The sequence below is a fragment of the Bradyrhizobium sp. USDA 376 genome (genome assembly GCF_054063675.1).
Genome location: NZ_JBSSGN010000001.1, coordinates 2,027,755 through 2,252,976, shown reverse-complemented (window position 1 = coordinate 2,252,976; position 225,222 = coordinate 2,027,755). Strand labels below are relative to the sequence as shown.

Genomic DNA, 225,222 nt, shown 5'->3' with positions numbered 1-225,222 from the left:
CGCCGTCTTGTTGTTGATGAGGGAGAACAGCCGCTCGAACAGGCTGATCGGATCGCTCGGGGCGGGCAGCGTGTTGCCTGGTGTCGTCGGTGCCGGAAGCGTTCCACCGGCCGGTGGCCGCAGCACCTGCGCGAGGTCTTCCAGCCGCTTCAGGACCTGGGACAGGTCGCCGCCCTGCATGACCCCTCCCGGCTGCGTCGCGCGCGTGATGGCGGCGACCGTGGCGCCGTCGAGGAGGCCGGTATCCCTGAGGCCGTTCTGCTGCTGAAACCGCGAGACCGCGGCCCGGGTCTTCGGACCGCTGATGCCGTCCTCGGCGAGCGGCGGGTTGGCGCCGAGCCTGTTGAGCGCCTGCTGCATCAGCACGACCGTCGCGGCCGTATCGTCCTCCGGCTCGATGCGGCCTGCGAATTGCGGGCTGCCGTCGAGCGTGATCGAGGAATCCAGTGCCAGCATCGCATGCAGGATCACGGCCGTGCCGAGCTGGGAATCGACGTGGTTCGCGTCGAACACGTGATCGCGGACGAATTTGCCGGGCCTTGCCTCGGGCGGCCCGTACAGGTTTGAGCCGCCGTAGAGATAGGGCGAATTCACGCCCTTGGCGTGGTAGCCGAAGCCGTTGAAGGCCTCGAGCCGGAACAGCATGCGCGCGATGCTCCAGTCCCGCGCGCCGATGAAATTCTCGATTCTGAACGCGTCCACGGCGCCGTCCACGAAGGTGGCAAACGGGCCGCGCCCTTTCGGCACGATGGTCGTCGTGCGATGCAGCGTTTCGCCGTTGCCGAGATAGGTGTCGAAATCGAAATTGGATTCGCGATAGTGGCAGAGCGCCGTGAAATACCAGGGAACGCCGGTCAGCCGCTCGATCTGCTGATAGGTCGCCTTGCCGTTGATTGCCTTGCGCGCAACCGCATTCGCGTCGGCGTGGCGTCCGGGCCGGATCTCGAGACCGGCCCAATTGCGCTCGTATTCGCTTTTCAAACTCTCGAAGGACACCATTTTCCGCTCCCGCAAATTAATGAATGATCGAATCTCCGTGCAGGTCAAAATGTATCGGGCGCCGTGATCGGCGCGTGAGACCAGCGTGATTGCCGCAAATCTGGCAGGTTGCCGGCCCTGCGCGTGTGAACTGGGTTACAGCCTCCGCGCGAAAATGAGCGTCAGGTGGCGGGGGCGCCCGCGAGGGAACCGGCGGCGTCGCTCGCCCGTTAGCAATGGGACAGGATCCTGCAAGGAGGCCTGCATGGCCAAGCGCGTCCTCGCGATCGGCATCGAACCCGGCGTTGCGGATTACAGCGCATTCCCGCAGCTCACGCCGGATCTCGTGCGCAACTACATCGAGGCGCAGCTGTTGCGCCTGCGCGATTGCGGCTTCGAGGTCACGAGCTGCCTGATCGATCTCGACGCGGCCGCCGAAGCCGCCGTCACCGCGGCGCTGCGCGAGGAGCGCTTCGACTGCATCGTGATCGGCGCCGGCCTGCGCGAACCGAAGCAGCGCCTGCTGCTGTTCGAGAAGGTGCTCAACCTCGTCCATCGCCTCGCGCCGGAGGCCGCGATCTGCTTCAACACCACGCCGGCCGACACCGCCGAAGCCGTGCAGCGCTGGATCGAGCCAACATGACAGGCTCACGGCCGGTTTGAGCCGGGGGGCATCAATCCTTCAATGCAACCACCCGTTGACGTCAGCGGCATTGTGGAACAATCATGTGCCTCGTCATCACCGGTGGGAATCCCCATGTCCAGATTTGTGCTGCTGCTCGTCTGCGCAACGATCCTTGCGGGCTGCGATGCCGTCAGCACGGTGACGGAAGGGTTCAAGCAGTCGAAGGCCGTGGAGACCGACCTCGAGCAATCGACCGGCGTCAAGCCGGCGGTCGGCTTCAATTGGCACAACGGGAGGCTGGTGTTGGTGACGGTTCAATTCCCGCGTCTCTATGAAAACAAGCCGTTGAACGAGCTCGCAGGGCTCGTCCGCGACGCCGTCACCAAGGATTTCAAGCAGACACCCGAAAGGATCGTGCTCGCCTTCGCAGTCGACAAATGAGGCCGGCGCGACCGGCATCCCGCGCGAGCTGGGCTATCGCTTATGAAGAAGCGTGGCGGATAGCTCGCCCCGAGACGCCCGCCGATGGCGGGCCCTCAGGATGAGGGCGGAGTGCGCGGCTGCATTTTCAACGGGGCCTTTGCTGCTTAGCCTCATCCTGAGGAGACCGCTGGAAGCGGTCGTCTCGAAGGACGAGGCGCTTGCTCTGGCCGTCACCAAGCAGCGCTCGCGCTCTAGCTCTTCGCTGCCTCCGGCATGATCTGCAGCAGCGGCTCCGGCTGGATCGAGATCTGGCCGGCGAACGGCCGGTCGTGCGCGGCGATCAGCAGGACGGAGGTGGCGACCCCGGTCGCGAACAGGCCCATCGCGATCGCCGATCCCAGGCGGTTGTCGCAATGGACGAGGCCGATCACCAGCAGCGCGCAGGCGGCCTGCAGGTACAGGCACCACCATTTGACCGGGTTCACCGCGGCGAGGCTGACGATGATCCGTTGCCGCCGCGCGTCCAGCGCCTGCTCCAGCGCGGCGATCAGCTCGCGCTGCACATTGGCCTGACCGGTGCCTTGCGGCGTCATCGTGATGACGAGCTGCAGGGCATCGGCGAGCGGCGGCGGCGTCACCTTCAGCGAGGCCTCCTGATGCGCCATCATCGGCCATTCCACCCCGACGGCCTGTCCGACATAGTCGCGGACGAGGCCGCGCAGCTTCGCGTCCTGCTCCGCCGGCAGGCCTGCGGCCAGCAGCACGGCGCTGCGCAGTGCGCTGGCCTCGCGGCTCACCGCGGCGCTGGCGCGGTCGCTGTCGCCCCAGACCTGTGCCGCGGTGAAGGCGACGAACAGGCCGAAGATGATGCCGAGCACCGGCAGCATGCCCGGCGAGATCGCCTTGAGCGATTTGGCTCGCTCCTCCGTCGCGACCAGCGCGATGGAAACGAACACCGCCGCTGTCAGCAGATAGGTGAAACCGAAGATCACCAGCGCCATCAGGGGCACCGGCAGATTGTGCAGCCAGTCGCTCATGCCGTTCTTGCTACTTGATTCGGGGGCCTAGATCAGCCGCATGTGGCAAGTTGCCCGTGAGGAGGGCAAACCGACGTCTGTCGATCCGCTCGCGCGCCAACTGTCCGGCTGCTGCGCAAAGATCGGGCGTATAGAGCTGGCAAGTTCCTCGCTTCTCGACTGCCTCGTCGATCAGATCCAAAAGTCGTGCAGGCGTGACGTCCGGCGGAGCGGCGATACGACCGGTGACGACGTGCTTTTCCATTTTCTCGTGATCGGCGTGATCGATGTCGGGATTGCGCCAGCAATTTGCGCACATGAGCTTGAAGCTCTCGGAGTGCGTATAAACGATGGCGTCCCCCTCCAGATCTTCGCTGAGGTCGGCCAATTGCCGTGCGGTTTCCTGCGTGCCCGCGAAATCGAAGGCCTGGTAGTTCCGGCGCAGCAGCGTTGCCAGATGAGGGAAGACGGGTACCTGCTGGTCACCGTAGGTGTGATGCGCAATCGGGGCGCCATCCATGAGGATGACATCGCCATAGTCGACGCCGAGATTGCCGTACAGCACGCTGCGGATGATGCCATGGCACGGACTCAGCCGTTCGATCCATACTGTTTCTTGGGCGCCGGGATCATCAAGGTCAGCCCCACGCTCCGCAAGGGGCCGTTCGGCGAGCTTCACCTTGCAGGTCCAATATCTACCTTCCGGCAACCCGAAGCGTCCAAGCTCGATTTTCTGCCCCATGCGCTTCCACACGTCCAGGGCAGTATCGGCGTTCCTGGCGCCCGTGGCGCAGATTCCGAGATTCCACTCGGTGCTGTCGACCACCTCTTGCGCCAGACTTGCAGCCGCCCGGTTTGCCGCCACTCCTTCCGCGAATTTGCCCCGCGTCTTGTAGAAAAGACCCAAATTGTAGTGGTGCGCACTGTTTCGAGGATCAATTTCGGTCAGTTTCCGAAGGCTGCTCTCGGCGATCGCATCCTTCTGGCGCGCCATCATTCGCGCCGACGTAGCGAGCCCGCGGAGTATCTGCTCCTGTTCAGGCCGCCCTTCATAGACCTTGGCCAGGCGGTCCAGCTTCTCGACCATCATCTGGAATATTGCGTGTTCCGGCGGCGGCGCGTTCAGATCGTCAATGTCACGGGCGGCTTCGAGGCATTGGCCAAGCGTCGCGAGGATACCGATGTCGTTATCGTGCGCGTCCGCAATCTCGGAAAGCACGTCTGCCGCGTCCTCCCTCGCGAGGCTTCGCTCGTCGATGATCCATAACAATGCCATCGCGGCCTCACGCTGGTGACGCTGAGCCTTTCGCAAGGGCTGCATCGCCTGCGATGCCGCCTGCTTGCGACCCGCCTGTCCTTCTGCAACGGCGTCACGAAAAATCGCGTCGATCTCGTCGGAAGAGAGAACCGCGCTCGGACCATTCGACATGATCGGCTTCTCCGTGGAGGTATTCGATGGGGGCAGGGATGAGCGGCGTTCTGTGGACGCTCCTCAACCCAGCAGAATTATATCAATCTCATCCCCCGCAAACTCGCATGCCCGCTTCTGCCGACGATAATGTGATCGTGCACGGCGATTCCGAGCGGTTTTGCGATGTCGATGATCGCTTTCGTCATCTGGATGTCGGCCTGCGAGGGCGAGGGATCGCCGGAGGGGTGGTTGTGCATGAGCCTGCGGCGTCTATTATCTATTTGAGTTTGCTGTTATTTTAGATTCTGATCGAGCTGTAGGAGGCGGAGACTGGGGCATGTAGTGGGTGATTGTTCGTGATAGTCACGAGAGTTCACGCTCGGTCCTGGCCGCTTCGATTGGAGTCCTTGTTTCAATGCCCGATCTGTCCGTGACATGCATTTCAGTGCGTATCGACGGCTTACGGACACCGCCGAAAGCATCAGCCTGAATGCTCAGGTTTTCCGTTAACGTGTCCTTTCATCGACGGCTTCCTCCAATACGTGCAACGTATCGCGCCGCTCGAACAGTAAAATTAGCTCTCTGACCCGGGCCGATTTGCGGTCGCCGGGAATTTCGTCAATGTCCACGCCCAGGAGAAAGCAAAGGTTCTTAAACTCTTCCATATCGAACGCCGTACACAGCTCATCGAACAATTTCTTACGTTGAGCTATCGAAATACGCGACTTCGTTGCCGCTACCGAAGCAACGGACTTCGGCCACGCCCCCTCCGAGAGGGAAACTGGGCGCGACTCAATGAAGCTTCGCAAGCACGAAGCCGCGGAATACGCTGCGTACTCTTGCCACATGTCATTCTTTTTGCCGTCGGCGAAGTCGCAGATGGCTCGGATCGTCAAGAATCCCACCTTCTTGACAGCGCTGAATGCCGCAGAAGCGACTCCTGCACTCTCCATCTCAATTGCGATGAGATCGCGTTGCAACGACCGAAGCTCTTGGGCAGCCTCGCTTGAAGCAATCACCTTCTCTCCAGAGGCAATTGGTCCGACATGAATTCTCGGCTCGATGGCGCTCGCGCTTTTCCCATCGGGCCTTGAAGGCAAATGTGCGCGCCACGTTGAGTCGGTCAAGTTCAGTATTCCATCCACGAGGATGGGGTCCGCCTGAAATTGCCGAGCTCGATGCTCCTGATGATTGGGTCGAACCTTCGAGAGCTCATAATAGAAAATGGAGTTCGAGGCCACGATATCGCCGAAGCCCTGATCCTTTCTAGAGATTCCACCAGCAATTCCATTCACAAGTACAAATCGCGGCTTCCATTTGTGGATGAGGTCCGATGTCGCATGTGCGGCATCGAGATTTCCCATCGAATGAAGGAGAGTGGCAACAACTCGATACGAGCCGCCGCGTCTTGTTGGAATCGTTCCGCGAAGGTACGTGCGGGTCGAATCCGATGTCGACGAAATCGGTACCAGCTCAGGAAAATAATGCTTAAGCGCAGCCAATTCCTTCCGCAACGCGACGACAACTGCGAAGTCGACTGATTCGTCCTCCACCTGTCGCGAGAGGTCGGTAGCCTGCTTGTCAGTAAGCTCGACAGCAACCGAGCTGAGAAATGCTGCGACGCGGCTCTCATGGCGCCGTTTCATGAGAAGCAACGAATCCGCTGTGTAAGTGGTCGGATCCTGATCGACCAAACGATGATGCGTTGGACATAGGATGATCAAGTTGTCTGCGTCGTTGCGCGACTCTTCGGATTGCGCGGGATCGAATCTCGGCCCCCCGGGAGAGGCCGCACGAATGTGGCAGAGTTCGCCCAGTAATGCGCGAGATTGAGGCTGAACGAGCTGCGTTGTACATCCCGGGAAAGCGCATAGGCCCCCCGAAGAAGCGAACAGAATCTTTATCGAACGATCACTGGGTTGTCGTCGCATAGCACCTCAAGCACGCTCCGCATGCCGTCGCCCCGTAGTCAAGAGATCATAGCCTTCAACGCCCATCAACCGGATACGTGTCGATAAGCCGACACTTTGTGGCTAACGTTGCTATTGAGCAGGCCGTCTAGAGCTGCGCGACATCGAGTAGCCTTCTAACTCTTCTTTGCGGGGGGCATGTTCTTTCCATTTGCATCGTGGAGGCATTCGCGCTTAAGTTGATCATATTGAAGGTCCGTCTTAATTGACATGGCGTACTTCCGCGCGGAAACGCGACGGGGGATGGATGATCGACTCTCTTCGCGTTGCAAAAACAGCAAATTTTCACATTCTTAAGCGGCAGATGAGCAATGCCGCATTGGATGACCTTTTTCGCCAAGTTCGGGCAAGCCAGCCCTCGGCCTCCCAAAACATATTCTACCATCGGCGCGTCCAAGCTGGGCGCGCGCGTTGGTCTGCGATCTCCTTCCTCTATGACCGCTCGCCTTCATTCTTAACCGAAGACGCAGGAATCCGAGAACGAATCTGCGGATTTATTCTTTTGATCGAATATCGCGATCATCTCGCGATTCTTAAATCCAAGCTCGATCTTCCGGCAGGATTTTTCACCCGCTATCTCGGTCGAGTATCAGCCGAACGCGTGGATCGTGCGGTCGCACGGCAGGGAGCGGTGTTCGAAAAGATTCGGCTTCGAAACATGTCGGTCTCCAAGCACGTGATGAGGAGTAAAACGTTCGAAGCCGATGACCTACAAAATGTTGTCGGGCCTGCTGGCGCAAACCGGTATGTGCCCCAGGCGTACGCGGTCCGGTCGGGAACTGACCACTATTCTACAACTCCTAGCACCGGCAGGATAGGGCAGCGGTCTGATCGGGTCGATCACCTCGCACTTGTGGAGTACGCGAAATCTGTAATTGACGAGCTGGTAGGTGGAAGAGCTGCACCTGCCAGCTTTCTCCGTACCTTAGCCCGCGCTATCGATTTGGCGAGTATTGGCGGCACCGCGCGTCCAACAAGTTTTGCCGTCGACGTTGCGGGATTTGTTGATGCGATCCATGTCGATCGCGAAATCAGACTTGTACATGAAGATAGCGGTAGACTCACTCAACTCTCCAAGCATGAAATCGATGCAGCGTTAAATGAGCTCGATCGTGCGTTTAGGGTCAGCGGCGACGGAAAGAGGATGGATATCTTCGACGGTGCTGATTCGGTTGGAGCAATTGCAATCAACCAAGCTCGCGTAGCATTGCGTGACTTGCAATTGCCGATCACTGCCGGCATCGAGGTCGAAAGTACAGAGTATGCTCTCGGTCACGATCCAAATCGGATCTCGCTCCGACGCTACATCGATCGCGAGGATAAGTTCATATTGCTGTTCGACGCCCTCTCTTTAGCTTACATCGACGGGACCTTGTTCCGCGACGAAGGCTTTGTAGATGGTGGCGCAGCCCTGTTGCGCCATTTGCGCTCTGATCCGCTCCTAGACGGAGTGACTGATGAAAAGGGTAACTTTTCGACGCGAAAGGCCACCTTTGATGCTGACTCCACTTTCGGTGTGATCGAAGCGAGTGTTGCGGACGGGGACGATGTGCTTGTGTGCGACGATCTTGGCGACGAATGGGCGGACTATATTGGGCTAAACAACTCCAGCAGCCCGCCTAGAATTACCTTTTATCACGCAAAGCATGGTCCACTATCGCTCGGTGCTGGGCCGTTCCATATCTCCGTGAGCCAAGCAATTAAGAACTTGCAGCGTATGAGCCTTCCGCCGGAATCGATGGAAGCGAAAATTCGTGGTTGGAACAACAAGTATGTAAGCGGTAGCGGAGTCAAAACCCGGATCAAGAGGATTGTCCGAGGCGATGCCGACGAGCTAATGAACGAATTCGCTCAAGTGCGGCTTGCGCCGGATGCAATTCGTCGGGTCTTCATCGTGACCTCTTCGCTGAGCCGCGGTGCTGTTGAAGAGGCGCTAAAGGAAGTCGCAGCCGGCCAAGCGCCAGACCCATACTTCGTTCAGCTCTATTGGCTGTTGATGTCATTCTTCTCGGCGTGTACCGAAATGAACGCACATGGATACGTGATCTGTCAAACTTAGCAGGCGCTGATCACGGAGTCGGTATTCGAAACTGCGATTTGGCTATTCCGGCTGTTAAGGCCCGACAGCCGGCTGACTGCTAACCTATGCGCAGTTGTAGTAAAGAGCGCGTGCCATGCTTACTTTGCAGCAGATGGAAGAGGTAAGGGTTCGCCTAGCGCAGCAACTGATATTCTACATGCCCGTTAAGCTGTTTCCTATTGCGCAGAAATTAGCGTTTCCGATTCTTTTAGAGTTCACACGACTAGTGGATTTTAGGAATCTGGAAATTCCACCAGAGAAGATCAAAATTACTGACTTGATCTACGAAGACAGGCTTCCGTCAGTGTTCGAGTCGTTTATCGCTCGGCGGTTTTCCGAGGGGAATAAGCAAGCGGAGTTGCGAGTAGCGGGAATCATTACACCAGATCACAAGATCGTCCTGGCAGATCGTAAAACGGCAGAGGGATTTCTAATAAAGGCAAACTCAGCGGTTTGGTATGAAATTGTAGCAAGCCTGCAATCGGATTGGAGCCAAGCGTATTCACTTTCTGCGACGCGTTGGGAAGAGATCGTCGCTGGTGCCTTCGATAAAGCGGGGTTCGACGAGGTGACATTAACGCCACGCTCAGGGGATCACGGACGGGATGTCATAGCTGTTCGAAGGGGGTTGGTTGCATCAAGATCATAGGATCGGTGAAGGCGTATAAGCCGAGGAACGAGGTTTCATATGATGACATTCGTGCATTGCTGGGCGTACTCAGCGGGGAGCAGAATGCCTCTAAGGGAATCCTGACTACAACGTCGGACTTTCCGCCAAGGCTAATATCTGATCCGTTCATAACTCCCTTTCTGCCGACGCGTCTCGAATTGATGAACGGTGACAGCCTTCAAAAGTGGCTTGGTGGCCTCCTGAAAAAATAGGCTTCTCCCGTTCGGATACATGCCTCTACGAGAGAGGGCTTGGGTCCGGACTTAATTGATCCACCAGGTAATCGCAGCGGCGAGGAGGATTGCGGACAGGAAGATGTCCGCGCGCTTGTCGCATCGGGTTTAGGGAATATCGAAGGTCCGTATGAACCCGTGCGATCGATTGTTGTCGTAGAGCCGGAGGGAAAGATCCGATTTGGGCATCCAGACGCGGCCGACCTCGACCGCCAGGGAGGCGGGAAGCGCGGGAAAAACATGCAGCAGCGTTCCCTCGCCATGCCGAGCCTTGATGCGGTCGTAGAGCCGTCGGAGTTCGCGCCGAAATGCGGCCTGATCGTCAGCTCGCCGCAAGACGTCGTTGTGAGGTTGATCCGCGCAGAGCGACCAGATCGCGGCTTCGTCGCCGAGAACCGCCTGGAGTCGCGCGTCGGTCACGGTAGCGCTGACACCGAGCTTTAGCGCGACCGAGCCTGACAGCCCGATATCCGGTTCGGTGACCTGGAATGTGATCGGGGGGCCATCGGACGCCCATCGCCAACTCGCGGGTTCGCGATGCCTTTGATGAACGACGGCCGGAACGATATCGCAGAGCAGCCGGCCAAGCTCGATCAGCAGCGGCTGCGGTGCGAGTGCGAATACGCTTAGATGCCTAATCTCCTGTCGCTCTACGCGGCCTCGCACCTTCGCTTCGAACTGGCGTCTCAGGTTCTCGCGCTGGACCGTCCAATAGGCAGGCTCGTTGTCTCGAAACGCACAGCCTACCATTTCAAGATCCAACCTCTGGCCGCTGGCTGGGTGGCGGTCGGGCGGCATCGCCGAAAAGATCGCCTGCGTCGATACAAGCGCCTCGTTGTCACAAATGCTCGCCCCAAACCTGATGACGTGAGATGCCCGGTCTTCGTCGATGCCGGCAACGATCGCGATCCGGCCCTCGTGCTCGGCTTTCATAGTTAGCAGAACAGATTCCGGATGATCGGCGACGGCGTCAAGATCGATCAGCTTGTGATGTCGGGCGCACATCAACATTAGATTTTCCAGACTACGCGCGAGCTGAGTCGACCGGATCGGATCGCCGCGCGGGCCGCCTTCGACGTCAGCCACGATGTGTGCGATGAAGCCGAAGATCCCGTCTTGCCGCCCGGCCACCAGGTCGCCGACCAAATCAGTATTGCATCCACGATATTGGCAGCGGCCAGCAGCCCGCGCCCACAGCGCCGATTGGACCTTTTGCGGAATGCTGCTCTTAGACACCGACGCCACCTGCTACGACGTGGCGGCCGCTCGCTGTCCATTGACCCGTTGCGCGCCAGCCCTCGTAAGCGGCAAGCCACTCGATCACCCAGGGCACAGTTGTCTGCGAGAGGCTGTCGAACGGCGACCAATCGTCGGAATCGGGATCGAGCATGCATAGCGTCACTTCGCCATCCGAACCGTAGTACACGTGAGGGAGCCTACCCTCCGGGTCGCCCGGACGGTGCCGTAACGGCGGTGACAAGACTTTGACGCGTGGCTGGAGAATGCGCACGTCGAGCCGTTCGATCACCAGCGGCGCTCGATAAGTGATCTCGACCTGAAACGTCTGAAGCAAAGGCCGGAGAGGGCCCTGCCACGCCGCGATTGCGCCGTGGCGGCCGATGAGTTTCAAGTTCGGCCACAAGGAAGCCATGTCAGTGATCTGGGCGTCGACCGTCATCACCACTTATCGGCGCTCTCCCATGTTGGTGTGTGCGCGAGCCGCGACTGGCGCCAGGCTGGTCGCCGCGCCGATGATCGCCGGCGCGGCGGGAACGAACAGGCCGCCGGAGCGCGTATAACCATGCTGCCGTGATTGAACTTGGCGCCCGAGCCGCTGGTTGAAAGCTTTGACAGAACGCGTGACGACCCGGTCCCCGAACTGCCCGCGCAACCACTCCTGCAAGTCCTCCAGCTGCACGTCGCCGGTGCGGGCGGCTTCGAGCCCGTTAGCGAGGGTGTGCAGGTGGCGAGAATAGGTTGTCTGTTGCAGCTGAGATTCTGGCCAACGGTCGGTGAAACGCTCGACCGGAAATTCGGGGTTGGGCACGACCAGGAGCTGGCCGCGCTTCGCGGCGTCGTCGATCGCGCGGGCCGTCCAGCGCGCCTGCCGGATCAGCATTTCCGCAAGCCTCATGCCCGGACGGGCGGCATGGCCGGCATGGCACGACAACATCACCGATGGCGGGATCCGGCCCGTCTCGGTCGCGTAGGCGATGTTGCGGTGCCGCTTGATTAGCTGCAGCGCGACCGTCGTCACGCTCTTGATGATGAGCGGCGTTTGCGGCGGAACGTCCTCGACGTCCGCTGCGGCGAAGGCGATTCCGGCCTGTTCGTACAGCTGACGATTCAGCGCCAGCGCGAACCGCTCCTCGGTAGGCGTTCGGGCGCAATACCACTTCCCGAAGGCATATGAGTTCATCGGCACATAGCGCGCCGGGTCGCTGCGAGTCCCCTTCTTCGCATGCGGGATCTCGCCTTCCTTCTCCTTCGGCGCCCGCCGCCGCGACGGCGTAATGTCAAGATGCATGCCGTCGGCGTAGTAGAGCGTGATGCACCGAGTTTGGCGCACGACCTTGCTTACCGGGTAGCTCTCGAGTGCGGCTTCCAGGTCATCCAGCAGCGCCTCGGGACCGAGGTCGGGGCCTTCGATCTCGGCGACGATATCGAGATCGTACTCGTCGTCCGTGCCGCGGGTCGACGTGGTTGCGTCGATTGCCATGGAGCCCTGGGGATAGAAGCAGGCGACCCTGCCTTCGAGCGGACTACCGGGTCGTTCGATGTAGCGTCGGACCGCCTCATATCGCTCGACCGCCTTGGCATGCAGGCCGGGCGGAAGCTGAATATTGATGGCAAGCTCGGCGAGTACCGCGTCCAGCGGGTCGGCAAAGGGATCATCAGGCCGATCATCGCGGCGCAGGGACGGAAAATTCGACATCGATATTGGTCCTCTTCTTTGAATGACCTCCGCGCGCCGATCCGACCGGATCGCCCTGGTGAGCGATCCGTTGGGTTATCCTTTCGGCGGGAAGGGATCGTTTCCGTAGGAGTTGGCGTCGCGAATGCGGCCATCGGGACGGTGGATGACGACTTCGCCGTGCTCGCGAAGCGCAGTGCTACGCGCCGCCTCCGTCGCCTCGGCTTGGGTGTGATGGGTGGACCCCACCCGCAACGCCCCCTCACGTCGGGTTGCCCAACCTGATTCGTGCGGCACGACATGAATGCGCTTCGACATCTCGGTTCCTTCGCCTCGTCGGTGAGCGTCGCGCTCTCCGGCGGGATATGGATTCCTGAGATTGGCCAATATGTCAAGTAATGATCACACTAGTAAGTTTGTAATAAGCACATAATGTTTGCGGGATTGACATTATGCCCGAAGCAGCGCAAACATCGGCGATGGCGGGCAATCCGGTCTATATAGCGTTCGGCAACGCGGTCTCGACGCGGCGCAAGGCTCTTTCGCTGACCCAGGCCCAGTTGGCGAGCAAAGTTAAGATGTCTCGCGCGTCGATCGCCAACATCGAGAGCGGCCGGCAGAACATATTGCTGCACCATGTCTATGCCCTCGCCACCGCGCTTGATTTCGCGAAGGTCGCCGACCTGCTGCCGCCAATGCCGCATAAGTCCATCGGGGAGGAATTGAAGATGACGCTGGTCAATGAGAAGCTTTCGAAGGAGTCGCTGTCCGAGAACGCGGGCGCCCAGGTCGCTGATTTGATCAGCAGCGCGCTCGCGCCACGCCGCGGCTCTAAGGTCGGATCGTGAGGGACGCTGATCCAGGTCGAGCGCGCGAAGCTGCGCGCTCGATCCTTCGGGAGTTCGGCGTTTCAGCGCCGCCCGTCCCTGTCGAACGCATCATTAAATCGCGCAAGATCGTCCTTCAGTACGCACCGCTGGAGGAGGATCTTTCGGGCATGGCCTATATCAAGGACGGCATCGGCATCATCGGCGTCAATGCGCTACATCATCCCAACCGCCAGCGTTTTTCCGCCGCCCATGAACTCGCCCATCATGTGCTGCACGACGAAGACATCAGACAAGCCGTTCACGTCGACAAGGGGATACGCGTTCTCTTCCGAGATGATATCTCAGCGCTCGGAACCGAACCGATAGAGATCGAAGCCAACGCCTTCGCCTCAGAGCTGTTGATCCCCGGCGACCTCTTAGCCGCCGTCTTGGAAGGCGGTGGTGTGGATCTCGAGGACGAGGCAGCGATTGAGGGTCTCGCGCGCCGGTTTAGGGTAAGCCCGGCGGCGATGCGTTTCCGGTTGACTCGTTGGTAGCACACCCATGAGCTTCGTCTTTTTCGACACCGAGACGACGGGGCTTAAGCGTGGCTTCGATCAGATTCTCCACTTCGCCGCTGTTCGCACCGATGAAAACCTGAACGAGGTGGCTCGGTTCGAGACGCGCTCGCGCCTTCAGCCACATGTGCTTCCCCATCCTTCGGCGCTTCGGACGAACGGATTGCCGATCGAGTCGTTGACTGATTCCAGCCTGCCGTCGCACTACACCATGGTAGGAGATATTCGCCGGACCTTGATTTCCTGGAGCCCTGCGGTTTTCGTCGGCTTCAACTCCATCCGCTTCGACGAGGAGATGCTGCGCCACGCCCTCTTCCAGTGCCTATATCCGGCATATCTGACAAGTAATCATCGAAACTGCCGCGCCGATGCGCTCAGTCTGGTGATGGCCGCCGATGCCGTGTCGCCTGCGCAACTAGTTGTGCCGGTCAGCGAAGAAGGGCGGCGGACATTTCGCTTGCAACAGTTGGCGGCGGCAAATGGCGTCGCACATGCTCGGGCACACGACGCGATGTCCGATGTGCTTGCGACGCTCGAACTGAGCCGATTGGTCTATCGAAGGTCTCCGGAGTTGTGGCAGCGCTTCGTGCGCTTCTCGAACAAAGCGACCGTCGCGGATTTCATTGAGGTCGAAGACGGCTTCGTGTTGACCGAGTTTTTCGGCGGCCAAGCTTATCATACGTCGGTCGTCTGCATCGGCAGGGATCCCGATCAGGCCAATGGCCGGCTTTGCTTGAGTCTCAACGAAGACATGGGCCGGCTTGCCGCGATGAGCGATCTCGAACTGCAAGTTCATCTGACGCAGAAGCCAAGTCCGATTCGTCGCTTCAGGATCAATGCCGCGCCCACGCTGACGGCGTTCTACGACGCTCCCGAGCATATGCTGGATGGCGGTTCGATGGGCGCCACCGGAGACCGGGCCTGTCTCATGAAGGCGGACACTGGTCTGTGCGCGCGGCTTGTGGCTGCTTACATGGCTGCGCGCGAGCCCTACGCATTATCTCCGCACCTCGAAGAGCGCATCTATAGCGGCTTTCCCGGTCCTGCTGATGAGGCACGCATTGCCGCGTTCCACGATGCGCGATGGGAGGACCGCCTCGCGATCGTCCAGGGCATGGAGGACGAGCGACTGCGCTGGTTCGGGCTCCGGTTGATCTATTTCGAAGCGCGCTCGGTTCTCCCCGAACCTACTCGATTGGAGGTCGAGCGCTACTTGACCGATCAGATGACAGGCGACGGTTCGGGCTGCCTCACCATCGATCAGGCGATGGCAGAGACGGAAAGGGTGCTTGGCGAGTTCGCCAGTCCAGATGATCTTCTGATCCAATATCGCACGTATCTGCAGGATCGACTGGCGCGGCTTGAGGCCTATCGGACACGGCTGATTGCCTGAACCGACCGGTTCGGAGCGCTCAACTCAACGTCGCCTTCTCTGCGCTGAGTATTTGGTCACGGACGGAGTGCCGCGAGGACATGGCGTCAGTGTTGAGCCGACTTATGATGAAAGCGGTGGTCTGACGGTGCACCGCTGAACAGGGGAAACGCAGCGCGGTTCGCGATTTTAGCTCCCTATCATTCCGAGCACAGCAACCGAGTCGTTGTCTCGAGCGTGCCAGCGGATTGAGTCATCATATTAGAGCGCGATTTTGTTTTTCTCAAGCTAGCTCACGTTCAGTTCTTTCGACGCACTACAAATCACCAGATTTCCCCGATCCCATGCGTCAAGCTCGTCCACCGGGTATAAGACGGCTTTGCCGATCTTGATGTATGCAGGCCCAGTTCGCATTGCGCGCCAATTCCGCAGCGTACCCACGGAGACCTCGCCACGGTATCGTGCAGACACTTCCTCCGGTGTCAGGAATTTGGACTCCGTCATTCGTCTTCTCCATCACTCCGCCGCACGAAACGTCACGGTCGAGATGACTGAGATGTTGGCACCCAGAATGACGGAAGAAAACGATATTCTCGATGACCCCGCATAGCTCGCGTCAAACGCGAGCGAGTTAACGCGTCAGCCTGCGTTGATAGCCGCAAGATAGCGTAACGGAGCGTAGCAAAAATACTTGCGGCTCTCGGCCGCAGGTACACTGACCAATCGCGAAGATCGGAAGGTCGTCCTTGTAGGAAGTGTCTTTGGTTAGAAATGCCTTGAGCTGATCGTCTCCCAACCCGTATCCGTTGTCTTTGCAGGAAACGATCATGGACTCTCGGTCGTCGAGCATGTCAGCTCGAATAAATTAGACGTCGATTTCAACCAGCATGTCCGTTTCAGAGGCGTCTTCGTGCTTGCGGATAAGGAATGAGTCGGTCGCATTTGAGATCGGTTCCTCAAAAACGACATACAGGTTCGAGCTGATCTTCGTATTCTTGATGCTGCCCCTGATATCGAACGTCATTTTCGTTTCAATCGCTGACGTTGTGGTCTGTGGAGGATCGTTCTGCCGGTGTGTGGGACGTCAAGTCAAGCTGTCGTATGAAAATGGCGAAAGCACCCGCCAGTTGGCTCCGATGTTCAGTTCCCCTTGTTTGCGCGCGCACTAACTTTCCGAGCTGGTCCATCGGGTTACGCAGCCTGTTGCTCCGATGATATGGCGAATTCCGGCGGTGCGCCTTTGAGGGGAAAGCCTTCCCCCTGGTCGGCGCCGCGGTCGCCGACGCACCCCCTTCTGCGGGGAGACCCCGCAACGCCCCCATTAGAGTGAGAGGACGGATCGGCTTCGCCGTGACGGGTTGATGATCGGAGGAGAGGCCTCCGGCGCCCGTCATGGAGATTGTCCCATGACCCAAGCAGAAGTTTTGATCGCTGCCCACGACTGCGCCGGCGGCTACAAGGTGGATGTGAGTCGCGGCGAGCGCATCGGCCGCGTTTCATCCGAATGGTTCTCGCGGCCGGCGGACGAACGCTATCTGTCCTTGTCGGATCTCTACTCCGCCGTGCGCAGCCGGAGCGAGCGCAGCCGGACCCGAACGGTCGAGAGCACCGCGATCCGAGTGGAGGCCAACCGCGACGATGCCGAGCGCCTGACGCTGATGCTACCCGGTTGCGACGCGCCGATCGCGCCGACTCATTGGAGCTTCGGTCAACTTGCCAGCTTGGTCGGAGCGCCGGCGGCTTACCTCCGTCAGCTTCCGGCACCGCTCGCTGGCATCAACCTGCAGTTCGGCCTCAGCTTTCATCGAGCCGAGCAGATAAAAACGCTTGAGGTGCAGGGCAGTCGCCTCGAGCTTCGCGCCGCGACGGGTCCGGAATATGGGCGTATATTTGACCACGAACTCGTGGCAGCTGTTCAGCGCATCGCCGGCAATGGCACGGGTGACACGCGCTGGAAGGTCCCAGGCGTGCTTGATTGGTCGACTGGCGTTTACAACCCGCGCGTCGACATCACCCAGGATACGACGACGCTCTACGCCTCCGATCGCGATGTCTTCCTGTTTCTGGTCGACGACCTCAATCCGATCGAGGCCGGCCGGCTGCCCGACGGCTTGCCGGACCTCTACTTCCGCGGCTTCTACTGCTGGAATTCCGAGGTGGGCGCGAAGACGCTCGGCATAGCGAGCTTCTATCTTCGCGCCGTCTGTCAGAATCGGAATTTGTGGGGTGTTCAGGATTTCGAGGAGATCACCATCCGCCATTCGAAATACGCCGCGACGCGCTTCGCCCATGAGGCGGCGCCGGCGCTGACACGCTTCGCGAACTCTTCGCCGATGCCCTTCGTCAACGGCATCAAATCGGCGCGGGAGCGGATCGTCGCCCGGACCGACGAGGACCGCAGCGAGTTTCTGCGCAAGGGCGGCTTCTCCAAGACCGAGACGGCGAAGATCATCGACACAGTTCTGTCCGAGGAAGGCCGGAAGCCCGAGAGCGTGTTTGATTTCGTCCAGGGCATCACAGCCGTCGCGCGCGACAAGACTCATCAGGACGCACGACTCGACATGGAGGCACGGGCGAAGAAGCTGCTCGACCGCGCGGCCTGATTCCCGGACAACCGGAGATACGGAACGGTGCTTTTCCGGTTCCGAGGCTTTCCGTCTTTCCTGTTCGTTGGCTTTGCGACGCCGCCCTCCAAAGTGAGAGGGCGGCGCTGCGCTTCGTGACGAGTTGATGTCGAGAGAGAGGCTCTCGGCGCCCGTCGCGGAGTATCATCCCATGGCGACTACCGTTCGCAAGATCACCCTTTCGCCCTCGCGCGATATCCCCTTCAACAGGCTCGTGCTGAGTCAGTCGAACGTCCGGCGCGTGAAGGCCGGCGTCTCGATCGAGGAGCTAGCAGAGGACATCGCCCGCCGGGGCCTTCTGCAGGGCCTCAGTGTCCGGCCCGTCGTCGACCAGGTCGGCGCCGAGACCGGCGTGTTCGAGATCCCGGCTGGCGGCCGGCGCTACCGCGCGCTGGAGCTGCTCGTCAAGCAGAAGCGCCTCGCCAAGACCGCCCCGGTGCCCTGCGTCGTCCGCGATAGCGGCATCGCTGAGGAAGACTCGCTCGCCGAGAACGTCCAGCGCGCTCCGCTTCATCCGCTCGACCAGTTCCGGGCATTCCTGGCGCTGCGCGAAAAGGGCCAGTCGGAGGAGGAGATCGCTGCCGCCTTCTTCGTCTCCGTCAACGTCGTCAAGCAACGCCTCAAGCTCGCGTCGGTTTCGCCGACGCTGCTCGACGTCTATGCGGAGGACGGCATGACGCTCGACCAGCTCATGGCCTTCGCTGTATCTGGCGACCACGAGCGTCAGGAAGTTGTGTTCGAGCGGCTGAAGGCGTCCCACGACAAGCAGCCCTACGTCATCCGCCGCATGCTGACAGAAGGCGCGGTCCGCGCTTCCGACAAGCGGGCGCTGTTCATCGGGGTTGACGCCTATACTGCCGCCGGTGGCACGGTGCTGCGAGATCTGTTTCAGGGCGACGATGGCGGCTGGATGCAGGATGTCGCGCTCGTCGACCAGATGGTGGCCGACAAGCTGAAGGCGGAATCCGAGACGATTGCCGCCGAGGGTTGGAAGTGGACCGAGGTCGCCCCCGATTTCGCTTACGGCCACGCTTTCGGTCTGCGACAACTTCGCGGCGAGATCGTCACCCTCACTGCCGAGGAGGAAGCGGCCCGCAACGCCTTGCAAGCAGAGTTCGATCAGCTGTCTGAGAAACACGCGGACGCCGATGAACTGCCCGACGAGGTCGACGAACGGTTGTCCGAGCTGGAAACAGCTTTGGAGGGGCTCGAGAGCCGGCCGGTTGTTTTCGACCCGGCCGAGATCGTGCGCGCAGGCGTCTTCGTCAGCATTGGCGCTGAAGGCGAGCTTCGTGTTGAGCGCGGCTACGTCCGGCCCGAAGACGAACCGTCGGCGGAGCCGGAGCCCGGTCTTGCTGAAGAAGATGGTGAGGCCGAACGGGCCAAGGCCGCGAGCTACGAAGGCGGCGAGCGCAACGTGTCGGTCGAGCCCGGCGCCGAGCAGGAGGAGGACGAGGGCCTTTCGCCCATCTCCGACCGGCTGATGACCGAGCTCACCACCCATCGGACACTCGGCCTGCGTCATGCCCTCGGTGAGCAGCCGCAGGTCGCCTTTCATGCGGCCCTGCATGCTCTGACATTGAAGACCTTCTACCACTACGGCTCGGATAGCTGCCTGGAGCTGGATCTGAAGAGCGTGAGTTTCGGCGCCCAGGCGCTCGGCCTGAACGACAGCGCCTTAGCCGAGGCGATCCGCGCTCGGCACGAGCGCTGGGCGAAGGCTTTGCCGAAGGAATCGGCCGACCTCTGGGACGCACTTCAGGCGTGGGACGGCGACAGCCAGGCGATGCTCTTTGCCCATGTCGTCAGCCTGTCGGTCAACGCCGTGCATGAACCCTGGAATCGGCGGCCGCGTGCGCTCGCTCACGCCGACCGTCTCGCCCGGGCTGTCGATCTCGACATGGCTGCGGCGGGGTGGAAACCGACCGTAGACAACTTCTTCGGTCGGGTGACGAAGACGCGAATCCTCCAGGCCGTGGTGGAGGCAAAAGGGCAGCGCGCCGCCGATCGGATCGAGCATCTGAAGAAGGGTGACATGGCTGCCGAGGCGCAGACCTTGCTCACCGACACGGCCTGGCTGCCCGAACCGCTTCGCACGCTGGGCCGAGCCATTGGCGACGAACCGGCGGTCGAATCTATAGTCGAGGAAACTCCAGAGCAGCCTAGCGAAAACAAACTGGAAGACGAAGAAGAGCGGACCGCCCACAATCAGCGAGCCGGTGAGCAGATTATGGCAGCCGAATAAGCCGTCGAGAGCAACAACAAGGTCCGCTGGCGACGGCGGACCTTTTCTTTTTGGGGATGACGATGGCCGATAACGCACACGATCTCGCACGGCGTCTCGGCCGGCAGGCTGAGTCCGTGTGCCGTCACTACCTCTCTGCCGGACGACGGGAAGGTAGCTATTGGCTCGTCGGCGACGTCCGCAATACGCCTGGCCGCTCAATGTTCGTGCGGCTCAAGCAGTCGGCGAAGGGAGCCGCCGGCAAATGGACCGATGCCGCCACCGGGGAACATGGCGATTTGCTCGATGTCATTCGCGAGAGTTGCCGCCTGGTCGACTTCAAGAACGTCCTCGACGAGGCGCGCTTGTTTCTCAGCTTGCCGCATCCAGAGCCCGAGCCCAATCAGCCGCGGCTCCGCAATTCCAGCGCGGCACGAGGATCGCCGGAGGCCGCTCGTCGGCTCTTTGCCATGTCGCAGCCGATCGAACGCACACTCATAGAAGCGTATCTCCGCAATCGCGGCATTACGTCTTTGCACGAAACCGGAAGCCTGCGCTTTCACCCACGTTGCTACTACCGGCCCGACGACCACAGCCCGACCGAGACCTGGCCGGCGATGATCGCCGCCGTCACCGATCTGTCCGGCGAGCTGGCTGGCGTACACCGCACCTGGCTCGACCCGCATGGTTTCAGCGAGGCGACGCTGGGCAAGGCGCCAATCGACACGCCAAAGCGGGCGATGGGCGACCTGCTTGGTCACGCTGTTCGATTTGGCGTCGCTGGTGAAGTCATGGCGGCCGGTGAGGGCATCGAGACGATGCTGTCGCTCCGCTGCGCCCTGCCGACCATGCCGATGGTCGCAGCTCTCTCGGCAGCGCATCTCTCCGCCGTCCTTCTTCCGGATACGCTCCGCCGGCTCTACATCGCCCGGGACGACGATCCTGCCGGTGACGGCGCCATGGCGACCTTGATGGATCGGGCGCAGGAGGCCGGCATCGAGGCAATCGTGATCTCGCCACAGCTTGGCGACTTCAACGAGGATCTTCGCCTGCTCGGATTTGACGCCCTTCGGGCCGCAAGCCGCGTACAGATCGCGGCGCAGGACGTCGCGCGCTTTATGGAGCTGGCGGCATAGCCGAAACGGGATGAGGGGCGACGCGGCCGCTTCGTTACCGCACGGTCGGTGAACGTGTTTCCCCTCGGCGCCAGAGGACTGCCCCACGGCCTTCTGAGAGGGCGATCGGGCGGCAGGCGGCCCGGACCGGCAACCTCGTGGGCCGACTATTTTCCGTCGGCGGCAGAGCCGCCTTTACATCGCGAGACAAAATAGTCGGCCCCCTTCGGTCCTCCGCCAAGGCTCCGGCCCTCCGCTGCGCTGCGGGTGCAAGTCCGTTCCGCCTGCCGCTTTCGTCGCCATGAAGGCCGCGATGGGCGCGGTCGATCCGACGAGGGAAAACCGCAATGACCGCCGACCACGACAACGATTTCGAGCCGCACCACAGCTCATCCCCGACCGACCAGGTCCTCCAGGAACTCCAGCTCCATGGCTACCGTCCCTTCCACGATGATCCCGATCCCCGGGGGCTTCCTGAAGCGCGAATCCTCGCCGGCAGCGTCGCCGACATCTTCGATGCCCTGGTGGTGGCGCTGTCCGATACCCGTCTTGAGCCCGACCTCGACGACCTGCTCTGGTCGATGGTAAACGTCTTCCATCGTGCGATCGACAGGATCGAGCGCGAGCTCGACGATAACGAGCTGGCCCAGCAGCGCTCGCAGCGGGAGCAGGACGGCAGCGAAATCAAATCCGTCGAGCTGGAGCGTCTGACGGCAGAAGGGCAAACGCTGATCGAGCGACGCAACGCCTTCGAGCTGATGCGCGACCAGGCCGCCGACGAGTTCGAACGCCACGCCCATTCCGCATGGCGGCCGCGCAACGGATCGAAGGTCAACCACCGCAATCTGACGTCAGCGATGATCGACAGCCGCGATTTCCTGGCCGCGAAGAAGCGCGCCGAAAATCAGGTGCTCATGCCACGCGGACCGAAAGTCGCGCTCACCGGTGGACTCGACTTCAACGACTACCGGCTAATTTGGGCTAAGCTCGACCAGGTGCACGCCAAGCACCCGGACATGGTGCTGCTGCACGGCGGATCGCCCAAGGGCGCCGAGCTGATTGCCGCCAAGTGGGCCGACAATCGCAAGGTCCCGCAGATCGCCTTCAAGCCCGACTGGACAAAGCACGCCAAGGCCGCGCCGTTCAAACGCAACGATGCGATGCTGGAGACGCTACCCATCGGCGTGATGCACTTTCCTGGCACCGGCATCCAAGACAATCTCGCTGACAAAGCGAAGAAGCTAGGCATCCCGGTCTGGAGGTACGGCGGCTCGTGAGCGCCGCCGTACCTTGTCGTGCAGAACGACAGACGAAATGAGAGCCCAATCGTGCCATGAAATGCCTAGCTGCCCTCAGGCGTCCTGATCATAGTAATGTGAGTCATCAATGGCGCCCGACGTCTCCAGCTCCGGCCGCATATAGCCGGTTCGACCCGGCCACACGCTCAAATGTTATCATCGTCGTGAAAGCGATCGAATCCCCGTGGAACGGCTTATCCGGATCGTTCTCTCCATTGAGAGAACCTGAGACATTTGCCACGAGCACATCGTCTCCGACGTCTAGGCTTACTTTGTCTATGTAAAGCTCGTCAAAAAAAGCATTCGTCATAGCCATCTCACCCGAGAGAGCGTCCTCGATCATCATGGGATCTTCTTGAATGAAGGATACATCGATATACTCCTCGAGATCTCGGGTGTACCAAACCTCACCTGAAAAGTAGCCGTTTGCGTTAAGAAAGCTCGAGAGCAGCGAAGCCAGCTCGTCAACATTGGGTAGACCTGCAGGGAGACCATTGAGGTGCTGCACGCGCTGATCCATCAAGCGCAGATCAGGCATCAGGATCGCGGCTTTATCCAAAGCCGCAAGCTGATACTTCGGCTCGGCCCTTAGAGCCGCCGCGGTACCATAGCCGAAATACGCAGCCACGATCTCGTGGGCGTGACCTGATCCGAGCTTGCCGCCGGCCAGATCGTTGAAGGTCATACGCAGAAAGTCTGCGCACTTCTTTTGGATGGTAGACATGGCAAATCCATTTCACACCGGCGTCTTAGTGGCAGTCACAAGCGCTTCATGACCACCGCGCGCCGGCAGAATGGTTGCCGTTCGGGTGTTCGATTGGGAAATCGAGATGCCGCCTTTTGGGTCGCTTGCAGCCCGGGCGATCGGCTCCTGACGCTCAATATGGTCATTTTGTCATTCGCCCGCAACCGGATTTGTGACGATTCCGGTCGCTGGCATTTGCTGCTATACTGCGTTTGCGCCGTGGTGGTGGTGGAAGGCGCGACCGTCAGACCCCTATCTCACGGAGCCCACCACCATGATTGCCTTGGGACCACTGCTTATTTTCCTCGCCATAGGCTTCTTCGCCTGGCTACTCTTCACGCTTGCGGTCTTCGCGGTGCCCGTCTTCGCCGGCGTGACGATTGGTCTTCGGGCCTTCCACACAGGGGCTGGCGCTCTGGGCGGAATCGCGGTTGCGTTCGCGGCTGGCGCCGTAACCTTCGGCATCGGCCAACTCGCGCTCGCCCTCGTGACATGGGCTTGGCTGCGGCTCTTAATCATCATCCTCTATGTCGCGCCCGCGACCGTCGCCGGTTACAGCGCGACGCATGGAATCGCCCAGATGGCGATGTCTTCGCCCACCTGGCAAACGGTCTTCGCGATCGCCGGGGCCGTTGCGGTCAGCATCACGGCCTTGGCTCGCTTCACCGGCATGGCCGCAGACGGGCCGGCAAGATAGCGCTTGACGCCGGGCTGATATCAATACCGGGGCGGGCCCGGCAGGAACCTAATCCGGCCGGATATCACGAAGGCTTCGAAGCTTACCGCCGATCGATGTGGACGCAGATACAATCAGCATCATGGGGCGTTCGAGTTCTTCGGCCAATTGCGGCATCTGCTGGATCTGCTCGCGTGTTGGGGCAAACTCCTCGATCCGCCGAATTTGAAGGCCTGCGCCGATCAGCGTATTCAAGGTAGTGCCAAGTGTCCTGTGGTATTTCAGAACGCCCTTGGCAAACCAGTCCGTCCGACGTTCGCCCTCGACGGAATATCGATTGACCGGCCAGGTTTTGCGGCCCTCCTCATCGGAAATCCAGTGCGGATGTGCCGCGGCCATGAAGATCGGATGCTCAATCGTAAAGACGAAATGCCCGTCAGGAACGAGCGTTTTGCGGATCACATGTACGAGACGGCCAAAGTCCTGAACATAGTGAAAGGTCAGTGCGCTGTAGGCGAGGTCGAAAGCCGCCTCAGGGAGGTCCAGTGTGTCGAGATCGGCGATGCGATACTCAATGGCCGTATCCGCTGTGTCCGCCCTGGCACGCTCGATCATGTTCTGCGACAGATCGAGACCCAGAACCGAGGCCGCGCCCTGCTCGCGCATCCAGCGCGAGGCCCAGCCGAAGCCACATCCGAGATCAACGACACGTTTCCGCCGACCAAATCGGGCAGCATGGCCCGGATCGCCGGCCATTCAGGAGCGCCGTCCAGCCCATGCACCTGCCGGGGCAATTGGCTGTAGCCAGCGAAGAAATCGGGATTGTCGTAGATATTCTGCGCCATATCTGCCTGCTATTCGGCTTTTCGCTCTGTGCCGCTCCGGATGATTCTTACGCATCCAAGTCGAATTGTCGCAGTGGGCTGCGCCATTTGACGAGCCTATCCGGTCAAGCTGCTTCTCGCGCCGGAAACGAAAAACCCCGGCATGAAAGCCGGGGCTCCCGTGATGCCACGACGTACATCCGGCCGCGACAAGCAGGCGACAGTTAGCACGGAGTTTTCGAAGAAAATGTGACCTTCGCCTCGTCGTTCTTGAATGCCGGCCGATTTCAGCGTGCTCGTTCATTTCATCGAGTGGGGCACTCTATTTCTTCTGTCCAAGACCTACGAACGGGCGGGACAACGGATCCCATCGAGCCGCTTTCGCGCGGAGACTTGCGATCGGCTCGTTCAATGATTTAGATGGGAAGGTGTTTTTTCTTTTTGGAGCAAATGACGTGGCGTTAGGGACTGTTAAGTGGTTCAACCCGACCAAAGGCTATGGGTTCATTGCGCCGGACGACGGTGGCAACGATGTTTTCGTGCACATCTCGGCGGTAGAGAAGGCCGGCTATACCTCGCTTGTTGAAGGCGCGAAGGTCAGCTACGAGCTGGTGATGAACCGCAGCGGCAAACAAGCCGCAGAAAATCTCCGCCTAGGATAAGGCGCAGCTCGACGTCCTGGCATACTTTGAGCTAGCCTGAATCTCGTGGTTTTGAGACCTTTGGAAGATATCCTAGTTGGCGCTCGAGGGCGGCCAAAGTCGAGTGGGCTGAATCCAAACGTGCGGTCGCCTCAGTTAGGTTGGCCCACGCTTCGTTCTGCCGCGAGACAGCTGCCGAGCCGATCTTAATGCTATTCTTAAGACACCGCGTGTCTTGGCTGCGTAAGGCGCGCCCCAATTCAGGCAGTATCCTGGTCACCGCTCGATGCGCGGAACGTTCTTTTCGCTCCAGGCGGCCGACCACGGCGAAGGCCTCACGATAGTTCCATATCGCTTCGATGGCTCTGTTTTCAAGATCGCTTTTGTCGCTCATCCGGTTCTCTTCTCACTCGAGCTCTTAGCGGTCATCATTTGCGCGAGATCCTCCTCTGGGTCCGCGCGGCGAATTGTCGTAACCCCTGTAGGGGCGGGAAGGCCTGGCGCAAGCCGGCAGCGTCCATTGGAAGGGGCTGACTCGATCAGACATCCAGCGTGCTCGCATTCTAGTCTGTGAGCTTCACACAGAGCGGCCAAGCATCGAGACACGACCGATCATCGCAGAGTGGCAGTTTCGTGGCAGTCGTTGTGCGGCATCGACCAAACGGTGACGGATCACAACTACGGCCAGCCGCTCTCGTGAATGGGGCGTGCTGCCGACGCGCGATCGCGGAAGCGGAGATCCGTCCGTCTCGTGGGATTACAGAGGGCTAAGCAGCATTGGATTCGTTGGGCCAGCTCTCTCGGTGGGCTCCCAAATCGCCACGTTCTCCTTGATGTCAGCTCTGTTTGGATCGAGCGCACCAACGGCCTCTTCGATGGATGGATCTGGCCGAAGGACGGCTGAAGCCTCGACCGCCTTTGGCGCAACAGCGGCGTCACAACTTTCTTCCCCTGCCGGCTGCGCCGCCATTCCTCGCGCGAGACAAGAAAGTTCCTCCTTTGCTGTCCAGCCCCTTCGGGGTGCGCCGTCGATCGCCTCCGGCCTGTCGATCACCATCGAGGCCGCAAGGTGCGGGCTCGAAAACAGAGATCAAGGAGAACTACCATGGCGACCATCGGCACCTTCAAGAAGACCGGCAACAACGAGTTCAACGGCGAGATCGTCACTCTCTCGCTCCAGGCGAGGAACGTCCGCATCGTCCCCGAAACCAGCCGCTCGGGCGACAACGCCCCCAGCCACCGGATCTATGTCGGCCGGGTCGAGATCGGGGCCGCCTGGTCCAAGCGCTCCAACGAAGGCCGCGATTATCTCGGCCTCAAGCTCGACGATCCGAGCTTCACCGCCCCGATCTTCGCCAACCTCTTCGCCGATGAAGAGGGCGAGGGCTTCAGCCTGATCTGGTCTCGCCCCAACCGTCGCAACGGCGACTGAGCCGATCCGCAATGCCCCGCCCGGCTGGCCCGGGCGGGGCACCGCCACGCTGAGGAAGCGCGAAGGCACCTCGTTTGCCGTGACGGCGCAAGCGGCAAGGGCGTAACCGATGCCGATCAGCGGCCGCGTGCCGATTTGATTGGACGTCTTTGGTTGGCCTCGATCACGCTCTCGACGATGTCTTCCCAGTCCGGACAAATGGCGACGAGACGATCCAGCACTGTGGGATCCCGTTCGATCTGGCCAAGCGCCTGAGCGCGCCACTGGTCGTTGAAACTAATGCTCATCAGTCCCAGGCATTCGACAACCGAACTGTCGGGGAGCAAGTGCTCCATCGTTGCCGTCACTATGCCGGTCCACTGTTGGATCAGATGCCACGGCTCCGCCTCGCGCCGCGCCTCCAACTTCTCTCCGAGCAGGCCAATCAGCGCAAAGAACCGCGTTGGCCAAGGTTGCGGCCTGAGTTCCGTGACCAGAGCATCCACTGTCTCGCGAATGTCGGCTGGCAAGTGCTCGTACAGAGTCATGAGGCCTACTCCATCTCCCCAGCATGCTCGTCCGTTTCTGAACTAGGCATGCGCTTTGGAGACAGATCAGATTTACGTAAAGCCGACTATCAACTTATGCGTGAGGCAATGCGGAGTTGATTCACGACGTGCCGGTGTTGCGGTGGGGCACAAAATTGTCGCGTCATCGAGCCCGATGGGAATGAACCGTCGTTCGCTTGACGAGATCGGTTGCTTCGACGCCGAGCGCCTCCGCGATTCGGCCAAGCACGGTCACGCTGGCCGACACATCTGCGCGTTCAATTGCGCCGACGTAACGGACGCTTAGTCCAGCGCCATCGGCCAACTCTTCCTGCGTCATTTTCTTCACATGACGTATCCGACGCAGATTGACCGCCATGACCTCCTTGAGATCCATGGCAACAAGGGAACTCACATCGGAATGATCGTTCCAGGAACGATCGTTCCGATTCGTGCGTCACTGTGCTATTCATATCGTCTGGCTAGGCCCTGGTGTGCCGCTTCCGGGGAGCGCCGCGATGCGATCTGCGCATCACGGCACAATTCGAGTGTGACGATTTCCCAGCTTGCAAAGTTCTGGAGCTTAGATGAATTCTAATCGCTGCATCAATGCTGAGGGGCAATTGCAATGAACGGCGCGCCATTCCAGGACCGGCCGCCAATAACGGATCGCGTCAACGCCTATGACGAGAAACATCTTGCTATCTACGTTCGGTTGTTGATGGCCGAAGAGGAGGGCGCCGACTGGCGCGAGGTGGTCAGCGTGATCTTCGGCCTCGACCCCACGCGCGAACCAGATCGTGCCAAAAATGTCCATGATAGCCATCTCGCCCGCGCGCGATGGATGGTGGAAGCCGGATATCAGGGCCTTTTGGAACCGCGGATGCAGTGATTTGCGCCCCAATCACGCAAATTGCGATCTCGCGTGATGCAACCTCCGGGTCTGGTCTCTTGTAGCGTCTTTAGGGATCGTGGTGCGGGGCACAGAACAAAAAGACGAGAAGACAGACCATGCCGACCCAGTACTGGCGCTCGCCGGAGACCATCGAACGCCTGAATCGTCTTGAGCGCCCGGGTTTTGCCCTCGAATTCCTTCGTCGCAATGCCGACTACCGCCGCGACTTCGCCCGCACTGAGCGACAGATCGCGCGCGGCGAATCCGATCCCAACACCATCCGAACCAGTTTCGCACGTCGATGGAGGTTGCGGTGTCGCCCATGACCCCGCCTCTCCGGTTTGGCCCGAACCAGCCATTTGGCTGCCCGAGGCATCACCGGGAACATTGATCCTGACGCCCGCGCCGCCGGACTTCGAGACCGTTCATTCGATTGATCGCAACGCTTTCGGACTGTCGATCGTCGGGCGGACAGATGCTGACGGTCGCGAGCTGGTTGTCGCCGACGGCTCGGGTGAGCTCCATGTCAGTTTGCGCGACGAGCAGGCCGCGCGCCGTCCCGCCGTGCTTGTGCCGCTCGACGGCATGGGCGAACTGCGGGCCGACGTGGCGCTACACTTCGTGCGTCGCCTCAGCGGCCAGCGCACCGGTCTTCTCCCGGCGGCGCTGCGGCTGACGTCGTTTCAGAAACGGCGACTGATTCAGCTCCTGCACGCCTTCGACGTCCACGACCTGGGTGGCGGCCCGCGAGACGTGGCAGCGAAGGTGCTCGCCTCCGACCACGCTCAGCGCCGCTCGGTCGAGTGGAAGGATTCTCATGCCCGCCGCAAGGCGAACCGGCTCATTCACGATTCAATCGCTTTGGTCGAGCGCGGCTATCTGAAACTTCTACGCGGCCTCTGATCGGCTCCCCGATTCCTTCAAGCCATCGACCTGATGAGTTAGTTGCACCCCGGTAGTACGCCTGGCTTCGCCTGGTTGCGACGATGGGGGGACACAAACGTACGTCAATTTTCGTCCACCCCCAACGCCTGAACTCTCCGCCACTCTGGCCCGGACATGCCGCGACTTGGCCGCGGCACTTCGAGGCAAGACGGAGATCTCCCATGCTCGACAGGCCTGCGCAACTCGCCACCCGTTACGTGCGCACCCCCGAGGCCGCGCGCCTCCTCGGCATCTCGCCGCGCACGCTTGAAAAATATCGCTGCCATGGCAATGGCCCGACTTTTCGCAAGCTCGGCGGCCGCGTTGTCTACGCCATCGGCGATCTCGAAGCCTGGGCCGATCAGGCCGCCTGCAGCTCAACGTCGGATCCGCGCTACCTCGAAGCGCGCGCCGCCGGCAACGCGCATCGCTAAGGCAACGCTCGTCATGTCGTCGCGTCGCCTCATCACACCCAGCGAGCGAAGCAAGCTCGACCCGTTCGTTGTCGCCACCGGTGATGCCAGCCCGCGTGATCAACGCGACCTGATGGAGCGCCCGTTCTTTTCGCTCGCCAAGGCCAAGCGAACAAGACCGATCCTCTACCAGACCGGCGACGTGTGTGTCGAAGTCTATGCAGTTCCTGAGCACGGTATGGCGACCATTTGGGATGCCGACGTGCTGATTTGGGCGGCGAGCCAGATTGTCGAGGCCGAGAACCTCGGTCTGAAGACCTCGCGCTTCCTGCGCTTCACACCCTACCAGCTTCTGACCGCAGTCGGCCGGCAGACCGGCGCCCGCGACTACAAGCTCTTGAAGGGGGCATTGGCCCGCCTGCAGGCGACCGTCATCCGCACCAGCATCCGGCAGGGGGAGCATTGGCGGCGCCACCAGTTCTCATGGATCAACGAATGGGAGGAATGCGCGACGCGCGACGGTCGGGTGCAGGGAATGGAATTCGTCCTTCCCGACTGGCTCTATCGCGGCGTCATCGATCGCTCACTCGTTCTCACGATCGATCCGGCCTATTTCAGCCTGACTGGTGGGATCGAGCGCTGGCTCTACCGCGTCGCGCGCAAGCATGCTGGCCGCCAGCCGAGAGGTTGGCTGTTCGAGGTCGCACACCTCCATGAGAAATCCGGCAGCCTCGCCAAGCCTGCAGACTTCGCCTTTGATCTCCGCCGGATCGCGGCACGTCAACCGCTGCCAGGCTACTGCCTGAGCATCGAACGCAGGGAACGCCGAGAGCTATTGCGCATCCTGCCATCGAAGTCATTCACAGCTCCTGTGGACGGCGCTGTGAATCAGCTCGGGACTTCGGGCGTTCACACTATCGGGACTCCGGGCGTGCCGGTATCGGGATTCCGGGAGTGCAAACCACAGCTAACGCTTTGGCCAGGAAACACGATCGCCTGCCCTAACTTAGAGTCTAACTTAGAATCTAACTGTTGTAGTGGGGCCGCGCGTCTTGCGGATAACACCGACATCCGCGCTCAGCCGCCAACCGAGCACCCAAGCCAACCATCTCTGCCGCTTTCAGGTCGCAAGACGGGAGGCATGCGATGATCGTCGCCGTGCTCAACCAGAAAGGCGGTGTCGGCAAGACCACGCTCGCCCTGCACCTCGCCGGCGTATGGGCGCTGCGCGGAAAGCGCGTGACGCTGATCGACGCTGACCCCCAGGGCTCCGCATTGGACTGGTCGCAGCAGCGTGCGCGGGAGAATGTCGCACGGCTATTCGGCGTCGTTGGCCTCGCGCGCGATACGCTCCACCGCGAGGCGCCGGAAATCGCACGCACCGCCGATCATGTCGTCATTGACGGACCGCCGCGCGTCGCGGGACTGATGCGTTCGGCGCTGCTGGCGGCGGATCTCGTGTTGATCCCCGTGCAGCCGTCGCCATTCGACGGCTGGGCCTCGGCCGAGATGCTCGCTCTGCTGCGAGAGGCTCGCATCTATCGTCCGCAGCTTCCTGCTCGCTTTGTGCTCAACCGCTGCGGCGCGCGCACGATCATCGCCCGCGAGACTGCCGAAACTCTCGCCGACCACGATCCGCCGGTGCTCGCCAGCACCATCGGCCAACGCGTTGTCTTCGCCGACGCCGCTCAGTCCGGACGGCTCGTCTTCGAGTTCGTCGAGCAGAGCGCCGCCGCCCGCGAGATCGCCGCGCTCGCGGCAGAAGTTGCGAGGTTCGCGCCATGAGCGACCGCTCTATCAAACGCGGCTTCGCCTCGCGTCCGGGCGATGCCGAGAGCTGGATCAAAGCCAGTGATACGCCGCCACGCAGCGTGAATGATGCTGCCGCATTCACCGCGCGCCTGACGATTGACGTCACGCCCACGCTGCGCGGCCGCATCAAGGTCGCCGCGTTCCAGCGCGGCGTGACCGTCGCCGACATGCTGCGCGAATTGCTGGCGCGAGAGTTCCCCGCTGACGCCCCGGAGAACCGTCATGAACGACAATGAAGCCTTGCCGCCGCGTGCAGTGCCGCCCTCGCATCGACGGGATGTCGCGCTCACCCATGTCGAGCTGACCTGGATCGAGAAGCGGATCGAGCACTGGCTGCGCTTCGGCCGCCGCGCGGAGGAGAAGATTCTCGACCGTCGCCGCAGCATCTCGAGCTTTGAGCCGGGCAGCATCTTCGGCTTCGTCCGCTGGGCATCGAACGACTATGGCACCGTGGTGTCGCGCATGGACATCGTGCGTGCCGTGGAAGCCGGGCAGCGCTATCAGACGCTGCCCTTCGTCCGCCCCGGTGGCGAAATCCTGCTGCGCGTTGATAGCTGGCCGAAGGTCGAGCGCGTGTTGCAGGCCATCGACGCCATCGAGGCGCTCTCCATCGATCCGGCTGACGCCGCACCCGAATACTGGCGGCATCTCCACAACCGTCTCGCCGCCGACCATGTGCCGCGCGCCTACACGCGCGAGCAGCATATCGCCTGGCTCAAGCGCCGGAGCGTCACGCCATGACCCGCTTCGGCTATCTCATGTTGACCTACCTTGCGGCGCTGGTCGCCGGCGCCCTGGCCCTCGTTCATCCTGCGCCGCGGCTGATTTGGAACGCTACCGCGAGCACGCCAATAGGGCTCTACGCGCTGCATCCGCTCGGAGAGCTGCGCGACTTGGAACTGGTCGCGGTACGGCTGCCGGAACCGATCGCCAGCTTCCTTGCCGATGGCGGCTTTCTTCCAAAAGGTCTGCCGCTGCTGAAGCGTGTGATGGCGCTGCCCGGGCAAACCGTGTGCCGGTCGGGCGATGCCATCACGGTCGATGCTGTCGATGTCGGCGCCGCACACGAGCACGATCATCGCGGCCGTCCGCTGCCGCGTTGGAGCGGTTGCCATACCCTCGAACCGGGCGAGGTCTTTCTCATGAACCCGACCGTCCCAGACAGCCTGGACGGCCGCTATTTCGGCGCGCTCCCCGTCAGCTCGATCGTCGCGCGCGCAGTCCCGCTTTGGACGGACGAAGCCGCCGACGGCCGTTTCGTCTGGCGCGCCGCCACTCATTGACCCGTTTCCAACCCAGCAACCCAGGAGCTTTCCCATGGCACAAATCGGCCAGTTCACGCGCGATAAGTCCGGCTTCACCGGTCGCGTTGAAACGCTGTTCTTCGAGCGGATTCTCACCCTCGTCCCGGCCGAATCCTCGGATGCCGAGAACGCGCCGGACTACCGTATCCGCCTCGGCGATGCCGATGGCCCGGAGATCGGCGCAGGTTGGAAGCGGACCGGCGAGAAGGCCGGCGATTACGTTTCGCTCGTCATCGACGACCCGGCGCTGCCGCGGCCGATCCGCGCAAATCTCTTCCAGTCGGGCAACGACAAAGCGGCCTGGACGCTGAACTGGAATCGTCAGCCCCAACGCGCCGAGCGGGACTGATTGCATGCAGGATCCTGTCGCGCGTGCCGCCAACCAGGCGCATCAACGGTCCACCCCCTTGTTCGGGGAAAAGCCCTCTCATAACTCGGGTCCACGCAACCGTCGGGCGGCCGCCACGCACAGCGGCGGTCAAACCGGTGGTCCGTGCGCACCGCCGGTAGGCAGCAAGACGCCTCGCCATGATGGCGGAGACAGGGCGAGCCTTGCCGTTCTCCTCCTTACCGGCCTGCTGGTGATTGGCGGGCCAACGGCAGCAGTGTCCGGGCAGAGAGCACCGGCACGAAGTCAACCGGCGAGCGATCACTACGCATCTCATGTGGCAGAGGCCGCGCAGCGCTTTGGCATTCCGGCTGCATGGATACGAGCCGTCATGCGGGTCGAGAGCAATGGCGATCGGCGTGCCGTCTCACCCAAAGGCGCACTCGGCCTGATGCAACTCATGCCCAAGACTTGGGCGGACATGCGCGCGCGCTATGGTCTCGGGCGCGATCCCTTCGATCCCCGTGACAACATCCTCGCCGGCGCCGCCTTTCTTCGCGAACTGCACGACCGTTACGGCTCGCCGGGCTTTCTCGCGGCCTATAATGCAGGTCCCGGCCGCTACGAGGAGTTTCGGGATAGACACCGTCCACTGCCCGCGGAGACGACAGCCTATGTCGCGGCCATCGTCCCTTTTGTCGACGCGGAGGGAGCGCCAGGACCTCTTCTCCTCGCGGCTTCTTCTCGTTCATCCTGGACGCGGGCGCCGCTGTTCTTCGACCACGCTGACGGGCCGTCCCCTGGCGCGCGAGCGGCGCTCGATCAACCCGCGCACGGCGGCTCAGTCGGCACTACGGTGCACGATATTTCGGCGATTGCGCCGCAGTCGGAGGGCCTGTTCGTCGCGCTCTCGGCCATGGGGCGATCGCAATGACTGCACGGCATCTTCAACGTCAATGCGCGGATCGCGGTACGTCTGCAGGCACCCTTGTTGCGGCGGCTGCACATCGGGCAGCTCGCGATATCAGCTGTCAGTTTCCAGGTTCGCTGGCGCCCCTTGACGAACATTCGGTTTGCATTCGAAACGCTGCAACACAGTCATACGGGCGATGCCTTCGGCCCGCGCTCTACTCGTCGCTTCGCTCCTCACCGAGCCACCCTACGGGTGTCTCGGCCCTTCGCGTAACGATCGCTATCGCAAACACTCGCAAACAGTGGGGGCTTCCGCGAGTACCGACCGAACGATGGCGAGATAAAAGGCCGCAATGTGCGGCTCGGTCGGTTGGTTGTTTGTGCTGCTATTTTTCCTCGGGTCCGCAATGTGCGGCTTCGGCGCGCAATGTGCGCTCGACTATCAACCCGTTGCAGGGATTCTGCATTCCGCACATTGTCGAGGCTGGCCATGGCTGAAGACAGCGATTTTCAACCACGGCCCGGCCGCATCCGCTCCTCGAGGAGCCAGCGGGCCAAGCCCTTCATCGCCCAGGCGCTTGCCGCCGCTCAACGCGCTGGCGGCGGCATTTCGCGAGCCGGCCAGCTCGTCAGCCACCGTCATTCGCGCTTCGGCCGCGGCCGAGCCGCCAGCGTGCGGGCAAACCGTCTGCTCACCGGCCGCTCGCGTCTGGTGACCATCAAGACCCGGGTCGTCCGGCACAGGGCGAGGTCGGCGCCGCTCGCGACGCATCTCGGCTATCTCCGGCGCGAAGGCGTGACCCGGGACGGGGAGAAGGCCCACCTGTTCGGCCCGGGCACCGAGGATGCCGATCCCAAGGCCTTCGCCGAGCGCTGTCAGAATGACCGCCACCATTTCCGCTTCATCGTCTCCCCCGAGGACGCGCCTGACATGGCCGACCTCAAGGGTTTCGCCCGCGAATTGGTCGGCCAGATGGAAGTGGATCTGGGTACCAAGCTCGACTGGGTGGGGGTCGATCACTGGAACACCCAGCACCCCCACGTCCACATCATCGTGCGCGGCGTCGCAGAGGACGGCCAAGACCTCGTCATCTCCCGCGACTACATCAAGGAAGGGATGCGCGCCCGCGCCCAGGACCTGGTCACCCAGGAACTTGGACTGCGCTCCGATCTCGACATTCGTCGCTCGCTCGAGAGCCAGATCGGAGCCGAGCGCTGGACGCAGCTCGATCGCCAGCTTGTTCGCGATGCAAACCAGCACGGTGTTATCGACCTTGCGCCGCGTCCCGAGCAGCAGCCCGATCAATTCCATGCGTTGAAGGTTGGCCGGCTGCGACACTTGGAAAGTCTTGGCCTCGCTCATCAACTCGGGCCCGGCCAATGGTCCATGGACGAGGCCGCCGAAACGACCTTGCGCGAGCTCGGCGAACGCGGCGACATCATCAAGCGTATCCACCGCAGCTTGACCGAACGCGGCATCGAGCGCGGGAGCGCGAGTTACGTGTTATCAGGCGAAAATCTTGACGTCCCCGTCATCGGGCGTCTCGTTGATCGCGGTCTCGACGACGAGCTCAAGGCGACCGCCTATGCCGTGGTCGACGGGGTCGACGGCCGCACCCACCACATCCGGCTGCCCGACCTCGACGCTGCCGGCGACAGCGCGCCAGGCTCAATCGTCGAGCTTCGCAAATTCGATGACGCAAGAGGGCAGCGTCGCGTGGCGCTTGCCGTCCGCTCCGATCTCTCGATCGAAGCGCAGGTGACCGCGAGCGGCGCGACATGGCTCGATCGGCAGGCCGTCGCGCGCGACCCTGTGGCGCTTGGCCAGGGCGGCTTCGGCGCCGAGGTCCGCGACGCTATGGAACGGCGGCCCGAGCAGCTCATCGGGCAGGGGCTCGCCGAACGCCAGGCGCGTGGACTGGTGTTCGCGAAAAACCTTATCGGCACGCTGCGCCGTCGGGAGTTAGAGGATCTCGGCAAGCAGCTCGCCGCCGAGACCGGTCAGCCGTTCAACCCGTCGGCTAGCGGCGAGTATGTGGCAGGCACCTATCGGCAGCGCTTCGCGCTCGCCTCCGGCCGCTTCGCCATGATCGACGACGGTCTCGGCTTCCAGCTCGTGCCTTGGACGCCCTCACTCGATAAACAGCTCGGCCGGCATGTCTCTGGCGTCGCGCGCGCGGATGGCGGCATCGATTGGGGTTTTGGGCGCAACCGGGGGCTCGGCTTGTGAGTGATCCTTCCAATCACCGACGTCAGGAGAGGGCGGCCGCCATGTCGGCGACCAAGATTCTTTGGGGGCAGGTCATCATGGTCTTCGGCATCGTCCTGCTCACGATCTGGGCCGCGACGGAATGGACGGCTTGGCGCCTCGGCTTTCAGCCGCAGCTCGGGCAGCCCTGGTTCGAGCTGCTCCATTTTCCGTTCTACCTTCCGCCTGCCTTCTTCTGGTGGTGGTATGCCTACGATGCTTACGCGCCCTCAATCTTCACCGAGGGCGCCTTCATCGCGGCATCCGGCGGCATCATCGCTGCGGCGGTCGCGATCGGTATGTCGGTCTGGCGCGCCCGCGAAGCGAAGAATGCCGAGACTTATGGGTCCGCGCGGTGGGCGAAGGCAAAGGAGATCGAGCAGGCTGGATTGCTTGGACCCGACGGCGTGGTGCTCGGCCGGTTCGAGCGCACCTATCTTCGCCATGATGGACCGGAGCATGTCCTGTGCTTCGCACCCACGCGATCGGGCAAGGGCGTCGGCCTCGTCATCCCTTCGCTCTTGACGTGGCCGGGCTCGGCTATCGTCCACGACCTCAAGGGGGAGAACTGGCAGCTCACTGCCGGCTTTCGCGCCCGACACGGCCGTGTCCTTCTGTTCGATCCGACCAACGCGAAGTCGTCGGCCTATAACCCGTTGCTCGAGGTGCGCCGCGGCGAGTGGGAGGTGCGCGACGTCCAGAACATTGCCGACATTCTGGTCGACCCGGAGGGCAGCCTCGAGAAGCGGAACCATTGGGAGAAAACCAGTCACGCCCTGCTGGTCGGCGCGATCCTCCACGTCCTCTATGCCGAGGAAGACAAGACGCTCGCCGGTGTCGCAGCCTTCTTGTCCGATCCCAAGCGGCCCATTGAGACGACGCTTGCCGCAATGATGCGAACCGCGCATCTCGGCGAGGCCGGTGTTCATCCCGTCGTCGCGTCCGCTGCCCGCGAGTTGCTGAACAAGTCCGGCAACGAACGCTCCGGTGTCTTGAGCACCGCCATGTCGTTCCTGGGCCTTTACCGAGATCCCGTGGTGGCGGAGGTGACGCGGTGCTGCGACTGGCGGATTACCGATATCGTTGGCGGAGAGCGAGCGACCACGCTGTACCTTGTCGTGCCGCCCTCCGACATCAATCGCACCAAGCCGCTGATCCGTCTGATCCTCAACCAGATAGGCCGCCGCTTGACCGAGGATCTGCAAGCCAAGGCCGGCCGGCGCCGGCTCCTCCTGATGCTCGACGAATTCCCGGCGCTCGGCCGGCTCGACTTCTTCGAGTCTGCGCTGGCCTTCATGGCCGGATACGGCATCAAGAGTTTCCTGATTGCTCAGTCGCTGAACCAGATCGAGAAGGCCTACGGGCCCAACAACTCGATCCTTGACAACTGCCACGTCCGGGTCAGCTTTGCGACCAACGACGAGCGCACCGCAAAGCGCGTGAGCGACGCGCTCGGCACGGCGACCGAGATGAAGGCGATGAAGAACTATGCCGGCAGCCGGCTGGCGCCTTGGCTGGGCCACCTCATGGTGTCGCGGTCCGAGACCGCCCGCCCGCTGCTCACGCCCGGCGAGATGATGCAGCTCCCGCCCTCCGACGAGATCGTCATGATGTCGGGCCTCCATCCGATTCGGGCGAAGAAGGCGCGCTATTACGAAGATAGACGTTTCCAGGAGCGCATCATGGCGCCGCCGATGCTGACGAAATCCAATGGCGGCCGGTTGGACGATTGGAGCTCAAGGCCATTGCCGCCGCGCCCAAGGGCATTGGAGACGTTGAACGACGACCAGACGGATGACGAAGATCCAAAGGCCGCCGACCGCAGGCAGCAGCCGGAACTCGATCGAGACACGGTGGAGAATAAGGAACCACTCGAGAACGAGTTCGCTTCGGACCTCGTGGATGAGCTCGATGAAGATGTCCCGCGGATCAGGCGCATGAACGACATGATGCAGGGCGTGGCGCGCCAAGCCTCCCTCGATCCCGGCGACGATCTCGGATTGTGAGGTAGCCATGATCGGGACAAAAAAGAAGGCTCAGCTGTCGGTCTATCTCGATCCTGATGTCATGAAGGCGCTATCGGCCTACGCCGCCCGGCGCGAGCAGTCGCTGTCGCTTATCGCGGAAGCCGCGATCGCTTCCTTTCTGTCGCCGGACGCCGATGAACGGCGAGAGGCTGCTACTGCCAAGCGTCTTGACCAGATCGACCGCCGGATCGCGCGCCTTGAGCGGGATGTCGGGATTTCGGTCGAGACTATCGCTCTCTTCATCCGCTTCTGGCTCACGACAACACCATCACTCCCCGAACCCGCCGCCAAGGCCGCGAGAGCACAGGCCGGAGCGCGTTATGATAATTTCCTTGCCGCATTGGGCCGCCGGCTCAATCAAGGGCCGAAACTGCGGCAAGAAATCCCGGAGGATGCCCAGCAGACTGACTCGTCCCCAGGCGAGTGATGCTCAACCCCGACGGTCGGCTCTGGATCGATTGGCTGTCTGGCGGGTTGGAGGATAGCGGACGAACGATGTCCGCCGCCGACGGCGAGCGGATCGTGGACCATCCAAAAAGTGTTAGGCGACCCGCGTGCTCAACTGCGAAATGCATGCCCTCCCCTGGATCAACTCGATCAGAGGCGACCCCCTGGCCCCGTATGCGACCGTCTGATGCGAGCTATATCCCTCGACGGCCTGCCAGGATCGACTGCGACCTAGCGAGTGATGTCAACGGGATGAGGGGGGATCCTGTGTTTGCGACAATTGTACAAGCGTTGCCAAGATTGCCTCAGTCGAAGACACGGATAGTGTTCGCACATTCACGCTCGATTTCCCAGACTGGTTAACCAATGACCTCGCCATTGAAGCGGGCGTATCTTTAGACGGTGTGTGTCTCAAGGCGACGACTGGCATTTCTTCCACCCGAGTTCTTCTCGACTCCAATCGAGCGAGTAAGCCAGGAGCCAATCAGCGCGCCGCGCCCGTGACTTGCTGGCGGAGTTGCGGCTATTATGTGTTTGCGAACAGGATCAACGAGATTTTGTCAGGCCCCATCCGTTGATCTATCTTCGGTCGGGCTTCTAGAGACAAACCGCCGATGATGAAGACGTACACCGGCTCGTGTCACTGCGGCACCGTCCGTTTCGAGATCGACGCCGATATCGACCATGTGCGGGTTTGCGACTGCTCTATCTGCTCGAAGCGTGGCGCGCTGATTTATCGCGTCGCCGAGGGCGACTTCCGGCTCCTGACGCCCCTCCAGGAGTTGTCGGTCTATCGCTGGGGTTTATTCACTGCGGCTGACTATTTTTGCCCGGTTTGCGGTATTTTGCCGTTCCGCAAACCAAGCCAGCCCACCGCAGCAGAACGCGAAGCCGGCATTCGGCCGTTCGACGGATGGGCAGTGAACGTGCGTTGCCTGAAGGACTTCGATCCGTTTTCAGTGCCCGTTCGGCAGATTCACGGCAGCAGGCTGACAATTGATTCGCCATAGCGGCCCTTGCCATGGACTTTCCGTTCGACTGCACGTGTTTATAATTGGTGATGTTCGTTGGACGTCGGCACTCAAAGAACGAAATCGGCCCTTTCCACCACGCTGAGTTTGGGAGTAGTGCCACTTCATAGCCGAGCATCGGGAAAACCTTCAGAAGATGCTCGTTTTCGACAGGCATCCTCGAAATCATGACGCGTCTCTTGATCGGTCGCGTGGATGGCCGGCCAAGGCGGAAGCGATGAACACGCGTCGATGATAGTGGCGTGCCTGTCCGAGTTCCTTGTCGCCGGCTCGCCTGTCACGCGTTCGAGACCCGCTGCGGCGTCGATCAGGCCGCGATCGAATAAACCCAGCCGTCGAACGCACTCGCTCGCGTCAGGTTTTCAAGGGAAAGATCAAACGCACTGTGCAGGCGCGCTTCAATACCTGTCCCGGGCAACGCGGGAACGCCCGACTCCAATTCCTTCCTTACGACCGGGCGTCCAGGCTCATCTATCGTCGCGTAGCCGCGTCGGCCGAGTTCGGTCAGCAGCGTGGACTTCCCACAGCCGGGGCATCCCGAGATCACGGCGAATCGATCAGATATTCTTCAAGCTCAATTGGCGCTCCAATAGACTTGCCTGATGAGGCGTAATCTCCGCGCCTTTGCGCCTCCGGACACATCACACGTGGACTACGAAAGATCGCCCCAGTGGGGATGAACCCGGTTGCCGTGGTCAATCGGCTGCGTACAAATGGTTGAAAAAGTCGAGGCAATTGCGATTATCGAAGTCTCCTCTTCCGATGCGACCGCGCCCGCCAATGCATTTCGCGAACCTGCATCCGGCAACCAGTCGTCACTCACTCCCGTGCTGTGAAACGCACTCCAATTTAATCACAGCCCTGTTCGGCCGGCAAAGAAGGCTTGTCGGGCGAAATTGGTGTTCTAAGTCCCTCAATTGGCTACGTAGAAGCCGTTGAAATTCGCTATTTTTTCTTGCGACGTGGACCCGCTGGCTTGCGGCTTTTAGGCAAGGTCTTCGGAGACCTAGCACCTTTGGGCGGCAGAACAAAGAACTCGGACAACTGCACGTCCAGCGTTTCGGCGATGCGGTCGAGAAGATCAATCGTCGGGTTCTTCGATTGCCGCTCAAGACTACTCATGTAGGAGCGGTCGATCCCGGCCTTCCAAGCCAATTGCTCCTGCGAGATACCCCGATTCACGCGAATCCGACGCACATTCCAGGCTACAATCGCACGAGTTTTCATACGTCAACTCATGCCATGGTGCTAGGCCTCAAAACACTGGCTATAATCCCGCTATTATTTCTTGGTCGGTGTTCCTCGACGTGATCTAGCCTCAAACGCGGCCGGGACCGTGATCGATGCACGTGGGCAGTCGGCGTCCCACGCGCTTCGCACGATGCCCGCGGCTTAGGATGTCGACAGTGTATCGGGGTATTTCGCCTCTAAGCTTTGGCCTATCTCCGAAAAAGCGCTCAAGACCGCATCGATCTGATCCCGTCCTATTCCAGCGTAGATGACCAACCGTACGTATCGATCGCCATAAGGGACGACAAGCACGCCCAATCCCGCTTCACCCAGCGTCCAAGATTTGAGGGCAGGAGCTCCGGAAAGACGTAGAACCACAGGAACATCTGGATCAGCAATGGCACGTTCCGAAAGAGAGCTGTGTAGACGAAGCCTATTCCACGCACCGCTCTCGATCGAGCAGTGCGGGCTGTACCGACTAAGGTTCCGATCGCAAGCGCTAGGAGGAAGCTCACCACCGCCATGACTATTGTGAGACGCAGACCTTCCAGCAGCCATCCAAGCTGCGGCTGCTGGAAGAGAATACTCCAGTTCCAATTGTAGGAGAGCATTCGACCCAGCCGCTATTGAGGGACTGCTTGCGCTTGCAAAACGGTCTCGAGCTTCTCGCTCAGTGGAATTCCAAATTGGTCAAACCACTTGTGGTAGAGAGATGTTATCTCTCCCGAGCGAAAGAGCTCGGCCAGCGTCTTGTTGACAGCCAAGCGAAACGCAGAGTCGTCACGGCGCATCATTAACCCGTACGGCTCGAAGGAGAGCGGGCGGCCGACGACCTCCAGACGGTCGCGAGCCGGCTTTTGTCGCAAAGTGTAGAGGATCGCGTCGTCCGAACAAAACGCGTCGGCGCGATCGCTATCGACAGCCAAGAGTCCTTCTGAAAAATTCGAGATGTTTAGGATTTTCACGTTTGGGACCTTTAGTTTCTGGACCCATCTGCGCCGCCGAGATCGATACTGCGCCGTCCGACGCCGAAGGCCATATGAACTTGCCGCGATCCAGGCGCTTGGCGTAGAGCGACATGCCCAGCCCGTCATGCCAGAGGATCTTGACCAGATCGCCGCGGCGACCCCGGAAGATGTAGAGATCGCCAGCATGAGGATCGCGCTTCAGGCTCTCCTGGACCGCAAGCGCCAGGCTTTGCATCCCGCGGCGCATGTCGGTGTGGCCGGTGGCGATCCAGACCCTGACGCCGCTCGGGATCGGGATCATCGCCGTCTCAGAAGCTCAAGAACCCGCTGCAGCGCCTCCGCGTCCACGTCCCGGTCAACGCGCACGCGACAGCCGCCCCCAAGCTCGATCTCGATAATGCCGGCCCGTGCACGTTGCGCAGGCGGTGAAGACACCGGTTGTGGCGCGCCACTCGAGATCGGAGCCGCCGCAGGCGTCATCTCAACCGGAACAAGCACCGGCGCGGCATCCCCGCTCAACTTGCCTTCCCGCGCCAACCGGCGCCACGTGAACAATTGGCTTGTCGACAGCCCGTTACGTCGTGCCGTGACCGACACCAGACGTGGCCCGCCATAGCTCTCGGTGACGATTCGCTGCTTTTCTTCCAATGTCCAACGACGTCGAGCGCCTGTCGAGACGACTTCAAGTCGGGAAACCTTCGGCATAGGCATATGGTCAGTCATACGCCTATGTCTTCATCCTCCATCAAACCGCACAAGGCGGTCCTCCCCGGAGCGATACGTCGTCTATGCCGAGTCGCTGGACGACCTAGCAGCATCAGCCAGACTGGCCAGCAGATCTGCAGCGCCAGCTCAACATCCAGCCGACGCTGACCATCCGGCCAGGTTTCCCCGTGCGGGTCATCGTTACCCGCGATTTGGTATTGGCACCCTACGGCAAGGGAGGAACGCCATGACGAAGCTCAAACTCGGTCCGCTACGCGACATCCCGGTCTGGCGTATCTTGATCCATCATGCGTTGCCGAACGCGGCCGTGCCATATTGACGGTGCTCGGGTTGCTTGTTGGGGGAGTGGTCACGGGCTCAATCCTTGTTGAGACGGTGTTTTCGTGGCCCGGGATGGGCAATCTGCTTATCACGTCGATCGGCAGCTGTGGTGCGCTACGGTGTGGCCCTGGGCGGCCATACGCCGCACGAGCTCGGGAAATTCCGCCGAGGATCGGCCCACCAGAAAGAACGTGGCTCGCGCGCATTCCTGTGCGAGCGCAGCCAACACCTTATCCGTGTTCGGCGGCCGCGGTCCGTCATCGAAGGTGAGGACGACTTCATAGTCCGCCATCTGCGAGTTCGGTTTGATTCTACGCTTCATCGCGCGATTCAAACACGGTGCACCTTTGTGTGTCGATATAATTAATGACTCAATACGTGTTATACAAAAGAATACAACTTAAACGTTGACATGGCCGAATGGTATTTCCTATCGTCGCATCCAGAAAACCTCGTACGGCAGGCGTAAGCCATCTTGCGCGCCGGCAGTTTGCCGAAGGCGTAACTGACGATCGTAGAGCGCTCCGTAGGGAGCGCTCTACGTATTTGAGCAACGCGGCCGGCAAAAGCCGGCATCTGATGGCCCCGGCACGCTCCGAAAAGGTGGTAATAACCCGTGCGAGACCTGATCATCGAAGCCTTTGACAGCGTCATCCGCTGCGAGATCGCGGAAGCAGACGACGTTCGCAAGGAAATCGCCCAGCGCGGCGCCTACTGGGCCGGCGACGAGATATGGAAGCTGGGCCGCCAAGTCGCCGCGCTGCGCAAGCGTATCGCCGAGCTGGAAGAAACCGACGCATGATCTCAGCAGACCGCGAGTATCTGCTCGATGCCCCTCTAGAACCGTGGCTTCAATCGCTTCGAGCGGCACCGTGCGCCGGTTATCACAGAAACCAGTTTCCTTCATGCGCGTGCAGATCGTTTGCCTCAGCAGTCATCCACTGCTCGCGCGGGTTTTCGCGGCTGATGCGCTTGCCGGTCTCCGGGACCTTTATGAACCTTTGGCGGTTCCAGATGATCCGCCCGGCGTACTGAAGGATGCCGTTCAAGCGCTTGCGGCTACCGTCAATGGTCGAGGCGTTCCAGGCGCCGCCACGTGGCCCGGGTACGCCTTTCTTGTTCAAGGCAGTTGCGATGTCGCGTGGCGAGTTGCCGCCTTCAACGGCTTCTTCATCTGCGGTGTTAGACTCACGAAGGCTTTTCCTTGCCGACGCATTCGATGAGGAAGCGTGACAGCGCTTCGAACGTGTCAAATCGGTTTATGGTGCGGCCCTTATAGACTTCCTTTGAGAACCAGAACATGCGACGACTGAAGGTGAGCCACGCCGAGGGCATCAAGACATAGTCGAAGATCGCTTCGTTCTTCTCGTCCAGCCGAACCGCGACAACCCATCCCTTCGGCCACCTCACGCGGTATTGCAGCGTCCAGCGCAAGGGCCGGTTTTCATAGTTGCGGCATCTCGCGACCCGAAAGACGACATTCACGACATTGTCGATTCGAAGACATTCAGTCGAAGCATTGAGGGTGGCACTGCGACCAAGTCTCTCGAAGGCGTCTCGAAGGCGAGCAGCATTGCTAAGCTGAAGGGCGGCCCACCGTTGGTGCGACGCGTATTTGTCAAACCATTCTTGATTGCCGTTGTACCCAATAAGACGGTAGATGTTCCGCAGCGCGCCGAAGTGCAAAACATACGATGACATGGACGGCAGTCCCGGACTTGAATTGATAATCGTCTTACTAAGCTTGCCTTTCTTCATCAGGACCTTACGGAGCCGAAGCAACATTTCCTCTTCGGGAATGCTGACGCGCCCCTCACCCATAATCTTTTGCGCGCGCCGGAATGCGTCGCGATGGACGATAGGTTCGATGGCATTCTCTTTTCTGATCCAGAGCTCCCTTGGGTTGCGCGTCACCTTGGCGCCAAGTTTTCTGCTTTTGCGATTGTAGGTCAGAACGCCGATATAAGCTTCGTTCCGGAGGAGGTCACCGACAGCCTTTCCAAGCCACGGTCTTCCCTGGCTATTCAAGATCCCTCGCTGGTTGAGCTCTCGGGCAATGGTGGCCTGCGATTTGTGACGGAGATATTCGTGGAGAATCCAATTCACGATCTCGACTTGATCGGGCGCACCGGGGATGAGCTTGACATGGTCGGTAAGCAAAGATTTGCGCTGGCCGATCGTTAAAATGCCCTTCGGTCTGCATTGATCGTCGACGAGACGTCGTTGGAACGCGTAAGCCGTAGGGCCGCCCATTTTGAAGCCGCGATGCGTCAGCCGGACTGACCCTGCGAAAACTTTGGCGGAGAGTTCCCGACTGAACTCAGCCGCCATCACTCTCTTAATATTCTTCATGATGCTGGCGAGAAGGCTTCCGTCATTGTCGAATTGCTCCGCGCAATAAGCAACCTCGACGCCCGCCCTGCGGCAGATGAACTCGTAGTGCGCGCTCTCGTCAACGTCCTGAAAGCGTCCCCATCGGCTCACGTCGAAGACAAGCAGATGAGCGAAGTCAGCGCGTCCCGATTGCACGTCTTCAACCAGTTCGGTAAGGCCCCCCCGGTTTTCGATTCTGAGGCCGCTTTCTCCCTCGTCACGATAGGTGTGGACGATGGTTAGCTTGTGAAGTTCGGCGTAGGTCGCGATGACCACTGCCTGATTCTCAATCGAGTATTGCTGGTAATCCGTCGACATGCGGACATACTGCGCCGCCCGTCGCGCTTTCTGCGACTGAGGCAGACGTTTCGCGTGTACAACAAGGGTGTTCCCCATGTTGCCTCCCCGCGGCTATATCGCGCCGCGCTGTATTGCGCATCGCAAACCATTTAGGCGCATCATCAAGTCCGCGCCATCGGAAAGTGTATTCAGAAAGAGTCAACTGCTATGTCGTTTTTCTTGAAAGCACGTTGCGGCGGGCGAAGCGAGCTGCAGAGAAATGCGGGTTTGCGCTTTTGGGCCCGTAGCCGACATGTCCGGCGCAGCTCTTTCGTCTGCTTCTGACGAGGCAACCAGCAGGATATCGTCGTTGTCCTTGTCGATGATGTTGAACGCCCATCCATCATGGCTGTGGCGATCGCCACGTCGGCCTTCTTCTCCTTATTGCCGCTATTCTTGTTGTAGACGTGGGTCTTGAAGCCGGCCTTGTCGACCATCTTCCAGAATGAGTCGCCGGGGAGGTGAACCCCACATACCGCCCGTCAGCTGGCAAACCGACAGCGCTGGCAGCAATTTAGGATTGGATGAATTCTTCAAGCTCGTCGATCATCGTTTACCGGGTTTGATTCCTCCGAAAGGATATCAATGGCCTCGAGCCTTGCGTCATACTCCTCGTATGTGCCGAGCAGGGCTTGGCCAACTGTCAAGTTGTGCACGGGATCGATAATCGAGGGGGAGTCGTAAGTTAGGGAGGTTGGTCCAGTAAATAGAACTTCTTCGCCACGCTCGTCGCGTCGCAACGTTCGGTCCGTACACCATTTGACGAGTTGCGTGACCTCTCCCTTCCCGGACTCAATGATGGGCGGCAGCTGCCGAACCGAGTAGAAATTCGTCCGCGCAGAATACATCTGCCGCGAATCCGAGCTCATGCGCTCGTCTGGTTGAGCGGTAAGGGTCAGCAGGCGCTTGCCTTTCGGACGCTCGAGCGTACCCTGAATTAGACCGCCTTCTCTGATCAGTCTAATGTGCGCCAGCTTTTTTGGAGCACCAAGAACCTCTCGTCCCGAGGCGAGAGCTGCATCATTTACCGTCACGTAAATGTAAGGGATGTAGTAGCCAGTCTCGCCGTCGGGATCACGAACTTGAATTCCTGAATAGCACTCCAAGTATGGCCCGACAGTGCTTGAGCGATAGCTCGCGACCCCCACAATGGCGATTGCAGGGTTTGCTGCAGGTGCTAGTTCCTTCGGCAATAAACAATTCGCCTCGTGCCCCACGCTGAACATAAGGTTTATGGCTTGGCAGCCGAGAAACGCACCGCCACGATTTTTGCCCCCATGGTAAAGAGGCGCATCAAGCGGAATGCCTTTGACGTCGGGCATCGCATCCTCCTTGATCTCAGAACAATTCGCGCGGTTGGAGATTGAGCTATTCATCTCACCGCGCCTCTCCGGTTGTTGAAGCGCCCCTGAAGCGACTGTACTGCGCTGGCAGCGATGTGGGTTCGGTAGTCCGTGCGGCACATCGATCCGGTGATAGCGATCTTCGCTACGCGAGGCCGCAGTGCCGTTTCTGCGCCTTGCACCTCAATCCGCCGGATTAAACGATCCGAAAACATCCGACACGCTTGACCTTTTCCATTCTAGAAGCCGGCAGCTGTCCTGTGCTGCCGGATGCGCCTGATTGTGCATCCATTCCGGCGGAGCCTGCTCACCGATGATGACGTCAAGGCGAGTGGGTGATTCCTATTTGTCTATCAGTCGTTATGCAACGTCGATGCCAGGCACCTCGTGCGGTTTATACGGCTCACTGGCTGACGTCAAATTGGGTACGAGTGACCCGACAACTTTCGACCCTTGTTCTGTTGCCTTCCTCGCTTGTCCGATTGACGACGCGATGTCGAAAGCCCGACATGATCAAGTATCCGGACAGAAAGTCGATGAGGCTCTCTCACGAGTTTTCGCAACAGCCTCGATTAAACCAGATCAGCGTAACATTGTCGCTGCGCATGGTCGAAAACGCAGGCCCTGACATCGCCGTCTCGGTGGAGAGTCGGAAGACCTCCGGCGCCTGTGCAAGAGTCACGTGAGGCTGACTTCCCATCAGAGTCTCGGCGCGCCGATTGCACGGAATGGATACTCCAATTCGCAAGACTAAGGAGAACCTCATGCGTTCTGCGCCCCACTTTTCGATCCACAAGGAGCTCAGCACCGTTCGGCACCGGTATCGCTCCGCTCGCGGGTACCGATCCTATCTCCGAAACCGGAGGAAATTCGGTCGCAAATTGTCGGCGTCTAGAAGGCGGGGTAGTTCGGCAAAGCCAATGCAATAATCCAAAGGATGGCTAACGCCTGAGCGGCGGAAGCATGTTCGCGACGTGAAATCGTTATCGAAGTGCTTTAGCGCCAATTTACACGGGTACTGCGCACAGGCTTTGGGAATCAAAGATGATACGTAGCAGAGGGCAGATCGCCAAGAGTCCGGGGCGTGGTGCAGACCGCAACTCTTGGCTTGCCCGACTTTCAATGCTCGTTCTCAACCATTTTGATCAACACGCCCGTCATCCTTTTTGATGCTGAAAACCCCTGCACCGCCACTGATCGAGGGAACCAAGAGTTATGGGACGTGTGAGCGAAAAAGTCATTTTGGTAACCGGCGGGGCTCAAGGGATGGGGGCCGCTCATGCGCGCCTGCTGGTAGCCGAGGGCGCGAAAGTCGTGATCACCGATATTCTTGACAATGAAGGAGCGACTTTCGCGGCCGAACTTGGCCCATCCGCGATCTATGTGCGTCAAGACGTCGCTCAGCCAGGGGAATGGTGCCAGGCGATTGCGGCTGCGGAGGGCAAGTTCGGCGCGGTGCACGGCCTCGTCAACAATGCAGGCATAGCGAGTATGGCTCCCATCGAGCGGTTCCCGCTCGAGCAGTGGGAGAAGACCCTGGCTGTCAATCTCACCGGTGTATTCTTGGGAATGCAGACTGCCCTACCTGCGATGCGCCGCGCGGGCGGAGGCTCGATCGTCAACATCTCGTCGGTCGAGGGGATGAGGGGTAGTCCTGGGCTTCACGCCTATGTTGCTTCCAAGTTCGGCGTGCGGGGCATAACGAAGTCCGCTGCCTTGGAGGCCGCCGCGTCCGGCGTTCGCATAAACTCTATCCATCCGGGCTTCATCAACACTCGGATGACAGAGAACATCGATCTTTCCAGTTTTCCAATTCCGCTCGCGCGGCCAGCCGAGCCGCAGGAAGTGTCACAGGCAGTCTTGTTCCTGCTTAGCGACGAGTCCTCTTATCTTACCGGCTCCGAAATCGTCGTCGATGGCGGTCTGACGATCGGCGTCCCGCAGAAGGGTCAGGCGGTCGAAAACATCTTCTGACTATCAGCGGACGGATTGTCACATCAAACGAGATCGAATGTCGCGATGTATTACACCAGTGGAAATTACGAAGCTTTTGCTCGGCCCCGCAAACCCGCCGGCGTGGATAGCAAGACAGCATGGTTCGTTGGTTCGGGGTTGGCTGCGCTCTCCGGCGCGGCCTTCTTGATCCGCGACGGGCAGTTGCGTGGCGACCGTATCACCATCCTCGAACGACAGACGGTTCCGGGGGGCGCGTTGGACGGTTGTCAGGATCCGGAAAGGGGATTCGTGATTCGAGGTGGTAGAGAGATGGAGGATCATTTCGAGTGTCTCTGGGATCTGTTTCGTTCGATCCCATCGCTCGAACTTGAAGGCGCCAGCGTGCTCGATGAGTTTTACTGGCTGAACAAGGATGATCCGAACTACACACTACGGCGGGCGACGGTGAAGCAGGGGCAGGATGCCCATACCGATGGCCTCTTCACACTGAGCGAACAGGCCCAGAAAGAGCTGATTGCCCTTTTTCTTGCCACTCGTAAGCAGATGGAGACCAAGCGCATCGACGAAGTGTTCGGAAGAGATTTCTTCAACAGCAATTTCTGGCTCTATTGGCGGACCATGTTCGCCTTTGAAGAATGGCATTCAGCCCTCGAGATGAAACTTTATCTGCATCGATTCATCCACCATATCGGCGGCCTGCCGGATTTCAGTACGCTGAAGTTTACCAAATACAATCAATATGAATCGCTCGTTCTGCCGTTATCCAAATGGCTGTTGGCGCAAGGCGTCAACTTTCGCTACGGGGTCGGAGTCACCGATATCGATTTCGACATAAAGCGTGGCCGCAAGCAAGCCACAGCCATCCGCTGGCTGGAGAATGGCATTGAGGGCAGTCTCATTATTGGCGCCGACGATCTTGTTTTCATGACGATCGGGTCGCTGACCGAAAACTCGGACATGGGGGACCATCACACGGCCGCCAGGCTCAACGAAGGACCGGCGCCCGCCTGGGATCTGTGGCGGCGTATTGCGGCCAAAGATGCGGCCTTTGGACGCCCAAATGTCTTTTGCGGCAATATTCCTGCAAGCAAATGGGAATCGGCGACGATCACGACCCTGGACAAACGCATTCCAGCATACATCCGCAAGATCGCCAAACGCGATCCGTTCAGCGGCAAGGTTGTCACAGGAGGCATCGTTACGGTGAAAGATTCGAGCTGGTTGCTCAGTTGGACCACAAATCGCCAGCCGCATTTCAAGCGCCAGCCCAGCGATCAAGTCGTCGTCTGGGTCTATTCGCTATTCGTCGATAAAGCCGGCGACTACGTGAGGAAACCGATGCAAGATTGTACGGGCGAGGAAATCACGCAAGAATGGCTTTATCACCTCGGTGTGCCGGTTGCGAGTATACCGGAACTCGCCGCTGGGGCCGCCAAGACGGTCCCGGTGATGATGCCCTACGTCACTTCCTTCTTCATGCCGCGGCAGGCGGGCGACCGGCCAGATGTTGTGCCGAAAGATGCGGTCAATTTCGCCTTCATCGGCCAGTTCGCGGAGTCGGGTGAACGGGATTGTATCTTCACGACGGAATACTCCGTTCGGACCGCGATGGAAGCCGTGTATATCCTCCTCAAGATTGAACGTGGCGTGCCCGAGGTATTCAACTCGACCTATGATATTCGCAAGCTGCTTGCAGCAATGGGTAGACTGCGCGACGGCAATGAAATTGAGATCCCGGGACCTGCGTTCCTGCGCGAGCTCATTCTAAAAAAGATTGAAGCGACTGAGCTTGGCGAACTACTCAATAAATATCACCTGAGGTGATTAAGGCAGCGGACGCTGCGGCTTCGCTCGGATAGAGAAGCGCTGTCCTGCGCCGTGACGGCTCGGACTCGCCAAGGCGCGGATCAAACGTTCGCGCCGATCTTCCAGGCAACCTTTAGGCGTACTCTGGAATTCGGTGTTCTTTCGGCTTGATGTTATTCTCGCCACACGCATCCGATTAACCTCTTGCCACGAGGTGAGGGCGAAACTAGCTAGTGGCTCGTCACAGTGATCTTGATGGTTTGATACCGGCCAGCTTAGGATAGGCAAGTTTTCTGGCGGCACAAGGACTTCGATGCTTCTGGGGATGCAGGATTCGGCGGGTGGCCGTCCGGACATGTGCGAATAGGTATAGATGAACGCCAGATAATGGCCCTGCTTCTCGGTAAAGCGTGCGCCTGGTTTTTGACTCATGGATCGATTCATCCGTGCCTCCTTAGTCGTCCGTGAAGAACAGGTAAGGGGCTGATCTGGAGTCGTTGTTTTTCGGCTGCGGCGATTTTGTGATTGCAGGCTTTGACAGTGCGGTAGCTCGGAACCTGCAATTTGCAGTTTGAGATTCCCTCGAATCGCACGGCATGATTCGGCGCTCGTATCGGGAGGAGCCGATGCGACCGAAGAAGCCGAAGGCGACGGACGAAGGTGATCTGTTCCGGGCCAGGCTCAAGCAGGTCATCAACATGGAGCACGAACTGGTTCAGCACGCCGGCAAGATCAATTGGGACTGGATCGACTATCGACATGAAGGCGCCGCGCGGGCTCGACAAGCCGCTGTTCCAAAAGCTCGTCGCCGGCGAGTGGATCGACCGGCATCAGAACCTGCTCATCATCGGCCCGACCGGCGTCTGCAAGAGCTGGATTGCTTGCGCCTTGGGCCACAAGGCCTGCCGCGACAACCGCTCCGTGCTCTGTCAGCGGCTGCCGCGGCTGTTCGAGGCGCTTGCCCTCGCGCGGGGCGACGGCCGATGGTTGGGTTGCCGATGAGCTCCGCGCTTTGACTTCCTTGTAGACGTTGCTGATCGACATCGCGGATGTTGCGACACCGCGCCATCGACGAACCGCGTTCGGATGCGAGATCGGCGTGATAGCCATCGATCTTGGCGAGCATCTCCTGCACGAGCGCCGGATCAAAGTCGATAGCGACTGCTGCTGACTTTGCCGTCGTTTGTCCCTGTTGCGTTGCTTGGCCTCGGCGAGCTCTCATGCGCTTGACCTTGCCGATGATGGCGTTGCGAGATACGCATCGCCACCCCTCGCAGACACCGAGTGGCCCGCGCTCCACATGCATTGCAGAAGCGACACCTCCTCAGAATCCCATGCCGATGTGGCTTGATTGACCATCGTTCGTCATCGTCACGAGCACGAGTCGATGGTCGTTTTGATTGTCGCCAAAAGCAGTGCGTGTCGATGTTTACGCTTGTTCGCCGCTATTCGATGTTCGGAAAGGTTTTTGGCTGCGACGATCGGCCTGCCTTATAAAATAGGCAGACGAACGTGTATTTATGCCTGCGGTTGCATCGTGTCCGGAAAGTTGATCCGCTTACGTTAACGGCTGTTGACAACATGCGTTAACGGCGTTGCAATCACCAGCACGACAAACGGCGGTGAGTTTACCAACTAACAACAGCAGCTAGTCACATGAATCTAAAGTTCGCCACATAGAGTCTGCTGGGCTTTGTGGCAAAAGCGTTTGACGGAAGCCAAGATCTGGTCTGCGGACTTGGTCCATTTGAAGGGCTTCGGGTTGTTGTTGTGCAATTCGATGAAGGTACGGATGTCGGCTTCGAGCTGCCTGACGGAGGTGTGAACACCTCGCCGGATCTGCTTTCTGGTGAGTTCAGCGAACCAGCGCTCGATCTGATTGATCCACGACGCGGAAGTCGGCGTGAAGTGGACATGATAGTGCGGCCGGCGAGCGAGCCACGCTTTAATCTTGGGGGTCTTGTGGGTAGCGTAGTTGTCCATGACGATATGGACAGCGAGCCCCTCAGGGATTTGAGCGTCGATCTCTTTGAGAAACTTCAAGAACTCGAGCGCCCGATGGCGCTTGTAGCATTTGCCAATGACGAAGCCGGAAGCGACATCGAGCGCGGCAAACAGCGTGGTCGTACCATGCCGCACATAGCTATGCGTGCGACGTTCCGGCACCCCAGGCATCATCGGCAAGACCGGCTGCTCGCGATCGAGTGCCTGGATCTGGCTTTTCTCATCGACACTGAGGACAACGGCTCGGTTAGGCGGCGACAGATAAAGCCCGACAATATCGCGCACCTTATCGACGAATAGCGGATCGCTCGATAGTTTAAATGTCTGGCTGCGGTGCGGCTGCAAGCCGAACGCCGTCCACATTCGGCGGATCGTGGTGTGAGAAAAGCCAGTATCCGCAGCCATCGAGCGGATCGACCAGTGCGTTGCGTCGGGCGGCGTCGTACGCAATGTCCGCTCGATTACCTCGGCAACCTGATCATCGTCGATGGTTCGAGGGCGGCCCGGGCGGGCTTCGTCAAGCAGGCCATCACAACGATCCTTCAAGAATCGGCGGCGCCACTTGCCGACGGTGTGTTCATGGATGCCAAGTTCGGCAGCCACAGACTTGCTTGGCAGACCAACTGCACACCGCAGGATCGCGCGGCATCGCTCAGATAGCGATCGGGCTACACGATGACGACGAACTTGCCTCTCCAAGTACGCCCGCTCCTGCGAACTCAGCACCAACGGCGCGATCGGCCGGCCTTTCACACCTGCATTCGCCACGAGCGCTCTCCTCTCTAGAGATCCGAGCGATCAACTAATGTCACGAACTTCCGTTCCAGATGACTAGACCACGACGGCGTTACTGCTCGCACACGGCTACTAGCGTGGGTACCCGAGCGTTTGCGCGGAAGGATGGGCCATGCAGTCGATCCCTTGCTAGGTGTCGTCGGTGCCGGGGATCGTGCCGTTCTCGGAATACTGCCAGAGCTTCCGGTGCCGCGACGCCGACGTCTCCGGAGGTGACGATGCTGACGTCGACTCGACTTCAACCATTTCAACAGCGACGATGCAAACTTGGTCGCTTGGATCAGCCCTGCGGGCAGCAGGCCGCCGGAGCCGCCGCCGCCGCCGCCGCGGATGGTCGAGCAGCGCCTGGACGGCCTCGTGCAGATCGTCGAGCGGCTCAAACCCACCTTCGAGAAGGTCGTTCAATTCGAGCCGCAGCATCTCGTCATCCCAATCGGTGCGTCGAAGGCCTCGAAGAGACGCGACCAAGCGCGAAGCTCGAGACAATACCCGAGAGTGTACCAACAGCAACGGGACAGCTCGCAGAGATGGAAGCAAAAGTAAAAAGATCAAACAGCGTCATAGCAAGTCCGCCGATCTGGAAGCTAAGCGCGCGCTGAACCGCCTGAAGGAGGTTGACCCGGAGGGATATGAGGCCTTCCTTCGTAAGCGCGAGAACCGCGGGGACACTGGCGGTTTCGGCCCGGCTGGACGGGCGAGGCCATAGTCACCACCACATTCCTCGCCGTCGCATTCGCACAACTCTGGCGCGTCGTCGCCATGCGCAGCAGCCGCTCCGGTACCGTTTTCAACGAGTTCACGCGCAATCCATGGGTCTGGCTGCGCTCGGCCTGTACGGCCCTCTGCTCGCAGTCCCTCTCTACTGGCCGCCGATGACAGAGGTCTTCCACGTCTGCCACCGACGCTCACGATGTGGAGCATTGTCGCGGGCTACAGCCTGACGCCGATGCTGCTAATTCAGGTCAGCCGCGCCGTCATCGTGCTTGCCAAACGAAGCCGTTAAATGGTAGCCGCGTTGCTTGGCTCGAATTCGCCGTCTGCATCATCGTGATCGGCGTGGCCGGATGTATGCTCATGGTCATTGCGCCCTACGGAGTCCTGATCTCCGAGTGCGAGCCTATTGCCCTCAGGCGCCCGGCCAATTCCGTTCGCTCGCGTTCCCGCGGATTACAGCCCCCCGATCTCCCACAGCGGACCCAACGTCACTGCAAATTCGATCGCGAGGATGGGATGGCGGCTCGAACAAGAGCTCGTCCGAACGCTCTAGATGTTCTTGTTATGCGGTCAAGTTCGCCCATTCCACAGACCACCGATTGTGACGTCAGAAAGAATAGTGATCGCGTCTCAAGGACGTCAACAGCAGGGGTAAGCCTACAAGATCATGTAGTTGTAGTATTACTGTTTGCACGGCTCTCTGCTGGAGGCCGTTCGCTGACACGGGGGAGCCATGTCGACAGTTACCAGCGCAATTCGGCGCCTTTGGTGGCGACGCTTTCTTGTTCTTCTGGCGATCATCGTGGTCATTGCTTTGATCGCAGTCATGACCAGCTCCCAGCTTGGCGCGACAATCGAAGCTCTGACGCCGCCTGGTCTCTCCTGAACCGGTTTCCGCGAGCGAGCAGGTTTCGCTCGATCAGGGCTGGAACGCCGAAGACGCCGATCGATTCCATCATAAAGCCCAGGGCACGCAGACCTTACCGATCCCGCTGTCATGGTTTCTCGCCCTGGAAGCGCCGCTGAACTCGCCTTTCGCTATCCCCTTTTTCAAACGAGAACGGTTTTCTGACAACCGCTATTTACTGCGGTTTGGATTCATAGAGTCTGCCGAAAGCGAGAACAATGAGTACGGTTTGCCGATCGGCTTTGCATATTCGCCGTTTCAGTCGATCCGCGGACTTTCGCGTAAGGAGACTGCCGTTGGATTGACCTGTGCCGCGTGCCATACCGGCCAACTGATCTTCAAAGAGAAGCGCTATGTCATTGAAGGCGGCCCCGCCGTGACCGATCTCGGTCAATTGACAAATGCGCTCCGCGCTGCGCTCGCACAGACCGCTTTGTCGGCAAAGCTACCCTTCTTCGACGGTCGCTTCGGGCGGTTCGCGAAGCGCGTTTTAGGAACCGAGTACAGCGATCTTACACGCGTCCAACTGTCCAAGGAGCTCGATGGAATACTTGGTGCTCTGATCGATCAGCCCGCTGGGATCGACGTCACGGAAGGGTTTACCCGCCTCGATGCGCTCAATCGCATCGGCAACCAGGTGTTCGCACTCGACCCCAAGCGCTACGGCAACTACGTCAACCTCAACGCCCCTGTCAGCTACCCGCACATCTGGACATCGTCATGGTTCGATTGGGTGCAGTACGACGGCTCGATTATGCAGCCATTGGTGCGCAATGCCGGCGAGGCGATGGGGGTTTCGGCGGAGCTCAACCTCACCGCCCCGCCCAAGGGGGGACGTTTTGCCAGCAGCATCCCCTTCGATAATCTGCACTGGATCGAACAACAGCTCGCTGGAAAGGACCTGCCGCTGGTGGCGAAAGCCTTCACCGGACTGAATGCGCCAGCCTGGCCCGACAGCTTTCCTGCGATCGACAAAGCCAAGGCCGCCGTGGGAGCCCAACTCTACGACAAACATTGCAGCGGCTGCCATCTTCCAGCGCTGACGCCGGACATCGTGCACGGCAAGGCCCCGGACGCGGAGTTCTGGAAGAACTTCGGCCCTATCCGCTGGCGCGGTCGCGATGGGCAGGAGAAGCAGACGAGGGAATCCGTACTCAACGTCAAGATCATCAAGCAAAGCCATATCGGCACCGATCCGGCCCAGGGCGACGTGCTGCGCAATCGCACCGTGGACACCGCCGGCAGCGAACTGGCCAGGGCGGGCCAGAGCAGCCCAGGGCTCGGCCTCGACATCGATGTCTGCCAACGGAAGGCTGACAACACGCTGGATACGATCCACCTCTCGGACCATGCGATGCAACTCTACGCGCTTGCGCTCGGCGCCGTGGTCCAATCCGGCATCGACGAATGGCTTCGGTCGACCGGGACGGTCCAAGCGGAGATCGAAGGCGATCGGCCGAACTGTCTAGCGGCAGGTTTCGGCTATAAGGCGCGTCCGCTGAACGGCGTATGGGCGACTGCGCCGTTCCTGCACAACGGCTCGGTGCCGACGATCTACGATCTGCTCAGCCCGGTTGCGGAGCGCCCACAAGTCTTCCTGCTCGGTGAGCCCAGCTTCGATCCTGTCCGCGTCGGTATCGTGACACGGACGGTCGCTCCTGAAGGCAGGACCTACGACAGCAAGGGCTACTTCATCATCGATACGTCGAGGCCCGCCAATCGCAATACCGGCCACGAATTCTCGAACGAGAAGCATGAGGGCGTCATTGGCCCTGCGCTGTCTCCGGAGGAGCGCAACGCAATCATCGAGTTCCTCAAGTCGATCTGAAATTGATTGGGTCAGCTCCAACTGGAGCAATAGCGAAGACCATCTCGCTCCCGCAGGGGGAAAGGTGGACGGAAGCCCGGATCGACCGACCAGGCGAAGCTTTTCGGAGTTAGGGTGCGGCAGCAATGGCGGAACAGAAACAGGGGCCGGCGGCGAAGTTCCTGAAATGGATGATCGCCAAACATCCGGATGCATTGTTCGCATTCATCCGGCGCGTCAGGCCCAACCTGGCGTTGGGCGCCGCGGGGCCGGTGTTCATCACCCGCTTCCCCGACGTGCAGGAAGCGCTGAGCCGCCCCGACATCTTCAACGTCACCTATGCGCCAATGATGGACCCTTCGGTCGGCCCCTTCATGCTCGGCCGCGACTGCACCGAAATAAACCAGCGCGACAAGGGTATCATGCGCGCCTTCATGCGCATGGAGGATCTGCCGGCAATTCGCCAGAAGGTGCGCAGCCTCGCCAATGCGTCTGTCGAAAAGCAGATCTATACCCAGAACCAGATCGAGGTGGTCAGCACGTTGTCGCGCCTGGTGCCCATTCAGCTGACCCGAGAATATTTCGGCTTTCCCGGCCCCGATCTGGCCTCGATGTTCCGCTGGTCGCGCGCGACGCAATATGACATGTTTCACAACCTGGACAAAGATCCGAAGGTGCACCAGGACAACATTGACGCTGGGCAGGAGATGCGCGCCTATCTGACACAACTGCTCCCGCAGCGGCGCGAGCAGCTGAAAAATGGGGCGCCGCTCGAGGACGTGTTCAGCCGCCTGCTGAATAGCCATTTTGACGATTCGATCGGCTTCGCCGACGAACGCATTATTACCAATATGATGGGCACACTGGTCGGCGGGATTGAGACCACATCGGCGGCCATCGTGCAGCTGCTCGACGAGTTGTTCAAGCGCCCGAGGATCCTGAAGGAGGCCATCGACGTCGCCAGCAGCAACAACGACCATCTGATGTATCGCTATTGCTGGGAAGCGCTGCGCTTCAACCCGATCAATCCGTTCGTGGTGCGCCACTGCCGGACCGATTACCGGATAGCCAAGGGCTCGCTGCGCGCGACGACAATCAAGGCCGGCAGCACGGTGCTGATCTCGACCCGGTCGGCGATGCGCGATGGCTTGCAACTGCCGGCGCCGTCCAGCTTCGCGATCGACCGGCCGGAGTCGGTCTACATGCATCTGGGCTACGGGATGCACACCTGCCTCGGCGACCAGATCAGCCGCATCCAAGTTCCGGAAATCGTTCGCCGCATCCTGCAAATCCGGGGCGTCCGTCCCGCCGCGGAGATTGACTACGCAGGAGGGCCGTTTCCAGAGCGTTATCCCATCACCTACGACACGCCGGTCTGAAGGCCGGACTTCCCAGCAACGAGCCGCGAGTACCGATCCGGCCGCTGGCGTGGCGGCCTCTGGCGTCAGCACTAGGTCGGTCGTCGCGAAGTCTCCGTCACGCGATGCGCGTGAGATGCGTGAGGCAATAATCAATCGTGTCGGTGGTGTGTTCCGCTTGCGAAACACATCAATAGATGAGAGGCAGAGCTTCGCATGCGCGGCTACTACATTGGCTTACCGAGGAAATGGTTTAAGCGAACGGAAGCCGTACGCTGAAGCGGGCCTCGGCAACCGGCAGTTATGCACGAACATCGCGCAATCAGCGCAACAGCAATGATACGCTCAAACGGCACCTGCAGGATCACCATTACGCACGACGCCGACGACTACAAACAGCGCATAGCATCGAGCGCTGCTTCTGCTCGCTGATACACTCTTTCGACGCTTGGCACCCGTTATGACAGGCGAATAGGACAGGCGAACCGTAATTTTACCGGCTTCTTCATCGATCTCGCGGCCGCATTGGTCTGCGGTTGCACGCGTTTCCCCGTAGCTGTCCGGATTGGCAAGTGTTGGAACACGGTGTTCTACTTGAAAGAACACCGGCTGAGGGATTTTATACTTAAACTGTCTTTTCACTAAATTCCGGTGGCGAGGCCGCGGGACTGCATCGTCTCGCGGCCCCATTGATTTTTCGTCGTTGAGGTCCGGGCGAGCTCCTCCACCGAATTCCGACTCTTTACTCCCAGAAGGGGTAATCGCTTCGATCGCCCGTTGGCATTCAGACGCGTCAAATTCGGGCCGTCGGCAAGTCCTCGCTGGACAGCATTCCGGAGTATGTTGTCGTGGAGTGCACATGGCTGCTGCCAACCTGATCGACAGTAGCGACAGCGATCGTACGAAAACGCGCTCCGCATCGAACATGGCGCGTGCTGTTTGACGTCCCAAGATGGCTGGAGTTCTCCCATCGAGACAGCTTCGGCCGAGCTTGTTTGGCTTTCTGGCTCTGCCAAAGGGCAGAGCCAGACTGATACAACAAAGTCGGCTCGCTGTCGCGCGCGCCATCGAAAACTGCCCCCTCGACGTCACGAGGAATTGCCCCCTCCTTGGATAGCCGAGGAGAGAGCGAATGAACGAGGAACAGAGCTGGCCCCGGTTGTTTGGACAGCGCCCCGCTGGATTTAAGTGGATTCCTGCCGGGTTATGCTGAACGCGGGGCTTTACGATTTTGTCGTTGCGTCGGGAGGGCGTAGCCCGACCAGAGCGACGACAAAATCGTCGGCGACGGTCATGCGGCCATCACCATAGCTTGCGTGCCGAAGTAAGCCTCGTCGGGCGTGCGCCCGTCAAGGCTCGAGTGAGGGCGTCCCTGATTGTAGAAGGCCAGATACTTGGCAATTGACGCTCGCGCCTCGGACACGCTGTCGTAGGCGCGGAGATAAACTTCTTCGTATTTGACCGTGCGCCAGAGCCGCTCGACAAACACGTTGTCGCGCCAGGCGCCCTTGCCATCCATGCTGATGGCGATCTTCGCGTCCAGCAGCACATCGGTGAACTCGAGGCTGGTGAACTGGCTGCCCTGGTCCGTGTTGAAAATCGCGGGCCTGCCGTGCTTCGCCAACGCCTCCTGGACCGCTTCGACGCAGAAGGCCGCCTCCATTGTGATCGAGACGCGATGGGCCAGGACCCGTCGGCTGAACACATCGACGACCGCCGCGAGATAGACGAAGCCACGCCGCATCGGAATGTAGGTGATGTCCATTGCCCACGCATGGTCGGGCCGCTCGATCTTCAATCCGCGCAACAGGTACGGGTAGATCTTGTGACCCGGAGCCGGCTTGCTCGTGTTCGGGCGACGATAGACCGCCTCGATCCCCATGCGCTTCATCAGCGTCGCGATGTGGCGGCGACCGGCGTATACCCCCTCCCGCCGCAGCAACGATCGCAGCATACGCGCTCCCGCGAAGGGATAATCGAGATGCAGCTCATCGAGCCGACGCATCAAGGCAAGGTCCTCGGCCGAAACTGGCCGAGGTTCATAGTAGACCGTGCTGCGAGCCAGCTTCAGGACCTTCGCCTGGCGCACGATAGAAAGATCATGACCGCGGTCGATCATCGCTTTGCGCTCAGCAGGCCCGCCTTGGTGAGCGCGCCGGACAAAAAATCGTTTTCCAACGCCAGCTCGCCGATCTTGGCATGCAACGCCTTCAAATCGACCGGCGTCTCGGCCGATGTCTTGTCATGCCCAAACACGCCGGCGGCGCCTTCCAGGAGCTGGTTTTTCCAGATCGTGATCTGGTTCGGATGAACATCAAACAGTTGCGCCAGCTCCGCCAGTGTCTTGTCTCCTTTGACCGCAGCCAAAGCAACCTTCGCCTTGAATGCCGGAGAATGCGTCCGGCGGCTCTTCTTCGTCATCTTCGCTCCTGATTCGCAGCAAGAATCCTCGCCGCTGTCAGGCAGAAAATCCACTCAAGCTACTGTCCGAATTTGCGGGGCCAGCTCTAACGAATCAAAGGCTTGTCGTGGAGTAATTCACAGGGGCAGGTGATGAATACGCCGGATGACGTGACGGAGATGTTGCACCTGAGGGTGTGTGGGTGAGGTCTGAAGCGGATTGCGCGCCAGCTGGGCTGCAGACGGTGAAGGACTACGTGGCGCGGGTGGGTGAAGCCTTCAAGTCGCCTGAGCGGGCGAAGCGGGTCATGGCCTTGAAGGCTGGCTGCGCGAGAGGTTCATTCGACATCGCGGCAATGCGGATGCGGTCCGTCACGACCTGTTGGCCGAAAACGGCTTGGCGGTCAGCCGGCGAACGCTGCGACGCGCCGTGCAGCCCTACCGCCAGGCACTGAAGGCCGAAGCTCTGGCGACGACCCGGTTCGAGACGCCCCCGGGGCGGCAGCTACAGATCGACTTCGGCGAGCGTCTGGTCGATATCGGCGGGGCGAAGGTCAAAGCATTTGTGTTCGTGGCGACCCGCGCCGAAAAGCAAGAGCACTGGTTCGCTGGGCTCGAGAGCGCATTCACGACCTTGCCGGAGGAAGTGCTGAAGGACAATCCACGCGCGCTCGTGGTGCGCCACGACAGGTGAGCCGGTCGGTTCAGTTTGACGACAAGCTCATCACGTTCGCGAAGCATTGGGGCTTCCGTCCTCGCGCCTGCGCACCGTATCGGGCGCGCACAAAGGGCAAGACGGAGAATGGCGTCCGCTACGTGAAGAAGAGCGTGATCGCGGGGCATTCCTTCGCGAGCTGGGAGGCATTCGAGACGCATCTCGCCGAGTGGGAGGGCGGGGTGGCGAACGTACGTATCCACGGCACGACGGGCGTGGCGCCGATCACTCGCTTTGCGTGTGACGAGGTACACCGGTCGAAGCCGCTCGGCGTCGCTCGGATCGCCGCGCGAACTGGCCCGCGTCGTCGGCAACGATTGTGCTGTCGAGATCGATACGAACAACTACGGTACCCTGGCGGCTGATCAGCGAGCGCGTGGCGGTGACGGTCGCGGCTGGCGAGGTGCGCATCCACCATGGCATGCGCGAGGTTGCGGTCACAGGCAATCGGAGGATCGCCGGCTGCGGATCGTCGAGTTCGCCCACCTCGACGGGGTTGCCTGTCGCGATGGCGCGGTCTGCCAACCAGCAACCGCGACACCGACAGTGCCGGCGCCTTCACCACTGCCCTCGTTGTTACGTCCTCTTGCCGAATACGAAGCTACGATCGGAGGGAGCTTCTGATGGTGCGTACAAAGAAGGTCACCGAAGCACCAATCGATTGGCTGGGGGCCATGCTGGCGCGCTCGCAGCTCTCCGGCATCCGCGACCAGCTCGACAACCTGCCCGACGAGACGGCGCGCGTGAACCTGTCGGCGCGTGAGACGCTGATCCTACTGTGCGAGCGCGAGGTCGTGCGCAAGGATCATAGACGCAGCCGTCGATCGACCGAAGCAGATCCGCGACCTGGCCGCCGTCACGTTGGATCGCCAACGGCGAGAACGTGCTGCTGCTCGCGCGCTCGAGTCAGGTTCATGCTGCCCACCTCGCTACCCCCTTGGAGTTGAGTTTCTTTTTGACCCGGATCGCCAGACGATGGCCGCCGGAACCGCCGCGCCCTTGACTTGGGGATGTTCCAGATCAACCGCTTTGACCATCCACGGTGCGCCTTTGCACAGCTGCTGCGCAGGCAAGCTCTGTTCTTCGATCAGACGGCGAGCCGTCGAAGGACTGACTTTCAACGCAGCTGGGCGCGCTCGTCCTCTCGGTAGGCCGCGATGGCGTGTTGGTTGCGCAGACTGCGAACGCGGACGCGGACGCGGGCCCAACTGTTGCCACGCCCTGTCGACCTACTGGCGCGGTTGAGAACCGCGGCGATGATGCTGTCGGGCATCTGACGCGCGAGGACACGAACGAGATCGACCACATCCGCCGCGGTGCTCGCCGGTGCGGTTCCTCCTCACCTGCAATGCCGTGTGATCGCCGCCATGCCAGTGGACAATCAAGTCCAGCACCTCGTCGCGCATGCGCACAACGATCTCATTGATGAAGCTTCGGATGATCCTGTTGCGCGTCGCAGCTGTTGCACCCGGACTTTCCCAAGCTCTCTTGAGTTCGGAATCAAGCGCAAGTAACCGATCGCGATCGATGTCGCTCAACGTCATCTCCGGCGTAGCCAACAACGTGTCGCGCTTGCCCTCAAGCTCGCGGACAGCGACCAGGCGTTCGTTCCAGCGCCGCTCCAGCTCGCCGGCAACAAGGCGATTGTCCGAATCGACAGCCTCGTATCGCCGAGGAGCGCGAGTTGCCTCGTAGCGTGCCTGCTCCAGAGTCAACTCGAGCTGACGCAGCTTGTCGGCGTGTTCACAGCCGCGCGCTTCCATGGCCGCCAGCGCTGCCTGTATACCCAGCGGCTGCAGCCGCGCGATGACCTCCGCGCTGATCGCGCGATCCGCGCGCAGACCGCCTAATGAGATGCACGGGTCTCCACCATGGTTGATCTGGCTACCGCGGCAATGATACCGCCCGACAGTACTGTGCGTACCGCTGTAGGTAACGTGAAGTTTGCGGCCGCAGTGGCCGCAACGAAGAACCCGCGAGCCGGCCTTCGCCGCTGCGAACCGAGCCTCGACTCATGAAGCGTTTTCCGTTGGCGTTGTCGGTGATCAGGCCCTGATTCTTCTCGAACTCCGCCCACGTAATGTAGCCCTCATGGTGGTCCTTGATCAAAACCTCCCAGTCGTTGCGCTCGCGCCGGAAGCCCCGCACGATCCTCTTGCGGCCGGCCTCGATCGTCACCCGACTGCCCGAGCGCCCGAAGACATAGGCGCCAGCATAGGCGGGATTGGTCAGGATGTGGTAGATCGTATTGTACACTGGTAACTTCCATTCGACGTGGCGGCCCTCGGGGCCATGGCCGCCCCCCGGGCAAAGTGATTCGCTCCTGCCGTAAGCAGAGGTGGACCTGGCGCGGTGTCTGCATCTCGGCAAACTTGGTGAACACGAGTGCGAGCGCCTCCTGAATGCGCCGATCAGGGTCCTTGTCGATCCGATCGTTGGAGACCTTGAGATAGCCGATGGCGACGTTGAGGAAGAGCTCACCCCTGCGTGCCTTCTGCTCCAAGGCTTCAAGCGAGCGTTGCCGAACGATAGACAGCTCCATCTCGCTCATCGTGCCTTTCATGCCAGCAGAAGGCGATCGTTGGGATGGCGAGGATCGTCGACGCCATCCTCATCGACGATCAGTGTTCCAACGAGCCCGTAGAACTCCAGGAGCGTATGCCAATCCTGCCGTTGCGCGCCAGCCGAGAGGCCTCACTCGAGACCACAGCGCCAACTTGCCCTTCGCAAATGGCGGCGAGCAGCTTCTCGAAACCGGGACGCGCGGTGCCGCCACCAGAGCGACCGAGTTCGTCGTCGATTGCGGCCACCTCGCTCCAGCCCAGCTGCCGGGCAAGGTCGGCCAAGCCGTACTAGCGGCGCTCGCTCTCGCGGTTGTTGATGACCTGGTCTGCCGTCGACTGGCGAACGTAGACGACGGCCTCAAAGCAGATCCGCCGCTTCCGGTGGATCGTCTACTGGAGGCGCGTCTTCTTGCCGCGATCCTCGACCGGCTCCTGCACCACCGCCACGTGCTGACGATCCGCGGCGACAGCTACCGACTCCGCGCCAAGAGTGGCTTCATCAAACCGCCGACCGCCGGTGACGGCCGTCCGGTCGGCTCCGCCTCCCTCCGTCCCGTCACCGGCGGAAGCGACCATCAAACGTCCGATGGTGGGGGCAGTTCTTCATGACGAAAAGGGGGCAGTTCCGGATGGCGTTTGACAGACTATGCTCAAGGTTGAACCCGGGCCAACTCAGCATCAAGGGCGGATAGATCCCTACCTATTCTGGGGAGGTCTTCGCTACATTGCCTTCTGATATGCTGCCCCGACGACTACAGTTTTCCAAGACAGAACGAAACAACATGACTCACCACGTGGATCTCGGACCTGGTGTGGCAAGCATACCAGCGCCAAGAAATCTTCCAAACCGTTCCGATCAGGGAGTGAGTTGGAACAAGTCCTACGAAGCCATCAACGCTTGTGGCCAAAAACCTCTTTTACGAGAGTTACTCACGCAACTACGTCAGCCTGCTGTCTTTCCCACTATGGCAAGGATCGCGGCGGATACAACTGACCTGGGCGTCAAGTACGACGAGGGCACGACAGCAACGTTTTCGCTCGATAGAGCTAACGCCGTTGTGCGAGCGATCGACACGCCTGACGATCAATCAATGCACGAAAGCTCTCGCGCGATCCCAAGTTGCGTTGTTCAGTAGGTCGACGGCGGCAGCGTCGTGGTATCCAGTCCCGTTGCCTTGATCCGACAATCGCGAATCGCGGCGATGATGCGCCGAGACAAGAACATCAAGGAGCGCGGACAACATGCGATAATTGGAAAGCCGCTGTACTACGCATATGAGTCTCGCAGACGAAAGCTCTCTCTGCCGGTGACCGCGGACACGACGTTGGCAATGGAGGTTTCGCACTTAGCATGTGTTTTGACCAAGAAACTTACGAGAACCGCTCAATACGAGACGAGGTGATGATTCCTTGCCTAGTCTGGACCTCGACGCGCGACACTTGGCTGGCTGTTTGCTCGTGCCGGAGCCCGGTTCAGGCAGCCATCGCCCGATGTTCGCCATGCCCTGACTTCTTCGCACTTGCAATATCAAAGGCGTCCTCATGTCATTCCCTTCGCGGACGGTTGCAGGCTGCCGAACCGTGTCGACCTTGAGAACGTCGGAGCTTCCTTGGGAAGGGCGGGGCGGGTTCCAGATAGGGCGTGGAAGCGCAGAAGCCCGCCAGGAATATGTAGATCCAAGCATTGCCTACCAAGGAGCCTTCGTCCGAAGTGGCCGTCAAAGTCAGCCGTCTGAGACAGGCGGAGATCTCGGAAGGGAAACCAAATGCACCCGGCGAGTCCCCGTCGGTGCATCCATTCCGCTCACCGTCAGATGTGTCGATGCCATGCTCCTCCTTGGAAGGCCAATGCCAAAACAGAGCCCCGAAACGACTTCATGACAGAAGAATCAGATATCAGATCTGCGAACGCAAACATTCGTGCAAGCACTGTCTGGACAATTGTGCTCGGCTTTGCCGCGGATCCGTTGATGCGTTGGAGCTGGCCTGACCCAAGGCAATACCTTAGAAGCATGCCTCAGTTCATTGACGCCTGTGGGGGCCGAGCATTTGCACATGGCACAGCCTACGTCGCGGGAGAGATTCGTGGCGCGGCCCTGTGGCTGCCTCCCAACGTGCAGCAAGATGAGGAGGCATTGGATGCAATCATGGCGCTATCCCTGCGCCCGGAGATTACCGAGGATATGGCACACTTGCGGCGGAGAATGGCCGAACATCGTCCCCACGAGCCACATTGGTATCTGCCACTCATTGCCGTCGATCCGAACTGGGTCGGAAAAGGGCTTGGCACGTTGCTGATGAACTACGCCCTTCAACGATGCGATGAGGACGGCATTGTTGCCTACCTCGAAAGTTCGAACCCTGAAAACATTCCCTTTTACCAACGTCACGGCTTCAAGGTCGTTGGTGAGATACAACACGGTTCTTCGCCGCCGCTCACGCCAATGTTGCGAACGGCTTCATTCCGACCCAGCAAGGCCGCGCCGCCGGATCGGCTCGTCACCCAGACTCAAGCATAGCTCCGCCTCATCCCGTTAGGATTGATTGCCAATAACCTGACATGACCGCGTTCGGTCAGGACGGCTTATGTTCGCGGCCAGACAACTGAGCACGTGAGGCGGCTCGCCGGGCCTGCGAAAAGCATACCAATCGTCTCTTCGGCAAAGTTGGCACGTCTGATGTGAGAGCTGGCGGGGTCAAATCCACTAAGCTGGGATATTGCCACGGGCGGCTGCATCGATTTGCGGTCGGGCTCCAGACAATTTTTGATCTAAGGCCACAGAAAGCGATGAATGGCGAGACGCGTATGGCTACCGAAACCCGATCCGGCCCAACTCAATTCGCGGACCGCGAACCGATCGATGCCAACATTCAGGATGTCCAGGGTTGCTGTTCCCCTGTTGGAGAATTTGCGACGCCACTTCCAAAGGTTTGAGCACATCTTGGCCGATCGCAGGCGCTGGGTCGTCGAGCGCACCTTTGCGTGGCTCGGCAGATGTGGGCATCTCTGCAAAGACTTCGAAGGTTCCGCCGCTACCGAGCTCGCCTGGCCGCTCGTCGCCCATCTGAGGCTCCTAACTCGCCGATTGGCCAGGCCTTGAGACATCTATGTTTTTTGAGTGAGGCTCTCAGGACAGGCGCTCGGCGAATTTCGAACCTCGACCTCGGGGCTGCTCCAACTGGTTAACTTGACTGTGCCGTCTTGACGAGTCTGGGCAAAGGCTTCTATATGTGGTGTCGTAGTGGTTTTAAATTCGCATATATGGTGGCACGGTGTTAGGGGGGAACCCATTGTGTCGGCAGCGGCTATTCCGAGGCATTAGCGCGACAGCGCTGGGAAGGCCGACAGCCGCAGCGACCCGCGAGCCAGGAAACCTACCGCGACAGAACCCATGTCCTCGGGCGGGGTGCCCGGTGGGTCGCTTGCAGCCGGGGACATTTGCCCGGTCCCCTCGCAAGTCGTCCGCACGGTCCCAGCCCCCAAATATCACGGGGTTGCCGATGTCGGCGTCTTACGATTTCGATCAGTATGGTCATCTCATTGAGCTGCCGAGTGTGCGGCAGCCCTCAGCGCAGGCAAAGCCTACCACACCTGAACTGTGTCTTGTGCAGCCCCCAGCATTGCCGGCTCCCCTGCCGAGGCCCCCCGCGCGATCGCCAACTCCGTCTGACCTTTCGCTCGATCGGTCGCGCGACGACCTGCTGACCTCGTTTGGTAGGCTGACGCTGACCGACCGCTATCTGCTCGCCGGCGAAGGCCTCCAGGACATGTTCGCCCGAGTGTCTTGCGCCTTCGCGGACAATGTTGCGCATGCCCAACGTCTATATGATGCGATGTCTCGGCTGTGGTTCATGCCGGCCACACCGGTGCTCTCCAACGGCGGCACGACGCGCGGCCTTCCGATCTCGTGCTTCCTTAACTCAGTGTCGGACTCGCTCGAAGGCATCGTCGGCACCTGGAACGAGAACGTCTGGCTTGCTTCCAATGGCGGCGGCATCGGCACCTACTGGGGTAATGTTCGCTCAATCGGCGAGAAGGCGAGGGGCGGCGTCACCTCGGGCATCATCCCGTTCATCCACGTCACGGACGGCCTCACGCTGGCGATCAGCCAGGGCTCGTTGCGGCGCGGCTCGGCGGCGGTCTATCTCGATATCCACCATCCCGAGATCGAGGAGTTCCTCGAGATCCGCAAGGCGTCTGGTGACTTCAACCGCAAGAGCCTCAACCTACATCACGGCATCAACGTCACCGACGAGTTCATGTGTGCCGTGGGCGCCGGCACCGCATTCGCTCTGCGCAGCCCGAAGACTAACGAGGTCGTCCGCGAGATCGACGCCCGCCAGCTGTGGCAACGCATCCTTGAGAACCGGCTGCAGACCGGCGAGCCTTATCTCTTGTTCATCGACACCGTGAACCGTGCGCTCCCCAAGCACCAGCGCGAGCTCGGCCTCGAGGTCTCGACCTCCAACCTGTGCAGCGAGATTACCCTGTCGACCGGCATCGATCATCGCGGCGAGGAGCGCACCGCGGTTTGCTGCCTGTCGTCGCTCAACCTCGAGACCTGGGACCAGTGGAATGAGGAGCCCGGCTTCATAGAGGACGTCATGCGCTTCCTAGACAACGTGCTCACGCACTTCATCACGGTGGCGCCGGACGGAATGAAGCGTGCCCGCTACGCCGCCCTGCGCGAGCGCTCCGTTGGCCTCGGCGTCATGGGCTTCCACTCGTTTCTCCAGGCCAAGGGCATTCCAATGGAGGGTACCTTGGCCAAGTCATTCAATCTGAACATGTTCCGAAAACTCCGTCGCGAAGCCGACGCCGCATCCGTGGCGCTCGCTCGCGAGCGTGGCCCGTGCCCGGATGCCCTGGAACGCGGCGTGATGGCGCGCTTCAGCCACAAGATCGCAATCGCGCCGACCGCCTCGATCAGCATCATCTGCGGGGGCACCAGCGCCTGCACTGAGCCGATCCCGGCCAACATCTACACCCACAAGACGCTATCCGGCGCCATCTCGGTGCGCAATCCGCACCTCGCTAAGGTGCTGGCCGCGAAAGGCGCCGACACCTCGGCGACCTGGGAGTCGATCATCGCGCACGACGGATCGGTCGCCCATCTCGACGTCCTGTCGGAGCACGAGAAAGCGATCTTTCGCACCGCCTTCGAGATCGACCAGCGCTGGATCGTCGAGCTTGCCGCCGACCGCGCCGCGTTGATTTGCCAGAGCCAGTCGATCAACCTCTATCTGCCGGCCGACGTCGATAAGTGGGACCTCCACATGCTGCACTGGACGGCGTGGAAGCGTGGGGTGAAGAGCCTCTACTACTGTCGATCAAAGTCGATCTCGCGCGCGGCGTTCGCCGGCAAGATTGCCGGGGATGCAACGCCGACGCAGCAGCCGGCGCGGCAGCGCACCGACTATGAGGAGTGCCTCGCATGTCAGTGATCGATCTATCGCGCGCCGATCCGCGCACGTTGATCGGCAAGGGACGCGTCGGCCTCCTTGACTCGACCGGCAGCTACGACGTCGATCGCTATGCCTGGGCTTACGAGTTCTGGAAGCGCCAGCAGCAGACCCACTGGATGGGCGAGGAGGTGCCGCTCGGCGCCGACCTCAACGACTGGGCTTCGGGCCGCGTCACCGACAGCGAGCGCGCGCTGCTCACCCAGATCTTCCGTTTCTTCACTCAGTCGGACATCGAGGTCGGCGACAACTATTTCAAGCGGTACATTCCGATCTTCCAGCCACTCACCGTCCAGATGATGATGGCCGCTTTCACTAACATGGAGACGGTTCATATCGACGCCTATGCCCTGCTACTCAAGACGCTCGGTATGCCTAAGACCGAGTTCGAGGCATTCCGCGGCTATGCGCAGATGCGCGCCAAGGCGGACTACATGCACGAGTTCGGCGTCGACAGCGTGGCGGATGTCGCCCGTACCCTGGCGATGTTCGGCGCCTTCACCGAAGGCATGGCCTTGTTCGCCAGCTTCGCCATGCTGCTCAACTTCCCACGCCACAACAAAATGAACGGCATGGGACAGATCGTAAGCTGGTCAGTGCGCGACGAGAGTCTCCACTGCGAGGGCATCATCAAGCTATTTCACGAATGGCACCGCGAAACCGGCGCGGTGACGCGCCCCGTCCGCGACGACATTGTCGACGTAGCCAAGACCATGGTGAAGCTGGAGGAGAACTTCGTCGAGCTCGCCTTCGGCCTTGGCAAGATCGAGGGGATGCTGCCTGAGCATATCCACGCCTACGTCCGCTACGTCGCCGACTGGCGACTGGCCCAACTCCGGATTGCCCCGGTCTTCGGCTTCTTCGAGGCGAAGGAGGGCGGGTTCACCCAGCTCAAGGCGCATCCGCTGCCGTGGCTCGTCGAGATTCTCAATGGCGTCGAGCACGCCAATTTCTTCGAGCAGCGCGCCACGGAGTACTCCAAGGCGGCGAGCCGCGGCAGCTGGGACGGCGAAGACGGGGTGTGGGCGACTTTCGGCCGTATCTAGCCCATTTTATTCATGCTAGCGGCATTGACAGCGGCAGGCGCCGATAGTCGTCGCCGTCACCCGCCAGCATGACAAAGGCATAGAACCGGACCTCCTCATCGTGGCGTCTTGATTGCAGCGCGACAAAGCCGGACACACAGATGGTTTGTTGGGTTAAGCCGGTACATGCGCTCCATTGCTGATGGCGGCTAGGGTTTACAGTATTTCCGCAGGTCGGTGAGGTGGGTCTCGTCAACCACCTTCATGAAGTCAATCAGCGCAACACGGCTACGCCCTTGAGCAGACGAATGTTCTCGATGATCGCCACGGCCGCCCCCCTCTTAGGGCTAGAGGGGATTACTATCACGCAATCGGAAGTTGTAAAGAGGGGCAACCCTGTCAAAGGGGGTCATCTTCATTGCAGCCCGGTCGGATCAGGCAAACCGATTTGTTCTTCATCCCCCTTCGCGTTTGATTTCGTCGCCGACCCACTGGCGGTCTTCCTCGGCCGTGGCTTCGCGGAGGTGATCTACTACGAGCAGACGCTGGCAATGCGGCTCGGATGACAGCCGCGTTTCTGTCCTAACACAAGAGTTCCGCTTCAGCGCTGCCGATCCACCTCTCGAGATTTTGCATCCGCTCTCCGAGGCGCTCCCAATTGATCCGCGCCAGCGGGGGTTCGGCAGGCTGATCGGGCGCAGAGATCGGCAGCGACGATGACGCAAGCCATCACGTCGTCGACGTTATGTCCCACCCTCGCACGAGCGCCGCTTCGACCGCTCGTCGGCCTTTCGTCCGAGGTGGCCAGTGCGGCCTCGACCTGGTCGACCAAGTCGTAGCACGAAGGTGCGCCCGGCTCGCACCTCGGCTCGCATTTCAGTGCGCTGCCTGTGCGATGAGCGTGCTGCGGCCGACCGGAACGATTGTAATCGATGACCTGTGTCTCCCTAAGCGAGGGCCGGGTTAACTACGACGGTCGACAAAACTATTTTTTGCCTCATCATTCTCCGACGGCCGGAAAGCCGACGGTGATGCAGGTGGAGGCACGGGGCCGGGAAATCGGCGCAGCCAGCCACTAAGCGGCTGGCGTTCGACCACGGCAGCACGCTTGAGTTCGCCGCGATCTCGCCGTGGCGCTGCGTCATAACCAGATCAGCCAGATTCCTTTGAACCACGCCTAACCAGCTCGAGCCGATGTACCGACAAGAAGCCGATAGCGCTATTGATGCGAGTCCCTGTTGCCAAGGTTTCTATGCCGCGATGCGGCTCAGGATATTGGTGCGAACCCGCGCCATTTTGGCGAAGATCGATCAATAGGTCGTGGCGATCACGCCACCCCACCGGTAGTTCACACGGACCAAGCCGATATCGACGTCCTGACCGATACGGGCAGTCCCTGCAAAAGTGCCCACCGGAACACCCACGAGTCCGGGTGAAAAAAAGAAATCCACATCCCGACGACCCATGAACAGGTGGTCGTATTCAACGCCGATGGACCAGTTCGGAGCAAAGCCAAATTCAAGGCCCGCCCCTACCGTGCCGCCCCAACGAGTTTCGCTGCCGTTGTCGATAGTGAGCCCGGTCGCAAAATCGGAGACCCGGTATTTGTCACGGACGACTGCAGCCCCACCTCTTACATAGAGCAGCACGTTATTCCAAGCATAGCCGACTTGGCCCGTGAACAGGCCGAATGCATCAAGCGTGGAGTCATCCCGGACGCCTGCGAAAGCAAGGTTCGCGTTGGAGCCCTTGAAATCGGCCCAATTGCCCTGCGTCTCCAGACCGAACACCGAGTTCGCTATTTGCCAGCGGTAGCCGATGTGACCGCCCACCGTGCCTCCCGTCGCATGATGGCGCCCCATGCCAACGGGCGGAGCGACGACCACGCCGCCGGCGTTGACCACGTCCCAGCACTGCCGACGTAGAAGCCGCTCCAATCATAGATCGGAATGACCGCCGGAGGCGCTTTGAAGTAAGGCCGCGCGGCCGGATCAACGGCAGAGGCAGGAGCAGCCAGCGTGTTGAGGGCTACCGTGCCCGCTAGCAATTTTTTTATTCTTCTGAATCCCAGTTTCGAATTCGACGCCCCCGACGGGATATTGACGACGATTGCCACGTTTCCGCCACCTCCATCAACTGCAAGGGTTGGTAGTTGACGGGGTCGCAAGCGCCGCCTGAGCGGCCGGTCGATGGGCAAAGTGCATGTCGGGTCGGTCGCGGATGCTGTCCGCCGACTGTTGATTAAGTGGCTTGACCCGAAAATGTCTAATCGCGGTTACCCGTCCTGCGCGGCTTCGAGCACATCAGCATGACAAGAGTCAGCGCATCGACAGCGAGTCAGTTTCCTGATTGCAGCTGCTCCGCGTGTCCTCGTTCCGCCCGTATCGACCGTTCGTCGGCCATTGGATGCAAGTGTTCCCGCTTACGGCGAAGCTTCGACGGACGAGCCGCATTCAATCCATTTCGTTCCGGGCGGACGATGCATCCGCAGTAAGACGGAGGCGTGTGTAGGGGCCGGCGATAAGGCTCGGCGCCGCATCGAGTTAAGAGTCCAGAATTTCTTGCTGCGGCTGGCCTTCTCGATCACGGCCAGTACCCTCTTCGATACATGAAATTTGAGCCGCGAAACAGGCCGAGCGACATCCCGAGAACTGGCTATTCCAGGAGCTCTCACAGAACTCCCAGCCGAGTTCGGTATTGAACGACTGCGCTCGGAGCGGCCGACTACGGCACCCATCTCCAACAGCCACGTGAGCCGGTTGCTGGAAGACCGGGCGCCGTGTCGTCTTCGCCTTCATCGTCACCGAGTTCGATGCAGAAGCTGCAACGGCGCAGTTCGGCAAGGTCGCCGATCCGCTCCGTCCCAAACTCGAAGCGGCGATGATCCCTGAGTGCGCTCTCGCGCATCCGAAGCTGAGCAAAGGCGTCAAACGAACGGCGCCTTCGAGAGCTATCGCACGCTCGATCCCGTGGCTCTGCTGGCGGAGATGAGGGACGCCAAGATCGAGCTCGGCACGCGTATCGGCGCCCGGCCGCCCCTTGCTTGCTGCCAACGGAGGGAGAGGCTACTGCGATAAGAAATATCATGTCTTGTCGATACGGGCTTAGTCGTGTCGCGTGATCATTTTCATTCACGACGCATCCTCGATTGTCGAATTAGCGAACCAGGTTCAAGGCATTCGCTTTTGCGGAAAATGCTACCCCCTGCGCCGAAATGTTACTGTCCGCTGCAATCGATTTGGTTCGGCTTGATACCCCGGAACTGTCCACGCAAGGCTGTGACTGTGATTTGTTTTGACGGGGTCTTCGTTGGCCCACCACGCATCATATTCATACGCTGATTTCGGGAGGGAGCGACCGATAAGCATCTCGATGTCGGCAAAGGTCATCTTGAGCGAGGCAGAGCTGTTTGCGACCAGCTTGTCTCTCAAAGGGTTATAGATCGACATCGGGCTCCCCCATCCAACGATCTCATATTATATAGCCAATCCGGACTTTTCGTCACCAATTGCGGATTTTGTCCGATATTTGTCGGTTTTCGTTCGCAGCGGCACTGACGCCGCCGCGACATCATGTCGAGCAGCAGCCACGTCTGCGCCGAAGGCAGGCGGACGTACCACCTTTTACGGCCCTGAACATCGGCCTGAGCGGCTCTCGAGCAATGAAGCTACCGAAACGATATAGCCTATCCGGAGACTTTCGTTCATCTCGATGTGTTAGGCCCGCTGGCATTGGCATATGTTCGAAGAAAAGCGCGAAGCCGTGCCTGCCATTGAGATGCCGGTTTCGGCTCTTGTGCTACAGCATCGCAAGTGGGCCGCCGGTCGGGTGGAGATATCCTCCGGTGGCCCTGACGGTCAGTTTCAATGCGCTGTCATGCTTTTAAGCGGCTAGCGTGGCCGCCATGGATCCGACAGGTGCATGCAGACGCTCGCCCCGCAGCACAGGGGAATTGCGGCTTTACCAGAATTAAGCAGCGCCTCGATGAGGCGACCCAAGCCCAGCAACAGGAACGCTGGTGCTTGAAATCGCCCTCAGGCCTCGGAGCTTCTCGGCGGCGCTCCAACTACTGAGAGCCTCGTGTGTTAGATACGTCGCGGCCAATTCATTCCAGGATCTCACGACCTGATTCCAGCTCTCTTTTCGGGCGGGCAAGAGCTCAAGCATCCTTTGCGCCTTGCGGGCAGCGGCAAACCTCCCGTCTCGCGTAGCGTCTTTCAGAATTCTCCGCACCAACACTTCGGTTCGCTTCCATCCGGCGCCCGTCGATCTATCCTCGGCCAAGGAAGCGAAGTACACTCGAAAGGTCAGGGCACGTTCGGCGGCGATGCCCGATGCCAAGCTTGGCTCGTTCAACCATCGGTAAAGAGACTCGAGCTGCTCCGAGTCGCCGAGCGTGAAAGTGTCATCATCCCCGAAAACCAAGAATGTCGCGAAACCGGCGATCTCAAGTTGCATGCCCAAATCTTGTGAGTCCAGCCAACGGGTGATTGCTTCTAGTGGAGACATAGCTTTGCTCTCCTGTGGGGTTGATCGCGATTCAGCCCGGAGGACACCGCGCGGGTCAACTACAAGAATTTGTAGCTGACGGAAATAAAGAGCTGTCAGGCGTGCCGCCGCTATGGTGTTTCTGCATTGAACGGAGGGATTTCCGAAGGACGGCTGAGCAGCGCCACCCCGCGCCGACGACTTGCAAATTCCGAGCCTCGTTACTCCAAGAGGCGCTTGTTCGATTGGAGAAGATTCGGCGGCTTGCGATATCCGTTGGAACATCAAGGACGAGCCCAACCCCGACCAGCTCGAAGGAATTGACGCTCTGAAGCACGGTCGCTAGGGCAAGGTTGTAATCTTTGAGGCGATCAGCGAACATGACGGATGTGCGGATTGACACTTCGACGTGGGAGCGCGAGTACGGGAAGAAGCCAAGCGGGCGCCGCTATCGGCGCTTCCGGATCATATCGCCCAGTATTGCAGTCAAAGACTATTAATTAAGAACGGAGATCCCAATGACGTTCCCCAGGGCGTGCAGGGGGGCAATAGAAAGGGCGCGGCAACGCGGTTCGGCTCAAATCGTGCTGCTACCGTGAGGGACCCTGACGAGTTTGACGATCGAACGCATGTTTTCCCGAGGGCTGAGACGGAACAAGAGCTTGGGATCACGGTCATAATGGAAAAGTGGATCGTCTCCCAATCCGTCATCAATCCAGCCTTTGACTCTAACGAGAGAGAAAAGACTGGCTAGCAGCTAGGCGACATCTCGCTCTCGACACTCGATCTCGCCGATTGCAGCCGCGATCGCTCGTGAATAAGGGAAGCGACCAAGGCCCGGCAGTTGGTCTCCCCGGTCACAGCAACAGTCCAGCCCTATCACTACAAGGCGCTGCTCCTTCCGAGCCCACCAAATTCGGTAGTTGAGGCGACCGCGGCAGATTTGCAGAGTAAGGCCATCTGTCGATCACAGGGGCGAGGCCGGAGCAAGCTTTATGGCTGGCGTTCAATACTTCGTGTCGCGCCATAAAGGCCGGTGGAAGGTTGCGCTCAATTTTGAGTACTCCGGCCCCTACGCCACTGAGGAAGAGGCGACCGCGTCGCCGTCGACGCCGCGGCAGGGCACGTCGCTCAGGTTCTCGTTCAAAGGGAAACCACCAATTTAGAATCGAGTGGACATATGGCCACGACCCATACCCCCACCAGCCAGCTAATCGCTGACCACATGAGATCGGCGCCGACCTTTCCCGCCACGCCCGCCCCGCAACACCAAAGCGCGTGGCATCAGCAGGGCGGAATCTCACACCGAACACTTATCCACTTTCCGACCGCGCTTCTGAGGCCGGCCCTGTCGAGCGCTGCCGTGCCAGGTTCTGCAGCGGGCGTGCCCTTGGTCTGCGTGGGGAACAAGGCGTTCGTCGCAGGTCAACAAGATCGGCGGCGTCAGCGACGCCAGCATCTACAAATGGAAGGCCAAGTTCTTTCAGCGTCGAGCCTTGCAACGGAAGCGCGCGGTTTCGTCGCGCCTAGAGTAGAATATTAACATTGCAACCGTCTAGGTTGTGTGCGACCATAGGCTTGGGTCTCAGAAACCGAAGACAGCATCAGTGGCCATCAATGGGCCAGCGTGCTAACAGCCCCGTTCGGCGGGGACGGTGCGCCCGTGTCCAAGGGCACCCCAAAAGCACATTGGCCGGTCACGATTACGGTTTCTGAACCCCGGCAGCCAGTCCGCTACCGGCATCAGAGCTAAAAGCAAAATCCATGAACCATCAGCGAATCTCGCGCCGCGTCGTGGCGATCGCTCGCGTCTGTAGTCTCGAAGTTCTGCACGACAACGAAACATCTCAGCAGAGGGCCGACCGGTTGATGGCACCGCACAAGCGGGGCAACCGTTGTCCGTTGTCAAATGATTTGAGGCTGATTAGGCGGCTGGCGAAAGGAGCGTCGGGCTCCTCAGGGGCTAGAGTTTAAGCGGCCTGCACTCGATGCTGCAAGCGAAGGTTGCGTCTCATCGGCGCTATCCTGCTCGAGCGGCGCCCAAGTTGAGCACCCGCAAGCAAGAGTCGCACGGGCGCATGTCCGTCGTCACGACGATACCCAAGGAAAAGGCGAAGGGGTTTGTTCGCAGGCTCGCTGAAGCTCTTTCCGGCAATCATAGTCAACGGCCCCGGGTTTGCCGGAGGCCATTTGGTTTAAGTTATGCCGCCTTGGCTGGTTGTTCCAGCATGGCGTAGTAGCGTTGCTCGGCTTCGGCCGGCGGGATGTTTCCGATGGGCTCCAGGAGCCGCCGGTTGTTGAACCAGTCGACCCATTCGAGAGTGGCGAACTCGACGGCCTCGAAGCTGCGCCATGGCCCGCGCCGATGGATCACCTCGGCCTTGTAGAGACCGTTGATGGTTTCGGCAAGAGCGTTGTCATAGGAATCTCCGACGCTGCTGACAGACGGCTCGACGCCAGCCTCAGCCAGGCGCTCGGTGTACTTGATGGATACGTACGTTAAAGTGCTGGTCAAGAAAGCTGACGTTTCATCGAAATGACTTTGGCTACCCTACAGGACATGAATTGCCGGAGAGCTGCCTAGTCGAACTCCTTCGCCGCTGATGTTCACGAGTTTAAGTAGGCCTTGTTGACCAGACCGTCGCCGAAGACCGGGGCTGACCGCCTTTGTCCCCGAGAGAGTCGTGCGGCACTCAACCCTCCCACTCTAGAAGCGCGCGTATGCGTGCAGCGATCCGCCGCGCGTCGTTCGGCCTAAGATTGGGCTTCACGCTGTCGAGGATGCCTAACACTGCCCGAGCCTCCTCGGCATCAAATGTCGCGACTTGGCGATCTGCCAGGCTCAAAGACTGATCGGCCGCCCGGGCCTGATTGGCTGTAAGCACCTCAAGCGCTTGCGACCGTAGGGCCGTGATGTGCCGCTCGAATATATGCATCCTTTGGCCCCATGGTTGGGAGTTAGCGGCCACGTGGCTCGGCGCTCAATCTGAGAGAAGAAGAAGCGCTGTCCCTACCACGCGCGCCGCTAACTCCACCGCCAGCTTCGGGAGGGAAGAAGGCTGTCGGTAGGATACATCCACCGCAAAAAGCCGTGGCACAACTACCAGAACTGGTTGCCGCATCACAGTCACGGTCGCCTGGCAATGGGGGCGCGACTCGGCGCCGAGAAGGATGCAAGGCAACCTACTGGGATTGGTCGGCACACTAACCCACGGCCGAGGTCCACACTGAGGCTCTTTTTTCTTGCAGATGGGAGAGACCCGAGTGACCAGCCGCATACGAATTCAATGCATCAACAAGACTGACAGGCAGAACCCTCACGAGCGAATCAAAAACGTTGGCGGAGTAAACCCGGACGGGTCTAGGTGGAAGCAATCCGTCGATCACACGATCAAAGAAATCGAAAACGGTGTATGGGAGTTCTATGTCGAGGAAAAGCGCACGGCCGATGTGATTGTGGCCGTCCACAACGGGCACAAGTACATCAAGACGAAGGCCGACGGCATTCAACCGGACAATTTGCTTTCACTCCCTGAGTGCCCCTAATTGTCGCAAGGATAAAGTTCATTGGCGATCCGGCTGATCAGTAGTATAATTTTGATAGAGCGCCTCCCGAGAGTCACTTGAAAAGGTTGGACGTGTACGCTCCTATCTGCCAGCCTTCCGTTCTGAGGTCAGCCAGGCTGGGAGCGGATCGCTCGATGCGGTCTCCCCGGTAGGCAGACCGGACGCCCGGTCCAGATACCAATCAATCGCCTTGCGATCCCAACGCTGAGTGCCGGGGATAGCCTCCGGTACCAAGCCCTTCTTAATCCACGTGTTGAACGCGTCCTTGGAGCACCCGCAATAGGCGGCTGCGTTGGCCTTAGTGAGGCCCCGAGGTGCGATCTGATCGGCGCGTAGTATCCGCTCCGAACGTCTCAGCTCTGCGGGCGAAGGTCTGTCACGCTGATGATCACCGTCCATTTGGACCTATGGTAGAAGTTAGCGGCAACGTGACTCCGCGCCCGAGCTGGAATTAGAGGCGCTGTCCCTACCACGCCCCGCCAACTTCAACATGGCCAGCGTCAAGCGACTGAAGCTGACGGCGGAAAGTATCGTCCGGGAAAGCCCGTGGCGCAACTACCAGGACTGGTTGCCGCCAGACGCTTGGGCGATCAGTCTCAGCGACCGGAAGCAACGCGGGCACGGCTCGGCGCCAGGTCAGGATAAGAATCGGGCGTTGTCCCTACCGCGCCCGCGCTGCAATTGAGATTAGCGGTGACGTGACTCGGCGCTCTAGCCCCCTCGCGTACACCGGGGCACGCACTGTCCCTGCCACGCGCCGCTAAGCTCAATGGCTGAGTATTCGGGCTAGCTTTCCAAAAGCTGACAAAGATCCGCGCGGAAAATTTACAAACGAAAAGCGGCCCGCTTGGGCCGTTCAAAGCTCAATCTGTTGTGGGCAATCATGCAGCCACGCAAAGACGCTCGCTAGACTGTAAGGCCGTGCGACTTCATGGCCGTCAAGCTTAATGGGGTGATCTTCGATAAGATAGAATTGCCCGTCGGCTGTTCTGACCATCCGATCTCTTAGCTCAAACCACACGCCCGTCGGCCACCTTTTATAGGATACTCGCGTCGCGAAATGGACCGCTTCAGCAATGTCCCGCGCGCGCAAATGCCTTAAAGGCTTAGCCTTTGGTGCCATGATTTCCTCGTCGGCTCAAGAGCCGCGCGGATGCGACTCGGCGCCTTTATCGGCTGGGGGGCTTAGATAGAGGCGCTATCCCTGCGGCATCCGCACTGCCCCGTGAAGTTAGCCCCTCGGATCATAAAGGCTAACCCACACCCTGCTTTCCCATGAACCTTAATCCGCTGGGAGCTGAAGTGCGGTTTAGCGAGAAAGCCGCCGTGCGTGGCCTACCTAAATTGATAGGCCAGACTGAGCGACTTAACGCCGCTCAGCCTGCCAGTATTTCAGCCTCGGTCTTTTGCAGATCGATCAGGCCGCATTAAAAAGGCGTTCGGCCCGCTTACGATCAGTGGCAGCCGCATCACGACGGCGGGTCGGATTGGCGCTCAGCCAATCTATTGCCCGCTTACGGCCGATTGGCGTCACGATTTCAGACACTCCCGGCTCCCACGTCTCTTCGACCAAATAGACTCGCCCGCCCGCCCGCCCGACCAACGGATTCGTTCGGCCTAGAAGGTTCTTAGTGTTGTTTGAGAGTGTAGGGGCGACGGCGCGTGCGGGAGGCCCATCTATATTGGTCCCAAAGCCGTTGAGCTATGCTCTGGTGCGTGAAGACGCGTTCCCCGCTCTCGATCGAGCCGTTCTCATGTGCGATGCCCGCATTGTTGCGCGTTGGCGCCATGCCATAGTGGCCCATCAGCCCGGCGTAGCGCTGCGTCAGATCCTCCCGTGCGTCGGCGGCCAGATTGCGGAACGCTGCCGACAGGCTGTCGCTGCGATGCTCCCGCGGCACGCCGCCAAGCGCCCACAGCGCGTTCTGCAAGCCCGCCGTTGAGCGCCCGCCAGGCGTTGATGCGCCGCTCCAGCGTGCGGCGGATGTTCGGGTTCAGGTCATGATGCCGTCGGCGCAACTCGTCCAGCACGCCGATCACGCGGATGCCGGGCGCAGCCTTCAGGATCGGAACGATCTCGGCCTCCCAATACTGCGCGAGCGGATCGGACCGGCGCCGGCCCCTCGGCGTCTTCTTCTGCGCGCCTGGGTCTGTCCGACTTCACCGATGGCGGGCGACAATCGCCCTCGATTCCGCATTGCCTCGCCTTAATTGTTACCGGATCCTAAGCCGTTGCCTCACGTAAATTGCTCCCCTGGACCGGGAACGAGCGAGGGGCGGAGATGGGGTGGCTAAGCATGGCAACGCGGAAGGAACTGACGGCGGCGGCAGGCGTGCGCTATCGGCGGTCGGATCGCGCGAAGAAGGCGCGGATATTGGACGAGTTCGTCGACATCACCGGATTCCATCGGAAGCATGCGATGCGTCTACTTCGAAACCAGGAAGGCGTACATCCGGGCCGACGGGCGCGACGTCGGATATATAATGAAGCAGAACACACCGCACTCGTGCTGCTTTGGGAGGCGTCAGACCGCATCTGCGGGAAGCGACTGAAAGCATTAATGCCCGCGCTGATTGAGGCGATGGAACGGTACGGGCACCTCGACCTTGCCCCTGAGATTCGCACCAAACTTTTGGCGATGAGCGCTGCGACGATCGACCGCGCCTTGGTGCGGGTTCGAGAAAAATTGGGTCGCAAGCGCCGGCGGCACGCGGGGCATTCCCTGCGTCGCAGTATTCCAATACGGACTTCGGCAGATTGGAATGATCCGGCGCCGGGATTCGTCGAGGCCGACCTTGTAGCGCATAGCGGTCCATCTGCGCGCGGCAGCTTCATCCAGACCCTCGTGCTCACCGACATTGCTACCGGCTGGACAGAGTGCGCACCTCTGATCGTGCGCGAACAGACGCTGGTGAGCACGGTGCTGACGGAATTGCGCAAGCAATTGCCTTTTGCGCTGCTCGGCTTCGACACGGACAATGACACCGTGTTCATGAATGAGACGTTGAAGGCCTACTGCGAGGCGGCCAACATTGTCTTCACGCGTTGCCGTCCCTACCGGAAGAATGACCAGGCGTTCGTCGAGCAAAAGAACGGCGCCGTCGTGCGCAGGATGGTCGGCTATCGTAGGTTCGAAGGCCTGGAGGCGGCCAAGCTACTGGCGGAACTCTATCGGTCAGCGCGGCTGTTCGTAAACTTCTTCCAACCTTCGTTCAAACTGTTAGCCAAGCAGCGCGACGGTGCTCGTGTACGTAAGACATACAGCGCGCCGGCAACACCCCACCAGCGCCTGTCAGCGGACGCCCGCACGCCTGATGCGGTCCGCCACCATCTCCAGGAAATCTATACCGCTCTCGATCCGGTCACGTTGTTGCGCGACATCCGCGACGTGCAGGAGCGCCTCGCGGCGCTCGCGGATATCCAACCATCCGCCCATCCTGCTGCGGCATCACAATCGATTGATCGCTTCCTGGCAAGCCTGCGAACGGCCTGGAAGGACGGCGCCACGCGCCCGACGGATCGGCCAATCGTGAAGGCTAAAAGGGGCCGGCGTCGTCCCGATCCGCTTATCCGGGCAACGTCAGATTTGAGAAAATGGTTTGAAGCCGAGCCTTGGCGGACCGGCAGCGAACTGCTCTCGCGCCTGCAGGTGGAATATCCTGGAGACTATCCGAACAAGCTTCTTCGAACCCTTCAACGTCGGTTGAAATCCTGGCGCAGCGAGCAAGCGAATGCGCTGCTGTTTGCTTCAGAAAAAATGCCGCCAGGGCATGAGGTCACAACACCCCAATGACGTGCGAGGTGCCAGCGGAGGAGGCCGGGCGCTCCGAAACCCCGGCCATCTCCGCACCCGGCCTCCTCCTCAACTCAGGCCAGGAGCAAAATAAATGAGGCAACTGATCGCGCCCGGGAGCATCGATATGTGAGGCAATACGTCTTCCCACCCAGATCGTCGCGCTATACCGAGAGCCCGGCCCAACGAACTCAATGGTGATTGGCTCTCTGACCCGGCGATTGCGAATCTCCGCTTCCGCGATCAAGCCTCGGCAACACGCCGCGCTCACGAGAGTCGTTGGCCGTGTCTGTGATCCGCCGCCGCTTGGTCGATGCCCCTCACAATGACCGCCACGAACCTGCCTGTCTGCGATGATCGGTCGAGCCTCGACGCTTAGGTCGCTCTCAGTCCAGCTTCAAAGACGAGGACCGCGAGCACTCGGGGTGCCTGATCCAGTCCAGCCCCTTCGGTGTGACGCTAGCAGCTCCGCGGCAAGATCTGCCCTGTTGGCTAGGGCGCGGTCAGCCCGTGAAGTGGATGAACGCCGTGGTGCTGACGGCAATCGTGCAGACGGCCGCAGATATTGTGTACGAAGTCGGTGAAGGCATCGCCATCTGGACGATTCCATACGTGACGCCGTGCCGGCGTCGGTGGCGGGCTCGACGTAACCTCACGAATACCCTTCGTGACACGGATATCTTATACCGGACAGGGTGAACGCGCGGATGGAACAGTGTGTGATCGCGATTGATTGGCGCGACATTCAAGAGCGACGGCCGCAAAAGGTCACATTTTCTTTAAGAACCAAATGCAATCTGTCGCCTGATCGTCACGGCCGGATGTACGCCGTGGCATCACGGGGCCCCGGCTTTCATGCCGGGGTTTTTCGTTGTGTGCCGAGTATGAGCGACAGCTTGGAGGTGGAAGTCCTCTATCCAGCCTGATGGCGGCGAAGGATTAGCGAAGCGCAAGGGCGTCATCGTGAGGTGGGGTCTGAAGAAAGCGTGGAGCAAAGCCGCGGCCCGATGGACAAACACCGGATAACGAGGCCTACCCGGCCGGACGAGCGAGCAATTGATCGCGAAGTCCAAGGTCATCAAAGGTCGGGGTGGTAAATTCGGCGGGCGTGCGGTGAAGGCGGTCGGTCTTACCTCGGGAGGTCTGCGCTGTGTCTCGGCAACGAGACTGAGACCGTCGCAAGACGGCCTGACCGCAGCGCAGAAGTCAGCCGAGGGCGTAGTAGGCGGCAGCGCGCCGCTGAAGGCCTGAACGGTGGAAGTGGTCAGTAGAGCGGCGATCTCGTGCGAGCCATGCGGCAGAAGAATCAGGTCGAGCTGAACTTGAGCCCCGGAGCGGAGGGTGAAGCCCGAAGCGCCGGCGCCCGAGAGCCTGAAGCGCGTGCGGCGGAAGTCTGTCTCGAACGCCCGGCGGTCGCAGGACCGTCGATGGAAGACGTTGTCGAGAGTGAGAATCTGAAGGCAGCGTTGGCGCAAGTAAAGCGCAACAAGGGCGCGGCGGGCGTCGACGGGATGACCGTCGGCGAGCTGTCAGCCCACCTGAAGGAGCACTGGCCTGCGATCCGAGCCCAGTTGCTTGACGGCACCTACAAGCCACAGCCGGTGCGGCGGGTGGAGATACCGAAGGCGTCGGGCGGCCTGCGGCCGCTCGGCATTCCGACGGTGCTCGACCGCTTGATCCAGCAGGCGGTGATGCAGGTGCTGCAGGCGGATTGGGATAGGACGTTCGCCGAGACGAGCTTCGGCTTTCGGCCGGGGCGCTCGGCACATCGGGCGGTGGAACGGGCGCAGGCGTACATTGCGGCCGGCCACAGCATCGTGGTGGACATCGACCTGGAGAAGTTCTTTGACCGGGTCAACCACGACATCCTGATGGGACTGGTTGCCAAGCGGGTTGCTGACAAGCGCATCCTGAAGCTCATCCGCGCCTTCCTGAATGCGGGTGTGTTGGAAGGAGGGCTGGTCAGTCCGACGGAAGAGGGCACGCCGCAGGGCGGTCCGCTCTCGCCGCTGTTGTCGAACCTGATGCTGGATGTGCTGGACAAGGAACTGGAGAAGCGCGGCCACCGCTTCGTGCGTTACGCCGACGACTGCAACATCTACGTGCGCAGTCAGCGGGCGGGCGAACGGGTGCTGGCTGGCGTCGAGAGGTTCCTCGAAAAGCGCCTCAAGCTCAAGATCAACAAAGCGAAGAGCGCGGTTGCCAAACCGAGTGTTCGCAAGTTCCTGGGCTTCAGCTTCACCGGCGGGCAAGAACCGCGGCGGCGCATCGCGCCGCAGGCACTCGCCCGCTTCAAGGCGAAGGTTCGGGAGCTCACGCGACGCACGCGTGGTCGATGCCTCGTGCAGATCGCCAAAGAACTGTCGACCTACCTGATTGGGTGGCACGGCTACTTCGGCTTCTGTCAAACCCCGTCGGTGTTGCGCGTGCTTGACCAGTGGATCAGGCGACGGTTGCGCGCCGTTGCCTGGAAGCAATGGAAGTATGGACCCGCTCGCTTTGCCGAGTTGCGACGCCGCGGCGTCGGCCGGGATCTGGCGGCGCAAACCGCCGGCAGCCCACGTGGCCCTTGGCGGCTCGCGAACAGCCCCGCGCTCACCATTGCTCTGCCAAACGGCTTCTTTGCCTCACTCGGCTTGGCTTCCGTCGCGGCACGGCGACCCGCATAATCCGCTGAACCGCCGGATACGGACCCGTATGTCCGGTGGTGTGGGAGGGGCGGAGCCGCGAGGCTTCCCCCTATCCCGATTTCAGGGAGTTCGAAAGTCTGCCACTGCAAGACATTTTGGATTGGCCGTTGAAATCGAACTCGCCGATGCCAAACGCGCGCTACAAAAGAGCCGCGCTAATTAGTCGTCCGTGAAGAAGGACTAAGCCACTGATCGGGAATCTCGATTTGGGCTAAGGGGCATTTCCAGATTGCAAGGTTTTGATGCTTTGGGCGTCAGAACCTTGCGATTTGGTTTTCGTGGATTCCCTCGAAGCGGGAAGCATGATTCCTTGTCTGCATCGGAGGGAACGATGCGGCCGAAGAAGCACAAGACGACGGGATCGAACGATCTGTTCCGGGCTCGGCTCGACCAGATCATCAATATGAAGCACGAGCTGGTTCTGCTCGCCGGCAAGGTCGATTGGGACTGGATCGACGGCGAGATCGCGCCGCTCTACAGCGAGAACGGCAGGCCCGGGATCGAGACGCGCTTCATGATCGGTCTGCTGTTGCTCAAGCACATTTACGGGCTGTCCGATGAGGAGGTGTGCGAGCGCTGGGTCCATGACCCATACTTCCAGTTCTTCACCGGGGAAGAGTTCTTTCAGCACACGTTCCCGCACGAGCGCTCGGACCTGAGCCATTGGCGCAAGCGGCTTGGCGACAAGCTGGAGTTGCTGCTGGCCGAGAGCTTGCGGGTAGCGCACGAGGCCGGTGCATTACGCAGCCAGGACCTCAAGCGGGTTACGGTCGACACCACGGTGCAGCCGAAGGCCATCACCTTTCCGACCGATGCCAAGCTGCTGCATGCGGCCATCAAGGGGCTCAACCGCCTGGCGATCAGGCACGGCGTCAGGCTGCGGCAATCCTATGCTCGCATCGCCAAGGCCGCCGCGATGATGGCCGGCCGCTACGCCCATGCCAAACAGTTCAGGCGGCATCAGCGGCAGTTGCGTATCCTGCGTAGCCGGCTGGGCCGGATCATCCGCGACATCCGCCGCAAGATCGAAGGCCAGCCAGCACTGGAGCAGGCGTTCGCCCTCCCGCTCGGCCGGGCCACGCAGATCCGCTCGCAGCAGCAGCGCCAGCGCGGCTGGAAGCTCTATTCCTTCCATGCCCCGGAAGTGGAGTGCATCGGCAAGGGCAAGGCCAGCGCGCCTTACGAGTTCGGCGTGAAGGCCTCCATCGTCACCAACAACCGCCGGGCTCCCGGTGGCCTGTTCGTGCTGCACGCCAGCGCACTGCCCGACAACCCCTACGACGGTCACACCTTGCGGGACGTCATTGACCGCACCGAGACACTCACCGGCTGTCCGATCGAGCGGGCCTATGTCGACAAGGGATACCGCGGCCACGACGCACAAAATCCCCGTCGCGTCTTCATCTCCGGCCAGAAGCGCGGCGTTTTCGGTGTCATCAAGCGCGAGCTGCGCCGCCGCTCCGCCATCGAGCCCATCATCGGACACCTGAAGGCGGAAGGCCACCTCGGGCGCTGCTACCTCAAAGGCCGCGCCGGCGATGCCGCCAACGTCGTCCTCTCAGCCGTCGGACACAACTTCCGCCGCATCCTCGCCTGGCTGAGATATCTCTTGTGCCTGTTCCTGGCCCAGCTATGGCGCACGCTCGCCCGGCCAGCCTCGATCAATCCGGCTTCTTAACGGACGACTAATTATGACGAGTTCGCTCCGGCCATCACCCAGAAGAATGCAGCCAATCGCCGGCTTGCGCGCCAGACCCGTTCGCGAAAGCTGCTCACGTAAGCCGAATCCATGGGATAATTCGCGCAAGCGGCCAGGCCGCGTCTTGACGTGGCTGCGATGCGCGCTCCTCTATGCTTAGAGCGCCGAGGCTGCGCGCAGCCAATTGCAACCGACATCCCCGAGGAACGTCACACCATGACCACCGCCACTGAAATCGCCGACGAGATCGCCAAGGCGTACAATCTGCCAAAGGCGCAAGCCAAGGCCATCGTGGACGGTGTCTTCAAGTCTATCGCCGATGCAGCAGCGAGCGACGCTGAAACCAATGTGCCGGGCTTTGGCAAGTTCAAGGTGAAGCACACCCCGGAACGCGAAGGCCGCAATCCCTCGACTGGCGCGACGATCAAGATCGCGGCGGCGAAGAAGCTGACGTTCGCCCCGGCCAAGGCCCTCAAGGATGTGCTGAACGGCTAAAGGCAGGAGCGCAGGCCGGCCCCCTTGTCCGAGGGTTCTCGATGCGAGACGGGCCGTGCCTTGACGTTGAAGGCGAGCGTGCGGATCGGACCGGTCAACTCGTTGTTGCCGGTCTTCCGGAAGATGCTGATGGTCGCCACGGTGTCCTCCATGATCTCTGTTTCCGAGCTCGCACCATCGGCGCTAAAGCCGCGGTTAGCGCAGGCTCGATGATGAAGGCTTGGTGCCAGTCTGGATGCCTGGAGCGGCCCCACCGTCCTACCGATATCAGCCGCGCGTCAAGCGGTGTTTGGCTGGTCCGCCTGCGGCCATTCCGGTGAGTCGGACGAAGGCCGTGATGCTGACGGCAATGGCCCCGACGACCGAGAAAATCGTCTGCGAGGCGGGTGAAGGTATCGCTATCTGGGCGATTCCACGAGGCCCACCGCGATGCCGCCGTGCAGCGCTTAGTGGCGTCCGGGTCAGGGGATGATTGGAGCGATCTCGTCATCCTGTATAGCTATCAGCTCATCGGGCCCAAGCCGAGCCTTTGCAACTGTTCCTCTTCGATCGGGCAGTTTAGGGTTGCAGCCTTGGCGCCGCAGTCTTTCATGGTCAACTTCCCGGCTGCCAACGGATCGGTGGCCGCAACCGCGCAAGTTACGTGCCTGAATTCCTCTTCGTCGTCGTCGCTGCCTTCCTTGAAGATGGCGACCGTCGGATTGAGAGAGACTAGTCGCCGTCAGTCACGATAGGCGCTGCACAGGTGTGTCTGGTTCAAGCTCTTTTGTTCGAGACTGGACACCGAAGCGCAAGCCTCACCTCCTCGCGGTCCGGAGCGCGTGTTTGCGCCTGTTTTCAAGCAAGCGTTGCCCATCTTTGATGGCACGTCGCTTGCTGGAACACGGTGACCGATCCGCCCGACCGTGGCGGTCTCTCCGTCGTCGGCCCAGGGATTTAGATGAGACTTGCTCGACTGATCAGAATAAGTGCAATTGCCGCGACAACGTGGAGTTGGGGGCGGCCCGAACTTTGCCGGGCGCAACGCCGGAGTCGTTGCCGTCATCCAAATTGGCTGACGCTCAAGACGATCGGATCGACCTACCATTCGGCTCAATTAGTCCCGAGCAGGCCCGAACCAGTGTGGCTGGCTGGAGCTGTCATGCGGCATGCGGAGGATCCTGCAGGGGCAATCTCGGCATCGCCCAAGAGGCAAACGAGGTTTGGCGCCCTGCGAAAGTGGCGGCTGCGGAGAAAGGAGCGAAGGGAGGTCGCGCGAAAGCTTCGTGGCTCGGAGCGAATTCGCCGAGACCACCTCCGCTTCCAACACGTCTGTGGGGAGCGCATCATTCTCTCGACGAATGCTCGCGCCCGTCGGCGCCGCCGCGCGCACAATGTTCGCACCGACAGCGACATCCTTACGTCGTCGCCGAACGAACAGAACTGCCATCGCACCTTTGCCTTAACGCAAAATCCTAAGGAGCACGAAAGATGAGTACGCCGACCTATTCCGAGGCCCTGGAATTCGCGATCGACCGCTCGTACGACATCAACATTGACATGTTAAGGTCGCGCAATTTGCACCTCGACACGTTTAACGATTACCTGGTCGGCACATATCCCCCCCTTAAGGCCATGGGGGAGATCAATCCAGACATATTGTTGGATCGCATTGCGCCGTCGATTGACCTCTATTTCCACATCCCCTTCTGTCATCAGAACTGCACCTTTTGCCACTTCGGCAAGGAGATCAATCCTCCTCCCCGACGAGTCGAACGCTACTTGGCGGCCCTGGATAAGGAGATGAGTTGGTCAGACGCGGCGCTGGCCGGCAGCGCAATTGAGACAGCCTTCATTGGAGGCGGCACTCCCTCATTCTTGACGAACAATCAGCTCAAAGCATTGTTCGGTATGATTGGGAAGCGCTTTGACTTGTCCAATTCGGAGGTGAGTTTCGAGTTACATCCGTCTCTTGCCAAGCAGGCAGACGCTGCCGATCGCATATCTACTCTCCTTAAAGGCGGCGTAAACCGCTTCGTGCTGGGTGTTCAGACTCTAGATCGAGATATTTTGCGGATACTCAACCGCGGGCATGGTGTGGACGAGGTGATGCAAACCGTAAAGTTGCTGAAGGGGATGGGTGTCGAGAACCTGTCGCTCGACCTGATGTACGGATTGCCGCAGCAGACGCTCCGGAGCTGGTACGGCTCTCTGATCGGCCTCCTCGATATGGAAGTTGAAAAGTTCAATATATTTCCATTGATGTTCAAATCGACCGACCCCATAGCTCGTCACTTGGCGCGCGGACGATATCAATTCGCCGGGGCGAAGGAGCGCGTCATGATGCATTTTATGGCCGAGCATATGCTCACGAGTCTCGGCTACCGCCATGGACCGATTTTCTATTGGACTAAGATGTCGCAACCGCACTCCTTTCAACAAGCCCGAAAATACGATTCCTGGAACGATAATAATCTGGTCCCGTTTGGGGTCAGCGGATTTGGTTTCATGAGCGAGTGTCAGTTCTACAACGAAGTGGATTTGGATCGCTACTTGTCCAGGGTCGAAGCGGGCGAGAAACCGGTGTGGAAAGGCGTCGTCCTATCGCAGGATGATCTCATGCGCAGGACGTTAATGTTCGCCCTGCGAAGCAGCGGCGTGTTGCTCTCCCGCTTCGAACGGGAATTTGGCGTATCCCTTGAAGTATACTTTGCTCGCGAGCTAAGGGCCTTGAAGGAGGCAGGACTCATCTGCATTTCGAAGGATGGCGTCCTTTCGTTAACTGATGCCGGCACTATCAATTCGGGTGCAGTGTCACTGCTGTTCTTCTCGAATAATGTGCTTGAGCAGGTCGCATACAATGACGGTCGGATAGCAGACAAACGAACGGATCTTATCGAAAAACATGATTACTCGCCGGCGGCGAGATACGGCTCAAGTGTTCAGATGAAAGAGGTCTTTCAATGACATCGGTGGTGCGCCCGACTGCGGTCGATAGTGGTTCGCCAGTCGCCCCTGAACGGTCGCCCAACCGTTCGGAGGACATTTTTTCTCATCTAACTGATAGCATTGATCGAAGTGAACGAAAGCGTCCGCTTGGACCAGTGAGCAACTTTACCGTCGAACAACTGCCGCATTGTGTTGCGGAGATCCAACGTAGTGAACGACCAAATGGAGCGATAAAGGCGTTCGGGCGTAGCGTCAACGCAATGATTGGTGAGGCAGACTACAGCGGGCTGCTGTTGAGGCTGCCGCAGTGCGATTTCGAAATAGCCAAAACAGACATCCAGTATCTCGTCAATTGCACTTATCAGATGTCGGCCTTTGCCGGCCTCGATCCTTCTGACGCCGAATTGACCGTGGGAGCGGAATTAAGCCGCCTGGCGAGCTTGACGTGCCAGCGTCAGCCTAGCGTTGGTGTCCTCTCCTACGAAGACATGATCCTTACGAATCCGGTACAGAGCGACCCCCGCCTGTATTGCCTTGGCGCAGTTGGCGTCGAGGAGCGTGATTTTTGCGCCGGCCATCAACTGATCGAGAGCGAATTGCAGTCAGCAATGGATGCGCTGCTCGACTTGCGAGACTTAGGTGGCGCGGATGCTTCTCGATGTCTTACGCAATGCGTGGCGCGGCTTGAGTCCGCACAAGATGTTTTGACGCGTTTCGAGGACCATATGTCGCCAGAACTGTTCAGCCAGTTTCGCGCGTTCTACGGAAAAAATCCTTATAGGAATACGCTTGGTCCAAGCGGCCGTTTCTCGGCTCGCGTTGTCGCGGTCTCGGTTTTGCTGGTCGGCGAAGAGCTATTTCGTCAAAAACCTCAATTTTATTGGGATCTATATCGGCTGTCCGAATACTATCCGCAGACGAGCATTGGCAAGGTGTTCTGTTGGCTGTCGCCAGACAACAGGGATGCATGGCTCAAGCCAGCCTGGCTCGAAGGGAAAGCGGACTTTCCAAGGTCTGCAACCATTTCGCCCGTGGTCGAGCGCGGCGGCCGTGAAATCGAGAGACTACACGAGGCCTGTGTTTGCGCGCTGGACCGATTTACCCGGATGCATCGTCGTGCGGCCCTGAAGCACACGGTTGAGCCAGGTCGACCACTTGTCGGAGTTGAGGCGTCGGAGAGTATTGAGGTCGTGCTTTGCCAGCGGCTATTGACACTGCCTCCGTAGGCCGAGGATTAGTATCTGCTCGGAAGAACCCGGGATCGTGTCGGAGCACCGGCGTCCGATGCCAAAGGATAAAGTATCATAGATGTCTAAGGACGAAGTGATCTTTCGTCGGTTCGCGCCAGCGGACACCGATAATGTCTGGCATCTGCATACAACCGCGTCGCAGGATGTTGGTGTATGTAGTCCGGAAGGGACATGGGGCGATGATCTACGGAATATCGGGGAGGTCTACATCAAGTCAGGCGGCGACTTCATGGTTGCGCATATCGGTTCCGATTTCGCTGCCATGGGTGGCTTGAAACCGCTTGACAATGACGTCGTAGAATTGAAGCGCATGCGGGTCCATCCCTCCTTTCAACGACGGGGGCTTGGAAGACGGATTCTTCGTGAGTTGGAATCGCGAGCCGTTGCGCTGGAATTCAAGCAGATCGTGCTCGACACGACAACGATCCAGGTAGGGGCTCAAAGACTCTATGAGAGCACTGGCTATGTTCGCCGCAGAGAAGGGATACTGGACGGATATGCGGTGATCTTTTACGAGAAGCGGCTCACCGGTCGGGACGAGTTCTCTATGCCAGGTAAGTAAGGCTGGCAGGCGCGCCGGCCCCCAGTGCTATCGACGGCTTCCTAGCGCAATACTATCATTCGGCCCTTTAATTTGCAGTTCAATGTCAAGCAATCCTTCTGGATTCGCCTGCGGCACGACGGTAGCGCTCGCGCCGTTGGCCGGGGTTGTGGAGATGGTGCGAGCGCAGCTGATACATGATCGTCGGCCAAGCATTGCACGCGCCCTGGACCTGCGGATGCCATCGCTGAGATCATGGTCCTTTCCGAGGTCGCGCAGCACCTCATGATGAGGTCCGGGGCGGACGCCTCAACGTCTGCAGCGGAGTACGGTCGAGCCGCCACCAGCCGAATGAATGAACGAGGTCGTCACAAGCACCGTCCCAGCGGGACATCGCTAGTTCGGCGGACCGTACCAGGAGCTGACAAACCGGGTCAGGCTTCCTTCGCCTGACCCCAGTCGAACGATGTGCCATTGACCCAGATGCAGTGAAGAACTATGGCGATCTTCCGCGCAATGGCGACCTTTGCCTTCCTCATGCCGATCCGCTTTGCGAGCTTCATGCCCCAGGCGTTGAGGGAGGACCATTTCTTCGTTCGATAAAGCAGGACGGCCGCGGCTTCAAACAAGTAGGTTCGGGGAAGCCGGCCACCCCATCGAGAGATCTTGCCAATGGTTGCGCCGGGCTGACTGCGCCGCGGTGTAAGGTCCAGATAAGCGCCGACGGCTGATGCCGATCGAAGGTGGGATGGGTCATCAATCGTATGTCGGATCTTTAAGGCCGTCACCACGCCGACACCAGGAACCGTCATCAGGCGGCGTGCGGTCTCGTCCAGTTTTGCCAGTCCGCGGACTTCGTCGTCGATCTTGTGGATCAACAGCAGCGGGGATATCACGCCGAGCAGTGGATGATCGCCACTCAAGATCTCGCGACCTGATACGCCAGCATCATCTGTAACCTGGAAAGGCACCGGATCGTCACCCTGCTGCCGGATCCAAGCCCGGCTCGCCCTCATCCCACGATCGCGATCGCGGCGGGGGATATGGCGAAGCTGCGGCAAAGGCCCTGCCGCACGCGGTTCAGGTCGCAGATCGTTGATGGAGAACGCCAGTCGAGCCTTCCTCGATGCCGTCCACAAATCGATGCGCCAGATCCGCAGCGCAATCGGGGTCACCGTCTCCGAACACCATAGGCAATTACCGCGGCAAAAAGAGAGCCTCGGATTTGTGAGGCTTGCCCTGATATTATTCAGGAATTGCGATTCTTACGGTAGCTGACTTCCCGCCTACGACTGCAGCCTCGAGGTCGTCACGATTGTGCGAGCCTCAACAAAAACACGCATGCTGCCGGGAGGAGTTGGCTGGAACGACATCCTCCACGAGGCGATCGCACGCGTTCTCGACGGCTCGCGCCCCTGGCCGCCAGACGTACCCATTCTTGCGTTTCTGTCGGGTGTCATGCGCAGTATCTGCAACGACCATTGGCGGCGTGCGCGGCTCGAGCAAAGGCTGCTTGTGAGCCGAGATGATCCGGACCAGAGAAGCTGGCCCGGTGACGAGGCCGATGAGGAGCCCGATCCGGAGCGGATCCTGGCCGCCGCCCAGAAGTTGGCCAACGTCTATCGGCTGTTCGAAGCCGATCCCCGGGCGCTGAAGATCATTGCGGGCATGGCCGATGGCCTGACGGCCAGAGAAATCTGCAAGGTCCATGATATGTCCGAGCTCGACTACGACACGACGCGACGGCGGATGCGGCGCACCCTGCTGCGCCATCAACAAAACTGGAGTAAGTGACACGCTAGCACCCCAGTCTCGATCTGGCCCGCCTGCTCGGAGCGCTGAGCGAGGAAATCCTCGCCGCGAGCGATGAGGAGGTACGGCAGACCTCCGCTCTGCAAGGATGGACAATTACCAACACCGCCCTCGACGTCGGAGAGGTGATCAAGGCCGCGCGCGGGGACGAGAGTGGGGGCCTTGCTCGAAATTGTGATCTGAACGAAGATCCGAGCAAACCCGGTGCAAGGCTGCGGCCGACGCGTCGGGGCCGCAGCTCAAATCGCACAATCAGCCGCATTGAGCGAGCCGCAGGCTTCTAGCCGTTAGTGTTTGCGGCAGCGCTTACGCGCCGCCAAACCTCCAGACCGGGATGCCGAGCTTCTTCGCCTTGTCGGCCAGATTGTCCTGGATACCGGTACCGGGGAAGTGAATCACGCCGATGGGTAGCGTCTCCAGCATCGCATCGTTGCGCTTGAACGGCGCGGCCTTGGCATGCTTCGTCCAGTCGGGCTTGAAGGCGATCTGCGGAACCTTGCGATTGCCGGCCCACTTGGCGGCGATCAACTCGGCGCCCTTGGGGGATCCGCCGTGCAGCAACACCATGTCCGCATGCTTGGCGTGCACCTGGTCCAGCTTGGCCCAGATCAACCGGTGATCGTTGAAGTCGAGACCACCGGTCAGCGCGACTTTCGGTCCGGGCGGCATGAGCACCTGATTGTCGGCGCGCTTCTTCGCGACCAGGAAGTCGCGGCTGTCGATCATCGCGGAGGTCAGATTGCGGTGGTTGACCCTCGACCCGTTGCGCGGCCGCCAGACGGAATGGGTGTGGCGTTCGAACTCGTCGGCGGCCTGGTCGCGCATCAGCTCGAAGGCGTTGCGTCGCTCGATCAGTGTTTGACCTTCCGCCGTCAGGCGCTCCAATTCGACGGATTTCACCTCGCTGCCGTCCTGTTCGCGCTGGGAGCGCTGCTGGGCCAGTTCATTGCCGTCGAGCTCTCGTTCGATCCTGTCGCTGGCGCGGTGGAAGACGTTCACCGTCGACCAGAGCAGGTCCTCGAGGTCGGGCTCAAGACGGGTATCGGACAGCTCCACCACGAGGGCATCGAAGATGTCGACGATGCTGCCGGCGAGGACTCGCGCTTCAGGGAGCCGCCGGGGATCGGGCTCATCGTGGAAGGGACGGTAGCCAAAGAGCTGGAGTTCCTGGAGCACTTGGTCGGTTGGGGATGAGCTTTGGTGCGGCTCGAGATCGTCGTCGTGGTCGGTGGTCATTGCGGCTTTCCCTGGTCGGATCGACCGCGCCCATCGCGGCCTCACATGAGAGTTGTTTGGTCAAGGCAAGAATGAGCGGTGGTGAACTCGAGATTATTGTGGAGTACAAATCGGACGCTTGGTGCCGGTGTAGGAGCCATCTTCGCCGTGATTGAACGTACCGATCTGAGCCATTTTCGTTTCTCCTGACTGTTCCTCGAAGCCACCCGATGCGGTCTCGATGGCGGTCGAGAGGCGATGGACGGCCGGCTTGCACCCGGAGGGCCGCAGCACAGCGGAGGACGGCGATAGCCGAGCTTCTTGTCTCGCGAGGAAGGCGTGGCACACGCCGGGGAAGAAGGTCGGCGAAGCCGTTGCTGGCATAGGCCGGACAGCGCCAGACCAGCCAAGAGAGAGGCCGCACGGTGGCTTCGTCGGCAAGTCTGCCGAGAACGACGCTGGCATTGGGCGCACCTCGATATCGTCGGCGCTGCCCCTTACCGGCCTGCTTCCCGCTCTCGAACCCAAGGTCTGAGCCGATCTGCTGATCCGCGCCAATGCACGTATCAACCTCACATCCGGTCGCCGCGCATGCGGCCGCACCAAAATCCCGCCTACGGCGGCAAAGGCTCAAGAGGACGAGACCATTCTTCGTGACGGCGTGCGAGCCAAGCCGCGATCCGGTCGTCCACCCTGGTTCCGGGCGAGCTGATTAGGCCCGGACCGAACTGGGAAGCGATGTTGTCATGGCCGAACGATGGCGCCTTCGATCACAACTCCGGCGCTAACGTATTTCCACAGAGCCACGATGAGCTTGCGCGCCAATGCCGTGATCATGACTTTCTTGAAGCGGCCGCCATTCTGGGCGACACGCTCGTTGAACCATCGGCTGAGCGCCGAGCCGGGCTGATGACGCAACCAAAGCCAAGCCATCTCCAGCAGTGTGGAGCGCAGGCGCGTGTTTCCGGACTTTCCGATTCCTTGATCCCGGTCGAACTGGCGCTTCATATGCTGCGGGAGATCTCGTCCATCACCGGTTCGCACAGCCTCGAACCGCTCGCGCCGACCACGCCGGAGTGGATCGTAATCGGTGACGCCCTGCGAGAAGAGAAGGCCCTTGATTCGGTTGCTATGCTGGATTCGCTCCTGCATCAGCACCATGCGTTCGCGTGTTATGCGGCGACGGTCCTCGTCGTCGGGCGAGGGCACACGCAGCATCGAGCAAACACGCGGCTCGCCTCGCTCAAAGGCCAGCAAGGCTCGGATGAGGGTCTCTCCATCCAGCCGGTCTGTCTTGATCCGGCGACGACGCCGCGAAACTGCGATCGAGGCGGCGTCAACAATATGGCTCTCGTGCCCTTGGGCCTGCAGAACCCGATGGACCCAAAAGCCGTCGAGTCCAGCTTCTTGAATGACGATGATGGGATAGGATTGGTCGGTTCTGTCCAATGCCTTCTGCTTCAGTCGGGCGAGACGTTCCAAAAGCCCCGCAATGTCACCACCCATCACTGTGTGACGTGACAGCTTCTCCCCCGTTCCCGGCACCAGCGATGTGACGAGCCAAGTCTTCCGGCTCAATTCGACAGAGACGAAGATTGCGTTCAGTACTTTGTTCGTCGTCTTGTTAGCATCTCCATTTAATTTCATCTGATCGCTCCCTTTTCGACGATTGGCAATGCCGATCGTATCGAAACGGACCGCCGTCGCCACTCATAGGATCTTCATGGCGACGAAAGCGGCGGGCGGAACGGACTTGCACCCGCAGCGCAGCGGAGGGCCGGAGCGTTAGCGGAGGAACGAAGGGGGCCGACTATTTTGCCTCGCGATGTAAAGGCGGCTCTGCCGCCGACGGAAAATAGTCGGTCCACGAGGTTGCCGGTCCGGGCCGCTTGCCGCCCGATCGCCCTCTCGGAAGGCCGTGGGGCGGTCCTCTCCGGCGCCGAGGGGAAGCAGGACCACCGGCCTCGCGATAACGAAGCGGCTGCGTCGCACCTCATCCCCGTTCCGGCTATGCCGCCAGCTCGATAAAGCGCGCGACGTCCTGCGCCGCGATCTGCACGCGGCTCGCGGCCCGAAGGGCGTCAAATCCGAGCAGACGAAGATCCTCGTTGAAGTCGCCAAGCCGTGGCGAGATCACGATCGCCTCGATCCCGGCCTCCTGCGCCCGATCGATCAAGGTCGCCATGGCGCCGTCACCGGCAGGATCGTCATCGCGGGCGATGTAGAGCCGGCGGAGCGTGTCCGGGAGAAGGATGGCTGAGAGATGCGCCGCCGATAGGGCCGCGACCATCGGCATGGTCGGCAGCACGCTGCGGAGCGACAGCATCGTCTCGATGCCCTCGCCGGCCGCCATGACCTCACCCGCTAGGCCAAATCGAACGGCGTGACCAAGCAGGTCGCCCATCGCCCGTTTCGGCGTGTCGATCAGCGCCTTGCCGAGCGTCGTCTCGCTGAAGCCTCCGGGGTCAAGCCAGGTGCGATGCGCGCCGGTCAGGTGGCCGCGGAGATCGGTGACGGCGGCGATCATCGCCGGCCAGGTCTCGGTCGCGCTGTGGTCGTCGGGCCTGTAGTAGCAACGTGGGTGAAAGCGCAGACTTCCGGTTTCGTGCAAAGCCGTAATGCCGCGATTGCGGAGATACGCTTCTACGAGTGTGCCTGCGATCGACTGAGACACGCCGAAGAGCCGCCGCGCCGCCTCTGGCGATCCGAGGGGCGCGGGCGACGTTCTCGACCGGAGGCGATTTGGCGCAGGCTCCGGTTCTGGACGCGGCAGGCTCAGAAAGCGTCGTGCCTCATTGGCGACGTCGCGAAAGTTCGTGAAACAGCAGCTCTCGCGGATCACGTCGAGGAGATCGCCATGCTCGGCCGAGGCAGCATCTCGCCAATGCCCAGCGGCGCCGGGTCCGGATTCCGGTCCGCTGAGCCGGACGAACATCGACCGGCCGGGCGTATTGCGGACGTCGCCCACCGTCCAATATCGGCCCTGGCGCCGCCCGTTGGACAGGTAATGGCGGCACACGGCCTCGGCGTCACGCGCAAGACGGCGGGCCAGTTCGGAGGCGTTGTCGCGGGCCATCAGGCGGCCTCCCGCTCGCCGATGCGCACGATCGGATAGTGGTCGAGCACCTTTGCCAACACGGCGGCGCCGGTCGCATCTGATGGCACGAACATGCGCAGCTTCCACGAGATGATTTCGCTGAAGAGGCCGTATGCGCGCAACCGGTCACGCATCACATCTGTAAAGCCGGACAGTTCGAAGCGATGGGCGCCCATCACGCGGACACGACGGAGCTGCAGATCCTCGGCGAGCTCAAGGACGGTGCGCCCCTCCATCAGCGCCGAGAAGGCTTCGTTCGGGGTCAAGCTGCAGGTCGCGGTCATGCAAGCGCTCGCGGCCCAAGCTGGCGAGACCCTGCGACCGATGATGCGCTCGCCAGCATCGGTCTGGAGCCGATAGACGCGCGTCGACTCGTTCGGCAACCGCTTCCAGATCGGCAGCAGCAGACCTGCGACGATGTGGAGCGTGCTCTCAGCGAACTCGGGAACGTCGACGACTTCGCCGTTCCATGCCGCGGCGAATGTCTCGCGATCCGTAGGCTGCCAGTGGCTCTCGTCCATCATCTTCATCGAAGCATGATGGTGCTCCATCGGACGAATCAGCCGCACCCGACTTTCGATCTCGCCGTCATCGAGCATGAAGCTCGGCGCCGGAATCTGCACCGCGGCGCGACCCGAGCGCTCGTTGACCAGCAGCACCGCCCGAGCATCGGCGAGATAATCGAGCGCTTGATCCAGCGTCATGGGACGGTTGCGCCGGCGTTCGGTGATCGTGAGCAGCCGGGTTTCCGCGCCGGTCGCAGGGTGCGTGTAGATCGGATGCCGACCGGTGACGACGAAGCTGTCGGCCTGTAGCGTCTCCAGGCCAATGTCGTAGACGCCGCTAGCAATGGCGCCTTCGACCTTGGCGTTCAGCAATTGCTCGAAGGCCGTGAACAGCAAAGCTTGCAGGCCTATCGTGAGCGCGAGCAGCCGGTTCAGGAACGTCGTGATCGGCGGTAGCTCGTCCTTGATGCCGTTTTCGTCGACGAGCTTCAGGCCCGTGGCGTCCTCGAACATCTCGAGCGAGCAGCCTTCGACCTTGCCGCGCACGAGCAGCAGGTAGAGCTGGCGCAGCGCATCGCGGGCGTAGTGGCTCTCGAGATTGTCCTCAGGCCGAAACAGGCCTTGGCCGCCGGTCTGGCGCTGGCCGCGCGTGATGGCACCCAGCGTGTCGAGCCGGCGCGCGATGGTCGAGAGGAAGCGCTTTTCCGCCTTCACGTCGGTCGCAATGGGGCGGAATAGAGGCGGCTGCGCCTGGTTGGTGCGGTTCGTTCGGCCGAGACCCTGGATCGCGGCATCGGCCTTCCAGCCCGGCTCGAGCAAATAATGGACCCGAAGCCGGCGATTCCGCGCCGAGAGTTCGGCATGGTAGCTGCGGCCTGTGCCGCCAGCCTCCGAGAAGACACGCACGCGCTTCAGGTCATCCATGAAGGCGGCGGTCTCTGCGAGATTGGCGGAAGCTGCACGGTTCTCGACGGTAAGGCGGTCACATCTGCGCACCACGCGCCGCGAACGGCCGGTCACTTCCGCCACGAGGTCCGTGCCGAAGCGCTGCACGATCTGGTCGAGCGCGCCGGGAACAGGCGGAAGCGACGCGAGCCGCTCGATCAGCTCATTGCGGCGGGCGACGGCCTCGCGGCTCTCGACCGGCTGGCCGTCGCGGAAGACGGGCCGCGACGAGAGATTGCCCTCGGTGTCGGTGAAGGGCTCATAGGCCTGCACCGGGAAGGAATGGGCGAGGTAATCCAGCACGTATTCGCGGGGCGTGATGTCCACGCGCACGTCGTTCCATTCCTCAGGTGGAATCTCGGCGAGCCGACGCTCCATCAGCGCCTCGCCGGTCGATACGATCTGGATCACCGCGGCATGGCCCTCGGCCAAGTCCCGCTCGATGGAGCGGACCAGGGTCGGCGTCTTCATGCTGGTGAGCAGATGACCGAAGAATCGCTGCTTGGCCGATTCGAAGGCCGAGCGCGCGGCCGACTTCGCCTGGCGGTTGAGCGTGCCGTTCTCACCGGTAATGTTGGCGGCCTCCATTGCCGCGTCGAGGTGATTGTGGATGACGCTGAAGGCAGCGGCGTAGGCATCATAGATCCGGCGCTGCTCGTCGGAGAGCTGGTGCTCGACCAGTTCATACTCGACGCCGTCGTAGGAAAGCGAGCGGGCGGTGTAGAGACCGAGCGAACGAAGATCGCGAGAGAGCACCTCCATCGCAGCGACCCCGCCCTCCTCGATCGCCTCGACGAACTCGGCGCGGGTGGCGAACGGAAAATCCTCGCCGCCCCACAGCCCGAGGCGCTGGGCGTAGGCGAGATTGTGGACGGTGGTGGCGCCGGTCGCCGAGACATAGACGACGCGGGCATTGGGCAGCGCATGCTGAAGACGCAAGCCTGCACGCCCCTGCTGCGAGGGCGCGACATCGCCCCGCTCGCCCTTGCCGCCACCGGCATTCTGCATGGCATGGCTCTCGTCGAAAATGATGACGCCGTCGAAGTCGGAGCCCAACCATTGAACAATCTGCCGGACGCGCGAAAGCTTCTCGCCGCGGTCGTCGGACCGCAGCGTAGGTTAAAAATAGGACGCCCTCGGCCAACCGGATGTCGTACCCTTGAGGGAAGCGCGAGAGCGGCGTGACCAACAGACGCTCCATGCCGAGCGCCGACCAGTCGCGCTGCGCGTCCTCGAGCAGCTTGTCGGACTTAGAGATCCAGACCGCCTTGCACCGGCCCTGGAGCCAGTTGTCGAGAATGATGCCGGCGGACTGGCGACCCTTGCCGGCGCCGGTCCCGTCACCGAGCATGAAGCCGCGACGGAAGCGGACGGCGTTCGGTGCGTCGTCGCGGGCGGCCGCGACGAGGTCGAAGGTCTCGTCTACCGTCCAGGCGCCAGCGAGATAGTTACCATGCGCCTCGCCAGCATAGATGACCGTCTCAAGCTGGGCGTCGGACAGAATGCCATCGCTGACGAGGTTTGCCGGCAGCCGTGGCCGATAGCTCGGCTTCGGCGGCGCGACCGAGGCCATCGCGGCCGACTGCACCAGCTTGGTCGGATGCGCCTGCGCACCGTGGATCCGGATCGATTGGAGCCGGTATTCTTCGTAGATGGCGTCGCTGAGGCGCGCGCCCTCGGGCGGCGCCCAATCTGTCGCCTCATAAGCGAGGTCGACGGCTTCGGGATCGGCGACCGACGCCTTAACCGGCTGTGCAGCGGCGCTCGCGAGATAGCCGCGCACGGTGCGACGCGCCGGCGAGGCTGACACGGGAAGCACACCGGTCGATGCGACGCTCAGACGAGGTGGAACGTGTTCGCCGATCCAGCGGAGCAGTGTCGCAACGTCGGGCGCCATTCCCGGCGACGCCGGGAACGCGCTCGGATCCGCGGCAGGCACTTTGTCGATGACGGTGAGACGCGTCTCGATCGTGGTGCCGTGCTTGGCATAGACCGCGCCGGCGATCGCCGCAGTGAACACCACGCGGCCGCGTTCCTGCAGTCGGGCGAAGGCGTCATGCCAGGCTGAGGCTTCGGGTGAGACGTTTGCGCCTGATATCGTGACCAGCCGGCCGCCATCGGCGAGACGCGCCAGGGCCGAGGCGATGTGACGGTACGCGGTGTCGGCCATCCGGCCCGAAACGTTTGCCATCGCCGAGAACGGCGGGTTCATCAGCACGAAACTCGGGACCACCGTGGGATCGAGGTGGTCGTCGATTTGGGCCGCGTCGAAGCGCGTGACGGAAACGGCCGGAAAGAGAGAAGAAAGTAACACGGCCCGGGTCTTGGCCAGTTCGTTCAGCACAAGCCCGCTGCCGGCAATCTCGGCGAGGATGGCGAGCAGCCCGGTGCCGGCGGACGGCTCCAGCACGCGATCCGCCGCAGTAATGGCGGCCGCAGTCAGCGCAGCCAGGCCGAGCGGAATCGGGGTCGAGAATTGCTGGAAGATTTCGCTCTCGGCAGAGCGGCGCGTGTGGGTCGGCAGAAGCCTTGCGATCTTTTCCAAAGCGGAAAGTCGTGAAGCCGCAGAATCAGCTTTGCGGAAGAGCGCCTTTCCGTATTTGCGTAAGAACAGGACGGTGGCGACCTCACAAGTGTCATAGGCCATCTTCCAGTCCCAGGCGCCCGTCGCATCGGATGCGCCGGAGGCCACTTCCATTGCGGCGCGGAGAAGCGCGGCGTCGATGCGTCGGCCACGCTCGAGATGCGGAAGGAGATGACTCGCGGCAGCGATGATGATACTGGCGCCCTCGGGAGCGCGAACAGGCGAGATCGGAGCGGCCGGGTCGGCCGCGATCGGGGAATGGTCATTCATGGAGGAAGCCTTCAGGAGAGCGGGAATGGGCGAGCCGATCGGCGCTCTCTCTGACCGCGCCGGCTCAAACCCGTCCCGGCCGTCCTCTCCCTCTCAGCATCAAGGCGGTGCCCGACATGAGAAACGGCGCCCCACCGGGTTGGCGGCGCGCCGTGTACAAAGCGTTCGTCAGTATCCGAACTGCCAGGACGGCTACGCCTGGCCTTCGTCAGCGGCGCCCGCTTCCGCGAGGTAGCTCGCATCGCCTTCGACGACGGTGACGGCGTATTTCGTCACGACGCAGCTCCTTCGATCGGATCATTTTCGCCCGCGAGAATGGCCTCGGCCTTCGCGATGGCGGCGTCTGCCCGCCGGCGCCAAAGCTCGACATCCATTGAGCCTTCCTCCGGAACGTGGATGAGTATTTTGAGCAGACCGAGCAGCAACTCGAAATGGCCGGCCTTGCGCTGGACCTGCTCGCCGAAACGTGAGGGAAACGCCAGGCGTGGGCCGCTATAGGCAGCGTCGCGGCCTTCCCAGGCACCGGTAACATAGGTATCGCCAGACGTTTCAACGTCCGACCTGTTGTCGTCCCAGCCCTCGTCGGCGATCGCAAGATCGCAGGCTTGGTCGAGCGTTTCGGCTTCGTAGGTTCGCTGCCGATAGATCGGCAAATGATAGGTCGTCTCGATGGTGAAGAAGGGCACGATAGCCTCCAGAATGCAAAAGCCCGGCTCGCGCCAGGCTTTGGTGTGAATGGCAGTGAAAAGACGCGGGACGGCCGAAGCCGCCCCGCGTGCTCGAGCTATTCGGCCGCGATCATGCGCGACTCGTCTGCTTCATCGGCCGGAGTTTCCTCGTCGTCGCCGGCGAGGAATTCCGGCAGCGCCTCGCCATCGCCCTCGGGCTCCGCAGCATCGACAGCCGCCGCCAATTGGGCGTCGGGCATCCGCAGGGGCTCGGGCAGCCAGCCGGCCTCGGCGAGGAGGCGCTCGGCCTCCTTGGCCATGTCGCCCTTCTTCAGATGATCGATGAGCTGCGCGGCCCGCTCGCCGGCCCCCTCCCGCACCGCTTCCAGGATGCGGAGCTTCGGGACGCGGCCGAGATAGTTCTCGACGGTCGGGCGCCAACCGGACTCCACCATGTCGAGGTCGACGGCCCGGGCGATGCGATCGGCCTCAGTGATCCGGTGCTCGACGGTGTGCGGCGTGATGCCGCCGCCGTAGCGGTCGCCCTTCTCGTAGAGCGCGTTGATGCCGAATGAGGCGCAGTGCGCGAAGAGCGCCGCCTGCTCGTCGCCGGTGAGGCCGGTCAGCCAATCCCAGAGTTCGGTCTTCTCCTTGGGCAGGCGCTCCTCCCACGTCTTGTGGCGCGCGTCGATCGCCTTGGCCGCTGGCGTGTCCTTCAGCCCTTGCGCTTGCACCGGGAAGCTGACGCTGCGCACCGAGACCTCCATCGCCGTCCCGTAGGAGGAATAGCGGGAGAAGACGTCGAGGCAGAATTTGTGCAGCACCGCCTGGAAGGCGACCGAAGGCGTGATCGCCAGCCTGTCGCGCAGCGCCAAAGTCCGCTCCGCCGTGAGCTCGGTCAGCAGGCGATCGGGGAGCGGCTTCACCGCATCATCATCCTCATCCTCTGCCTCCGCGAGCTGCCCGCCGATGGTGATGACGGCGCGCTGGATTCCCGGCGCTGATGGTTCGGCGCCGTCGAAGGTCGCGGCAGCGGGTTCGCCATCGCTGCCCTGCTCTGGCTCGGCCACGGGTAGCTCGTCCTCAGGGCGGACGTAACCGCGATCAACCAAGAGCGTGCCTTCGGCGTCGATGCCGACGAACACACCCGCGCGGGCGATGTCGGCAAGCTGATAGTTGATGGGTCGATCGTCAAAGACGGCGAGAGCCGTCTCGATTTCGCCAAGTCGCTGGTCAACCTCGTCGGGCAGCTCATCCGCGCCGTCATGCTCGGCTTCCAGCCTGGCAAATTCGGCCTTGAGCGCCTCGATGGTCGCCTGCTCTTCGGCGGTGAGACCGGCGGATACGCTGTCCAGCTCGCGCAAGCCACGCGTGTGGCCGTAGGGGAAGTCGATCGCGACCTCGATCCACTTCCAACCTTCGGCAGCGATCGTTTCTGCCTCCGCCTTCAACTTCTCGGCGACCAGGCGGTCGAGCAGAGCGACGTCCTCGAGCCAACCGCCGTCGTCGGACTGGAACAGGTCGCGCAGCACCACACCGCCAGCCGCCTCGTAGGCGTCGAGGCCGACAAACACGGCCCTCCGGTCGGAGGCGCGCGCCGTCTTCTCCGTCAGCATGCGGCGGATCTGATAGGGCTCCTTCTGCCAGGAGCCGGAGATGGCCTGCCAGACCTGTTCCTGGCGTCCATGATCCGCGGTGACGGTGAAGGCCATCAACTGCTCAAGCGACATGCCGTCCTCGGCATAGATGTCGAGCAACGCGGGCGAGACCGAGGCCAGGCGCAAGCGCTGCTTCACCACATTGACCGAGGTGAAGAAGACCGCAATCGCGATTGCATTGACCTGGAGTTCCACGCGTCAGGCACGCGCGCTCCTGGATGCGGCGATCGAAGCCGGACAGGAGAATGCTCGGTTCGTCGGCAACGTCATGAACGCGATGGACACGTTGCGCCATTTCGGCAGTCACTCCTGGATCAACGAGTGCTTTATGATAAGGGCGCGGGAGGTGCGTGATAACTGGCGAGCCTACGTGTTGCAACGACTGGCCTACATCGCCGTGCTCGGCCTTGCCGTCGCGCTGCAATTTGCGGTCACGCTTCTCCTTCTTATACCTGAATATCACGCCGGCGCGATCACCATTGGCGATATGGTGCTATTCAATACGCTTCTGCTTCAGCTCAATATGCCCTTTGAGACGGTCGCGAGGGCGATCTCTGACGTGGCGCGGTCGCGAGCCGACCTCATCCCTCTAGGTAGACTGTGGGCCGCACCAGAAGAGCGGCAAGCATCTCATGCTCACGATTTCAAGCCCTCCGCTGACCAGCTCTCTTTCGAGAGCATTGGTTATGCCTACGACAACGGTCGCGGCGTTACCGACGTCTCGTTTAAGGCCGGGCGCGGCGGGATTACTTTTCTTGTCGGTGAAACCGGATCGGGGAAGTCCACGATCTTTAAGCTCGCCCTGAAATCGATTGAGCCCGACTACGGCCGAATTCTCGTCGATGGAACGGATATAGCGAGCGTCGATCGCGCGGATTGGTATGCCGCAGTTGCTCTCGTGCCGCAGGAGGTGATGTTGCTCAATGAGCCGCTAGCTGACAACATTTTGTTAGGACGGCCCCGCGACGAGGTACGCCTTCGCGATGCGTCGAAAGAAGCCGCTATTCTCCCGTTGATTGAGGCGCTACCGGAAGGATTTGAAACAACCGTTGGAGAACGCGGCTTGAAGCTTTCCGGCGGGGAGCGACAGCGCGTTGCTATTGCCCGCGCGCTCTATGGACAGCCGGCGATCCTTCTTCTCGACGAGGCTAGCTCCGCGCTCGACGAACGAACCGAACGGGACGTTATGGACCATATACGCACGCTAGCTGAGGATGTGACTGTGCTAGCGATCACTCATCGGAGAGGTGTCATCTCCACGAGCGACGTCGTGGTCGATCTGACCGACTGCGCCTTGTCAGTGACTTAGACGAAGAGTGCCGCAGCCGTTTCGTAAGACGCCCAGTTTCAGGCACCCGGCATGCCCACGAGCACGACCGGCCGCTCGCCGTGCGCTGTCGGATGCGATCATTGTTGTCGTAGTGAATCTGTCTGTAGATTTCAGCGACAAACTCGCCGAGGGAAGAGAAGCGGACCGGAATCGCGAGGTCGATCTTGAATTTGTCGTAGAAACTCTCCCGGTACCCATTCTCCCAGTGACGGTCTTTCTTCGAGCGGGAGATGGCGATATTGAGCGACACAAGGAAGGCGCGGGCGGCTTTCGCGTTGTACTCGGCACCGTTGTCGGGGCGGAAGATCGCGGGACGGCCGTGCGCAAGGAGCGCATTGCCGAGAGCGGGTCGCGCAAGAATTCCTCGATCTGCCGCCGGAGCGCATGAGCGCATGGTCGCGCTCCGGCATCTTGCGTTTGTAGTACAGCGCAGGGGCTGAAACGGCGAGCGATTGCGCGCGCCTCGCGTGCGGCCACGCCGGCGTCTCTCATCTCTTTTTGGGCCTCGTTAAGCTTCAGGGTGACGAGGCGGACCATCCTCAGGAGCTCGTCGTTCTCCCCTCGGAGCTTGGCAATCTCCATGACGGAACGGCCACTTGATACCCGTGCCCGCGATTAAAGAACGGGCCACTCATCGAGCTAGGCTCGAAAGGTGAAGCAGTAAAGAACGCGCAAAGGGCGTTGATTGAGCGTAAGCACGATTTTCCTCGCACGTTGACGCGCGGGCTTTTGACGGATGGCGTTCGTATCTGGCGATACTGGGCTGTTCAGGCCGTGGCGGCTTTGGGGCTCAGCCGGCAACCTGATATTGCCGCACCGGATGGCGGACCATCGCATCGATATCGATGCCGTCAAGGATCGAGTGCAATTGCTCGGTCGTCAGCGTGACGACCGCCTCTTGGCGGCGCGGCCATCGGAACTTGTCCTCGGTTAGCCGCTTCAGGACCAGCACAAAGCCGGACCGATCGAAGAACAGCAGCTTCATCCGGTCGCAACGGCGATTGCAGAACGCAAAAACCGCAAGAGCGAACGGATCGAGCGCCATCGTCTCCTGGACCAGAACCGCAAGGCTGTTGATGCCAGCCCGGAAGTCGATCGGCTCACGGTGCAGATAGACCTGAAGCTCACCGCCCAGTCTGAACATGGCCCAGTGCTCCGATGATCGCCGTCATGCATCCACATCGCCGCATTCCAGCGCAAGCTTCACGCCGTTCGGCAGGGACGCGCTCACTTGGGCTAGATTTGGTCTCTCAGGAGGTTGTCCATCTGGTCTGAACCGAGGAAGCTGAGGTTGCGAAGCTTCAGTGTTCCAAGGCAGATGAACGTCCACAAGAATGCGCCTTTGACGCTCAAAGGTCGAGAGGCGATGGTGCGAGGCGTGGTCGAGGGCGGGCTGAGCCAGGCTGATGCGGCAAATCAGTTCAACACGACACCGAAAACCGTGGCCAAATGGGTCAAGCGGTTCCGCGCAGAAGGCGTGGATGGTTTGCGCGACCGCTCGTCGCGACCTCGTTCATCGCCGAGCCAAACCCCGCCGGCCACGTGCGCCGCCGTCGAGACGTTGCGCCGGCAGCGCCACACCGGCAAGCAGATTGCTGCCGAGGTCGAGGTGTCACCGGCCACCGTCAGCCGTATCCTTCGCCGCTTGGGATTAAGCCGGATACGCGATCTGGAGCCCGCCGAGCCGGTGCGCCGGTACGAGCGCGAGCACCCCGGCGAGCTCATCCATATCGACATCAAGAAGCTCGGCAGGTTCGTAAGACCAGGCCACCGCATCACACACGATCGCCAGAAAGGCGAAGCCGCGGCGCCGGCCACGAGTTCGTCCACGTGGCCATCGACGATGCATCGCGCTTGGCCTTCTCCCAGATCCGGCGGGATCAGAAAAAGGAGAGCGCCATCGCCTTCCTCAAGGAGGCCGTCACTTACTACCGCAGCCTCGGCATGAAGGTCACCGGCATCATGACCGACAACGGCTCCTGCTACCGCGCCAAGGCCTTCGCCAGAGCGTGCAGGAAGCTCGGCCTCAAGCACATCTTCACCAGACCCTACAGACCGCAAACAAACGGCAAGGCCGAACGCTTCATCCAGACAGTGCTGCGCGAATGGGCCTACGCTCGCGCCTATGACACCTCAGACCAGCGCGCCAAAAACCTGCCAATCTGGCTTCATCACTACAACTGGCATCGCCCGCACGGCAGCCTGCAGGCCAAACCACCCATCAGCCGCCTCGGCCTCCCGAAGGACGACCTGTTGAGATTCCACAGCTAGAGAACAAAAAGCTGTAGTCCCCTTGGGTTCCGACCCGCGCACTTCATCGCAAGTCGCCGGCAAATCAACCGTCGCCACGCTGTCTTGTCGCGACAGGGCTCGATCGGCGGTCTCCTCAAGCTGAACCCGGATGAACGCCGATGGTGAAGATGGCGGCAGAGACCTGGTCGCGGTGTGCTTCTTGATCCACTTCCGAAGCAGGTTCGCGTTGACCCCGTGTTCGAGCGCAAGTCTCGATACCGAAACCCCAGGCTCAAGACAGGTCGCGACAAGACGCTCCTTCGATGCCGCCTCGTAGCGCCGGCGACCGTTCCGGCCAACAAGCCTCACTCGCAATTTCTGATCATCGTCTGCCATCACAAGGTGCCCACCTATTTTGGTGGACACCTCATGCATCAGAGTACTCAAAAGCAAAAGGTGGAGGGAAATTCGCGCTTACTGTCGATCAGCATGCTTCGACGCAGCAAGTATTTTTTCGCCGCTCTACGCCCGCTTCCTACGACGCCTGAATACTTGTTGAACTAACCCGTTTCCTGCCTTTTCTATCCATCCCCGTTGCTGATCGCTTGCCGCGATTGGTACTCGACGGGGGACGATCGTGGCGGGCACTTCACTCCATTCGGAAGCCTTCTCGCGTGGCGCGCGCATGCTGCGCACCGCGCTTGGTCCCGCGATCGCCACCTTCCTGGAAGACCCCTCGATCGTCGAGGTGATGCTCAACCCCGATGGTCGGCTCTGGGTCGACCGGCTGTCCGGCGGGCTGGAGGATAGCGGACGAACGATGTCCGCCGCCGACGGCGAGCGGATCGTGCGCCTGGTCGCGCACCATGTCGGCGCTGAGGTGCATGCCGAAAAGCCCCGCGTCTCGGCCGAGCTTCCCGAGACGGGGGAGAGGTTCGAGGGGCTTCTCCCGCCTGTCGTTGCGGCGCCGGCCTTTGCGATCCGCAAGCCTGCGGTGGCTGTTTTCACCCTGGATGACTACGCGGCGGCCGGCATCATGACGGCCGGGCAGGCGGGCATGCTCCGCGAAGCCGTCGCGGCCCGCAAGAACATCCTGGTCGCCGGCGGCACGTCGACCGGCAAGACCACCCTGACAAACGCGCTGCTGGCGGAGATCGCCGGCACCACCGATCGCGTGGTCCTGATCGAGGACACGCGTGAACTGCAGTGCCGCGCGCCGAATCTGGTCGCGCTGCGCACCAAGGACGGCGTGGCGTCCCTGTCGGATCTGGTTCGGTCTTCCCTCCGCCTACGCCCCGACCGGATTCCGATCGGCGAGGTACGGGGCAGCGAAGCCCTGGAGCTCCTCAAAGCCTGGGGCACGGGCCACCCCGGTGGGATCGGAACGATTCACGCCGGCACGGCTCTGGGCGCGCTTCGCCGCCTCGAGCAGCTCATCCAGGAAGCCGTCCTCACTGTTCCCAAGGCGCTGATCGCCGAGACCATCGATCTCGTCGCGGTTCTGCGCGGCCGCGGCAGCGAACGCCGCCTCGCTGAACTTGCTCTCGTCGCCGGCCTCGATCCCGCCACCGGCGACTACCGCGTCAACTCTGCCGCGGCGGGCGGCCCATCCTCACTTCCCGGAGACCCCTCATGATCCAGTTTCCTCCCGCGATCCGTCGCGTGCGACTCCGCTTCACGGGCCTCGCCGCAATTGCCGTCATCTCCATTGCAATCGCGCCCGCGGCCTACGCCTCCGGCTCGTCGATGCCGTGGGAGACGCCGCTCAATCAGATCCTGGAGTCGGTGCAAGGGCCGGTCGCGAAGATCATGTCGGTCATCATCATCACCGTGACCGGCCTGACGCTTGCGTTCGGCGATAGTTCCGGTGGCTTCCGCCGGCTGATCCAGATTGTCTTCGGTCTGTCGATCGCCTTCGCCGCGTCGAGCTTCTTCCTGACCTTCTTCAGCTTCTCCGGCGGAGCGCTGGTGTGATGGCCGGCATCATCGATCTAGACGTGCCGGGCTTCTTCGCGCCGGTTCATCGCGCGCTCACCGAGGCAATCCTGATGGGCGGCGCGCCCCGCACGGTTGCGATCGCCAACGGCACGTTGGCCGCGGCAATAGCGCTCGGCCTCCACCTCTGGATCCCCGGCGCGCTGATTTGGGCCGTGGGCCATGCCGCGGCGGTCTGGGCGGCCAAGCGCGACCCGCAGTTCGTGGACGTCGTTCGACGCCACCTCCGCTATCCTTCTTACCTCGGCGTGTGAGACTTCCATGCTGAACCTCGCCGAATACCGCAACCGGCCCCACAGTCTTGCCGACTTCCTGCCCTGGGCCGCTTTGGTCGAGAAGGGCGTCGTCCTCAACAAGGACGGCGCGTTCCAGCGCACGGCGCGCTTCCGCGGGCCGGATCTCGACAGCGCGACGCCTGCCGAACTGGTCGGCGTAACGGCCCGACTCAACAACGCGCTCCGCCGTCTCGGCTCAGGTTGGGCGATCTTCGTCGAGGCCCAGCGCATCGCCGCCCAGACTTATCCGCACAATACTTTTCCTGACGCCGCATCAGCGCTGGTCGATTTGGAGCGGCGGGACGCTTTCGAGGAGGCGGGCGCGCATTTCGAGAGCCGCTATTTCCTGACCTTCGTCTGGCTCCCGCCGGCTGAGGACGCCTCGCGGATCGAAGGCTGGCTCTATGAGGGCCGCGCGCAGAGCGGCGTCGATCCCCACGAGCTGCTGCGTGGTTTTGTTGATCGGACCAACCGCGTCCTGCAACTTGTCGAAGGGTTCATGCCTGAGGTGGCGTGGCTCGATGATGGCGAGACGCTGACCTACCTGCATTCGACGATCTCGACCCGGCAACAGCGCGTGCGCGTCCCCGAGACGCCGATGCATCTCGACGCGCTGCTCGCGGACGAACCGCTTGCCGGTGGCCTCGAGCCGCGGCTCGGCAACCATCATCTTCGTACACTCACGGTGGTCGGCTTTCCGACCGCGACCTATCCCGGAATCCTCGACGAGCTGAACCGGCTTGCCTTTCCTTACCGCTGGTCGACCCGCGCGATCCTCCTCGACAAGACCGAGGCGGTGAAACTCTTGACCAAGATCCGCCGGCAGTGGTTCGCCAAGCGCAAGTCGATTGCAGCCATCGTCAAGGAGGTGATGACCAACGAGGCCTCGACACTGGTCGATAGCGATGCGGCGAATAAGGCCACTGACGCCGATCTCGCCTTGCAGGAACTGGGCACCGACGACGTCGGTCAAGCCTACATCACCGCGACCGTCACCGTCTGGGACGAGGACCCCGGTCTCGCCACTGAGAAGCTTCGCCTCGTCGAGAAGGTGATCCAGGGGCGCGACTTCACCTGCATGCCGGAAGGGGTGAACGCGCTCGAAGCCTGGCTCGGCTCTCTGCCGGGTCACGCCTACGCCAACGTTCGCCAACCGCCGCTCTCGACACTGAACCTCGCTCACCTGATTCCGCTTTCAGCGGTCTGGGCCGGGTCAGATCGGGATGAGCATTTCCGCAGCTCCCCGCTCTTCTTCGGTAAGACCGAAGGCTCGACGCCGTTCCGGTTTTCGCTGCATGTCGGCGACGTCGGCCACACCCTGATCGTCGGCCCGACCGGCGCCGGCAAATCCGTGCTGCTGGCGCTGATGGCGATCCAGTTCCGGCGCTACCGGAAAAGCCAGATCTTCGCCTTCGATTTTGGTGGCTCGATCCGCACGGCGGCCCTTGCCATGGGCGGCGACTGGCACGACCTCGGCGGAAGTCTGTCCAACAGCGCCGAAGATTCAGTCTCCCTTCAACCCCTCGCACGTATCGGCGATGCGGCCGAGCGCGCCTGGGCGGCCGAATGGGTGACGGCAATCCTCGCCAAGGAGGGCGTCACCATCGATCCGACCGTGAAGGAGCACGTCTGGTCGGCATTGACGTCACTGGCGTCCTCACCGGCCGAGGAACGCACGATCACCGGTTTGACGGTTCTGTTGCAATCGACCGCACTCAAGCAGGCGCTGCAACCTTATTGCGTCGGCGGCTCCTCCGGCCGTTTGCTCGACGCGGAGGCCGAGCAGCTCGGCTTTGCGTCGGTGCAGGCGTTCGAGACCGAGGGCTTGATCGGCGCAGGCGCGGCGCCTGCCGTCCTCACCTACCTCTTCCATCGCATCGAGGGCCGGCTCGACGGCCGGCCGACCCTCCTCATCATCGACGAGGGGTGGCTCGTCCTCGACGATCCAGCCTTCGCGCAACAGCTCAGGGAATGGTTGAAGACCCTGCGGAAGAAGAACGCTTCCGTCGTCTTCGCCACTCAATCGCTTTCCGACATCGATGGCAGCAACATCGCGCCAGCGATCGTCGAGAGCTGCCCGACGCGGATATTCCTGCCGAACGAGCGCGCGATCGAACCGCAGATCACCGCCATCTACCAGCGGTTCGGCTTGAACGACCGCCAGATCGAGATCATCGCGCGGGCGACGCCGAAGCGCGACTACTATTGCCAGTCTCGTCGCGGCAATCGGCTGTTCGAGCTCGGCCTTGGGCCAGTTGCGCTCGCCTTCTGCGCCGCCTCCTCCAAGACCGACCATGCCGCAATCGAACGGCTGCTTGCCGAGCACGGCCGTGACGACTTCACGGCCGCCTGGCTCGCCGATCACGAACTGCTGTGGGCCGCCGATCTCATCCCTGACCTGACAAACCTGGAGGTGCAATCATGACCGCTCTCGAAGTGCGGCGCGCTGGCTTGGCCGCTGCGACGGCTCTCTCGCTCGCCTTTTCGATCTCGCCGCTTTCGACGACCTCGGTCCTTGCGCAGTGGATCGTCTACGACCCCACCAACTTCAGCCAGAACGTGCTGACCGCGGCGCGCGAGCTGCAGCAGATCAACAATCAGATCCAGATGCTGACCAATCAGGCCCAAAGCCTGGTGAATCAGGGAAAGAACCTCGCCAACCTGCCGTTGTCGACGCTGACCCAGCTTCAGTCATCGATTGCCAAGACCCAGTCACTGCTGAGCCAGGCCCAGAACATCGCCTTCAACGTCGAGCGCGTCCAGACGATGTATTCCAGCACCTACGGCACGGCGGCGGCGACGGGCTCCAATGCAACAATGTTTGCCGCGGCTCAAAGTCGTTGGCAGAACTCGGTGGGCGCTTTCGAAGACTCGCTGAAGGTGCAGGCCGGCGTCGTCGGCAATATCTCGACCAACTCCAGCGCAATGAGTACGCTGGTTACCGCCAGTCAGTCGGCAAGTGGCGCTTTGCAAGCCGCTCAAGCCGGCAACCAACTCCTCGCGCTGCAATCCCAGCAGCTATCCGATCTCGTCGCGGTGCTCGCCGCGAAGGGACGGGCGGATGCGCTGGAGCAGGCGCGCGTAACGGCGACCGAGTCGCAGGGCCAGCAGCAATACAAAATCTTCTCGACACGCAGCGGCTATCAGCCGGGCAACGTCACCATGTTCAGCGGCAACTGAGGCACCGATCATGGAGCGCTCGGATATCTTTCGCGCAGGCGCGATGATCGTCGTGTTCGTGATTTTCCTCGCCGCGCTGCACGTCATCCATCGGCGTCCAGCCGAGCGGCCGGTATCCGACGCCCCCTCTGTCTCCGCTCCCGATGACCTCTCGGCCGAGCTGCTCCGCTGCGCCGAGCTTGGACCCCAGGATGCCGAAGATCCGCACTGCCAGGCGGTTTGGAAGGAGAACCGCGCGCGCTTCTTCGGCAGGCCGGCGCGGCCACGTCTGCCGCAAGCCGCGCCGGCCACTCAGCCGATGACGGCTGTTCCAAAGGGAGAGAAGCCGTGAACAACGTCGGCGTCATCGACACCTTTCTCAATACTTTCACGACCTACATTGATTCGGGTTTCGGCCTGATCAAGGGCGAGGTCACGTATTTGTCGTCGACGTTGATCGTCATCGACATCACGCTCGCGGGCCTGTTCTGGGCTTGGGGCGCAGACGAAGACATTCTCCAGCGACTGGTGAAGAAGACCCTCTACATCGGCTTCTTTGCCTTCATCATCACTAACTTCACCAAGCTCTCAGGCATCATCTTCAACAGCTTCGCAGGCCTCGGCCTGAAGGCCGGCGGCTCGTCGATCTCGACGGCGGACTTCCTGCGGCCCGGCCGGCTTGCGCAGGTCGGCCTCGACGCCGGGCAGCCGTTGCTCGACTCCGCAAGCCAAATGATGGGCTTCACCAGCTTCTTTTCCAACTTTGTACAAATTGCCGTGCTGATGGTGTCCTGGCTGCTGGTGCTGATCGCCTTCTTCATTCTGGCGGTGCAGCTCTTCGTCACGCTGATCGAGTTCAAGCTGACGACGCTCGCCGGCTTCATCCTCATTCCGTTCGCGCTCTTCAACAAGACCGCCTTTCTCGCGGAGAAGGTGCTGGGCAATGTCGTTGCCTCCGGCGTGAAGGTCATGGTGCTCGCCGTCATCGTCGGCATCGGCACCGGGCTCTTTTCGCAGTTCACCACCGCCTATGCCGGCGGCCAGCCGACGATCGAGCAGGCGCTCTCTGTCGTGCTCGCGGCGCTCGCTATGCTGGGCCTCGGCATCTTCGGGCCCGGCATCGCGACCGGGCTTGTTTCCGGCGCGCCGCAGCTTGGTGCGGGCGCTACCGTCGGCACGGGTCTGGCTGTTGCCGGTACAGCGATGGTCGGCGGCGCGGCGCTCGGTTTGGCCGGAAGGGGAGCGATGGCAGCCAGCTCTGGTGCTGCGGCTGCCGCGCGCGGCGGTGCGGCGATGGCGGGCGGCATGTCCTCCGCCTACAGCCTCGCATCAGCCGGTCGGTCCGGCGCCGGCGGCGTCGCGTCCGGTCTCGGCGGTGCAGGCCGTGCGGCGGCTAGTCACGCGGCAGCTCCCGTCAGACGCGCCGCTGCGCAAGCGGCAGGGACAATGACGGAGAGCTTCACTTCTGGCGCCCGTGCCGGCGTCGCCAACACGGGTGGCTCCTCGACGATGGGGACCATTCGGAGCGGCGCGGCCGCAAACGATGGAGCCGCATCTCAAGTGCCGAGCGAGAGCGGTCCGCCCGCCTGGGCCCAACGCGTCAAGCGCAATCAGACCGTCATTCACGGCGCTCAGACCACCGCGCAAGCCCTCAAATCCGGCGACAGCCATGGCGGCGGCCACTCCGTCGACCTCTCGGGAGGAGAATAACGAATGTCAGTCTTCCGGCGATCGTCGGTTCGTTACGGCCGCACGCCCGAACCAGAAACCCCCTACCAGCGCGCAGCGCAAGTTTGGGATGAGCGCATTGGATCCGCCCGGGTGCAGGCCAGGAACTGGCGGCTGATGGCCTTCGGTTCGCTGATGCTGTCCTGCGGCCTTGCCGGTGGACTCGTCTGGCAATCCACGCACGGCACTGTCGTTCCCTGGGTGGTGCAGGTCGACAAGCTCGGCGAAGCGCAAGTCATGGCGCCCGCTACCGCCGACTACAGGCCGAACGACCCACAGATCGCCTGGTATCTCGCCCACTTCATTCAGATCGTTCGCTCGCTTCCGGCCGACCCGATCATCGTGCGGCACAACTGGCTGCAGGCCTATGATTTCACAACCACGGCGGGCGCGGCGGCGCTGAACGACTACGCCCGCGCCAACGACCCCTTCGCCAATCTCGGCAAGCAGCAGGTCGCGATCGACGTCTCCAGCGTCATCCGCGCCTCGCCCGACAGTTTTCGCGTGGCCTGGGTTGAGCACCGCTTTCAGGACGGGGCGCTCGCCGGCACCACGCGTTGGACCGCGATCCTCACCATCGCGATTCAGCCGCCCACCGACGCCGATCGGCTGCGCAAGAATCCACTCGGCATCTACGTCAACGCCATCAACTGGTCAAAGGAGCTGGGACAATGACCCCGCCGATTTTCGCAAAAGCCGGCGGTCCGGCTTCGCGTTTTTCCATCGTTCATCAAAACCGGAAGGACGGCGATACGTCTTTCCGTAAATCCGCTTTGACGGCTTTGCTGATATCCGTCTCAGCCCTTGGCGGCTGCGCGCACAATTTCATCCCACCCGACATCAGCTACGACACTGCGGAGCCTGCGACGCTCACCGTCGACCCGGCGCCGCCCGTCAAAATCGTGGAGTTGCCCCAGCCGCTGCCACTGCCCGGGCAGTTGAAGCCGCTCGCCGCCGGCAAACGCGTCCCGGAAGCCGCCGATCCAAAGGTTCGCGTCAAACAGGCCAACGCCGCGGCACGGGTGCAGCCGGTCCGCAATGGTTTCATCAACGCAGTACAGGTCTATCCGTTCTCCGGCGGAGCCCTCTACCAGGTCTACACGGCGCCCGGCCAGATCACAGATGTCGCCCTCCAGGAGGGTGAGCAACTCGTCGGCTCCGGTCCGGTTGCCGCCGGTGACACTGTGCGCTGGATCATCGGCGATACCGAGAGCGGCGCGGGCGCGACCAAGAAGATTCATATCCTCGTCAAGCCGACGCGGCCGGATTTGGTCACCAATCTCGTGATCAACACCGATCGGCGGACCTATCTCCTCGAGCTGTGCTCGACGGAAAAGACCTATATGGCCTCGGTCTCCTGGCAGTATCCCGAGGACCAGCTGATTGCGCTTCGGCGGCAGAATGCGGCCGCTGAAACTGCGGCGCCAATTGCGGCTGGCGTCGATCTCGCCTCGATCAACTTCCGCTACTCTATTGAGGGCGACGACCCGGCCTGGCGTCCGCTGCGCGCCTTTGATGACGGCAACAAGGTCTACATCGAGTTCCCAAGCGGTATCGCCCAGGGTGAAATGCCGCCGCTGTTCGTGATAGGTCCAGCCGGCGGCTCCGAACTGGTGAACTACCGAGCAAACCGTAACTACTACATCGTCGACCGCTTGTTCGCCGCCGCCGAATTGCGTCTTGGCGACAAGGATAGTGAGCGGCGCGTGCGCATCGTCCGCACCGACGGAAGGCCGCGCGCATGGCGATAGACAGCGAAGACGAACGTCAGGGCGACATTCCGCCCGTCGCGCCGCCGGACCTGCGGCTCCGAGGCGAGCGGCCCCGTGTCACACGGCTCTCGCGCAAGGTCCTTGTCGGCCTCGGCGCGCTGTCTGCCCTCGCGGTCGCGGGCGCGCTCGGCTACGCGCTCCAGACCGGCAACAAGGCGCAGAGCGGCCAAGAACTGCTCAGCACCCAGAACCGGCCTTCGGCCGAGGGTCTGGCCGGGTTGCCGAAAGACTATACCGGCCTGCCGCGTCAAGCACCGCCGCTCGGGCCGCCGCTGCCCGGCGATCTCGGCAAGCCGATCCTCAACACCGGCGCTGCACCGAACACGATGGCGGCGACGTCAGATCCCGAGACGCAGCGCAGGGGCCAGGAAATCGAGGCGGCGCGGGTCAGCCGCCTCTTTGCCCAAACTGCTCAGCAACCGCAGAGCGTCGGCCAACTCATCCCGAATGCCTCCGCTGGCGCCACGGCCACTCCGGCCGCGACACCGCCCGTCGATGCCGGATCTGCCCAGAACATGCAGGACCGCAAGACGGCCTTCCTCACTGCTCCGACAGACAAGCGCACGGTCAGTCCGGAACGGCTCGAAGCCAAGGCCTCACCTTACGTCGTGCAGGCGGGCACCGTGATTCCGGCTGCGCTCATCACGGGCATTCGTTCCGATCTGCCCGGCCAAGTCACCGCACAGGTGACCGAGGCGGTCTGGGACAGTCCGTCTGGCAAATATCTTCTGATCCCGCAGGGTGCCAAACTGATAGGTCAGTACGATAGCTCCGTCGCGTTCGGCCAGTCCCGCATCCTCCTGGTCTGGACCCGCATCATCATGCCGGATGGCAACTCGATCGTGCTAGAGCGCCAGCCCGGCGCCGACACCGGTGGTTATGCCGGTCTCGAGGATGAGGTCGACAACCACTGGGGCATGCTGTTCAAGGCTGCCGTCCTCTCGACCATGCTCAGCGTCGGAGGCGAGGCGGGCACGAGCCAGAATGAGAACAACCTCGTTCAAGCGATCCGTAGCGGCGCGTCCAACAGCATCAGCCAGACCGGCCAGCAGATCGTGCAGCGCCAGCTCAACATCCAGCCGACGCTGACCATCCGGCCAGGTTTCCCGGTGCGGGTCATCGTTACGCGGGATTTGGTGTTGGCTCCCTACCGCCAGGAGGCAAGCCGATGAGCAAGCTGAAGCTCGGAACCATCCTCGACGATAAGCCGGTGAAGATCGCCGTCGAGTTGCCGGCTGCCGTCCATCGCAATCTCCTCGCCTATGCCGAGGCGATCGCGCGCGAGAGCGGACAGCCGGCACCCGATCCCGCCAAGCTCATCGCTCCGATGATCCAAAGATTCATGGCAACAGACAAGGGGTTTTCAAAGGTGAAACGCGCGGCAACAAATTGATAAGGGGACGATCGTTCAGCGTTGCCTTGCAGAAACGGCCGGGACGAAAGCCCATCAAGTCAAATCCGGTCATAGACCAGCATTTTGCTCACGTAGACGCGTTCAGGTGAACAGGAAGTCAGATGCCATATATCGATGCCACGGGTGTGAAGCTTTATTTTGAGGAAGCCGGGGAAGGTCATCCGATCATTTTCCTGCACGAGTTCGGCTCAGATAGCCGCGGATGGAAAACCCAGGTTCGCTACTTTTCTCGTGCCTATCGCTGCATCACTTTCAACGCTCGCGGATATGCCCCCAGCGACGTTCCTGACGATCCGACGCTATATGGCTGGGAGCTCGCTGTGAACGACATCGCCGCCGTCATGCGTGGCCTCGCTGTCGAACACGCACACCTGGTCGGATTGAGCATGTGCGGATATGCCGCCTTGCAGTTCGGATTACGCTATCCGAAGAGAGCCAGCGCGATTGTCGCGGCCGGTGTGGGATCCGGATCGGCTCCTTCCCAGCAGGACGCCTGGTCGAGAGAAACCTCCATTCTCGCGCGGGCTTTCATCGAGCGCGGGATGGACGCGATGGCCCGGAGAATGGCGCATGGTCAGACTCGTATTCAACTCAAATACAAGGACACACGGAGCTGGGAAGAGTTCCAGGAACGCCTGCGTCACCACTCACCGCTAGGTATGTCGAATACGATGGCGCGCTGTCAGGGGGTGCGACCGCCATTGCATGATCTGGCCGATCAGTTCTCAACGATGCGAACACCGGTATTGCTGGCCCTGGGCGATGAAGACGCGCCCTGCCTTGAGACTAACCTGATGCTGAAAGCAGTGCTTCCCAACGCCGGTCTTTGGATCTGTCCCAACACCGGCCACACCATCAATCTGGAAGAGCCGACAGCATTCAATGCTCAGCTCGACAGCTTTCTAGCCGCCGTCGAGCGTGGGAGCTGGCGCCGCGGGCATCCGGAAATTGAGGCTGAATCCGATCTGAAACTTGAGATGACGTGCGATACACGCACGAAGGCAGTGGCCCGTTACTGCAACACTCCAGGCGCTTCACAGTGAGTCCTCTCATGAAATCCCGGACCGGCGTTCATCTCAGCGAATCCATGTCAACGCGGTTGACCGCCGCGGCTACACGCACGGGAGTCACAAAGTCAGAACTTATTGAAGCCGCGCTCGATAGCTTTCTCGAATCCGATAACGCTGCTGAACATTTCGCGATCGTGGCAGGCCGCCTCACTGAGTTGAACGATCAGATCGGGCGTCTCGGTGCCGATCTCAAGATGGTGAATGAGGCCGTCGCCCTTCACGCGCGCTTTCACTTGGCTGTTACGCCCTCGTTATCGGCGGCAGAGCAGCATATGGCGACTGTGGTGGGCTCAGAACGCTTCGATGAGTTCGCTGCGCAAGTAGGACGTCGTGTTGAGCGGGGGACATCCCTCCTCCGGGAGACGATGAACCGGCGCCTCGTGACGAATAAGAACCGCTGGGCGAGCCACCTTGCGGCAAGCGCGGATCGCCGCACGAATTGCAGGTCTTCAGAACCAGACCGTCGTCTGTCCGACACGGTTGATGGCGGGTCAGAGCCGAATGCTGCCGTGCGGGAGGGCGGCAGCATTCGAACCTTTCCAGACCGGACCAACATCCCGCTACAGCGAGAGATCTAACGGCGCTGAAACCACGCCTTATTCGCGGCCGCCTAGCCCAAGCCGCACCTACGTGCCGCGACGATCAGTTGCAGACGTGATGGGTGTCTCCGCACTTGTCATGCGGGTGTTTCTACCTTTTGCTGTCGGTTATTACCTCTCGTACCTCTTCAGGACAATCAACGCTTTGATCGCCGCTCCCCTGACATCGGAATTGGGGCTCGACGCTGGTGATCTTGGCTTGCTGACTTCGGTCTATTTTCTCACCTTCGCGGTAGCGCAGATACCCGTCGGCATCCTTCTGGATCGATATGGTCCGCGGCTGATCCAGAGCGTGCTGCTGGTTGCTGCTGCGGTCGGCGCCGCATTGTTTGCTACGTCAGACAATTTGCTCATGCTGCTTCTAGGCCGGGCGCTACTCGGTCTCGGCGTCGCCGCGAGCCTGACCGCCGGATTGAAAGCCCTCGTTCTCTGGTTTCCGAAGGACCGTCTTCCGTTTCTCAACGGCCTGATGGTCATGCTCGGTGCATTGGGAGCAGTCACCACGACCTCGCCGGCGCAGTGGTTGCTGGCTTGGGTTGGGTGGAGGACGCTCTTCGCATTGTTAGCTGTCTTCACGGCCGGCTGTTCGGCGATGATCTATCTCGATGATCTATCTCTTGGTGCCGGAGAGTGCATCGGCAACGCCGGTCCTGCGTGGAACAGCCGTGGCCAGCTTGAAGAAGATTTATACCGATCCGCATTTCTGGCGTCTGGCGCCGCTATCAGCGACTTCCGTCGGCACCGCCTGGGCGCTGCAGGGACTTTGGGCAGCGCAGTGGTTCACTGACGTCGAGGGACTTGATCGCGCTGCTTTGGTGCAACATTTGCTTGTCATGACCGTCGCGCTCAGCCTGGGTGCGCTCCTGCTAGGCGTTCTGGCTGATCGGCTGCGTCGCTATGGCATTGGAACAGAGGCGCTCCTCGCGGTCGTCGGCCTTATGTTCATTGCCGTGCAATTCGCGATTATCCTGCGATGGCCGTTGTCATCATACGTCCTGTGGGCCGCTGTGGCCGCCGTCGGCGCAGCTACGGTGCTTAGCTATGCGATCCTGGCTAGTTATTTCCCGAAAGAGCTTGCCGGACGGGCCAATGCTGCGCTGAACGTGTTCCATATCGGTGGAGCGTTTGTCCTGCAATATGCCACTGGCGTCGTCCTTGAACATTGGACGCCTCAGGCGGGGCATTATCCGGAGATCGCGTACCAGATAGCCTTTTTCCTCAATCTTGTCCTTCAGATCATCGCATGGGTCTGGTTCGCTTTCCCGTGGGTGCTTCGGCCGTCGACGAGCGCTAGGTTCAGCGATTAGGGGCGCGAGTCGGCGGCAGCCAAGGTTCAGCCTGCCGGGACTGTGAGCGATCACAGCAAGCACCGGCGAATGTTCGACACCGCGACGCACCTCGTCCAGGAAATGCCGCCCCCCAGGGGTGATCGTGACACCCCGATGCCGATGCTCGAACAGATGCTGCAGTCTTCAGGGATCTCAAAGCTATGCCGATTCTGACGCGTAGCGGCGGCGCGACGACGCCGACCAAGGCTGCCAAGTTGATCGCCAATGGTTGGGCGCTTTATCGCAACCGACCGCGCCTTTGCGAAGGCCCGACGAAATGCTGTTCAGCTCGCATCTGGGGCAGCGGAAATATCAGGATAGCGCTCCCGAAGCAGGTCGAGCAACGGACGCAGCGATGGATTAGCGTTGTCCTGCCGCCAATAAGCGCGCAAGCTCAGCCGCGTCGGCCCCTCGGCATCATGCACCTCGCGGAAGGTGACACCCGGATAGACTGCGCCCGTCGCACTTTCCAATACCAGTAGAATGCCCCAGTCCACGCCGACCAAGGAGAGAAGACGGTCGAGCACCACATCATGGCGAACCAGCGGGCAAGGATCGGAAGACCCCAATTTGCTGTCAAGGAGCTTCAGGAATTCCGGTCCCGGGCCTCGCTGCGACATCAAAAGCGATTCGTGCCTCAGTTCGCCCCAGTGAATTACGTCACGACCTGTCAGCGGATGGTTCGCGGGGAGGGCGGCAACGACACGCTCGCTCCAGAGCAACAATGACCTGTCGCTCCACCTTGGACTGAGGCCGGCCACAAAGGCGACGTCAATCGCGGAGCTGGCGAGATCCGAAATCAGATGGTCGCTCGCTCCGTCAACCAGTTGTCTGTCGACATCGGGGAAGCGGTGCCGGTGCTCGATGAGAGTGGCCCGGAGATTGCCGGCTGACAGGGAAGTGTGGATGCCGATGGTCAATCGGCCGCTCTCACCACGCGAGCGGTTCTTGCCACGAACCGTGATTGCTTCCGTCTCATCAACGAAACGCCGGGCAGCTTCGAGGAATTCCTGCCCTTCAACGGTAGGTCGTGTGCCGCCATTGGTACGCTTAAACAGAGTGACGCCCAACCTGTATTCGAGATTGCGCAGGCCGCGACTAAGAGTGGGTTGCTTGATTCTGAGCGCCTCTGCCGCTTGGCGGAGGCTTCGGTGCTTGGACGCGACGATCGCCCAGCGCAGGTCTCGAAATTCCACAGGCACGGTCGAAACCCTAGGGTAAGTTGCCGGTGACCAATTGACCAATTTTTGTCTTGAATGGCGCACGCCATTTGCTTGCGCTGCTTCTGGATCTTCCAATTTGGCAAGCGCAAAAATGGGCGAGGCTGGAGCCAAAAAAGTTTGGCAAGTTTGCCTTTCATTTGCTTGCGCTGCTTCAACCCGCCAATTCGGCCTCGAAAGGGCCATCAAAAGACATCCGCCCTCCGGGCCGGTTAAGACCCTGCCGCCATTTGCTCGGTACCTAGGCTCGCTGGAGGCACGAGAAGCGCAAGCTCTTCTAACTTCATGTTTCGGGTAAACTGCTATGATTCCAAATGACAGTGAACCAATCGCCAACCCAACCCGATCATGAAAAAGCCTCCCGAACGACCCGAGAAGCAGTCTTTTCGATTGAAATGGGTAGAACGGGGAAAATCCGTTTTTGTGACCGAGCGTGTGATCCTACACGAGGTAATTTTGCGACAGGGCAACAGAAACCGACTGAGCTTCAGGTCAGCTTGGTTGTCCGCCTAAATGCTGTCCGCCAACGGCGCGCAACTGAGGATCGAAGTCGACAGGTTTTTGACGACAGTTCAGGCGGCCTGAGCGAACTAGAAGTATAACTGAATCATCGGGATGAAAGCCTCCCACCTATCCAAGTTAAGGCCTAGCTGCCCGCCTTGCCTTTCTTCTAATCCGCAATTCCTTTTCTGCTACCGATTTTCGGGGTAACTCAATCTTACCCAACTTCAGCGTGAAAGGGCGCTTGAGACCAAAAAATGGCGATTAGCCTTTCAGTACTACGGCCCCTGGAAGAGGAGGGGCGCGCGGATTACGGGTCGAAGAGCCCAGGAGGGATTAATGCCAAGGACGCACGCCGTTTTTCGCGGCTATTCGATGAATCTTGCCCGAAACGCTCTCATCTGCTCCACCCTTCTGGCGCGAACGGTTGGATACAGCGACTGGGGCGGTGTCATCCCCGCTAGGGATTGTCCCGGAAGCATGACGCTGGCAGCAATTACAAGCGCGCCAGAACCATAGACGAGATAGTTGTTGGAGGAGTTTGAACTGAGCGTGGTCGTGCCTGAAGAAACAAGATTGGTTGTCACGGCTTGCTCCAAATAGATTACGGAAACTTGGACGAGCTTAATTAGTCAAATTCGGTATCGGTCCTCGCCTGCCGGATCGGCCCAGCAAGGCCACCTTGGATCCTCTGATTGTATTCCCCAACCGCGGCATGCGTGCGCAGCACGCTGTTCACCATCTCGAACATGTCGTGCATGCGCTGCTCGGAGACCGGGCTCTCGACCACGACGACGAGCTCGGGCTTGTTCGAGGACGCGCGCACCAGGCCCCAGCTGCCGTCCTCGACCGTGACGCGTCCGCCGTTGACGGTGACGAGATCGCGGATCGCCTGGCCGCCGATCCTGGCGCCCTTGGCCTGCAAGCCTTCAAAATGCTTCACCACCTGGTCGATGACGCCGTACTTGGTCTCGTCGGCGCAATGCGGCGACATGGTCGGCGACGACCAGGTTTTCGGCAGCGCGTTCTTCAAATCGGCCATCGACTTGCCCGGCGCGCGGTCGAGCATGTCGCAGATCGCGAGCGCCGACACCAGGCCGTCGTCATAGCCGCGCCCATACGGCTTGTTGAAGAAGAAGTGGCCGGACTTCTCGAAGCCCGCGAGCGCACCCGTCTCGTGGGTGCGGCGCTTCATGTAGGAATGGCCGGTCTTCCAATAAGCGACCTTGGCGCCCTGCTTCTGCAGCACGGGATCGGTGACGAACAGGCCGGTCGACTTCACGTCGACGATGAACTGCGCGTCCTTGTGGATCGCCGACATGTCGCGGGCGAGCATCACGCCGACCTTGTCGGCGAAGATTTCCTCGCCGGTGTTGTCGACGACGCCGCAGCGATCGCCGTCACCGTCGAAGCCGAGACCGACATCGGCCTTGTGATGCAGCACCGCATCGCGGATCGCGTGCAGCATCTCCATGTCTTCCGGATTCGGATTGTATTTCGGGAAGGTGTGGTCGAGCTCGGTGTCGAGCGGGATCACCTCGCAGCCGATCGCCTCCAGCACCTGCGGCGCGAACGCGCCGGCCGTGCCATTGCCGCGGGCCGCGACGACCTTGAGCTTGCGGGTCAGCTTCGGACGGCTGGTGAGGTCGGCGATGTAGCGCGCCGGATAGTTCTCGTGGAACTGGTAGGAGCCGCCGGCCTTGTTCTTGAATTCGGCGTTGAGCACGATTTCCTTCAGCCGCGTCATCTCGTCGGGGACGAAGGTCAGCGGGCGGTTGGCGCCCATCTTCACGCCGGTCCAGCCATTGTCGTTGTGCGAGGCCGTGACCATGGCGCAGCAGGGCACGTCGAGGTCGAACTGCGCGAAATAGGCCATCGGCGTCACCGCGAGCCCGATGTCGTGCACCTTGCAGCCCGCAGCCATCAGGCCGGAAATCAGCGCATATTTGATCGAGGCCGAATAGCCGCGGAAATCATGGCCGGTGACGATCTCCTGCTTGACGCCGAGCTCCGCAATCAGCGCGCCCAGCCCCATGCCGAGCGCCTGGATCCCCATCAGGTTGATTTCCTTCTGGAACAACCAGCGCGCGTCGTATTCGCGAAAACCCGTGGCCTTCACCATCGGCTCGGATTCGAAGGCATAGGTGTTGGGCAACAAGACGGATTTCGGCTTGGGGAACATTGAGACAATCTCAGAAATGCGAGGAATTGACCGCCGCCATAGCGAATGCCCAGGCCGAGGTATCGCGGGCATCACACAATGGACAAGGTAGGCTTGTTGGCTAAGTCTTGGTCAGCTTTCCGTCATCGAAAACCAGGAAACGTTGACCTGCACAGCGAGAAGAATGCAGCCGGCCGGCCAGTTTGGATGGGCGGGGTTATAGAAGCCGGGACAATAGCGAGACTAGCTCAGCTTGCCGCCTGGTCCCGGTTCGCAAAAAGACAGCTTTCAGATGGTTTCGCGCTGTCCCCGACGAAATGTTCATATAAAATGCAATTTCTTCCAGCGACTTTCCCTCCACCAGCAGCGATGCGAGACGAGCCTGCGCGGGAGTCAATCCAAAGATCTCCATGACAGAGCTCTGCGAGACGCGAGGTATTTCATTCAGATCAGTCAGGATCAGAAGGGCGCCCATGTCCGGGAGGAGGGGATCGCCTGCACTTTCCCAGTCCTGAACGATGGCATCAATGACAATCGGCCGGCGCTGACTCCGGGTGACAACTGTTTGCAAGGTGCTACGGCCCGGTTTGCCAGACAAAAAGCGGACCTGAGTGATCAGTCGGTCCAGCCTCAGTCGTGACTGAGCATCCGCTGCAAACAGACGCCGTCCCTTCACCGATAGATCGTCATCGAAAAGCTTCGACGCGTTGTCGTTGACAGCCGCCACGAAGCCATTCTGATCGATCAAAATCGCAGGCCGGCCCAATAGATCAAGCGTACCAATCATACTGGGCCGTTCCCCACGAGCGATGCGCAATTCACTCGGGCAAAACAAAGCTCCTTTCGGACCTGCCCCCGTTCTCTCGTCACCCTCAAGCATAGCAACAGTTCAAAAAATGGTTCGCATAACTAATGCTGAAAACGCCATCGTCCCATGTCTCAACTTATAGCTGCGTGCGTCAAAGTGGACAGTCCCATTTGAGATATGTTTCGCACTAATTTCTAGAGTTTCAGACTGAGTCCGTAGGCTACGGACCTTTCGGGCGCGCGATGAATAAGCGCTCGCTGCGTTTGCCCGTTCGAATTCAGCGCTTCTTCGCCGGCATTCGAGCTGCGCGATCGATGCAAAAGTGAAAATCTAACTAGTCATAGGAAGAAGCCGCTGATCTTCGCAGTCCTGCCTGCACAAATCCGGCGAACTTTCCCATTTTTGTGCTGAATTTGATCACGGCAGGCTCTCTTGAACGCGCCTCCTGATTTTGCCTCGCGCCGCGAACCCTCTAACGCAGAGCGGGCTTCACCCTGAGTGGCTCCGGGCTCTGGTACGCCACTGCTTTCGATCTCCCTAGGAGGCGTAGATGCCTTTGGGAACTTGAAAACCAAGGGAAAAATAGCCGAGACTAGCGCGTCGAGAGCACATCGCTCCTCGGACAGACGTCTTTCGACATACTGGCGGTCAAGCCCCGCGACCTCTGTTTCAAGCAAACGGCGATAGCGGTGGATGCGGTTACGGTGGGTTCGCATGGCGGCGAGCGTTTCGCTGATCATCGGCAGAATCTCATTCGAAATCAAATCCTCTCCTCCTTAACCGCGTGCCTGCGGTGGAGCATAGCTGACTCCGCGGAGCGCTGTGATTTGATGTCCTTTCTCTAGGGACAGCCCTGAAGGGTCAATTGGGTTCGTAACGCGCCGCTTCTGTACGTAACGTACAATGAATCCAGCGGGCGCCGTCCGGACAGTGAATATGGCAAGCCAGATGTTGCGCCCTGTTCTGCCGAAAGCAAGACATTCTGAGGGGCGCGCAAAGCCCGATCGCTAGCTGAGAGCTGTTCGTTTGCCCGAGGCACTCACGGGCCCTGCTCGTCATCGTCGCCGCTAGCCGATGAGGCTGAAGCCGACCTTGCTGACCTGTACGACGAGCGCGGCGACCTCAAGCCCATAGACGCTTGGCCGGAAATTTGGCGGCAAGGCCTCGTTGCCGGTGTCGAGATCGACGCGCTATACGAAGGGGCGGGCGAGGAGCGTAGGCAAGTCGGTCACGTCAAGAAGATCAGGTTGAGTGATCGACTGCGCCGCCTGGAGCTGATCGGCAAGCATGTTCGCGTCAATGCGTTCCAGGAGCGGGTTGAGTTTAGCCTGTTGGAAGGACTGGGAGAGCGCATCGATCGCGCCAAGGCTCGCGCAGCATCTCTTCCAGCGCTTCCGGCTCCGCCGATCGTGAAGGTCGCGTCTGCTCCTCTCCCTTCGCGTGTAGAGCAGCCAGCGCCAGCCGCACCACCTGCGCCGCCGTCACCACCACCGCCGCTGCCGAAGCCGGCTTACAAGCCGATCATGCCCGCGCCTGAACCCGCAGCACCGTGGCCGTCGTTCGGCGGCTTCGCTGCGACCGACTACGATCCCACCTAGCAAAAAACGAAATGCTCCATCATGGCAACAATCGCTGCCAACATCGCCACCATCCAAGCCCAAGCCGCCGTTCTCGACACGCTAATTGGGCAATTTGCCGCCGCCAAAGCGTTGATCGACGCGGCCGAACTCGACATTCGCAGTCAGCAAGCCTAAGCGTGGACTTGCACAGGTTTCGCTGCGCTGTCTGCAATCACGCACTTACGACATTCGCAGCGCATGAAGATTCCATGCATTCCAATGGCCGGTGGCTTCAAGGCGATTTGCGCCCACCGAAGTAAGCCGCGCTGCAAGTCGTGACCGAAGGCGAGACGCCGCGGCTGCCGGAAGGTTTCAGGGTCGAGCTCGACAAGGACGGTTGGCGGCACTGATTCGCGCGAAGCGCCGATGGCCTCAATGCATCTGCCGCTCTGACTGATCTTCACTAATCCGCCAGCCGCGTAGGGCATGACCATGTCCGATGACTGGACCAAACGAGCGACGAACATCCTTCGAGAACTTCATGCTGCCGAGACGGAGCTAATCGGCAGGGGGGCTATCCTGACCGACGGTAAGGCGGGGACGGTTGATCACGTCTTCCTTGACGAGGTGCACGGGCTCCGGATCTCGATCGGTGGCCACGACGGCAAGTGGCCGATTTCGACTCTGAAGCTTCTAGACTCCGGTTTCGCCAGATAGCGCAGGCGGTGTCAGCCCGTGGCAATGACCGATCAAGGCTGGGGCGCCCGTTCGAGGATGATCCGATCGAGGTAGACGGGCGCAAGCTGGGGGGTGGCATCATGTGGGCCTTGCACCTCGGAGGGCCGACACCAGATGGCGGGCCACTGCGCAAGAAGGGCAAACCGTGCAGGGTGATCCGATGAGCCAAATAAACCAGACCGGCCGTAGGATTATCTACGTCATGATGGTGGTCGTGGTGCTGGTGGTCATCTGGCAGATTCTCACGCCGCTTTGAGAAGGCCCGCCAGATAGCTTGTCCGCCCGGTCACCGTCCGCGGTGATCACTCGGTGACCGGGCGCCCAGCGCGGTGCGCGGCAGCGAGGCGGAGCCTGGCCGAGTAAGCCAGTCACAGTTTACCTGGAGTGGCAGCCATGATGCAGAACGTTGTAGCCGGATGCGTCGCAGTGGCTTTGATTATCCTGGCCTTGATTGGCTTCGCCCAAACGCACCGTGAATGTTGGCACGGGCACGTGCTCCTAACCCATGAGCCCTGCGGATCCGTCAGCCCTTCAATATAGGAACAACCATTTTCCGCTGATCTGGGCGCGGGACCGAAGCCCCGCGCTCTCGTCGTTCACCGCCTCGGCCGGCGGGCGCAAAACCGCTGTCGATCGCAGTGAGCGCTTTTCCACACCCACGACGCGCAGTAGCTCGCGCGCGGTCCGAGCCACCAGTAATCGATAATTTGACTGTCGCCCGCGCAGCGGTTGGATCTCGGCATGCCTCACCCTGCCCGCCGCCACACGCCCACGCACGCCGAGGGTCGGCCAATCAAGATCACCTTTGGCGAGATGCGCGAGATGGGCTTGCGCGGCGTCCTCATGTATTGCCCCTGCGGCCGTCACGTTGCGCTCGGCACCGATCGCTGGCCCGACGATGTTCGGCTGTCAGATGTCGAGCCGCGCTTCGTCTGCACCGCCTGCGCCGGGCGCGGCGCAGACGTACGACCGGATTTCAACTGGAACGCAAAAGGGCCGATCGGCGACATGGGCTATCGGTAGCCACCTTAAAAACGGCCCCGGCCATGGGGGCTTTTGAAGTGTGGAGGCCGGGGCCGTTGGAGGTGACCTTGGCGGTAATGGGGTCGCCAGGTGGTGACGAGCATAGGAAAAACCGGCAATCAGTTCTGTCCACTTGTGCCCAAAGCGGTATAGTTCCTCATCGGGAACGGAACCGGTCGCAATGAAGGACATGCAGGCTCAGTTAGAAAAGCTCCGCACGGATGCTGCCGAGTGCGCCTTGATCCGCGATCTTGCTACTGAACCCAAGAAGCGAGATGTTCACAAGGCTGGCCGAGCATCTGACAGTTCTGGCCGACGAGGTTGAACGCGCCATTGCTGCCGCGAGACCTGAGCTGAAGCGGAAGGAATGACGGAACGAGGCTGGGGTCGGCGTTTCGAGGATCCGATCACGATCGGCGATCGCATACTGGTGACGCAGCTCGACGCCGGCGAGTACATCGCCGCGTCGCCGAAGAAAGAGCACGCCGCATCGGAATGGCAAGCCGCGATGAAGGTGGAGGCCCGAGTATGTTTGCCAGCATCGGGGTCATGCGGGCATTGAACCGCCACCACGTCCCGGAGTTTAACCCGAAGGGCAAAGAGCCTCACTGGGGCCGGCGCAAGCTGAAGAGGGACCAATAAGGCGCCGCCAACTGAGGCGGCCTTACTCTCTCACAGGATGCAAGTCGGACGGCTGTACGGCGAGCCGATAAGCAATCTCCCGGGAGCCGTCGAAGACCTCTAGGACGCGCTCACAGATCAGGCACTTGTAGTGCCCGGCGTTGCCCTTGCGGGATTCAAGTTCGATCCGGCGAGATCCCGCCGAACAATCAGGGCACGTCACGTCGCCTTTCTTCATGTGACAGTTATGATGCAGGCTACCGCAGGGGTCAAAGGTTAGTGTTTGCCCGACGGAACGCAGCTGGGACCAGTACGCCCCGAATGGGAAAAGCCGCAGCGTGGTTCCAGCCCCACTGCGGCATTCCCGGAATAACAAAAAAATTAGTGCTCAAATCGCGCCGGTGTTCCTTCAGTAGAACACCCCGTTCCGAAAATGGAGTCCGGACAACTACCGGACTTCGGTTTTCTACGTATTGTCACTTGGAGGGCCGACATGGCTGGGCATGGCAATTCCAGCCCCAATGCTCCCGGTTGCCGATCCAATTGCGGATTTGAGCGCCGGGAGTGCTAGGCCCACCAGCGTGAACCGGCGCCCACCGTAAATTTCCCAAGGTCAAAAAAAAGAACCGCCGACCTTGGTAACTAAGGCCATCAGCTGAGGCTGCTTACCTCTGCTCGTTCCTCGCACGGGAAGCCAGTCTATCCAGCTGGCCAGCCAAACCCACGAAACTTCGGGCGATGTTTTTCAGGGCGGCGGCGCGATCCTTGGAAATGCCGCTCACGCCAGAAAGTCTCTTGTAGTGGTTAGCCTGCTCGCGGCACTCAGCAATGTTGATCAATGGCTCAGCCTTCCTGTTGCCCGCGCGGGACGTGGGATCGCCTTTCCCCGCTGGCTTGCCTTCTACCATGTTAGGCCCTTAAATCAGGTTCGGACACTGGGTTAGATACGGACAGCGCCGGCTCGAGTTTTGAAAAGGAACACAACGGTGGGCGTCTATGTGAACACCGCCAAGCAGGTCGGCGACGTCGATCACATCAAGTCTTCGCGACGGTGGACGCCGCGGAACGATGGTTCGAGGAGAACGACCCGGAGGGCGTCGCCTTCGAATACGATGTGATCGAGTGATGTGGAGCGGATAATCAGCGCCACATCGTTGGTGGGTTCAAGGCCTTGCGACCCGCCGCTTTCAACGCGTCGGTTGAGAGCTGTCCATGTGCCGCAGCATCGAGCAGCTTCGAAGCAACGTACGCTCTGGCGCCCGTTTCGCTTACAGGAATATTTTCGCAAACTTCGTCGAGCACCGCCCTGAGCAGCGCAGTCATTTCAGCATCAAACACGCCGAACTCCCGAAATTGAGAGGATCCTGAACGCTGCACAAGCGGAATATATTCGCTTGGCAGCGTTCGCCGCGTATTCCGGTCTGGGCTCCGAAATCCCAGCGCCTACAAAATTGGCACCTGTACGTCAAAGTAATGTGACAGCTTCCTCGGCCACATCAACGGGCGTTTGCAGGGCCTCCCCAAAGGCCCTTACCAAGGAGGATAGAGCGCGACGAACAGCCCGAGGCCGGCAAGAAGTATTGCCCACGCGACGGCCTGACGATTGCGAAGCGAGCCACGGTTCATTTGCGAGCCTTCTTACGAGACTTTCGCGTAACCGAGGCCGCAGGATTTGACCCGTCGAACACAATGACGTCGAAGAGCGTCTTCGCGTCATCGGATAGGATCCCCAACCAACATCGCTTCTAATTCGGCGGCTGTCGTTGGGACAATCCCACCATTCGGCCGAACAGGCATAGTCGACACTTCATCTCAGAAAAAACCAAATAGCCTCCCATAGGCCCGGGCGACGGGCTCGGTGCCAGGCGTCGTGCGTCGCTCGCTGTCGGGGCGTCATCGCGGCCAGGCGCTCGGCGCGCTGTTTGGCATATCTCTGTTGCTGCCGAACCTTGCGGTTGAACCGCGTCGCGCCGGCAGGTGTTGAGGCGTCCCCGTACTGTGGCAGATGCCAAGCCTTTCCGATCCGAAACGACAGATACGCATGCCCCTTGACGACGTTGCGCTCGACGTTTGGTGGCAGTTTGCGAGGCATGGCCTACCTCTCCCAACCAACATCGGCGTCAACGCCGGTCGCGTGCTCTTCCCCGTGGTGAGGCAGAGCGTCGATCGCGCTCGAGTTCGCGAACGTCCCAAGCCAGTCGTCTCGTACCCGGAATGACCCGCGGCTTGGGCATGCTTCCCGCCGTCACGAGAAGGTCAAACGTGTTCGGGCTAACCGAGGCATATGCTGCGGAGGCCTCACGATCGATTAGGCGCGGCGGCAGAGTTGGCGGCAATGCAGCTTGACGTGCCACTACCGCTTCTCCCCATCCTCCATTTCGAGAGCGACTGCCCCAACTCGGAGATCGGCTGCTTTTAATGGCGGCATTCCGCCGCTTCGCGGCGCTGACGACAGAAAGAGCATTGCGGTCATCATGCCAATGATGTGCAAACAGGTGTGTAATATGAATGGCCCTCTGGGGCTATCTAGCTGATTTTATTGTATTATTTTCTTTAAATGGCGCTCCCTAGCGGAATGTAACCACAGGTAATGATGAGATTTCCTATTATATTTCAATATGTTAAAATCTTGCCGTTTCGACGTGTATCTACGCGGTGTATCTACTTTTTGGGTCGGTAGCCGACTCGGCTACCGAAACTAACGAGTCGATGAGGGGCGGTAGAGCGCAAACCCATAACTATACAACTTGTAACAAAACTTGATTTGACTTTTCGTATTGCGGTTGAGGTCCCGTTCTGCTATGTACCACTCATGGCGACGTTGCGCGATTCGAGGGCGCGCCCGTGACTGCCTGACGGACACCTTGTCCGTCATCGGCTCATAGCCGAGGTAATGCAGCCGCTCAGCGGCAACGCTAACCGAAAATTCCCACACCCATGACCACTTTAAATGCGTCTGCGGTTACCGCTGATCGCCTTGACGCGGCCCTCGACCTCAGAGCTGGCCCCGGTTGTTTGGACAGCGCCGCGCTGGATTTAAGTGGATTCCTGCCGGGTTATGCTGAACGCGGGGCTTTACGATTTTGTCGTTGCGTCGGGAGGGCGTAGCCCGACCAGAGCGACGACAAAATCGTCGGCGACGGTCATGCGGCCATCACCATAGCTTGCGTGCCGAAGTAAGCCTCGTCGGGCGTGCGCCCGTCAAGGCTCGAGTGAGGGCGTCCCTGATTGTAGAAGGCCAGATACTTGGCAATTGACGCTCGCGCCTCGGACACGCTGTCGTAGGCGCGGAGATAAACTTCTTCGTATTTGACCGTGCGCCAGAGCCGCTCGACAAACACGTTGTCGCGCCAGGCGCCCTTGCCGTCCATGCTGATGGCGATCTTCGCGTCCAGCAGCACATCGGTGAACTCGAGGCTGGTGAACTGGCTGCCCTGATCCGTGTTGAAAATCTCGGGTCTGCCGTGCTTCGCCAACGCCTCCTGGACCGCTTGGACGCAGAAGGCCGCCTCCATTGTGATCGAGACGCGATGGGCCAGGACCCGTCGGCTGAACACATCGACGACCGCCGCGAGATAGACGAAGCCACGCCGCATCGGAATGTAGGTGATGTCCATTGCCCACGCATGGTCGGGCCGCTCGATCTTCAATCCGCGCAACAGGTACGGGTAGATCTTGTGACCCGGAGCCGGCTTGCTCGTGTTCGGGCGACGATAGACCGCCTCGATCCCCATGCGCTTCATCAGCGTCGCGATGTGGCGGCGACCGGCGTATACGCCCTCCCGCCGCAGCAACGATCGCAGCATACGCGCTCCCGCGAAGGGATAATCGAGATGCAGCTCATCGAGCCGACGCATCAAGGCAAGGTCCTCGGCCGAAACTGGCCGAGGTTCATAGTAGACCGTGCTGCGAGCCAGCTTCAGGACCTTCGCCTGGCGCACGATAGAAAGATCATGACCGCGGTCGATCATCGCTTTGCGCTCAGCAGGCCCGCCTTGGTGAGCGCGCCGGACAAAAAATCGTTTTCCAACGCCAGCTCGCCGATCTTGGCATGTAACGCCTTCAAATCGACCGGCGTCTCGGCCGATGTCTTGTCATGCCCAAACACGCCGGCGGCGCCTTCCAGGAGCTGGTTTTTCCAGATCGTGATCTGGTTCGGATGAACATCAAACAGTTGCGCCAGCTCCGCCAGTGTCTTGTCTCCTTTGACCGCAGCCAAAGCAACCTTCGCCTTGAATGCCGGAGAATGCGTCCGGCGGCTCTTCTTCGTCATCTTCGCTCCTGATTCGCAGCAAGAATCCTCGCCGCTGTCAGGCAGAAAATCCACTCAAGCTACTGTCCGAATTTGCGAGGCCAGCTCTCTCATCGCCGAGGTGATGGTGCTGCACGACCGGCCGGGCTTCGCGCCCTACGTCGAACGCCTGGAGCGGGAGCTTGCCGCTATGCAGTCGAAGGATGACGTGATGACACGCGCGCGGCGGCGGCTTGCTGCCCGCGGCGCAAACGATAACGGCAAGTCCAAGGTAGCTGCGTGAACAACAGCCCCGCGTCGCCCGCCAAATATCTGCAGCGCGACCTTTAGTGTCACGCCCGAAAAATCTCACTACTCATCACACACTACGAACGGAGGAATTGTGTGCAGCCACAACTCAATTTCCACCACAACTTCAGAGAGCCGGTCAAGATCCCCGGCTCGTTCAACCTGTATTACGATCCGGTTCAGGTCGACCGGCAACTGACTAAGCTTCTGATCGAGGGAGACCCGGAATATGAAAATCCTCGCCACTCATTCGCCGCTCGGTGCTGACGTTGCCCTTGCGGACGTCGAAGTCTGCGAAGGGGTGAAGTTGTTCGGCGTGCGCATTGTGCGTGCGGCCGATGGATCGCATCGAGCTTACGCGCGCGGGGCTGCGCTTTCGCCCGCGATGGTCGAATCAATTTCATCTCTCGTTTTAGAGGGCGATTGCCAACATGCGGGCCACGCTTAAGCGCATTATCCACCTTCGTCGCAGCCTTATTGCTTACGGATACCGTCCCGTCGCGTGTAGTGGCAAAGCCGCTGTCATGGGTAACTGGCAGCGCTCGCGGTGGTCCGCTGCGCAAATGGAAGGCATCGCTCGCAACTATCCGGACGCCACAAATACGGGTCTGCTCTGCGGCGAACTTGTGGGGCTTGATGTCGACACGCCGGACGCTGAGACTGCCGACGCTATCCGCGCGATGGTGATGGAGTTGCCGGGGTCGGACAGAGCGCCGTATCGGATGGGCAAGGCACCGAAGACCCTGTTCGCATTCCGCGCCACCGAGCCTCGCGAGAAGCGCGCAACAGGCGCCTACCTGATCAACGGCGCCAAGTGTCAGGTCGAGGCGTTTGGTGAACGCACGCAATTCGTGGCGTTCGGAACGCATCCCGATACGGGCCGACCTTACGAATGGTTCAACGGTTCGCCGGCCGAAACACCGTTGGCCGAGCTTCCGGAAATCACACCAGAGGCGATCGACGAATTGTTGGCTCGGGCGGAGGCGTACTTCGCCGAGCGCGGGACGCTGATTAAGCCAGCCAGCAAAGCCAGTGACCGCGGCCCGGTGGTAGTCGATAGTGACCACCCGTGGGCTGACACATCAACGCCGCGCGTTGGCTAGCCTCGATGCATGGGTGCCGGAGCTTGGACTCGAAGATCTGCGCAAGTACCAGGGCGGCTTCCACGCTGTTGCATCCTTCCGCCCCTCGATCAACTCGAAGGTGAAGAAGCGAGGCCGCGCGCTGAATATCCAGCCCAGTGGTATTGTCGATTATTCGGCTGGAAACGCCGGCTACTCGCCGATCAACATGGTTTCAGTCAGCCTCAGCATGTCCGCGTCAGAGGCCGCCGAGTGGCTGCGTAAACGAGTTGGCGGCGGCGATGACACCAAGCCAGTCAGCGTTGCTCGTCTTCTTACTCAACCCGCCAGGCGTGCCGCAGCGCGTCGATCAACATCAACTTTGTCCTGAAGGGCGATTGCTGAATGCAAAATGCAATTAAAACCGACGCGTCCAATTCAACCGTTGAAGCCCGCGATGAGGAGCCTGTCGCAGCCAACGACAACAAACCCGCATCTAATCCCGGCACTTCGGTAACCGAGGATAGTGTTGCGTATATATTCGCGAGCACCTATCGAGACACGCTGCGCTTCTGCCACTCCACTGGCGCGTGGTTTGAATGGGATGGTTCGTACTGGCGCAGGAACGAAGTCGGCCTTGCGGCTCACCATGTTAGGGTGATGGCCCGCGATATGTCACAGGGCCTGTCTCCGAAGGCGCTCGCGACTATACGAAAGCGTTCATTCGCTTCAGGAGTCGAGGGGTTCGCTCGCAATGACCCAACCTTCGCCGTCACGATCGAGGCTTGGGACCGCGACCCGTTTCTGCTCGGAACGCCAGACGGCACCGTTGATCTGCGTACAGGGAAAATGCGCGCTGCCGACCCTGCAGATGGCATTACCAAACTAACGTCCACCGCGCCGTCTGCCCAGGCAGACTGTCCACTTTGGTTGCGATTTCTTCAAGACGCGACTGGCGGCGACGGTGAAATGATCCGCTTTCTGCAGCAGTGGTGCGGCTACTGCCTTACGGGCGACACGCGCGAACATGCACTTGTCTTTGTGCATGGCGACGGCGGTAATGGGAAATCGGTTTTTCTCAACACCACTAGCTATATTCTGCACGATTATGCGACTACGGCGTCAATGGACACGTTCGTTGCCAGCCGCAGTGACAGACACCCGACAGACTTGGCGATGTTGCGCGGTGCGCGTCTAGTCAGCGCCAGCGAGACAGAGGAGGGCAGGGCTTGGGCCGAGTCGCGAATAAAACAGATGACGGGCGGCGATGCGATTTCAGCGCGCTTTATGAGGCAGGACTTCTTTACGTTCCAGCCGCAATTCAAACTGTTTGTGGTTGGAAACCACCAGCCAGCACTGCATAGCGTCGACGCCGCAGCCCGGCGGCGATTCAACATCGTGCCGTTCACGCGAAAGCCGACGAAGCCGGATCGTGAACTTGAAGCAAAGCTTCGCGGTGAGGCGCCCGCCATTCTGCGGTGGATGGTTGATGGGTGCCGGGACTGGCAGCGCAATGGTTTGGTGCGACCTGCATCTATTGTTGAGGCGACCGAAACGTATTTTGCCGAGCAAGACACGTTCGGCCAGTGGCTGAAGGATGCTTGCCGAGTTGAGCCGGACAATCGTAGCATCTCAGACTTCGTCGCGGATCTGTTCAAATCGTGGACCGATTATGCTGAAGCATCTGGCGAGCGCCCCGGAAGCCAGAAGGGATTTGTCCAGTCGCTGACCAAGAGTGGCTTCAAGAAGGGGCAAAGGGTACGCGGCGGACAACTCTATATCGGACTGCAACTGCTTAGGCAGGCCGAGAAAGAACCTAGCGTGCGCGATTGAGCACGGATCGCGCACGGGAAAACGAAATGATTTCAATGGTCGGTGCTACGTGTGCGACATGTGCGCGATTTTTCCATTATAGGCGCTTCGCGCGCGCGTGTAGAGAGTCATACGTGAAAATCACGCACATCGCGCACACCGCGCACGGCGGCGGGGTCTAGCTGATCTCTCCCGCCGTTCACATAGGGACCCGCGCCCCCAGGAAAACATCTCCGAGTGCAAAATGAAAACCAAAACATGGGGCGGGGATATAGCAAATCCCTTGGATCCCGCGAGCCGCCCGAACCAGTGGCCGAGTTACGTATAACTTTTTTTGATTGTTTGATTATTCGATCGGCACGCAGATGCCGACGCACAAGACCGCAGAAGCGGTCAGGTACGCTCGTCACGAGAGACAACCAATGCAACACGCAAACGACAACGACCAACCCATAGCAGCCGACCATGTTACCGAGGTCCGCCCGCGCCCTGGCGAGCTGAACCGCATTCTACACCGCCGCTTCCCCGGTATGGGGCCGGCCCATGGCTGGCAATTGGATGCGGCGGCGAGGGCGACGTTTAATGCGGATATGTCCAAGTGGTTTGGTTTGGACGGGCGATGGCATTCAACTGCCGAGCAATATCGCCAGAGCAAAGGCAAGCGCCGCACCAAACAGGCGGCCACCCCCAACAAGCCCGGCAAGCCCGCCAGGCCAGAGCTACTGGATTGGCAGCAGGACGTGGGCGCACCGTACTCCAGGTGGTCGCATGCAGTTGCGGAGGGCGCTGAATTTCTTGCGGGCCGCACCGCCCCGGCGACAAGCGGCATTCGGCTCATGCAATTCGGTGCCGTTGAGGACGCCATGATCCGGGCAATCGACGCCAAGCGATTCCTGACGCAGGTGGCCAATGATAATGAGCCCGACATTCGCAGGAACAGGCCGCGCCGGAGGAAAATCGCGCTGGCGGCTTAAAATCCAGTTTTCGCCATAGTTGGGAACGTATCACCTTGAAGACCACGATTTGTGGTCTGACGTGACGTGCACTCGGCGCGCTGGCCACCACCCGGCGTCGCCACTTTTTCCCGGCCCTGAGCCGCGAAGCCGCTGCATGCGGCGTTTTATTTAACCCTCCAATCGCAATTTCCAATCCTGAAAGGAGAGCGGCCCCAATGGCCACTTGGAATCACGTGCTCGACGCGATCGAGCGTCATCTTGATTTCCCGCGCTCGCGAAGCACCGGAATCGCCAGGCGTTTGCAGGAAGCCGGAATCTTGCCTTCCGGCGCACCGGGCGTTGCGCCTGAGCTAGACGAGGACAATGTTCTCGACCTCGTTGTTGCGCTCGCCTCTGACACCGAGTTGCACACCGCTGTTGACGCGGTCCGCGCCTACCACGCGATGACACCCGGTAGTGTCAACCTGGATGGGGCCCCGCAGTCGATTCCCAACGCGCCGATCGCTGTTGCGATTTTGGTCGAGGACGCACGCACTGGCGTCGCGGAGGCGCGAAAATCTCAGGTTGCCGTATCCTGCAATTGTAGAGCCGTCGCGATTCACAAACCTGATGGGTCGGTCAGTCGCTTCAGTCAGCCGGGCGCTCATTGCGCTCACTGGCAATCCAATGGCCATCACAAGTCAGTCACCATCAACGTCGCCGCTGTGACCGGTATCATTGATGCATTGTTTGGAAAGGTTGTTGCCTAATGGCTCCGTTGAAGACGAAGACCACCGACGAATTCCGCGTCCCCAGCCTCGCGGAGGCCGACAGCTCGTACGCCGACCTGATCGCGAAACGCGTGGAATTGGAGCAGAGAGACTCTAAGCTCAACAGCGAGCGCTCGAAACTGCGCGGTAAGATCGAGGCGGGCAGGGCGGCTTTTGGGAAACATATCTCGCCCGGCGTGGCCGCGCTGCTTGGTGACGATCCTACTGACAGCATTGCCGATCTGTCGCGGCAGCTCCGCGAAGTCACCACGGAGATAGCAAACATCGAGTCAGCGCGGGAGGTCCTGCATAGGCGCACAGACGAAGCGCGGAACGTAGCCTCCAAGCTCGTGTGCTTCACCGTGATGCCAGAGTACCAGCGCCGTTTGGGTGCGGTATGTGAGGCCGCTCGCGCGTTGGAAGCAGCCAAGCCCGAGAAAAGCACGACGCGCTGCTGGACGATCTGGAGCGCGAGGATGTGCGCCTCGGTTATCTGCGGCCAGTGCGCGCGCACTTCTTGGGCGATCGGCGCGAAGGCCGCGCTTTTTACTTTTTGAAGGAAGTGAAGGAGGCGGGCCACAATGTCTAAGGGATCCGAACGCACTTCCGATGTGGCCGACCGAAAGCCAGTTCGGCGCCGTGTAAAGATGCCTGGCGAAAGCCGACACTCCGAGTGCTCGGACTCACCAGCCGTGATTGCGCGCAAGTTGATGCAAGCGAAACGCGAGAAACGATTGCGGGTGACGCAACGCAATGGCTGAAACCATCTCAGGATTCGCGATTTCCTGGAATCGGCCGGCCATCATCGCGGGGCTCTTCGAGGAACGCTTCGCGCGCGGCGCATTCGACAAGCACATCGCGCAAAATCCAGACGTCGCCGCGCTTTGCAGTCATGATGTCAGCAGGCCTCTGGGGCGCATCAGCAACGGCACCCTCAAACTACGTTCGGATAACGTCGGACTCTACTACTCGTTAGAGCCGCATCCTGATGCGCCTTTAGGGCAGGAGGCCTTGGCACTGTCAACGAGGTGAGCGTGTCGTTTACTCCAGTTGTCGAGGAGTGGGACGACGGTGGCGACATTCCGAAGCGCCTCATCACCGAGGCCAAACTTTTCGAGATCAGCTTGGTCCTGTGGGGAGCCTACGGCAAGGACACCTCAGCTCAGATCAGTCGAGCATCCAGCAACAACCAGGCAGCACGACGGCGCGTTGAAGCGAAGATGCGGGCCCGCGGCATCCTTTAAGCGCAGGGGGAGGGGTGGGTCAGATCCCTCCCACTGCCGCCACTAGCTACCGGCGGCCCCCCATTTCACGCGCATCTGCAATTCGGACCCCCAGGGGCAAAATGCCACGACCAAGAAAGCCGGCCGCCAAGGCGCTGGTTGAAGGCCGGCACATCATCAATGCTGGCCGCTATAAACGCAACGATCCAACCGGTGCCGAAATCGGCGCTCCACCCACTTGGCTAAACGAGCAACAGGCCAATGCATGGCGTGAATTCGCCAGCGAGTTGCCATGGCTCAATGCATCTCACCGTTGTCTTGTCTCCATCGCATCAGTCTTGCGCGCTCGCCTGCAAAGCGGCGCGGAGATGGGTACAAAATCGCTCAGCCTACTGAGGCTGTGCCTAAGCAGTATGGGCGCGACACCGGCCGATGCGAGCAAGATCAGTTGGGCGCCGGCAGAGGAGGCGGACGATTTACTTGACTAAAACTCACGGACACTCCGGCAGAGCTAGTAGGTTATCGTTGTAGTAGCCGTCAGCGTGAGTTCGAACATATTTTCCGTTCGGGCCGCTAACGACGCCAACGTCCGCGCGCTTACCGCCGACCAACGTAAAGAATGTATTGGTCCCGTTCTCGATCGATCGAATGACCTCCGATCTCGGCCACACCAACCACACGCCTCCGAATGCGACATACTGGCAATTGCTGGCGTCGAAGGGGGATGCTGGCGCCACGGGCTCAACCGGTGCTGCGGGGGCCAACGCCCCCACGTATGGCGGCACTTCGACCACGTCGCTCGCTATCGGCACCGGATCCAAAGCGTTCACCACGCAGGCCGGCCTCGCCTATCAGAATGGCGCTCGCGTGCGGGCTAGCTCGGCGGCGAACACGGCGAATTGGATGGAAGGCCTCGTCACCTACAGCGGCACGACGCTGACCATGACGTCCGACAAGACCGGCGGCAGCGGCACGCTCGCGGACTGGAACTTCAACGTGGTGGGCCAGCCTGGGGCTGGTGATCTGTCGAGCGCCAACAATCTGTCGGACGTGGCGAGTGCTCAAACGTCACGTGGCAATCTCGGGGTTCTGTCTCCGCCGCAAGGTCGCCTGACCCTGGTGAGCGCAACGCCCGTGATGACGACGACGCAGAGCGCCAAAACGACGCTGTACTATGCGCTCTACAACGGCAATCAGGTGCCAATCTATGACGGCACCAAACTCACGATGACGACATTTGCCGAGTTGTCGATCGCGACGACCGACATCACCAAGAACCCCGCGGCGATCGGCGCCAGCAAGGTCAATGACTGGTTTGTCTGGAACGACAGCGGTACGCTGCGGCTGCCTCACGGTCCCGACTGGACAAGCGACACGGTGCGCTCGGCTGGAACGGCGTTGGGCCAGGTCAATGGTATCTGGCTCAACAATCAAGCCATCACCAATGGGCCGGCAGCGTGGCGCGGAGGCACCACGCGCAGCAATGCATCGTCGCAACTTGATTGGATTCTTGGCGGTTCGGGGTCTGGCGGTGTGGCTGGGTACCTCGGCGTGTGGAATGCCTATAACCGCGTGACGGCATCCGCAGCGGCGATCGATAGCGGCCTCGCATACACCTATTCCAGCGCGACCGTGAGGCAGGCGAGAGCGTCCGCAGGCAATCAGGTGTCGGCTGTATTCGGGCTGGCCGAAGATGCGACGCAGATTTCGTATGCATCACGCATTGGTCTGGTCACGAACTCAGCAGCCGCGGTTTCCGGTATTGGCGTGGATGCGACCAACGTTTTCATTGGTCAGGGGGTTCTTGCAGGCGGACGAATACTACTCAGGTCGGTGGAGCAGCCGCGTACGCGGCTCCGCCACTATTGGGTTTGCACGTGTTCTCAGCCAACGAACAGGGCGATGGCACCAACGCCAACAACATCAACGTGGCAGGTCAGAACGCGCTTAGCGTCCTGGCGAGGATGTAAGATCGGTGCCACCCGTATGGCCTGCGGACGCGCGTCGCGACAAGCCATTCTTTTGTCGGAGTCGCGCACTACTTTTCATTTTTGAAAAATGGAGAAGTAAGGTGGCAATTGGGACAGTGAAGTGGTTCAACCCAACAAAGGGGTATGGGTTCATTCAACCGGATTCCGGCGGCAATGACGTCTTTGTCCACATCTCCGCGGTTGAGAAGGCTGGTTTTACTTCGCTCGCAGAGGGCGCAAAAGTCAGCTTCGACATCGTGAAAAATCGCGGAAAGGAGTCGGCGGAAAATCTACGAATCGAGTGATGCACCACCCATTGTGTTGCTCAACAGAAAGGCCGCAGTGGTACGCCGCTGCGGGCGGCCGAGGAGATCGATCGGAATCGGCCGATGGATAAGGCGCTATTGTTCGCGTGGGCGTGCGCTCTAATCCTCTTGGTACTGTTCGTCGCGCTGTACCTTCCTTGGTAGTAAGTTGCCGATGGCGACTCGCCACGGCGCTGCCTGCGATCCGAGACTGATTGCCAAGTCACCGCCCACAATCCTGGTAGTTGCTCTAGGGCATTCGTCCGGAGGATACGTTGCCCGGTCAGCTTCTCCCTCCCTTGAGGCTGACCGGGCGAAGTTAGTGGCGCGCGCGATAGGGACAGCGCTTTATCGGTCCACCCCAAAGCACCGAGTCACGTGGCCGCTAACGTTCCCGCTGTTTAGGTCGCGCGGCTGCCACCGTGAGCCCGGTGTGATCCTTGAGGCTATCGATTACCTTGAGCGCGGCTTCGAGTTCATCTCGAAGACGCTTCGTAATCCGCAGAATGCCGCTCGCGAGCTCCTCGCGGCTGATTTCTGCACCGTGAGCAACTTTTTCTTCGAGGTCGCGTATAGCTTCGTCGATCTTGTGCAGCGAGAATGTGCTAGGCATCATCCGGCTCCGTCCTGATTAAGGGGCCGGCATCCGCCGACCCGCAGCGTAAAAATGCGTCCGCTACACGGTTTAGTAAAGCGGGTGGTGTTGCGGGAAAATCTGTCCCCATCTCGCGTCTGAGCGCCTCGAATTCGGATAAGGTCGAAAGAGGGCAATCCGCCACCGCGTCCATTTTTGAGCAGATAACTTCAACCCGGGATCGCCAATCGGCCAGCTGTTCTTCAGTTCGCTGTGGCGCGTACGTGTCTTCTGCCGGTGTATGGCTTGGCCTACGGACGTAGTCCGTGAATGCTTGGATTGCCGCTACCACTTCGGTCCTAGGCACGGCGGTTACTCCTATGAGCGGAGCCAGCTCGAACATTTGCAGGCCGAGCACTTTGATATGGCATGCACGCGGGGGCGCGACAACCCACTGGTACTGGTAGGTGCTTCCAGTCCTTCTCAGCGATACTCCTTGGTGGCACCAGGGGGGAATTTTGGGCCCCTCGGGAGCAAAGGTGGCCAGCCCTGCCAATCCAAGGGGCGAAGGCTGGCCACCATCGCTTGCGACGTCACCACACAGGGTAGCTACAGGCCAATGGATGCACATATTCGAGCAGCAAATCACGTCCCTGCGGTCCCAAGCGCTTGCGGTGTTTGCAGCCAATCAGGCCAGCGCGGCCGATCAGTCTTTGAGCCAAGCAGATCGCCAAATCGCGACGTCTAATGCCGAGGAGGCTCGACAGCTTGAAACCCAACCTCGGGCCGAAGGAGGCGCGGAAGATCGCTGCACGCATACGCGCTCTTCTAGGAGAGCCGCGTGTGTGCCAACCGGTTCGGGTGGCATGCCTGTGAGACTTTCGCCAGCGCGCCCGCGCTGCTTGCGGTGTGCGGGTTAGTCATAAAAGGCACTGGGTGCGCTCGCGATAGCTGACGAAAGGGTGACGGACTGTCTTGCTTCAATCACGACCGACAGGCTGCCAGGACTCCAAGTCAGTCTCCGAAAGAGAGACCCCAGCACGGGCAGCATGCTGGGGCGAGACGTTGGGCTGACGCGAGCCAGAAATCGAGCCACGACTCGATCATTATGACCGTGTAAATGTAGAGCAGCATCACGCACCGGTCAAAATCGCACTGCATGACAGTAATCGGCGGTAGGATCTTCGTTCGCGCTTTGAGGTGCAATCCGAGCAAACGCGAGAAAACGGCAGTTGCTAATCGCGCATAAGCAAATCTCACGTCCTGAAAAACGACCAAGTTGCTATCGCAACCAAAGGCTGTCCACCGGAAAGAGACGGCTTCGCTCTCCGCAAATGTCCGGTGGTTGGCTAGGTGCGAGAGGTTTTACATCAAGCGACGTAAGGAGATTTGGGAGCAGGTGCAGGCAGAAATGGCCGTTGGAGAAAGTGCGAGAATTTCTCGCACTTTATCGAAGCCGAAACGGGCCGAGGGAATAAACAATTCGCATCTGCAGCAGGCCATCTCCACTGGTGCCGGTGCGGCGAGTCTCCGCGCCGTAGCCGATTGGAACGAGCGCAAATCGTTTGACGAGCGCCGCCGCGCTGGCGGCCCTGAAGCTCCGTGTCGGGATGCGCAGGGCGGCCGGAAGGAAAAAGCGTTAGCTCGCGGAAGGGGGGTCTTAGCCGTGGAGGCCGTCGCTAGTGGGGATCACGGGCACTCAGCCAGTGAAAGAAGATTGTCTGGCTGAACGCCGTCCGCCGTTGTCTTGATGTATTTGTGCCCGTTGTGTTCGGCCACGACCACGCCAGCCATGAGTCCGTCTTCTTCGACATAGAACTCCCATTCGCCGCTTTCAATGTCTCTGATCGTCTGAACGACAGACTGCTTCCATTGACTTCCGTTTGAATATTCACCTCCGACACTTTCAATCCTCTCGTGGGGATTCATCCTGTCGGTCTTATTGATGCAGCGAACGCGTGCGAGTTTAACCACAGGGCTCTCTCCTTCGTGCTGCAAAGGCTGGGTGACCAGTTTAGCGTTCAGTGGCGGCCCAGGCAGCCCAACCAATCCTGGTAGGGGCCCGGGAGGCTTTTCGCCGATACAACGCGAGGGCCCCCCGCGGGTTGATGCCCCCCCTCGGGGGCGGGGCGGTCAGTTTTGCAGCTCAAGGCGGTAAGGCTGACCACGGAAGTTAGTGGCGCGCGCGATAGGGACAGCGCTTCTTCGGTATGGAGGCGCCGAGTCACGTGGCCGCTAACTTCACCGCGGCGCGGGTGTGGCAGGGACAGCGTCGTTTCGCATGTTTCGCGACGCCGAGTCGCCCCCGCGCCCCCCCCAGGACTGTTGGGCTCAAAAGGCCGATGAGCGCCGCGAGGAACGATTCTACTGGATATGCGCGCGCATTACGCTAATTGATTTGGCCACATTTCCCCACTTAGGATTTGTGGCCGTCATCTGCATTTTTCTGATTCAGATAGTCGCACTTGCCGCCCTGGCCAGAAAATATGCTGATGAGAACATCGCGATAGCGATCGACAAAATCATCGCATCGATTTGCGACAGGTTCGGGTGGAAGTAGGGCGGCGAGATCCTATCCGTAAAAGCCAATCAAAAAACGGATAGCAAAAAACGCCCCTGCGACTACGGCTGCCGTGATGGCTATCGCGAAACCAACCCTAAAGCTTTCGCTCATCAGTTCCCCCTAGGCCGCAGGCACATCCCCCTCCGAAATTGCGTCTGCGGCCTCCGCTGCGACGGTCCGCAATCATGCCGGTCACTGCGGTAGGTGTGCGACTACAAATTCTTGTAGTTGACCAGTTCGTGTTCTCTGGGCTCGAATTGCTGTCGAGCGGACCCTACGCCAGTCGCGAGCCCAATCGCCGGATGGATTGTAGCCATGACGAATGAACCGGATGATCTCATCGGACGTATTGCTGAGATCGAACTAGGGTCCAGACTCAATTGAGCCAATATGCGACGAGAGCGGCGAGATGAACAGCGGCCAAAAAATTACGGGCGAGCTTGTCATATCGCGTGGCGATGCGCCGGAAGTCCTTGAGCCTGCAAAAGCAGCGTTCGATGACATTTCGTCCTTTGTAGGCGCGTTTGTTGAAGCGATGGATGACGACACGGTTAGATTTATTGGGGATTACGGGCTTGGCGCCGCGACGAATGATTGCGCCGCGAAGCTTGTCGCCATCATACCCTTTGTCGGCGAGGAGCACGCTCATGGGTGGCGCGAGCGCCAGGACATCGGGAGCCGCAGCGATATCGGCATCCTGGCCTGGAGTCAGATGCAGGACGACCGGCCGGCAGAGCGGATCGCTCAGCGCATGGATTTTTGTCGTGCGGCCTCCGCGCGAGCGGCCGATTGCTTGATTGTGCTCCCCCCTTTTCCGCCGGAGGCACACCGGTGAGCTTTAATCGAGGTCGAGTCGAGCGACAGTACGACGCCGTCTTCGCCAGGCTTGGCCAGCGCTTCGAAGATTGCGCACCATCGTCCTCGCTTGGCCCAGCGATTGAAGCGATTGTAGATCGTCGTGTAAGGGCCGTATTCACGTGGACAATCACGCCATCGTGCACCCGATTGCAGCATGTGAATGATGCCGCTGACGATGCGTCGGTCGTCGTCCCGATCCGGCCCCGTCAGTCCCCTCGGCAGATGCGGTTCGATACGCGCCCATTGCCTGTCGTTCAGCCAAAACAAACCAGCGCGCATTCTCTCGCCCCCGAATCAACACGTAGGCAAGAGAATCACGTGGCGCTATTTAGGTACAGACCCTAATTGCTGAGATCGAACTAAATGAATCGGCGGCGATCTGTGTTGAGCAGATGGACGACGAAATCACGCTCGTCATTGCAAGCATTGTCGGCGTTCACTTCCAAGTGACAGTGGAGCAGGCGCTTGAGTTGTCGCGGGCCTTAGCTGTAGCTGCGGAGAATGCGGAAAAATTCCGTAAGTCAGCCAAGACGTAGCGGCTACTTCTTAATCGAGTGCTCTTGCATAAACCGCGCGGCCCTAACGCGCGCTCGCTCCATCATGTCTTCCTTCGCTTTCGCAGTGGCAAGCTCTGATTCAAGCCGCTCGAAGATCGGGAGATAGACTTCACCGCCTTGTGGCGACTGATCCATTAGGATCGCAAGACAATCCAAGCAACGCTCCAGTGTATCGACCGTGATTGGTTCGTCACTGCGGATCGCGAACCGTTTGGTCATCATTCGCCTACGCTGTCCGCGTCAATAGGGAGCTTGCTCCGCTCCCACTCCAATAACTCGGATAGAAGCCAGAACCTGGTGCGGCCACCGAGGCGCGTCGACGGTTGCGGAAAGGCCGCATCGCGCATGCGCCGGAATAGCCAAGTGTTCGATACGCTGCCGTAGCGCTCGCGAACTTGCTTGGCGTTGAGATACTGATCTGTCGCGAGGGCGTTGAGATCAACGGTCGACACGGGCGCCACCGAATCGTTGCTGCCGCCGCACGCTGGAATGGGAGTGTGGCTTTACAATAGGGCAGCACCCACATCCCTATGGACGCGCCGAAGCGCCCCGATAGGTGTGGGCAGCTAGGCCTTCGGTTTCGCCAGCCTCACACCAGGGCCGCCATCGATCGATTGACCATCTGCCAGGAAGATGGCGCCGGCAGATTCGAGGGCGGCGCGGATGGCGGCTATCGAATGACCCGGTGCCGTCGCGTCGGTCTCAACCCTCGTCACGGTGTTTCTGTGCACACCCCGATTTCTCCGCAAGGTCTCGAACGGTCCAGTTCAACAAACCGCGCGCCGCCCTAATTTGTGCACTTGTCACCATGGTTAATTCCTGTATAGTGCATTTGTCACCATAGAGGTGATAGATGCACAATAAAGGAACCCGCCCAATGCTGCAAGCCGCCTCATTTCCGTCCGCTGAACGACCCACCACCCTTTCGCAGTTTCTCTACACCCATCGCCGATTGACCGACCTGGCCCGTGGGCCGCTTCCCAGCGAGATCGTTGAGGAGATGACCCACACCGCATGCGGAATTGCGGAGAGGATCCTTGAGGCGCCCGCCGCAGACTGGCGGGATCTGAGCAAGAAAGCCCTGCTGCTGCTCGACGAATTGCCCTACGAGCAGGAGTGGCTCGATCGTATGTGAATGCGGATCGAAATTTGACCCCTCAATCAGTCTATCTCGTGGGCTAACGTCTTGATTTTTCAAGTGCCGGAAAAGTGACCCCGGCGCCGATCGGCGTCGGACCCCCGCGCCGATTCACAGAAGCATGCGAAAACCATCGAGGCTCGCGGCGAAGACGTTGTCCAGCCGCATCAAGAAGCCGGATATACGTCAGTAGTTGTGGCCGTCGATCCTGATCAAGTCGGTCGTTGCAATCGGGCGGGGTCCATATGGGGTCCGGACGCCGATCGGCGTCCCAAGTGCTTGATGGGTCAATGTTCAGCGTCGATTCACAAAGATGTTGGCTGGAGATAGTCCTCGCCGCGAAAGCTGGCCGTACGCCTCACCGATGAGGAGCAGTATTTTGTCTCTGAATCTTCGGTCTATCGGCTGTTGACGGCGAAGCGCGCAGGCACATGCGCCATGCTGTCTTGGCGCGGCAATTGTCGTCATCAGGTTCTCGACAGCTTCCCCATTTAAGTTTAACAAACATACAGGGCTGATCCCCTTGGAAGAACATCCGCTGCCGATGCTCACGGTGCGTGCCTGCCGGCGCTGTAAAGGGCGGTTTGTTGCTGATTGCCCGGCATGTCAGATCGATAGCCCAGGTTCATATTTGAAGAGGACGGATGGATTTCCCCTTGACCAAGTCGGTGCATGAACAATCGGGCAGCACGGGTCCGCAAGAGAGCTCACCCGCGGCTCCGTCTGCAGCCGCGGCGACCTTTGAGCGGCAATTGAGAGAGATCAGCAGTTCAGGTGTGGGTGGTGGAGCAATGCCGGCCGCCGCTGCGCTGCAGCCGGCTCAATCAACGGAGGTTTTGATAGGGAGGCAGTGCAATCAGATCCTTTACTCCGAGGATGCTCGCCTTATCTCGGGGCTTGAGAAGGCCCTTACGAAGGGCGGGGCCGCCAAAGGCACCACCAATAACTATTTACGTGTTCTTCGCGGCTTTGGCCATTGGCTCTCCGCAAATAACAAAAAGGGCATCTCTGCTCGGCTCGACGACAAAAAATCGCTGTCTCAAGATGCGCGCGAGTTCAGCGGAGAGGGTGAGCCCTGGAAACTTCTTACAGCAATAGGTCATCTCCGAAATTCGCAGTCGACCGGCGAAGTCGTGCCGATCACACGCCACGTTGAGGTAAATCCTTATCAGCAGGACGCGGAACTCATCAAAGAGTACCAAAACGAAGTAGCGTCAGAGATGGGCAAGAGGGATGCAACCGCTCTTCGCAATTTCAGCGACTACCTGCGTGACAACAACAAGAAGGGTATTGTTGGTCGGCTTCGCGGCGAGTTGTTAAATGAAGATGTTAAGAGCTATAAGAAAGTCTCCGCTTTTCGTTCGAAAATCGGTGTCGCGCTGGATCGTCTCCGAAAATCGTCGGCCGGCGCTAAGGCGATGGATCTCGAGCGCAATATTGATCCCGAAGACGCGGCCCTGAAGGAGTCGAGGCAGGTCGGCGACGCCGCTGCGCAGCACAGTTCGTCGCAGAAAGCTGGCAGTTGGCCAGAGGAATTGCTTCCTGCGGAAGGCCATGATCAGAATTTGCTTTTGGGGCCGATGGACGAACCCGGCGCGTCGTCCTCGGCGCCGCAGCCGACTCAGTCAACTGGGATTTTGAGAGGGAGGAGGAGACGGCCTCTTTATCCCGAGGATGCTGCCCTTATTTCGGGGCTTGAGAAGGCCCTCATCAAGGGCGGGGCCGCCGAAGGCACCGCCAAGGACCATGTACGTACTCTTCTCAGCTTTGGCCAGAGGCTCTACGCAAATAACAAAGATCCCATTGCTGCTCGGCTCGACGACGAAAAGTCACTGACCGCTGATGCGCGCGAGTTGTTCGAAAAGCGTCCCGCGACACTCCATAGGGCAATAGACCATCTCAGGACCTCGCGGTCGACGGGCGGAATCGTGCCGATCGCAGGCCGCACTGAGTTGCATCCTTATCCCCAGGACGCGGCACTCATCAAAGAGTACAAAAACGAAGTAGCGACAGATGCCGGCAAGAGGGATGCAACTGCTCTTCGCAATTTCAGCGACTACCTGCGTGACAACAACAGGCCGGGCATTGCTGCTGGGCTCGGCACGTCGTTTGATGGAGATGTCGAGAGCTATAGGAAGGTCGCCGGTGCTGATTCCAGGATTGGTGCCGCACTGGCTCGTCTCCGAAAATCGCAGGCCGGCGCTGAGGCGATGGAGCACGAGCGCCATATTGATCCCGAAGAGGCGGCCCTGAGGGAGTCGAGGCGGGTCGGCGACGCCGCTGCGCAGCACATTGCGTCGCAGAAGGGTGGCAGTTGGCCAGAGGAATTGCTTCCTGCGGAAGGCCATGATCAGGATTTGCTTTTGGGGCTGATGGATGAACCCGGCCCGTCGTCCTCGGCGCCGCAGTCGGCTCAGTCAACTTGGATTGTGATAGGGAAGAGGAAGCAGCCTCTTTATTCCGTGGATGCTCCCCTTATTTCGGGGCTTGAGAGGGCCCTCATCAAGGGCGGGTTCAGCAAATCCGCTGCCGAGCAGCACGGAGGTTCCCTTCGTAGCTTTAGCCGTTGGCTTTTCGCAAAAGAAAAACCGAGCATTCGTGATCGGCTCGACAATAAGTCGCTGACCGATGGCGGTGAGGTGCTCGAGTTCACCGGAGAGGGTAATCCAAAGAGACTCGTTCAGGCAATCGACTATCTCCGGACCTTGCGGTCGACGGGCGAAGTGCCGATCTCACGACGCGCTAAGCTGAATCCTCACCCCCAGAACGTGGCCTTTATCAATCCCGAAGACACGGTACTGATGGAGCCGAGGCGCGTCGACGCCGCCGCTGCGCAGCACAGCGCGTCGCAGGAAACTGGCCGTCGGCCAGAGGAGCTTCCCGCGGAAGGCCGCGATCAGGATTTGCTTTTGGGGCTGATGGACGAACCCCGCTCGTCGTCATCTCTCGAGCCAGCCGCGCGCCATGACCAGGCACCGGATCCCGGAGAGCCCGACCGCCAGCAGTCCCCGGACGAGCCGATGGCTGCGCTTGCCAGGAGCAACCGCCTGCCAAGCGAGGAGGTCCTCATCAACGATGAGCATGACACAGCTGAGTTGAGGCCAGCGAAGAGGCAGAGGACCCTAAACAATCCGCAAGGCGTTGCCGGCGAGCGGCAGCTGAGCGAGATCGCCAATTCAGGCGGCCAGCCGACACCGGCGCCTACCCATCAACAGGGTACGTCGTCATGGGAGACGCAGCCGATGCTGCTGCGGAGCGGCTACGAAGATGTCACGGCGCCGCATGCGGTCGCGATGTACGTCGGGGGCGCCGCTGCGCAGCACAGCGCGCGGCAGCGAGCTGTCAGTCGGCCATTGGTCCTCCCGGAAGGTTACGATCAGGATCTGCGCTTAATGGTGGAAGACGGCCCATCGTGGCCCGAGGTTCCTCCTGAGCAGGCGCAGGACATAGTCCAAGCTGGGCAGGAACCTGCCCGGCCGACCGTGGAAGCAGCGCCAACGCACTCTGCCAGGGCTCGCTCAAATACCTACGGCGGTATTGAGGTGTCGTTTAATCCGAATTCGCCCGCATCATTTGAGTTGCGTGACAATGCTTGGAGCCCGGCGCCTGGCTTTCCGCCGCCGTTTGCCGGGCCGGTACCGGGGCATCACCAGGGCGCTCAACAGCTCGGCTCGCCGCAGGGGCTTTCTCCGGTGTCCGCCCACTCGGACGATGACGCTTTGGCGTGGTTGAGCGAGGAGCTTGCGCGGCAGATGCAAGAACCGGCATCACCATCAACTGCCAGGGCTCAGGATCTCTATCGTGGATTTGAGGCACTCCTTGATCCGGATGTGGCCGAGTTGGATGACAGTGCTCACTTTGCGCCAGCGCCTTCTGCCAGGGCTTGCTCAGACACCTACGGCGGTCTTGAGGTATCGTTTAATCCGAATTCGCCCACATCATTTGAGTTGCGCGACAATGCTTGGAGCCGGGCGCCTGGCTTTCCGCCGCCGTTTGCCGGGCCGGTACCGGGGCATCACCAGGGCGCTCGACAGCTCGGCTCGCCGCAGGGGCTTTCTCCGGTGTCCGCCCACTCGGACGATGACGCTTTGGCGTGGTTGAGCGAGGAGCTTGCGCGGCAGATGCAAGAACCGGCATCACCATCAACTGCCAGGGCTCAGGATCTCTATCGTGGGTTTGGGGCACTGCTTGATCCGGATGCGGCCGAGTTGGATGACAGTGCTCACTTTGCGCCAGCGCCTTCTGCCAGGGCTCGTTCAGACACCTACGACGGTCTTCCATTGGTTGATCTGACCGCGCCCGCACCGTCCCCATTGCGCGACGATATCGTGCGGCGGTTTCCGATCACCTCCTCCGATGCTCAGATCGGGGCGTTGAATCCGATAGCCTTGTCCCATAACCGCGGGCTGGTGCTCGAGGACACGGAATGGCTGGGCGACGAGCATATCCTCAGGGATTACCAGCTTCAGGAGCTGGATTTGCAGAGGAGCGATTCGGATCTCGCCGCCCGGACGCGGTTCGTAGATCCCCTCGAAGCGCTGCGGCTGCGCCTGGGCGCGGAGAGCGACGTGCTACGCGTATTCCATCGCATCGTCCATGATCGGCGTGATAACGATACAGCCGACTTCCTGTTGCTGCCAGTGAACGATGCCAGTGCTACGGACCGCGGCAGGCATTGGTCGCTGCTGTTCGTTGATCGCAGCAACCGGCAACGGCCTGTCGCCTATCACTACGATTCCTACGGGAGATACAACGAGACGCATGCAAGACAACTCGCAGAAAGGCTGAACCTCGCCCTGCAGCCCGCCGGCATGGCCCAGCAGCAGAACACTTGTGATTGCGGCGTCTTTGTCGTGGACGGCACGCGGGAGCTGGTTAGGCAATTGGCGCAAGGACGGGAGCCAGACCAGCTGAACCTCAGCAACGTCGTTGCCAATCGGCAGGCACTGCAAGCGCGACTCAGGGGTTGATGTCGCCGTGGGCGGACCCTCGCGGCGCTTCTCTTTGAGCTTGAATGACGGCTGGAAGAAGTTCACCAGCAGGCGCGCCGCGGCGTAGAGACGTGCCATCACGCGGGCCGTCTCGCCCCCGTCGAAGCGCCCGTATCCGACGAGCCGCCGGACCACCGACAGCGCGATGCGGTTGTCGGCAAGGGCGAGCGCGCGACGCTGCGCTTCGGAAAGACCGGTCAGCTGACCGGCGCCTCGAGGAGACCGAGCTTTCGCGCGGCCAGGTATCGGCCTTCGCCCGCGATGATCGTGCCATCGCTGTCGACGAGCAGCGGGTACCGTCAAGTTAACGAATTGGAGCGGCCGAGGGGTAGACGACCGGCATGCCGACCGCCCGGGACCCTCTTTATCGCCGCCATCGCTTCCCATCGGAAGTGATCAGCTATGCCGTTTGGTTGTATTTCCGGTTTCCCAGCGGCTCATGAAGAAGCTCTTGAAATCCGCCGGCACGCCGCCGCGCGTGATGATCACGGACAAGCGTTCGCACGGCGCTGCGAGGGCGAAGATGGGCTTTTTCGTCGAACATCGCCAGCACAGAGCTCTCAACAATCGGGCTGAGAATTCTCATCAGCCGACGCGGCAACGCGGCGGATCATGAAGCGTTTCAAATCGTCCCGTCAGGCTCAACGGTTTCTGTCACTTCACGTTCCAGGCATCGTAAGTGGATCCGTAATCCCCGGGAAATTGACGAAACCTCAGACTCTCTCCTCAGCAGAGGTGTATCCGCGCCTGCGCTTGGCGCGCTCCAGCCGTCCGAATGCTTCGCCCGCTTCAGCGCTGGCATCGAAAGTCTGCACCATCGTCTGGCCGGTCGTGCCGATCCGGCCCCAGTCGCGGATCAGCGAGACCCCGCCGAACAAGGTCGGTTGGATCGAAAGCAAGTAAAACCGCCGCATGTTGCGGGTGGTGTCGATGCGGCGAAGGTGAAGCGGCCCTAGCTTAAGGTTCGGCATGCATGGATTCTCGCTTCCTGTGGAAGCGAGGTCCAATGCTTTCTATGAATCGATCAGGGCCAAACGATTCATTCTCTCGCTACATCAATTGCACCAGGCGGGTGTCTTCGGACTGTGGCGATGATGTGGAGGCTCCACGGCCCGATTTGAACCCCACCGTCTCGCGGCAAAACCGAGACCGCAGTCTGAACTGATCGAGAAGCTCACTGAATCGCGCCGGAGCTAGGTCCAAGCATTGTCGATCCAGCAGCCTCAGCAAGGTTTGAAAGCTGACTAGGTGACATCGGTGCAGCCGTTGAGCGATCGACGGAGCAATTGCGGACGAACGGGAAATCGAAGTCCGGACACGGGTGAATTATGGAATGACACCCGGGCACTTCTTTGCCGGTGCTGCTGCAGAGAATCAAGCGCGCGATGTGGTCGGACATCGCCGACCTGCGTCTGGCAGCCCGACCAACCTTATGGGGTGTTGAAGAAGCGCGCGGCCTCTTAAAGGCCGCATTCTCTGTGGTAGGGCAGTATCTGAAAGCGCGTATGGCCGCGCAACCTGAGGCGAGAGGAGGATTCCGATGTTCGAGGCTAAAGACTATCGCGTGTGCTGCCATCACTTTGTCACCCCGACCGACCGCGCCGTCTACCCGGCGCAAGAGCCCTTACTAACCTACTCTGAGGCCCTCCGGCAGGTGCAGACCGAGCAGGCCAAGGGCTACATGGTGGCCTGGGTCATCGATCGCACCGGAGCAGGCGCCACCAATGAGATTGGTGGTTCGAACGCATCGGTTCGACGTTGATCGTAAGCGCAGCTCTGGCCCTTGGATTGGCGCTTGACGTCTGTTTTGATTACGGTGTGAGCCGGCACGGCTTCCACTTTTCCGACAACGTTGACGCTGGCCTCAAGCGCCTGCCTGTCGTCGAACCACTTTTTAGAGCTTGATCACATGATCGCAGCCGCGCCGAAGATCGAAGAGGCTGCAATGCCGTTTCCACGCCGAGTCACAAGCAGAAGAAACTCAACCAGGACTCGCGCTGGTCAGCGTCATCAGAAACTGTGCACGCTCGACAGGACGATCGAGCCAGTGCGTCGAGGTCTATTCCTGCATAGGAGGACGCGGCGAGGCGGCGGGAAAGTTGGAAGGTTGGGATCCAGCAAGGTCCCGATTCGCGCGCTGTACCTCGGCGGTCCCAAACACGAGGACGCAGAGAGGTCTGTTTTGGGCGCGGGATTTTGGCTGGGACACGAGCCCGTCAGAGCGTTGCCGCCGCCGCTCTGAAATGGTCGGGAAACCTTCCGATCGTGCGAGACTCTTATCTAACCTCACTTGTGATCCGCTCCCCTCGAGACTTTTGGAAGATATCCCAACTGCCGTTCCAGAGCAGCTAAGGTTCGACGGGCCGAATCCAATCTCGCAGTCGCCTCGACCAGGTCGGCCCATGTTTTATCCGACCGTGCAACCGCCGTGGAGCCGGTCTCAAACAGGTTGTTGTTGAGATGCGGGGCCGCTTCGCCTCGCAGGGCACGCTCCAAATCGAGCAGGGTGCTCGTCAGCGCTCGATGCGCGCACGCGTCCTCTCGTTCCAGGTTTTCCGCCACGTCGAGCGCCGCACGATAGTGTCGTATCGCTGCAACGACTCTGCTCTCGAGGTCGGGCTCATCGCTCATCTGCTTTTCTCTCCACGAATCTTTGAGCAATTTGTGTCGGTCTGAACGAGCAAAAATTGTAAGCGGAGCTTTTCTCCCATTTGATTGACTGGTTTCGCTTCGGCTTTCGCTCTGCGATCCTTGGCTTGTCAGAGAGCCGAGAGGAGACTGAAGGCGATGGAACAATCGGGGGAGGAAGCCGAAGCTGATGGCTTTGTGGGGAAGCTTACGCGCCGGACGCGTTCTGGATGCCGGTTATGGTCTGCGGAGATCAAGGGGCGCGCTGTTTTCGAGAGCATGAAGCCCGACGCCCGGGTATGTGATGTCGCACGGCGTTATGGTGTGAAGGCCCAGCAGTTGACGACGTGGCGCAGATTGGCGCGTGCTGGCCGGCTCGCATTGGTCACGGACGACGCGGCGGATTTCGTGTCGATCGAGCTGAGCGATCCAGTGGCGCCAGGCAAGAGCGAGGGCCCGTCGAGATTACGATTGGCAAGGTTTCGGTCCGCCTGGATGCGGACGTGTCGGCGGTGCGGATCGCGGAGATCGTGACTGCGATCGAGCGCGGCGCATGATCATTCCGGCGCAGGAACTGCGGATTGTGCTTGCTGTGCGTCCTGTTGACTTCCGGTGCGGGCACGACGCGCTGGCCGGTCTTGTGCAAAACACACTTGGGCTCGATCCGCATTCGGGCCTGATCGTGGTTTTTCGTTCGAAGCGCGCCGACCGGCTGAAGATTTTGCTATGGGACGGCACGGGCCTCGTTTTGGTCTACAAGCGCCTTGGCCGCGATGGTCGTTTCGAGTGGCCGCAGATCAGCGACGGCGTCATGCATCTGACGCGCGTGCAGTTCGAAGCGCTGTTTGAAGGGCTGAACTGGAAGCGATTTGAAGGGCTGAACTGGAAGCGAGTGGGCGAACGGATTGTCGCGACGCCAGCTGCGGCGAACTGACTCAGACCCGACAACCTGTTTCGCGCGGGGCTTTGGGATGATAGCTTGCGGATGTGCCGCCGTCCCCCATTGATCCCGCCCGTCTTGCAGCGCTGCCCGCCGATTTGCGCGCGCTCTTCCGCGCGCAGGAAGCGATGATTGAAGCCGAGCGTCGTCGCGCAGACGATGAATGCTCGGCGCGCCTTCATGTCGAGAGTGAACTGGCTGCGTCCAAAGAGAGCGTCGAACGCCTCGAACTGCTCGTGAAGGAGTACGAGAGAGCTGGCCCCGGTTGTTTGGACAGCGCCCCGCTGGATTTAAGTGGATTCCTGCCGGGTTATGCTGAACGCGGGGCTTTACGATTTTGTCGTTGCGTCGGGAGGGCGTAGCCCGACCAGAGCGACGACAAAATCGTCGGCGACGGTCATGCGGCCATCACCATAGCTTGCGTGCCGAAGTAAGCCTCGTCGGGCGTGCGCCCGTCAAGGCTCGAGTGAGGGCGTCCCTGATTGTAGAAGGCCAGATACTTGGCAATTGACGCTCGCGCCTCGGACACGCTGTCGTAGGCGCGGAGATAAACTTCTTCGTATTTGACCGTGCGCCAGAGCCGCTCGACAAACACGTTGTCGCGCCAGGCGCCCTTGCCGTCCATGCTGATGGCGATCTTCGCGTCCAGCAGCACATCGGTGAACTCGAGGCTGGTGAACTGGCTGCCCTGATCCGTGTTGAAAATCTCGGGCCTGCCGTGCTTCGCCAACGCCTCCTGGACCGCTTGGACGCAGAAGGCCGCCTCCATTGTGATCGAGACGCGATGGGCCAGGACCCGTCGGCTGAACACATCGACGACCGCCGCGAGATAGACGAAGCCACGCCGCATCGGAATGTAGGTGATGTCCATTGCCCACGCATGGTCGGGCCGCTCGATCTTCAATCCGCGCAACAGGTACGGGTAGATCTTGTGACCCGGAGCCGGCTTGCTCGTGTTCGGGCGACGATAGACCGCCTCGATCCCCATGCGCTTCATCAGCGTCGCGATGTGGCGGCGACCGGCGTATACCCCCTCCCGCCGCAGCAACGATCGCAGCATACGCGCTCCCGCGAAGGGATAATCGAGATGCAGCTCATCGAGCCGACGCATCAAGGCAAGGTCCTCGGCCGAAACTGGCCGAGGTTCATAGTAGACCGTGCTGCGAGCCAGCTTCAGGACCTTCGCCTGGCGCACGATAGAAAGATCATGACCGCGGTCGATCATCGCTTTGCGCTCAGCAGGCCCGCCTTGGTGAGCGCGCCGGACAAAAAATCGTTTTCCAACGCCAGCTCGCCGATCTTGGCATGTAACGCCTTCAAATCGACCGGCGTCTCGGCCGATGTCTTGTCATGCCCAAACACGCCGGCGGCGCCTTCCAGGAGCTGGTTTTTCCAGATCGTGATCTGGTTCGGATGAACATCAAACAGTTGCGCCAGCTCCGCCAGTGTCTTGTCTCCTTTGACCGCAGCCAAAGCAACCTTCGCCTTGAATGCCGGAGAATGCGTCCGGCGGCTCTTCTTCGTCATCTTCGCTCCTGATTCGCAGCAAGAATCCTCGCCGCTGTCAGGCAGAAAATCCACTCAAGCTACTGTCCGAATTTGCGGGGCCAGCTCTCTCGACGATGGTTGCGTTGAGTTGGACACCAATCCCGTCGAAAATCAAATCAGGCCGCTGACTCTGACGCGTAAAAATAGTTTATTTGCTGGTCACGACGAAGGTGGTCGTTCATGGGCGCGCATAGCTTCGCTCATCGCCACCTGCAAAATCAACAGCGTGGAGCCCTACGTCTGGATGAAAGCGACGCTCAAAGCGATCGCAACCGGTCACCCGCAGTCCCGGATCGACGAGCTGGTCGTTCGGCCGCACCTCGTAATTCTCCGTCGTTGCCGCCTCCATACCCCCCGCCAACGATTTGCAAACACGTTGATCAACAGACTGCAATCCCCACGCCAAACCTTTGCGAATGGGACGCGAACGTCGCTTACGGTTCTTCAGCGTCTGATGCCAGCGCTCGATCTTTCCCTGGGTCTGAGGATGGTACGGAGCGCCGCGCACGTGCTGCATGCCCTTCTGGTCGAGCCACTCGGCCAGATCATCCGCCACGTAACTCGAACCATTGTCGCTGAGAAGCCTTGGCCGGTGCGCGACGGCGCCGTCGTCTTGTCCTTGATCTCGTTCGCGGCCTTGATCACCACATAGACCGGGCTGGTGATGAGGTCATGCGCCTTCAGCAGCCGATAGACCGACGCCTCGGATACAAAGTACTTTCGTTCGTCGGTGAACCGCACGGCCAGCTCGCGTGGCGACAGCTCAGGTAACTCCAGCGCCAGGTCGATGATCTAGCCCCGCACATCGTCCGGGATGCGGTTCCAGACCCGGTCTGGTCGAGACCGATGATCGGCCAGAGCGGCGATGCCGCCCTCGCGGTAACGATCATGCTAGCGATAGAATGTGGCGCGCGGGATCCCGAGCTTGTCCAGCGTGCGCTTGGCCGGAGGTGCGATTGCTCGACCAAATGGATGAATCTCGGCCTTCTCTGAGGCGGGATACCTCATGCCTCGTCCTCCCCATCTCCGTTCATACTTTTTTTGAGCAGACGGTTCTCCAGCGTCAGATCGGCGACGGCCTCCTTCAAGGCGCCGGCCTCCCGGCGGAGGTCCTTCACCTCGCCGGAGGTCGCAGCTCGTGCCGTGTCGCCGGCCAGGCGGCGCTTGCCGGCCTCGAGAAACTCCTTGGACCAGCCGTAATAGATCGAGGCGGCAATGCCTTCTCGGCGACAAAGCTCGGAGATGTTCTCCTCGCCGCGCAATCCTTCTAGTACCCGGAATCAGAGCTGAGTGATACGGCGGCCTTTGAAACGGCGTTGACGGACCTTTTTCTTGGTCCAGACGAAGGGCTCGGCTCTGTCGTTGTATGCGTTGACGTAGGCATCGATGTGTTCCTGAAGCTGCTTGAGGCTCGTGAAGGAGGTGCCGCTGAGCGACTGCCCCTGCAAGGGAAAACCATACTTCGACCTGATTGAGCCATGACGCACTTGTCGGCGTGAAATGAAATTGCACGTTGGGGTGGGCCTTGAGCCAGTCCTCGTTCTTTTTATGGGTGTTGAGGTTGTCGAGGATGACGTGAAGCTTGCGGTTCGGAAAAGCCGCGGTGACGCTGTTCATGAAATCGAGAAACTCGACGCGGCGCCGGCGTTTTGAATGGGTCGCGATGATCTTTCCGGTGGCGACTTCGAGCGCCGCAAACAATGTTGTGGTGCCATGCCGCTTGTAATCGTGGCTTTGGCCGGTCAAGGCGCGGCCATTGGGCAACTTCAGATAACCCTGCGCTCGCTCCAAAGCCTGGATCGAGGGCTTCTCGTCCACGCACAGCACAATGGCCTTCGCCGGCGGCGCGACATAGAGGCCGACAACATCGGCGGCTTTGGCCGTAAAGTTCGGGTCGTTGCTCTCGCACCAGGACTTGCGAGCCACCAGGTCAATCTTGTGGCTGCGCAGGAACCGCCAGACATATTGGACATCGACATCGCCCAGCGCCTCGGCCAGCAGGGGGCCGGTCCAGCGCGCAAACCCTTGCGGTGGCGGCTTATCCAGCAGCTTCAGAATCCGCTTGTCGGTCGTCTTCGTATAGATCGGCTGCTTGCCAGGCCGCGGCTTGTCTTGCAGCCCTTCAAGGCCATGGTCGGCATAGCGATGCCGCCAAAGGCTGACAATCCGCGGCTGGACCCCAACTTCCTTGGCGATCGACCGGGTGCTGCGCCCATCCGCCGCCAACAGAACTATCCGCGCCCGCTTCAAATCGCGCTGCAACGTCACCGGTGAGCGACAGCACGCCTCAAGCACCTTGCGATCTTTCCTCGAAAGGTGGACTTCTCTTGCTTCGGGTATCATCCCGACCTTGAATCACGACTCACGTTCCAAGAAAAGTGGGTACTAGTATTCACTCGCGTCCGGCTGGTGACACAATGTCGGCAACCCGACTCTGCGTCTCGTGCTGCGCAGAAGAGACGCATCATCCTATTGTCATTGAAGCTTAACTACACAGAGTCTCTGGTGGCACATCAATTGCTAGTCCAGACTTTGCCCGGGGATCAGTTCCGGTCCACGCGCTGGGGAGAATCAGCTATGACGAACAAGATGCTAGGCCGATCTGCGCAAGCTCGCGTCGCCACCGGAAGACGTCCGGTGGTCGAGATACCGTCCTCATCACAAGATCAACAAGGAGTTGTTCATGCTGACAACCCCGGAGGCGCGGGTTTGCGCACCTCATCACGGCCTATCGCGCACGGCCTGCGGCCGCACACCGCGGTCATGAATTTCATCGAGGGCGCGCGCGCCATTACCGAGAGTGAGCTGCAAGCCAACAACATCACGCAGTATCACGCCACAAATTTTTATCGCGATCAGATCACCAACAGTGGCTACTACGACCAGCTTAAATACATTGTAGAGCCCACAATTGCTGAGTTCAAGAGTCCCGGAAGTCTTGACACCAGCGGCGAGCATGACAATACCGTCGTGCCCGGGCTTCAGCACAAATACGCGCAGACCGGTCTGCTGCTGGTAACGGACCGTTGCGCGTCCTATTGCCGTTACTGCTTTCGCAAACGCATCGTCGGCAAGGACTCCGATGAGATCGCGCCCGATTTCGCCCGGGTCGCGCAGTATATCGCCGGCCATCCTGAGATGACGAACGTGCTGCTATCTGGAGGCGACCCGTTCGTGCTCAGCACCGCTAAGCTCGGCAAGATTCTTGATCATCTGCTACCGATCCCGCACTTGGAGTCAATTCGATTCGGCACAAAAATAGTCGCCTTCGCACCCAGGCGGTTTGAGGATCCCGCACTCCCGGCGTTGTTCCGGCGGATCAGTGAAGCGGGAAAGACCGCAGTGATCGTCGCGCATTTCGACCACATCGGCGAGATCTCGGTCGATGCGGAGCGCAACATTCGCGCGCTACGCGCACAGGGCGTGCAGTTTCTGAATCAGTCCGTGCTTCTGGCGAAAGTCAACGACGATCCCGAAATCTTGGCGGCGACCTTTGCAAAGTGTCACCAAATGGGCGTCCGCCCTTATTATCTTTTTCAAGGCAGGCCGGTGAAAGGCGCATCGCACTTTCAGGTCTCGCTGCGGCGCGGTATAGAGATCGCGCGCGGCATCAACCGACGTCTCAGCGGTATCCAGAAGACGTTCAAATACATCATGTCCCATTACACGGGGAAGATCGAGGTTCTCGACCTTGGTGCCGATGGCCGCGTGTATATGCGATATCATCAAAACAAGATTCCCGAAGAACTCGGAAAGGTCTTTTCCCGGCGGCACGTCGAGGGCGCCTGCTGGTTGGACGATTTGCCCGAAGGCTGAGATCGAAATGCGCGCGATGCTGATGCCCAACTTGGAGCGCGTGGAGCTCGACGGCCCTGCCGCTTCCGTAGGGCAGCGCCACGAGGCTGTGGTGACGGCTTTCCCGAACGCTACCGAAGCCGGGGTGGAAATCCTGCGCGCCGGCGGAAACGCGATCGACGCCGCTGTGGCCGCCGCCTGGGCGCTTTGCGTGTGCGAACCCAGTGCATCGGGTCTGGGCGGGCAGACCGTGTTGCTCGTCCGTTTTGCGGATGATCGAATTCGGATCATCGACGGACATTCCCGTGCGCCCGCAGCCGCTTCGCTCGACACGATCAAAGCGGGCCAGCAGCGGCGCGGGTATCGCTCCTGCACGATTCCATCGACTCCCGCGACGCTGGACTGGGCGCACAGGAAATACGGCGTGCTCAGCCGCGAAACTGTGATGGCGCCAGCGATCCGCATTGCGGAAGAAGGCTATCCGATCACGCCATTGCAGCACCGACAAGCCCGATGGGTGGCCGATGATCTGCGAGCATCGCCGGCCGGTGAGCTGTTTCTCCAAGACGGTCTGCCACCGGAAATCGGCCACATGTTTCGACAACCGGAGCTCGCGGGCACGCTTCGCCGGTTGGCCGATTTCGGCACCGAGGACTTCTATCACGGCGGAATTGCCCGGCAGATCGCAGCCGATATGCGAGCGGCCGGCGGTCTCATCACCGAAGAAGATCTAGCAAGCTGCGGTCCGCCCGCACAGGTGGAGCCGGTTTCGACGTCCTATCGCGGCCATCGGATTCTCAGCATCCCGCCGCCTAGCGGCGGACTGCAACTCTTGTTTGCACTTAACATCATCGCGCAGATATCAGCGACAAACTCGGAGTCATCCGACGATAGCTGGCACGAAGCGATCGCGCTCGCGTCATCCGCCGTCTTTCGCGAGCGGGAGCTCCGCCCGTTGCTGCCCGATGATCTCATTCCGCAATCGCGTCAAGGGCGGTTGAGCGAAGATTACGCGCGGCAAGTCGCAGATAGCATCCTGGCGCCGCAAAGTACCAAAGAGCTCGCGACCGACAGTGCCGAAGAACCGGGCGATACGACCCATCTTTCGGTCTGCGATCGAGATGGCATCATTGTAGTGCTGACACAGTCTATCCAATCGGTGTTCGGCGCCAAGGTGGCACACCGGGATCTGGGTTTCCTCTACAACAATTATCTGTGCACGTGTCCCCGCCTTTCTCACCCCTATGAGCTCGGACCAGGTTGTCGACCGCGCTCGAACATGGCCCCAACGCTGGTGTTACAGGGCGCCACCGGCCGCCCGCTCCTGGCACTGGGCGCCGCCGGCAGTCGACGGATCATTTCGGCAATTCTCCATGTCCTAAGTGGAGTCATCGACTTGGGCTTGGATATCACGGACGCTGTGGCGGCGCCTCGCGTACATGGACTGGTCGGTCGCAAAGTCTGGATCGAGCGGCCGGCAGCCAGCAATGCCCTGTTGGCAAGATTGCGCGCCCGTAACCGCATCCCAATCGTCAAATCACGACTCAATTTTGCGATGGGTTCGGTCAACGCGCTCCAACTCATGACTGACGGAAGCGCGAAAGGCGCTGCCGATCCCCGGCGTGATGGCCTGGTGGAGGTGCTCTCTTGAGTGAAACGTGCAGAAATAAGAATGCCTCGGCGGACGCCGCGCCAAAGACCGATTGGTTGCTCGTGGGCCTCTTTGTCCTGCCGCTCGGCGTAGCGCTCGCCAAACTGCCGATGCTATCGACTTCGTCCATCAGTGCGAGTTTTGTTTCGCTCACAGAGTTACCGGCCCAGTTCCACAAGTCAGCCGAGAGCGTGGTGTTCGTCTCCTTGGGAGCTGTCTTCGTCGTACTCTTTCGCCTCACTCTTGGCGTCAGGGTGCTGGGGCTTCTTCGGCCGATCTTGTTGGCGATGGCTTTCGATACCGTCAGCATCCCGATCAGCCTTGCCTTCCTGCTGTTCGTACTCCTCGTCGTTGTCGCCTTGCGGCCGCTGCTCAAGACAGACCACAGTTACGCGCGAGTGGCTGTGCTGTTGAGCTTGGCGGCAGCGCTGCTGTTTGCGCCTTTGACCGCGGGGGAATGGTGGCATATCGCCTGGCTTCGTGAGATTGCGTTCTTTCCGGTTATCGCCTTGTGTTTGACCTGCGAAAGCTTCGCAAAAGTGCTCGACCAAAATGGAGTCCGTGAAGCGATCTGGCGCGCCTTCACGACGGTGTTGGCCGCCCTCATCATCGTGGCTCTATCGAGTTTGCCAGGCACGTTGGAACTCTTCCTGCGATTCCCGGAACTGCTGTTGGTGCAGGCCGGGTGCATTTTGCTAATCAACAAGTATCTCGATTTCCGCTTGTTGGAAGGAGTGAACCCGCTCGTCGCCTGGCCTTGGGGCGCGGGCACTCCAGGCGAGCCGTCCCTCTCGATCTGCCAAATCCAGGCGAATGAACGTGAAAGCCGGCAACATACAGGGAGCAGCTCATGCGGGTAGCCGTCGTGTGGAACGATGATCATAGGGGCGTGATCAACCACTTCGGTCAACCTTGCCCGGAGAAATACGGCCGCAAGACGGTCGAAAGCGTGGTGGCGGCACTGCAAGAGGGTAACCACGACACGCTGCTGTGCGAAGGTGATAAAGGACTGCTCGCGACGCTTGAGCGGTTCATGCCACCCGATTCGCAAGCCCGCCCTTCAGGGATCGTTTTCAACATGGCGTACGGAATTCAGGGCGAGTGCCGCTACACGCACGTTCCGGCCATGCTCGAGATGGCTGGCGTTCCGTACACCGGCTCCAGCCCGCTCGGGCACGCACTGGCGCTCGACAAGGCCATTACCAAACAGCTCATCCGCGATTGCGGCGTGCCGACGCCGAACTTTCGTGTGATGCGTAGGGGCACCGAGAGTACCGGCGATCTGTGCTTCCCGTTGGTAGTAAAGCCGCGTCATGAATCCACGAGCTTCGGATTGCAGCTCGTATATGAGCCCGCCCAGTTGAGACAGGCCGTAGAAGTGATCGTCACGCAATATGCGCAGGATGCACTCGTAGAAGAATACATCGAAGGGCGGGAGATCTGCGTTGCCCTGCTGGGAAACGGAGAGCTTGAGGCGTTGCCTCTGGTGGAGCAGGACTTCGGCGAGCGCGAGACGCGTCTTATCACTTGGGAAGACAAGATGCACATGGCGGTCGTGGAGCCCCAGAAGATTTGCCCGGCGCAGGTCGGGAGCAATCTCGCGACAATACTGCGGGATATTTCGGTTGCGACCTTCCGCGCCTGCCGCTGCCGGGATTACGCCCGCGTCGACATCCGGATCGACCGCTCCGGGCACCCCTTTGTCCTGGAGATCAACTCGATGGCCGCACTCGGTATCGGCGCGTCTTATGTCCTGGCCGCGAAAGCCGCCGGGTACACCTTCTCGAGTTTGGTCAACGGTATCCTCGACGTCGCCCACGCGCGGTATTTCGGAACTGGCATTTCCCAGGCCGAACAACCGTCAAATCGCGAGCGGATTTATTATGCCGCTGGGTAGTGTGTTGAGAGCTGTCACTTTTTGTCGATCGTATGGTTCGGCGGAGCAACAATAGCGATGTTTGCACAGGCAAATGGAGGGCGGTTTTCCTGCCGGACTCGAAACTGATGATGCAGACGATCGCTGAAGCTGTGCGCTCGGGTTGTTGGTGCCGGCACTTCCGGAGGGATGGGCGGAAACGGCTTGCGTGCGCGAAAGGACCTGGCGGGAAATGCGGCGACATATGCAGACCGCGATAACGACCGGTACCGACTGCCTCGTTATCTTAGCTTTACAGTTGGTGCGCCGGGAGACTGGCAAGGTGCATGGCTCGGATGTTTCAGGAGTCGTCATCTTTCGCAAGACGCTGCGACGAGATCAGCTCCTCAAATTCTTCGCTAGCCGCCCGTGAAGAATTCGGAAGCGATTGATACGTCGCGATGATTTAACCTGAGCAAGTATTCGATTTTGCAAGAAAGCCGGGGGGAGGGTCGGTTTCTTGCGTTTTGGGATACCGGATTTTGGTGGATCGTGATTCCTTTGACGGCAAGATTCGCTGTTGGAGAACGGGCCGTGAGTCAGCCGCGCGACGATCGCCAGGACGACCTATTTCGGGCTTCTCTGGATGCGATCATCAACCTTCGTCATCCGCTGGTGCGGCTTGCGGCGGAGATTGATTGGGATTTTCTGGCGAAGCGCTTCAGCTCGGTGTGTCGCACCGGGCCGGGCCAGCCGCCGCTGCCAACGAGGCTCGTGGCCGGGCTGTTCATCCTCAAACATATGCACAATCTGTCTGACGAAGCGCTGTGCGGGCGGTGCTTGGAATGGATGCCGTCGGCCCAGATGTAGATGTAGCGCTTCGCCGACAGATCGCGCTTCTGCCACGCGGCGTGCTCGTCAATCCGACGTCCTGCAGCCGGCCGATCGCGGATGCCGACAACCCGCCAGCATCGTTGCCGAGCAGCGCCGGCAGCGCCTCGGAGAAGTCGCCGGTCGAGATCCCTTTCAGGTAAAGGATCGGCAGCAGTGTCTCGATCGACTTGGAGTGGCGCATGTTGGCCGCAGCATCGACGGAGAGAACCGGCGCCCAGGTAGCGGCCGCCTCGCGAGCGCGTACACGCGGCCGGCGGACGGCGACCGGACCGATGCCGGCCATCACCTCGCGCTCCGGCAGGTGACCGTGGCGCGCGATGCGCTGGTGGCCGTCCGCGGTCTTCAAATCGGCATGCTGGCCGAGAAAGTCTGCGACTTTGGCCTCGACCGCCTTGGCGAGAAGGCACGTGCCCCGTTGCGCAAGACTTCTGTGAGTTGATCGTCAACGATTCCTGGCTGAATCGGCTGGATGACGTTATCGTTGGACACGGCATATCGCTCCTTCGGTGGAGAAGTGGAGGCGTCAAGCCCCCCCACGGGGTGCCGCCTTTGCGATTCCGCCGTCACCAACTTTCAGCGATAGCTCTCTTGCGCTTCCCGCGCACCGGCCGGTTCAATTCCAGAGGTGGCGCTACCTCACACCGATCTCATCCACCGCGTCCGCCAGCGTCCTCAGAAACGATTGGTGCCAATCATTTTCATCAGACAGCAGCCAAGCCGGTAGGCTGGCTACGTAGCGGCTCAGGGCGATTACGCCCGCAAGCGTAGTAGGCTTGGAGTGGATGAGCACGTCTGCATACTCCTCGAGAGCCAACCCTCTTTCCTCGCTGATCGCGTCGGCGGCATCAAACTCGGGACCTGCGACAAGTTTCGAGGATACCGATGCCGCGGCGGCGTGCTGCGCGGAAAGCTCGCGGTGACGCTCAATCACATCAAAAATCGTATCTAATTCAGTCGCCATGGCGCATTTGCCCCAGGCCACATCAGATCGGCACCAACCAATCTTGGTAGGTGCTTCCAGTCGTTCTCAGCGATACTGTCTGGTAGCGCCCTTGGAATTGAGCCTCTCGGGGAGGTGGTCGGTCTCGCTAATCCAAGGGCGAAGGCTGGCCACCGAAGTTTGCAGCGCGTGGTGGGGACAGCGCTTCCGGAGCCGTGAGCGCCGAGTCACCGCCGCCAACTTCACTGGCAGCGTGGGCGCGGCAGGAACAGCGGCGGGTTTTCACTCTCCACGGCGTCGAGTCATGTCCGCGTGCCTCCAAGTCCGCGTGTGCGCCGCAGAGTGGAGCAACCATGATGCCCACATTTATTGCCTCGTACGATCTAAAAGAGGCTAGGCCAGACCCGCACGAACACTTTCTTACAAATGCGATCGAGTACGGCTGGTTTCCCTGGATTCTGGACCATGACGACACTCTATTTACTCTTCCGAACACCACCTTGGAGGGTTCGTTTGTCGACCAAACGCAAGCGGTCGCAGCACTCAACGCAGCAAGGATAGAGACGGAAAAAGAGCTTGGGATCACGGTCATGATGGAAAAATGGATCGTTTCCCTCGGATGCGTTTTCGTTCTGCGAGGATCGCCTCGGCCCTGCCGAAGTAGGCATCGGCTGCTGTGAGGTTGTCGATGCTCTCATGATAACGGACGTGATTGTAGTGTTCGACGAAGGCCCGTACCTGACGTTCGAGATCACCGGGCAGGTAGTAGTTGTCGAGCAGGATGCGGTTCTTCAGCGTCTGATGCCAGCGCTCGATCTTTCCGCTCGATCTTTCCCTGGGTCATGGTACGGAGCGCCGCGCACATGCTGCATGCCCTTCTGGTCGAGCCACTTGGCCAGATCGTCCGCCACGTAACTCGAACCATTGTCGCTGAGAAGCCTTGGCCGGTGCGCGACGGCGATGTGGTCAAGGCCGGATACAGCGAGTGCCTGGTCGAGGGTGGCTGTGACGTCGGAAGCGCACATGGTGGGACCAAGCCTCCAGGCCACGATGTAGCGCGAGAAGTCGTCAAGCACGGTCGAGAGATAGTACCACCCCCATCCGGTGATCTTGAGGTAGGTGAAGTCGGTCTGCCAGAGCTGACTGACGGCCGTCGTCTTGTCCTTGAACTCGTTCGCGGCCTTGATCACCACATAGGCCGGGCTGGTGATGAGGTCATGCGCCAGAGCTGGCCCCGGTTGTTTGGACAGCGCCCCGCTGGATTTAAGTGGATTCCTGCCGGGTTATGCTGAACGCGAGGCTTTACGGTTTTGTCGTTGCGTCGGGAGGGCGTAGCCCGACCAGAGCGACGACAAAACCGTCGGCGACGGTCATGCGGCCATCACCATAGCTTGCGTGCCGAAGTAAGCCTCGTCGGGCGTGCGCCCGTCAAGGCTCGAGTGAGGGCGTCCCTGATTGTAGAAGGCCAGATACTTGGCAATTGACGCTAGCGCCTCGGACACGCTGTCGTAGGCGCGGAGATAAACTTCTTCGTATTTGACCGTGCGCCAGAGCCGCTCGACAAACACGTTGTCGCGCCAGGCGCCCTTGCCGTCCATGCTGATGGCGATCTTCGCGTCCAGCTGCGGATTTCACGGATCGTGAGCATCGATTTCGCGCGATCGTGAGCACTGAATTCAGACGATCGTGAGCAGCCCGCTACGGCCGATGGGAGATAGAGTCAGTGTTCTGGTTGGCCGTCAAGGGTGATGGTTTTGGCGCTGCGTTTTCGCATGCTTTCTCCGGTGAGCTGGAGGCGGTGGGCGTTGTGGACGAGGCGATCGAGAATGGCGTCGGCGACCGTGGGGTCCCCAATGGCTCCATGCCAGGTGTCCACGGGGAGCTGACTTGTGACGATGGTGGATGCGCGGCCATGTCGGTCCTCGAGGATTTCGAGCAGATCGCGGCGTTCCGCGGCGGTGAGCACCGATAGTCCCCAATCATCCAAAATCAGAAGCTGAGCGCGGCCGAGGCTTTTGAGGAGCCGGGCGTAACGTCCGTCTCCGCGCGCGAGCGCGAGCGCCTCGAACAGCCTTGGAACGCGATGATAGAGGACTGATCGGTTGTCGCGGCAGGCCTTGTGGCCGAGCGCGCAGGCTAACCAACTTTTGCCCAGGCCGGTTGCCCCGGTGACGAGCAAATTCTCGTGGCGATCGATCCAGCGACCTTCGACGAGTTTGGCGAAAACGGCGCGGTCGATGCCCCGCGGGGTGCGCAGATCGACGTCCTCGACGCAAGCAGTCTGGCGCAGTGCGGCGATCTTGAGGCGCGTGGTGAGCCGCCTGGTGTCGCGTTCGGCGGCTTCGCGGTCGACCAACAGGCCGATGCGATCTTCGAACGGCAGGGCTTCGAGATCGGGCGATCGGCGCTGCTCCTCGAAGGCCTTGGCCATTCCGGTCAGGCCAAGCTCGATCAGCCGTTCGTGGGTTGGGTGGTTAAGCATGCCGGGTCTCTCCTTGCTTCAGTGGAAGTAGTCGCGTCCGCGGATGTTGCCGTGGCGCAGGGGCTGGTGCTCGAAAGATTCGTCGAAGAACGTGCGATCGAGGCCGTTCTGGAGGATCGATCTAATCGAGGCGACGGAGCGCGCCTTGATGAGGATGCCCCTCCGGCAGGCTGCGTCGAGGCGTTCGGCGCCGTAGCTTTTGACGAGCGCCAGAATGCCAAGGCAGGTTCGAAAGCCTTGTTCTGGATGGGGCCGGGCGTCGATCACGGCCTGGAAAAACGCTGCTGTCGAAGGACCGATCCGCTCGCCGGCGGCGATCACCGCGGCGGGGGTCCATTCGCCGTAGCGGCGATGGGCGCTGGGCATGTGGTCGGCGATGGTGGTGTGTCCGCGTCGGTTGGGCGCGCGGGCATGGCTGGCGATCCGCTGGCCCTTGTGGAAGATCTCGACCGTCCGATCGTCGATACGGGCATCGACCAGCTCGCCAATCAGACGATACGGCGCGGAGTACCAATGGCCGTCGACCTCGACATGATAATCGGGAGCGAGGCGGCAGCGCTTCCAGCGTGCGAAGGCATAAGGCTGATCTGGCAGCGGGGTTAGCTTGGGTTTGTCGAGTTCGGCAAACAGTTCGGCGCGGCTTGAGCCGAAGCCACGCATTTGACGAGCATTGAGTTCGTCGACGAGTGTCTTGATGGCGGCGTTGAGCTCGGCCCGGGAAAAGAAGCGCTGATTGCGCAGCCGGGCCAGAATCCAGCGCTGGGCGATTTGCACCGCGACCTCGACCTTCGCCTTGTCTTTTGGGCGCCGCGGCCGTGCGGCGAGAATGGCCGTGCCGTAATGGCTCGCCATCTCGGCATAAGTGCGATTGAGGCCGGGATCGTAGCGGTCGGGGTTGCTGACGGCGGCTTTGAGGTTGTCGCAGACCACGAACGTCGGCGCACCGCTCAAAAACGTGAACAAGTTGACGTGGGCCCGGATCCAGTCGGCCAAGCTCTCGCTGGGGCAGGCCTCGGCGTAGGTGTAGTTCGAAGCGCCCATCGCCGCGACGAACAGCTTCATCGGCTGCACTTCCCCGGTCAGGGGATCGACGATGTCGATGGTGTCGCCGGCGAAATCCACGAACACCTTCTCGCCGCCCAGATGAATCTGCCGCATCGAAGGTCGGACCCGCCCCTTCCAGGCCTCGTAGGTAGTGCAGAACCACGTGTACCCGAAACCGTCGGGATTAACGGCGCGATACTCCTCCCAGAGCAGGCGACGGGTTACGTTGCGCCGGCGGAGCTCCTTATCGATGTAGCTCCAGTCGGGCACCGGCCGCTGCGGGCTCTGAGACGCTGGTCGTGGGGCTGGGAAAAGCAAAAGCTCCAGGTCTTCATCGGTCATTCCCTCCGGAAGCGGCCAGCTCAACCCAGCAGAGCGGGCGCGGCTCAGGTAGCTGTGCACAACGCCGTTGCTGACGCCCACGCTCCGCGCGATGGCCCGCTCTGGCAGGCCTTGAAAATGTTCTAACCGAAGGACTTCCTTGATCCGGCGCATCGACAATCTCTGGGTAGGCATTGGGCTTCCTCGTTAACCACGAGGTCATCCCTAAGCCGGTTGAGTTGTCGGCCGAAGCGCTGCAAGGCTCCGAAAGCCTTGCTCACGATCCCGCGAAATCGTTGCTCACGATCGTCTGAAATCTCTGCTCACGATCCCCTGAAATCCGCGCTCACGATCCCGCGAAACGCGCACGTCCAGCAGCACATCGGTGAACTCGAGGCTGGTGAACTGGCTGCCCTGATCCGTGTTGAAAATCTCGGGCCTGCCGTGCTTCGCCAGCGCCTCCTGGACCGCTTCGACGCAGAAGGCCGCCTCCATTGTGATCGAGACGCGATGGGCCAGGACCCGTCGGCTGAACACATCGACGACCGCCGCGAGATAGACGAAGCCACCCGCATCGGAATGTAGGTGATGTCCATTGCCCACGCATGGTCGGGCCGCTCGATCTTCAATCCGCGCAACAGGTACGGGTAGATCTTGTGACCCGGAGCCGGCTTGCTCGTGTTCGGGCGACGATAGACCGCCTCGATCCGCATGCGCTTCATCAGCGTCGCGATGTGGCGGCGACCGGCGTATACGCCCTCCCGCCGCAGCAACGATCGCAGCATACGCGCTCCCGCGAAGGGATAATCGAGATGCAGCTCATCGAGCCGACGCATCAAGGCAAGGTCCTCGGCCGAAACTGGCCGAGGTTCATAGTAGACCGTGCTGCGAGCCAGCTTCAGGACCTTCGCCTGGCGCACGATAGAAAGATCATGACCGCGGTCGATCATCGCTTTGCGCTCAGCAGGCCCGCCTTGGTGAGCGCGCCGGACAAAAAATCGTTTTCCAACGCCAGCTCGCCGATCTTGGCATGTAACGCCTTCAAATCGACCGGCGTCTCGGCCGATGTCTTGTCATGCCCAAACACGCCGGCGGCGCCTTCCAGGAGCTGGTTTTTCCAGATCGTGATCTGGTTCGGATGAACATCAAACAGTTGCGCCAGCTCCGCCAGTGTCTTGTCGCCTTTGACCGCAGCCAAAGCAACCTTCGCCTTGAATGCCGGAGAATGCGTCCGGCGGCTCTTCTTCGTCATCTTCGCTCCTGATTCGCAGCAAGAATCCTCGCCGCTGTCAGGCAGAAAATCCACTCAAGCTACTGTCCGAATTTGCGGGGCCAGCTCTGCCTTCAGCAGCCGGTAGACCGAGGCCTCGGATACAAAGTACTTTCGTTCGTCGGTGAACCGCACGGCCAGCTCGCGTGGCGACAGCTCAGGCAACTCCAACGCCAGGTCGATGATCTGACCCCGCACATCGTCGGGGATGCGATTCCAGACCCGGTCTGGTCGAGACCGGTGATCGGCCAGCGCTTCAACGCCTCCCTCGCGGTAGCGATCATACCAGCGATAGAATGTGGCGCGCGGGATACCGAGCTTGTCCAGCGTGCGCTTGGCGGGAAGATGCGATTGCTCGACCTGCTGGATGATCTCGGCCTTCTCAGAGGCGGGATACCTCATGCCTCGTCCTCCCCCTCTCTCACCCGACAGGTGAATGCGGAGCATTCACCTATAGAGCCCGTTCATGCTATTTTTGAGCAGACGGTTCTCCAGGGTCAGATCGGCTACGGCCTCCTTCAGGGCAACAGTCTCCCGGCGGAGATCCTTCACCTCGCCGGAGGTCGCAGCTCGTGCCGTGTCGCCCGCCAGGCGGCGCTTGCCGGCCTCGAGGAACTCCTTGGACCAGCCGTAATACATCGAGGCGGCAATGCCCTCGCGGCGACAGAGCTCGGAGATATTTTCCTCGCCGCGCAATCCTTCCAGCACAATGCGGATCTTCTCCTCCGACGAATAATGCCGGCGGGTTTGTCGCAGAATGTCTTTTAGAACTTGTTCTGCGGCACTTTGCCCGGTACGGATTTCTGCTTCATCTTCGCTCCTGGTGGCTACGATGAACCAGAAATCCTCCCTCCGCAAAATCCTTCAATTTGTCTCACAGGTCCTGACGGCGAACACCCTTCGACGATGAGGCGCGCGCCGTGAAGTTGGCCAACGACACCGAATTTGGGCCGATTTCCTACGTCTACACCGAGGACCTGAAGCGTGGTTTGCGCCTTTCCGGGCAAATGCAGAGCGGCATGGTCGCGCTGAACAGAGGACTTGCGTCCGATCGGGCGGCGCCCTTCGGTGGCAGCAAGGCAAGCGGCCTCGGTCGTGAAGGCTCGAACCGAAGGCATCAAGGAATACCTTGAAACCAAAGTACATTGCGGTCTCGCTCTAGCGCGCGATGGGTAGTCGTGTGCCGATCTTTGGACGAGCGGATCGAGCCCGACGACGTCATTGAAATGGATGTAAGCGGGATCGGTGTTGCGCTTGGTGGTGCTCGGCGAGAGCAGGATTGGTAGGTTACAGAATACAATGCTTTTCATAGAACGCGGCGGCCCCCGGGGGGTGATCGCCAAGAAATAAAAAAGATACCAACAAGTGGAGGAGGAGAAATGGGCGCGGTGAAGAAGGTTTTCATCGTAGGTGGCGGGATTGGCGGCTTGACGGTCGCCCATGCGCTTCAGCGGATAGGCGTATCTACCAGAGTCATTGAGATGGGAGATAAGCGTGACCGGATCGGCACCGGTATCACGCTGCTGGGGAATGCCTTGCGGGCACTTGCCGAATTGGGATTGGTGGATGCCTGCCTCGAAGGCGGCCTTGGTTGGGATACCGTGTCGGTACGCGATGGCGCGGGAACGATTCTGAGCGAACAGTCCTCACCAAGAATTTGGGACGCTGATCGTCCAGCCGCACTGGGACTCATGCGGCCACGTCTGGGACAGATTCTGGAAGACTTTGCGACGAAGAGCGGCGCGAAAATCGATTTCAACACAACGATCACCCGTATTGATCAGGACGATCGAGGGGTGACGGTTCAGCTATCGAACGGCGAGACAGATCGCGCCGATCTGCTGATCGCTGCGGATGGAGTCTATTCCAAGATCCGCCAGAGCATCTTCGGCGACGAGTTCAAGCCGCACTACGCCGGCCAAGGGGTATGGCGTTATACGGTTTCTCGCACCGAGGCGATGAATGGCTTCGTCCTGTACCGCCTTCCGACGGGCCGCGTAGTTGGCGCGCTGCCGCTATCGAAGGAATTGTGCTATCTATTCTTCCTGGAAAGCACGGACGAAAAGCTTCGTATTCCGCAAGATCGGGTGTGCGACTATCTCCGTAACCTGCTCGCCCCCTTTACGGCGCCCGAACTGGTCGCGGCTGCCGAGGTGATCGGCGAAGACAAGCACATAAGCTACCGCCCATTTGATGTCTTGATGATGCCAGCCCCCTGGCACCGTGGCCGTGTCGTGCTGCTCGGCGATGCTGCCCATTCGTTGATGCCGCAAATGACATCCGGCGGCGGAATGGCGATCGAGGATGCGCTGGTTCTGGCCCAGGAACTGAATCGCAACGACGATCTGGAGACTGCGCTCAAGACCTATTGCCGACGCCGCGAAGAAAGAGTCGGGCGCGTATACGACATTGCATACGCCATTTGCCGGGAAGAGCGCAAACCGGAGCATGGCCGCGACTATTCGATGGGCCTTCTTCGTGAAGGCTACGCGTTTCTGGCTGCGCCCGTCTGATTAGAAGCAGGCGAAGTCACATGGGAATTTGACGGACGTCGCTACCGCGGTGGATCGGCCACATCCGTGGACTGAAGGTAAACTCTGTAGCATTTTGGCCGACAACAAGCATGTCACGACAGGGGAAATGCATGACAAGACAAGCAGGTTCGTTGCAGGGATGGATTTTGACCTCCGCCCATGGATGACGGTGTTCGGAGTGGTCCTGCTATCGCCAGTCCTGCCACTTGCGCATTCGGGTTTTGTGCGAAATCCTTCATCATGAACGGTGGTTGTATTTCCGGTTTCCCTTAAGCTTGCGCTTGGTCAAGGAAATGCTGGCGGCGCGTGGCATTGGCATGACCTATGAAACCGTGCGCCAGGGGGGACGGAAATTCGGCAAGCTGTTCTCCGATCGGATCCGTCGAGCGCGCTCCCACCCGCGGTGACAAATGGCATCTGGACGAGGTCGTTATCTCGATCGCGGGCGAACAACATTGGCTCTGGCGCGCTGTCGACCAGAATGGCTTCGTTCTCGACGTCTTGATCCAGCGCCGAAGAGAGACTCGCGCGCTGCCCAGCGGCTCATGAAGAAGCTCTTGAAATCCGCCGGCACGCCGCCGCGCGTGATGATCACGGATAAGCTGCGTTCGTACGGCGCTGCGAGGGCGAAGATGGGCTTTCACGTCGAACATCGCCAGCACAAAGCTCTCAACAATCGGGCCGAGAATTCTCATCAGCCGACGCGGCGACGCGAGCGGATCATGAAGCGTTTAAAATCGTCCCCATCAGGCTCAACGGTTTCTGTCAGTTCACGATCAGGTCGCGAACCTTTTCCACATCCCCTATCCCGGAGCCGTCACGGCCGACTTCCGTCGAGCTTCGCGCGAACGAGCCTTTGCGACTTGGCGCGAGATCTCCAGGACAAGCGCTATCGCCGACTCTCGACCTCTGAGACTCGCCTCCTTCAGCTCGGCGATCGATTAGTTGACGATGCCTGCGATGGACCTCGGCTTCATCGGGCTTGGCCACATGGGTGCGCCAATGGCGCGGAACCTGCTAAAGGCTAGCCATCATCTCATCGTCTACAATCGCACGCGCAGCGATATTGAAGCCCTATCACTACTTTGGGTGCGCCGGGAGACCGGCAAGGAATAGATGGTGGAAGTCCATTGCGATGAAGGTGTAGCGAACCACATCGGCCCCGAGCCGTGCGCAGGCGTCCGCGAGGGTGTCGGCGAAGCGTCGGTAGGGGAGCATGCAGGCCAGCCATTGAGCCGCGAAACAGTGTTATCTCGGGAGCCGACGCTGTCCAAAGAGCGGAAGGCAATATGGGCGAGTGCGCAAACGCGAGCACCCGTCCAACCCGGCGTGGTCGTAGACCCTGGCATGTATGGAAGCTCCTTGTACGGGAACCGGGATATCTCCGGGTCGGCCATCTTCCTTCTCGGAGGAGATGGTCCGCAGCGGGAAGGCGAGGAGCTGTAGCCGCTGATGCACGACACGGAGAAGTCTGACTCTGGCATAGTAGCTGAGAAGCCAACGAACAAAGCCGGATTACTGGCGGCGGAGTGGGCGGAGCCAAGGCCGGGGACCAAGGGAAACGCGGAACAGCAGCGCATGCACCGGACACAGGGCCGGGCTCGCATGACCCAGTCGCTGGACCGCGTACGGACAGCCGCAAGGCTGAGGAAGAAGGACCGGTTCACCGCGCTCTTTCACCACATCAATGTCGATACACTGCGGGCGGCGTTCTTTGCGCTCAGGCGTAAGGCTGCTCCCGGAGTGGATGGCATGACGTGGGAGGACTACGAGGAAGATCTCGAGCCCCGGCTCGCCGATCTGCACAAACGGGTCCAACGAGGAGCGTATCGCCCGCAACCGTCTCGCCGGACGTACATACCAAAGGCAGACGGCAAGCAGCGCCCGTTAGCGATCGCGGCTCTCGAAGACAAAATCGTCCAGGGCGCCAACCGTCATCGTGCTCAACGCCATCTACGAAGGAGACTTCTGTGGCTTTTCCTACGGGTTTCGGCCCGGCAGAGGACCACATGATGCGTTGGACGCGCTCTGCACAGCGATCGAGACGCGGAACGTGAACTGGATCATTGACGCCGACATCCAAAACTTCTTTGGCGCAGTCAGTCAACCTTGGCTGGTTCGCTTCTTGGAACATAGGATCGGCGACAAGCGCATCATCCGCCTCATTCAGAAATGGCTGAAGGCGGGGGTGTTCTCGAAGACAGCGTCGTAGCCGCTGATGACAGGGGAACGGGTCAAGGTTCGGTGATTTCACCGCTTCTCGGCAACATCTACCTGCACTACGCTCTCGACCTGTGGGCCAAACGCCGGCGACAGCGCGAGGTCTCCGGCGGCATGATCATCGTGCGTTACGCGGACGATGTAGTAGTCGGCTTTGAGCGCGAGGATGACGCACGTCGTTTCCTTGACGCGATGCGCGCGAGACTGGAGGAGTTCGAGCTGACGCTCCATCCGGCCAAGACCCGCCTGATTGAGTTTGGTCGCCATGCGGCGGCTCAACGCAAGCAGCGCGGACTCGGAAAGCCGGAAACCTTTGCGTTCATGGGGTTCACGTTTATCTGCGGCAAATCACGCCAAGGGCGCTTCCAGCTTCAACGGAAGACCCGTAGCGACCGCTTGCGAACCAAACTCCGCGAAATCAAGGAGGAGCTAAGGCGCCGAATGCACTGGCCGATCCCTGCACAAGGGAAATGGCTGAGGCAGGTCTTGACCGGCCACTTTGCGTACTTTGCTGTCCCGACGAATGGCCGAGCGCTCAATGCGTTTCGGTTCTATCTGACCGATCTCTGGAGGCGGACGCTTCGGCGGCGCAGTCAGCGGACCTGTCTGACCTGGGATCGCATAACGCAGATCACCGATGACTGGCTCCCCAAGGCTCGCATCCTTCATCCATGGCCGAAGCTGCGCTTCGCCGTCAAACACCCGAGGTAGGAGCCCGGTGCCTTAATTGGGCTCGCCGGGATCTGCGCGGGGGGCGCCCAGTGATGGGTGTCCCTACCGCGAACAGAATGCGTTTGCGCCACTGCTTTTCAAGGATTTGCTTTCGGCAATATGGGCATTGCTGAGGCGGCGGCCGAAGGATGAGATCGACGATGGCATGGCGTGCGGCGGGCATGGTTGGTTGAGGCGGAGGCCCGTTGATTCTTTTTTTTCCGCCCCGCGTATGCGAGGCGACGATGTTGCAGGAAGGCGTAGGCAATCATTGTCATAAGGGCGTGGCGATGAAGACCTTGCCATGATCGCCCTTCGAAGTGATCAAGTCCAAGCTCCTCCTTCATATCGACAAGGCTGTGCACGACCCGCGTCGGATCGCGCCGATCCGGGAACACCCGGGCCAGATTGTCGGCCAAGCCGAGACGCCGCTCGGCCATCGCCAGAAGCATCACGCCCCCGTTCGAGGTTAGGCGCCCACCATCGAAGGCAGCTGTGACTTTCTTGGCGTGAATGGCTGGAAACGAGAAGGGCGGAATCGTATCGTCGGTCATGGCGGGCGTGGCGTTCGCGGTTGGAGGTGATGGGGTTGGCTTCACAACCGAATCCTACGCCGTATGAGCGCTTTACACCACGCTCGCCAGCCTCTCGGGCGCCTCTTACGAATAAGACAGGTTAGTCGGTCCGACCCGTCATGTTTTTGGGGTTTCGGACAAGGTTCTGACGATGACGCTTTCATCCGTTTTGATGGCGGATCGCGAGGCCCGTCCTGATTGGTATGCAGTTGGCATTGCCATGATCGTCGTGGATCGGCTGGTTCACAACTTTCTGGTCCGAACCGGGATTTTGGAGCAACTTGGCATGGTTCATCCGTACGGTCCCCGTTGCTATGCAGACGGCGGCTGCGCCGAGGTCTTGCGGCGCGTCTCGGCACAGATCGACGCGCGCCAGTTTGATCGTAATTTTCCGGCGGATTTTCCGCGCTTTGTTCAGCACGCTCTTTGGCGTTACTGCGCTGCTGACGGTTTGAACGTCTGCAACGGCAACAATATTGATGATCGCAAGTCATGCGATCTTTCGTCGTGTATTGTTTACAGTAATTGTGCCAAAAAAGCGCGGAAATTACAGTAATTATCTTCTATTTAAGCGCAATTTTTCTGCAGCTAAATTATTGCAATCATTGCGCTTTTGGATGATATGCTTTATTATACTTACGACGAGATTGTTTGAACGCTCTTCTCGTCTTCAGCAAAGGAGTCGTCCAATGACAAGACCGCCATTGCCGGGAGCATCCCGCAGGACCAGCGACAACGCCGTTTCAGAAAGGGGCCCAAATCGGGCCCCTTCGGCTTTTCAGGAGGGCAAAATGGCCAAGCCCAATCTCACGAACCAAAAGACACTCTCCGCCTCGGCAATCATCGTTTACGGGATCGACGCGACCGGCAAGCCGAAGGCCGGCCGGTTTCCGGAGCGCCAGGCGGCGGCGGCCAAAAAGGCCGCGCGCTCACTCAAGCTCGCTGTTTGCAACGTCGATCGACCAGCTCTTGTCGAAATCGTTGCGAAAATTCCGGTCGGACGCGTTCACGACCAAGGCAGTCGCTTCTGCCCTACATCAAACGCAGCTTGTACGTGAGCGTCACGACAGGATCACCGGTTCCCGGGCTTGACTTGCGCGGAATGCTCTGGATAGCGCGGTCGGGATGATTGACGCCGCCGGGGCGCGGTGATGGGGTGATCCCGGTTCGGAGCGGGCAACGGGATCAGAATGAACAGCGAGTCGCAGCTGCGCGAGAAGCTTCGGAAGATCGAGGCGTTGTTCGTGGGGGCCGGAACTGCTGGTGAGCGCCATGCGGCGGAAGCCGCGCTGCAGCGGGTGCGGGCCCGGGTCGAGGAACTCGCTCGCCACGATCCACCAATCGAACAGCAATTCTCACTTCCCGACCAGTGGTCTCGGCACCTTTTTCTGGCGCTTTGCCGCCGATATGGGCTGCGGCCGTTTCGTTAGCTTTGAGCGTCTTCAGCAGCCAGCGTTCGACATCATGACCGGACAGCAAGTACGGCAAGACGGCTTCGCTCGATTCCAAGCAGTCCCTGAGGCCGGCAAAGAATATCTTGGCAGCGGCATCCAACGGCGACAGCGCGCTGTTGTGTCGTCTACAAAGGCAGTTCGCGGTGAGATTCTTTGGAGCCAGCGCCTTTGTTTCGCCTGCTTCGAGCCAAGGCAGTCCAGAGGCCGTGAAATTACCGTCCCCGCGAAGTATTTCGATCACAGCCTCGCTGATCAGATGCTCGCCGGAGATTGGCGCTTCGCAATTTCCCAGCTCCTGCATGTAACAGCGTTCAAGTGTCGTACTGGGCGAGCCGGATCGAAGGTCAAGCCCTGAAGCCGGCTTGTGCCATCGAACACCATCAAAACAGCAGGAAGCCGATTGTCGCCCCGATCGACAACGACAAGGTGCCACCTTCATTTCCTCAAGTCTGCGCTTGGCTTCACCCATCGGAGTGACCCCCAGCGGCAGTCTAGCCCGTCTTATTCGTAAAGGACCGGCTCATGCGTCGGCTTTGTCAGCTTTCTGTCAGCTCGTCCAAATAGTAGCTCGTTGTGATGAGAACCAATTACAACAACTGGCCCTCCGACGGGCAAAGTGTGGACCAGCAGCGCGATGCGCTGGCCGGCACTTCTGGCGCAGATGGTGCTGCTTTTACGGCCGCTTTAGCTGCTGGACCAGCGTCTTCCGCTTTTGACAAGAGGACAGGTGTGTCAGTCCGCCTACACAGAGTAAGTAGCAATATTGGCAACGCCCAAAGTGTTTCTTTGTTTACTGATGCCAATGAACGCAATAAGGTGGGAGCGATGACCGTGGCGCCGGGGCGCAACAGTTTGCGAATTCTCAGCATAGAAAATCTCGGCCGGTCGAGGTACAAAGGGGTCGGGACGGCTATGATTGAAGTCGCCGATCATACTAGGCAGTCCGCGGGCCTTTCCAAGCTATCCCTTCTCTCTCAAGATGAAGGAGCTTCAGCATTTTTCTACAAGAAGGGATTCCGGTTTGCGGACGAGGGCAAGAATGCGGAAATGCGGACTGTCATTTCCAATCCACGATACGTCTCAGATGAAATTCTTATGGGCGAGATGGAGCGCTAGCCCGTCTTATTCGTAAGAGTGCGCCTGAGGGCTGGCGAGCGTGGTGTAAAGCGCTGATGCGGCGTAGGATTCGGTTGCGAAGCCACCCCATCACCTTAAACCACGCCCGCCATGACCGATGATACGATTCTGCCATCCTCGTTTCCAGCCGTTCACGCCAAGAAAGTCACAGCTGCCTTCGATGGTGTCATTCGGCTTGCAATATTGACCCCCTAAGCCGGGGGATCGGCGTCCAAAATTGCCCCCCTACAGGTTGGTCTGTTGCGCTGCCTGCTTCGTAACAAAGCAGGTGGTGGAGGATGCTGGTCGTGGAGACGATTGCGCGGATTCGGCGCGAGCACTTCATCAAGGGCAAGACGATCAAGGAGATCGCCCGTGACCTGAAGGTGTCACGGAACACGGTTCGGAAGGTGCTGAGGTCGGGAGAGACCTCCTTCGAGTATGAGCGGCAAGTGCAGCCGCGGCCAAAGCTCGGACGATGGGCAGTCGAACTTGACGGGCTGCTTGCGGCGAACGCGGCTAAATCGGCTCGTGAGCAGCTGACATTGATCCGGATCTTCGAAGAGCTGCGCGGTCGCGGCTATGACGGCGGCTACGATGCGGTGCGACGTTACGCCAGGCGGTGGAGCAAGGAACGCGGGCAATCGACCGCGGCGGCCTATGTCCCGCTGAGTTTTGCGCCAGGCGAAGCCTACCAGTTCGACTGGAGCCATGAGGTGGTGCTGTTGAGCGGAACCACCGTGGTCGTGAAGGTTGCTCACGTCCGGCTCTGCCACAGCCGTATGCTATTTGCCCGGGCGTATCCGCGAGAGACGCAGGAGATGGTGTTCGACGCCCACGACCGAGCGTTCGCGCTGTTCAAGGGCACCTGCACCCGCGGCATCTACGACAACATGAAGACCGCCGTGGAGACGATCTTCGTCGGTAAAGGGCGTCTTTACAATCGCCGGTTTTTGCAGATGTGCAGCCACTATCTGGTCGATCCAGTCGCCTGCACGCCGGCGTCTGGCTGGGAGAAGGGGCAGGTTGAGAACCAGGTCGGGCTGGTCAGGGAACGCTTCTTCACGCCGCGTCTGCGGTTCAAAAACCTCGACGAGTTAAACGCCTGGCTGCTCGACAAATGCATCACCTACGCCAAGGCTCATCGCCATCCGGAACTGGTCGATCAGACGATCTGGGACGTGTTCGAAGTCGAACGCCCTAGGCTCGTTCCCTATGCAGGGCGATTTGACGGCTTCCATGCGGTGACGGCGTCGGTCTCGAAGACCTGCCTGGTGCGCTTCGACAACAACAAGTACTCGGTCGCAGCCAGTGCAGTCGGACGACCGGTCGAGGTTCAAGCCTATGCCGATCGCATCGTGATCCGCCAGGATGGACGTATCGTTGCCGAGCATCAGCGATCCTTTGGCCGCGGCGATACCGTCTACGACCCTTGGCATTATGTGCCGGTGCTCGCCCGCAACCCCGGCGCCTTACGCAACGGCGCTCCCTTCAAGGACTGGGTGCTGCCGGCCGCGATCGAGCGGATCCGGCGCAAGCTTGCCAGCATCGACGATGGCAATCGGCAGATGGTCGACATCCTCAACGCGGTGCTGACTGACGGTCTGCCTGCGGTGGAAGCGGCCTGTGCCGAAGCGCTCAGTCACAGCGTTCATTCCGCCGATGTGGTGCTCAACATCCTGGCCCGTCAACGTGAGCCAGCCCCGCCGGCCAACATCATGACGCCAGCCGCCCTGACGCTCCGTCATGCACCAATCGCCGATTGTGCCCGCTACGACAACCTTCGGAGGACCAACTGATGGAACGAACTCAAATCTTCGACCTCATGGGCGAGCTCAAGCTCTATGGCATGAAGGCTGCCTTCGACGAGATCATGGCAACTGCCGTCAAACGTCAGCATGAACCCCAGCGCATCGTTGGCGATCTACTCTCCGCCGAGATCAACGAGAAGCAAGCCAGATCTATCAAATACCAGCTCACCATTGCCAAGCTGCCGCTTGCCAAGGACATTGCCGACTTCCAGTTCGACGGCACGCCGATCAATCAGACGCTCGTCAATGATCTTGCTGGCGGCGGCTTCGTCGCCCAACAGCGCAACGTCGTGCTGGTCGGCGGCACCGGCACAGGCAAAACCCACCTGGCCATTGCCATCGCAAGAAGCTGCATCCGATCTGGTGCCCGCGGCCGCTTCTTCAACGTGGTCGACCTCGTCAACCGCCTCGAGACCGAGACCCGCAATGGACGGCAGGGACGGCTTGCCGAGCATCTGACCCGGATGGACTTCATCGTGCTGGACGAACTCGGCTATTTGCCCTTCGCCCAGTCCGGTGGCCAGCTTCTCTTCCACCTCGTCAGCCGGCTCTATGAGCGCGCCTCCGTCATCGTGACCACCAATCTCGCATTCGGCGAATGGCCCAGCGTGTTCGGCGACGCCAAAATGACCACAGCGTTGCTCGACCGATTGACCCATCACTGCGACATCGTCGAGACCGGCAACGATAGCTGGCGGTTCAAAAGCCGAGACGACGATCACGCCACCCGCGCTCGTCTCGCCTCCGCTATCCCGGCCAGCTCCGACGAGACGAGCGCTACCAGCAAACCCCGCCGCGGAAAGGGGTCAAAATTGGACGCCGATGAAGGGTCAAATTTGCAAGCCGATTGACACTTTACACTTCTGGATCTGAAATGCGGGTCAGCATCCTCACGTGCGGTCCCGCCCGTTTGAAGACCGGCTCCCAAAACGCATAGGCGTTCTCGACGAAACTCGCGGTTACGGAGAACTTCGTGAGCGCCGCCCGATATGCGGCCTGGCGCCCGCAGCCCTGTCCCTCGACAAGGTGCCAGATGAACTGAGCGACCTGGCGCGTGTACGTGCTCGGACGACCTCGGTGGTTGGGTACGATCTCAAGTCGCTTGGTCCCGGTGTCACGCGTCTCCGGTTCGGTGATATTGGCAAGCCAAATGAAGATTGATGGATCAATGCTCGCGGGATAGCCGTCGCGCTTGAGCTGCTGATTGATGATAGAGAACGCGCTGGCGGCTTCCCTGAAGCACTCGCTCAGGATGAAGTTCGCCTGGTTCTCCAGCTTGCCGCTCCGAAGATCGTCGAGCAATCTGACCGCCTCGTCGGTGAGCCGCCGCATATATCGCGGTTGCGACTGTCCCGCGCTGTCGGCTGGTTCCTTCTGCATGATTAATTCGGCCGCATCCGCGCGAAACCCCGTTGCGGCTTCTTTGAGAACGGTCAAAAAATTGCTTTCAAGTCCGGAAGCGACGACGGTTTTCGACGCCGCTTCGCCTCCCACCCGCGTCTCTACGAGGCCGTTTGCATGGTCCAAGGCAGCATTCAGGCTGGCTTTGATGTTTTCAGAAGCTCTGTCTTGAGAGTCTTCGGCAACCTTCACCATCATCTCGGTGGTAGTGTCGGAATCTAGGAGTTCGTCCTTGCGCGGCGCCGCCGCATTCCGAGATTCAAGCACCGCAACGGGACTCGGAGCCGTCGCTTGCCTTGCAAGAATTGTTTGATCAGACGTATTCGGGCCTGAGTGCTCCGATCGCAGATTGGAAGCAGCAATCCCGCGGGGCAGCACAAACAGGCCATCGTCAACGGCTCGGCTCGCCGCCGCGGTAAGCTCCACGAGCGAGCGTCGCGCGCAGCGCGTCTGCCTAGTACGCGGCTTTTTCGTTTCTTGCGTGTGGTTCATGATCTGACGACCCCTCGACAAGCTTCTTCAAGATCCAGCGCCACAGCTCACGAACTTCCTCCGAGGCTCTTCCCTCTTGTGCAAACTCCGTCACGCCTAATCCTGCCCCAAGCGCGTCCTGATGGTCATTGCGCTGTCCGACATAGGGAAGCGCGAGCACCCCGAGCGAATTGAGCGACGTCGCGGCTTCACTCACGCGGCAGCCCCGCGGTGGCGTCTGAGCGAGGACGAAAGCAAATCGGCGGTTGAGCCTACGAATAGCAATCAGCGTCGGTATCGCAGCTTCGATGTCGGCGGGACTCGGACGCACCGGGATCAGGCAAAGATCGGCCCTCGCGATGGCGCGCATGGCCAGTGCATTGTTCGTGGCGGCGGTATCGATAACCGTAAGCCAGATCCCCTCGGCTTCAAGGCTGACGAGCGCCCGTTCTATTTCGGCCGAATCAGCGACCCGAACGACCCGGGGATCGGGATGGCGGCGCCGCTCTTTCCATTTTGAAATCGTGCCTTGTGGATCCGCCTCGACAATTGCGACGCGCTCCCCGTTCCCCAACGCTGCGACTGCAATTCCGACCGCCAGCGTGCTCTTGCCGCTTCCGCCTTTTTGGGTGACCAGAGCAAGGACATACATCTTCTACGCGTCCCGGACGACAACGACATGAAACGCACGAGTCGTCGACATCGAGCCTACCCTTCCCGATGGTGGGTCGCATCAAGAGCGAACGTGGAAATCGCAGCCAAATCGAGGCCCAGCCATTAACGATATACCGCGCAATACGTCGGCCAAGGGCCGCGAGAATCACCACGACGTGGCTTTGTAAAATAGCCCATTATTCGGCCGTGTCACGGATCTTCGCGAAAGGATTGCTGAGCACCGTCGTACAAGCATGAAAGCAGAGCCTGCTCGCCTCTCTGGAATGGACACGGCAAGAAGCGGCTGTCGCAGTTGCAGCAAGATGCTGCCTCCTACCAGATTGGAGAGGTGATCTGCCTGCCAGCTCGAACTATCGAGCTAACCACAACTTGGGGACAAGCTACGCAATATTTTTCCGTGCTCAGCAGGAGGACTCTCGGATGAAGTGCAACAAGCAATTGTCGCTCGCGAGCATCATTGCGTTCGGGACGATCGCTTTTGGGAGCGGAAGTTTAGCTGCTGATTTGCCTGCGGCACCTGTCGTCAAAGCGCCGGCTCCCGTTTATCCTCTCTTCAGCTGGACTGGAGGTTACATCGGCGGCAGTGTAGGCTCGGGTTGGGGTACCAGCCAGACCGACCTCGCTGTGGGCAATACATTCATTGGCGCCCCCGTCAACCAGACCGTAAACCAGCTCATCGGCGGCACTGCCGATTTGAATGTGCCATTGCCGCAGGTGCAGCTGAACGGCTTCCTCGGCGGCGTACAAGCCGGTTACAATTTCCAGTCCGGTGTGATGGTCTACGGCGTGGAAAGCGATTTTTTATGGAGTGGTATCAAGGGGCGCACTGGCTGCTTTGTGGTCTTGAACTGCACGAACGACACCAAATGGATTGCCGATATCACCGGACGGGTCGGCGTCACGGTGGGCGACCGCGGCCTAGTCTACATCAAGGGCGGCGCAGCTTGGGCCGATTCCAGCATCGGCATCAACCAGTCCTTTGCCGTTACATCGAACTTGGGGGCTGGCTTTGCTGCTAACGGTGCTGCCGATGGCCGAGCGACCAAGAACATATTTGGCGGCACATTGGGTGCGGGCATCGAGTATGCCTTCCTGCCCGGCTGGTCAGCCAAAGTTGAGTATGACTACTTCGATTTCGGCAGGCAAGACGTAAAGCTGCCGGTTTCGGTAGTCGAGAACACGGCGATTGGTGATGAACCTAGAACCTATCTCAAAATTGTCGAAACAGGATCAGCAGGCAAGCGAGCTGGACGAAGCCGAGGAAGTTTTGCGGATAGAACTCCCAGCGGACCAGCAGGCGCCGCCGCCACTGTATCCAGGCGAAGAAGCGTTCGACCAGCCAACGCCGAGTATAACGACGGAGCCTGCGGCCGTCCTGGGTGAGCGACCTCACTCGGTTTGAACGATGTGGCGCGATCATCTCGATGCCTTGTGAGCGCAGTTCATCGTCGAGCGAATCGCTGTCATAGGCGCGGTCGCCGATCAGGTTCTCTGGCTTGGCCTCGATCATGTAGAAGTCGAAGCAGAGCTGTACCAAGCGCACTTCGTGATGGTTCGCGGCATGCGTGCTCACTGAAAGCGGCAAACCGTGGCGATCCACAATCGCCATGATTTTTAAGCCTTTTCCGCGCCTCGTTGGGCCGATCTCTGCACCGCCGCCTTTGGCCATCGCAAAGGTCGCGTCGATGAAACACTCCTCTTCGTCGAGCAAGCCTTTCTCACGAAGTTCGTTGGCTATATCGGTCAGAACGCGCCGCAACACTTCATTGCGACACCAGTTCTGAAAGCGACGGTGTACGGTCTTATAGTTCGGATAGCACTGCGGCAGCATGTGCCACTGCGCGCCCGTGTTCAAAATCCAAAGAGCGGCTTCGAGAACCTGACGTGTCGCAATCGGCTTCCGGCCCGGCCGGCCGTCGGCAATGTGCTCTTCCGGAAAGTGTTTCCGGATGCGCTCCCATTGCTCGTCCGTCAGCCGAATCATCTTTCCTTTATAGCCGATCGACGCTGATCTTCAATTTTGAGATAGGTTCTAGTAACACCGAGAATATCCGTTCAGAAACTTCAGACCTCGCTGCAGGCGAAAGCTAAGGCTGAACCAGATTATCGATTCTACTCTCTTTGGGACAAAATCTGCAGACTGGATGTGCTGGAGGAAGCCTACAGGCGCTGCCGAGCAAACCGGGGGTCGCCGGGGGCGGATGGCATCACATTTGCTCAGATCGAAACCGAGGGACGCGAACGATGGCTGGAAAATGTCAGACAGGAGCTGACGGCGGGTGACTACCGACCGCAGCCCCTTCTGAGGGTATGGATACCGAAGAGCAATGGCGGACGCCGACCGCTCAGCATTCCAACCGTAAAAGACCGAACGGTCATGACGGCGGCGATGCTGGTGATCGGCGCCATCTTCGAAGCGGACCTGCTGGAGAACCAGTATGGCTTCCGCCCGAAGGTGGACGCCAAGATGGCAGTGCGCCGCGTGTTCTGGCACATCAGAGATCATCGGCGATCAGAGATCGTCGATGCGGACCTGAGGGATTACTTCACCTCGATTCCGCATGCACCACTGATGAAATGCCTCACACGCAGGATCGCCGATGGTCGGCTTCTTTCGATGATCAAAGGCTGGCTGACAGTCGCGGTTATCGAGAAGGACGGCCGGCGGATCACAAGGACGGCGGAGGCTCGGACGAAGAAAAGAGGAACTCCACAAGGCTCACCTTTGAGCCCGTTGTTGGCGAATCTCTACTTTCGTCGGTTTCTGCTGGCTTGGCGCAAACACGGACACCAAGATCAACTCGATGCGCATATCGTGAATTACGCGGATGACTTCGTGATCTGCTGTCGCCCCGGTTCGTCCGAGACGGCAATGGCGCGGATGCAGACGCTAATGAACAGGCTCGGGTTGGAGGTGAACGATACCAAGACGCGACTCGCTCGGGTCCCAGAGGATAGCGTAACATTCCTCGGGTATACGATCGGACGCTTCTATGGAAAGGGAGGTCAAGCCTTTCTTGGCACAAGACCTTCCAAGAAAGCCGTTCGACGATTGCTCAGACAGGTCCACGACCGCACGACACGTCAGTGGTATCCGGACTCACCGGAGAACACAGTCGCTGTCATCAACCGCTTCCTACGCGGCTGGTGCGGCTACTTCGACCAAGGTCCAGTGGTGGAAACTTACAACCTCATTCGGCAATACGTCGACCGTCGTCTGCGTCATTGGTTGGTCCAGCGCACCGGGGCACGTGGCCGGGGCTTCAACCGTTACTCGCAGGAATACCTGCATGAAACGCTTGGCCTCTACCGCCTCCCAAGAGCGCGTGCCGACGTGCCGAGAGCGAAGGCTTGATGGGTTGAGAGAAAGCCGGATGCGGGAAATCCGCACGTCCGGTTTGACGAGCGGCGACTGGAAACGGAGCCATGGTCCGAAATGAGCCACCGGCACTCAGCGAAAGCTGCCGGCCAACGGCAACTCCTCGGAACCTGTAGCCACCGCGTCAGTCGTCGACTCTACCGAGCTCGATGCGACCATCGGTCAGAAATCGTTCGAAGATGGCACGGCGCGAGACGGCATAGCGGATCGCCTCAGCCAGTTTTGATTTGCCGAAGATCCGACGCAAGGTCTGCTGCCAGAGATCGAAGAGATCTGCGACGATCGCCGCGGAGGCTTGCTGGCGCGCGGCAACGCGAGTGTCGGGGCTTTGACCGCGCATCGTTTTCTCGACCTGCCAGAACTTCGCCATCCGCTCGACCGTCGCCGTTGCCACTTCTGAGCTCCCTGCAACATGCAGCTCGTAGAACTTGCGTCTGCAGTGTGACCAGCAGCCAGCCTGTGATGCAATCATTGCCGCGATCGGATCGCGCGAGCTTGTTATAGGCGGCGTAGCCATCCACCTGCAGGATTCCGCGATAACCATTGAGATGGCGGACCGCGCATTCACCGGAGCGGCTGTCTTCGAAGCGATAAGCCACCATCGGGGGACCGTTGCGGCCAAACGTTCGATCATCCCTGGCATAGGCCCATAAATAGGCCGTCTTTGTCGATCCGGAGCCCGGAGCGAGCGTCTGCAAAGTGGTTTCGTCGGCAAAGACCCGTTCGGCCTTCTTGACCTCGCTGAAGATGTAGTCGGCCATGATCTCGAGCTCGAAGCCGAGCTTGCCCATCCATTGCGCCATCAACTGGCGGTCGAGCTCGACCTTGTCGCGGGCGTAGATAGCCTCCTGCCGGTAGAGCGGCAGGCCATCGGCATATTTGGCGACGGCGATCTGGGCCAGAAGCGCTTCCGTCGCCTGAGACGCCCGCCTTCTCAAGTCCCCGGCGCATCATCTCGACATCCGCAGCGGCGTATCGGTGGGTCGTGGCGACCTGAGCATGGCCAAGCCAAGCCTGAATCGTCAGGAGGTCCACGCCTGACCGGAGAAGCTTCATGGCGAGGGAATGCCGGAAGATGTGCGGCGATATCGGCTTGCCCTCCAAGCTTGGCCTCGTGGACCCGGCCTGGGAGGCGGCACGCCGCACGATGTGTGTCGCGCCGAAACGCGTCAGGCGCTCGTTGTGGACCCCGACGAAGATTGGCCGCGGTTCATGATGGGCGAGGCCGCGTTCGCTCAATAGGTTGGTCAGCGATCGCACCAAATCCTGAGGAATGGGAACGACGCGATCTCGGCGTCCCTTGCCATGAAGCAGCACCTGCGGGCGTCCTCGCTCCAACTGAAGGTCGTTCGCGTTGACGCCGGTCGCTTCGGACACGCGAGCGCCGGTTCTCGCCAAGAAGAGCAGAAAGGCCCGGTCGCGCCGACCGCGGGACGTCGTCTGATCAGGGGCTGCGATGATAGCCTCCACCTCGGCGTTGGTGAGATGATGCGTCACCTCGATGTGGGCCCGTTTGGTGGGGATCCGACGAGCCGGTGAGGTAGTAGGCTGTGTCGCTATAGTTGGCGTGGCCGAGGTAGGTGGCGAGTAAGGGCAGCAGCGCTTGGACGTCCGCGCGCTCGTGGTGCCACAGCCTCAGCCTGGTCACCGCGAACCGGTGCCGGAGATCGTGCGGTCGCAGAGGCTTGCCATTGTCAAGGCCCGCGAGCTTGCGGGCCTTAGCGAAGTTGCTTTGCAAGCCGGTTGCCGACAGACGGCAGCCTCGCGAGCTGAGGAAGAACGCCTCGCCTTTGGGCCTGGGAAACACGGTGTCGCGCTCACGGGCGTATCGACGAAGTTTGGCTGCCTGGGTCGTTGGGTGAACAGGAATCAGGCGGTCTTTACGGAACTTGGTTTTACGGACGAGGATGCCCCCGTTGGTCAGATCGACGTCGCCGCGATCAAGCCTGACCACTTCGCCCGATCGTAACCCCGTGCTGGCCAACAATCCGATTAGCGTCGCCATCGTGCGGCCCCTGAGAGGGGTCCCTGGCGAAATGAAGCTGCATGCGTCGATAAGCGACGTCAGCTCAGCCTCACTTAGGGATGCGCGGCGGCGGAATCGCCCTGGACCACGGGAAAGCTCTGCGCTCCAAGACCTCGGTCTGGGGGTCGTAGACGACCAGGTACTCGTAGAATCGGCGGAGCACGCCGTGACGGACCGCGCGGCTGTCGGCGGCGCCACCGAACGACAGGACGAAGTCCAGCGCCATCGTCCGGGTGGCGGGCGCACCCAGCTGAGATCGCTCGACGTAGCGAACGAAAGCCCGCAGCGTGCCGGCTTCTGGAAGCGGCGACAACAGGTGAGAGGAGGCCTGACTACCTCAAGCAGATTGGTCGCGACGCTCTTTCCAGAGCTCCGATAGTGTGGCGTTAGGTTTACTGAGGCCTTCCGCCGCGGCCCTGTCTTCCTAGAATCCATAGGACCGTTCGGCCCAGCGGAGAAGCACACGCGCATCCCGATCGGGTAAGACCACGCGCTGACTACGCAGGCCCTTGGCGATCGCTTGGCCAACCTCTGGCGCAACTCGATTACCATGGGTCATCAAGAAGAACCAACCAAATGGGACGCCGACCTCACGGTCGATGGCTTCGACGCGATCCATCAGGATATGAACCGAGGCGTCGCCAGCGATCAGCCTCTCTTCCGGCAGATGCCGCGGGCGCGGCACGAATCCGATCTCGCGTGTGCCTTTATCGTCGTAGTCGTAAATGTCGAGCGCCCAGTGCACATAGACCCGCTCGGCCGAAGCGCTTGATTCTTCCCAATCCTGGAAGAAGCGCGTCTCCCGCGGCACGAACTCGAACCAGTCCGGCACCAGTTCAAGAAACGGCGTCTCGGTCGTGCCCTCGCGTGTCGTTTCACGTACCACACGGCGTTCCATCTCTGGCCGCTGCGCCTCGCGCTTCTCGCGCTCGAGGCGGGCACACCGCGTCAGGAAGCTCCGGACATGGACGACGCTGCTGCCTGGGCGCCCAAGCATCCGATAGAGCGGACCAGCGATTACCTTGTCGTCGGACATATCTTCGTGCGTGATCCATGACGGATCGAGTAATTCGCCCTTGCCCCAAGGGCGATATGTCGGATTGACGATCGGCCCGGCACGCCATTCAACTTCCAGACCGAGACGGATTTGCACATAGTCCGCCGCGCCCGGTCCAGTTGGCGCGAAGGCATACACACTGTTGCCGTGCCATTCCGAGATCTGAAGGTCGCTCTCGCGCAGTCGCGTCCAGAGCGCGCCAATGTCGCCATTGTCCTTGGCAAGCTCCGCTTCCATCCACGGCCGGTATTCTGCGATCCGTGTCCCGTCGGCGGCGACCACCGAGCGCGTGTCGCGCCAATACTGCTCGTCAATGCCCGATGTCGAAAACGGAAATCCCGGAAACGCCTCTGTGAGCGCGGCCGCCAGCGCCGCTTCGTCAGATCCGGTCGGAAGACGTGCGAGAACCGCCTCGATCGAGGCGGGATCGGGCAATCGCATTGGGATGTTCTCTGGAGCGTCAGCCATGCCATGATCCTATCATCGGCGGTTGTCGAATTCTGCTCGTTTGCTAGCGCGTCCTATTCACCGCGCGTTCGATCTTTTCCATCGACGCGAGGATTTGCTCGAACCGAGGAGCCTCGCCGAAGATCATTGGCGTCATGTTCGTATAGTCACGCGCGAGCGCGTCGATCATTGCCGCAGTCGGCGCAAGCGCAAACGATCCGGTCACGGCCGAGACGAGATCGTAATCAGGCCGGTTGAAGAACATGAGAGCATGACGGACGCAGTCGGCCCCCAATTCGGCATCTTTGACCGCCGACCGGCCGATGTCGGAGGCGAAGAGGCAATACAGGTCGTAGAAGTGCCGCGAAATGCGCTGGCCTTCCTGGCGCAGCTCACCGCGGCGCTCGAACCAGCGGCGCAGCCCGTGAGCGATCACGATTTTGTCCCAGAACGTGCGCTCGGCGTCGATCGTCGTGACGTTCGGCACCGTCAATTCGAGGCCTGCCACGTCGTCGGCAATGTAAGGACGGATATTCGCCAGGTGGTTCGGGTCAAGCGCCGACTTCGCTCCGGACTCGATCCGGACTGCCGGCCGCACATAGGCCTCGTCGCGCGGTTCAACCTCGGGATACCAGACGAGAAGCGTCTGCCCGTCGGCATCCGACGCGTCGATCTCGAGGCGTCCGCGTCCACTCGTCGCTTCGGCGAGATGTTCGGTCAGGAAGGCGTATAGCGGACCGCTAATATAGCTGCGGCAAGCGTCCCGGATTGCGGATTTCACGGATCGTGAGCATCGATTTCGCGCGATCGTGAGCACTGAATTCAGACGATCGTGAGCAGCCCGCTACGGCCGATGGGAGATAGAGTCAGTGTTCTGGTTGGCCGTCAAGGGTGATGGTTTTGGCGCTGCGTTTTCGCATGCTTTCTCCGGTGAGCTGGAGGCGGTGGGCGTTGTGGACGAGGCGATCGAGAATGGCGTCGGCGACCGTGGGGTCCCCAATGGCTCCATGCCAGGTGTCCACGGGGAGCTGACTTGTGACGATGGTGGATGCGCGGCCATGGCGGTCCTCGAGGATTTCGAGCAGATCGCGGCGTTCCGCGGCGGTGAGCACCGATAGTCCCCAATCATCCAAAATCAGAAGCTGAGCGCGGCCGAGGCTTTTGAGGAGCCGAGCGTAACGTCCGTCTCCGCGCGCGAGCGCGAGCGCCTCGAACAGCCTTGGAACGCGATGATAGAGGACTGATCGGTTGTCGCGGCAGGCCTTGTGGCCGAGCGCGCAGGCTAACCAACTTTTGCCCAGGCCGGTTGCCCCGGTGACGAGCAAATTCTCGTGGCGATCGATCCAGCGACCTTCGACGAGTTTGGCGAAAACGGCGCGGTCGATGCCCCGCGGGGTGCGCAGATCGACGTCCTCGACGCAAGCAGTCTGGCGCAGTGCGGCGATCTTGAGGCGCGTGGTGAGCCGCCTGGTGTCGCGTTCGGCGGCTTCGCGGTCGACCAACAGGCCGATGCGATCTTCGAACGGCAGGGCTTCGAGATCGGGCGATCGGCGCTGCTCCTCGAAGGCCTTGGCCATTCCGGTCAGGCCAAGCTCGATCAGCCGTTCGTGGGTTGGGTGGTTAAGCATGCCGGGTCTCTCCTTGCTTCAGTGGAAGTAGTCGCGTCCGCGGATGTTGCCGTGGCGCAGGGGCTGGTGCTCGAAAGATTCGTCGAAGAACGTGCGATCGAGGCCGTTCTGGAGGATCGATCTAATCGAGGCGACGGAGCGCGCCTTGATGAGGATGCCCCTCCGGCAGGCTGCGTCGAGGCGTTCGGCGCCGTAGCTTTTGACGAGCGCCAGAATGCCAAGGCAGGTTCGAAAGCCTTGTTCTGGATGGGGCCGGGCGTCGATCACGGCCTGGAAAAACGCTGCTGTCGAAGGACCGATCCGCTCGCCGGCGGCGATCACCGCGGCGGGGGTCCATTTGCCGTAGCGGCGATGGGCGCTGGGCATGTGGTCGGCGATGGTGGTGTGTCCGCGTCGGTTGGGCGCGCGGGCATGGCTGGCGATCCGCTGGCCCTTGTGGAAGATCTCGACCGTCCGATCGTCGATACGGGCATCGACCAGCTCGCCAATCAGACGATACGGCGCGGAGTACCAATGGCCGTCGACCTCGACATGATAATCGGGAGCGAGGCGGCAGCGCTTCCAGCGTGCGAAGGCATAAGGCTGATCTGGCAGCGGGGTTAGCTTGGGTTTGTCGAGTTCGGCAAACAGTTCGGCGCGGCTTGAGCCGAAGCCACGCATTTGACGAGCATTGAGTTCGTCGACGAGTGTCTTGATGGCGGCGTTGAGCTCGGCCCGGGAAAAGAAGCGCTGATTGCGCAGCCGGGCCAGAATCCAGCGCTGGGCGATTTGCACCGCGACCTCGACCTTCGCCTTGTCTTTTGGGCGCCGCGGCCGTGCGGCGAGAATGGCCGTGCCGTAATGGCTCGCCATCTCGGCATAAGTGCGATTGAGGCCGGGATCGTAGCGGTCGGGGTTGCTGACGGCGGCTTTGAGGTTGTCGCAGACCACGAACGTCGGCGTTCCGCTCAAAAACGTGAACAAGTTGACGTGGGCCCGGATCCAGTCGGCCAAGCTCTCGCTGGGGCAGGCCTCGGCGTAGGTGTAGTTCGAAGCGCCCATCGCCGCGACGAACAGCTTCATCGGCTGCACTTCCCCGGTCAGGGGATCGACGATGTCGATGGTGTCGCCGGCGAAATCCACGAACACCTTCTCGCCGCCCAGATGAATCTGCCGCATCGAAGGTCGGACCCGCCCCTTCCAGGCCTCGTAGGTAGTGCAGAACCACGTGTACCCGAAACCGTCGGGATTAACGGCGCGATACTCCTCCCAGAGCAGGCGACGGGTTACGTTGCGCCGGCGGAGCTCTTTATCGATGTAGCTCCAGTCGGGCACCGGCCGCTGCGGGCTCTGAGACGCTGGTCGTGGGGCCGGGAAAAGCAAAAGCTCCAGGTCTTCATCGGTCATTCCCTCCGGAAGCGGCCAGCTCAACCCAGCAGAGCGGGCGCGGCTCAGGTAGCTGTGCACAACGCCGTTGCTGACGCCCACGCTCCGCGCGATGGCCCGCTCTGGCAGGCCTTGAAAATGTTTTAACCGAAGGACTTCCTTGATCCGGCGCATCGACAATCTCTGGGTAGGCATTGGACTTCCTCGTTAACCACGAGGTCATCCCTAAGCCGGTTGAGTTGTCGGCCGAAGCGCTGCAAGGCTCCGAAAGCCTTGCTCACGATCCCGCGAAATCGTTGCTCACGATCGTCTGAAATCTCTGCTCACGATCCCCTGAAATCCGCGCTCACGATCCCGCGAAACGCGCATCCCGGATCGCATCCAATCGAGCGCGGCGTTTCTTATTCGACAAGATCGATCTCGAGTTCTTCGACTGAAGCAGACTCGTCGAGATCGTTGCGAAACACCGTTATATCGATGTCTTCGGAAAATCTTTCGATCAGCCCGTATGCCTTCGACAGCGACGTCCCGCCCTTGAAGAGAAGGCGCGGACCTCCTGCGGGCCGTTCGTGATAGAGAGCATTGAGGGTCCAGCAGACCCAAAAATCCTTCTCGACGTTTCCGATCGGCGCACCGAGCCGGTTCGCCGTCGTCAGGAAAAGATCAAGCTTCTCGCCGGGTGCGGCGGAGATGACCTCCTTGTAGGCTGCGCTACTCACGCGTGATCCTCCGCCGCGTCGTCAGGTTCGAGCAAGGGCCTGAGAAAGTCCTGCATCCAGATCGGCATAGCTGAAAGACCTGCACGGAGATCGTCGCGAATCTCCTTTCCATGCTGCGGGTTTGCGAACAGCTTGCTGAGGACGTTCTCTACCGCTTGTCGATCGTCCTTCCCCGCCATCATATCCTGCATCCAATAGAGCGCCTGAACGACGCGCATGCCCGGACGTCCGGCCCAATAAAGACGGCTAGGTGCCGCCGACTTGAAATTGATGACCTGCTTTCCAAGTTTGATCGGCTTCAGGCGAGCGTCGACCAGGACCTCGATGCGCGCCGGCACGGCCGTGGTGAGGCCGAGATCATTCGCGGCAGTCATCCCGTCGACCACGACGCGGGCCTGGTCGCGGCGCGCCACAGCCCTGATGACCGCGCGATAGTCGGGGACCATCGGCTTGCCTGTGAGGTTGCTCTTTCGCGGCCGGTCGTAGAGCCCGCGGTCGATGCGGCGCAACTCGCCAGCCGCAACGAGACGCTGCAACGTCTTGTCGACGGCCGCGCGACTGCCGAGATCAGCGAAATCACCGGGTGTCCATACCTCTGTCGGCGTTGCGTCGATGCGGGCAATGAGCCGCGGGCGGAGGTCTGTGGTCGGTTGATCAAGCATGTCCGAAATATGATGCAAATTTCGGTCGTCGGCAAGATTTGTCCGTCCGAACTATGCAGCATTTTTCGGACGTTCCGTTCCCCAAAGAAGCTCATCCAAGGCGACGAAGAATCAGGCAGTATAGCTATAAGTGGTTGATATAAAAAGTTAATTTGCGGTATTTCTGGCTTAATCTGAACCGGTGCCGGGTGGCTGCCTGCGGCGGCCCCGGCAAGGCGGGTAGCTACCAGAGCGGGTGCGGACGCGGAAGGGCTCGCAGGGGATATTTCAGACATACTGCTGCGACCGGCGGATGCCGGTGACAATTCTTGTTAAATTCAGCTCGCCGAATCAGGCTATCCCGCTGCTCGGGACGTTGCCGACGCAAATTTCGATACCATCGTTAGTTGGCTGCGAATACTGAAAATCATTGCATGTGCAAACGCCCGCCGCGCCAAAGCAGATGCTCCATTTGAGCTCATAGTTGATGCCGAGCACATTGAAAAAACTGCGGCCGTTGACGGATCAGTTCGACCTTGGGGACCAATACCTCTCGGCCCCCGGTGGTGAGCCGCTCAAATCGGCGATCATTTCGGCCCACGACAAGCGCGACGACCAGCCAGTCGTGCTCAAATACTGGCAAAAGACCGGCTCAGCGGTCGACGATGATCTTCGTGAAATTTGGCAGCATGAAATGCGCCAGGCACAGCGTGTGCTCGCCTATCCAGGCGCCGACAAGGTCATCGTCGAACTGCTGCGGTACGGCGAGGCGTCGGATGCCTTCTTTCTGGCCATGCCGCGAGATCTCGCGCCACTCGATACCATGGTCAAGCATGCGCGCCCCGATCACTGGCTGAACAATCTTGATGTCCCGCGCTCGCGCATCGTTCTCTGGCGCAACGCCGAGCGTCTGGCGAAGGCGCTTGAAGCCGTCCACAACCAGGGACTGGTCTATGGCCGTCTCGACAGTTCTTCGGTCTTCACGGCGTCTGCCACAGCGCCCGACTTCCGGCTTGGCAGCTTTGAGTGGTGCGTCCGATTGTCGGAGGCGGACAAAGCGCCGCTCGTCGTCTTTGCGAAATCCGCAGGTGCACCGATTATCATGTCGTTCCTCGACGATTGGCGTGCGCTCGGCCTGTTGCTCGCCGGTCTCCTGAAGCTCGATGCCTCGAGCCTCAGCCGTGGGCTCTCAGCCGTGGAGAACGAATCTGATGCGGCAGGTGAGCGGCTGGCCGTCCTCGAGGCCGGTGAGCGAGACACGCTCAGATGGTTGATCGAGCCTGCGCGCCATCGGGCGGTCGACGCCGAGATTGTTTGCAGACGTATCGGGCGCGCACGAAGGGCGAGACGGAGAATGGCGTCGGCTACGTGAAGAAGAACGCGATCGCCGGTCATTCCTTCCCAAGTTGGGAAGCATTCGAGGCGCATCTCGACAGATGGGAGCGTGATGTTGCGAACGTTCGCATCCAGGGCGCGACCGGCGAGGCGCCCCGATCATCCGCTTTGCGCGTGATGAGATACATCGGTTGAAACCGCTCGGCGGACAGCCGTCGTTCGGACCCTTGCGTGAACTGACCCACGTCGTCGGCAATGATTGCGCCGTCGAGATCGACGCGAACAGCTACTCCGTGCCATGGCGCCTTATTGGCGAGCGCATGGCGGTGACGATCGTGGCCGGGGAAGTGCGGATCCGCCATGGATTGCACCAGGTTGCCGTCCACACTGCAATCGGATGGGCGCCGGCTGCGGGTCGTCGACTCCGCTCATCTCGATGGAGTTGTTAGTCGCAATGGCGCGGTCCGCCCGGCTGAGATCGCGGCGGAGCTGGCGGCGTCCCCACCGCCGTCGTTGTTACGCATGCGCGGCGGCGATCAGGGTGAGACTCTCATCCTGATTGTCGCGCTATATACGCACTCTTGCCGAATACGAAGCCGTGGTCGGAGGAAGCTTAGGCGAGTGTGCGCTGCAGGCGGCTTTCGCGAAGAAATTAATAGCGGGACTATAGCCAGTGGTTTGAAGCCCCGGCTTCATGACATGTTTTACGCATGAAAACTCGTGCGATTGTGGCCTGGAATGTGCGTCGAATCCGCGTAGAGCGAGGTATTTCGCAAGAGAAATTGGCTTACGAAGCGGGGGTTGACCGCTCGTATATGGGGGCTCTTGAGCGGCAATCGAAGAACCCGACAATTGATCTTCTCGAACGCATCGCCGAGACGCTGGACGTTCATTTGTCCGAGTTGTTTATTCGGCCGTCTAAAAGTGCGACGACTCCCAAGACCCTGCCTGGAGGTCGCAAGCCGGCGCGTCCACGTCGCAGGAAGAAGAAATAGTGTAAGCGGCAAGCTGAGGCTGTCGGGCGGCGTCGTTCCATGCGAAGTGACCTCAAGGGACATTCGGCCTTCGACAAAGTCATGCTAGCAATGGACCAAGCGTTTATAGAAGTTCGTGGCTTGTAAGTAGCGTACTGGCTAATCTTCGTTACGGATATATTCCTAATCTCGGCTTAGTCGCGCGACCGAAACCTTCGACGACGAGGACGCTAAAAAGAATGATTTGGCTGACGGATGAGCAACGGGAACGCATCCGCAATCACTTTCTGGAGGAGCGCGCTATCGATAGACGACCGGTCGCAAGCCTACTGCGACGCGCCGGATTCTGGAAGCGGTTCTGCGGAGATCGGCGACCAGGCCCAGGACAGCGATGTGCTTAGCGGCCGTCACGACGACGGGGTACGATAACGTGAATGCTTTGCAAAATGGCGGTTCAGCCCTTCCGCAGGATAATCGCTGAAAGCAACCGCATCATCGGCGTGAACATGAAGTAGGCAGTCGTCCGTTAAGAGCGACCAAGCGACTGATGTGGAATCGTAATCTGACAGACCGGCTTTTTTGCGATTGCAGGGTTTTGATGCTTCAGGGATCGGAACCTTCCAATTTCATTTTCAAGATTCCGTCGAATCGCCAGTCATGATTCCGTGGTCGCATCGGAGGGGGTGATGCGGCCGAAGAAGCAGAAGGCGACGGGATCGGGCGATCTGTTCCGGGCCAGGCTGGACCAGATCATCAATATGAAGCACGAGCTGGTTCAGCTCGCCGGCAGGGTCGACTGGGACTGGATCGATGGGGAGATCGCCCCGCTCTACAGCGAGAACGGCCGGCCAGGCATCGCGACCCGCTTCGTGATTGGGCTGCTGCTGCTCAAGCAGATTTACGGCCTGTCCGACGAAGGGGTGTGCGAGCGCTGGGTCCACGACCCGTATTTCCAGTACTTCACCGGCGAAGAGTTCTTCCAGCATTCATTTCCGCACGAGCGCTCGGACCTGAGCCACTGGCGCAAGCGGCTCGGCGACAAGCTGGAGCTGCTGTTGGCCGAGAGCCTGCGGGTGGCGCACGAAGCCGGCGCGTTACGCAGCCAGGACCTCAAGCGTGTCACGGTCGATACCACCGTGCAGCCGAAGGCGATCACCTTTCCGACCGATGCTAAGCTGCTGCACGCGGCCATCAAGGGGCTCAACCGCATGGCGAGGAAGCACGGGGTCAAGCTGCGGCAGTCCTATCTTCGCGTCGCCAAGACCGCGGCAATGATGGCGGGACGCTACGCCCATGCCAAGCAATTCAGGCGGCATCAGCGGCAGTTGCGCATCCTGCACAGCCGGCTGGGCCGGATCATCCGTACGCATACGACGAGATCCCCGTCGGAGGCGTACGATCATCCGCGATATCGGCCGCAAGATCGAAGGTCGAGCTGTGCTCGAGAACGCCTTCGTCCTCCCGCTCAGCCGCGCTTCGCAGATCCGCTCGCAACAGCAGCGTCAGCGTGGCTGGAAGCATTATTCTTTCCACGCCCCGGAGGTGGAGTGCATCGGCAAGGGCAAGGCAGCCGCGCCTTACAACTCCAGTGAAGAACAGCGCCATTGGCGCACAGTCGCGGCCATTGTCATGAAATCTCAAGGCCGCGTTCTCGATGTGGAAGCTCAGATCCGACGAAGAGCTGAGGGCGCTAAAGTCCGACTTGGCGGACGGCAAGGGAATGACGTTGTTCACTAGGCTCTCGCTTTCGAACGACATCGAGAAGGGAGTGCCGAACAGCCCGGCGAAGAGAACGAGTAGATTCTCAGACAAGTACGACGCCTTTGGGATATGCTTTAGCTTCGCGCCATTGGACGGAGGGCGGTCGATGTTCGCATCGACCGGCAGATTCGTAATCTCGATAGCCGCGGGGCGAGCTGACGGAGGAACCTGCTCCGAGAGAAACGGCAGGATATCGGTCAACGCAACGGCGATCTTCGACCGCACTGCGGAGATCTGCGCAAGATAAGATCCGTAGGCGGTGGCAGGATATTTGATGGGAGCTAGTTCCTTCTGCAAAAATGCTTTTGCTGCATCGGGAAGCACGAAGGAATGTATCTGGGTTTTGTTCATGTCCGGATTCTTCCTATGTATTTGCGATGTCGCTTTCTGGCCACCGCACTACGAGATCCGCTTCGACTGTCCGCCGATCGCCCTCTCGTGCCCAAAGACAACCATGGGCGCCGCAAGAACGTAAAACGATCATTTGTAAACTAGGGTGCGTACTCATAAACTCTGCCGCTGAGAGTAGGCGCACCTATGTCCGCTTGTCCCCCAACAACGGCGCGAAAGCGGACATTGTCGGACTTCCGAGATGGGTCGACGCTTGGCCGCGACCGGCGTCAATGTCAGGAATTTCGTCCACTGGTAAGGCGTATGATCCTGCCAGTCGGAATTGACGAGTTAACGGGATGCATCGCGACATCCGCCCGTCAGAGCGGGGCTCCGATCATTCGGGTAACGTTGGCGTCAGTAAATCGGGGGACATCGTCCATAATTGCGTCGGTGTCGGCGGATGCAAGCGCAGCGTGAAGCGAAGCCTCATCGCGAAACCGATAAAACCCGACGGAAACATCTACCGAATTGACGTCTCGAGGGAAGAAGGCGGCGGCGCTTTCGAGGCCATGCTTCTGCCAGCATGCGAGCGCCAACGGTAGATGCACGTCGACATAATAGTCGCGATCGAAGTATGTGCCGCCGCTGCAGGTCACGACCATTGTTGCATTTGCCATCAGACGACTTTCTACAGAACCTTCGCATTCAGCGCGCGTCCGCTGTTTATGATTGCGATCGATATGTATGTCGGCCGCCGGACGGCCCTTGCCCGGTTTACGCGAACCGTGTGAATCGTCCGGCATCGCGCTGCCCCGCCGATTCGGGCACATATCGAGGATGAGACGGCGGCTTGGACTCTGTTTCGAAAAGACGCGCGGAGGACCGAGCGCCCAGCCGGTGCCGTGCAACCTGCATGTCGACGGCGCGAGCCGGCGCCGTCCCGCTCATCTCAATCCTCGTCTTGCCACCTCCGCAAGGCCGTCTGGTCGTGGTAAGGCATGCGATCTGGCGTGGTGATGAATTCCATCGTGGTGCCCCATGGCATTCGGCAGTAACAGACCTTGTTTCCAAGACCTTTCTCGGTTGCGTAAGGAATCGCGCGCGGCGCGGTGAGGCGTGTGCCTCCGGCCTTTTCGAAGCGCGTGACCGAGGCGTCGATGTCGTCGGTGTAGACACCGAAATGCGTGATGCCGAAGTCGCTCGCTCGGATCGGCTGGGCTTGTTGGGGGCCGTGCATTTCGAACAGCTCGATGTCGGGTCCGGTGCCGATCTTGACCATCGCCTGTCCACGCACGACCGTTCCCGGGAACGCTCCGACGGCCCGCTCGAATTCGGGGCCTTGCCGCGGCGGATCCTGCGGCCCGAAGGACTGATAGATCACCTGGCCGCCGAAAGCTTGCACCAGGAACGATTTCGCGGCTTCTATGTCGGGCACCGTGATGCCGATATGGTTGACGCCGCGGATGATAGGTGTGGTCATGACGGGTTGTCCTTTCTGATTGAATTGATCGATCGTGATGAGTGCGGGGCTCTGTTGCCGCAGTGTCGCGATTTCTCCGGCCCACAACGACACGGGCGCCGAGTTTCAATGGGCTCCGATGAACTCGATCAGAGCGGCTGCGACTGCATCCGGCCGCTCGTCCGCGACATAGTGGCTACAGCGGGCGATCGAGCCGCCCGTTACGTTGCTGGCGAATTCCTCGACCATCGGCACCATATGCGGACCAAAGCGATGATCCCCGCCGAGAGCCAGCACCGGGATCTCGAGCGGTTGCTTCTTGTACTCAAGCGCCGCTGCGTGGTCGGCGGCGAGGGTGCGATACCATTCCATGCCGCCGCGGGTGCGGCCGGGGAGCGCCATTGCTTTGGCGTAGATCTCGACATCCGCCGGATCGAAGCTGCTGTGATCGTAGAACCGCTCGGCCATGAAGCTCGAAACATAGTCGTATTCACGGCCATGGATCAGGCGCTCGGGGAGATCCCGGCTCATGTGGAAACCAAAGTGCCAGAGCGTTGCGATCGTCGCCTCCCATCCGCTCCAGCCGGGAAGCGGAACGTCCAGAACGGCCAGGTGGGTTACGGCCTCTCGATAGACAGCAGCCAGCGGCAAGGCCACCATTCCGCCGATATCATGGCCGCACACTGCGTAGCGTTGATGGCCAAGGGCAGCCATCACTTCGTGCGCGTCGCGCGCCATTGTCGCCTTGTCGTAGCCGCCGAGCGGACAGTCGGAAAAGCCGGCGCCGCGCAGATCGATCGCGACCACGCTGAAATGCGCGGCCAGTTGCGGCATCACATGGTGCCATTCCCACCATGTTTCCGGCCAGCCATGCAGCAGAAGAATCGACGGGCCTGAGCCGCCCGTGACGGCGTTGATCTTGATGCCGTTCACCGGCACCAGCTGTTGGGCAAAACCCTTCAGAGTCGCGATCATGGTCGCTGTCCCGTCGATGTTGACGTTCGATCGGAGCTCGCGACCCGCGTTCCGGGCGGGTCGAAATCGGTAGCGATCGTGATGTCGTGCCAGGCGTCGATATCGCTGCGGAAGGCAGCCAGCTTTCGCTCGGCGGCAGCATGCGCGACCGGGCCGAGCGGCAGGTGAAGCGGGGCGTCGTCGTCGTCGACGGCGCGCAGGATCACTGCGATCGCCTTGTCGGGGTCGCCCGCCTGATTGCCGTTATTGGTTTCGCGATAGTGCCTGCGCGAGGTCCCGGCATATTCCGGCATCTCGTTGGCGGCGACTGTGATCGAACGGCCGAGGAAATCGGTGCGAAACGGCCCAGGCTCCACGATCAGCACTCGGATGCCGAACGGCTTCAACTCGCTGGCGAGCGCTTCGGAAATCCCTTCCACGGCGAACTTGGCGGCGTTGTAGTAACCGCCGCCTCCGCCGCCCGAGATGCCGGCGACGGACGACATATTGACGATCGCTCCGCCCGAGCGCCGCATGACGGGCAGGGCGGCTCTGGTGGCTTCGATCAAACCGAAGAGGTTTACCTCGAACATCGGCCGGTATTCGTCAGACGTCCCCTCCTCAATCGCGCCATGCAGTCCGTATCCGGCATTGTTGACGAGCACGTCGAACCCGCCGAAGGTCTCGACCGCTTTTGCGACCGCGGCCTTGGCTGCCGCCGCATCGGTCACGTCCAGTGGCACGGTGATCATGCGGCCGTCGAAAGGCTCGGCCATATCCTCGATCGTCTTGACACTGCGGGCCGTCGCGACGACCTGATCGCCGCGCTCCGCCGCCGCGAGCGCGAGCCGCTGGCCGAAGCCGCTTGAGCAGCCTGTGATGAGCCAAGTCTTCATGCTTTCTTCTCCGAGTTGTTATCAGACGATGCAAATCGTTCGCCGCTATTGCGACCCGTGATATCGGCCAAGGCCGACCGACTCTCTGCGATCAGAGGCCATGCTCAAGAACTCACCGCTCGGCCGCCCTGGATGACGACGACGCGGCTGCCGATCTTGACCCGGCTATAGAGATCGATGATGTCTTGGTTGATGAGTCGAATGCATCCGCTCGAAACGGCGCGACCGATCGTCTCCGGCTCGGTCGTCCCATGAATGCGGAACATCGTGTCCCGTTCGCCCTGAAAGAGGTACAGCGCGCGTGGTCCAAGGGGATTGCCAAGCCCGCCGGCCATTCCGCTGGCGAGATGGCCATAGCGCGCAGGCTCCCGATTCATCATGTTCTTGGTCGGAGTCCAATGCGGCCATTCCGCCTTTCGCCTAATGGTCGCGGTGCCTGCGAAAGCGAGACCATCCTTGCCAACGCCAATGCCGTAGCGCATGGCCTTTCCGTCGCCCTCGACAAGATAGAGCTGATGAGCAGCCGTATCGATGACAATCGTCCCGACAGGCTCATTCGTCGTATAGTCCACGCGCTGGCGCAACATCGCCGGATCGACGCCGGATATGTCGACGGCTGGTAAGGTGTAAACTCCGTCGACGAGTTGCGCGTACTCACTCGGCGTGCTGATGATATCGGCCTCGACGAGGCCGCTGCGACTGGCACAACCCGAGAGAACGATCGCCATTGCACCGAATACCGAGAACCGCATAGAGCGCCTGGCATCTGAGTTCCTCATATCGAACCGTAACCTTCGCCGCAGTCCAATCGGTGACTCTGTTGCTGATATCCGAACATTGAAGCTCCCAGGAAAGCCAAGCGTGCCATCGGCACAACTGCAATAGGAACCAATTGGTTCCTAATTTTGCTTTTAAAAAAGCATCTCCATCAGGAGATCGGCATCTTTCAGCATCTCGTCGCGGCGTGATCCAACTTTACCAAGCACCCGCATGCCTTGTGCATGTGAGACGATAAAGTGCGCGATGACTTCAGGATCGGACCTATTGGCGATTTCGCCGGCGGCCTGTCCTTTCGCGATCGTTGCAGCGAACAGGGCTTGAAGCCTGGAGAAAAGACGCTTGATCACCTCTGCGATGTCGGGATCTCCCGGCAACATCTCGGCAGCCGTCAACACACCGAAACAACCGCGCACCCCTTTTTTCCCAGACGACAAATCCGCATACCGCACCAACGCGTTGCGGATTGCCGCCTTCGGCGAGGGGGCTGATCGCAGAACCTCCTGGACGTTTCGTACGCCATCGTCGGTGTAGAACTCGAGGGCGCGCAGGAAGACAGATTTCTTGTCACCGAAAGCCTTGTAGAAGCTGCCCTTCGAAAGCTGCATTCCGGCAAGCAGATCAGGCAACGATGCGTCGTGAAACCCACGATCCCAAAAGATTTGCATCGCTCGCCTCACCGCCTCGTCGAGATCGAATTCACGGGGGCGTCCCACAGGAAGTTTGGTATTGATGGTCATCATACGGGCAATATAAACCAAACGGTTCCTAATTGCAATAGTCGATTTATATGCAGGCCTGCGTTGCTCAGGCTGTGAGGACCGTCCAAAATTTTCGTTCGGCCTCAGTAACGGCTCCCGGCATCGCCTCGTAGTTGGTTACATCCTGTCCGACGCCGCCTCGCAAAGGAGGCGAAACGACAATCATGATGCTTCCCCTCTGCTACGCCGTGGCGTGAAAACATAATGACCAGGCGGACGGGTAACTGCCATCCAGGAAGAGACCACATGACGCTCAGCACTACACGTCCTTCTCCGAAAGCCAATGCCTGGCTCAAGCGCTACTATTTCATTCGCTCTGCCGTCGCGGCTCTATGGGCGGTTGCGGCCTTGACGATCGCCAGAGACCGTTCCCATCTCGCGGCCATCCTGCTGGTTGCCTATCCCTTGTGGGATGCCCTCGCCAACTATCTCGACGCGCAACGCAGCAGTGGGCTTGCTTCGAGCAAGAGCCAGATGGTCAATGTCATCATTAGCATTATTACTGCAATAGCGGTCACCATCGCGCTGACGCGGAGCATGAATGCCGTGCTTTTGATCTTCGGGGCATGGGCGGTCGTCGCGGGGCTTCTTCAGCTTGCGACCGGCGTGGGCCGCTGGGGATCGGCCGGCGCACAATGGGCGATGATCCTCAGCGGCGCACAGTCGGCGCTGGCGGGGTGCTTCTTCGTCTACCGGGCGGGGGTTGTTACCAATGTCGGGATTAGTGACGTTGCCGGCTACGCCGCGTTCGGTGCCTTCTACTTTATGGTTTCGGCCGTTTGGCTATGGAGCACCGGCTTGCGTCGCTCTTCTGTGCAAACCACTGCGTAGCACACGTTTGACGGACCTTCATCATGAAGGACCGGCAGCTGTCTTCGATACCGCCGGTTAGCCGATTGATGGTCCCCGCATCAGCCGTCAGGACGGCCCAGCCATCGCGCTGGCGCCGTCCTATCGAGAAAGATCACCACGTTGGCTACTTCGCGGGGCTCGGCGCAACGCCTCAGATCTGCTAATGGGATGGTCCGGCCGTGCTCCTGCCCCGCCAGCGATAAGCTGGCCAGGGGCGCCAAGACAAGGAGCACGCCATGTCCCAGACACCCAGTACTGCGATCGCCGTGATCGGCATCGATATCGGCAAAAACTCGTTCCACGTCGTGGGCCACGATACGCGCGGCGCCATCGTGCTGCGGCAAAAGTGGTCGCGTGGCCAGGTGGAGGCGCGGCTCGCCAATATGCAGCCTTGCCTGATCGGCATGGAAGCCTGCGTCGGCGCACATCATTTGAGCCGCAAACTCGCATCGCTAGGTCACGATGCCAGGTTGATGCCGGCCAAATATGTCCGCCCTTATAGCAAAGGACCGAAGAACGACTTCAATGATGCCGAAGCGATTGCCGAAGCCGTGCAACGCCCGACGATGAAGTTCGTGGCGACCAAGACCGCGGAGCAACTGGATCTGCAGGCGCTGCATCGGGTGCGCGAGCGGCTGGTGTCGCAACGCACCGGCATCATCAACCAGATTCGCGCCTTCATGCTGGAACGCGGGATCGCGGTGCGCCAGGGTATCGGCTTCCTGCGCACAGAACTGCCCACCATCCTTGCCACGCGCACCGATGCCCTGTCGCCACGCATGTTGCGTGTCATCGAGGAGTTGGCAGGCGACTGGCGCCGGCTGGATCAGCGCATCGATAGCCTCTCCGGCGAGATCGAAGCACTGGCCCGTCAAGATCAGGCATGTTCGCGCCTGATGACGGTGCCTGGCATCGGGCCGATCATTTCGAGCGCCATGGTAGCCGCGATCGGCACTGGAGACGTCTTCTCCAAAGGCCGTGACTTCGGCGCCTGGCTCGGACTGGTGCCCAAGCAGATCTCGACGGGAGACCGCACGATCCTCGGCAAAATCTCAAGGCGCGGCAATCGCTACCTGCGCGTTCTGTTCGTGCAGGCGGCATGGGTGGTGCTGGTCAGGATCAAGAACTGGGAACGTTACGGACTCAGATCCTGGATCGAAGCCGCCAAGAAGCGATTGCACCACAACGTGCTAGCGATCGCACTCGCCAACAAGCTTGCCCGCATCGCCTGGGCGGTGCTGGCTAAAGGACGCGCCTTCGAGCTGACAAGGACCAACGATGCAGACGTCCAATCCGCTTGATCGTCGCGCCGTGCTCGGGGCGGTCAAGGCGCGGCCTGGCAACGCCGGAGCCAGCCGCAAGCAAAGCGCAACGGCCGGCCTTGACCGCCCGTGCGCGCGACGCGACGCACGTCCTGCGGGCCGGGACGAAGGAACGGCCCCCGGCTCGAACACAGGAACTGCGAGGTAGGAGGAGCAAGCGATGACGTAACCCCATCAACAGGTTCCAGCCAAGGTCTGCGAGAGGATGAGACGAGATGGAGGTTCGGTCTTCCCGGCGCATGCGAACACTGGTGACCCAAATGGCCCAATCGAGGCCTGTCCGCTAATGAGAACGCACGCGCGCTGATATCCATGATGGCCCGGAGAGAATGCTCCAATCAAAGGCCGGATACATTGATGCAAGACCACTCACCACCTGATCGACGAACCTCTTGCTACGCACGGCCGGACCATACATTGGGTCAGGAACGACAAAACTCAAGGTGAGCATAATCGGTCGGCTTTCGAGTGCATAGCGACCAGTTGAGCCCGACAGCCGAGCCATGATTCAAGCCACACAACGGAAGGGGCCGAATCATGCGCTACGAACTCACGGACTATGAGTGGTCCGTCATTAAGCCGATGTTGCCGAATAAGTCGCGCGGCGTGCCGCGGGTGAATGACCGTCGTGTCCTCAACGGCATCTTCTGGGTCTTGCGATCCGGAGCGCCATGGCGCGACCTGCCAGAAAACTTCGGTCCGTACACCACTTGCTACAATCGATTCGTTCGCTGGCGACGGGCCGGCGTGTGGGCCAAGCTCATGAGCGCACTGGCCGGCGCCCATGATGCTGCCGTGCAGATGATCGACACTTCCATTGTTCGCGTACATCAACATGGGGCCTGCATCACAAGAAACTGGCGTCAATCGATGGGAAGGTCACGCGGCGGTCTGACGAGCAAAATCCACGCGGTGGTCGACAGCAATGGTCTACCGGTACAACTTGCGTTGAGTCCTGGCGAGGCGCACGACGTTCGACTTGCCGGTAAACTGCTCTCTCGTTTGAGATCCGGATCAATGCTGCTCGCCGACCGCGGCTACGACGCTGACTGGATCAGGGAGCTTGCCATGAAAAAGGGCGCATGGGCCAATATCCCGCCGAAAAGCAATCGGACCGATCCGATCTGCTTCAGCCCGTATCTCTACCGCGCCCGCAACCGCGTCGAGCGGTTCTTCAACAGGATCAAACAATGCCGTCGGGTGGCGACGCGCTACGACAGGCTTGCTGGAAACTACCTTGCCTTCATCCAACTTGCATCTATCCGGCTATGGCTCGCCGCTCGTTATGAGTCCGCGCCCTAGTCACATGAATCTAAAGTTCGCCACATAAAGTCTGCTGGGCTTTGTGGCAAAAGCGTTTGACGGAAGCCAAGATCTGGTCTGCGGACTTGGTCCATTTGAAGGGCTTCGGGTTGTTGTTGTGCAATTCGATGAAGGTACGGATGTCGGCTTCGAGCTGCCTGACGGAGGTGTGAACACCTCGCCGGATCTGCTTTCTGGTGAGTTCAGCGAACCAGCGCTCGATCTGATTGATCCACGACGCGGAAGTCGGCGTGAAGTGGACATGATAGTGCGGCCGGCGAGCGAGCCACGCTTTAATCTTGGGGGTCTTGTGGGTAGCGTAGTTGTCCATGACGATATGGACAGCGAGCCCCTCAGGGATTTGAGCGTCGATCTCTTTGAGAAACTTCAAGAACTCGAGCGCCCGATGGCGCTTGTAGCATTTGCCAATGACGAAGCCGGAAGCGACATCGAGCGCGGCAAACAGCGTGGTCGTACCATGCCGCACATAGCTATGCGTGCGACGTTCCGGCACCCCAGGCATCATCGGCAAGACCGGCTGCTCGCGATCGAGTGCCTGGATCTGGCTTTTCTCATCGACACTGAGGACAACGGCTCGGTTAGGCGGCGACAGATAAAGCCCGACAATATCGCGCACCTTATCGACGAATAGCGGATCGCTCGATAGTTTAAATGTCTGGCTGCGGTGCGGCTGCAAGCCGAACGCCGTCCACATTCGGCGGATCGTGGTGTGAGAAAAGCCAGTATCCGCAGCCATCGAGCGGATCGACCAGTGCGTTGCGTCGGGCGGCGTCGTACGCAATGTCCGCTCGATTACCTCGGCAACCTGATCATCGTCGATGGTTCGAGGGCGGCCCGGGCGGGCTTCGTCAAGCAGGCCATCACAACGATCCTTCAAGAATCGGCGGCGCCACTTGCCGACGGTGTGTTCATGGATGCCAAGTTCGGCAGCCACAGACTTGCTTGGCAGACCATCTGCACACCGCAGGATCGCGCGGCATCGCTCAGATAGCGATCGGGCTACACGATGACGACGAACTTGCCTCTCCAAGTACGCCCGCTCCTGCGAACTCAGCACCAACGGCGCGATCGGCCGGCCTTTCACACCTGCATTCGCCACGAGCGCTCTCCTCTCTAGAGATCCGAGCGATCAACTAATGTCACGAACTTCCGTTCCAGATGACTAGTTCGTGAAATATCTCGTCGGTGGCCATCTCAACGAGAGGCTTCACGTTCCCAAGAGCGACAAACATCCTCAGGAGAAGAAAAACTCTTTGACGGTCGTGATCGTTGGGTAGTGCCTTTATAAGGAGGTCGCGAATGGCCTCGCGTGCATTTTGCAGATGCTCACCCCCGGCGTCACTCAGGTAGGTGCGGCCGAGCGGTCTCATCGCATCGTGAATCTTGAAACGATCGACACCGAAAATCTGGATTGTACCGCTTGTTCGCAATCGCCTGAATGCCGTGGCCGCGATCTCCGGCTCGAGGTCGAAGGCGCGCTTCAATACGACACTGGCTTCGGATTGAGTCAGTGGGACGTCGCTGAGACTGAGCGCCGCGACAGCGCGGCGCTCAGGGTCGTTAAATCTGTCGAAGACATCTGACAGAATAAGTTCTTGCGCAGTCTCGACAATATGGGTGCGGTCCTCAAGCGCCGCGCAGACTCGGGTGACCACCCCCTCGTAGCTTTCAGCCGCAATTTTCAGCGCATTCTGGACGTAGAGCGGCAGCCCACCAGTGATTTTCAACAAGCGCTCATAGTCTGAGAAATCCCCACGGCATCCGAGCGACGCTCCCTCGGCCGCGGCCGTCTCATTGGACCAGCCGAGAAGCAACTCCGCCTTCACGCCAAGCGTTGCCTCGATTCGGGCGATCGTTGCGCTGGGCTGGGCGAGAAGCACAAACTGCAGCTGATCGGAGGCCCCGACCAGCGAAACCAAATCCGCGGCTGCAATGCGATGCGCGTTATCCAACACCACAGTCGCGGTGAGTTTGTCCTCGGCTAGGTGGCGACCGATCGCAAACAGGATTTCGGTGCCGCTTGCGCCCGGTAACAAGATCTCGCCTAGCTTGCCGCCACGCGATCCGAAGATGCGAGCTGCAAGTTCGCGTGCGACGGCATTGGCCAGCGCAGGGCCGGATATCTCGGCAATATCGTAATATGCCAGACGGTCAGAAGTATGCAGAGCTGTCTGAGAAACCCAGGACGTCTTTCCTGCACCGGAGAGGCCGACGACGAGCCGCACGCGTTGGCCATTTGCCAGATTTGGTTCATGTTCCTGCGGACGATATCGAAGCGGCGGAGCAGGAAAATCTTGGAGTTGGACAACAAGCTGCTCGAAGAGTGCCGGTAATTCCTCAACCGTGAACGTGTGATTGGAGCTTGGCTCAATCCCACCCGCTGCTGCCATCATCCGGCCAGCGATTTTCCAGACGAGGGTTTCTGGAGCCAATACGGAAAAAGGAAGCGTTTCGGCAGCCGCTCGGCACGCCTCGAAACCATCCGCGATGGTCCTCCACGGCAAGGGAAGGGCTTCGTCTACCGCCGGTGATTGCGGCCAATGGAGCCTGGTGTCGGACGGCCATTCTTTACCTGTGATAAGCTTGGCAAATTCCGGCCCAGGCGCACTATTCGATACTATGACGAACTGGCATGAACCGCTCCGTCGACCTTCCTCGTGCTCCTGTCTAATAGCCGCGAACCTTGAGAGTGCGCCATCAATGTCGCTTAGAATAAGGTTAGATGCCCGAGTTTTGACTTGTAGGTAGATTCGTCTGTCAGGCTGGACGAGTTCGACGTCTTCATCATTCTCGACGATGACATGGGTCACACCGGCCCGGGCAGCATCAAACAGACACGCGGCGGCATAGAGGTGCTGATAGAGGAACCCGCGATGAACGGCTTCGATCCGGGCAAGTTGACGGGGATCAAGGTTGAACGTTTCCATATCTGGCGGTCTCGTTATGGCTCAATAAAAGCGTGCGATGGCCGCTCGCGTTCGGCGATGGGTATCCGCTCTGTCGCACCTGTCGTTGAACTGCATCATGCCTTCAATTTCTCCTGGATTAGGCGCGTCGCAGCATTCGCGGGATGTGGACACGGTGAAAACCGTGGGTCTGCACTTGTCGGCGAAGTTTGGGGGTGTCATTGACGCCGAACGCAACCGCCGCCTTCAAGGGGCTGGCAAAGGTTGCGTAGAAGGTCCAGCGAGCGTCTTTCGGCAGAGGCGCGTTCTGCCGACGGTCGGTGATGACGACGTCGCGCGGGTCTTTGGTATTGCGGAAGGCATGGAAGGTGATCCAATCGGGCCGCCTGTAACGTGCCGCCTTGCTGAAGGGCACCGACTGAACCTTCACGTCGCTTTGGTCGAGAACCCAATCGCGCTGTTCCAATATCTGCCTGACCATGTGGCCGACCATCTGCTTGACGCGGTCAACCAGAACATCTTCGCGAAACTCCTCCAGAAGCTGCTCCTCGATGCCCTCGACGGCAGGCTTTCCGAGCTCCGAGGCCGTCTCCAAGCGAGCGATAGTGGCGGGCTTCGTAAGAAACGACCAAATCCGCTGACCGATGTCGGACTCCGAGAGCGAGGCGAATTTCTCCGGATTGTAACGAAGCATGATAAAGGTCTCCTTGACCGGTCATAAATGGCCGGTCATAAATGCCTAGTCAAGGGTACTGCACGTTGAATTGCCCAGTTTGCTGGTTTGCCGCCAGTGTGCCGCTCCGATTCCGGTCGGCTGCCTCACGCTGCCAGGCTCCCTCATGTAAATTTTGAGTCATCGAATACACGGGATGAGGTTGAGATGAGGAAGGTCGTGCCGAACGGGAAGGCGGTGAAAGCCCTGAGGGAGCAGCTTGAAAGGCTGTCGACCCAAAAGGAAATGGCGAGTGAAATCGGTGTCAGCATTCGCATGCTTCGTATGATCGAGAATGAGAATGCGCCAATTGCAGTGACAACGGCTGAACGGTTGGCAAAAGCGCTGCAAGTTCATCGTGAACGCATTATCCTTGGCTCCGAGCTTTCGGAAATGACGCCGACCGTAAGTGCGCCGGAAGTCCTTTCCGCGCTGATGGAAGATGAGGACCGGCTCATCCCCCGCAACGACTATGACATCGCCAGTGCGACAGCGGACGAGGGCGCGCTCTATACGGAGGCGGCCCGCTCGCACGACGTGGCCTGCATTATCGAGACAACGCTCGATGAGGAAACTGGAGCCTATGCGCAGGAGCTTTTCGATATCCTCGTTGGCTTGTCCTGGTCGCAGCGAGATATTCTCGTCGACATTCCCCCCGCGACGGAGATCGCGGTTCGCCGGCGCCTGCGACAGCTCATCGTCCTTCTCAAGGGCAACGACATCTGGATTTATCGAACCTCGGTTCTGAGGCGATTGCCGGAGCGCTACACGGTCGCACCGCCGGACGAGCCGTTCTCCTATCAAAGCCGTCAGGTCGTAGCACTAGGGCCGCCGGGTGAATATGGCGAGACCACCATGCGCGTGCCGATCGATCATGGGCAGCCGTTCATCCTTCCGGCATGGCGGAAGCTTCGCAAGAGCGACAACGAAACAGAGACAGCCTGATGATGAGACGCAATCGCTTGATCGTCGCAGAATTGCACGCGCGCACTGAAATCAAATAGAAGTGCATTGGGCGGAAGTCGGGGGAGCGTATGAAGTTTAAGCTGGAAAATACTTTCGAGGACAATCTCGCTTTGTTTAGGGCCGAGGCTGTACAGATCGATCCCGAATGCGCGAAGATCCTCTTCGACAATTTGCATCTGCTGGATTCGGGAGGTGACACCGCGCCAAGCCGGGCAACAATCGGCGAGTTTCATAAGGCGGTACTGGATGCGCTTGATGGCATGTCCATCCCTCTGGGCGAGGACAAGGCATGACGCGGTATTTCCTGGGCAGCCTGTCCATCGAGGGTTTTCGTGGGATCAATAATGACGGTGACCCGCTCGTCCTCAAGTTCAAATCTGACGCCGTCAACTCGGTGCATGCGCCGAACGGCGTCGGTAAAAGCTCCATATTCGAAGCCGTTTGCTTCGCGATCCACGGCATTGTCCCGCGCCTGAAGGCGCTCCAGGAAGCCGAGCAGGGCGACAGCTATATCGTGAATCGCTTCCATCCCGGGCAGCAAGCGACGGTTGATCTGATATTCGCCAGCGATGACGCCTCGCCAGATGTGGCGATCAAGGTGGTGCGGGCTGCCAACGGTGCGCGCCTAGTGACTTCGCCGAGCGGTCATGCCGATCGGGCGGATCAGCTCGATGATTTCCTCGGCCTCGATCTCGCGAGCGAGGCGGTTGCGTCCGAGCGTGTCGGCGATCTTGTTAAGGCCTTTTTCCGTTTCCTTCCAGGACGGCTTGCTCGCATCCTTGAGCGCGGCGACATAGCCTTCGAACAGATCAGCGACGGTGCCGGGGCGCGTGTCGGTAGCGATCTTGATGCTGCGACCCTTCTGGATGACGTCGGCGAAGTCGCGTTTGAATATTTCGCGTGCCTGGGCGAGCGATATGGAGGGATAAGCCCCGAGCTTCTTCTTGGTCCGCTTCCCATCGCGCCATTGCTGCGCCATCCAGTCGGCGGTGACGCGCTTCGGCATGGGCTTGAGGACAAGCACGAGGCGGCCGGTGCCGCGCCCTTCACCGTCGGCGAGATTTTCCTGTTTCTGACTTAGCTCCACCCGCTTCAACGCATGTCGGATCGCGGTGTCGGTCAGGCTTGGCATGGCGTTTCCTCCTGTGCCGCAACTGGGATCGGTCGAGGAGAAACGGGGATCGTTTGCTGGGATCGGAAAGCCGCTTTCAACCCCTCTTACCGCTCCCAATTTGCCATAGCCGCCCCCTGTGTGCAATGAAGAAAAAATCGGATATATCGTTGATGATTCATCGGTATTGAACGTGATCCAACGTGATCATAGGGTGGGTAGTGGGGTGGTTGTGCACGAGGATCAGCGCGGTCGCCGACAGCTCCAGCGCGCGCTTGATCACTTCGCGCGGATAGACCGGGGTGTGGTCGACGGTGCCGGTCTGCTGCACCTCGTCGGCGATCAGCTGGTTGCGCTTGTCGAGGAAGAGCAGGCGGAATTGCTCCTTGTCTGAAAACGCCATGCTGGTGCGGCAATAGTCGATCACCTCGTTCCAGGACGACAGCGCGTTGCGGCTGTTGACCTCGCCCTTGGCGACGCGGTGCGCGGCGGCGGCGATCAGCTTGAGCTGGTTGATGGCGGATTCGCCGACGCCGTCGATTTCGCGCAGGCGCGCCACGGGCGCATGCACGACCTCGGCGAACGAGCCGAAGGTCTTGATCAGCGTCTTCGCGAGCGGCTTGGTGTCGCGCCGCGGCAGCGCCGGAAACAGCGCCATCTCCAGCAGCTCGTAGTCGCTGAGCGCCTCCGCGCCCGCACTGTAGAAGCGCTCGCGCAGCCGCTCGCGATGGCCGAGATAGTGCGGCGTGTCCTCCGGCTTGGTCTTGTCGTGGTCGGTCTTGGCGGGCATCGGGCGCCAGCATCGCCGCGGACCTGCGTTTTTGCAACCGTCAATTGCGGGGCGACGCGCTGGTCTTCCGCGTCAGACATGGCGATCATCAGCCCGCCGGCTTTCTGGCGTCTTGCGCCGGCGGGGGCATCGTCACGGCAACGACGCCGGCGAGAATGAGTACCATTCCGGCGAGGCTGGACCAGGTAAAGCGCTCGCCGAGCCATGCGGTGCCGAGCGCCACCGCGAAGCCCGCGCGCAGATAGCTTCCGCTGGTCGTGCCGAGCGGGCCGAGCGTGTGGATCAGCCGGAAATAGATCACCATCGCCAAGGCCGTGCAGACCACTGCGAGCGCGATCACCGCCGCGATGGCGTGCGCCGGCGGAGCCGCCAGCGTCCATGGCCGTTCGAGGGCGGCGGCGGCCGGGAGCATCAGCACTGCTGCGCAGCTCATCGCTCCGGCCGCGGTGACGATCGCGGGCAGGCCCGAGAATCGCTGGCCCCATATCGGCGCGAGCGCGTAGCAAAGGCTCGCGCCGAGCACTGCCATCTGGGCCATCGGCGCCGCCGTGCCGATCCCGGACAGCGTATCGATGCCCATCGTCACGGCAACGCCTGCAAGGCCGAGAGCGACGCAGATGATCTTCCGGCCGCTGATCGTCTGCCGCCCGCGCCCGGTCATGACAGCGATCGCGAGCACGAACATCGGCGGGGTCGCATTGAGAATGCCGGCGAGACCGCTTGCGATATGCATCTCGCCCCAACTGATCAGGGTGAACGGTAGCGCGCTTTGCAGCAGCCCTTGCACGAGGAAAGCCGCCCAGATCGATCCCCGGCGGGGGAGGGCGTGTCCCTGCATGGCCGCGATCAGGACGAGGAGAACGGCCGCGATCGTCACCCGCGCGGCGACCATCGTGAAGGGCGGTATCGTCGGGATCGCGACCTTGATCAGGGTGAACGAGCTGCCCCAGATCAGCGAGAGCAGCAGCAGGAGCCCGATCTCGAACGCGAGAGTGGTTTGCCCTGATGTCGTTTGTTGCGCCTGTGTGCTCATGCAATTTGCTCCGGGATGTGTCGGCACCATGATCCGGAGCGGTGGCGCAGGCTGGCCGAATTCGGACCTCATCACCCGATCGAGTCCGATTTCAGCTACTCGGAGGGCCGCGTTGAAACTATGATTTCGTCATGGCGAAGGCTTTGGCGCACCTGCAAACGCTGCCACCGCATCTCGACTGGGAGACCTGCGATCGAGCGCGGCTGGCGCGGGCCCGCGCCTTCGACGGCCTGTTCTTCTCCGGCGTTCGTTCGACGCACATCTATTGCCGGCCGGTCTGTCCGGTTCGCCCCGCGCGCTCGGAGAACGTCACCTTCTATGCGACCGCTGCCGCCGCCGAGCGCGCCGGCTTTCGCCCGTGCCTGCGTTGCCGGCCGGAAGCCGCGCCGGGGTCGCCTGCCTGGATGGGAACGGCCACTACCGTTGCGCGTGGCATGCGCCTGATCAACGACGGCTTTCTGGATCGCGCGTCAGGGGTGGATCTCGCGGAAGCCCTGGGAGTCGGGCCGCGTCATCTGCTGCGCCTGTTCATGCGCCATGCCGGCGCGAGCCCAATCGAGATCGCGGCGACGCGGCGCGTGCAGGAAGCCAAGCGCCTGATCGACCAGACCGAGATGACATTGGCGGAGATCGCCTTCGCTGCGGGCTTCGGCAGTGTTCGCAGGTTCAACGATGCATTTGCCGCGACCTACAAGCGGCCGCCGTCGTCATTCCGGCGCCGCCGCTAGGGCGCGCCTGGAGGCTCACCCGATCTGCTTCTCGCCGTGCCGCTCGGACAGCGTGAAGATTTCGACACCGCTGGCGGTGACGCCGACGGAGTGCTCGAACTGCGCCGACAGCGAGCGGTCGCGGGTCACTGCGGTCCAGCCGTCGGAGAGGATTTTCACATGCGGCTTGCCGAGATTGATCATCGGCTCGATGGTGAAGAACATGCCGGGCTTGAGCTGCACGCCCTCGCCGGGCCGGCCGATATGGATGATGTTCGGCTCGTCGTGGAACATGCGCCCGAGGCCATGGCCGCAGAAATCGCGCACCACGCTCATGCCCTGCGGCTCGACAAAACTCTGGATGGCGTGGCCGATGTCGCCGGTGGTGGCGCCGGGCTTCACCGCGGCGATGCCGCGCATCATCGCTTCATAGGTCACCTCGATCAGCCGCTCGGCCTTGCGCGCGATCGGGCCGACCGCATACATCCGGCTGGAATCGCCGTACCAGCCGTCGACGATGAAGGTGACGTCGATGTTGACGATGTCGCCTTCCTTCAGCGGACGGTCGCCGGGCATGCCGTGGCAGACCACGTGGTTGAGCGAGGTGCAGGTCGAGTAGCGGTAGCCGCGATACATCAGCGTCGCCGGATAGGCGCCATGGCTGAAGGCGAAGTCGCGGACGAATTCGTCGATGTTCGAGGTCGGCACGCCCGGTCCGACGATGTCGGTGAGCGCGTCGAGGCACTTGGCCACCAGCGCGCCGGCCTTGCGCATGCCGGCAAAGGCGGCGGGCCCATGCAGCTTGATCTGTCCGGTCTTGCGCAGGGAGGTCTCGGTGGCTTCGACGTAGCTCATGCTTGTCAGGTCTTTGCGGGCTCGATTGTCGGTGGAAAGGCTTGATTTCAGGCCCTAATCTAATGATCGTGGGCCTTCATGCAAGCCGAGCGTGTCGTTTGCGCCCGAAAGCGGGCCTAATTCGGGACTTCTACGGTGGTTTCCACCGGCAGGGCGCCGCCGCGGATGCGGATTTCGCGGACGGGGTAGGGAACCCGGATGCCCTCGCGCTTGAAGGCGTCCCACAGCGCCAGCATCACGTCGCTCTTGACGTTGTCCATGCCGTCGGGGTCCGCGATCCAGAAGGTCAGCGAGAACTTCATGCCGGCTTCCGCGAACTCGGTCAAAATGCTGTTCGGCGCCTTGCCCTTGGTGGCGCGCGGATGGGCGGCGGCGGTCTCGGCGGCGAGCTTGGTGACCAGGCGCGGGTCGGCGTCGTAATTGGTGCCGAAGGCGATCTTCACCAGCGTGTTCTTGTCGGTGTAGGTCCAGTTGACGACCTTCTGCGTCACCAGATCCTCGTTCGGCACCAGGAATTCGCGCCCGTCGCCGGCGGCGACGGAAATATAGCGCGTCTTCATCGCACTGATCCGCCCGGTATTGTCGCCGATGGTGACGAGATCGCCGGGCTTCACCGATTTGTCGGCAAGCAGGATGATCCCCGAGATGAAGTTGGCCACGATCTTCTGCAAGCCGATACCGATGCCGACGCCGACCGCGCCGGAGAACACCGCGAGCGCGGAGAGATCGATGCCGACCGCGCCGAGCGCAATGACAATTGCGACGGCCAGAAGCCCGATGCGGATGATCTTGACCAGCAACACCTGCACCGACGGCGTCAGGTCGGTGGTCGAGTTGATCCGGCTCTCGGCGAAATTGCTGGCGATGTTGGTGGCCCACAGCGCGATCAGCAGCAGCGCGCCGGCCTTGATCACCAGGAGTGGCGTCAGCCTGAGGCCGCCGAGCACGATCGCGAAGGAGTCGAGCAGATCGACGGTGGTGTCGAGCTGGCCGATGATGGACAGCGCCGCGACGAACCAGGCCGTGATCGACACCAGCTTGACGATGAAGGCGTTGCGCAGCACCGAGGTCACCAGCCGGATCACGAGCCAGGCCAGCCCCATCTTGGCGGCGACCATCAGGAGATAGGAGCGGCTCGGCCAGGTCGCGTGGTACATCACCACGCGCGAGATGATCACGAGCAGGGTGAACACCGCCGTCGAGGCGCTCGACATCATCACCCGCGAGAAGTGCCGGAGCGGCAGCGGCCAGCCCATCGCCAGCGATGTCATGTCGACGCGATTGCGAATGCCGGCTTCCGCGGCATAGGCGATGCCGGCCGCCGCGAGAATGAGACCAAATTGCAGATAGAACCAGGGTGAGGAAATCTCCGCCCCGACGCTGCGTGCGGTCGTCTGCACGAACTCCATGAAGTCTTTGAGGTCCATGTCCATCGGTCTCGTCGGAAAGCGGAGGGAGGAATTGATTCGAGGGCGCCGCAGAATCCCACAAAGGATGCGGCCCGGCCATCGATACACCGTGAAGTGAAGCGCGTTAAGGCCGCAAAATACGGGCAGATTGCCGCGAGGAGCGAAAATGGGTTGGCGCGCGAGTCCGCCGACGATAAGGATGCCATTCCAGCTGTTTTTACCCGGAAGGTGGATGGCCTCCCTCGACTCCTTCAGCCTCACCATATTGCTCGGCGCCGTCCTGGTCATGGCCGGTATCCTGTCGAGCCTGCTTGCGCTGCGCTTCGGCGCGCCTTTGCTGCTCGTGTTCCTTGCCATCGGCATGCTCGCGGGAGATTCCGGTCCCGGGCAGATCCAGTTCAACGACGTCGGCACCACCTATCTGGTCGGCTCGGTGGCGCTGGCCCTGATCCTGTTCGATGGCGGCTTGCGGACGCGCTTTGCCAGCATCAGCACCGTGCTTGCGCCGTCCGTGGTGCTGGCCACCGTCGGCGTGCTCCTGACCGCGCTGGTCACGGCGCCGTTCGCCAGATACGCGCTCGACCTCAACTGGACGGAGTCGCTGCTGGTCGGCGCCGTGGTGGCCTCGACCGACGCGGCGGCGGTGTTCCTGCTGGTCCACACCCAGGGCCTGCGCCTGCGCCCGCGCGTCGGCGCGACGCTGGAGGCGGAATCCGGCACCAACGATCCCTTCGCGATCTTCCTCACACTGATGCTGGTCGAATACATCTCGCTGGGAACGGGCACGGCGGGTCACGTGCTGATGGAGTTCTTGCAGGAGGCGGTGCTGGGCGCAGTCGTCGGCTTCTTCGGCGGGCGCCTCGTCGTCATCGCGCTCAACAAGGTCGCGTTGCCGCAGGGCCTGCACGCGCCGTTCGTCACCACCGCAGCGCTGGTGATCTTCGGCGGCTCGCAGATCATGCACGCCTCGGGCTTCCTCGCGGTCTATCTCGCCGGCATCATCATCGGCAACCGGCCGACGCGGGCGCACAATTCGGTGGTGACGTTCCTGGATGCGGCGACCTGGCTGGCGCAGATCGTGATGTTCGTGCTGCTCGGCCTGCTGGTTTCGCCGAGCCGGCTCGGCGCCAGCGTGCTGCCGGCGGTCGCCATCGCGCTTGTGCTCATGCTTGTGGCGCGGCCCCTCGCGGTGTTCGTGTGCCTGGCGCCATTCCGCTTCAACTGGCGCGAAAAGATCTTCATCGCCTGGACCGGCCTGCGCGGTGCGGTCGCGATCTTCCTGGCGTCGATCCCGATGCTGGTCGGCCTGTCCAAGGCCTATCTCTATTTCGACGTCGCCTTCGTCGTCGTGATCATCTCGCTGCTGCTGCAAGGCTGGACGCTGGCGCCCGCCGCGCGCAAGCTGCACGTCGCGCTGCCACGCGCCGAGCGCGGCCCGCGCCGCGTCGAGCTCGATCTGCCCGGCCAGCTCGAGCAGCAGCTCGTCGGCTATCCGGTGCGCCCCAAGAGCCTGTATTTCCGCCGCGGCCTGATCCCGTCCTGGTCGAAGCCGACGCTGGTGATCCGCAACCAGAACATCCTGACGCCCACGGAAGCCGATCCGATCGCGCCCGGCGACTACATCTACCTACTGGCGCCGCCGGAAAAGGCCGAGTCGCTCGATCGCTTCTTCGTCGACATGCAGCCGAGCACGGCGCCCGATCCGCATTTGCTCGGCGACTTCATGGTCTCCGGCGAGCACACGCTGGCGGAGCTTGCCGGAATCTACGGCGTCAAGGTGAGTGAGGACGAGGGCAAGCTCACGCTCGCCGACTATTTCGACGTCCATCTCGACCGCGCACCGAAAGAGGGCGCCGAGCTCGCGCTGGACGAGATCGTCCTCGTCGCACGCAGCATCTCCGGCGGCCGCGTCAATGTCGTCGGCCTCCGCCTGCCGGAAGAGGACGAGACCCCGCCGCCGTTGACGCGCCGGCAGGCGCTGCGGAAGAAGCTTGCGGATTTGTGGACGTCGGTGGCGGGGGTCTGAACGCTGCCGTAGGGTAGGCAAAGGCGCCCTTGCGCCGTGCCCACCAACAGAAGACGTGGGCACGGCGCGCGAAGAGCGCGCCTTTGCCCACCCTACGAAGGTCGTCGCGGACGGCGACATTGCCAGACAACCGCCACCAAATCGCCGCAACCGCCGAAGATTTGCGCGGCTTCCTGACCTCCGCATCCGGAACGCTCCGCGGCGCTGCTCGTTCTTCGCGTGACAGTCAACGTCCTGACAGGAGCAGTTCCATGCGAAGCATCATCTTGCCTGCCATCGTCGCGATCGGTCTCGGATCGGCTGCGCCGGCGATGGCCTATGACACCGGCGACCAGATCTCGATGCAGGTCGCGCTCGATGTCGCGGCCGACATCGGCGTCATGACGGTCTCTCACACCCAGTTCCTCGGCGACGAATGGCAGATCGAAGGCCGCGATCGCACCGGGCGCTGGATGGAAGTCGACGTCGACGCCCGGACCGGCGAGGTCCGCAACGTCGACCGCGGCTGGTAAAGACGAAGCGACGGAAGCGCTGAAACGAGATCCCTCCCCAACGTCGTCCCGGCCTAGCGCGCAATTGCGCGCGGGGGGCCGGGACCCAACCACAGGGAGGAGTTTGGCGACGACTCGCCGTTACTGTCCGTTCGCCGGGACGACGGCGGAGAGTGTTGCGGCAGCGTGCCTCACGTCAGCACCTTGACCCCGCCGAACGACGTCACGCGGCCCTGCTTCAGCATCACGATTTGTGTCGCGAGCTGGCGCAGTTCGGCGGCGTCGTGGCTGACATAGACCATCGGCACATTGGCCTCGTCGCGCAGCCGGACCAGATAGGGCAGGATCTCGAGCTTGCGGCTCTCGTCGAGCGCGCCGAGCGGCTCGTCGAGCAGCAAGAGGCGCGGCTTCGACAGCAGCGCGCGGCCGAGCGCGACGCGCTGGCGCTCGCCGCCGGAGAGCTTTCCGGGACGGCGGTCTAGCAAGGCGCCGATGTCGAGCAGGTCGATGATGCGCTTGTGCTGCGCCGGATCGGGCGCAAGTCCGTTCATCCGCCGTCCGTAGTCGAGGTTCTGCGCGACGTTGAGATGCGGAAACAGCCGCGCATCCTGGAACACATAGCCGATGCGGCGGCGGTAAGTGGGCACGTGAATGCCGGCCGCGGTGTCGTCGACGGTCTCGCCGTCGATCACGATGATGCCGCGGTCGGGCCGCAACAGCCCCGCGATCATGTTGACCAGCGAGCTCTTGCCGGCGCCCGAGGCGCCGAACAGGCCGATGACGCGGCCCTCGCTGGTGAAGTTTGCCTGGAGCGAGAACTCGCCGAGCTGCTTTTCGATGTCGACGCGCAGCATGGTCAGTTTCCGTGCAGGCGCTGCGTGGCGCGGCGGGCGAACCATTCGGCGGCGATCAGCGCGCCGATCGAGAGCACGATCGAGACGATCACGAGCCGGCCCGCAGCCGCATCGCCGTCGGGTGTCTGGATCAGCGAATAGATCGCAGAGGAGATCGTCTGGGTCTCGCCGGGAATGTTGGAGACGAAGGTGATGGTGGCGCCGAATTCGCCGATCGCCTTGGCAAAGCCCAGCACCATGCCCGCGAGCACGCCGGGCAGCGCCAAGGGCAGCGTCACCGTGAAGAACACTTTCCATGGCGCGGCGCCGAGTGTCTCCGCGGCCTGCTCGAGCCGGCGGTCGATCGCCTCGATCGACAGCCGCATCGGCCGCACCAGCAGCGGAAACGCCATCACGCCGCAGGCGAGCGCCGCACCGGTCCACCGGAACGCGAAGACGATGCCGAGATTGTCGGCGAGAAAGCCTCCGACGAGGCCGCGGCGGCCGAAGGTGAGCAGCAGCAGATAGCCGGTGACGACAGGAGGCAGCACCAGCGGCAGATGCACGACGGCATCGAGCACCGACTTGCCCCAGAAGTCATGTCGCGCGAGCAGCCATGCCAGCGCAATGCCGAATGGCGTTGCGACCAGCGTGGCGATGACGGCGACCCTGAGCGAAAGCAGGATCGCCGTCCATTCGGCGGGAGAGATCTCGAACATCAAGTCGTAATATCAGATCGCAGAAATCAGGTGGTCGGACTGATCAGGAACTTGAAGCCGTATTTTTCCAGAATGGTCTTGGCCGCGGTCGAGCGCAGGAAGGCGAGATAGTCATTGGTCTCGCCCTTCGCGGTCGTGGTCGCCGCGACCGGATAGATGATCGCGGGGTGCGAATCCGCCGGGAAGGTGCCGACGATCTTGACGCCGGGCTCGACCTTGGCGTCGGTGGAATAGACGATGCCGAGATTGGCCTCGCCGCGGGCGACCAGCGTCAGCGCGGCGCGCACGCTCTCGGCCATCGCGAATTTCGGCTCGGCCGCCTGCCATGCGCCGAGCTTCTCCAGCGCGGCCTTGGCGTATTTGCCGACCGGTACGGACTTCACGTCGCCGGTCGCGATCTTGCCGTCGCCGGCGAGTTTTGCGAGGTCAAAGCCCTGCGCGATCGCGATGTTGTCGGTCTTGGAATCCTTCGGCGCGATCAGCACGATGCTGTTGCCGAGCAGGTTGACTCTGGAAGGCTCGTTGATGGTCTTCTTGCTAGTAGCGTAGTCCATCCAGTCGGTGTCGGCGGAGACGAACACGTCGGCCGGCGCGCCCTGCTCGATCTGCTTGGCCAGCACCGAGCTTGCGGCATAGCTGACGCTGAACTTGACGCCGGTCTTGGCGGTGTAGGCGGCGTCGATCTCGTCCAGCGCGTTCTTCATCGAGGCCGCGGCGAACACGGTGATGGTCTTGTCCTCCGCCGCGGCGGGCGAGAGGCTCGCGCCCGCGAGGATGACGAAGGCGGTGAAAAGTCCGGCGATACGAATCATGGATGCGCTCCGTGCGAGCCTGCATGCGCAATTGCGCACGCAAATCTGGCGTTGGGTTGTCTGGTCGCGACGGGCGGACGCGCTGTTCCACGGGTCCTTGCGACGGCTTACGGCCGGCAGGGATATCGCA

Annotated in this window: 208 protein-coding genes, 40 pseudogenes and 1 riboswitch (1 of these 249 only partly in view); of the genes and pseudogenes, 139 read left to right on the top strand and 109 right to left on the bottom strand. The window is 60.7% G+C overall.

The window, feature by feature from the left end; genetic code table 11:
* On the bottom strand, nt 1-999 hold the 5' portion of the coding sequence (locus tag ACVJ19_RS10600) for a peptidoglycan-binding protein (protein ID WP_453949199.1). The gene continues 393 nt to the left of window position 1, outside the view; the window shows 999 of its 1,392 coding nt (coding positions 1-999); it begins with the start codon at nt 997-999; its stop codon lies beyond the left edge, outside the window.
* A gap of 244 nt (nt 1,000-1,243) precedes the next feature.
* Here ACVJ19_RS10600 and ACVJ19_RS10595 point away from each other — a divergent pair, with 244 nt between their 5' ends.
* Complete coding sequence (locus ACVJ19_RS10595) at nt 1,244-1,621, top strand: hypothetical protein (protein ID WP_453949200.1); 378 nt, start codon at nt 1,244-1,246, stop codon at nt 1,619-1,621.
* A 114-nt stretch (nt 1,622-1,735) separates the two neighbouring features.
* Nucleotides 1,736-2,044 (top strand): hypothetical protein, encoded by a 309-nt coding sequence (locus ACVJ19_RS10590; RefSeq protein ID WP_453949201.1) that lies wholly within the window; start codon nt 1,736-1,738, stop codon nt 2,042-2,044.
* 233 nt (nt 2,045-2,277) lie between these two features.
* Here ACVJ19_RS10590 and ACVJ19_RS10585 read toward each other — a convergent pair whose 3' ends face one another.
* The 5 genes and pseudogenes from ACVJ19_RS10585 to ACVJ19_RS10565 all read right to left on the bottom strand — a co-directional run.
* The gene (locus tag ACVJ19_RS10585; RefSeq protein ID WP_453949202.1) at nt 2,278-3,063 is read right to left on the bottom strand and encodes a bestrophin-like domain; all 786 of its coding nucleotides are present in this window, start codon (nt 3,061-3,063) and stop codon (nt 2,278-2,280) included.
* 10 nt (nt 3,064-3,073) lie between these two features.
* Nucleotides 3,074-4,471, bottom strand: coding sequence for a tetratricopeptide repeat protein (locus tag ACVJ19_RS10580; RefSeq protein WP_453949203.1), 1,398 nt, complete (start codon nt 4,469-4,471; stop codon nt 3,074-3,076).
* A gap of 77 nt (nt 4,472-4,548) precedes the next feature.
* Nucleotides 4,549-4,713 (bottom strand): annotated as a pseudogene (locus ACVJ19_RS10575) (JAB domain-containing protein); the annotation flags it as partial.
* A 246-nt stretch (nt 4,714-4,959) separates the two neighbouring features.
* Nucleotides 4,960-6,099 (bottom strand): phosphorylase family protein, encoded by a 1,140-nt coding sequence (locus tag ACVJ19_RS10570; protein WP_223153803.1) that lies wholly within the window; start codon nt 6,097-6,099, stop codon nt 4,960-4,962.
* A gap of 48 nt (nt 6,100-6,147) precedes the next feature.
* Nucleotides 6,148-6,384, bottom strand: a pseudogene (locus ACVJ19_RS10565) (HNH endonuclease signature motif containing protein); the annotation flags it as partial.
* Nucleotides 6,385-6,670: 286 nt separating this feature from the next.
* Here ACVJ19_RS10565 and ACVJ19_RS10560 point away from each other — a divergent pair.
* The 3 genes from ACVJ19_RS10560 to ACVJ19_RS10550 all read left to right on the top strand — a co-directional run bounded on the left by ACVJ19_RS10560 (nt 6,671) and on the right by ACVJ19_RS10550 (nt 9,385).
* Nucleotides 6,671-8,482 (top strand): hypothetical protein, encoded by a 1,812-nt coding sequence (locus ACVJ19_RS10560; RefSeq protein WP_011082908.1) that lies wholly within the window; start codon nt 6,671-6,673, stop codon nt 8,480-8,482.
* A gap of 115 nt (nt 8,483-8,597) precedes the next feature.
* Nucleotides 8,598-9,152: a restriction endonuclease gene (locus tag ACVJ19_RS10555; RefSeq protein WP_011082907.1), complete on the top strand. Its 555-nt coding sequence runs from the start codon at nt 8,598-8,600 to the stop codon at nt 9,150-9,152.
* A 5-nt stretch (nt 9,153-9,157) separates the two neighbouring features.
* A complete protein-coding gene (locus tag ACVJ19_RS10550) occupies nt 9,158-9,385 on the top strand; it encodes a restriction endonuclease (RefSeq protein ID WP_071908403.1) in 228 nt (75 codons plus the stop codon).
* 129 nt (nt 9,386-9,514) lie between these two features.
* Here the strand turns inward: ACVJ19_RS10550 and ACVJ19_RS10545 are convergent, their stop codons facing one another.
* From ACVJ19_RS10545 to ACVJ19_RS10530, 4 genes are all read right to left on the bottom strand, one after another.
* Complete coding sequence (locus ACVJ19_RS10545; RefSeq protein WP_011082906.1) at nt 9,515-10,651, bottom strand: SAVED domain-containing protein; 1,137 nt, start codon at nt 10,649-10,651, stop codon at nt 9,515-9,517.
* A complete protein-coding gene (locus tag ACVJ19_RS10540; protein ID WP_202557271.1) occupies nt 10,635-11,084 on the bottom strand; it encodes a hypothetical protein in 450 nt (149 codons plus the stop codon). Before ACVJ19_RS10540 ends, ACVJ19_RS10545 begins: the two co-directional genes overlap by 17 nt.
* A 6-nt stretch (nt 11,085-11,090) precedes the next feature.
* Nucleotides 11,091-12,341, bottom strand: a complete 1,251-nt coding sequence (locus tag ACVJ19_RS10535) for a nucleotidyltransferase domain-containing protein (protein WP_011082904.1) — start codon at nt 12,339-12,341, stop codon at nt 11,091-11,093.
* Between the two features lie 75 nt (nt 12,342-12,416).
* Nucleotides 12,417-12,638, bottom strand: a complete 222-nt coding sequence (locus tag ACVJ19_RS10530) for a DUF2188 domain-containing protein (protein WP_011082903.1) — start codon at nt 12,636-12,638, stop codon at nt 12,417-12,419.
* 134 nt (nt 12,639-12,772) lie between these two features.
* Between ACVJ19_RS10530 and ACVJ19_RS10525 the strand changes: the two genes are divergently transcribed.
* Genes ACVJ19_RS10525 through ACVJ19_RS10515 form a run of 3 tightly spaced genes read left to right on the top strand, consistent with a single transcriptional unit; the run spans nt 12,773 to nt 15,100 of the window.
* On the top strand, nt 12,773-13,168 hold the full coding sequence (locus tag ACVJ19_RS10525; protein ID WP_011082902.1) for a helix-turn-helix transcriptional regulator: 396 nt from the start codon (nt 12,773-12,775) through the stop codon (nt 13,166-13,168).
* A complete protein-coding gene (locus tag ACVJ19_RS10520; protein WP_011082901.1) occupies nt 13,165-13,686 on the top strand; it encodes an ImmA/IrrE family metallo-endopeptidase in 522 nt (173 codons plus the stop codon). Before ACVJ19_RS10525 ends, ACVJ19_RS10520 begins: the two co-directional genes overlap by 4 nt.
* A 7-nt stretch (nt 13,687-13,693) precedes the next feature.
* Nucleotides 13,694-15,100 carry an exodeoxyribonuclease I gene (locus tag ACVJ19_RS10515; RefSeq protein WP_011082900.1) on the top strand — a complete coding sequence of 469 codons (1,407 nt, stop codon included), beginning with the start codon at nt 13,694-13,696 and terminating at the stop codon, nt 15,098-15,100.
* Nucleotides 15,101-15,367: 267 nt separating this feature from the next.
* Here the strand turns inward: ACVJ19_RS10515 and ACVJ19_RS10510 are convergent, their stop codons facing one another.
* Both ACVJ19_RS10510 and ACVJ19_RS10505 read right to left on the bottom strand, forming a co-directional pair.
* Nucleotides 15,368-15,583 carry a helix-turn-helix transcriptional regulator gene (locus tag ACVJ19_RS10510; protein ID WP_011082899.1) on the bottom strand — a complete coding sequence of 72 codons (216 nt, stop codon included), beginning with the start codon at nt 15,581-15,583 and terminating at the stop codon, nt 15,368-15,370.
* A gap of 361 nt (nt 15,584-15,944) precedes the next feature.
* On the bottom strand, nt 15,945-16,103 hold the full coding sequence (locus tag ACVJ19_RS10505) for a hypothetical protein (protein ID WP_016839828.1): 159 nt from the start codon (nt 16,101-16,103) through the stop codon (nt 15,945-15,947).
* A gap of 382 nt (nt 16,104-16,485) precedes the next feature.
* Here ACVJ19_RS10505 and ACVJ19_RS10500 point away from each other — a divergent pair, with 382 nt between their 5' ends.
* From ACVJ19_RS10500 to ACVJ19_RS10485, 4 genes are all read left to right on the top strand, one after another.
* On the top strand, nt 16,486-17,682 hold the full coding sequence (locus ACVJ19_RS10500; RefSeq protein WP_026192137.1) for a hypothetical protein: 1,197 nt from the start codon (nt 16,486-16,488) through the stop codon (nt 17,680-17,682).
* Nucleotides 17,683-17,854: 172 nt separating this feature from the next.
* Nucleotides 17,855-19,948: a ParB/RepB/Spo0J family partition protein gene (locus ACVJ19_RS10495; RefSeq protein ID WP_014490278.1), complete on the top strand. Its 2,094-nt coding sequence runs from the start codon at nt 17,855-17,857 to the stop codon at nt 19,946-19,948.
* A gap of 56 nt (nt 19,949-20,004) precedes the next feature.
* Nucleotides 20,005-21,063, top strand: coding sequence for a DUF7146 domain-containing protein (locus tag ACVJ19_RS10490; RefSeq protein ID WP_011082896.1), 1,059 nt, complete (start codon nt 20,005-20,007; stop codon nt 21,061-21,063).
* A 326-nt stretch (nt 21,064-21,389) separates the two neighbouring features.
* Nucleotides 21,390-22,319, top strand: coding sequence for a DUF2493 domain-containing protein (locus ACVJ19_RS10485; protein ID WP_011082895.1), 930 nt, complete (start codon nt 21,390-21,392; stop codon nt 22,317-22,319).
* 106 nt (nt 22,320-22,425) lie between these two features.
* Here the strand turns inward: ACVJ19_RS10485 and ACVJ19_RS10480 are convergent, their stop codons facing one another.
* A complete protein-coding gene (locus ACVJ19_RS10480; protein WP_456739378.1) occupies nt 22,426-23,064 on the bottom strand; it encodes a hypothetical protein in 639 nt (212 codons plus the stop codon).
* A 295-nt stretch (nt 23,065-23,359) separates the two neighbouring features.
* Here ACVJ19_RS10480 and ACVJ19_RS10475 point away from each other — a divergent pair, with 295 nt between their 5' ends.
* Nucleotides 23,360-23,782 (top strand): hypothetical protein, encoded by a 423-nt coding sequence (locus ACVJ19_RS10475; protein ID WP_014490276.1) that lies wholly within the window; start codon nt 23,360-23,362, stop codon nt 23,780-23,782.
* Nucleotides 23,783-23,830: 48 nt separating this feature from the next.
* Here ACVJ19_RS10475 and ACVJ19_RS10470 read toward each other — a convergent pair.
* Nucleotides 23,831-24,606, bottom strand: a pseudogene (locus ACVJ19_RS10470) (class I SAM-dependent methyltransferase).
* Nucleotides 24,607-25,040: 434 nt separating this feature from the next.
* On the opposite strand from ACVJ19_RS10470, the gene ACVJ19_RS10465 reads away from it, so the two are divergent.
* Nucleotides 25,041-25,247 (top strand): cold-shock protein, encoded by a 207-nt coding sequence (locus tag ACVJ19_RS10465; protein ID WP_014490275.1) that lies wholly within the window; start codon nt 25,041-25,043, stop codon nt 25,245-25,247.
* A 31-nt stretch (nt 25,248-25,278) separates the two neighbouring features.
* Here ACVJ19_RS10465 and ACVJ19_RS10460 read toward each other — a convergent pair whose 3' ends face one another.
* A complete protein-coding gene (locus tag ACVJ19_RS10460) occupies nt 25,279-25,620 on the bottom strand; it encodes a hypothetical protein (protein ID WP_011082890.1) in 342 nt (113 codons plus the stop codon).
* A gap of 711 nt (nt 25,621-26,331) precedes the next feature.
* Here ACVJ19_RS10460 and ACVJ19_RS10455 point away from each other — a divergent pair.
* Nucleotides 26,332-26,658 carry a DUF736 domain-containing protein gene (locus ACVJ19_RS10455; RefSeq protein WP_011084751.1) on the top strand — a complete coding sequence of 109 codons (327 nt, stop codon included), beginning with the start codon at nt 26,332-26,334 and terminating at the stop codon, nt 26,656-26,658.
* A 116-nt stretch (nt 26,659-26,774) separates the two neighbouring features.
* Here the strand turns inward: ACVJ19_RS10455 and ACVJ19_RS10450 are convergent, their stop codons facing one another.
* Together ACVJ19_RS10450 and ACVJ19_RS10445 are read right to left on the bottom strand one after the other, a co-directional pair.
* Nucleotides 26,775-27,185, bottom strand: coding sequence for a hypothetical protein (locus ACVJ19_RS10450; RefSeq protein ID WP_011082888.1), 411 nt, complete (start codon nt 27,183-27,185; stop codon nt 26,775-26,777).
* A gap of 163 nt (nt 27,186-27,348) precedes the next feature.
* On the bottom strand, nt 27,349-27,582 hold the full coding sequence (locus ACVJ19_RS10445) for a helix-turn-helix domain-containing protein (RefSeq protein WP_016841283.1): 234 nt from the start codon (nt 27,580-27,582) through the stop codon (nt 27,349-27,351).
* A 231-nt stretch (nt 27,583-27,813) separates the two neighbouring features.
* On the opposite strand from ACVJ19_RS10445, the gene ACVJ19_RS10440 reads away from it, so the two are divergent.
* The 16 genes and pseudogenes from ACVJ19_RS10440 to ACVJ19_RS10365 all read left to right on the top strand — a co-directional run bounded on the left by ACVJ19_RS10440 (nt 27,814) and on the right by ACVJ19_RS10365 (nt 39,505).
* Entirely contained in the window at nt 27,814-28,077 is a 264-nt protein-coding gene (locus tag ACVJ19_RS10440; RefSeq protein WP_011082886.1) for a hypothetical protein, read from the top strand.
* A gap of 119 nt (nt 28,078-28,196) precedes the next feature.
* On the top strand, nt 28,197-28,406 hold the full coding sequence (locus ACVJ19_RS10435) for a transcriptional regulator domain-containing protein (RefSeq protein ID WP_014490272.1): 210 nt from the start codon (nt 28,197-28,199) through the stop codon (nt 28,404-28,406).
* 61 nt (nt 28,407-28,467) lie between these two features.
* Entirely contained in the window at nt 28,468-28,983 is a 516-nt protein-coding gene (locus ACVJ19_RS10430; protein ID WP_014490271.1) for a DUF2285 domain-containing protein, read from the top strand.
* A 203-nt stretch (nt 28,984-29,186) separates the two neighbouring features.
* Entirely contained in the window at nt 29,187-29,438 is a 252-nt protein-coding gene (locus tag ACVJ19_RS10425; protein WP_014490270.1) for a helix-turn-helix transcriptional regulator, read from the top strand.
* Nucleotides 29,439-29,451: 13 nt separating this feature from the next.
* Nucleotides 29,452-30,567 carry a replication initiator protein A gene (locus ACVJ19_RS10420; RefSeq protein ID WP_014490269.1) on the top strand — a complete coding sequence of 372 codons (1,116 nt, stop codon included), beginning with the start codon at nt 29,452-29,454 and terminating at the stop codon, nt 30,565-30,567.
* A complete protein-coding gene (gene parA / locus ACVJ19_RS10415; protein ID WP_011082882.1) occupies nt 30,564-31,202 on the top strand; it encodes a ParA family partition ATPase in 639 nt (212 codons plus the stop codon). Before ACVJ19_RS10420 ends, parA begins: the two co-directional genes overlap by 4 nt.
* On the top strand, nt 31,199-31,465 hold the full coding sequence (locus ACVJ19_RS10410; protein WP_011082881.1) for a ribbon-helix-helix protein: 267 nt from the start codon (nt 31,199-31,201) through the stop codon (nt 31,463-31,465). Before parA ends, ACVJ19_RS10410 begins: the two co-directional genes overlap by 4 nt.
* Nucleotides 31,452-31,970: a DUF2840 domain-containing protein gene (locus tag ACVJ19_RS10405; RefSeq protein ID WP_011082880.1), complete on the top strand. Its 519-nt coding sequence runs from the start codon at nt 31,452-31,454 to the stop codon at nt 31,968-31,970. The genes ACVJ19_RS10410 and ACVJ19_RS10405 overlap by 14 nt, the downstream gene beginning before the upstream one ends.
* Nucleotides 31,967-32,512, top strand: a complete 546-nt coding sequence (locus ACVJ19_RS10400) for a S26 family signal peptidase (RefSeq protein WP_011082879.1) — start codon at nt 31,967-31,969, stop codon at nt 32,510-32,512. Before ACVJ19_RS10405 ends, ACVJ19_RS10400 begins: the two co-directional genes overlap by 4 nt.
* Nucleotides 32,513-32,546: 34 nt before the next feature.
* Nucleotides 32,547-32,882 (top strand): DUF736 domain-containing protein, encoded by a 336-nt coding sequence (locus ACVJ19_RS10395; RefSeq protein WP_011082878.1) that lies wholly within the window; start codon nt 32,547-32,549, stop codon nt 32,880-32,882.
* Between the two features lie 4 nt (nt 32,883-32,886).
* The gene (locus ACVJ19_RS10390) at nt 32,887-33,795 is read left to right on the top strand and encodes a lytic transglycosylase domain-containing protein (RefSeq protein WP_011082877.1); all 909 of its coding nucleotides are present in this window, start codon (nt 32,887-32,889) and stop codon (nt 33,793-33,795) included.
* A 468-nt stretch (nt 33,796-34,263) separates the two neighbouring features.
* Nucleotides 34,264-36,003: a relaxase/mobilization nuclease domain-containing protein gene (locus tag ACVJ19_RS10385; RefSeq protein ID WP_018269524.1), complete on the top strand. Its 1,740-nt coding sequence runs from the start codon at nt 34,264-34,266 to the stop codon at nt 36,001-36,003.
* A 41-nt stretch (nt 36,004-36,044) separates the two neighbouring features.
* Entirely contained in the window at nt 36,045-38,027 is a 1,983-nt protein-coding gene (locus ACVJ19_RS10380; RefSeq protein WP_018269525.1) for a conjugal transfer protein TraG, read from the top strand.
* Nucleotides 38,028-38,034: 7 nt separating this feature from the next.
* Nucleotides 38,035-38,475: a ribbon-helix-helix protein, CopG family gene (locus tag ACVJ19_RS10375; protein WP_011082874.1), complete on the top strand. Its 441-nt coding sequence runs from the start codon at nt 38,035-38,037 to the stop codon at nt 38,473-38,475.
* Nucleotides 38,472-38,573 (top strand): annotated as a pseudogene (locus ACVJ19_RS10370) (P-type conjugative transfer ATPase TrbB); the annotation flags it as partial. The gene ACVJ19_RS10375 and the pseudogene ACVJ19_RS10370, both read left to right, overlap by 4 nt.
* 536 nt (nt 38,574-39,109) lie before the next feature.
* Entirely contained in the window at nt 39,110-39,505 is a 396-nt protein-coding gene (locus ACVJ19_RS10365) for a GFA family protein (RefSeq protein ID WP_014490264.1), read from the top strand.
* Nucleotides 39,506-39,833: 328 nt separating this feature from the next.
* On the opposite strand, the gene ACVJ19_RS10360 is transcribed toward ACVJ19_RS10365, so the two are convergent.
* The gene (locus ACVJ19_RS10360) at nt 39,834-40,073 is read right to left on the bottom strand and encodes an AAA family ATPase (protein ID WP_011082871.1); all 240 of its coding nucleotides are present in this window, start codon (nt 40,071-40,073) and stop codon (nt 39,834-39,836) included.
* A 166-nt stretch (nt 40,074-40,239) separates the two neighbouring features.
* On the opposite strand from ACVJ19_RS10360, the gene ACVJ19_RS10355 reads away from it, so the two are divergent.
* A complete protein-coding gene (locus ACVJ19_RS10355; protein WP_256379488.1) occupies nt 40,240-40,362 on the top strand; it encodes a hypothetical protein in 123 nt (40 codons plus the stop codon).
* A 109-nt stretch (nt 40,363-40,471) separates the two neighbouring features.
* On the opposite strand, the gene ACVJ19_RS10350 is transcribed toward ACVJ19_RS10355, so the two are convergent.
* The 5 genes from ACVJ19_RS10350 to tnpA (ACVJ19_RS10330) all read right to left on the bottom strand — a co-directional run bounded on the left by ACVJ19_RS10350 (nt 40,472) and on the right by tnpA (ACVJ19_RS10330) (nt 42,447).
* Nucleotides 40,472-40,753, bottom strand: a complete 282-nt coding sequence (locus ACVJ19_RS10350; protein WP_011082870.1) for a helix-turn-helix domain-containing protein — start codon at nt 40,751-40,753, stop codon at nt 40,472-40,474.
* Between the two features lie 257 nt (nt 40,754-41,010).
* The gene (locus tag ACVJ19_RS10345; protein WP_011082869.1) at nt 41,011-41,367 is read right to left on the bottom strand and encodes an ABC transporter permease subunit; all 357 of its coding nucleotides are present in this window, start codon (nt 41,365-41,367) and stop codon (nt 41,011-41,013) included.
* 12 nt (nt 41,368-41,379) lie between these two features.
* A complete protein-coding gene (locus tag ACVJ19_RS10340; protein ID WP_014490263.1) occupies nt 41,380-41,682 on the bottom strand; it encodes a transporter substrate-binding domain-containing protein in 303 nt (100 codons plus the stop codon).
* Nucleotides 41,669-42,025, bottom strand: coding sequence for an IS66 family insertion sequence element accessory protein TnpB (gene tnpB / locus ACVJ19_RS10335; RefSeq protein WP_011082867.1), 357 nt, complete (start codon nt 42,023-42,025; stop codon nt 41,669-41,671). Before tnpB (ACVJ19_RS10335) ends, ACVJ19_RS10340 begins: the two co-directional genes overlap by 14 nt.
* The gene (tnpA, locus tag ACVJ19_RS10330; protein ID WP_011082866.1) at nt 42,022-42,447 is read right to left on the bottom strand and encodes an IS66-like element accessory protein TnpA; all 426 of its coding nucleotides are present in this window, start codon (nt 42,445-42,447) and stop codon (nt 42,022-42,024) included. The genes tnpB (ACVJ19_RS10335) and tnpA (ACVJ19_RS10330) overlap by 4 nt, the downstream gene beginning before the upstream one ends.
* Nucleotides 42,448-42,525: 78 nt before the next feature.
* On the opposite strand from tnpA (ACVJ19_RS10330), the pseudogene ACVJ19_RS10325 reads away from it, so the two are divergent.
* Nucleotides 42,526-42,680 (top strand): annotated as a pseudogene (locus tag ACVJ19_RS10325) (TrbI/VirB10 family protein); the annotation flags it as partial.
* A 179-nt stretch (nt 42,681-42,859) separates the two neighbouring features.
* Here ACVJ19_RS10325 and ACVJ19_RS10320 read toward each other — a convergent pair.
* Nucleotides 42,860-43,063, bottom strand: coding sequence for a polysaccharide deacetylase family protein (locus ACVJ19_RS10320; RefSeq protein ID WP_223154120.1), 204 nt, complete (start codon nt 43,061-43,063; stop codon nt 42,860-42,862).
* Between the two features lie 324 nt (nt 43,064-43,387).
* Between ACVJ19_RS10320 and ACVJ19_RS10315 the strand changes: the two genes are divergently transcribed.
* Nucleotides 43,388-43,573, top strand: a complete 186-nt coding sequence (locus ACVJ19_RS10315; RefSeq protein ID WP_011082864.1) for a hypothetical protein — start codon at nt 43,388-43,390, stop codon at nt 43,571-43,573.
* A gap of 82 nt (nt 43,574-43,655) precedes the next feature.
* On the opposite strand, the gene ACVJ19_RS10310 is transcribed toward ACVJ19_RS10315, so the two are convergent.
* The 4 genes from ACVJ19_RS10310 to ACVJ19_RS10295 form a co-directional block, all read right to left on the bottom strand.
* Complete coding sequence (locus ACVJ19_RS10310) at nt 43,656-43,895, bottom strand: recombinase family protein (RefSeq protein ID WP_014490262.1); 240 nt, start codon at nt 43,893-43,895, stop codon at nt 43,656-43,658.
* 64 nt (nt 43,896-43,959) lie between these two features.
* Nucleotides 43,960-45,540, bottom strand: coding sequence for a recombinase family protein (locus tag ACVJ19_RS10305; RefSeq protein WP_011082862.1), 1,581 nt, complete (start codon nt 45,538-45,540; stop codon nt 43,960-43,962).
* A 92-nt stretch (nt 45,541-45,632) separates the two neighbouring features.
* A complete protein-coding gene (locus tag ACVJ19_RS10300) occupies nt 45,633-45,920 on the bottom strand; it encodes a hypothetical protein (RefSeq protein ID WP_011082861.1) in 288 nt (95 codons plus the stop codon).
* A 96-nt stretch (nt 45,921-46,016) separates the two neighbouring features.
* On the bottom strand, nt 46,017-46,859 hold the full coding sequence (locus ACVJ19_RS10295) for an acetoacetate decarboxylase family protein (protein ID WP_011082860.1): 843 nt from the start codon (nt 46,857-46,859) through the stop codon (nt 46,017-46,019).
* A gap of 1,182 nt (nt 46,860-48,041) precedes the next feature.
* On the opposite strand from ACVJ19_RS10295, the gene ACVJ19_RS10290 reads away from it, so the two are divergent.
* A complete protein-coding gene (locus tag ACVJ19_RS10290) occupies nt 48,042-48,800 on the top strand; it encodes a glucose 1-dehydrogenase (protein WP_011082858.1) in 759 nt (252 codons plus the stop codon).
* A 45-nt stretch (nt 48,801-48,845) separates the two neighbouring features.
* Entirely contained in the window at nt 48,846-50,606 is a 1,761-nt protein-coding gene (locus ACVJ19_RS10285; protein ID WP_011082857.1) for an oleate hydratase, read from the top strand.
* Here ACVJ19_RS10285 and ACVJ19_RS10280 read toward each other — a convergent pair whose 3' ends face one another.
* Nucleotides 50,607-51,032, bottom strand: a complete 426-nt coding sequence (locus tag ACVJ19_RS10280) for a hypothetical protein (RefSeq protein WP_223153801.1) — start codon at nt 51,030-51,032, stop codon at nt 50,607-50,609.
* A gap of 318 nt (nt 51,033-51,350) precedes the next feature.
* Between ACVJ19_RS10280 and ACVJ19_RS10275 the strand changes: the two are divergent.
* Both ACVJ19_RS10275 and ACVJ19_RS10270 read left to right on the top strand, forming a co-directional pair.
* Nucleotides 51,351-51,575: pseudogene (locus tag ACVJ19_RS10275) on the top strand (ATP-binding protein); the annotation flags it as partial.
* A gap of 43 nt (nt 51,576-51,618) precedes the next feature.
* Entirely contained in the window at nt 51,619-51,759 is a 141-nt protein-coding gene (locus ACVJ19_RS10270) for a hypothetical protein (protein WP_016841328.1), read from the top strand.
* A gap of 491 nt (nt 51,760-52,250) precedes the next feature.
* Here ACVJ19_RS10270 and ACVJ19_RS10265 read toward each other — a convergent pair whose 3' ends face one another.
* Both ACVJ19_RS10265 and ACVJ19_RS10260 read right to left on the bottom strand, forming a co-directional pair.
* Entirely contained in the window at nt 52,251-53,360 is a 1,110-nt protein-coding gene (locus ACVJ19_RS10265) for an IS630-like element ISBj5 family transposase (protein ID WP_011082855.1), read from the bottom strand.
* Between the two features lie 156 nt (nt 53,361-53,516).
* Nucleotides 53,517-53,807, bottom strand: a complete 291-nt coding sequence (locus ACVJ19_RS10260; protein ID WP_011082854.1) for a hypothetical protein — start codon at nt 53,805-53,807, stop codon at nt 53,517-53,519.
* A 1,166-nt stretch (nt 53,808-54,973) separates the two neighbouring features.
* Between ACVJ19_RS10260 and ACVJ19_RS10255 the strand changes: the two genes are divergently transcribed.
* The gene (locus ACVJ19_RS10255) at nt 54,974-56,836 is read left to right on the top strand and encodes a di-heme-cytochrome C peroxidase (RefSeq protein WP_456739521.1); all 1,863 of its coding nucleotides are present in this window, start codon (nt 54,974-54,976) and stop codon (nt 56,834-56,836) included.
* Between the two features lie 125 nt (nt 56,837-56,961).
* The gene (locus tag ACVJ19_RS10250) at nt 56,962-58,194 is read left to right on the top strand and encodes a cytochrome P450 (RefSeq protein WP_011082852.1); all 1,233 of its coding nucleotides are present in this window, start codon (nt 56,962-56,964) and stop codon (nt 58,192-58,194) included.
* 1,270 nt (nt 58,195-59,464) lie between these two features.
* Here ACVJ19_RS10250 and ACVJ19_RS10245 read toward each other — a convergent pair.
* A protein-coding gene (locus ACVJ19_RS10245; protein ID WP_109866565.1) for an IS3-like element ISRj2 family transposase occupies nt 59,465-60,594 on the bottom strand; the annotation gives its coding sequence in 2 pieces (ribosomal slippage) (nt 59,465-60,342 and nt 60,342-60,594; 1,131 coding nt in all).
* Nucleotides 60,595-60,955: 361 nt separating this feature from the next.
* Here ACVJ19_RS10245 and ACVJ19_RS10240 point away from each other — a divergent pair.
* On the top strand, nt 60,956-61,267 hold the full coding sequence (locus ACVJ19_RS10240) for a hypothetical protein (protein ID WP_014490253.1): 312 nt from the start codon (nt 60,956-60,958) through the stop codon (nt 61,265-61,267).
* 246 nt (nt 61,268-61,513) lie between these two features.
* Here the strand turns inward: ACVJ19_RS10240 and ACVJ19_RS10235 are convergent, their stop codons facing one another.
* Complete coding sequence (locus ACVJ19_RS10235) at nt 61,514-61,813, bottom strand: hypothetical protein (protein ID WP_028144341.1); 300 nt, start codon at nt 61,811-61,813, stop codon at nt 61,514-61,516.
* A 98-nt stretch (nt 61,814-61,911) separates the two neighbouring features.
* On the opposite strand from ACVJ19_RS10235, the gene ACVJ19_RS10230 reads away from it, so the two are divergent.
* On the top strand, nt 61,912-62,235 hold the full coding sequence (locus ACVJ19_RS10230) for a hypothetical protein (protein WP_014490252.1): 324 nt from the start codon (nt 61,912-61,914) through the stop codon (nt 62,233-62,235).
* 282 nt (nt 62,236-62,517) lie between these two features.
* Here the strand turns inward: ACVJ19_RS10230 and ACVJ19_RS10225 are convergent, their stop codons facing one another.
* The 3 genes and pseudogenes from ACVJ19_RS10225 to ACVJ19_RS10215 form a co-directional block, all read right to left on the bottom strand.
* Entirely contained in the window at nt 62,518-63,051 is a 534-nt protein-coding gene (locus ACVJ19_RS10225; protein ID WP_011082845.1) for a transposase, read from the bottom strand.
* Nucleotides 63,052-63,385: 334 nt separating this feature from the next.
* Nucleotides 63,386-63,544, bottom strand: a pseudogene (locus ACVJ19_RS10220) (recombinase family protein); the annotation flags it as partial.
* A gap of 365 nt (nt 63,545-63,909) precedes the next feature.
* On the bottom strand, nt 63,910-64,089 hold the full coding sequence (locus ACVJ19_RS10215) for a recombinase family protein (RefSeq protein WP_277996271.1): 180 nt from the start codon (nt 64,087-64,089) through the stop codon (nt 63,910-63,912).
* On the opposite strand from ACVJ19_RS10215, the gene ACVJ19_RS10210 reads away from it, so the two are divergent.
* The 6 genes and pseudogenes from ACVJ19_RS10210 (at nt 64,006) to ACVJ19_RS10185 (ending at nt 70,906) form a co-directional block, all read left to right on the top strand.
* Entirely contained in the window at nt 64,006-64,461 is a 456-nt protein-coding gene (locus ACVJ19_RS10210; protein WP_018647508.1) for an ATP-binding protein, read from the top strand. The two genes, ACVJ19_RS10215 and ACVJ19_RS10210, sit on opposite strands and share 84 nt — an antisense overlap.
* A 1,268-nt stretch (nt 64,462-65,729) precedes the next feature.
* Entirely contained in the window at nt 65,730-66,371 is a 642-nt protein-coding gene (locus ACVJ19_RS10205; protein ID WP_043900134.1) for a GNAT family N-acetyltransferase, read from the top strand.
* 435 nt (nt 66,372-66,806) lie between these two features.
* A pseudogene (locus tag ACVJ19_RS10200) lies at nt 66,807-66,953 on the top strand (transposase); the annotation flags it as partial.
* A 125-nt stretch (nt 66,954-67,078) separates the two neighbouring features.
* Nucleotides 67,079-67,249: riboswitch (cobalamin riboswitch) on the top strand.
* A 104-nt stretch (nt 67,250-67,353) separates the two neighbouring features.
* Nucleotides 67,354-69,297: a ribonucleoside-diphosphate reductase subunit alpha gene (locus tag ACVJ19_RS10195; protein WP_014490246.1), complete on the top strand. Its 1,944-nt coding sequence runs from the start codon at nt 67,354-67,356 to the stop codon at nt 69,295-69,297.
* Nucleotides 69,288-70,361, top strand: a complete 1,074-nt coding sequence (locus ACVJ19_RS10190) for a ribonucleotide-diphosphate reductase subunit beta (protein ID WP_014490245.1) — start codon at nt 69,288-69,290, stop codon at nt 70,359-70,361. The genes ACVJ19_RS10195 and ACVJ19_RS10190 overlap by 10 nt, the downstream gene beginning before the upstream one ends.
* A gap of 287 nt (nt 70,362-70,648) precedes the next feature.
* Nucleotides 70,649-70,906: a hypothetical protein gene (locus tag ACVJ19_RS10185; RefSeq protein WP_014490244.1), complete on the top strand. Its 258-nt coding sequence runs from the start codon at nt 70,649-70,651 to the stop codon at nt 70,904-70,906.
* 744 nt (nt 70,907-71,650) lie between these two features.
* Here the strand turns inward: ACVJ19_RS10185 and ACVJ19_RS10180 are convergent.
* The 3 genes and pseudogenes from ACVJ19_RS10180 to ACVJ19_RS10170 form a co-directional block, all read right to left on the bottom strand.
* Complete coding sequence (locus ACVJ19_RS10180) at nt 71,651-72,244, bottom strand: outer membrane protein (protein ID WP_011082835.1); 594 nt, start codon at nt 72,242-72,244, stop codon at nt 71,651-71,653.
* A gap of 1,293 nt (nt 72,245-73,537) precedes the next feature.
* Nucleotides 73,538-73,789 (bottom strand): DUF7662 domain-containing protein, encoded by a 252-nt coding sequence (locus ACVJ19_RS10175; protein ID WP_014490241.1) that lies wholly within the window; start codon nt 73,787-73,789, stop codon nt 73,538-73,540.
* Between the two features lie 3,239 nt (nt 73,790-77,028).
* Nucleotides 77,029-77,325, bottom strand: a pseudogene (locus ACVJ19_RS10170) (integrase core domain-containing protein); the annotation flags it as partial.
* Nucleotides 77,326-78,092: 767 nt separating this feature from the next.
* Here ACVJ19_RS10170 and ACVJ19_RS10165 point away from each other — a divergent pair.
* The gene (locus tag ACVJ19_RS10165) at nt 78,093-78,374 is read left to right on the top strand and encodes a DUF3892 domain-containing protein (protein ID WP_370057846.1); all 282 of its coding nucleotides are present in this window, start codon (nt 78,093-78,095) and stop codon (nt 78,372-78,374) included.
* Nucleotides 78,375-80,128: 1,754 nt separating this feature from the next.
* On the opposite strand, the pseudogene ACVJ19_RS10160 reads toward ACVJ19_RS10165, so the two are convergent.
* A pseudogene (locus ACVJ19_RS10160) lies at nt 80,129-80,537 on the bottom strand (IS21 family transposase); the annotation flags it as partial.
* A 140-nt stretch (nt 80,538-80,677) separates the two neighbouring features.
* Here ACVJ19_RS10160 and ACVJ19_RS10155 point away from each other — a divergent pair.
* The 4 genes from ACVJ19_RS10155 (at nt 80,678) to ACVJ19_RS10140 (ending at nt 87,073) form a co-directional block, all read left to right on the top strand.
* The gene (locus tag ACVJ19_RS10155; RefSeq protein WP_011084703.1) at nt 80,678-82,189 is read left to right on the top strand and encodes an ISNCY-like element ISBj12 family transposase; all 1,512 of its coding nucleotides are present in this window, start codon (nt 80,678-80,680) and stop codon (nt 82,187-82,189) included.
* A 1,292-nt stretch (nt 82,190-83,481) separates the two neighbouring features.
* Nucleotides 83,482-84,858 (top strand): group II intron reverse transcriptase/maturase, encoded by a 1,377-nt coding sequence (gene ltrA / locus ACVJ19_RS10150; RefSeq protein WP_028144467.1) that lies wholly within the window; start codon nt 83,482-83,484, stop codon nt 84,856-84,858.
* A 352-nt stretch (nt 84,859-85,210) separates the two neighbouring features.
* Nucleotides 85,211-86,557 (top strand): IS5-like element ISBj5_B family transposase, encoded by a 1,347-nt coding sequence (locus tag ACVJ19_RS10145; protein WP_011084757.1) that lies wholly within the window; start codon nt 85,211-85,213, stop codon nt 86,555-86,557.
* 237 nt (nt 86,558-86,794) lie between these two features.
* The gene (locus ACVJ19_RS10140; RefSeq protein WP_011091019.1) at nt 86,795-87,073 is read left to right on the top strand and encodes an HU family DNA-binding protein; all 279 of its coding nucleotides are present in this window, start codon (nt 86,795-86,797) and stop codon (nt 87,071-87,073) included.
* On the opposite strand, the gene ACVJ19_RS10135 is transcribed toward ACVJ19_RS10140, so the two are convergent.
* The gene (locus tag ACVJ19_RS10135; RefSeq protein WP_018646329.1) at nt 87,070-87,225 is read right to left on the bottom strand and encodes a hypothetical protein; all 156 of its coding nucleotides are present in this window, start codon (nt 87,223-87,225) and stop codon (nt 87,070-87,072) included. The two genes, ACVJ19_RS10140 and ACVJ19_RS10135, sit on opposite strands and share 4 nt — an antisense overlap.
* A gap of 1,318 nt (nt 87,226-88,543) precedes the next feature.
* Between ACVJ19_RS10135 and ACVJ19_RS10130 the strand changes: the two genes are divergently transcribed.
* The 3 genes from ACVJ19_RS10130 to ACVJ19_RS10120 all read left to right on the top strand — a co-directional run bounded on the left by ACVJ19_RS10130 (nt 88,544) and on the right by ACVJ19_RS10120 (nt 91,813).
* Entirely contained in the window at nt 88,544-90,019 is a 1,476-nt protein-coding gene (locus tag ACVJ19_RS10130) for a coproporphyrinogen-III oxidase family protein (RefSeq protein WP_016842696.1), read from the top strand.
* The gene (locus ACVJ19_RS10125; protein WP_011091015.1) at nt 90,016-91,227 is read left to right on the top strand and encodes a hypothetical protein; all 1,212 of its coding nucleotides are present in this window, start codon (nt 90,016-90,018) and stop codon (nt 91,225-91,227) included. Before ACVJ19_RS10130 ends, ACVJ19_RS10125 begins: the two co-directional genes overlap by 4 nt.
* 82 nt (nt 91,228-91,309) lie before the next feature.
* Nucleotides 91,310-91,813: a GNAT family N-acetyltransferase gene (locus tag ACVJ19_RS10120; protein ID WP_011091014.1), complete on the top strand. Its 504-nt coding sequence runs from the start codon at nt 91,310-91,312 to the stop codon at nt 91,811-91,813.
* Nucleotides 91,814-92,226: 413 nt separating this feature from the next.
* On the opposite strand, the pseudogene ACVJ19_RS10115 reads toward ACVJ19_RS10120, so the two are convergent.
* Nucleotides 92,227-92,721, bottom strand: a pseudogene (locus ACVJ19_RS10115) (transposase); the annotation flags it as partial.
* A 9-nt stretch (nt 92,722-92,730) separates the two neighbouring features.
* On the opposite strand from ACVJ19_RS10115, the pseudogene ACVJ19_RS10110 reads away from it, so the two are divergent.
* Both ACVJ19_RS10110 and ACVJ19_RS10105 read left to right on the top strand, forming a co-directional pair.
* Nucleotides 92,731-92,959 (top strand): annotated as a pseudogene (locus ACVJ19_RS10110) (ISL3 family transposase); the annotation flags it as partial.
* 174 nt (nt 92,960-93,133) lie between these two features.
* Entirely contained in the window at nt 93,134-93,586 is a 453-nt protein-coding gene (locus ACVJ19_RS10105) for an RNA polymerase sigma factor (RefSeq protein WP_018646330.1), read from the top strand.
* A 324-nt stretch (nt 93,587-93,910) separates the two neighbouring features.
* On the opposite strand, the gene ACVJ19_RS10100 is transcribed toward ACVJ19_RS10105, so the two are convergent.
* The 6 genes and pseudogenes from ACVJ19_RS10100 to ACVJ19_RS10075 form a co-directional block, all read right to left on the bottom strand.
* Nucleotides 93,911-94,840, bottom strand: coding sequence for a DUF2493 domain-containing protein (locus ACVJ19_RS10100; RefSeq protein WP_011091010.1), 930 nt, complete (start codon nt 94,838-94,840; stop codon nt 93,911-93,913).
* A 723-nt stretch (nt 94,841-95,563) separates the two neighbouring features.
* Complete coding sequence (locus ACVJ19_RS10095) at nt 95,564-96,466, bottom strand: IS110 family transposase (RefSeq protein ID WP_018646331.1); 903 nt, start codon at nt 96,464-96,466, stop codon at nt 95,564-95,566.
* A gap of 361 nt (nt 96,467-96,827) precedes the next feature.
* Nucleotides 96,828-97,895, bottom strand: coding sequence for a DUF7146 domain-containing protein (locus ACVJ19_RS10090; protein ID WP_011091007.1), 1,068 nt, complete (start codon nt 97,893-97,895; stop codon nt 96,828-96,830).
* Nucleotides 97,895-102,221 (bottom strand): annotated as a pseudogene (locus ACVJ19_RS10085) (strawberry notch-like NTP hydrolase domain-containing protein). The gene ACVJ19_RS10090 and the pseudogene ACVJ19_RS10085 overlap by 1 nt, the downstream one beginning before the upstream one ends.
* A gap of 272 nt (nt 102,222-102,493) precedes the next feature.
* Nucleotides 102,494-102,907 carry a hypothetical protein gene (locus ACVJ19_RS10080; protein ID WP_011091004.1) on the bottom strand — a complete coding sequence of 138 codons (414 nt, stop codon included), beginning with the start codon at nt 102,905-102,907 and terminating at the stop codon, nt 102,494-102,496.
* 98 nt (nt 102,908-103,005) lie between these two features.
* The gene (locus ACVJ19_RS10075) at nt 103,006-104,742 is read right to left on the bottom strand and encodes a hypothetical protein (protein ID WP_011091003.1); all 1,737 of its coding nucleotides are present in this window, start codon (nt 104,740-104,742) and stop codon (nt 103,006-103,008) included.
* On the opposite strand from ACVJ19_RS10075, the gene ACVJ19_RS10070 reads away from it, so the two are divergent.
* Both ACVJ19_RS10070 and ACVJ19_RS10065 read left to right on the top strand, forming a co-directional pair.
* Complete coding sequence (locus tag ACVJ19_RS10070) at nt 104,699-105,856, top strand: ABC transporter ATP-binding protein (protein ID WP_223153799.1); 1,158 nt, start codon at nt 104,699-104,701, stop codon at nt 105,854-105,856. The two genes, ACVJ19_RS10075 and ACVJ19_RS10070, sit on opposite strands and share 44 nt — an antisense overlap.
* Nucleotides 105,857-105,968: 112 nt before the next feature.
* The gene (locus ACVJ19_RS10065) at nt 105,969-106,265 is read left to right on the top strand and encodes a hypothetical protein (RefSeq protein ID WP_016847010.1); all 297 of its coding nucleotides are present in this window, start codon (nt 105,969-105,971) and stop codon (nt 106,263-106,265) included.
* Nucleotides 106,266-106,667: 402 nt separating this feature from the next.
* On the opposite strand, the gene tnpB (ACVJ19_RS10060) is transcribed toward ACVJ19_RS10065, so the two are convergent.
* A complete protein-coding gene (gene tnpB, locus ACVJ19_RS10060; RefSeq protein WP_011091000.1) occupies nt 106,668-107,021 on the bottom strand; it encodes an IS66 family insertion sequence element accessory protein TnpB in 354 nt (117 codons plus the stop codon).
* A pseudogene (locus ACVJ19_RS10055) lies at nt 107,002-107,117 on the bottom strand (IS66-like element accessory protein TnpA); the annotation flags it as partial. The pseudogene ACVJ19_RS10055 and the gene tnpB (ACVJ19_RS10060), both read right to left, overlap by 20 nt.
* A 78-nt stretch (nt 107,118-107,195) precedes the next feature.
* On the opposite strand from ACVJ19_RS10055, the pseudogene ACVJ19_RS10050 reads away from it, so the two are divergent.
* A pseudogene (locus ACVJ19_RS10050) lies at nt 107,196-108,148 on the top strand (IS481 family transposase).
* A 119-nt stretch (nt 108,149-108,267) separates the two neighbouring features.
* On the opposite strand, the pseudogene tnpA (ACVJ19_RS10045) reads toward ACVJ19_RS10050, so the two are convergent.
* Nucleotides 108,268-108,505: pseudogene (tnpA, locus tag ACVJ19_RS10045) on the bottom strand (IS66-like element accessory protein TnpA); the annotation flags it as partial.
* Between the two features lie 241 nt (nt 108,506-108,746).
* Between tnpA (ACVJ19_RS10045) and trbB the strand changes: the two are divergent.
* From trbB to ACVJ19_RS09965, 16 genes are all read left to right on the top strand, one after another.
* Complete coding sequence (trbB, locus tag ACVJ19_RS10040; protein WP_011090996.1) at nt 108,747-109,745, top strand: P-type conjugative transfer ATPase TrbB; 999 nt, start codon at nt 108,747-108,749, stop codon at nt 109,743-109,745.
* Nucleotides 109,742-110,083 carry a TrbC/VirB2 family protein gene (locus tag ACVJ19_RS10035; protein WP_011090995.1) on the top strand — a complete coding sequence of 114 codons (342 nt, stop codon included), beginning with the start codon at nt 109,742-109,744 and terminating at the stop codon, nt 110,081-110,083. The genes trbB and ACVJ19_RS10035 overlap by 4 nt, the downstream gene beginning before the upstream one ends.
* A complete protein-coding gene (locus ACVJ19_RS10030) occupies nt 110,083-110,358 on the top strand; it encodes a VirB3 family type IV secretion system protein (protein ID WP_026312513.1) in 276 nt (91 codons plus the stop codon). Before ACVJ19_RS10035 ends, ACVJ19_RS10030 begins: the two co-directional genes overlap by 1 nt.
* A 7-nt stretch (nt 110,359-110,365) precedes the next feature.
* Entirely contained in the window at nt 110,366-112,804 is a 2,439-nt protein-coding gene (trbE, locus tag ACVJ19_RS10025) for a conjugal transfer protein TrbE (protein WP_011090993.1), read from the top strand.
* A complete protein-coding gene (gene trbJ, locus ACVJ19_RS10020) occupies nt 112,801-113,559 on the top strand; it encodes a P-type conjugative transfer protein TrbJ (RefSeq protein WP_011090992.1) in 759 nt (252 codons plus the stop codon). The genes trbE and trbJ overlap by 4 nt, the downstream gene beginning before the upstream one ends.
* Nucleotides 113,560-113,569: 10 nt before the next feature.
* Nucleotides 113,570-113,890 carry a putative entry exclusion protein TrbK-alt gene (gene trbK-alt, locus ACVJ19_RS10015; RefSeq protein ID WP_011090991.1) on the top strand — a complete coding sequence of 107 codons (321 nt, stop codon included), beginning with the start codon at nt 113,570-113,572 and terminating at the stop codon, nt 113,888-113,890.
* A complete protein-coding gene (trbL, locus tag ACVJ19_RS10010) occupies nt 113,887-115,248 on the top strand; it encodes a P-type conjugative transfer protein TrbL (RefSeq protein ID WP_011090990.1) in 1,362 nt (453 codons plus the stop codon). The genes trbK-alt and trbL overlap by 4 nt, the downstream gene beginning before the upstream one ends.
* Before the next feature lie 3 nt (nt 115,249-115,251).
* Entirely contained in the window at nt 115,252-115,941 is a 690-nt protein-coding gene (trbF, locus tag ACVJ19_RS10005; protein ID WP_011090989.1) for a conjugal transfer protein TrbF, read from the top strand.
* Nucleotides 115,938-117,017, top strand: a complete 1,080-nt coding sequence (gene trbG / locus ACVJ19_RS10000) for a P-type conjugative transfer protein TrbG (RefSeq protein ID WP_011090988.1) — start codon at nt 115,938-115,940, stop codon at nt 117,015-117,017. The genes trbF and trbG overlap by 4 nt, the downstream gene beginning before the upstream one ends.
* Entirely contained in the window at nt 117,008-118,210 is a 1,203-nt protein-coding gene (locus tag ACVJ19_RS09995) for a TrbI/VirB10 family protein (protein ID WP_011090987.1), read from the top strand. Before trbG ends, ACVJ19_RS09995 begins: the two co-directional genes overlap by 10 nt.
* Nucleotides 118,207-118,431 (top strand): DUF2274 domain-containing protein, encoded by a 225-nt coding sequence (locus ACVJ19_RS09990; protein WP_011090986.1) that lies wholly within the window; start codon nt 118,207-118,209, stop codon nt 118,429-118,431. The genes ACVJ19_RS09995 and ACVJ19_RS09990 overlap by 4 nt, the downstream gene beginning before the upstream one ends.
* 122 nt (nt 118,432-118,553) lie before the next feature.
* On the top strand, nt 118,554-119,495 hold the full coding sequence (locus ACVJ19_RS09985) for an alpha/beta fold hydrolase (RefSeq protein ID WP_011090985.1): 942 nt from the start codon (nt 118,554-118,556) through the stop codon (nt 119,493-119,495).
* Nucleotides 119,496-119,503: 8 nt separating this feature from the next.
* Nucleotides 119,504-120,100 (top strand): ribbon-helix-helix domain-containing protein, encoded by a 597-nt coding sequence (locus ACVJ19_RS09980; protein WP_161170741.1) that lies wholly within the window; start codon nt 119,504-119,506, stop codon nt 120,098-120,100.
* 79 nt (nt 120,101-120,179) lie between these two features.
* Nucleotides 120,180-120,908, top strand: a complete 729-nt coding sequence (locus ACVJ19_RS09975; protein WP_016848072.1) for an MFS transporter — start codon at nt 120,180-120,182, stop codon at nt 120,906-120,908.
* Nucleotides 120,796-121,428 carry a hypothetical protein gene (locus ACVJ19_RS09970; RefSeq protein ID WP_223154147.1) on the top strand — a complete coding sequence of 211 codons (633 nt, stop codon included), beginning with the start codon at nt 120,796-120,798 and terminating at the stop codon, nt 121,426-121,428. The genes ACVJ19_RS09975 and ACVJ19_RS09970 overlap by 113 nt, the downstream gene beginning before the upstream one ends.
* A 246-nt stretch (nt 121,429-121,674) precedes the next feature.
* Nucleotides 121,675-121,770, top strand: a complete 96-nt coding sequence (locus ACVJ19_RS09965) for a hypothetical protein (protein ID WP_301309069.1) — start codon at nt 121,675-121,677, stop codon at nt 121,768-121,770.
* Here ACVJ19_RS09965 and ACVJ19_RS09960 read toward each other — a convergent pair.
* The 5 genes from ACVJ19_RS09960 to ACVJ19_RS09940 all read right to left on the bottom strand — a co-directional run bounded on the left by ACVJ19_RS09960 (nt 121,734) and on the right by ACVJ19_RS09940 (nt 126,903).
* A complete protein-coding gene (locus tag ACVJ19_RS09960) occupies nt 121,734-122,855 on the bottom strand; it encodes a LysR family transcriptional regulator (RefSeq protein ID WP_011090981.1) in 1,122 nt (373 codons plus the stop codon). The two genes, ACVJ19_RS09965 and ACVJ19_RS09960, sit on opposite strands and share 37 nt — an antisense overlap.
* 683 nt (nt 122,856-123,538) lie before the next feature.
* Nucleotides 123,539-123,757 (bottom strand): hypothetical protein, encoded by a 219-nt coding sequence (locus tag ACVJ19_RS09955; protein WP_125459388.1) that lies wholly within the window; start codon nt 123,755-123,757, stop codon nt 123,539-123,541.
* A gap of 41 nt (nt 123,758-123,798) precedes the next feature.
* On the bottom strand, nt 123,799-125,352 hold the full coding sequence (locus ACVJ19_RS09950; RefSeq protein WP_049801880.1) for a phosphomannomutase/phosphoglucomutase: 1,554 nt from the start codon (nt 125,350-125,352) through the stop codon (nt 123,799-123,801).
* A gap of 196 nt (nt 125,353-125,548) precedes the next feature.
* The gene (locus tag ACVJ19_RS09945; RefSeq protein WP_016848068.1) at nt 125,549-126,118 is read right to left on the bottom strand and encodes a helix-turn-helix transcriptional regulator; all 570 of its coding nucleotides are present in this window, start codon (nt 126,116-126,118) and stop codon (nt 125,549-125,551) included.
* Between the two features lie 359 nt (nt 126,119-126,477).
* Nucleotides 126,478-126,903, bottom strand: a complete 426-nt coding sequence (locus ACVJ19_RS09940; RefSeq protein ID WP_223153798.1) for a hypothetical protein — start codon at nt 126,901-126,903, stop codon at nt 126,478-126,480.
* A 483-nt stretch (nt 126,904-127,386) separates the two neighbouring features.
* Between ACVJ19_RS09940 and ACVJ19_RS09935 the strand changes: the two genes are divergently transcribed.
* From ACVJ19_RS09935 to ACVJ19_RS09910, 6 genes and pseudogenes are all read left to right on the top strand, one after another.
* Nucleotides 127,387-127,737, top strand: a complete 351-nt coding sequence (locus ACVJ19_RS09935; protein ID WP_161170744.1) for a hypothetical protein — start codon at nt 127,387-127,389, stop codon at nt 127,735-127,737.
* Nucleotides 127,738-127,758: 21 nt separating this feature from the next.
* A complete protein-coding gene (locus tag ACVJ19_RS09930) occupies nt 127,759-127,893 on the top strand; it encodes a hypothetical protein (RefSeq protein ID WP_016847164.1) in 135 nt (44 codons plus the stop codon).
* A 291-nt stretch (nt 127,894-128,184) separates the two neighbouring features.
* Nucleotides 128,185-128,415 carry a hypothetical protein gene (locus tag ACVJ19_RS09925; RefSeq protein ID WP_016847165.1) on the top strand — a complete coding sequence of 77 codons (231 nt, stop codon included), beginning with the start codon at nt 128,185-128,187 and terminating at the stop codon, nt 128,413-128,415.
* Between the two features lie 762 nt (nt 128,416-129,177).
* On the top strand, nt 129,178-129,459 hold the full coding sequence (locus ACVJ19_RS09920) for a hypothetical protein (RefSeq protein ID WP_011090974.1): 282 nt from the start codon (nt 129,178-129,180) through the stop codon (nt 129,457-129,459).
* A gap of 181 nt (nt 129,460-129,640) precedes the next feature.
* A pseudogene (locus tag ACVJ19_RS09915) lies at nt 129,641-129,830 on the top strand (hypothetical protein).
* Nucleotides 129,827-130,021 (top strand): hypothetical protein, encoded by a 195-nt coding sequence (locus tag ACVJ19_RS09910; RefSeq protein WP_011090973.1) that lies wholly within the window; start codon nt 129,827-129,829, stop codon nt 130,019-130,021. The pseudogene ACVJ19_RS09915 and the gene ACVJ19_RS09910 overlap by 4 nt, the downstream one beginning before the upstream one ends.
* A 1,199-nt stretch (nt 130,022-131,220) precedes the next feature.
* On the opposite strand, the gene ACVJ19_RS09905 is transcribed toward ACVJ19_RS09910, so the two are convergent.
* On the bottom strand, nt 131,221-131,457 hold the full coding sequence (locus tag ACVJ19_RS09905) for a hypothetical protein (RefSeq protein ID WP_011090972.1): 237 nt from the start codon (nt 131,455-131,457) through the stop codon (nt 131,221-131,223).
* Nucleotides 131,458-133,223: 1,766 nt separating this feature from the next.
* Nucleotides 133,224-134,353, bottom strand: a protein-coding gene (locus ACVJ19_RS09900) for an IS3-like element ISRj2 family transposase (RefSeq protein ID WP_085967575.1) whose coding sequence is annotated in 2 segments (ribosomal slippage) — nt 133,224-134,101 and nt 134,101-134,353 — 1,131 coding nt in all. Because the reading frame shifts where the segments join, the coding sequence is not laid out codon by codon here.
* 103 nt (nt 134,354-134,456) lie between these two features.
* Here ACVJ19_RS09900 and ACVJ19_RS09895 point away from each other — a divergent pair.
* The 10 genes and pseudogenes from ACVJ19_RS09895 (at nt 134,457) to ACVJ19_RS09850 (ending at nt 140,909) form a co-directional block, all read left to right on the top strand.
* Nucleotides 134,457-134,615, top strand: a complete 159-nt coding sequence (locus tag ACVJ19_RS09895; protein ID WP_016846393.1) for a hypothetical protein — start codon at nt 134,457-134,459, stop codon at nt 134,613-134,615.
* Between the two features lie 234 nt (nt 134,616-134,849).
* The gene (locus tag ACVJ19_RS09890) at nt 134,850-135,068 is read left to right on the top strand and encodes a hypothetical protein (protein ID WP_129964954.1); all 219 of its coding nucleotides are present in this window, start codon (nt 134,850-134,852) and stop codon (nt 135,066-135,068) included.
* Nucleotides 135,052-135,723, top strand: coding sequence for a bifunctional DNA primase/polymerase (locus ACVJ19_RS09885; RefSeq protein ID WP_011090970.1), 672 nt, complete (start codon nt 135,052-135,054; stop codon nt 135,721-135,723). Before ACVJ19_RS09890 ends, ACVJ19_RS09885 begins: the two co-directional genes overlap by 17 nt.
* Nucleotides 135,724-135,736: 13 nt before the next feature.
* On the top strand, nt 135,737-136,072 hold the full coding sequence (locus ACVJ19_RS09880) for a hypothetical protein (RefSeq protein WP_161536874.1): 336 nt from the start codon (nt 135,737-135,739) through the stop codon (nt 136,070-136,072).
* Between the two features lie 14 nt (nt 136,073-136,086).
* Nucleotides 136,087-137,514 (top strand): phage/plasmid primase, P4 family, encoded by a 1,428-nt coding sequence (locus tag ACVJ19_RS09875; RefSeq protein WP_011090968.1) that lies wholly within the window; start codon nt 136,087-136,089, stop codon nt 137,512-137,514.
* Nucleotides 137,515-137,915: 401 nt separating this feature from the next.
* Nucleotides 137,916-138,467 carry a hypothetical protein gene (locus ACVJ19_RS09870; protein ID WP_014498619.1) on the top strand — a complete coding sequence of 184 codons (552 nt, stop codon included), beginning with the start codon at nt 137,916-137,918 and terminating at the stop codon, nt 138,465-138,467.
* A gap of 197 nt (nt 138,468-138,664) precedes the next feature.
* Nucleotides 138,665-139,198, top strand: coding sequence for a hypothetical protein (locus tag ACVJ19_RS09865; RefSeq protein ID WP_453949204.1), 534 nt, complete (start codon nt 138,665-138,667; stop codon nt 139,196-139,198).
* 8 nt (nt 139,199-139,206) lie between these two features.
* Nucleotides 139,207-139,755 (top strand): hypothetical protein, encoded by a 549-nt coding sequence (locus ACVJ19_RS09860; protein WP_223153797.1) that lies wholly within the window; start codon nt 139,207-139,209, stop codon nt 139,753-139,755.
* Nucleotides 139,756-139,951: 196 nt separating this feature from the next.
* A pseudogene (locus ACVJ19_RS09855) lies at nt 139,952-140,442 on the top strand (HK97 family phage prohead protease).
* A 101-nt stretch (nt 140,443-140,543) separates the two neighbouring features.
* Nucleotides 140,544-140,909, top strand: a complete 366-nt coding sequence (locus tag ACVJ19_RS09850; protein ID WP_014498622.1) for a hypothetical protein — start codon at nt 140,544-140,546, stop codon at nt 140,907-140,909.
* 3 nt (nt 140,910-140,912) lie between these two features.
* Here the strand turns inward: ACVJ19_RS09850 and ACVJ19_RS09845 are convergent, their stop codons facing one another.
* Nucleotides 140,913-141,092, bottom strand: coding sequence for a DUF3892 domain-containing protein (locus tag ACVJ19_RS09845; protein ID WP_071916953.1), 180 nt, complete (start codon nt 141,090-141,092; stop codon nt 140,913-140,915).
* On the opposite strand from ACVJ19_RS09845, the gene ACVJ19_RS09840 reads away from it, so the two are divergent.
* The gene (locus ACVJ19_RS09840) at nt 141,070-142,476 is read left to right on the top strand and encodes a hypothetical protein (protein ID WP_011090961.1); all 1,407 of its coding nucleotides are present in this window, start codon (nt 141,070-141,072) and stop codon (nt 142,474-142,476) included. The two genes, ACVJ19_RS09845 and ACVJ19_RS09840, sit on opposite strands and share 23 nt — an antisense overlap.
* Before the next feature lie 16 nt (nt 142,477-142,492).
* Nucleotides 142,493-142,696 carry a cold-shock protein gene (locus ACVJ19_RS09835; protein WP_011090960.1) on the top strand — a complete coding sequence of 68 codons (204 nt, stop codon included), beginning with the start codon at nt 142,493-142,495 and terminating at the stop codon, nt 142,694-142,696.
* A gap of 385 nt (nt 142,697-143,081) precedes the next feature.
* On the opposite strand, the gene ACVJ19_RS09830 is transcribed toward ACVJ19_RS09835, so the two are convergent.
* From ACVJ19_RS09830 to ACVJ19_RS09820, 3 genes are all read right to left on the bottom strand, one after another.
* Entirely contained in the window at nt 143,082-143,309 is a 228-nt protein-coding gene (locus ACVJ19_RS09830) for a hypothetical protein (RefSeq protein WP_223153796.1), read from the bottom strand.
* Nucleotides 143,310-143,863: 554 nt separating this feature from the next.
* Nucleotides 143,864-144,088, bottom strand: coding sequence for a hypothetical protein (locus ACVJ19_RS09825; RefSeq protein ID WP_154694125.1), 225 nt, complete (start codon nt 144,086-144,088; stop codon nt 143,864-143,866).
* A gap of 871 nt (nt 144,089-144,959) precedes the next feature.
* Nucleotides 144,960-145,244: a DUF3892 domain-containing protein gene (locus tag ACVJ19_RS09820; protein WP_011090958.1), complete on the bottom strand. Its 285-nt coding sequence runs from the start codon at nt 145,242-145,244 to the stop codon at nt 144,960-144,962.
* Between the two features lie 307 nt (nt 145,245-145,551).
* Here ACVJ19_RS09820 and ACVJ19_RS09815 point away from each other — a divergent pair, with 307 nt between their 5' ends.
* Nucleotides 145,552-145,830 carry a hypothetical protein gene (locus ACVJ19_RS09815; RefSeq protein WP_014498626.1) on the top strand — a complete coding sequence of 93 codons (279 nt, stop codon included), beginning with the start codon at nt 145,552-145,554 and terminating at the stop codon, nt 145,828-145,830.
* A gap of 379 nt (nt 145,831-146,209) precedes the next feature.
* On the opposite strand, the gene ACVJ19_RS09810 is transcribed toward ACVJ19_RS09815, so the two are convergent.
* Nucleotides 146,210-146,970 (bottom strand): IS5-like element ISBj2 family transposase gene (locus ACVJ19_RS09810; protein WP_110115815.1). Its coding sequence is split into 2 segments (ribosomal slippage): nt 146,210-146,631 and nt 146,631-146,970, totalling 762 coding nucleotides; the frame shifts between segments, so codons are not numbered across the junction.
* Nucleotides 146,971-147,083: 113 nt separating this feature from the next.
* Here ACVJ19_RS09810 and ACVJ19_RS09805 point away from each other — a divergent pair.
* Nucleotides 147,084-147,227 (top strand): hypothetical protein, encoded by a 144-nt coding sequence (locus ACVJ19_RS09805; RefSeq protein WP_196238411.1) that lies wholly within the window; start codon nt 147,084-147,086, stop codon nt 147,225-147,227.
* 239 nt (nt 147,228-147,466) lie between these two features.
* On the opposite strand, the gene ACVJ19_RS09800 is transcribed toward ACVJ19_RS09805, so the two are convergent.
* A complete protein-coding gene (locus ACVJ19_RS09800; protein ID WP_223153795.1) occupies nt 147,467-147,700 on the bottom strand; it encodes a helix-turn-helix transcriptional regulator in 234 nt (77 codons plus the stop codon).
* Between the two features lie 425 nt (nt 147,701-148,125).
* Here ACVJ19_RS09800 and ACVJ19_RS09795 point away from each other — a divergent pair, with 425 nt between their 5' ends.
* The 3 genes and pseudogenes from ACVJ19_RS09795 to ACVJ19_RS09785 all read left to right on the top strand — a co-directional run.
* Complete coding sequence (locus ACVJ19_RS09795; protein WP_014498629.1) at nt 148,126-148,383, top strand: hypothetical protein; 258 nt, start codon at nt 148,126-148,128, stop codon at nt 148,381-148,383.
* 647 nt (nt 148,384-149,030) lie between these two features.
* Nucleotides 149,031-153,356, top strand: coding sequence for a Ulp1 family isopeptidase (locus ACVJ19_RS09790; RefSeq protein ID WP_011090955.1), 4,326 nt, complete (start codon nt 149,031-149,033; stop codon nt 153,354-153,356).
* A 362-nt stretch (nt 153,357-153,718) separates the two neighbouring features.
* Nucleotides 153,719-154,040, top strand: a pseudogene (locus ACVJ19_RS09785) (DDE-type integrase/transposase/recombinase); the annotation flags it as partial.
* Nucleotides 154,041-154,090: 50 nt separating this feature from the next.
* On the opposite strand, the gene ACVJ19_RS09780 reads toward ACVJ19_RS09785, so the two are convergent.
* The gene (locus ACVJ19_RS09780; RefSeq protein WP_011084508.1) at nt 154,091-154,348 is read right to left on the bottom strand and encodes a WGR domain-containing protein; all 258 of its coding nucleotides are present in this window, start codon (nt 154,346-154,348) and stop codon (nt 154,091-154,093) included.
* Nucleotides 154,349-154,917: 569 nt separating this feature from the next.
* On the opposite strand from ACVJ19_RS09780, the gene ACVJ19_RS09775 reads away from it, so the two are divergent.
* Nucleotides 154,918-155,139, top strand: coding sequence for a hypothetical protein (locus ACVJ19_RS09775; protein ID WP_014497999.1), 222 nt, complete (start codon nt 154,918-154,920; stop codon nt 155,137-155,139).
* Nucleotides 155,140-155,663: 524 nt separating this feature from the next.
* Here ACVJ19_RS09775 and ACVJ19_RS09770 read toward each other — a convergent pair.
* Nucleotides 155,664-156,008, bottom strand: coding sequence for a hypothetical protein (locus ACVJ19_RS09770; protein ID WP_011084509.1), 345 nt, complete (start codon nt 156,006-156,008; stop codon nt 155,664-155,666).
* Nucleotides 156,009-156,164: 156 nt separating this feature from the next.
* Between ACVJ19_RS09770 and ACVJ19_RS09765 the strand changes: the two genes are divergently transcribed.
* Genes ACVJ19_RS09765 through ACVJ19_RS09755 form a run of 3 tightly spaced genes read left to right on the top strand, consistent with a single transcriptional unit; the run spans nt 156,165 to nt 157,307 of the window.
* The gene (locus ACVJ19_RS09765) at nt 156,165-156,539 is read left to right on the top strand and encodes a transposase (protein ID WP_011084510.1); all 375 of its coding nucleotides are present in this window, start codon (nt 156,165-156,167) and stop codon (nt 156,537-156,539) included.
* A 19-nt stretch (nt 156,540-156,558) separates the two neighbouring features.
* Nucleotides 156,559-156,939, top strand: a complete 381-nt coding sequence (gene tnpB / locus ACVJ19_RS09760; RefSeq protein ID WP_453949207.1) for an IS66 family insertion sequence element accessory protein TnpB — start codon at nt 156,559-156,561, stop codon at nt 156,937-156,939.
* Nucleotides 156,940-156,992: 53 nt separating this feature from the next.
* Nucleotides 156,993-157,307: a hypothetical protein gene (locus ACVJ19_RS09755; protein ID WP_083635978.1), complete on the top strand. Its 315-nt coding sequence runs from the start codon at nt 156,993-156,995 to the stop codon at nt 157,305-157,307.
* 35 nt (nt 157,308-157,342) lie between these two features.
* Here ACVJ19_RS09755 and ACVJ19_RS09750 read toward each other — a convergent pair.
* Nucleotides 157,343-158,472, bottom strand: a protein-coding gene (locus tag ACVJ19_RS09750) for an IS3-like element ISRj2 family transposase (RefSeq protein ID WP_085967575.1) whose coding sequence is annotated in 2 segments (ribosomal slippage) — nt 157,343-158,220 and nt 158,220-158,472 — 1,131 coding nt in all. Because the reading frame shifts where the segments join, the coding sequence is not laid out codon by codon here.
* Nucleotides 158,473-158,560: 88 nt separating this feature from the next.
* Between ACVJ19_RS09750 and ACVJ19_RS09745 the strand changes: the two are divergent.
* A pseudogene (locus ACVJ19_RS09745) lies at nt 158,561-158,800 on the top strand (transposase domain-containing protein); the annotation flags it as partial.
* A 129-nt stretch (nt 158,801-158,929) separates the two neighbouring features.
* Here ACVJ19_RS09745 and ACVJ19_RS09740 read toward each other — a convergent pair.
* A pseudogene (locus ACVJ19_RS09740) lies at nt 158,930-159,767 on the bottom strand (helix-turn-helix domain-containing protein); the annotation flags it as partial.
* A 6-nt stretch (nt 159,768-159,773) separates the two neighbouring features.
* Nucleotides 159,774-160,836: pseudogene (locus ACVJ19_RS09735) on the bottom strand (IS630-like element ISRj1 family transposase).
* A 420-nt stretch (nt 160,837-161,256) separates the two neighbouring features.
* Between ACVJ19_RS09735 and ACVJ19_RS09730 the strand changes: the two are divergent.
* The 5 genes and pseudogenes from ACVJ19_RS09730 to ACVJ19_RS09710 all read left to right on the top strand — a co-directional run.
* On the top strand, nt 161,257-162,309 hold the full coding sequence (locus tag ACVJ19_RS09730) for a KamA family radical SAM protein (protein WP_016848546.1): 1,053 nt from the start codon (nt 161,257-161,259) through the stop codon (nt 162,307-162,309).
* A 7-nt stretch (nt 162,310-162,316) separates the two neighbouring features.
* Nucleotides 162,317-163,939, top strand: a complete 1,623-nt coding sequence (locus ACVJ19_RS09725; RefSeq protein WP_014498635.1) for a gamma-glutamyltransferase family protein — start codon at nt 162,317-162,319, stop codon at nt 163,937-163,939.
* Nucleotides 163,936-164,799: a 7TM domain-containing protein gene (locus tag ACVJ19_RS09720; protein WP_014498636.1), complete on the top strand. Its 864-nt coding sequence runs from the start codon at nt 163,936-163,938 to the stop codon at nt 164,797-164,799. The genes ACVJ19_RS09725 and ACVJ19_RS09720 overlap by 4 nt, the downstream gene beginning before the upstream one ends.
* Entirely contained in the window at nt 164,790-165,836 is a 1,047-nt protein-coding gene (locus ACVJ19_RS09715; protein ID WP_011090946.1) for a D-alanine--D-alanine ligase family protein, read from the top strand. The genes ACVJ19_RS09720 and ACVJ19_RS09715 overlap by 10 nt, the downstream gene beginning before the upstream one ends.
* A gap of 552 nt (nt 165,837-166,388) precedes the next feature.
* Nucleotides 166,389-166,640, top strand: a pseudogene (locus ACVJ19_RS09710) (IS5/IS1182 family transposase); the annotation flags it as partial.
* Here the strand turns inward: ACVJ19_RS09710 and ACVJ19_RS09705 are convergent.
* Nucleotides 166,628-167,177 (bottom strand): annotated as a pseudogene (locus tag ACVJ19_RS09705) (transposase); the annotation flags it as partial. The pseudogenes ACVJ19_RS09710 and ACVJ19_RS09705 overlap by 13 nt on opposite strands.
* 142 nt (nt 167,178-167,319) lie before the next feature.
* The gene (locus tag ACVJ19_RS09700) at nt 167,320-167,649 is read right to left on the bottom strand and encodes a hypothetical protein (RefSeq protein WP_016848551.1); all 330 of its coding nucleotides are present in this window, start codon (nt 167,647-167,649) and stop codon (nt 167,320-167,322) included.
* Between the two features lie 335 nt (nt 167,650-167,984).
* Between ACVJ19_RS09700 and ACVJ19_RS09695 the strand changes: the two genes are divergently transcribed.
* On the top strand, nt 167,985-168,308 hold the full coding sequence (locus tag ACVJ19_RS09695) for a hypothetical protein (RefSeq protein ID WP_014498641.1): 324 nt from the start codon (nt 167,985-167,987) through the stop codon (nt 168,306-168,308).
* Here ACVJ19_RS09695 and ACVJ19_RS09690 read toward each other — a convergent pair.
* From ACVJ19_RS09690 to ACVJ19_RS09665, 6 genes and pseudogenes are all read right to left on the bottom strand, one after another.
* Nucleotides 168,217-168,851, bottom strand: a pseudogene (locus ACVJ19_RS09690) (transposase); the annotation flags it as partial. The gene ACVJ19_RS09695 and the pseudogene ACVJ19_RS09690 overlap by 92 nt on opposite strands.
* A gap of 147 nt (nt 168,852-168,998) precedes the next feature.
* Nucleotides 168,999-169,244, bottom strand: a pseudogene (locus ACVJ19_RS09685) (integrase core domain-containing protein); the annotation flags it as partial.
* A gap of 104 nt (nt 169,245-169,348) precedes the next feature.
* Nucleotides 169,349-170,110, bottom strand: a complete 762-nt coding sequence (istB, locus tag ACVJ19_RS09680) for an IS21-like element ISFK1 family helper ATPase IstB (protein ID WP_011090937.1) — start codon at nt 170,108-170,110, stop codon at nt 169,349-169,351.
* 18 nt (nt 170,111-170,128) lie between these two features.
* A complete protein-coding gene (istA, locus tag ACVJ19_RS09675) occupies nt 170,129-171,670 on the bottom strand; it encodes an IS21-like element ISFK1 family transposase (RefSeq protein ID WP_011090936.1) in 1,542 nt (513 codons plus the stop codon).
* A 162-nt stretch (nt 171,671-171,832) separates the two neighbouring features.
* A pseudogene (locus ACVJ19_RS09670) lies at nt 171,833-172,727 on the bottom strand (IS3 family transposase); the annotation flags it as partial.
* Between the two features lie 84 nt (nt 172,728-172,811).
* A pseudogene (locus ACVJ19_RS09665) lies at nt 172,812-173,557 on the bottom strand (helix-turn-helix domain-containing protein); the annotation flags it as partial.
* Nucleotides 173,558-173,665: 108 nt separating this feature from the next.
* Here ACVJ19_RS09665 and ACVJ19_RS09660 point away from each other — a divergent pair.
* The 6 genes and pseudogenes from ACVJ19_RS09660 to ACVJ19_RS09635 all read left to right on the top strand — a co-directional run bounded on the left by ACVJ19_RS09660 (nt 173,666) and on the right by ACVJ19_RS09635 (nt 178,210).
* The gene (locus ACVJ19_RS09660) at nt 173,666-173,878 is read left to right on the top strand and encodes an aldehyde dehydrogenase family protein (RefSeq protein WP_014498644.1); all 213 of its coding nucleotides are present in this window, start codon (nt 173,666-173,668) and stop codon (nt 173,876-173,878) included.
* 246 nt (nt 173,879-174,124) lie between these two features.
* Complete coding sequence (locus ACVJ19_RS09655; RefSeq protein WP_453949208.1) at nt 174,125-175,258, top strand: FAD-dependent oxidoreductase; 1,134 nt, start codon at nt 174,125-174,127, stop codon at nt 175,256-175,258.
* A gap of 227 nt (nt 175,259-175,485) precedes the next feature.
* Nucleotides 175,486-176,224 (top strand): annotated as a pseudogene (locus ACVJ19_RS09650) (IS6 family transposase).
* A gap of 15 nt (nt 176,225-176,239) precedes the next feature.
* Nucleotides 176,240-176,395, top strand: coding sequence for an NAD(P)-binding domain-containing protein (locus tag ACVJ19_RS09645; protein WP_018269530.1), 156 nt, complete (start codon nt 176,240-176,242; stop codon nt 176,393-176,395).
* Nucleotides 176,396-177,218: 823 nt separating this feature from the next.
* Entirely contained in the window at nt 177,219-177,491 is a 273-nt protein-coding gene (locus ACVJ19_RS09640; RefSeq protein ID WP_014498649.1) for a reverse transcriptase domain-containing protein, read from the top strand.
* The gene (locus ACVJ19_RS09635; protein WP_011090923.1) at nt 177,452-178,210 is read left to right on the top strand and encodes a reverse transcriptase domain-containing protein; all 759 of its coding nucleotides are present in this window, start codon (nt 177,452-177,454) and stop codon (nt 178,208-178,210) included. Before ACVJ19_RS09640 ends, ACVJ19_RS09635 begins: the two co-directional genes overlap by 40 nt.
* A gap of 98 nt (nt 178,211-178,308) precedes the next feature.
* Here the strand turns inward: ACVJ19_RS09635 and ACVJ19_RS09630 are convergent.
* Nucleotides 178,309-178,557: pseudogene (locus ACVJ19_RS09630) on the bottom strand (IS701 family transposase); the annotation flags it as partial.
* Nucleotides 178,555-178,764: pseudogene (locus ACVJ19_RS09625) on the bottom strand (transposase); the annotation flags it as partial. The pseudogenes ACVJ19_RS09625 and ACVJ19_RS09630, both read right to left, overlap by 3 nt.
* A gap of 172 nt (nt 178,765-178,936) precedes the next feature.
* Between ACVJ19_RS09625 and ACVJ19_RS09620 the strand changes: the two are divergent.
* The 6 genes and pseudogenes from ACVJ19_RS09620 (at nt 178,937) to istB (ACVJ19_RS09595) (ending at nt 184,017) form a co-directional block, all read left to right on the top strand.
* Nucleotides 178,937-179,341, top strand: coding sequence for a hypothetical protein (locus tag ACVJ19_RS09620; RefSeq protein WP_011090921.1), 405 nt, complete (start codon nt 178,937-178,939; stop codon nt 179,339-179,341).
* 235 nt (nt 179,342-179,576) lie between these two features.
* Nucleotides 179,577-179,843, top strand: a complete 267-nt coding sequence (locus ACVJ19_RS09615; protein WP_014498652.1) for a hypothetical protein — start codon at nt 179,577-179,579, stop codon at nt 179,841-179,843.
* A gap of 132 nt (nt 179,844-179,975) precedes the next feature.
* Nucleotides 179,976-180,215 (top strand): hypothetical protein, encoded by a 240-nt coding sequence (locus tag ACVJ19_RS09610; RefSeq protein WP_018269532.1) that lies wholly within the window; start codon nt 179,976-179,978, stop codon nt 180,213-180,215.
* A 600-nt stretch (nt 180,216-180,815) separates the two neighbouring features.
* Nucleotides 180,816-181,355, top strand: coding sequence for a GNAT family N-acetyltransferase (locus ACVJ19_RS09605; RefSeq protein WP_014498653.1), 540 nt, complete (start codon nt 180,816-180,818; stop codon nt 181,353-181,355).
* Nucleotides 181,356-181,654: 299 nt separating this feature from the next.
* A pseudogene (gene istA / locus ACVJ19_RS09600) lies at nt 181,655-183,257 on the top strand (IS21 family transposase).
* Nucleotides 183,154-184,017, top strand: a complete 864-nt coding sequence (gene istB, locus ACVJ19_RS09595; protein WP_011090918.1) for an IS21-like element helper ATPase IstB — start codon at nt 183,154-183,156, stop codon at nt 184,015-184,017. The pseudogene istA (ACVJ19_RS09600) and the gene istB (ACVJ19_RS09595) overlap by 104 nt, the downstream one beginning before the upstream one ends.
* Before the next feature lie 4 nt (nt 184,018-184,021).
* Here the strand turns inward: istB (ACVJ19_RS09595) and ACVJ19_RS09590 are convergent, their stop codons facing one another.
* Together ACVJ19_RS09590 and ACVJ19_RS09585 are read right to left on the bottom strand one after the other, a co-directional pair.
* A complete protein-coding gene (locus ACVJ19_RS09590) occupies nt 184,022-185,059 on the bottom strand; it encodes a hypothetical protein (protein ID WP_011090917.1) in 1,038 nt (345 codons plus the stop codon).
* Nucleotides 185,022-185,690 (bottom strand): AAA family ATPase, encoded by a 669-nt coding sequence (locus ACVJ19_RS09585; protein ID WP_011090916.1) that lies wholly within the window; start codon nt 185,688-185,690, stop codon nt 185,022-185,024. The genes ACVJ19_RS09590 and ACVJ19_RS09585 overlap by 38 nt, the downstream gene beginning before the upstream one ends.
* Before the next feature lie 443 nt (nt 185,691-186,133).
* On the opposite strand from ACVJ19_RS09585, the pseudogene ACVJ19_RS09580 reads away from it, so the two are divergent.
* Nucleotides 186,134-186,913: pseudogene (locus tag ACVJ19_RS09580) on the top strand (outer membrane protein); the annotation flags it as partial.
* Nucleotides 186,914-186,923: 10 nt separating this feature from the next.
* Here ACVJ19_RS09580 and ACVJ19_RS09575 read toward each other — a convergent pair.
* Complete coding sequence (locus ACVJ19_RS09575; RefSeq protein WP_014498128.1) at nt 186,924-187,697, bottom strand: IS5 family transposase; 774 nt, start codon at nt 187,695-187,697, stop codon at nt 186,924-186,926.
* Between the two features lie 162 nt (nt 187,698-187,859).
* Here ACVJ19_RS09575 and ltrA (ACVJ19_RS09570) point away from each other — a divergent pair, with 162 nt between their 5' ends.
* Nucleotides 187,860-189,068 carry a group II intron reverse transcriptase/maturase gene (ltrA, locus tag ACVJ19_RS09570; RefSeq protein WP_224518278.1) on the top strand — a complete coding sequence of 403 codons (1,209 nt, stop codon included), beginning with the start codon at nt 187,860-187,862 and terminating at the stop codon, nt 189,066-189,068.
* Between the two features lie 166 nt (nt 189,069-189,234).
* On the opposite strand, the pseudogene tnpC reads toward ltrA (ACVJ19_RS09570), so the two are convergent.
* The 9 genes and pseudogenes from tnpC to ACVJ19_RS09525 form a co-directional block, all read right to left on the bottom strand.
* Nucleotides 189,235-190,006: pseudogene (gene tnpC / locus ACVJ19_RS09565) on the bottom strand (IS66 family transposase); the annotation flags it as partial.
* Nucleotides 190,007-190,109: 103 nt separating this feature from the next.
* Nucleotides 190,110-190,562, bottom strand: a pseudogene (locus ACVJ19_RS09560) (tyrosine-type recombinase/integrase); the annotation flags it as partial.
* Complete coding sequence (locus tag ACVJ19_RS09555; protein WP_307724540.1) at nt 190,537-191,553, bottom strand: tyrosine-type recombinase/integrase; 1,017 nt, start codon at nt 191,551-191,553, stop codon at nt 190,537-190,539. The gene ACVJ19_RS09555 and the pseudogene ACVJ19_RS09560, both read right to left, overlap by 26 nt.
* Nucleotides 191,543-192,643, bottom strand: coding sequence for a hypothetical protein (locus ACVJ19_RS09550; RefSeq protein WP_018647441.1), 1,101 nt, complete (start codon nt 192,641-192,643; stop codon nt 191,543-191,545). Before ACVJ19_RS09550 ends, ACVJ19_RS09555 begins: the two co-directional genes overlap by 11 nt.
* A gap of 43 nt (nt 192,644-192,686) precedes the next feature.
* On the bottom strand, nt 192,687-193,403 hold the full coding sequence (locus tag ACVJ19_RS09545) for a nucleotidyl transferase AbiEii/AbiGii toxin family protein (RefSeq protein ID WP_453949209.1): 717 nt from the start codon (nt 193,401-193,403) through the stop codon (nt 192,687-192,689).
* An 85-nt stretch (nt 193,404-193,488) separates the two neighbouring features.
* Nucleotides 193,489-194,250 carry an IS21-like element ISFK1 family helper ATPase IstB gene (gene istB, locus ACVJ19_RS09540; RefSeq protein WP_011090937.1) on the bottom strand — a complete coding sequence of 254 codons (762 nt, stop codon included), beginning with the start codon at nt 194,248-194,250 and terminating at the stop codon, nt 193,489-193,491.
* Between the two features lie 18 nt (nt 194,251-194,268).
* Nucleotides 194,269-195,810, bottom strand: a complete 1,542-nt coding sequence (gene istA, locus ACVJ19_RS09535) for an IS21-like element ISFK1 family transposase (RefSeq protein ID WP_060907903.1) — start codon at nt 195,808-195,810, stop codon at nt 194,269-194,271.
* Between the two features lie 169 nt (nt 195,811-195,979).
* Nucleotides 195,980-196,334 (bottom strand): annotated as a pseudogene (locus tag ACVJ19_RS09530) (nucleotidyl transferase AbiEii/AbiGii toxin family protein); the annotation flags it as partial.
* Nucleotides 196,331-196,996, bottom strand: a complete 666-nt coding sequence (locus tag ACVJ19_RS09525) for a DUF6088 family protein (protein ID WP_014498608.1) — start codon at nt 196,994-196,996, stop codon at nt 196,331-196,333. The gene ACVJ19_RS09525 and the pseudogene ACVJ19_RS09530, both read right to left, overlap by 4 nt.
* A gap of 466 nt (nt 196,997-197,462) precedes the next feature.
* Between ACVJ19_RS09525 and ACVJ19_RS09520 the strand changes: the two genes are divergently transcribed.
* On the top strand, nt 197,463-198,347 hold the full coding sequence (locus ACVJ19_RS09520; RefSeq protein WP_014498607.1) for a serine/threonine-protein kinase: 885 nt from the start codon (nt 197,463-197,465) through the stop codon (nt 198,345-198,347).
* 19 nt (nt 198,348-198,366) lie between these two features.
* On the opposite strand, the gene ACVJ19_RS09515 is transcribed toward ACVJ19_RS09520, so the two are convergent.
* Nucleotides 198,367-198,672, bottom strand: coding sequence for a transposase (locus ACVJ19_RS09515; RefSeq protein ID WP_202557294.1), 306 nt, complete (start codon nt 198,670-198,672; stop codon nt 198,367-198,369).
* Between ACVJ19_RS09515 and ACVJ19_RS09510 the strand changes: the two are divergent.
* The 4 genes and pseudogenes from ACVJ19_RS09510 to ACVJ19_RS09495 form a co-directional block, all read left to right on the top strand.
* Nucleotides 198,595-198,759: pseudogene (locus ACVJ19_RS09510) on the top strand (Mu transposase domain-containing protein); the annotation flags it as partial. The gene ACVJ19_RS09515 and the pseudogene ACVJ19_RS09510 overlap by 78 nt on opposite strands.
* 261 nt (nt 198,760-199,020) lie before the next feature.
* Nucleotides 199,021-199,305: a helix-turn-helix domain-containing protein gene (locus tag ACVJ19_RS09505; protein WP_014498605.1), complete on the top strand. Its 285-nt coding sequence runs from the start codon at nt 199,021-199,023 to the stop codon at nt 199,303-199,305.
* Nucleotides 199,306-199,970: 665 nt separating this feature from the next.
* Nucleotides 199,971-200,865: pseudogene (locus ACVJ19_RS09500) on the top strand (IS5 family transposase); the annotation flags it as partial.
* Between the two features lie 73 nt (nt 200,866-200,938).
* Nucleotides 200,939-201,292, top strand: coding sequence for a hypothetical protein (locus tag ACVJ19_RS09495; RefSeq protein ID WP_014498603.1), 354 nt, complete (start codon nt 200,939-200,941; stop codon nt 201,290-201,292).
* Between the two features lie 463 nt (nt 201,293-201,755).
* On the opposite strand, the gene ACVJ19_RS09490 is transcribed toward ACVJ19_RS09495, so the two are convergent.
* The 6 genes from ACVJ19_RS09490 to ACVJ19_RS09465 all read right to left on the bottom strand — a co-directional run bounded on the left by ACVJ19_RS09490 (nt 201,756) and on the right by ACVJ19_RS09465 (nt 206,204).
* Nucleotides 201,756-202,181 (bottom strand): hypothetical protein, encoded by a 426-nt coding sequence (locus tag ACVJ19_RS09490; RefSeq protein ID WP_223153792.1) that lies wholly within the window; start codon nt 202,179-202,181, stop codon nt 201,756-201,758.
* Nucleotides 202,182-202,327: 146 nt separating this feature from the next.
* Nucleotides 202,328-202,858, bottom strand: a complete 531-nt coding sequence (locus ACVJ19_RS09485; RefSeq protein WP_026192141.1) for a VOC family protein — start codon at nt 202,856-202,858, stop codon at nt 202,328-202,330.
* A gap of 105 nt (nt 202,859-202,963) precedes the next feature.
* Entirely contained in the window at nt 202,964-203,812 is an 849-nt protein-coding gene (locus tag ACVJ19_RS09480) for an alpha/beta fold hydrolase (protein WP_011090907.1), read from the bottom strand.
* Nucleotides 203,809-204,687: an oxidoreductase gene (locus tag ACVJ19_RS09475; protein WP_011090906.1), complete on the bottom strand. Its 879-nt coding sequence runs from the start codon at nt 204,685-204,687 to the stop codon at nt 203,809-203,811. Before ACVJ19_RS09475 ends, ACVJ19_RS09480 begins: the two co-directional genes overlap by 4 nt.
* Before the next feature lie 104 nt (nt 204,688-204,791).
* The gene (locus ACVJ19_RS09470) at nt 204,792-205,439 is read right to left on the bottom strand and encodes a L,D-transpeptidase (protein ID WP_014498601.1); all 648 of its coding nucleotides are present in this window, start codon (nt 205,437-205,439) and stop codon (nt 204,792-204,794) included.
* Between the two features lie 159 nt (nt 205,440-205,598).
* Nucleotides 205,599-206,204: a TetR/AcrR family transcriptional regulator gene (locus ACVJ19_RS09465; RefSeq protein ID WP_244423860.1), complete on the bottom strand. Its 606-nt coding sequence runs from the start codon at nt 206,202-206,204 to the stop codon at nt 205,599-205,601.
* A 267-nt stretch (nt 206,205-206,471) separates the two neighbouring features.
* On the opposite strand from ACVJ19_RS09465, the gene ACVJ19_RS09460 reads away from it, so the two are divergent.
* From ACVJ19_RS09460 to ACVJ19_RS09450, 3 genes are all read left to right on the top strand, one after another.
* Nucleotides 206,472-207,056, top strand: coding sequence for a DUF308 domain-containing protein (locus ACVJ19_RS09460; protein ID WP_009734588.1), 585 nt, complete (start codon nt 206,472-206,474; stop codon nt 207,054-207,056).
* Nucleotides 207,057-207,313: 257 nt separating this feature from the next.
* Nucleotides 207,314-208,378 (top strand): IS110 family RNA-guided transposase, encoded by a 1,065-nt coding sequence (locus tag ACVJ19_RS09455; protein WP_011088795.1) that lies wholly within the window; start codon nt 207,314-207,316, stop codon nt 208,376-208,378.
* 558 nt (nt 208,379-208,936) lie between these two features.
* The gene (locus tag ACVJ19_RS09450; protein ID WP_014498598.1) at nt 208,937-209,701 is read left to right on the top strand and encodes an IS5 family transposase; all 765 of its coding nucleotides are present in this window, start codon (nt 208,937-208,939) and stop codon (nt 209,699-209,701) included.
* A gap of 10 nt (nt 209,702-209,711) precedes the next feature.
* Here the strand turns inward: ACVJ19_RS09450 and ACVJ19_RS09445 are convergent, their stop codons facing one another.
* From ACVJ19_RS09445 to ACVJ19_RS09435, 3 genes are all read right to left on the bottom strand, one after another.
* Nucleotides 209,712-210,821: an IS630-like element ISBj5 family transposase gene (locus ACVJ19_RS09445; protein ID WP_011085265.1), complete on the bottom strand. Its 1,110-nt coding sequence runs from the start codon at nt 210,819-210,821 to the stop codon at nt 209,712-209,714.
* A 40-nt stretch (nt 210,822-210,861) separates the two neighbouring features.
* On the bottom strand, nt 210,862-212,649 hold the full coding sequence (locus tag ACVJ19_RS09440) for an ATP-binding protein (RefSeq protein ID WP_014498597.1): 1,788 nt from the start codon (nt 212,647-212,649) through the stop codon (nt 210,862-210,864).
* 118 nt (nt 212,650-212,767) lie between these two features.
* Nucleotides 212,768-213,322, bottom strand: a complete 555-nt coding sequence (locus ACVJ19_RS09435; RefSeq protein WP_014498596.1) for a hypothetical protein — start codon at nt 213,320-213,322, stop codon at nt 212,768-212,770.
* A 186-nt stretch (nt 213,323-213,508) separates the two neighbouring features.
* Between ACVJ19_RS09435 and ACVJ19_RS09430 the strand changes: the two genes are divergently transcribed.
* The 3 genes and pseudogenes from ACVJ19_RS09430 to ACVJ19_RS09420 form a co-directional block, all read left to right on the top strand.
* On the top strand, nt 213,509-214,285 hold the full coding sequence (locus tag ACVJ19_RS09430; RefSeq protein ID WP_014498595.1) for a helix-turn-helix domain-containing protein: 777 nt from the start codon (nt 213,509-213,511) through the stop codon (nt 214,283-214,285).
* A gap of 89 nt (nt 214,286-214,374) precedes the next feature.
* On the top strand, nt 214,375-214,599 hold the full coding sequence (locus ACVJ19_RS09425; RefSeq protein WP_014498594.1) for a hypothetical protein: 225 nt from the start codon (nt 214,375-214,377) through the stop codon (nt 214,597-214,599).
* Nucleotides 214,596-214,871, top strand: a pseudogene (locus tag ACVJ19_RS09420) (AAA family ATPase); the annotation flags it as partial. The gene ACVJ19_RS09425 and the pseudogene ACVJ19_RS09420, both read left to right, overlap by 4 nt.
* Before the next feature lie 52 nt (nt 214,872-214,923).
* On the opposite strand, the pseudogene ACVJ19_RS09415 reads toward ACVJ19_RS09420, so the two are convergent.
* From ACVJ19_RS09415 to ACVJ19_RS09405, 3 genes and pseudogenes are all read right to left on the bottom strand, one after another.
* Nucleotides 214,924-215,438 (bottom strand): annotated as a pseudogene (locus ACVJ19_RS09415) (Arm DNA-binding domain-containing protein); the annotation flags it as partial.
* 157 nt (nt 215,439-215,595) lie between these two features.
* Complete coding sequence (locus ACVJ19_RS09410; RefSeq protein ID WP_453949210.1) at nt 215,596-216,207, bottom strand: JAB domain-containing protein; 612 nt, start codon at nt 216,205-216,207, stop codon at nt 215,596-215,598.
* A gap of 88 nt (nt 216,208-216,295) precedes the next feature.
* Nucleotides 216,296-217,240 carry a DMT family transporter gene (locus ACVJ19_RS09405; protein WP_453949211.1) on the bottom strand — a complete coding sequence of 315 codons (945 nt, stop codon included), beginning with the start codon at nt 217,238-217,240 and terminating at the stop codon, nt 216,296-216,298.
* A 131-nt stretch (nt 217,241-217,371) separates the two neighbouring features.
* Between ACVJ19_RS09405 and ACVJ19_RS09400 the strand changes: the two genes are divergently transcribed.
* The gene (locus ACVJ19_RS09400; protein WP_453949212.1) at nt 217,372-217,968 is read left to right on the top strand and encodes an Ada metal-binding domain-containing protein; all 597 of its coding nucleotides are present in this window, start codon (nt 217,372-217,374) and stop codon (nt 217,966-217,968) included.
* A gap of 15 nt (nt 217,969-217,983) precedes the next feature.
* Here the strand turns inward: ACVJ19_RS09400 and map are convergent, their stop codons facing one another.
* On the bottom strand, nt 217,984-218,802 hold the full coding sequence (gene map / locus ACVJ19_RS09395) for a type I methionyl aminopeptidase (protein WP_453949213.1): 819 nt from the start codon (nt 218,800-218,802) through the stop codon (nt 217,984-217,986).
* Between the two features lie 116 nt (nt 218,803-218,918).
* Nucleotides 218,919-220,235: a mechanosensitive ion channel family protein gene (locus tag ACVJ19_RS09390; protein WP_453949214.1), complete on the bottom strand. Its 1,317-nt coding sequence runs from the start codon at nt 220,233-220,235 to the stop codon at nt 218,919-218,921.
* A gap of 208 nt (nt 220,236-220,443) precedes the next feature.
* Between ACVJ19_RS09390 and ACVJ19_RS09385 the strand changes: the two genes are divergently transcribed.
* Both ACVJ19_RS09385 and ACVJ19_RS09380 read left to right on the top strand, forming a co-directional pair.
* Nucleotides 220,444-222,237, top strand: a complete 1,794-nt coding sequence (locus tag ACVJ19_RS09385; RefSeq protein WP_453949216.1) for a potassium/proton antiporter — start codon at nt 220,444-220,446, stop codon at nt 222,235-222,237.
* 251 nt (nt 222,238-222,488) lie between these two features.
* Nucleotides 222,489-222,749 carry a PepSY domain-containing protein gene (locus ACVJ19_RS09380; RefSeq protein WP_453949217.1) on the top strand — a complete coding sequence of 87 codons (261 nt, stop codon included), beginning with the start codon at nt 222,489-222,491 and terminating at the stop codon, nt 222,747-222,749.
* A 170-nt stretch (nt 222,750-222,919) separates the two neighbouring features.
* Here the strand turns inward: ACVJ19_RS09380 and modC are convergent, their stop codons facing one another.
* Genes modC through modA form a run of 3 tightly spaced genes read right to left on the bottom strand, consistent with a single transcriptional unit; the run spans nt 222,920 to nt 225,092 of the window.
* Nucleotides 222,920-223,582: a molybdenum ABC transporter ATP-binding protein gene (gene modC, locus ACVJ19_RS09375; protein WP_453949218.1), complete on the bottom strand. Its 663-nt coding sequence runs from the start codon at nt 223,580-223,582 to the stop codon at nt 222,920-222,922.
* Between the two features lie 2 nt (nt 223,583-223,584).
* Entirely contained in the window at nt 223,585-224,280 is a 696-nt protein-coding gene (gene modB, locus ACVJ19_RS09370; protein WP_453949219.1) for a molybdate ABC transporter permease subunit, read from the bottom strand.
* A gap of 26 nt (nt 224,281-224,306) precedes the next feature.
* Nucleotides 224,307-225,092 (bottom strand): molybdate ABC transporter substrate-binding protein, encoded by a 786-nt coding sequence (gene modA / locus ACVJ19_RS09365; RefSeq protein ID WP_453949220.1) that lies wholly within the window; start codon nt 225,090-225,092, stop codon nt 224,307-224,309.
* Nucleotides 225,093-225,222 lie beyond the last annotated feature (130 nt).

Coding starts and splice junctions, on each gene's coding strand:
- ACVJ19_RS10595 (WP_453949200.1), top strand. CDS start 1,244: ATGGCCAAGCGCGTCCTCGCGATCGGCATCGAACCCGGCGTTGCGGAT.
- ACVJ19_RS10590 (WP_453949201.1), top strand. CDS start 1,736: ATGTCCAGATTTGTGCTGCTGCTCGTCTGCGCAACGATCCTTGCGGGC.
- ACVJ19_RS10585 (WP_453949202.1), bottom strand. CDS start 3,063: ATGAGCGACTGGCTGCACAATCTGCCGGTGCCCCTGATGGCGCTGGTG.
- ACVJ19_RS10580 (WP_453949203.1), bottom strand. CDS start 4,471: ATGTCGAATGGTCCGAGCGCGGTTCTCTCTTCCGACGAGATCGACGCG.
- ACVJ19_RS10570 (WP_223153803.1), bottom strand. CDS start 6,099: ATGAAACGGCGCCATGAGAGCCGCGTCGCAGCATTTCTCAGCTCGGTT.
- ACVJ19_RS10560 (WP_011082908.1), top strand. CDS start 6,671: ATGATCGACTCTCTTCGCGTTGCAAAAACAGCAAATTTTCACATTCTT.
- ACVJ19_RS10555 (WP_011082907.1), top strand. CDS start 8,598: ATGCTTACTTTGCAGCAGATGGAAGAGGTAAGGGTTCGCCTAGCGCAG.
- ACVJ19_RS10540 (WP_202557271.1), bottom strand. CDS start 11,084: ATGACGGTCGACGCCCAGATCACTGACATGGCTTCCTTGTGGCCGAAC.
- ACVJ19_RS10535 (WP_011082904.1), bottom strand. CDS start 12,341: ATGTCGAATTTTCCGTCCCTGCGCCGCGATGATCGGCCTGATGATCCC.
- ACVJ19_RS10530 (WP_011082903.1), bottom strand. CDS start 12,638: ATGTCGAAGCGCATTCATGTCGTGCCGCACGAATCAGGTTGGGCAACC.
- ACVJ19_RS10525 (WP_011082902.1), top strand. CDS start 12,773: ATGCCCGAAGCAGCGCAAACATCGGCGATGGCGGGCAATCCGGTCTAT.
- ACVJ19_RS10515 (WP_011082900.1), top strand. CDS start 13,694: ATGAGCTTCGTCTTTTTCGACACCGAGACGACGGGGCTTAAGCGTGGC.
- ACVJ19_RS10510 (WP_011082899.1), bottom strand. CDS start 15,583: ATGACGGAGTCCAAATTCCTGACACCGGAGGAAGTGTCTGCACGATAC.
- ACVJ19_RS10505 (WP_016839828.1), bottom strand. CDS start 16,103: ATGACGTTCGATATCAGGGGCAGCATCAAGAATACGAAGATCAGCTCG.
- ACVJ19_RS10500 (WP_026192137.1), top strand. CDS start 16,486: ATGACCCAAGCAGAAGTTTTGATCGCTGCCCACGACTGCGCCGGCGGC.
- ACVJ19_RS10495 (WP_014490278.1), top strand. CDS start 17,855: ATGGCGACTACCGTTCGCAAGATCACCCTTTCGCCCTCGCGCGATATC.
- ACVJ19_RS10490 (WP_011082896.1), top strand. CDS start 20,005: ATGACGATGGCCGATAACGCACACGATCTCGCACGGCGTCTCGGCCGG.
- ACVJ19_RS10485 (WP_011082895.1), top strand. CDS start 21,390: ATGACCGCCGACCACGACAACGATTTCGAGCCGCACCACAGCTCATCC.
- ACVJ19_RS10480 (WP_456739378.1), bottom strand. CDS start 23,064: ATGTCTACCATCCAAAAGAAGTGCGCAGACTTTCTGCGTATGACCTTC.
- ACVJ19_RS10475 (WP_014490276.1), top strand. CDS start 23,360: ATGATTGCCTTGGGACCACTGCTTATTTTCCTCGCCATAGGCTTCTTC.
- ACVJ19_RS10460 (WP_011082890.1), bottom strand. CDS start 25,620: ATGAGCGACAAAAGCGATCTTGAAAACAGAGCCATCGAAGCGATATGG.
- ACVJ19_RS10455 (WP_011084751.1), top strand. CDS start 26,332: ATGGCGACCATCGGCACCTTCAAGAAGACCGGCAACAACGAGTTCAAC.
- ACVJ19_RS10450 (WP_011082888.1), bottom strand. CDS start 27,185: ATGACTCTGTACGAGCACTTGCCAGCCGACATTCGCGAGACAGTGGAT.
- ACVJ19_RS10445 (WP_016841283.1), bottom strand. CDS start 27,582: ATGGATCTCAAGGAGGTCATGGCGGTCAATCTGCGTCGGATACGTCAT.
- ACVJ19_RS10440 (WP_011082886.1), top strand. CDS start 27,814: ATGAACGGCGCGCCATTCCAGGACCGGCCGCCAATAACGGATCGCGTC.
- ACVJ19_RS10435 (WP_014490272.1), top strand. CDS start 28,197: ATGCCGACCCAGTACTGGCGCTCGCCGGAGACCATCGAACGCCTGAAT.
- ACVJ19_RS10425 (WP_014490270.1), top strand. CDS start 29,187: ATGCTCGACAGGCCTGCGCAACTCGCCACCCGTTACGTGCGCACCCCC.
- ACVJ19_RS10420 (WP_014490269.1), top strand. CDS start 29,452: ATGTCGTCGCGTCGCCTCATCACACCCAGCGAGCGAAGCAAGCTCGAC.
- parA (WP_011082882.1), top strand. CDS start 30,564: ATGATCGTCGCCGTGCTCAACCAGAAAGGCGGTGTCGGCAAGACCACG.
- ACVJ19_RS10410 (WP_011082881.1), top strand. CDS start 31,199: ATGAGCGACCGCTCTATCAAACGCGGCTTCGCCTCGCGTCCGGGCGAT.
- ACVJ19_RS10405 (WP_011082880.1), top strand. CDS start 31,452: ATGAACGACAATGAAGCCTTGCCGCCGCGTGCAGTGCCGCCCTCGCAT.
- ACVJ19_RS10400 (WP_011082879.1), top strand. CDS start 31,967: ATGACCCGCTTCGGCTATCTCATGTTGACCTACCTTGCGGCGCTGGTC.
- ACVJ19_RS10395 (WP_011082878.1), top strand. CDS start 32,547: ATGGCACAAATCGGCCAGTTCACGCGCGATAAGTCCGGCTTCACCGGT.
- ACVJ19_RS10390 (WP_011082877.1), top strand. CDS start 32,887: ATGCAGGATCCTGTCGCGCGTGCCGCCAACCAGGCGCATCAACGGTCC.
- ACVJ19_RS10385 (WP_018269524.1), top strand. CDS start 34,264: ATGGCTGAAGACAGCGATTTTCAACCACGGCCCGGCCGCATCCGCTCC.
- ACVJ19_RS10380 (WP_018269525.1), top strand. CDS start 36,045: ATGTCGGCGACCAAGATTCTTTGGGGGCAGGTCATCATGGTCTTCGGC.
- ACVJ19_RS10375 (WP_011082874.1), top strand. CDS start 38,035: ATGATCGGGACAAAAAAGAAGGCTCAGCTGTCGGTCTATCTCGATCCT.
- ACVJ19_RS10365 (WP_014490264.1), top strand. CDS start 39,110: ATGATGAAGACGTACACCGGCTCGTGTCACTGCGGCACCGTCCGTTTC.
- ACVJ19_RS10355 (WP_256379488.1), top strand. CDS start 40,240: ATGGTTGAAAAAGTCGAGGCAATTGCGATTATCGAAGTCTCCTCTTCC.
- ACVJ19_RS10350 (WP_011082870.1), bottom strand. CDS start 40,753: ATGAAAACTCGTGCGATTGTAGCCTGGAATGTGCGTCGGATTCGCGTG.
- ACVJ19_RS10345 (WP_011082869.1), bottom strand. CDS start 41,367: ATGCTCTCCTACAATTGGAACTGGAGTATTCTCTTCCAGCAGCCGCAG.
- tnpB (WP_011082867.1), bottom strand. CDS start 42,025: ATGATCCCGATCCCGAGCGGCGTCAGGGTCTGGATCGCCACCGGCCAC.
- tnpA (WP_011082866.1), bottom strand. CDS start 42,447: ATGACTGACCATATGCCTATGCCGAAGGTTTCCCGACTTGAAGTCGTC.
- ACVJ19_RS10320 (WP_223154120.1), bottom strand. CDS start 43,063: ATGGCGGACTATGAAGTCGTCCTCACCTTCGATGACGGACCGCGGCCG.
- ACVJ19_RS10305 (WP_011082862.1), bottom strand. CDS start 45,540: ATGGGGAACACCCTTGTTGTACACGCGAAACGTCTGCCTCAGTCGCAG.
- ACVJ19_RS10300 (WP_011082861.1), bottom strand. CDS start 45,920: ATGGTCGACAAGGCCGGCTTCAAGACCCACGTCTACAACAAGAATAGC.
- ACVJ19_RS10295 (WP_011082860.1), bottom strand. CDS start 46,859: ATGAATAGCTCAATCTCCAACCGCGCGAATTGTTCTGAGATCAAGGAG.
- ACVJ19_RS10290 (WP_011082858.1), top strand. CDS start 48,042: ATGGGACGTGTGAGCGAAAAAGTCATTTTGGTAACCGGCGGGGCTCAA.
- ACVJ19_RS10285 (WP_011082857.1), top strand. CDS start 48,846: ATGTATTACACCAGTGGAAATTACGAAGCTTTTGCTCGGCCCCGCAAA.
- ACVJ19_RS10280 (WP_223153801.1), bottom strand. CDS start 51,032: ATGAATCGATCCATGAGTCAAAAACCAGGCGCACGCTTTACCGAGAAG.
- ACVJ19_RS10260 (WP_011082854.1), bottom strand. CDS start 53,807: ATGCTGCGGCTCGAATTGAACGACCTTCTCGAAGGTGGGTTTGAGCCG.
- ACVJ19_RS10250 (WP_011082852.1), top strand. CDS start 56,962: ATGGCGGAACAGAAACAGGGGCCGGCGGCGAAGTTCCTGAAATGGATG.
- ACVJ19_RS10230 (WP_014490252.1), top strand. CDS start 61,912: ATGGTGCGTACAAAGAAGGTCACCGAAGCACCAATCGATTGGCTGGGG.
- ACVJ19_RS10225 (WP_011082845.1), bottom strand. CDS start 63,051: ATGGAAGCGCGCGGCTGTGAACACGCCGACAAGCTGCGTCAGCTCGAG.
- ACVJ19_RS10205 (WP_043900134.1), top strand. CDS start 65,730: ATGACAGAAGAATCAGATATCAGATCTGCGAACGCAAACATTCGTGCA.
- ACVJ19_RS10195 (WP_014490246.1), top strand. CDS start 67,354: ATGTCGGCGTCTTACGATTTCGATCAGTATGGTCATCTCATTGAGCTG.
- ACVJ19_RS10190 (WP_014490245.1), top strand. CDS start 69,288: ATGTCAGTGATCGATCTATCGCGCGCCGATCCGCGCACGTTGATCGGC.
- ACVJ19_RS10185 (WP_014490244.1), top strand. CDS start 70,649: ATGTTCTCGATGATCGCCACGGCCGCCCCCCTCTTAGGGCTAGAGGGG.
- ACVJ19_RS10175 (WP_014490241.1), bottom strand. CDS start 73,789: ATGTCGATCTATAACCCTTTGAGAGACAAGCTGGTCGCAAACAGCTCT.
- ACVJ19_RS10155 (WP_011084703.1), top strand. CDS start 80,678: ATGGGGTGGCTAAGCATGGCAACGCGGAAGGAACTGACGGCGGCGGCA.
- ltrA (WP_028144467.1), top strand. CDS start 83,482: ATGCGGCAGAAGAATCAGGTCGAGCTGAACTTGAGCCCCGGAGCGGAG.
- ACVJ19_RS10145 (WP_011084757.1), top strand. CDS start 85,211: ATGCGGCCGAAGAAGCACAAGACGACGGGATCGAACGATCTGTTCCGG.
- ACVJ19_RS10140 (WP_011091019.1), top strand. CDS start 86,795: ATGACCACCGCCACTGAAATCGCCGACGAGATCGCCAAGGCGTACAAT.
- ACVJ19_RS10135 (WP_018646329.1), bottom strand. CDS start 87,225: ATGGAGGACACCGTGGCGACCATCAGCATCTTCCGGAAGACCGGCAAC.
- ACVJ19_RS10130 (WP_016842696.1), top strand. CDS start 88,544: ATGAGTACGCCGACCTATTCCGAGGCCCTGGAATTCGCGATCGACCGC.
- ACVJ19_RS10125 (WP_011091015.1), top strand. CDS start 90,016: ATGACATCGGTGGTGCGCCCGACTGCGGTCGATAGTGGTTCGCCAGTC.
- ACVJ19_RS10120 (WP_011091014.1), top strand. CDS start 91,310: ATGTCTAAGGACGAAGTGATCTTTCGTCGGTTCGCGCCAGCGGACACC.
- ACVJ19_RS10105 (WP_018646330.1), top strand. CDS start 93,134: ATGCTGCCGGGAGGAGTTGGCTGGAACGACATCCTCCACGAGGCGATC.
- ACVJ19_RS10100 (WP_011091010.1), bottom strand. CDS start 94,840: ATGACCACCGACCACGACGACGATCTCGAGCCGCACCAAAGCTCATCC.
- ACVJ19_RS10095 (WP_018646331.1), bottom strand. CDS start 96,466: ATGAAATTAAATGGAGATGCTAACAAGACGACGAACAAAGTACTGAAC.
- ACVJ19_RS10090 (WP_011091007.1), bottom strand. CDS start 97,895: ATGGCCCGCGACAACGCCTCCGAACTGGCCCGCCGTCTTGCGCGTGAC.
- tnpB (WP_011091000.1), bottom strand. CDS start 107,021: ATGTTCAGACTGGGCGGTGAGCTTCAGGTCTATCTGCACCGTGAGCCG.
- ACVJ19_RS10035 (WP_011090995.1), top strand. CDS start 109,742: ATGATCCAGTTTCCTCCCGCGATCCGTCGCGTGCGACTCCGCTTCACG.
- ACVJ19_RS10030 (WP_026312513.1), top strand. CDS start 110,083: ATGGCCGGCATCATCGATCTAGACGTGCCGGGCTTCTTCGCGCCGGTT.
- trbE (WP_011090993.1), top strand. CDS start 110,366: ATGCTGAACCTCGCCGAATACCGCAACCGGCCCCACAGTCTTGCCGAC.
- trbJ (WP_011090992.1), top strand. CDS start 112,801: ATGACCGCTCTCGAAGTGCGGCGCGCTGGCTTGGCCGCTGCGACGGCT.
- trbK-alt (WP_011090991.1), top strand. CDS start 113,570: ATGGAGCGCTCGGATATCTTTCGCGCAGGCGCGATGATCGTCGTGTTC.
- trbF (WP_011090989.1), top strand. CDS start 115,252: ATGTCAGTCTTCCGGCGATCGTCGGTTCGTTACGGCCGCACGCCCGAA.
- trbG (WP_011090988.1), top strand. CDS start 115,938: ATGACCCCGCCGATTTTCGCAAAAGCCGGCGGTCCGGCTTCGCGTTTT.
- ACVJ19_RS09995 (WP_011090987.1), top strand. CDS start 117,008: ATGGCGATAGACAGCGAAGACGAACGTCAGGGCGACATTCCGCCCGTC.
- ACVJ19_RS09990 (WP_011090986.1), top strand. CDS start 118,207: ATGAGCAAGCTGAAGCTCGGAACCATCCTCGACGATAAGCCGGTGAAG.
- ACVJ19_RS09985 (WP_011090985.1), top strand. CDS start 118,554: ATGCCATATATCGATGCCACGGGTGTGAAGCTTTATTTTGAGGAAGCC.
- ACVJ19_RS09980 (WP_161170741.1), top strand. CDS start 119,504: ATGAAATCCCGGACCGGCGTTCATCTCAGCGAATCCATGTCAACGCGG.
- ACVJ19_RS09975 (WP_016848072.1), top strand. CDS start 120,180: ATGGGTGTCTCCGCACTTGTCATGCGGGTGTTTCTACCTTTTGCTGTC.
- ACVJ19_RS09965 (WP_301309069.1), top strand. CDS start 121,675: ATGGTTGGGCGCTTTATCGCAACCGACCGCGCCTTTGCGAAGGCCCGA.
- ACVJ19_RS09960 (WP_011090981.1), bottom strand. CDS start 122,855: ATGGCCCTTTCGAGGCCGAATTGGCGGGTTGAAGCAGCGCAAGCAAAT.
- ACVJ19_RS09950 (WP_049801880.1), bottom strand. CDS start 125,352: ATGTTCCCCAAGCCGAAATCCGTCTTGTTGCCCAACACCTATGCCTTC.
- ACVJ19_RS09945 (WP_016848068.1), bottom strand. CDS start 126,118: ATGATTGGTACGCTTGATCTATTGGGCCGGCCTGCGATTTTGATCGAT.
- ACVJ19_RS09930 (WP_016847164.1), top strand. CDS start 127,759: ATGGCAACAATCGCTGCCAACATCGCCACCATCCAAGCCCAAGCCGCC.
- ACVJ19_RS09925 (WP_016847165.1), top strand. CDS start 128,185: ATGACCATGTCCGATGACTGGACCAAACGAGCGACGAACATCCTTCGA.
- ACVJ19_RS09920 (WP_011090974.1), top strand. CDS start 129,178: ATGCCTCACCCTGCCCGCCGCCACACGCCCACGCACGCCGAGGGTCGG.
- ACVJ19_RS09910 (WP_011090973.1), top strand. CDS start 129,827: ATGACGGAACGAGGCTGGGGTCGGCGTTTCGAGGATCCGATCACGATC.
- ACVJ19_RS09895 (WP_016846393.1), top strand. CDS start 134,457: ATGGTGCTGCACGACCGGCCGGGCTTCGCGCCCTACGTCGAACGCCTG.
- ACVJ19_RS09890 (WP_129964954.1), top strand. CDS start 134,850: ATGAAAATCCTCGCCACTCATTCGCCGCTCGGTGCTGACGTTGCCCTT.
- ACVJ19_RS09885 (WP_011090970.1), top strand. CDS start 135,052: ATGCGGGCCACGCTTAAGCGCATTATCCACCTTCGTCGCAGCCTTATT.
- ACVJ19_RS09875 (WP_011090968.1), top strand. CDS start 136,087: ATGCAAAATGCAATTAAAACCGACGCGTCCAATTCAACCGTTGAAGCC.
- ACVJ19_RS09870 (WP_014498619.1), top strand. CDS start 137,916: ATGCAACACGCAAACGACAACGACCAACCCATAGCAGCCGACCATGTT.
- ACVJ19_RS09865 (WP_453949204.1), top strand. CDS start 138,665: ATGGCCACTTGGAATCACGTGCTCGACGCGATCGAGCGTCATCTTGAT.
- ACVJ19_RS09850 (WP_014498622.1), top strand. CDS start 140,544: ATGCCACGACCAAGAAAGCCGGCCGCCAAGGCGCTGGTTGAAGGCCGG.
- ACVJ19_RS09840 (WP_011090961.1), top strand. CDS start 141,070: ATGACCTCCGATCTCGGCCACACCAACCACACGCCTCCGAATGCGACA.
- ACVJ19_RS09830 (WP_223153796.1), bottom strand. CDS start 143,309: ATGCCTAGCACATTCTCGCTGCACAAGATCGACGAAGCTATACGCGAC.
- ACVJ19_RS09825 (WP_154694125.1), bottom strand. CDS start 144,088: ATGCGTGCAGCGATCTTCCGCGCCTCCTTCGGCCCGAGGTTGGGTTTC.
- ACVJ19_RS09815 (WP_014498626.1), top strand. CDS start 145,552: ATGTTTCGCGACGCCGAGTCGCCCCCGCGCCCCCCCCAGGACTGTTGG.
- ACVJ19_RS09805 (WP_196238411.1), top strand. CDS start 147,084: ATGGACGACGAAATCACGCTCGTCATTGCAAGCATTGTCGGCGTTCAC.
- ACVJ19_RS09795 (WP_014498629.1), top strand. CDS start 148,126: ATGCTGCAAGCCGCCTCATTTCCGTCCGCTGAACGACCCACCACCCTT.
- ACVJ19_RS09790 (WP_011090955.1), top strand. CDS start 149,031: ATGGATTTCCCCTTGACCAAGTCGGTGCATGAACAATCGGGCAGCACG.
- ACVJ19_RS09780 (WP_011084508.1), bottom strand. CDS start 154,348: ATGCCGAACCTTAAGCTAGGGCCGCTTCACCTTCGCCGCATCGACACC.
- ACVJ19_RS09775 (WP_014497999.1), top strand. CDS start 154,918: ATGTTCGAGGCTAAAGACTATCGCGTGTGCTGCCATCACTTTGTCACC.
- ACVJ19_RS09770 (WP_011084509.1), bottom strand. CDS start 156,008: ATGAGCGATGAGCCCGACCTCGAGAGCAGAGTCGTTGCAGCGATACGA.
- ACVJ19_RS09765 (WP_011084510.1), top strand. CDS start 156,165: ATGGAACAATCGGGGGAGGAAGCCGAAGCTGATGGCTTTGTGGGGAAG.
- tnpB (WP_453949207.1), top strand. CDS start 156,559: ATGATCATTCCGGCGCAGGAACTGCGGATTGTGCTTGCTGTGCGTCCT.
- ACVJ19_RS09730 (WP_016848546.1), top strand. CDS start 161,257: ATGAATTTCATCGAGGGCGCGCGCGCCATTACCGAGAGTGAGCTGCAA.
- ACVJ19_RS09725 (WP_014498635.1), top strand. CDS start 162,317: ATGCGCGCGATGCTGATGCCCAACTTGGAGCGCGTGGAGCTCGACGGC.
- ACVJ19_RS09715 (WP_011090946.1), top strand. CDS start 164,790: ATGCGGGTAGCCGTCGTGTGGAACGATGATCATAGGGGCGTGATCAAC.
- ACVJ19_RS09700 (WP_016848551.1), bottom strand. CDS start 167,649: ATGGCGACTGAATTAGATACGATTTTTGATGTGATTGAGCGTCACCGC.
- ACVJ19_RS09695 (WP_014498641.1), top strand. CDS start 167,985: ATGCCCACATTTATTGCCTCGTACGATCTAAAAGAGGCTAGGCCAGAC.
- istB (WP_011090937.1), bottom strand. CDS start 170,110: ATGCTTAACCACCCAACCCACGAACGGCTGATCGAGCTTGGCCTGACC.
- istA (WP_011090936.1), bottom strand. CDS start 171,670: ATGCCTACCCAGAGATTGTCGATGCGCCGGATCAAGGAAGTCCTTCGG.
- ACVJ19_RS09655 (WP_453949208.1), top strand. CDS start 174,125: ATGGGCGCGGTGAAGAAGGTTTTCATCGTAGGTGGCGGGATTGGCGGC.
- ACVJ19_RS09645 (WP_018269530.1), top strand. CDS start 176,240: ATGGACCTCGGCTTCATCGGGCTTGGCCACATGGGTGCGCCAATGGCG.
- ACVJ19_RS09635 (WP_011090923.1), top strand. CDS start 177,452: ATGGCTGAAGGCGGGGGTGTTCTCGAAGACAGCGTCGTAGCCGCTGAT.
- ACVJ19_RS09620 (WP_011090921.1), top strand. CDS start 178,937: ATGACGCTTTCATCCGTTTTGATGGCGGATCGCGAGGCCCGTCCTGAT.
- ACVJ19_RS09615 (WP_014498652.1), top strand. CDS start 179,577: ATGGCCAAGCCCAATCTCACGAACCAAAAGACACTCTCCGCCTCGGCA.
- ACVJ19_RS09610 (WP_018269532.1), top strand. CDS start 179,976: ATGAACAGCGAGTCGCAGCTGCGCGAGAAGCTTCGGAAGATCGAGGCG.
- ACVJ19_RS09605 (WP_014498653.1), top strand. CDS start 180,816: ATGAGAACCAATTACAACAACTGGCCCTCCGACGGGCAAAGTGTGGAC.
- istB (WP_011090918.1), top strand. CDS start 183,154: ATGGAACGAACTCAAATCTTCGACCTCATGGGCGAGCTCAAGCTCTAT.
- ACVJ19_RS09590 (WP_011090917.1), bottom strand. CDS start 185,059: ATGAACCACACGCAAGAAACGAAAAAGCCGCGTACTAGGCAGACGCGC.
- ACVJ19_RS09585 (WP_011090916.1), bottom strand. CDS start 185,690: ATGTATGTCCTTGCTCTGGTCACCCAAAAAGGCGGAAGCGGCAAGAGC.
- ACVJ19_RS09575 (WP_014498128.1), bottom strand. CDS start 187,697: ATGATTCGGCTGACGGACGAGCAATGGGAGCGCATCCGGAAACACTTT.
- ACVJ19_RS09555 (WP_307724540.1), bottom strand. CDS start 191,553: ATGGATTCTAGGAAGACAGGGCCGCGGCGGAAGGCCTCAGTAAACCTA.
- ACVJ19_RS09550 (WP_018647441.1), bottom strand. CDS start 192,643: ATGGCTGACGCTCCAGAGAACATCCCAATGCGATTGCCCGATCCCGCC.
- istB (WP_011090937.1), bottom strand. CDS start 194,250: ATGCTTAACCACCCAACCCACGAACGGCTGATCGAGCTTGGCCTGACC.
- istA (WP_060907903.1), bottom strand. CDS start 195,810: ATGCCTACCCAGAGATTGTCGATGCGCCGGATCAAGGAAGTCCTTCGG.
- ACVJ19_RS09525 (WP_014498608.1), bottom strand. CDS start 196,996: ATGCTTGATCAACCGACCACAGACCTCCGCCCGCGGCTCATTGCCCGC.
- ACVJ19_RS09520 (WP_014498607.1), top strand. CDS start 197,463: ATGCCGAGCACATTGAAAAAACTGCGGCCGTTGACGGATCAGTTCGAC.
- ACVJ19_RS09515 (WP_202557294.1), bottom strand. CDS start 198,672: ATGGCGGATCCGCACTTCCCCGGCCACGATCGTCACCGCCATGCGCTC.
- ACVJ19_RS09505 (WP_014498605.1), top strand. CDS start 199,021: ATGAAAACTCGTGCGATTGTGGCCTGGAATGTGCGTCGAATCCGCGTA.
- ACVJ19_RS09495 (WP_014498603.1), top strand. CDS start 200,939: ATGTGGAAGCTCAGATCCGACGAAGAGCTGAGGGCGCTAAAGTCCGAC.
- ACVJ19_RS09490 (WP_223153792.1), bottom strand. CDS start 202,181: ATGCCGGACGATTCACACGGTTCGCGTAAACCGGGCAAGGGCCGTCCG.
- ACVJ19_RS09485 (WP_026192141.1), bottom strand. CDS start 202,858: ATGACCACACCTATCATCCGCGGCGTCAACCATATCGGCATCACGGTG.
- ACVJ19_RS09480 (WP_011090907.1), bottom strand. CDS start 203,812: ATGATCGCGACTCTGAAGGGTTTTGCCCAACAGCTGGTGCCGGTGAAC.
- ACVJ19_RS09475 (WP_011090906.1), bottom strand. CDS start 204,687: ATGAAGACTTGGCTCATCACAGGCTGCTCAAGCGGCTTCGGCCAGCGG.
- ACVJ19_RS09470 (WP_014498601.1), bottom strand. CDS start 205,439: ATGCGGTTCTCGGTATTCGGTGCAATGGCGATCGTTCTCTCGGGTTGT.
- ACVJ19_RS09465 (WP_244423860.1), bottom strand. CDS start 206,204: ATGACCATCAATACCAAACTTCCTGTGGGACGCCCCCGTGAATTCGAT.
- ACVJ19_RS09460 (WP_009734588.1), top strand. CDS start 206,472: ATGACGCTCAGCACTACACGTCCTTCTCCGAAAGCCAATGCCTGGCTC.
- ACVJ19_RS09455 (WP_011088795.1), top strand. CDS start 207,314: ATGTCCCAGACACCCAGTACTGCGATCGCCGTGATCGGCATCGATATC.
- ACVJ19_RS09450 (WP_014498598.1), top strand. CDS start 208,937: ATGCGCTACGAACTCACGGACTATGAGTGGTCCGTCATTAAGCCGATG.
- ACVJ19_RS09440 (WP_014498597.1), bottom strand. CDS start 212,649: ATGGAAACGTTCAACCTTGATCCCCGTCAACTTGCCCGGATCGAAGCC.
- ACVJ19_RS09435 (WP_014498596.1), bottom strand. CDS start 213,322: ATGCTTCGTTACAATCCGGAGAAATTCGCCTCGCTCTCGGAGTCCGAC.
- ACVJ19_RS09430 (WP_014498595.1), top strand. CDS start 213,509: ATGAGGAAGGTCGTGCCGAACGGGAAGGCGGTGAAAGCCCTGAGGGAG.
- ACVJ19_RS09425 (WP_014498594.1), top strand. CDS start 214,375: ATGAAGTTTAAGCTGGAAAATACTTTCGAGGACAATCTCGCTTTGTTT.
- ACVJ19_RS09410 (WP_453949210.1), bottom strand. CDS start 216,207: ATGCCCGCCAAGACCGACCACGACAAGACCAAGCCGGAGGACACGCCG.
- ACVJ19_RS09405 (WP_453949211.1), bottom strand. CDS start 217,240: ATGAGCACACAGGCGCAACAAACGACATCAGGGCAAACCACTCTCGCG.
- ACVJ19_RS09400 (WP_453949212.1), top strand. CDS start 217,372: ATGGCGAAGGCTTTGGCGCACCTGCAAACGCTGCCACCGCATCTCGAC.
- map (WP_453949213.1), bottom strand. CDS start 218,802: ATGAGCTACGTCGAAGCCACCGAGACCTCCCTGCGCAAGACCGGACAG.
- ACVJ19_RS09390 (WP_453949214.1), bottom strand. CDS start 220,235: ATGGACATGGACCTCAAAGACTTCATGGAGTTCGTGCAGACGACCGCA.
- ACVJ19_RS09385 (WP_453949216.1), top strand. CDS start 220,444: ATGGCCTCCCTCGACTCCTTCAGCCTCACCATATTGCTCGGCGCCGTC.
- ACVJ19_RS09380 (WP_453949217.1), top strand. CDS start 222,489: ATGCGAAGCATCATCTTGCCTGCCATCGTCGCGATCGGTCTCGGATCG.
- modC (WP_453949218.1), bottom strand. CDS start 223,582: ATGCTGCGCGTCGACATCGAAAAGCAGCTCGGCGAGTTCTCGCTCCAG.
- modB (WP_453949219.1), bottom strand. CDS start 224,280: ATGTTCGAGATCTCTCCCGCCGAATGGACGGCGATCCTGCTTTCGCTC.
- modA (WP_453949220.1), bottom strand. CDS start 225,092: ATGATTCGTATCGCCGGACTTTTCACCGCCTTCGTCATCCTCGCGGGC.